The 223511-nt window shown below is 63.9% G+C and carries 215 protein-coding genes, 2 tRNA genes and 5 pseudogenes (1 of these 222 only partly in view); 113 read left to right on the top strand and 109 right to left on the bottom strand.

Annotated features, from left to right (window positions below; genetic code table 11):
- Positions 1-212 precede the first annotated feature (212 nt).
- Both IVB54_RS05565 and IVB54_RS05570 read left to right on the top strand, forming a co-directional pair.
- Positions 213-452 (top strand): hypothetical protein, encoded by a 240-nt coding sequence (locus tag IVB54_RS05565; protein ID WP_018453532.1) that lies wholly within the window; start codon positions 213-215, stop codon positions 450-452.
- Between the two features lie 120 nt (positions 453-572).
- On the top strand, positions 573-890 hold the full coding sequence (locus tag IVB54_RS05570) for a hypothetical protein (RefSeq protein ID WP_245288369.1): 318 nt from the start codon (positions 573-575) through the stop codon (positions 888-890).
- Here IVB54_RS05570 and uvrB read toward each other — a convergent pair.
- The 4 genes from uvrB to IVB54_RS05590 all read right to left on the bottom strand — a co-directional run bounded on the left by uvrB (position 850) and on the right by IVB54_RS05590 (position 5649).
- Positions 850-3990 carry an excinuclease ABC subunit UvrB gene (uvrB, locus tag IVB54_RS05575; RefSeq protein ID WP_247777093.1) on the bottom strand — a complete coding sequence of 1047 codons (3141 nt, stop codon included), beginning with the start codon at positions 3988-3990 and terminating at the stop codon, positions 850-852. The two genes, IVB54_RS05570 and uvrB, sit on opposite strands and share 41 nt — an antisense overlap.
- 101 nt (positions 3991-4091) lie before the next feature.
- The gene (locus IVB54_RS05580; protein WP_018453534.1) at positions 4092-4322 is read right to left on the bottom strand and encodes a hypothetical protein; all 231 of its coding nucleotides are present in this window, start codon (positions 4320-4322) and stop codon (positions 4092-4094) included.
- A gap of 58 nt (positions 4323-4380) precedes the next feature.
- On the bottom strand, positions 4381-4608 hold the full coding sequence (locus tag IVB54_RS05585) for a hypothetical protein (protein ID WP_007596778.1): 228 nt from the start codon (positions 4606-4608) through the stop codon (positions 4381-4383).
- A 123-nt stretch (positions 4609-4731) separates the two neighbouring features.
- Positions 4732-5649: a LysR substrate-binding domain-containing protein gene (locus IVB54_RS05590; RefSeq protein WP_018453535.1), complete on the bottom strand. Its 918-nt coding sequence runs from the start codon at positions 5647-5649 to the stop codon at positions 4732-4734.
- A gap of 122 nt (positions 5650-5771) precedes the next feature.
- Here IVB54_RS05590 and IVB54_RS05595 point away from each other — a divergent pair, with 122 nt between their 5' ends.
- From IVB54_RS05595 to IVB54_RS05605, 3 genes are all read left to right on the top strand, one after another.
- Positions 5772-6551: a sulfite exporter TauE/SafE family protein gene (locus tag IVB54_RS05595; RefSeq protein WP_026232549.1), complete on the top strand. Its 780-nt coding sequence runs from the start codon at positions 5772-5774 to the stop codon at positions 6549-6551.
- Positions 6548-6778: a hypothetical protein gene (locus tag IVB54_RS05600; RefSeq protein ID WP_018453537.1), complete on the top strand. Its 231-nt coding sequence runs from the start codon at positions 6548-6550 to the stop codon at positions 6776-6778. The genes IVB54_RS05595 and IVB54_RS05600 overlap by 4 nt, the downstream gene beginning before the upstream one ends.
- 113 nt (positions 6779-6891) lie before the next feature.
- Positions 6892-7590, top strand: a complete 699-nt coding sequence (locus IVB54_RS05605) for a glutathione S-transferase family protein (RefSeq protein ID WP_018453538.1) — start codon at positions 6892-6894, stop codon at positions 7588-7590.
- 69 nt (positions 7591-7659) lie between these two features.
- Here IVB54_RS05605 and IVB54_RS05610 read toward each other — a convergent pair whose 3' ends face one another.
- Positions 7660-7851: a cysteine-rich CWC family protein gene (locus IVB54_RS05610; protein ID WP_083926324.1), complete on the bottom strand. Its 192-nt coding sequence runs from the start codon at positions 7849-7851 to the stop codon at positions 7660-7662.
- A 110-nt stretch (positions 7852-7961) separates the two neighbouring features.
- Between IVB54_RS05610 and IVB54_RS05615 the strand changes: the two genes are divergently transcribed.
- The 3 genes from IVB54_RS05615 (at position 7962) to IVB54_RS05625 (ending at position 11175) form a co-directional block, all read left to right on the top strand.
- Positions 7962-9551 (top strand): DUF1800 family protein, encoded by a 1590-nt coding sequence (locus IVB54_RS05615; protein ID WP_018453539.1) that lies wholly within the window; start codon positions 7962-7964, stop codon positions 9549-9551.
- 2 nt (positions 9552-9553) lie between these two features.
- Positions 9554-10771, top strand: a complete 1218-nt coding sequence (locus tag IVB54_RS05620; RefSeq protein ID WP_026232550.1) for a DUF1501 domain-containing protein — start codon at positions 9554-9556, stop codon at positions 10769-10771.
- An 80-nt stretch (positions 10772-10851) separates the two neighbouring features.
- Positions 10852-11175 carry an antibiotic biosynthesis monooxygenase gene (locus tag IVB54_RS05625; RefSeq protein WP_007596764.1) on the top strand — a complete coding sequence of 108 codons (324 nt, stop codon included), beginning with the start codon at positions 10852-10854 and terminating at the stop codon, positions 11173-11175.
- An 18-nt stretch (positions 11176-11193) separates the two neighbouring features.
- Here IVB54_RS05625 and IVB54_RS05630 read toward each other — a convergent pair whose 3' ends face one another.
- The 6 genes from IVB54_RS05630 to IVB54_RS05655 form a co-directional block, all read right to left on the bottom strand.
- Positions 11194-12135 carry an aldo/keto reductase gene (locus IVB54_RS05630; RefSeq protein WP_018453541.1) on the bottom strand — a complete coding sequence of 314 codons (942 nt, stop codon included), beginning with the start codon at positions 12133-12135 and terminating at the stop codon, positions 11194-11196.
- Between the two features lie 274 nt (positions 12136-12409).
- Positions 12410-12865 carry a GNAT family N-acetyltransferase gene (locus IVB54_RS05635; RefSeq protein WP_018453542.1) on the bottom strand — a complete coding sequence of 152 codons (456 nt, stop codon included), beginning with the start codon at positions 12863-12865 and terminating at the stop codon, positions 12410-12412.
- A gap of 66 nt (positions 12866-12931) precedes the next feature.
- Positions 12932-13744, bottom strand: a complete 813-nt coding sequence (locus tag IVB54_RS05640; protein ID WP_247777094.1) for a PAS-domain containing protein — start codon at positions 13742-13744, stop codon at positions 12932-12934.
- A 129-nt stretch (positions 13745-13873) separates the two neighbouring features.
- Positions 13874-14068 carry a hypothetical protein gene (locus IVB54_RS05645; protein ID WP_018453544.1) on the bottom strand — a complete coding sequence of 65 codons (195 nt, stop codon included), beginning with the start codon at positions 14066-14068 and terminating at the stop codon, positions 13874-13876.
- 37 nt (positions 14069-14105) lie between these two features.
- A complete protein-coding gene (locus IVB54_RS05650) occupies positions 14106-14282 on the bottom strand; it encodes a hypothetical protein (protein ID WP_007614766.1) in 177 nt (58 codons plus the stop codon).
- Between the two features lie 151 nt (positions 14283-14433).
- Entirely contained in the window at positions 14434-15084 is a 651-nt protein-coding gene (locus tag IVB54_RS05655; RefSeq protein ID WP_018453545.1) for a glutathione S-transferase family protein, read from the bottom strand.
- A 492-nt stretch (positions 15085-15576) separates the two neighbouring features.
- On the opposite strand from IVB54_RS05655, the gene IVB54_RS05660 reads away from it, so the two are divergent.
- From IVB54_RS05660 to IVB54_RS05695, 8 genes are all read left to right on the top strand, one after another.
- Positions 15577-16779, top strand: coding sequence for a pyridoxal phosphate-dependent aminotransferase (locus IVB54_RS05660; protein ID WP_007596745.1), 1203 nt, complete (start codon positions 15577-15579; stop codon positions 16777-16779).
- A 160-nt stretch (positions 16780-16939) separates the two neighbouring features.
- Complete coding sequence (locus IVB54_RS05665; protein ID WP_026232551.1) at positions 16940-17419, top strand: DUF992 domain-containing protein; 480 nt, start codon at positions 16940-16942, stop codon at positions 17417-17419.
- A gap of 168 nt (positions 17420-17587) precedes the next feature.
- Positions 17588-19636 carry an elongation factor G gene (locus IVB54_RS05670; RefSeq protein WP_026232552.1) on the top strand — a complete coding sequence of 683 codons (2049 nt, stop codon included), beginning with the start codon at positions 17588-17590 and terminating at the stop codon, positions 19634-19636.
- A gap of 358 nt (positions 19637-19994) precedes the next feature.
- The gene (locus IVB54_RS05675; protein ID WP_007614761.1) at positions 19995-20267 is read left to right on the top strand and encodes a helix-turn-helix transcriptional regulator; all 273 of its coding nucleotides are present in this window, start codon (positions 19995-19997) and stop codon (positions 20265-20267) included.
- A 109-nt stretch (positions 20268-20376) separates the two neighbouring features.
- Positions 20377-22131: a SulP family inorganic anion transporter gene (locus tag IVB54_RS05680; protein ID WP_247296238.1), complete on the top strand. Its 1755-nt coding sequence runs from the start codon at positions 20377-20379 to the stop codon at positions 22129-22131.
- Positions 22132-22225: 94 nt separating this feature from the next.
- On the top strand, positions 22226-23059 hold the full coding sequence (locus IVB54_RS05685; RefSeq protein ID WP_204512354.1) for a shikimate dehydrogenase: 834 nt from the start codon (positions 22226-22228) through the stop codon (positions 23057-23059).
- Between the two features lie 66 nt (positions 23060-23125).
- A complete protein-coding gene (locus tag IVB54_RS05690; RefSeq protein WP_085348798.1) occupies positions 23126-23752 on the top strand; it encodes a hypothetical protein in 627 nt (208 codons plus the stop codon).
- A 15-nt stretch (positions 23753-23767) separates the two neighbouring features.
- Positions 23768-24391, top strand: a complete 624-nt coding sequence (locus IVB54_RS05695; protein WP_026232553.1) for a hypothetical protein — start codon at positions 23768-23770, stop codon at positions 24389-24391.
- A 116-nt stretch (positions 24392-24507) separates the two neighbouring features.
- Here IVB54_RS05695 and IVB54_RS05700 read toward each other — a convergent pair whose 3' ends face one another.
- Complete coding sequence (locus IVB54_RS05700; protein ID WP_247360980.1) at positions 24508-25644, bottom strand: alpha-hydroxy acid oxidase; 1137 nt, start codon at positions 25642-25644, stop codon at positions 24508-24510.
- Positions 25645-25778: 134 nt separating this feature from the next.
- On the opposite strand from IVB54_RS05700, the gene IVB54_RS05705 reads away from it, so the two are divergent.
- From IVB54_RS05705 to IVB54_RS05755, 11 genes are all read left to right on the top strand, one after another.
- Positions 25779-25946 (top strand): hypothetical protein, encoded by a 168-nt coding sequence (locus tag IVB54_RS05705; RefSeq protein ID WP_018453553.1) that lies wholly within the window; start codon positions 25779-25781, stop codon positions 25944-25946.
- A gap of 219 nt (positions 25947-26165) precedes the next feature.
- Positions 26166-27509, top strand: a complete 1344-nt coding sequence (gene glmM / locus IVB54_RS05710) for a phosphoglucosamine mutase (protein ID WP_018453554.1) — start codon at positions 26166-26168, stop codon at positions 27507-27509.
- 251 nt (positions 27510-27760) lie between these two features.
- The gene (locus IVB54_RS05715; protein WP_247296232.1) at positions 27761-29011 is read left to right on the top strand and encodes an MFS transporter; all 1251 of its coding nucleotides are present in this window, start codon (positions 27761-27763) and stop codon (positions 29009-29011) included.
- A gap of 235 nt (positions 29012-29246) precedes the next feature.
- The gene (locus IVB54_RS05720) at positions 29247-30092 is read left to right on the top strand and encodes an outer membrane beta-barrel protein (RefSeq protein WP_240543166.1); all 846 of its coding nucleotides are present in this window, start codon (positions 29247-29249) and stop codon (positions 30090-30092) included.
- Positions 30093-30220: 128 nt separating this feature from the next.
- The gene (locus tag IVB54_RS05725) at positions 30221-31138 is read left to right on the top strand and encodes an outer membrane beta-barrel protein (RefSeq protein ID WP_085348794.1); all 918 of its coding nucleotides are present in this window, start codon (positions 30221-30223) and stop codon (positions 31136-31138) included.
- Between the two features lie 68 nt (positions 31139-31206).
- Positions 31207-31797, top strand: coding sequence for a glutathione S-transferase family protein (locus IVB54_RS05730; protein ID WP_018453558.1), 591 nt, complete (start codon positions 31207-31209; stop codon positions 31795-31797).
- A gap of 25 nt (positions 31798-31822) precedes the next feature.
- Positions 31823-32287, top strand: coding sequence for a GNAT family N-acetyltransferase (locus IVB54_RS05735; RefSeq protein ID WP_018453559.1), 465 nt, complete (start codon positions 31823-31825; stop codon positions 32285-32287).
- 171 nt (positions 32288-32458) lie between these two features.
- The gene (locus tag IVB54_RS05740) at positions 32459-32650 is read left to right on the top strand and encodes a hypothetical protein (protein ID WP_240543165.1); all 192 of its coding nucleotides are present in this window, start codon (positions 32459-32461) and stop codon (positions 32648-32650) included.
- A gap of 79 nt (positions 32651-32729) precedes the next feature.
- The gene (locus IVB54_RS05745; protein ID WP_247296226.1) at positions 32730-33902 is read left to right on the top strand and encodes a phosphoserine transaminase; all 1173 of its coding nucleotides are present in this window, start codon (positions 32730-32732) and stop codon (positions 33900-33902) included.
- A 212-nt stretch (positions 33903-34114) separates the two neighbouring features.
- Positions 34115-35704 carry a phosphoglycerate dehydrogenase gene (gene serA, locus IVB54_RS05750; protein ID WP_247337608.1) on the top strand — a complete coding sequence of 530 codons (1590 nt, stop codon included), beginning with the start codon at positions 34115-34117 and terminating at the stop codon, positions 35702-35704.
- Positions 35705-35855: 151 nt separating this feature from the next.
- Positions 35856-37028: an acetyl-CoA C-acyltransferase gene (locus tag IVB54_RS05755; protein ID WP_007596708.1), complete on the top strand. Its 1173-nt coding sequence runs from the start codon at positions 35856-35858 to the stop codon at positions 37026-37028.
- Here IVB54_RS05755 and IVB54_RS05760 read toward each other — a convergent pair.
- The 4 genes from IVB54_RS05760 to IVB54_RS05775 form a co-directional block, all read right to left on the bottom strand.
- On the bottom strand, positions 37019-38020 hold the full coding sequence (locus IVB54_RS05760; protein ID WP_247360982.1) for a hypothetical protein: 1002 nt from the start codon (positions 38018-38020) through the stop codon (positions 37019-37021). The two genes, IVB54_RS05755 and IVB54_RS05760, sit on opposite strands and share 10 nt — an antisense overlap.
- 120 nt (positions 38021-38140) lie before the next feature.
- Positions 38141-38293 carry a hypothetical protein gene (locus tag IVB54_RS05765; protein WP_018453564.1) on the bottom strand — a complete coding sequence of 51 codons (153 nt, stop codon included), beginning with the start codon at positions 38291-38293 and terminating at the stop codon, positions 38141-38143.
- Between the two features lie 297 nt (positions 38294-38590).
- Positions 38591-38818 (bottom strand): hypothetical protein, encoded by a 228-nt coding sequence (locus tag IVB54_RS05770; protein WP_085348786.1) that lies wholly within the window; start codon positions 38816-38818, stop codon positions 38591-38593.
- Positions 38819-38860: 42 nt separating this feature from the next.
- Entirely contained in the window at positions 38861-39049 is a 189-nt protein-coding gene (locus tag IVB54_RS05775) for a hypothetical protein (protein ID WP_018453567.1), read from the bottom strand.
- Positions 39050-39200: 151 nt separating this feature from the next.
- Between IVB54_RS05775 and IVB54_RS05780 the strand changes: the two genes are divergently transcribed.
- On the top strand, positions 39201-41204 hold the full coding sequence (locus IVB54_RS05780; protein ID WP_247296216.1) for a BTAD domain-containing putative transcriptional regulator: 2004 nt from the start codon (positions 39201-39203) through the stop codon (positions 41202-41204).
- 3 nt (positions 41205-41207) lie between these two features.
- On the opposite strand, the gene IVB54_RS05785 is transcribed toward IVB54_RS05780, so the two are convergent.
- Positions 41208-41675 carry an MAPEG family protein gene (locus tag IVB54_RS05785; RefSeq protein ID WP_094183402.1) on the bottom strand — a complete coding sequence of 156 codons (468 nt, stop codon included), beginning with the start codon at positions 41673-41675 and terminating at the stop codon, positions 41208-41210.
- Positions 41676-41792: 117 nt separating this feature from the next.
- Between IVB54_RS05785 and IVB54_RS05790 the strand changes: the two are divergent.
- A pseudogene (locus IVB54_RS05790) lies at positions 41793-41939 on the top strand (acetyl-CoA C-acyltransferase); the annotation flags it as partial.
- A gap of 90 nt (positions 41940-42029) precedes the next feature.
- Here the strand turns inward: IVB54_RS05790 and IVB54_RS05795 are convergent.
- Positions 42030-43073 carry an AI-2E family transporter gene (locus tag IVB54_RS05795; RefSeq protein ID WP_063745866.1) on the bottom strand — a complete coding sequence of 348 codons (1044 nt, stop codon included), beginning with the start codon at positions 43071-43073 and terminating at the stop codon, positions 42030-42032.
- 316 nt (positions 43074-43389) lie between these two features.
- Positions 43390-46791 (bottom strand): PAS domain-containing protein, encoded by a 3402-nt coding sequence (locus tag IVB54_RS05800; protein ID WP_247777095.1) that lies wholly within the window; start codon positions 46789-46791, stop codon positions 43390-43392.
- A gap of 526 nt (positions 46792-47317) precedes the next feature.
- Here IVB54_RS05800 and IVB54_RS05805 point away from each other — a divergent pair.
- The 6 genes from IVB54_RS05805 to tenA all read left to right on the top strand — a co-directional run bounded on the left by IVB54_RS05805 (position 47318) and on the right by tenA (position 51671).
- Positions 47318-47749, top strand: coding sequence for a phasin (locus IVB54_RS05805; protein ID WP_018453573.1), 432 nt, complete (start codon positions 47318-47320; stop codon positions 47747-47749).
- A 194-nt stretch (positions 47750-47943) separates the two neighbouring features.
- Positions 47944-48020 (top strand) — tRNA-His (locus IVB54_RS05810).
- Between the two features lie 1073 nt (positions 48021-49093).
- Positions 49094-49384: a hypothetical protein gene (locus IVB54_RS05815; protein WP_247384727.1), complete on the top strand. Its 291-nt coding sequence runs from the start codon at positions 49094-49096 to the stop codon at positions 49382-49384.
- A 317-nt stretch (positions 49385-49701) separates the two neighbouring features.
- A complete protein-coding gene (locus IVB54_RS05820; protein ID WP_247296209.1) occupies positions 49702-50052 on the top strand; it encodes a hypothetical protein in 351 nt (116 codons plus the stop codon).
- Between the two features lie 75 nt (positions 50053-50127).
- Positions 50128-50736 carry an Abi-alpha family protein gene (locus tag IVB54_RS05825; RefSeq protein ID WP_247296207.1) on the top strand — a complete coding sequence of 203 codons (609 nt, stop codon included), beginning with the start codon at positions 50128-50130 and terminating at the stop codon, positions 50734-50736.
- 260 nt (positions 50737-50996) lie between these two features.
- Positions 50997-51671, top strand: coding sequence for a thiaminase II (gene tenA, locus IVB54_RS05830; RefSeq protein ID WP_247296205.1), 675 nt, complete (start codon positions 50997-50999; stop codon positions 51669-51671).
- 108 nt (positions 51672-51779) lie between these two features.
- On the opposite strand, the gene IVB54_RS05835 is transcribed toward tenA, so the two are convergent.
- The 7 genes from IVB54_RS05835 to IVB54_RS05865 all read right to left on the bottom strand — a co-directional run bounded on the left by IVB54_RS05835 (position 51780) and on the right by IVB54_RS05865 (position 57116).
- Complete coding sequence (locus IVB54_RS05835; RefSeq protein ID WP_247296203.1) at positions 51780-52184, bottom strand: nuclear transport factor 2 family protein; 405 nt, start codon at positions 52182-52184, stop codon at positions 51780-51782.
- A gap of 342 nt (positions 52185-52526) precedes the next feature.
- Positions 52527-52670 (bottom strand): hypothetical protein, encoded by a 144-nt coding sequence (locus tag IVB54_RS05840; protein ID WP_247296202.1) that lies wholly within the window; start codon positions 52668-52670, stop codon positions 52527-52529.
- A 101-nt stretch (positions 52671-52771) separates the two neighbouring features.
- Positions 52772-53413: a hypothetical protein gene (locus IVB54_RS05845; RefSeq protein WP_247777096.1), complete on the bottom strand. Its 642-nt coding sequence runs from the start codon at positions 53411-53413 to the stop codon at positions 52772-52774.
- Complete coding sequence (locus IVB54_RS05850) at positions 53410-53841, bottom strand: hypothetical protein (protein ID WP_247777097.1); 432 nt, start codon at positions 53839-53841, stop codon at positions 53410-53412. Before IVB54_RS05850 ends, IVB54_RS05845 begins: the two co-directional genes overlap by 4 nt.
- Before the next feature lie 237 nt (positions 53842-54078).
- Positions 54079-55017, bottom strand: coding sequence for an AEC family transporter (locus tag IVB54_RS05855; RefSeq protein WP_247296200.1), 939 nt, complete (start codon positions 55015-55017; stop codon positions 54079-54081).
- Positions 55018-55023: 6 nt separating this feature from the next.
- On the bottom strand, positions 55024-55947 hold the full coding sequence (locus IVB54_RS05860; RefSeq protein WP_247296197.1) for a CoA ester lyase: 924 nt from the start codon (positions 55945-55947) through the stop codon (positions 55024-55026).
- Between the two features lie 2 nt (positions 55948-55949).
- Entirely contained in the window at positions 55950-57116 is a 1167-nt protein-coding gene (locus IVB54_RS05865) for a CaiB/BaiF CoA-transferase family protein (protein WP_247296195.1), read from the bottom strand.
- Between the two features lie 321 nt (positions 57117-57437).
- Here IVB54_RS05865 and IVB54_RS05870 point away from each other — a divergent pair, with 321 nt between their 5' ends.
- Positions 57438-57812 carry a hypothetical protein gene (locus tag IVB54_RS05870; protein WP_247296193.1) on the top strand — a complete coding sequence of 125 codons (375 nt, stop codon included), beginning with the start codon at positions 57438-57440 and terminating at the stop codon, positions 57810-57812.
- Positions 57813-58270: 458 nt separating this feature from the next.
- Positions 58271-58948, top strand: coding sequence for a ParA family protein (locus IVB54_RS05875; RefSeq protein ID WP_007596685.1), 678 nt, complete (start codon positions 58271-58273; stop codon positions 58946-58948).
- 129 nt (positions 58949-59077) lie between these two features.
- Here IVB54_RS05875 and IVB54_RS05880 read toward each other — a convergent pair whose 3' ends face one another.
- The 5 genes from IVB54_RS05880 to trxB all read right to left on the bottom strand — a co-directional run bounded on the left by IVB54_RS05880 (position 59078) and on the right by trxB (position 62938).
- On the bottom strand, positions 59078-59257 hold the full coding sequence (locus tag IVB54_RS05880) for a hypothetical protein (RefSeq protein ID WP_007596684.1): 180 nt from the start codon (positions 59255-59257) through the stop codon (positions 59078-59080).
- Between the two features lie 96 nt (positions 59258-59353).
- Positions 59354-59500, bottom strand: coding sequence for a hypothetical protein (locus IVB54_RS05885; protein WP_247777098.1), 147 nt, complete (start codon positions 59498-59500; stop codon positions 59354-59356).
- A 172-nt stretch (positions 59501-59672) separates the two neighbouring features.
- Positions 59673-60581: a 4-hydroxy-tetrahydrodipicolinate synthase gene (locus IVB54_RS05890; RefSeq protein ID WP_247296191.1), complete on the bottom strand. Its 909-nt coding sequence runs from the start codon at positions 60579-60581 to the stop codon at positions 59673-59675.
- A gap of 462 nt (positions 60582-61043) precedes the next feature.
- The gene (locus IVB54_RS05895) at positions 61044-61967 is read right to left on the bottom strand and encodes a LysR family transcriptional regulator (RefSeq protein ID WP_007614700.1); all 924 of its coding nucleotides are present in this window, start codon (positions 61965-61967) and stop codon (positions 61044-61046) included.
- Between the two features lie 5 nt (positions 61968-61972).
- Positions 61973-62938, bottom strand: a complete 966-nt coding sequence (gene trxB / locus IVB54_RS05900; protein WP_247296188.1) for a thioredoxin-disulfide reductase — start codon at positions 62936-62938, stop codon at positions 61973-61975.
- 264 nt (positions 62939-63202) lie between these two features.
- Here trxB and IVB54_RS05905 point away from each other — a divergent pair, with 264 nt between their 5' ends.
- Positions 63203-63682 (top strand): Lrp/AsnC family transcriptional regulator, encoded by a 480-nt coding sequence (locus IVB54_RS05905; RefSeq protein WP_007596676.1) that lies wholly within the window; start codon positions 63203-63205, stop codon positions 63680-63682.
- Positions 63683-63799: 117 nt separating this feature from the next.
- Here the strand turns inward: IVB54_RS05905 and greA (IVB54_RS05910) are convergent, their stop codons facing one another.
- From greA (IVB54_RS05910) to IVB54_RS05920, 3 genes are all read right to left on the bottom strand, one after another.
- Complete coding sequence (gene greA, locus IVB54_RS05910) at positions 63800-64273, bottom strand: transcription elongation factor GreA (protein WP_007596674.1); 474 nt, start codon at positions 64271-64273, stop codon at positions 63800-63802.
- 211 nt (positions 64274-64484) lie between these two features.
- A complete protein-coding gene (carB, locus tag IVB54_RS05915) occupies positions 64485-67949 on the bottom strand; it encodes a carbamoyl-phosphate synthase large subunit (RefSeq protein ID WP_247777099.1) in 3465 nt (1154 codons plus the stop codon).
- Positions 67950-68094: 145 nt separating this feature from the next.
- Positions 68095-69264, bottom strand: a complete 1170-nt coding sequence (locus IVB54_RS05920; protein ID WP_247777100.1) for an MFS transporter — start codon at positions 69262-69264, stop codon at positions 68095-68097.
- Between the two features lie 112 nt (positions 69265-69376).
- Here IVB54_RS05920 and IVB54_RS05925 point away from each other — a divergent pair, with 112 nt between their 5' ends.
- A complete protein-coding gene (locus IVB54_RS05925) occupies positions 69377-69748 on the top strand; it encodes a helix-turn-helix transcriptional regulator (protein ID WP_247296184.1) in 372 nt (123 codons plus the stop codon).
- Positions 69749-70012: 264 nt separating this feature from the next.
- Here IVB54_RS05925 and IVB54_RS05930 read toward each other — a convergent pair whose 3' ends face one another.
- Entirely contained in the window at positions 70013-70714 is a 702-nt protein-coding gene (locus tag IVB54_RS05930; RefSeq protein ID WP_247296182.1) for a class I SAM-dependent methyltransferase, read from the bottom strand.
- 88 nt (positions 70715-70802) lie between these two features.
- On the opposite strand from IVB54_RS05930, the gene IVB54_RS05935 reads away from it, so the two are divergent.
- Positions 70803-71351 (top strand): DNA starvation/stationary phase protection protein, encoded by a 549-nt coding sequence (locus tag IVB54_RS05935; protein ID WP_247777498.1) that lies wholly within the window; start codon positions 70803-70805, stop codon positions 71349-71351.
- Between the two features lie 124 nt (positions 71352-71475).
- Here IVB54_RS05935 and IVB54_RS05940 read toward each other — a convergent pair whose 3' ends face one another.
- Together IVB54_RS05940 and carA are read right to left on the bottom strand one after the other, a co-directional pair.
- Positions 71476-71997: a hypothetical protein gene (locus IVB54_RS05940; RefSeq protein ID WP_247360997.1), complete on the bottom strand. Its 522-nt coding sequence runs from the start codon at positions 71995-71997 to the stop codon at positions 71476-71478.
- Positions 71998-72162: 165 nt separating this feature from the next.
- Positions 72163-73353, bottom strand: coding sequence for a glutamine-hydrolyzing carbamoyl-phosphate synthase small subunit (carA, locus tag IVB54_RS05945; RefSeq protein ID WP_026232561.1), 1191 nt, complete (start codon positions 73351-73353; stop codon positions 72163-72165).
- Positions 73354-73499: 146 nt separating this feature from the next.
- Between carA and IVB54_RS05950 the strand changes: the two genes are divergently transcribed.
- The 6 genes from IVB54_RS05950 (at position 73500) to IVB54_RS05975 (ending at position 78745) form a co-directional block, all read left to right on the top strand.
- Positions 73500-74228, top strand: a complete 729-nt coding sequence (locus tag IVB54_RS05950; RefSeq protein WP_204512331.1) for an alpha/beta hydrolase — start codon at positions 73500-73502, stop codon at positions 74226-74228.
- Positions 74229-74261: 33 nt separating this feature from the next.
- Entirely contained in the window at positions 74262-74717 is a 456-nt protein-coding gene (locus IVB54_RS05955) for a GatB/YqeY domain-containing protein (RefSeq protein WP_018453597.1), read from the top strand.
- Positions 74718-74877: 160 nt separating this feature from the next.
- A complete protein-coding gene (locus IVB54_RS05960) occupies positions 74878-76014 on the top strand; it encodes an epoxide hydrolase family protein (protein ID WP_247296249.1) in 1137 nt (378 codons plus the stop codon).
- A 118-nt stretch (positions 76015-76132) separates the two neighbouring features.
- Entirely contained in the window at positions 76133-77743 is a 1611-nt protein-coding gene (locus IVB54_RS05965) for an acyl-CoA synthetase (RefSeq protein ID WP_204512330.1), read from the top strand.
- 9 nt (positions 77744-77752) lie between these two features.
- Positions 77753-78220, top strand: coding sequence for a MarR family transcriptional regulator (locus tag IVB54_RS05970; protein WP_018453600.1), 468 nt, complete (start codon positions 77753-77755; stop codon positions 78218-78220).
- An 81-nt stretch (positions 78221-78301) separates the two neighbouring features.
- The gene (locus IVB54_RS05975; protein ID WP_018453601.1) at positions 78302-78745 is read left to right on the top strand and encodes a hypothetical protein; all 444 of its coding nucleotides are present in this window, start codon (positions 78302-78304) and stop codon (positions 78743-78745) included.
- On the opposite strand, the gene IVB54_RS05980 is transcribed toward IVB54_RS05975, so the two are convergent.
- A complete protein-coding gene (locus tag IVB54_RS05980) occupies positions 78746-80974 on the bottom strand; it encodes an ATP-binding protein (RefSeq protein WP_247296177.1) in 2229 nt (742 codons plus the stop codon).
- Between the two features lie 310 nt (positions 80975-81284).
- Between IVB54_RS05980 and IVB54_RS05985 the strand changes: the two genes are divergently transcribed.
- Positions 81285-82058 carry a DUF2189 domain-containing protein gene (locus IVB54_RS05985; protein WP_018453603.1) on the top strand — a complete coding sequence of 258 codons (774 nt, stop codon included), beginning with the start codon at positions 81285-81287 and terminating at the stop codon, positions 82056-82058.
- A gap of 27 nt (positions 82059-82085) precedes the next feature.
- Here IVB54_RS05985 and IVB54_RS05990 read toward each other — a convergent pair whose 3' ends face one another.
- Together IVB54_RS05990 and IVB54_RS05995 are read right to left on the bottom strand one after the other, a co-directional pair.
- Positions 82086-82277 (bottom strand): hypothetical protein, encoded by a 192-nt coding sequence (locus IVB54_RS05990; RefSeq protein ID WP_018453604.1) that lies wholly within the window; start codon positions 82275-82277, stop codon positions 82086-82088.
- The gene (locus IVB54_RS05995; protein ID WP_018453605.1) at positions 82277-83083 is read right to left on the bottom strand and encodes a transglutaminase family protein; all 807 of its coding nucleotides are present in this window, start codon (positions 83081-83083) and stop codon (positions 82277-82279) included. Before IVB54_RS05995 ends, IVB54_RS05990 begins: the two co-directional genes overlap by 1 nt.
- Before the next feature lie 360 nt (positions 83084-83443).
- On the opposite strand from IVB54_RS05995, the gene IVB54_RS06000 reads away from it, so the two are divergent.
- Entirely contained in the window at positions 83444-83668 is a 225-nt protein-coding gene (locus IVB54_RS06000) for a hypothetical protein (protein ID WP_007614662.1), read from the top strand.
- An 18-nt stretch (positions 83669-83686) separates the two neighbouring features.
- Here the strand turns inward: IVB54_RS06000 and IVB54_RS06005 are convergent, their stop codons facing one another.
- Genes IVB54_RS06005 through IVB54_RS06015 form a run of 3 tightly spaced genes read right to left on the bottom strand, consistent with a single transcriptional unit; the run spans position 83687 to position 84973 of the window.
- Entirely contained in the window at positions 83687-84199 is a 513-nt protein-coding gene (locus tag IVB54_RS06005; RefSeq protein ID WP_247361000.1) for an SRPBCC family protein, read from the bottom strand.
- The gene (locus tag IVB54_RS06010) at positions 84196-84666 is read right to left on the bottom strand and encodes an SRPBCC family protein (protein WP_247777101.1); all 471 of its coding nucleotides are present in this window, start codon (positions 84664-84666) and stop codon (positions 84196-84198) included. The genes IVB54_RS06005 and IVB54_RS06010 overlap by 4 nt, the downstream gene beginning before the upstream one ends.
- The gene (locus IVB54_RS06015; protein ID WP_007614659.1) at positions 84659-84973 is read right to left on the bottom strand and encodes a metalloregulator ArsR/SmtB family transcription factor; all 315 of its coding nucleotides are present in this window, start codon (positions 84971-84973) and stop codon (positions 84659-84661) included. The genes IVB54_RS06010 and IVB54_RS06015 overlap by 8 nt, the downstream gene beginning before the upstream one ends.
- A 111-nt stretch (positions 84974-85084) precedes the next feature.
- Here IVB54_RS06015 and IVB54_RS06020 point away from each other — a divergent pair, with 111 nt between their 5' ends.
- Positions 85085-85705: a LysE family translocator gene (locus tag IVB54_RS06020; protein WP_085384410.1), complete on the top strand. Its 621-nt coding sequence runs from the start codon at positions 85085-85087 to the stop codon at positions 85703-85705.
- 11 nt (positions 85706-85716) lie between these two features.
- On the opposite strand, the gene IVB54_RS06025 is transcribed toward IVB54_RS06020, so the two are convergent.
- On the bottom strand, positions 85717-86523 hold the full coding sequence (locus IVB54_RS06025; RefSeq protein ID WP_247296173.1) for an N-formylglutamate amidohydrolase: 807 nt from the start codon (positions 86521-86523) through the stop codon (positions 85717-85719).
- A 91-nt stretch (positions 86524-86614) separates the two neighbouring features.
- Between IVB54_RS06025 and IVB54_RS06030 the strand changes: the two genes are divergently transcribed.
- Positions 86615-87526: a transglutaminase family protein gene (locus IVB54_RS06030; protein ID WP_018453611.1), complete on the top strand. Its 912-nt coding sequence runs from the start codon at positions 86615-86617 to the stop codon at positions 87524-87526.
- Positions 87527-87571: 45 nt separating this feature from the next.
- Positions 87572-87970 carry a gamma-glutamylcyclotransferase family protein gene (locus IVB54_RS06035; RefSeq protein WP_247296171.1) on the top strand — a complete coding sequence of 133 codons (399 nt, stop codon included), beginning with the start codon at positions 87572-87574 and terminating at the stop codon, positions 87968-87970.
- On the opposite strand, the gene IVB54_RS06040 is transcribed toward IVB54_RS06035, so the two are convergent.
- The gene (locus IVB54_RS06040) at positions 87967-88530 is read right to left on the bottom strand and encodes a chlorite dismutase family protein (RefSeq protein WP_018453613.1); all 564 of its coding nucleotides are present in this window, start codon (positions 88528-88530) and stop codon (positions 87967-87969) included. The two genes, IVB54_RS06035 and IVB54_RS06040, sit on opposite strands and share 4 nt — an antisense overlap.
- A gap of 161 nt (positions 88531-88691) precedes the next feature.
- Here IVB54_RS06040 and dnaG point away from each other — a divergent pair, with 161 nt between their 5' ends.
- From dnaG to IVB54_RS06055, 3 genes are all read left to right on the top strand, one after another.
- A complete protein-coding gene (gene dnaG, locus IVB54_RS06045) occupies positions 88692-90704 on the top strand; it encodes a DNA primase (protein ID WP_247296168.1) in 2013 nt (670 codons plus the stop codon).
- Positions 90705-91081: 377 nt separating this feature from the next.
- The gene (rpoD, locus tag IVB54_RS06050; RefSeq protein WP_247296166.1) at positions 91082-93232 is read left to right on the top strand and encodes an RNA polymerase sigma factor RpoD; all 2151 of its coding nucleotides are present in this window, start codon (positions 91082-91084) and stop codon (positions 93230-93232) included.
- Positions 93233-93446: 214 nt separating this feature from the next.
- The gene (locus IVB54_RS06055) at positions 93447-93824 is read left to right on the top strand and encodes a DCC1-like thiol-disulfide oxidoreductase family protein (protein ID WP_247296247.1); all 378 of its coding nucleotides are present in this window, start codon (positions 93447-93449) and stop codon (positions 93822-93824) included.
- Positions 93825-93842: 18 nt separating this feature from the next.
- On the opposite strand, the gene IVB54_RS06060 is transcribed toward IVB54_RS06055, so the two are convergent.
- Positions 93843-94079, bottom strand: coding sequence for a hypothetical protein (locus IVB54_RS06060; RefSeq protein WP_007614643.1), 237 nt, complete (start codon positions 94077-94079; stop codon positions 93843-93845).
- Between the two features lie 503 nt (positions 94080-94582).
- Here IVB54_RS06060 and IVB54_RS06065 point away from each other — a divergent pair.
- Positions 94583-95389, top strand: coding sequence for a lytic murein transglycosylase (locus IVB54_RS06065; RefSeq protein WP_085360517.1), 807 nt, complete (start codon positions 94583-94585; stop codon positions 95387-95389).
- A 195-nt stretch (positions 95390-95584) separates the two neighbouring features.
- Here the strand turns inward: IVB54_RS06065 and IVB54_RS06070 are convergent, their stop codons facing one another.
- Positions 95585-96418, bottom strand: coding sequence for an SDR family oxidoreductase (locus tag IVB54_RS06070; RefSeq protein ID WP_247361002.1), 834 nt, complete (start codon positions 96416-96418; stop codon positions 95585-95587).
- Between the two features lie 130 nt (positions 96419-96548).
- Here IVB54_RS06070 and IVB54_RS06075 point away from each other — a divergent pair, with 130 nt between their 5' ends.
- The 4 genes from IVB54_RS06075 to IVB54_RS06090 all read left to right on the top strand — a co-directional run bounded on the left by IVB54_RS06075 (position 96549) and on the right by IVB54_RS06090 (position 100030).
- The gene (locus IVB54_RS06075) at positions 96549-96923 is read left to right on the top strand and encodes a response regulator (RefSeq protein WP_018453620.1); all 375 of its coding nucleotides are present in this window, start codon (positions 96549-96551) and stop codon (positions 96921-96923) included.
- A gap of 56 nt (positions 96924-96979) precedes the next feature.
- The gene (locus tag IVB54_RS06080; protein ID WP_247296161.1) at positions 96980-97591 is read left to right on the top strand and encodes a LysE family translocator; all 612 of its coding nucleotides are present in this window, start codon (positions 96980-96982) and stop codon (positions 97589-97591) included.
- A 566-nt stretch (positions 97592-98157) separates the two neighbouring features.
- Entirely contained in the window at positions 98158-99369 is a 1212-nt protein-coding gene (locus IVB54_RS06085; protein ID WP_247296158.1) for a GGDEF domain-containing protein, read from the top strand.
- A gap of 34 nt (positions 99370-99403) precedes the next feature.
- Positions 99404-100030, top strand: a complete 627-nt coding sequence (locus IVB54_RS06090; RefSeq protein WP_247296157.1) for a peptidoglycan recognition family protein — start codon at positions 99404-99406, stop codon at positions 100028-100030.
- Positions 100031-100034: 4 nt separating this feature from the next.
- Here IVB54_RS06090 and IVB54_RS06095 read toward each other — a convergent pair whose 3' ends face one another.
- The 3 genes from IVB54_RS06095 to IVB54_RS06105 form a co-directional block, all read right to left on the bottom strand.
- Positions 100035-100376, bottom strand: coding sequence for a hypothetical protein (locus IVB54_RS06095; RefSeq protein WP_027520274.1), 342 nt, complete (start codon positions 100374-100376; stop codon positions 100035-100037).
- A 296-nt stretch (positions 100377-100672) separates the two neighbouring features.
- Entirely contained in the window at positions 100673-101572 is a 900-nt protein-coding gene (rpoH, locus tag IVB54_RS06100; protein ID WP_007596598.1) for an RNA polymerase sigma factor RpoH, read from the bottom strand.
- 217 nt (positions 101573-101789) lie between these two features.
- Positions 101790-102797, bottom strand: coding sequence for an RluA family pseudouridine synthase (locus tag IVB54_RS06105; protein ID WP_247296155.1), 1008 nt, complete (start codon positions 102795-102797; stop codon positions 101790-101792).
- Between IVB54_RS06105 and IVB54_RS06110 the strand changes: the two genes are divergently transcribed.
- The 3 genes from IVB54_RS06110 (at position 102796) to IVB54_RS06120 (ending at position 103998) form a co-directional block, all read left to right on the top strand.
- A complete protein-coding gene (locus tag IVB54_RS06110) occupies positions 102796-103140 on the top strand; it encodes a hypothetical protein (protein ID WP_247296153.1) in 345 nt (114 codons plus the stop codon). The two genes, IVB54_RS06105 and IVB54_RS06110, sit on opposite strands and share 2 nt — an antisense overlap.
- 187 nt (positions 103141-103327) lie before the next feature.
- Positions 103328-103402 (top strand) — tRNA-Glu (locus IVB54_RS06115).
- A 62-nt stretch (positions 103403-103464) separates the two neighbouring features.
- A complete protein-coding gene (locus IVB54_RS06120) occupies positions 103465-103998 on the top strand; it encodes a 2'-5' RNA ligase family protein (RefSeq protein WP_085349596.1) in 534 nt (177 codons plus the stop codon).
- A 62-nt stretch (positions 103999-104060) separates the two neighbouring features.
- On the opposite strand, the gene IVB54_RS06125 is transcribed toward IVB54_RS06120, so the two are convergent.
- Entirely contained in the window at positions 104061-105086 is a 1026-nt protein-coding gene (locus tag IVB54_RS06125; protein WP_085349595.1) for an alpha/beta hydrolase, read from the bottom strand.
- Positions 105087-106023: 937 nt separating this feature from the next.
- Between IVB54_RS06125 and IVB54_RS06130 the strand changes: the two genes are divergently transcribed.
- Together IVB54_RS06130 and IVB54_RS06135 are read left to right on the top strand one after the other, a co-directional pair.
- Positions 106024-107514 (top strand): amidohydrolase family protein, encoded by a 1491-nt coding sequence (locus IVB54_RS06130; RefSeq protein ID WP_247296148.1) that lies wholly within the window; start codon positions 106024-106026, stop codon positions 107512-107514.
- Positions 107515-107517: 3 nt separating this feature from the next.
- The gene (locus IVB54_RS06135; protein ID WP_247296146.1) at positions 107518-108483 is read left to right on the top strand and encodes a GTP-binding protein; all 966 of its coding nucleotides are present in this window, start codon (positions 107518-107520) and stop codon (positions 108481-108483) included.
- Between the two features lie 10 nt (positions 108484-108493).
- On the opposite strand, the gene IVB54_RS06140 is transcribed toward IVB54_RS06135, so the two are convergent.
- Positions 108494-108871: a tautomerase family protein gene (locus tag IVB54_RS06140; protein WP_247296144.1), complete on the bottom strand. Its 378-nt coding sequence runs from the start codon at positions 108869-108871 to the stop codon at positions 108494-108496.
- A 110-nt stretch (positions 108872-108981) separates the two neighbouring features.
- Between IVB54_RS06140 and IVB54_RS06145 the strand changes: the two genes are divergently transcribed.
- Positions 108982-109581 carry a TetR/AcrR family transcriptional regulator gene (locus IVB54_RS06145; protein ID WP_247296142.1) on the top strand — a complete coding sequence of 200 codons (600 nt, stop codon included), beginning with the start codon at positions 108982-108984 and terminating at the stop codon, positions 109579-109581.
- A 3-nt stretch (positions 109582-109584) separates the two neighbouring features.
- Here the strand turns inward: IVB54_RS06145 and IVB54_RS06150 are convergent, their stop codons facing one another.
- Both IVB54_RS06150 and IVB54_RS06155 read right to left on the bottom strand, forming a co-directional pair.
- Positions 109585-110058 (bottom strand): hypothetical protein, encoded by a 474-nt coding sequence (locus IVB54_RS06150; RefSeq protein ID WP_247296140.1) that lies wholly within the window; start codon positions 110056-110058, stop codon positions 109585-109587.
- Positions 110059-110070: 12 nt separating this feature from the next.
- Positions 110071-110421, bottom strand: coding sequence for a hypothetical protein (locus tag IVB54_RS06155; protein ID WP_018453636.1), 351 nt, complete (start codon positions 110419-110421; stop codon positions 110071-110073).
- Between the two features lie 440 nt (positions 110422-110861).
- Here IVB54_RS06155 and IVB54_RS06160 point away from each other — a divergent pair, with 440 nt between their 5' ends.
- The 4 genes from IVB54_RS06160 (at position 110862) to IVB54_RS06175 (ending at position 118641) form a co-directional block, all read left to right on the top strand.
- Complete coding sequence (locus IVB54_RS06160) at positions 110862-112544, top strand: cache domain-containing protein (protein ID WP_018453637.1); 1683 nt, start codon at positions 110862-110864, stop codon at positions 112542-112544.
- Positions 112545-112556: 12 nt separating this feature from the next.
- Positions 112557-113222 (top strand): aspartate/glutamate racemase family protein, encoded by a 666-nt coding sequence (locus IVB54_RS06165; protein WP_247296136.1) that lies wholly within the window; start codon positions 112557-112559, stop codon positions 113220-113222.
- Positions 113223-113348: 126 nt separating this feature from the next.
- Positions 113349-116654 (top strand): carboxyl transferase domain-containing protein, encoded by a 3306-nt coding sequence (locus tag IVB54_RS06170; RefSeq protein WP_247296135.1) that lies wholly within the window; start codon positions 113349-113351, stop codon positions 116652-116654.
- Between the two features lie 109 nt (positions 116655-116763).
- On the top strand, positions 116764-118641 hold the full coding sequence (locus tag IVB54_RS06175) for a sigma-54-dependent Fis family transcriptional regulator (protein ID WP_247296133.1): 1878 nt from the start codon (positions 116764-116766) through the stop codon (positions 118639-118641).
- Positions 118642-118831: 190 nt separating this feature from the next.
- On the opposite strand, the gene IVB54_RS06180 is transcribed toward IVB54_RS06175, so the two are convergent.
- Together IVB54_RS06180 and IVB54_RS06185 are read right to left on the bottom strand one after the other, a co-directional pair.
- Positions 118832-119401 (bottom strand): flavin reductase family protein, encoded by a 570-nt coding sequence (locus IVB54_RS06180; RefSeq protein WP_204512308.1) that lies wholly within the window; start codon positions 119399-119401, stop codon positions 118832-118834.
- A 57-nt stretch (positions 119402-119458) separates the two neighbouring features.
- Positions 119459-120556, bottom strand: a complete 1098-nt coding sequence (locus IVB54_RS06185; RefSeq protein WP_018453642.1) for an LLM class flavin-dependent oxidoreductase — start codon at positions 120554-120556, stop codon at positions 119459-119461.
- A gap of 239 nt (positions 120557-120795) precedes the next feature.
- On the opposite strand from IVB54_RS06185, the gene IVB54_RS06190 reads away from it, so the two are divergent.
- The 3 genes from IVB54_RS06190 to poxB all read left to right on the top strand — a co-directional run bounded on the left by IVB54_RS06190 (position 120796) and on the right by poxB (position 124173).
- The gene (locus IVB54_RS06190) at positions 120796-121710 is read left to right on the top strand and encodes a 2-dehydro-3-deoxygalactonokinase (RefSeq protein ID WP_018453643.1); all 915 of its coding nucleotides are present in this window, start codon (positions 120796-120798) and stop codon (positions 121708-121710) included.
- Between the two features lie 13 nt (positions 121711-121723).
- On the top strand, positions 121724-122356 hold the full coding sequence (locus IVB54_RS06195; protein ID WP_204512306.1) for a 2-dehydro-3-deoxy-6-phosphogalactonate aldolase: 633 nt from the start codon (positions 121724-121726) through the stop codon (positions 122354-122356).
- Between the two features lie 80 nt (positions 122357-122436).
- Positions 122437-124173, top strand: a complete 1737-nt coding sequence (gene poxB / locus IVB54_RS06200; protein WP_204512305.1) for a ubiquinone-dependent pyruvate dehydrogenase — start codon at positions 122437-122439, stop codon at positions 124171-124173.
- Here the strand turns inward: poxB and IVB54_RS06205 are convergent.
- Positions 124170-124535 carry a hypothetical protein gene (locus IVB54_RS06205; RefSeq protein ID WP_166517536.1) on the bottom strand — a complete coding sequence of 122 codons (366 nt, stop codon included), beginning with the start codon at positions 124533-124535 and terminating at the stop codon, positions 124170-124172. The two genes, poxB and IVB54_RS06205, sit on opposite strands and share 4 nt — an antisense overlap.
- Before the next feature lie 69 nt (positions 124536-124604).
- Positions 124605-125513, bottom strand: a complete 909-nt coding sequence (locus IVB54_RS06210) for a PaaI family thioesterase (RefSeq protein WP_204512304.1) — start codon at positions 125511-125513, stop codon at positions 124605-124607.
- A 148-nt stretch (positions 125514-125661) separates the two neighbouring features.
- Here IVB54_RS06210 and IVB54_RS06215 point away from each other — a divergent pair, with 148 nt between their 5' ends.
- The gene (locus IVB54_RS06215) at positions 125662-125982 is read left to right on the top strand and encodes a hypothetical protein (RefSeq protein WP_204512303.1); all 321 of its coding nucleotides are present in this window, start codon (positions 125662-125664) and stop codon (positions 125980-125982) included.
- 38 nt (positions 125983-126020) lie between these two features.
- On the opposite strand, the gene IVB54_RS06220 is transcribed toward IVB54_RS06215, so the two are convergent.
- Positions 126021-127490 carry an amidase gene (locus IVB54_RS06220; RefSeq protein WP_247296130.1) on the bottom strand — a complete coding sequence of 490 codons (1470 nt, stop codon included), beginning with the start codon at positions 127488-127490 and terminating at the stop codon, positions 126021-126023.
- A gap of 124 nt (positions 127491-127614) precedes the next feature.
- Positions 127615-128727 (bottom strand): ring-opening amidohydrolase, encoded by a 1113-nt coding sequence (locus tag IVB54_RS06225; RefSeq protein ID WP_247296127.1) that lies wholly within the window; start codon positions 128725-128727, stop codon positions 127615-127617.
- A 298-nt stretch (positions 128728-129025) separates the two neighbouring features.
- Here IVB54_RS06225 and IVB54_RS06230 point away from each other — a divergent pair, with 298 nt between their 5' ends.
- The 4 genes from IVB54_RS06230 to IVB54_RS06245 all read left to right on the top strand — a co-directional run bounded on the left by IVB54_RS06230 (position 129026) and on the right by IVB54_RS06245 (position 133870).
- Positions 129026-131362, top strand: coding sequence for a Tex family protein (locus IVB54_RS06230; protein WP_247296124.1), 2337 nt, complete (start codon positions 129026-129028; stop codon positions 131360-131362).
- A gap of 190 nt (positions 131363-131552) precedes the next feature.
- Entirely contained in the window at positions 131553-132017 is a 465-nt protein-coding gene (locus IVB54_RS06235) for a hypothetical protein (protein WP_247777102.1), read from the top strand.
- A 100-nt stretch (positions 132018-132117) separates the two neighbouring features.
- The gene (locus tag IVB54_RS06240) at positions 132118-132810 is read left to right on the top strand and encodes a response regulator transcription factor (protein WP_018453654.1); all 693 of its coding nucleotides are present in this window, start codon (positions 132118-132120) and stop codon (positions 132808-132810) included.
- Positions 132797-133870, top strand: a complete 1074-nt coding sequence (locus IVB54_RS06245) for a HAMP domain-containing sensor histidine kinase (RefSeq protein WP_018453655.1) — start codon at positions 132797-132799, stop codon at positions 133868-133870. Before IVB54_RS06240 ends, IVB54_RS06245 begins: the two co-directional genes overlap by 14 nt.
- Here IVB54_RS06245 and IVB54_RS06250 read toward each other — a convergent pair.
- Both IVB54_RS06250 and IVB54_RS06255 read right to left on the bottom strand, forming a co-directional pair.
- Entirely contained in the window at positions 133867-134238 is a 372-nt protein-coding gene (locus IVB54_RS06250; protein ID WP_007614569.1) for a helix-turn-helix transcriptional regulator, read from the bottom strand. The genes IVB54_RS06245 and IVB54_RS06250 overlap by 4 nt on opposite strands.
- Complete coding sequence (locus IVB54_RS06255; protein ID WP_018453657.1) at positions 134235-135101, bottom strand: S1C family serine protease; 867 nt, start codon at positions 135099-135101, stop codon at positions 134235-134237. Before IVB54_RS06255 ends, IVB54_RS06250 begins: the two co-directional genes overlap by 4 nt.
- Before the next feature lie 201 nt (positions 135102-135302).
- Between IVB54_RS06255 and IVB54_RS06260 the strand changes: the two genes are divergently transcribed.
- The 4 genes from IVB54_RS06260 to IVB54_RS06275 all read left to right on the top strand — a co-directional run bounded on the left by IVB54_RS06260 (position 135303) and on the right by IVB54_RS06275 (position 140910).
- Positions 135303-136268, top strand: a complete 966-nt coding sequence (locus IVB54_RS06260) for a VOC family protein (protein WP_085349580.1) — start codon at positions 135303-135305, stop codon at positions 136266-136268.
- A 63-nt stretch (positions 136269-136331) separates the two neighbouring features.
- Positions 136332-137207 (top strand): dihydrodipicolinate synthase family protein, encoded by an 876-nt coding sequence (locus IVB54_RS06265; protein ID WP_018453659.1) that lies wholly within the window; start codon positions 136332-136334, stop codon positions 137205-137207.
- A gap of 168 nt (positions 137208-137375) precedes the next feature.
- Positions 137376-138461, top strand: coding sequence for a trypsin-like peptidase domain-containing protein (locus IVB54_RS06270; protein WP_018453660.1), 1086 nt, complete (start codon positions 137376-137378; stop codon positions 138459-138461).
- Between the two features lie 124 nt (positions 138462-138585).
- Positions 138586-140910, top strand: coding sequence for a xanthine dehydrogenase family protein molybdopterin-binding subunit (locus tag IVB54_RS06275; protein ID WP_085349579.1), 2325 nt, complete (start codon positions 138586-138588; stop codon positions 140908-140910).
- 107 nt (positions 140911-141017) lie between these two features.
- On the opposite strand, the gene IVB54_RS06280 is transcribed toward IVB54_RS06275, so the two are convergent.
- From IVB54_RS06280 to IVB54_RS06290, 3 genes are read right to left on the bottom strand one after another with little or no spacing between them, the layout of a single operon-like run.
- Positions 141018-142214 carry an acyl-CoA dehydrogenase family protein gene (locus IVB54_RS06280; RefSeq protein WP_204512298.1) on the bottom strand — a complete coding sequence of 399 codons (1197 nt, stop codon included), beginning with the start codon at positions 142212-142214 and terminating at the stop codon, positions 141018-141020.
- 15 nt (positions 142215-142229) lie between these two features.
- The gene (locus tag IVB54_RS06285) at positions 142230-143378 is read right to left on the bottom strand and encodes an acyl-CoA dehydrogenase (protein ID WP_085360485.1); all 1149 of its coding nucleotides are present in this window, start codon (positions 143376-143378) and stop codon (positions 142230-142232) included.
- 4 nt (positions 143379-143382) lie between these two features.
- On the bottom strand, positions 143383-144237 hold the full coding sequence (locus IVB54_RS06290; protein ID WP_204512297.1) for an enoyl-CoA hydratase: 855 nt from the start codon (positions 144235-144237) through the stop codon (positions 143383-143385).
- Positions 144238-144421: 184 nt separating this feature from the next.
- Between IVB54_RS06290 and IVB54_RS06295 the strand changes: the two genes are divergently transcribed.
- From IVB54_RS06295 to IVB54_RS06320, 6 genes are all read left to right on the top strand, one after another.
- Entirely contained in the window at positions 144422-145030 is a 609-nt protein-coding gene (locus IVB54_RS06295) for a LemA family protein (RefSeq protein WP_018453665.1), read from the top strand.
- A 132-nt stretch (positions 145031-145162) separates the two neighbouring features.
- A complete protein-coding gene (locus tag IVB54_RS06300; protein WP_085349575.1) occupies positions 145163-146071 on the top strand; it encodes a YgcG family protein in 909 nt (302 codons plus the stop codon).
- Between the two features lie 3 nt (positions 146072-146074).
- Positions 146075-146572 (top strand): TPM domain-containing protein, encoded by a 498-nt coding sequence (locus IVB54_RS06305; RefSeq protein WP_018453667.1) that lies wholly within the window; start codon positions 146075-146077, stop codon positions 146570-146572.
- 269 nt (positions 146573-146841) lie between these two features.
- Complete coding sequence (locus IVB54_RS06310; protein ID WP_018453668.1) at positions 146842-147816, top strand: hypothetical protein; 975 nt, start codon at positions 146842-146844, stop codon at positions 147814-147816.
- Between the two features lie 93 nt (positions 147817-147909).
- On the top strand, positions 147910-149457 hold the full coding sequence (locus IVB54_RS06315; RefSeq protein WP_247296117.1) for a hypothetical protein: 1548 nt from the start codon (positions 147910-147912) through the stop codon (positions 149455-149457).
- 27 nt (positions 149458-149484) lie between these two features.
- Positions 149485-149649, top strand: a complete 165-nt coding sequence (locus IVB54_RS06320) for a hypothetical protein (RefSeq protein WP_007596528.1) — start codon at positions 149485-149487, stop codon at positions 149647-149649.
- Between the two features lie 8 nt (positions 149650-149657).
- Here the strand turns inward: IVB54_RS06320 and IVB54_RS06325 are convergent, their stop codons facing one another.
- The 3 genes from IVB54_RS06325 to putA all read right to left on the bottom strand — a co-directional run bounded on the left by IVB54_RS06325 (position 149658) and on the right by putA (position 154816).
- A complete protein-coding gene (locus IVB54_RS06325) occupies positions 149658-150305 on the bottom strand; it encodes a glutathione S-transferase family protein (RefSeq protein WP_247777103.1) in 648 nt (215 codons plus the stop codon).
- A 192-nt stretch (positions 150306-150497) separates the two neighbouring features.
- Positions 150498-151703 carry a CoA transferase gene (locus IVB54_RS06330; RefSeq protein ID WP_018453671.1) on the bottom strand — a complete coding sequence of 402 codons (1206 nt, stop codon included), beginning with the start codon at positions 151701-151703 and terminating at the stop codon, positions 150498-150500.
- Positions 151704-151816: 113 nt separating this feature from the next.
- Positions 151817-154816 (bottom strand): bifunctional proline dehydrogenase/L-glutamate gamma-semialdehyde dehydrogenase PutA, encoded by a 3000-nt coding sequence (gene putA / locus IVB54_RS06335; protein WP_247777104.1) that lies wholly within the window; start codon positions 154814-154816, stop codon positions 151817-151819.
- Positions 154817-154930: 114 nt separating this feature from the next.
- On the opposite strand from putA, the gene IVB54_RS06340 reads away from it, so the two are divergent.
- A complete protein-coding gene (locus tag IVB54_RS06340; protein ID WP_018453673.1) occupies positions 154931-155392 on the top strand; it encodes an Lrp/AsnC ligand binding domain-containing protein in 462 nt (153 codons plus the stop codon).
- A 168-nt stretch (positions 155393-155560) separates the two neighbouring features.
- Here the strand turns inward: IVB54_RS06340 and IVB54_RS06345 are convergent, their stop codons facing one another.
- The 4 genes from IVB54_RS06345 to IVB54_RS06360 form a co-directional block, all read right to left on the bottom strand.
- Complete coding sequence (locus IVB54_RS06345; RefSeq protein ID WP_007596519.1) at positions 155561-155761, bottom strand: cold shock domain-containing protein; 201 nt, start codon at positions 155759-155761, stop codon at positions 155561-155563.
- Between the two features lie 208 nt (positions 155762-155969).
- Positions 155970-156278, bottom strand: coding sequence for a sulfite:cytochrome C oxidoreductase subunit B (locus IVB54_RS06350; RefSeq protein WP_026232570.1), 309 nt, complete (start codon positions 156276-156278; stop codon positions 155970-155972).
- Between the two features lie 11 nt (positions 156279-156289).
- Entirely contained in the window at positions 156290-157489 is a 1200-nt protein-coding gene (locus IVB54_RS06355) for a molybdopterin-dependent oxidoreductase (protein ID WP_018453675.1), read from the bottom strand.
- Positions 157490-157624: 135 nt separating this feature from the next.
- Positions 157625-159358, bottom strand: a complete 1734-nt coding sequence (locus IVB54_RS06360) for an adenylate/guanylate cyclase domain-containing protein (RefSeq protein WP_018453676.1) — start codon at positions 159356-159358, stop codon at positions 157625-157627.
- A gap of 225 nt (positions 159359-159583) precedes the next feature.
- Here IVB54_RS06360 and IVB54_RS06365 point away from each other — a divergent pair, with 225 nt between their 5' ends.
- Positions 159584-161149 (top strand): glycosyltransferase family 39 protein, encoded by a 1566-nt coding sequence (locus tag IVB54_RS06365; protein WP_018453677.1) that lies wholly within the window; start codon positions 159584-159586, stop codon positions 161147-161149.
- Positions 161150-161342: 193 nt separating this feature from the next.
- Here the strand turns inward: IVB54_RS06365 and IVB54_RS06370 are convergent, their stop codons facing one another.
- Positions 161343-162371: a TIGR01620 family protein gene (locus IVB54_RS06370; RefSeq protein ID WP_018453678.1), complete on the bottom strand. Its 1029-nt coding sequence runs from the start codon at positions 162369-162371 to the stop codon at positions 161343-161345.
- Positions 162368-163837 (bottom strand): YcjX family protein, encoded by a 1470-nt coding sequence (locus tag IVB54_RS06375; protein ID WP_026232571.1) that lies wholly within the window; start codon positions 163835-163837, stop codon positions 162368-162370. The genes IVB54_RS06370 and IVB54_RS06375 overlap by 4 nt, the downstream gene beginning before the upstream one ends.
- Before the next feature lie 184 nt (positions 163838-164021).
- Here IVB54_RS06375 and IVB54_RS06380 point away from each other — a divergent pair, with 184 nt between their 5' ends.
- Together IVB54_RS06380 and IVB54_RS06385 are read left to right on the top strand one after the other, a co-directional pair.
- On the top strand, positions 164022-164717 hold the full coding sequence (locus IVB54_RS06380; protein ID WP_018453680.1) for a hemolysin III family protein: 696 nt from the start codon (positions 164022-164024) through the stop codon (positions 164715-164717).
- Positions 164718-164773: 56 nt separating this feature from the next.
- The gene (locus IVB54_RS06385) at positions 164774-165568 is read left to right on the top strand and encodes an SDR family oxidoreductase (RefSeq protein ID WP_018453681.1); all 795 of its coding nucleotides are present in this window, start codon (positions 164774-164776) and stop codon (positions 165566-165568) included.
- 60 nt (positions 165569-165628) lie between these two features.
- Here IVB54_RS06385 and mdlC read toward each other — a convergent pair whose 3' ends face one another.
- From mdlC to IVB54_RS06405, 4 genes are all read right to left on the bottom strand, one after another.
- Complete coding sequence (gene mdlC / locus IVB54_RS06390; RefSeq protein WP_247296115.1) at positions 165629-167251, bottom strand: benzoylformate decarboxylase; 1623 nt, start codon at positions 167249-167251, stop codon at positions 165629-165631.
- Positions 167252-167389: 138 nt separating this feature from the next.
- Positions 167390-168238, bottom strand: a complete 849-nt coding sequence (locus IVB54_RS06395) for a MaoC family dehydratase N-terminal domain-containing protein (RefSeq protein ID WP_018453683.1) — start codon at positions 168236-168238, stop codon at positions 167390-167392.
- Between the two features lie 15 nt (positions 168239-168253).
- Positions 168254-169357, bottom strand: a complete 1104-nt coding sequence (locus tag IVB54_RS06400) for a CaiB/BaiF CoA-transferase family protein (RefSeq protein ID WP_026232572.1) — start codon at positions 169355-169357, stop codon at positions 168254-168256.
- A 10-nt stretch (positions 169358-169367) separates the two neighbouring features.
- On the bottom strand, positions 169368-170537 hold the full coding sequence (locus IVB54_RS06405) for an acyl-CoA dehydrogenase family protein (RefSeq protein WP_018453685.1): 1170 nt from the start codon (positions 170535-170537) through the stop codon (positions 169368-169370).
- A 124-nt stretch (positions 170538-170661) separates the two neighbouring features.
- On the opposite strand from IVB54_RS06405, the gene IVB54_RS06410 reads away from it, so the two are divergent.
- Positions 170662-171582, top strand: a complete 921-nt coding sequence (locus IVB54_RS06410) for a LysR substrate-binding domain-containing protein (RefSeq protein ID WP_085349559.1) — start codon at positions 170662-170664, stop codon at positions 171580-171582.
- A 322-nt stretch (positions 171583-171904) separates the two neighbouring features.
- On the opposite strand, the gene IVB54_RS06415 is transcribed toward IVB54_RS06410, so the two are convergent.
- Entirely contained in the window at positions 171905-173179 is a 1275-nt protein-coding gene (locus IVB54_RS06415) for a cytochrome P450 (protein ID WP_018453687.1), read from the bottom strand.
- A 93-nt stretch (positions 173180-173272) separates the two neighbouring features.
- Entirely contained in the window at positions 173273-174538 is a 1266-nt protein-coding gene (locus IVB54_RS06420; protein ID WP_018453688.1) for a cytochrome P450, read from the bottom strand.
- A 370-nt stretch (positions 174539-174908) separates the two neighbouring features.
- Between IVB54_RS06420 and IVB54_RS06425 the strand changes: the two genes are divergently transcribed.
- On the top strand, positions 174909-176063 hold the full coding sequence (locus IVB54_RS06425; RefSeq protein WP_039798822.1) for a YjgN family protein: 1155 nt from the start codon (positions 174909-174911) through the stop codon (positions 176061-176063).
- Positions 176064-176066: 3 nt separating this feature from the next.
- Positions 176067-177176, top strand: coding sequence for a M48 family metallopeptidase (locus IVB54_RS06430; RefSeq protein ID WP_026232574.1), 1110 nt, complete (start codon positions 176067-176069; stop codon positions 177174-177176).
- A gap of 18 nt (positions 177177-177194) precedes the next feature.
- On the opposite strand, the gene IVB54_RS06435 is transcribed toward IVB54_RS06430, so the two are convergent.
- The 4 genes from IVB54_RS06435 to IVB54_RS06450 form a co-directional block, all read right to left on the bottom strand.
- Positions 177195-177404 (bottom strand): hypothetical protein, encoded by a 210-nt coding sequence (locus tag IVB54_RS06435; protein ID WP_026232575.1) that lies wholly within the window; start codon positions 177402-177404, stop codon positions 177195-177197.
- Between the two features lie 78 nt (positions 177405-177482).
- Positions 177483-178112, bottom strand: coding sequence for a uracil phosphoribosyltransferase (upp, locus tag IVB54_RS06440; protein ID WP_007614501.1), 630 nt, complete (start codon positions 178110-178112; stop codon positions 177483-177485).
- Between the two features lie 91 nt (positions 178113-178203).
- Complete coding sequence (locus tag IVB54_RS06445) at positions 178204-179442, bottom strand: URC4/urg3 family protein (RefSeq protein WP_247296112.1); 1239 nt, start codon at positions 179440-179442, stop codon at positions 178204-178206.
- Between the two features lie 7 nt (positions 179443-179449).
- Positions 179450-180706 (bottom strand): GTP cyclohydrolase II, encoded by a 1257-nt coding sequence (locus IVB54_RS06450; protein ID WP_018453693.1) that lies wholly within the window; start codon positions 180704-180706, stop codon positions 179450-179452.
- A gap of 389 nt (positions 180707-181095) precedes the next feature.
- Here IVB54_RS06450 and IVB54_RS06455 point away from each other — a divergent pair, with 389 nt between their 5' ends.
- On the top strand, positions 181096-182223 hold the full coding sequence (locus IVB54_RS06455) for a threonine synthase (RefSeq protein WP_026232576.1): 1128 nt from the start codon (positions 181096-181098) through the stop codon (positions 182221-182223).
- 104 nt (positions 182224-182327) lie between these two features.
- A complete protein-coding gene (locus tag IVB54_RS06460; RefSeq protein WP_018453695.1) occupies positions 182328-183134 on the top strand; it encodes a class I SAM-dependent methyltransferase in 807 nt (268 codons plus the stop codon).
- A gap of 37 nt (positions 183135-183171) precedes the next feature.
- On the opposite strand, the gene IVB54_RS06465 is transcribed toward IVB54_RS06460, so the two are convergent.
- A complete protein-coding gene (locus IVB54_RS06465; RefSeq protein WP_018453696.1) occupies positions 183172-183987 on the bottom strand; it encodes a DUF2927 domain-containing protein in 816 nt (271 codons plus the stop codon).
- Between the two features lie 68 nt (positions 183988-184055).
- On the bottom strand, positions 184056-184634 hold the full coding sequence (locus IVB54_RS06470) for a L,D-transpeptidase (protein ID WP_007596474.1): 579 nt from the start codon (positions 184632-184634) through the stop codon (positions 184056-184058).
- A gap of 266 nt (positions 184635-184900) precedes the next feature.
- Here IVB54_RS06470 and IVB54_RS06475 point away from each other — a divergent pair, with 266 nt between their 5' ends.
- Positions 184901-186448 carry an acetolactate synthase large subunit gene (locus tag IVB54_RS06475; protein WP_085349553.1) on the top strand — a complete coding sequence of 516 codons (1548 nt, stop codon included), beginning with the start codon at positions 184901-184903 and terminating at the stop codon, positions 186446-186448.
- A gap of 36 nt (positions 186449-186484) precedes the next feature.
- The gene (locus IVB54_RS06480) at positions 186485-187003 is read left to right on the top strand and encodes a hypothetical protein (RefSeq protein ID WP_018453698.1); all 519 of its coding nucleotides are present in this window, start codon (positions 186485-186487) and stop codon (positions 187001-187003) included.
- A 44-nt stretch (positions 187004-187047) separates the two neighbouring features.
- On the opposite strand, the gene IVB54_RS06485 is transcribed toward IVB54_RS06480, so the two are convergent.
- The 6 genes from IVB54_RS06485 to IVB54_RS06510 all read right to left on the bottom strand — a co-directional run bounded on the left by IVB54_RS06485 (position 187048) and on the right by IVB54_RS06510 (position 191592).
- Positions 187048-187485: a hypothetical protein gene (locus IVB54_RS06485; protein ID WP_247361033.1), complete on the bottom strand. Its 438-nt coding sequence runs from the start codon at positions 187483-187485 to the stop codon at positions 187048-187050.
- A 151-nt stretch (positions 187486-187636) separates the two neighbouring features.
- On the bottom strand, positions 187637-189238 hold the full coding sequence (locus IVB54_RS06490) for a hypothetical protein (protein WP_018453700.1): 1602 nt from the start codon (positions 189236-189238) through the stop codon (positions 187637-187639).
- A gap of 262 nt (positions 189239-189500) precedes the next feature.
- Complete coding sequence (locus tag IVB54_RS06495; RefSeq protein WP_247777105.1) at positions 189501-190145, bottom strand: hypothetical protein; 645 nt, start codon at positions 190143-190145, stop codon at positions 189501-189503.
- A gap of 14 nt (positions 190146-190159) precedes the next feature.
- On the bottom strand, positions 190160-190504 hold the full coding sequence (locus tag IVB54_RS06500) for a peroxidase family protein (protein WP_247777106.1): 345 nt from the start codon (positions 190502-190504) through the stop codon (positions 190160-190162).
- The gene (locus IVB54_RS06505; RefSeq protein ID WP_245288372.1) at positions 190504-191034 is read right to left on the bottom strand and encodes a hypothetical protein; all 531 of its coding nucleotides are present in this window, start codon (positions 191032-191034) and stop codon (positions 190504-190506) included. The genes IVB54_RS06500 and IVB54_RS06505 overlap by 1 nt, the downstream gene beginning before the upstream one ends.
- Positions 191035-191358: 324 nt before the next feature.
- Positions 191359-191592 (bottom strand): DUF3551 domain-containing protein, encoded by a 234-nt coding sequence (locus tag IVB54_RS06510; protein ID WP_007596464.1) that lies wholly within the window; start codon positions 191590-191592, stop codon positions 191359-191361.
- Between the two features lie 254 nt (positions 191593-191846).
- On the opposite strand from IVB54_RS06510, the gene IVB54_RS06515 reads away from it, so the two are divergent.
- The 5 genes from IVB54_RS06515 to IVB54_RS06535 all read left to right on the top strand — a co-directional run bounded on the left by IVB54_RS06515 (position 191847) and on the right by IVB54_RS06535 (position 196046).
- Positions 191847-192185, top strand: a complete 339-nt coding sequence (locus tag IVB54_RS06515) for a hypothetical protein (RefSeq protein WP_018453701.1) — start codon at positions 191847-191849, stop codon at positions 192183-192185.
- Between the two features lie 149 nt (positions 192186-192334).
- Complete coding sequence (locus tag IVB54_RS06520; protein WP_018453702.1) at positions 192335-192850, top strand: hypothetical protein; 516 nt, start codon at positions 192335-192337, stop codon at positions 192848-192850.
- 91 nt (positions 192851-192941) lie between these two features.
- Positions 192942-193424, top strand: coding sequence for a transcription elongation factor GreA (gene greA, locus IVB54_RS06525; RefSeq protein WP_026232577.1), 483 nt, complete (start codon positions 192942-192944; stop codon positions 193422-193424).
- A 54-nt stretch (positions 193425-193478) separates the two neighbouring features.
- Entirely contained in the window at positions 193479-194156 is a 678-nt protein-coding gene (locus IVB54_RS06530; protein WP_247296109.1) for a hypothetical protein, read from the top strand.
- 531 nt (positions 194157-194687) lie between these two features.
- Positions 194688-196046: an integrase arm-type DNA-binding domain-containing protein gene (locus tag IVB54_RS06535; protein ID WP_026232579.1), complete on the top strand. Its 1359-nt coding sequence runs from the start codon at positions 194688-194690 to the stop codon at positions 196044-196046.
- Here the strand turns inward: IVB54_RS06535 and IVB54_RS06540 are convergent.
- A complete protein-coding gene (locus IVB54_RS06540) occupies positions 195991-196317 on the bottom strand; it encodes a hypothetical protein (RefSeq protein WP_083926328.1) in 327 nt (108 codons plus the stop codon). The genes IVB54_RS06535 and IVB54_RS06540 overlap by 56 nt on opposite strands.
- 825 nt (positions 196318-197142) lie before the next feature.
- Here IVB54_RS06540 and IVB54_RS06545 point away from each other — a divergent pair.
- The 4 genes from IVB54_RS06545 to IVB54_RS06560 all read left to right on the top strand — a co-directional run bounded on the left by IVB54_RS06545 (position 197143) and on the right by IVB54_RS06560 (position 201197).
- A complete protein-coding gene (locus tag IVB54_RS06545) occupies positions 197143-197454 on the top strand; it encodes a helix-turn-helix transcriptional regulator (protein WP_026232580.1) in 312 nt (103 codons plus the stop codon).
- Positions 197447-198691 carry a type II toxin-antitoxin system HipA family toxin gene (locus tag IVB54_RS06550; RefSeq protein ID WP_247371612.1) on the top strand — a complete coding sequence of 415 codons (1245 nt, stop codon included), beginning with the start codon at positions 197447-197449 and terminating at the stop codon, positions 198689-198691. The genes IVB54_RS06545 and IVB54_RS06550 overlap by 8 nt, the downstream gene beginning before the upstream one ends.
- Before the next feature lie 65 nt (positions 198692-198756).
- Positions 198757-200040, top strand: a complete 1284-nt coding sequence (locus IVB54_RS06555) for an FAD-binding oxidoreductase (protein WP_026232581.1) — start codon at positions 198757-198759, stop codon at positions 200038-200040.
- Positions 200041-200837: 797 nt separating this feature from the next.
- A complete protein-coding gene (locus IVB54_RS06560) occupies positions 200838-201197 on the top strand; it encodes a hypothetical protein (RefSeq protein WP_083926331.1) in 360 nt (119 codons plus the stop codon).
- A 154-nt stretch (positions 201198-201351) separates the two neighbouring features.
- Here IVB54_RS06560 and IVB54_RS06565 read toward each other — a convergent pair.
- Both IVB54_RS06565 and IVB54_RS06570 read right to left on the bottom strand, forming a co-directional pair.
- Positions 201352-201566 (bottom strand): annotated as a pseudogene (locus tag IVB54_RS06565) (cold shock domain-containing protein).
- Between the two features lie 701 nt (positions 201567-202267).
- A pseudogene (locus IVB54_RS06570) lies at positions 202268-202546 on the bottom strand (avidin/streptavidin family protein); the annotation flags it as partial.
- A gap of 471 nt (positions 202547-203017) precedes the next feature.
- Here IVB54_RS06570 and IVB54_RS06575 point away from each other — a divergent pair.
- Both IVB54_RS06575 and IVB54_RS06580 read left to right on the top strand, forming a co-directional pair.
- Complete coding sequence (locus tag IVB54_RS06575; protein WP_026232582.1) at positions 203018-203251, top strand: hypothetical protein; 234 nt, start codon at positions 203018-203020, stop codon at positions 203249-203251.
- Between the two features lie 69 nt (positions 203252-203320).
- Positions 203321-203566 carry a hypothetical protein gene (locus IVB54_RS06580; protein ID WP_247777108.1) on the top strand — a complete coding sequence of 82 codons (246 nt, stop codon included), beginning with the start codon at positions 203321-203323 and terminating at the stop codon, positions 203564-203566.
- 514 nt (positions 203567-204080) lie between these two features.
- Here IVB54_RS06580 and IVB54_RS06585 read toward each other — a convergent pair.
- The 3 genes from IVB54_RS06585 to IVB54_RS06595 all read right to left on the bottom strand — a co-directional run bounded on the left by IVB54_RS06585 (position 204081) and on the right by IVB54_RS06595 (position 207345).
- Positions 204081-204590 (bottom strand): GNAT family N-acetyltransferase, encoded by a 510-nt coding sequence (locus IVB54_RS06585; RefSeq protein ID WP_026232583.1) that lies wholly within the window; start codon positions 204588-204590, stop codon positions 204081-204083.
- 71 nt (positions 204591-204661) lie between these two features.
- Positions 204662-205876, bottom strand: a complete 1215-nt coding sequence (locus IVB54_RS06590) for a hypothetical protein (protein WP_018453715.1) — start codon at positions 205874-205876, stop codon at positions 204662-204664.
- The gene (locus IVB54_RS06595; protein ID WP_247361046.1) at positions 205873-207345 is read right to left on the bottom strand and encodes a coproporphyrinogen-III oxidase family protein; all 1473 of its coding nucleotides are present in this window, start codon (positions 207343-207345) and stop codon (positions 205873-205875) included. Before IVB54_RS06595 ends, IVB54_RS06590 begins: the two co-directional genes overlap by 4 nt.
- 915 nt (positions 207346-208260) lie before the next feature.
- Here IVB54_RS06595 and IVB54_RS06600 point away from each other — a divergent pair.
- The 3 genes and pseudogenes from IVB54_RS06600 to IVB54_RS06610 all read left to right on the top strand — a co-directional run.
- The gene (locus IVB54_RS06600) at positions 208261-208980 is read left to right on the top strand and encodes a hypothetical protein (protein ID WP_157642892.1); all 720 of its coding nucleotides are present in this window, start codon (positions 208261-208263) and stop codon (positions 208978-208980) included.
- Positions 208977-209420, top strand: a complete 444-nt coding sequence (ybgC, locus tag IVB54_RS06605) for a tol-pal system-associated acyl-CoA thioesterase (protein WP_026232585.1) — start codon at positions 208977-208979, stop codon at positions 209418-209420. Before IVB54_RS06600 ends, ybgC begins: the two co-directional genes overlap by 4 nt.
- Positions 209421-209516: 96 nt before the next feature.
- Positions 209517-209648, top strand: a pseudogene (locus IVB54_RS06610) (4-hydroxybenzoyl-CoA thioesterase); the annotation flags it as partial.
- 38 nt (positions 209649-209686) lie between these two features.
- On the opposite strand, the gene IVB54_RS06615 reads toward IVB54_RS06610, so the two are convergent.
- Genes IVB54_RS06615 through IVB54_RS06630 form a run of 4 tightly spaced genes read right to left on the bottom strand, consistent with a single transcriptional unit; the run spans position 209687 to position 212672 of the window.
- Complete coding sequence (locus IVB54_RS06615; protein ID WP_247776472.1) at positions 209687-210289, bottom strand: plasmid pRiA4b ORF-3 family protein; 603 nt, start codon at positions 210287-210289, stop codon at positions 209687-209689.
- Entirely contained in the window at positions 210286-211851 is a 1566-nt protein-coding gene (locus IVB54_RS06620; RefSeq protein ID WP_247776473.1) for an IS66 family transposase, read from the bottom strand. The genes IVB54_RS06615 and IVB54_RS06620 overlap by 4 nt, the downstream gene beginning before the upstream one ends.
- 51 nt (positions 211852-211902) lie before the next feature.
- Positions 211903-212256 carry an IS66 family insertion sequence element accessory protein TnpB gene (gene tnpB, locus IVB54_RS06625; protein ID WP_091898177.1) on the bottom strand — a complete coding sequence of 118 codons (354 nt, stop codon included), beginning with the start codon at positions 212254-212256 and terminating at the stop codon, positions 211903-211905.
- A complete protein-coding gene (locus tag IVB54_RS06630; RefSeq protein WP_247365184.1) occupies positions 212250-212672 on the bottom strand; it encodes a transposase in 423 nt (140 codons plus the stop codon). The genes tnpB and IVB54_RS06630 overlap by 7 nt, the downstream gene beginning before the upstream one ends.
- A gap of 90 nt (positions 212673-212762) precedes the next feature.
- On the opposite strand from IVB54_RS06630, the pseudogene IVB54_RS06635 reads away from it, so the two are divergent.
- Positions 212763-212888, top strand: a pseudogene (locus tag IVB54_RS06635) (hotdog domain-containing protein); the annotation flags it as partial.
- A gap of 340 nt (positions 212889-213228) precedes the next feature.
- On the opposite strand, the gene IVB54_RS06640 reads toward IVB54_RS06635, so the two are convergent.
- The 7 genes from IVB54_RS06640 to IVB54_RS06670 all read right to left on the bottom strand — a co-directional run.
- Complete coding sequence (locus IVB54_RS06640; protein WP_157642893.1) at positions 213229-214356, bottom strand: FAD-dependent monooxygenase; 1128 nt, start codon at positions 214354-214356, stop codon at positions 213229-213231.
- Between the two features lie 5 nt (positions 214357-214361).
- Positions 214362-216344, bottom strand: coding sequence for a LodA/GoxA family CTQ-dependent oxidase (locus IVB54_RS06645; RefSeq protein WP_247477742.1), 1983 nt, complete (start codon positions 216342-216344; stop codon positions 214362-214364).
- A gap of 28 nt (positions 216345-216372) precedes the next feature.
- A complete protein-coding gene (locus tag IVB54_RS06650; RefSeq protein ID WP_018453722.1) occupies positions 216373-217032 on the bottom strand; it encodes a hypothetical protein in 660 nt (219 codons plus the stop codon).
- Between the two features lie 24 nt (positions 217033-217056).
- Positions 217057-219315 (bottom strand): MBL fold metallo-hydrolase, encoded by a 2259-nt coding sequence (locus IVB54_RS06655; RefSeq protein ID WP_247361054.1) that lies wholly within the window; start codon positions 219313-219315, stop codon positions 217057-217059.
- A gap of 7 nt (positions 219316-219322) precedes the next feature.
- Positions 219323-220438: a hypothetical protein gene (locus tag IVB54_RS06660; protein ID WP_247477745.1), complete on the bottom strand. Its 1116-nt coding sequence runs from the start codon at positions 220436-220438 to the stop codon at positions 219323-219325.
- A 39-nt stretch (positions 220439-220477) separates the two neighbouring features.
- Positions 220478-221944, bottom strand: coding sequence for a hypothetical protein (locus IVB54_RS06665; RefSeq protein ID WP_247477748.1), 1467 nt, complete (start codon positions 221942-221944; stop codon positions 220478-220480).
- Positions 221945-222660: 716 nt separating this feature from the next.
- Positions 222661-223511 carry the 3' portion of a hypothetical protein gene (locus IVB54_RS06670; protein ID WP_039798710.1) on the bottom strand. It continues 238 nt past the right edge of the window, so 851 of the gene's 1089 nt are visible here — the last part of the coding sequence; its start codon lies off the right edge, out of view — the gene reads right to left on this strand; its stop codon occupies positions 222661-222663.

Raw genomic sequence — 223511 nt, forward strand, 5'->3', positions numbered from 1 at the left:
ATCCGCAAACCACAGGGGATATTGCTGACGTATGACGCGCCAGCGTAATGCCAGGTTCATGACTGCAATTTATGGTTGAGCAAGCGCGAGCCTTCACGAATTCGTGCAGGCGTTCGGCTGCATGGTCTAGCGAAGCATCGCGTGCGCGCGCGGGAACCGGGACGGGCCCGTGCCTGTTGAGAGTGCGACACCGCATCCGGAGACATTGATCCATGAAATCCCTCGCCGCCATCGCCGTACTTCTCATCTGTGGCGCGACGTCCGCCGCCAACGCCAAGGGCTGCATCAAGGGCGCCGTCGTCGGCGGCGTCGCCGGCCACTATGCTGGCCATCACGGCGTCCTCGGCGCCGCCGCCGGCTGCCTCTACGGCCGCCACCATGCCAAGGAACAGCAAGAGCAGGAGAGACAGCGGCAACAGCAGAGCCAGGTGAACGGGCAGGGCAAGCTGTAACCCCTGGTCATTCGGGGGGCGCGCGCCTTGTTCCCGCAGAGGAAATGGGCGTGACGCATCTCACATCAGGTCGCCCTGATGGCGGCTGGATTCATCCGCATGTCCTCAGGGAGACGTGCCATGGCCGCCATCGCCAGAGTCAGAAAGTCCAGCCTGCATAACGCGCTCGAAGGCCTCGCGCTGACCGCGACGCTGCAGAGCTTCCCGACCTTCGCCGCCGCCGCATTCCTGCTCAAGCTGGTCGGCAATCACGACCTGGTCGGCGATCCCGGCGTCGCCATCTTCGTCGCCATCGCCTCGCTTGCCCATGCGCTGCTTGCGGTGAGCTTCCCGCATTTGTTCAAGACCGTCTACGAACCGAAGTTCTTCGAGGCCCATCTGTCGCTCGCCGACAAGATCACGGCATGGCGCACCCAGCGGTCGCCTCGCTGCAACTGATGACCACCGTGCTGCTGCTGTCGGTGATGGCGGTGGTGACGGCGAGCCTGGGGTGAGTTCGCGTTCTCATGATTCTCCGACGCCGCCATGAACAACCATGGGCGGCGCCGGCGCTCCGCGCCCCCTTACCTCTTCTTCCACCCACCCTATGCCCCGGCGCCCCACCGCTCGACCTCGGCGATGGCCCGAACTCCGGCCCTGACTGCCTTGAATCCGTCGGCTGGATGATGCGGCTCTCGCCACCGAACGGCTTCGACGGCAGCGCGCGGTCGCCCCGATATGGCAACGATTCCGGGCCGTGCATCTCGTCGAGATGCGGCTTGTGGATTCGCGAGCCCTTGCTGCCGCTGGCCTTGAGCGCTGTGGCGGCGCTCTTGTTCTTCAGCGCGCTGACCGGCAAATTGGCGGCGTCGCCGTATTTCTTCGCGCCCGCATAGGCTCCGGCCTTGCCCTGCACCGTGCGCTGCTTGACGGTGGGATCGTCGACCACCGCGAGCTCGGTGGCGCGCAGGCGCTTGACCTCGTCGCGCAGGCGCGCGGCTTCCTCGAAGTTCAGATCGGCGGCGGCCTCGCGCATCCTCGTCTCGAGATCGCCGAGCACGGCTTCAAAATTGTGGCCGATCGAGATGACGTCGTCGGTCATGTCGTGGCCGCCGATCTCGACCAGCACGTGATCGCGCTCGTAGACGCTGTTCATGATGTCGCCGATCGACTTCTTGATGCTCTCCGGCGTGATGCCATGCGCCGTGTTGTACTCGACCTGCTTCTCGCGGCGGCGGTCGGTTTCGGCGATGGCGCGCTCCATCGATCCCGTCATCTGGTCGGCATAGAGGATCACCTTGCCGTCGACGTTGCGCGCGGCGCGGCCGATGGTCTGGATCAGCGAGGTTTCGCTGCGCAGGAAGCCTTCCTTGTCGGCGTCGAGGATCGCGACCAGCGCGCATTCGGGAATGTCGAGGCCTTCGCGCAGCAAATTGATGCCGACCAGCGCGTCGAACGCGCCGAGCCGCAGATCGCGAATGATCTCGATGCGTTCGATGGTGTCGATATCGCTGTGCATGTAGCGAACGCGAATGCCCTGCTCATGCAGATATTCGGTGAGATCCTCCGCCATGCGCTTTGTCAGCACCGTAATCAGCGAGCGATAGCCGGCCTGCGCCGTGGCCCGGACCTCGCCGACGAGATCGTCGACTTGGGTGCGGGCCGGGCGGATGTGGACCGGCGGATCAATCAGACCGGTCGGGCGAATCACCTGCTCGACGAACACGCCGCCGCTCTCGTTGATCTCCCAGGCGCTGGGCGTCGCGGAGACCGCGATGGTCTGCGGCCGCATCATGTCCCATTCCTCGAAGCGCAGCGGGCGGTTGTCCATGCAAGAGGGCAGCCGGAAGCCATATTCGGCGAGCGTCGCCTTGCGGCGGAAGTCGCCGCGGAACATGCCGCCGATCTGGGGAACGGTGACGTGGCTCTCGTCGGCGAACACCAGCGCGTTGTCGGGCACATATTCGAACAGCGTCGGCGGCGGCTCGCCGGGCAGGCGCCCGGTGAGATAGCGCGAATAGTTCTCGATGCCGGCGCAGCTTCCGGTTGCCTCCATCATCTCGAGGTCGAAGGTGGTGCGTTGCTCCAGTCTTTGCGCTTCCAGCAGGCGGCCCTGGTCGTGGAGCTGGTCCAGCCGCATCTTCAATTCGGATTTGATCGACTTGATCGCCTGCACCAGCGTCGGGCGCGGCGTCACATAGTGCGAGTTGGCGTAGATCTTGATGAATTCGAGCTCGTCCTGCTTGTGGCCGGTGAGCGGGTCGAACTCCTCGATGGTCTCGACGGTGTCGCCGAACAGGTTCACGCGCCAGGCACGGTCTTCATAGTGCGCCGGGAAGATGTCGATGACATCGCCGCGCACGCGAAATGTGCCGCGGGTAAAATCGGCCTGGGTGCGCTTGTACTGCAGCGCGACGAGGTCGGCGATCAGCTGGCGCTGGTCGATGCGCTCGCCCTTCTTCAGGGCAAAGGTCATCGCGGTGTAGGTTTCGACCGAGCCGATACCGTAGATGCAGGACACCGAGGCAACGATGATGACGTCGTCGCGTTCGAGCAGCGCGCGCGTCGCCGAGTGGCGCATGCGGTCGATCTGCTCGTTGATCGAGGAGTCCTTTTCTATGTAGGTGTCGGTGCGAGGGACATACGCTTCCGGCTGGTAATAGTCGTAATAGCTGACGAAATACTCGACCGCGTTGTCGGGGAAGAAGCTCTTGAACTCGCCATAGAGCTGGGCGGCGAGCGTCTTGTTCGGTGCCAGGATGATGGCGGGCCGCTGCGTCGCCTCGATCACCTTGGCCATGGTGTAGGTCTTGCCGGAGCCGGTCACGCCGAGCAGCACCTGCGAGCGGTCGTTGCGGTTGATGCCCTCGACCAGCTCGGCGATCGCGGTTGGCTGGTCGCCGCGCGGCTCATAATGCGACTTGATCTCGAAGCGCACGCCGCCTTCGGACTTTTCCGGGCGCGGCGGCCGATGCGGGGTCCACACCCTGGTGGAGCCGTCGTCCTTGCGGAACTCCGGCCGGCCCTCGCGGATCAGCGATTCCAGCGCGTCGGCGGTGGCCTTGACGCCGAGCGCCTCCATCTTGCTGCGCGGCGGACGAGCCAGGGCTTCGGCATCGTCCTCTTCCGTCGGGAGGCCGAGCTGACGCGCCAGTTCCGGATCGAGCGTCGGTATCGTGGCCGCGGTTCCGTAATTGGCCTGCGGCGCCTCGTCGAAGCCCGCGTCGCGGGCGCCGGGCGGCTGCGGATTGGGCCGCAGCGGCATTGGCCTCGTATTGTCCTGCGGAAACTCTTTCGGCGTCGAGGCCCGCGCGCGATGCGCGGCGGCCTCGCCTCCGGAGCGGCGATCGCGCGAATTGTCCGGCGGCGGCTGCAGTCCGGTGCCCGATCCGAGCCCGGCACCGCCGCGATTGATCGCGGGATTGAGCAACTCGGCCAACGCCGGCCCGATCGGCTGCACGTCGGGGCGAGACGCCTTGGAATTCGGCGCCTTCGCGTTCGGAGCCTTGGCCTTGGGGGATTTGCCGGATTTTTCGGAGGATGCAGGTTTCTTCGCCATGCTCCGAATATGGGGCGAGTCCGCCTCGCAATAAAGAGCGAATGCCCGGCAATGCTCAGACTGCTGACAGCAGGTTGGCAGCAGGCCTTGGGATCTTGCGATCAGGCCGCCGGCAGCGGTCCCTCATCGTCCCCGGCTGCCTGACGCGGCTCGAGGATGTCGAGATGGATGCCGCCGCAATCGGTGCAGCGCATGGTCCAATACTCGCATCCGGCACGGCCGCCGATCACGCGGAGCACCGTGAGATCGCCCTCGCATTCCGGGCAGCTGGACAACACATTGCGGGTGTAAATCCTCGGCCGCGGCGTGTCTTCGAATTCGATGACTGACATGACCGATTTCCCCCTTTGACCCTGCGCCGTTCCTTGGTTCGCCTGCAGTCCCGCTCGCTTATTCGTCGTCGCTGTCGTCGGCCCGCCGGCGGAAGCGATCGATGTGGTGCTTGGCATGGGCAATCGCGGCATCGGGATCAGGCCAGGCGAAGCCGACTTCCATGGCCGGAAACAGCACGCCGTCGATGGCAACCGGGCTGAAATCGGCACGCCGGATCCGGGCGTGCCACAGCCCCTGGCCAGCTTCGAAGGATTCGATGTCAAAGCCGTCGTAAAGGGTCGTCATTGCAGTCCCCAAAATGTTTTATTCGAGCGCCTTGTTGGAGGGTCAGGGGACCACGTTTGCGGATTCTGGGATGTGAAGCCGTTCACAAGCGGCGGGCTTTTTTGCCAAAGTCCGATAGCAGCGTCAGTTCCGCGCGCTGGTGCGGCCGGGCCGCCGGACGGGACGGGCGGCGGGTTCCGACGCCGCGCGCATGATCCACCGGCGGAACGCGGCAAAGTCGCGCTGCTCGGTCTGGAAGCTGCGATAGAGCAGGTACCAGCGCATGCCCTTGGGCACCGAGAGCTCGAATGGCGCCACCAGCCGGCCGGCGGCGAGGTCGTCGTCGATATAGGGTCGGATGCCCATGGCGATTCCGAGCCCGTCGGCGGCAGCCTGAAGCGCCTGGCCGTAGAACTGGAACTCCGGTCCCCGCGCGTTGACGCGCGCGAGGTTTGCGGCCTTGAGCCAGATCGGCCAGTCCTCGGGCGAATGCGCGACGCGGATCAGGCTCGGTGCCTTGAGATCGGCCGGGCGCTTCAGCGAGGAGGCGAGGCGGGGCACGCAGACCGGCGTGAGGTCGCCGGCGAACAGCGGCTCGGCCACCAGCCCCGGCCAGTCGCCGGTGCCGAGCTGGATGCCGCAGCTCCAGTCCTCGCCGAACGGCACCGACGCGCCGCCGGTGGTGAAGCGCACCTCGATGTCGGGCTCTTCGCTGCGAAACTCCGACAGGCGCGGGATCAGCCAGCGCATCGCAAAGGTGTGGCCGATGCCGATGGTGAGCACGCGGACGCTCGAGGGCGCCGTCACCTGCGCGGTGAGGCTTGCGAGCGCATCGAAGATCGGCGTCAGCCCGCTCTGATAGGCGCGGCCCGCCTGCGTCAGCAGCAGCTTGTTGGCCTTGCGCTCGAACAGCGCGACGCCGAGCCGTTCTTCCAGGATGTGCACCATGCGGCTCACGGCGGCTGCCGATACGCTCAGCTCGAGGCCGGCCGCGGCAAAGCTGCCGGCCCGCGCCGCGGCCTCGAATGCCTTGATGCCGTTGAGAAACAGCAAGCGCCGCAAATGACCGACCCTCAGGAAAGCTGATGCCAGGCCAAGATAACTCAGTTTGCGTAGACGGGGCAAGCGGGGCACGTTTCCTTCGCTTCGCGCCGCGAGCGGGGAGAAGGTCGGGAGATTTTTACGTGACGCCCATCATGATCGCTGCCCTTGGATTGCTGATGGTCGGCACCGCGTTCCTGTCGGGGCTGTTCGGCATGGCGGGCGGGCTGATCCTGATCGGCGTGCTGCTGGCCTTGATGCCGCTGCCGACCGCGATGGTGCTGCATGCGATCACGCAGATGACCTCGAACGGCTGGCGCGCCTTTCTCTGGCGGACGCATATCCGCTGGCGCCCGGTAGCGAACTATATGGTCGGCGCGGCCGTCGCGCTCGCGGCGTGGTCGCTCACGCGCTACGTACCGGACAAGCCGGTCGCGCTGCTGCTGCTCGGGATCACGCCGTTCATGGCCCGGCTGCTGCCCGCCAACATCAAGCCGGATCCCGACCGTCTCTGGCAGGGCACCGTCTACGGCACGATCTGCATGGGCCTCATGCTGATGACCGGCGTGTCGGGGCCGCTGCTCGACACCTTCTTCCTCGGCGGCGATTTCGGCCGGCGCGAGAAGGTGGCGACCAAGGCGATGTGCCAGCTCGTCAGCCATTTCAGCAAGCTGATCTATTTCGGCGGCGTGATCGACCAGGCGGCGACGCTCGATCCCGTGCTCGCGGCCGTCGCGATCGCAGCATCCATGCTCGGCACCACGCTGGCGCGGCGCATCCTCGAAGCCATGACCGATCAGCAATTCGTGGCCTGGTCGATGAAGCTGATCACCACCATCGCCTGCTACTATATCGCCTATGGCAGCTGGCTGCTGGTCCGCACGCCGGTGCTGGCAGCCTTCGACAAGGGAGGTTTGCAATGAGCGAGACTGCCGACCCGCTGGTGCTGGACTTCGTCGAGTGGGTTGCGCGCGAGCCCCGCGCCTATGCCGAGGTGATCGCGACCTGGAAGACGTCGTGCCCGCGCCTCACCATCTGGGAAGACGCCGCCGACCGCGGCTATGTCGCGCGCGAGACGCTGCCCGGAATGGGGCTGGTGATCGCGGTGACGGAGGACGGCGAGAGGCTGCTGCGCACGAACGGGCGCTAGCTCTCCACATCCGTCGTTGCGAGCGCAAGCGAAGCAATCCAGAATGCTTCCGCGGCGGCAGTCCTGGATTGCTTCGCTTCGCGTGCAATGACGGAATACCGGGAGACCCTTTCATGTCGCTCAAACTCTTCGAACTCGTCGGCACAGACGCCTCGCGACCGTTCAGCCCGTTCTGCTGGCGCACGCGAATGGCGCTGGCGCACAAGGGCCTTTCGGCGGAAACGTTGCCCTGGCGCTTCACCGAGAAGAGCGCGATCGCGCCACATGGCTCGGAGAAGGTTCCGGTGCTGCTGCATCACGACCAGCCGGTGGTCGATTCCTGGACGATCGCGATCTATCTCGAAGACAAGTTTCCGGATCGTCCGTCGCTGTTTGGCGGCGAGGGCGGGCGCGCCATGGCACGCATGCTCAATGTCTGGGGCGACATCGCCATCGTCGGCGGCATCTTTCCATTGATCATCGCCGACATTCCCAACAATCTGGATGAGGTCGACGCCGCCTATTTCCGCCAGTCGCGCGAGGCCCGTTTCGGCGGCAAGAGGCTGGAAGAGATCATGGCCAGCCGCGATGCCGGCGTGGTCGCCTTCCGCAAATCGCTCGAGGTGATGCGGCAGACCCTCAAGAAGCAGCCCTTCATCGGCGGCGCCGCACCGAACTATGCCGACTACATCGTGTTCGGCGGTTTTCAGTGGGCGCGCGCGACGAGCCCGTTCAAGCTGCTGGAAGCGGACGACCCGGTTTACGCCTGGCGCGAAAAGCTGCTGGATGCGTTCGACGGCATGGCACGGAAGTCCCCGGGGCATCCAGTGTAGTTGTCGCGAGCCGTCTCTCCTCAACGTCGTCCTGGCGAAAGCTAGGACCCATACCGCGGACGCGGAGGGTTATGTTGCCTCCGCCGCCGCACGCAAGCACGCCCGGCACAAGCAATCCTCGCCCTTGACCGGCATCGGCAGCCGCGCCGTTTCTTCCGCGCACCAGCAGGTGCCGGAGAGGTCGCAGCCGAACTCGGCGCCGCAACGAGAGCAGGCGAGGCGGCGGGGTTGCTGCGCCGGAATGTCTTGCCGATTTGTCATGATTTGCAAGCCGGGCTGTCGTTTTCATGCCGGGTTCATCTCCCGCTGCGGTATATTAGGCCTCGCGCACGTATCGGGAAAGCGGTTGGCAGCGCGCGAAGGACATATCGATGGCCCGCGATTCGCAAGCCGCGCTCGTCGCGCTCAACCGTTTCGGCTTCGGCGCCCGCGGCGGCGCATCCGGCGATCTCATCAACGCGGCCTCCGATCCTCGCGGCTTTGTGAAGGCGGAACTCACTCGTCCCAACGGTGTGCTGCTGGAGGCGCCGGGCCTGCAATCCGCGCCGCAGCTCGGGCAGGCCGTGTTCGCCTATCAGGATCAGGTCAAGCAGGCGCGCGAGGCCGCCGCGAAGGCCGGCGCGCCGACTGAAGCGCCGTTGCAAGCGCCGGCCGATCAGAGGCCCGGACCGCGCCGCAATCTCTCGCTGAACGCCGTGGCAACCGAGATCGCCGGCCAGATGGCCGAGGCCAAGCCCGGTAACAATAAGCCGGCTGACAACAAGCCGGCGGACAATATGGCCAAGCCGGACACTATGCAGCCCAACGCGGCCGCGCCGCCTGCCGCAAAACCCGCCCCGCAGCCGCTCAACGTCATCCAAAAAACCTTTCGCGCCGAGGCACTGGCGCGGTTGCAGCGCGCGACGCTGGTCGAGTGCGGCTTCACCGAACGGCTGGTCGTGTTCTGGTCCAACCATTTCTGCATCTCCGCCAGCAAGGGCGAGCTGGCGCGGATCTGGGCCGGTGCGTTCGAGCGCGAGGCGATCAGGCCGCATGTGCTCGGACGTTTCGCCGACATGTTGAAAGCGGTGGAGCAGCATCCGGCGATGCTGTTCTTCCTCGACAACCAGCAATCGCTCGGACCGGACTCGCGCGCGGGCCAGAACCGCAAGCGCGGGCTGAACGAAAATCTCGCGCGCGAGATCATGGAGCTGCATACGCTCGGCGTCGGCGGCGGCTATACGCAGGACGACGTCACCTCGCTCGCGCGCATCATCACCGGCTGGACCTTTGCTGGCCGGCAGGGACAGCTGGGAGCGCCCGGTTCGTTCGTGTTCAACGTCAATGCGCACCAGCCCGGGCCGCAAATGCTGCTCGGCAAGACCTACGAGCCGACCGGCCTTGCGCAAGGCGAAGCCGCCCTCGCGGACATCGCACGCCATCCCTCGACCGCGAGCTTCATCGCCACCAAATTCGTCCGCCACTTCGTCGCCGACGATCCGCCGCCGGCGCTGGTGGCGCGACTGCGCGATGTCTTCATCAAGACCGACGGGGATCTCAAAGCGCTGGCAACCGCACTGGTCGATTCCGACGAGGCGTGGAAGGCGCCACTGACGAAGATGCGCAGCCCTTATGATTTCCTGGTCGCGAGCGGCCGGCTGCTCGCGCGCGTGCCGGAGGATCCCGGCGCCTATCTCAACAACCTCAATCTGCTGGGCCAGCCGCTGTGGTCGCCGGCCGGCCCGAATGGTTTCGCCGACACCAATGCCGCCTGGGCTGCGCCGGAAGGCATCAAGCTCCGGCTCGACATTGCCGCGCAAATGGGCGCGCGGCTTGGGCCCAACATCGACCCGCTCGATTTGTTGGAATTTGCCGCCGCGGATGCGGCCTCGATCGAAACGCGGCGGACCATCGAGCGCGCGGAGTCGCGGCAGCAGGCGCTGGCGCTGCTGTTGATGTCGCCCGAAATGCAGAGGAGATGATGATGATCGACTGCGTCGAGAACCGGCTCCTCACCTCGCGGCGCGGCCTCCTGCTTGGCGGCGCCTCGTTCGCGGCCTGGGCTTACTTGCCGAAATTCGCGCGCGCCGCGGATGGCCGCGATCCTCGCCTGATCGTGGTGATCCTGCGCGGCGCGCTTGATGGGCTTTCGACCGTCGCGCCCGTCGGCGATCCCGATTATGCCGGCCTGCACGGGGCGATCGCGCTCACGGCGGACGGTGCGCATCCCGCGATCATGCTCGATACTTTCTTTGCGCTGCATCCGGCGATGCCTGAGTTCGCACGCATGTATCGCGACAGGCACGCCGCGGTGATCCACGCGGTCGCGACGCCCTATCGCGACCGCTCGCATTTCGACGGCCAGGACGTGCTCGAAAGCGGCTATGCCGGCCCGGGGCGGGTGCAATCCGGTTGGCTCAACCGCGCGCTGGAAGCGCTGCCGCGCGGCGAGCGGGTGTCGAGTGCTCTTGCCGTCGGCCCGACCACGCCGCTGGTGCTGCGCGGCAATGCGCCGACCGTCGGCTGGGCGCCGGTGGCGCTGCCGCAAGCCGATGACGACACCGCAATGCGTCTGGTCGAGCTCTATCGTCACCGCGATCCCGCGCTGGCGGCTGTGCTGTCGCAGGGCCTTGCGCTGGAAAAGGCCGCGAGCGGCGACGACATGAAGCCGAAGCCGGGCAACGCGGTCGCGCAGATGCGGCAGGTCGCGCGCGGCGCCGCAAAACTGATGGCGTCCGACGACGGCCCGCGCATCGCGGCGCTCGCGTTCGATGGCTGGGACACGCACGCCAATGAAGGCGGCCCTGTCGGTCGCCTCGCATTCCTGCTCGGCGGGCTCGACGGTGCGCTCGCCGAGTTCGAAAGCGGCTTAGGGGAACGCTGGCGCGACACCGTCGTCGTGGTCGCCACCGAATTCGGCCGCACCGCGCGCATCAACGGCACAGACGGCACCGATCACGGCACGGGAACGATCGCGCTGCTCGCCGGCGGCGCGGTGAAGGGCGGCCGCGTCATCGCCGACTGGCCCGGCCTCAAGCCCGCCAACCTTTTCGAGGCCCGCGACCTCAAGCCCACCACCGATCTGCGCTCCGTGATCAAGGGCGTGCTGCAGGGCCAGTTCGGCCTGTCGGATCGCGTGCTGGCCGAGACGGTGTTTCCAGATAGCGCAAGCGCACGTCCGATGAAGGGGTTGGTTGCTTAACCTACGATTCCGGGGCCCGCACCTTGCGGCGCGTCCCGGAATGACGACATGATCGGCCGAACGTCAGGAGACCATCACCCATGTACATCGCCATGAACCGCTTCCGCGTCGCCAAGGGCTCCGAGGCTGCTTTCGAACAGGTCTGGCTTTCGCGCGATACTCATTTGGACAAGGTGCCGGGCTTCGTCGAGTTTCATCTGCTGCGTGGCCCCGAGCTCGAGGATCACACGCTGTACGCCTCGCACACGGTGTGGGCGAACCATGCGGCGTTCGAGGCCTGGACCAAATCGGATGCCTTTCGTGCCGCGCACGCGCGGGCCGGCGACACCAAGCCGACCTATCTCGGCCATCCCCAGTTCGAGGGCTTCGAGGTGATGCAGACGGTGGGGCGCGGCGCCAAGTAGCGCGCGCCGCCGCAAAGATCAGCCCAGCGTGATCTTGTCGATCTCCGCCATCTCCTCCGCACCGAGTTTCCACGCAATCGCCTTCACGTTCTCCTCGACCTGCGCGACGCGGGTGGCGCCGGCAATCACGCTCGACACTTGCGGGCGCGCGGCGAGCCAGGAGAAGGCGAGCTCGAGCATGCTGTGCCCGCGCGCTTTCGCAAATGCCGTGAGCTTCTCGACGATGTCCTCGTTGCGCGGCGTGACATAGCGGTCGCGTAATGCCGGTACCTTGCCGAAGCGCGTATCGGTCGGGGCGGCCGCGCCGCGCTGGTACTTGCCGGTGAGCAGCCCGCTTGCGAGCGGGAAGAACGGCAGCAGGCCGAGCTTGTACTCTTGTGCCGCCGGCAGCAGATCCTTTTCGATGTCGCGCACCAGCAGGCTGTATTCGTCCTGGCAAGAGACGAAGCGGCTGACATTCATCGCGCGCGCGGTGAACTCGGCCTCCGCTAGGCGCCAGGCCGGAAAATTGGAATTGCCGATGTAGCGCACCTTGCCTTGACGGACGAGATCGTCGAGCGCGCGCAGCGTCTCCTCCATCGGAGTCAGCGGGTCGTAATCGTGCTGCTGATAGAGATCGATGTAGTCGGTCTTGAGCCGCGTCAGGCTCGCCTCGACTGCGTTCATGATGTAGCGGCGCGAAGCGCCCTGCTTGGTTCCGTCGGCCGCCATCGGCTTGGAGAATTTGGTGGCGAGCACGATCTCCTTGCGGCGGTCGCCGAGCACGGTGCCGAGCACCGTTTCCGAACCGCCCATGCCGGCATAGATGTCGGCGGTGTCGAACAGCGTGATGCCGAGATCGAGCGCGCCGTGGATCACCTTGCGCGAGGTCTCCAGGTCCGTGCGCTGGCCGAAATTGTTGCAGCCAAGCCCGACCGCAGACACGCGCAGGCCGGAGGCGCCGAGATTGCGAATTTCCATGGGAGATCCCCGTCGGAGATGGGCAGGGGCGCATTGTGACCGCGGTGCCCCGCCGCAGCAAGCCGTGCGCCGCGTTGCTGCCATGCTGACAAGGCTGCCGACAAGGACTGCCGACAAAAAAATGCGGCCCCTGTCAGACGCGGCGACTGACGGGGACCGCTTTGGGGCGCTTGATCGGTGACGGGGGGCTGACCAGACGCAGCTGCAGCCTAGTCCCGCTATGTTACGCGCAGGTGACAGACAGAGTTATCCACAGGCGGCGCGATCGCGAGGATCAGAAGATCTTGCGATAGACGATGAACCCGGAACGCTCGGCGACCTTGTCGTACAGGCGCTGCGCCGTCACGTTGGTCTCGTGCGTCTGCCAGTACACGCGCGGCGATCCCATGAGCTTTGCGCGCTCGTAGACGCCGTGGATCAGCGCCGAGCCGACGCCCTTGCCGCGCGCGGCCTCGGTCGTGAACAGGTCCTGCAGATAGCAGGACGGCTCGATCGCGGTGGTGCTGCGGTGAAACAGGTAATTCGTCATCCCGAGCAGGCGGCCGTCACTCTCGGCGACCAATCCGTGCACCGGCTCATAGGCATCGAAAAAGCGCTGCCATGTCACGCGCGTGATTTCGGGCGAGAGCGCGGTCGGACCGGAGCGGCCGTAGAAGGCGTTGTAGCCGTCCCACAGCGGCAGCCATTGATCGTAGTCCTGCCTGGTGACGGGGCGAATGGTGAGCGACATATGAAATTCCCGCGATCGATGAGGCGTCCTTCATACGTGATGATGGACGTGCTGATCAATCGCGCATCACTCCGCGACGCGCAGATACCGGATCAGCTTGCGGCCCGCGGGATCGCGCAGCGAGCGGTAGTAGTCGGCGCGGGACGGCGCATCGGTGTGGCGCACGAGGTCGGTCACCGGCGTGTAGCTCAGCATGCGGCCGCCGTCGGGCAGCGCGGCACAGACGAAGCGCAACACCTCGCCATTGCGCAAGGCGATGTTGATCGGCGTGGCATCGCCGATCCGGACCATCTCCATGCGCTGAGCGATGAAGGTGCCGAGTTCGTCCTCGGGCAATTCGAACGCGCCGGTGTCGCGGCCGTGATACATCAGCGCGACGAACGGCGGCTTGCCGTCGGCGATGTCGTCCGGCACCGCAAAATAATCGCGGAACGCGCGGTTGATGAATTCGGCGCGCGTCTCGGCATCGAGCAGCACGATGCCGATATCGACCTGGTCGAGCGCGGCCGACAGCCGCGCGGCGATGGCGTGACTCCGACGCTCGGCGGCAAACGTGCCGAGCAGCCGCTGGCGCATCAGGCCGGTGATGCCTGCGGTGCCCGCGGCCGTCGCGGCCAGGAGGCCGAGCTGGATCATATCCGCCGTGGTAAGGCCTGCAACGCCGTGCCGGCTGAGGCGCAGCAGTGCCGCGCCGATGACGGCGATGGCTGCGCTGGCGACGGCGGAAGCGGGACCCGAGAGCGCGCCGGCGAGCGCCACGATGCAGACGAGCAGCGGCGCGGGCCAGGGAGTGGGGACGAAGCGATCGAAAAACACCGTCAGCAGCAAAGTCGCTGCCGTCAGCGCCGGACCGGAGATCGCACGCCATCCCAACCGCATGGGGCTGTCTCGCTCCTTCCTGAACGAGGTAAGGCGGCAACACTGACCGAACATTGCGCCATTGCGATGCGGTTTCGCGCGGTGTGCTTAAGGTGCGCTTTGGGTCTCGCGCAAAGCTTTCGGATGATTTTAGACCAAGTGCGCGTGCTTGAGACGTTGTTGCAGCGCGGGCGCATTCAGCTTCGACGTCCCCTGGCCCTTGCGCGTGCCGACGAAGATCAACAGCGATGCCGCGACCAGGATGGCCGCGGTCAGGGTGATTGCAACGATGACCACAGGTGATTTCATCGACGTCCTGTCGCGATGCCGGTCGGCGCGGGCCATGCGGCGCCTTGAAGGCGGGTCCAGGATGAAGCGGGAATCAGACCGGCAGGCCCATCGCCATGGTCGCCTTGGTCGACAGCACCGTCAGGGTGACGATCAGGCACAACGAGAGCGCGGCGACGGCGAGCGAGGCCGCGACCGCGTTGGTCAGCCGGGAAGACGAAACGGTAGCGGGTGGGCCCTGAAAGCCTGCCGTGCCGGACGCCCGAATCATGGTCTAAATCCTTCAACGCGCGAGCGAATCACCCGCGACATCGAACAATTTCACTGTTGCAATCGGCAATATTGCGGCGGCCAATCGAGCGAAAATGGCGAGATTGCGGCAATGGTGACCTTTATGCCCGCTATTTGCCAGAGCTCGCCCCTCAGGCACCAGCGGCGATGCTGGCGGGGTCCTCGATGTCGGCCGGCCGCCAGTCCATTGCGACGTAGCCAGGCGCCGCTTCCACGCGCTTCAGCCAGTCCCGGATCGCCGGGAAGGTCGAGAGGTCGAAGTCGCAGCGGTCGGCGAGGTGGGTATAGCCGTACAGCGCGATGTCGGCGACCGTGAGCTGGCGGGCGGCGAAATAGGCGTTGGTCCTGAGATGATTCTCCATCACCTGGAGCGCGCCATAGCCGCGCTCCATCCAGTCCTCCAGCGAATGAGTCTGGAGGTCGCGGCCGCCCCTCACCAGCGACAGCCAGAAATAGGCCGCGCCGATGTTCGGCTCCAGCGCGTGCTGCTCGAAGAACATCCATTGCAGCGCGTCGGCGCGATCGATGCGGTTCTCCGGCGCGAGCGGCGTGCCGACGGCGACGTACCAGAGAATGGCGTTGGACTCGGCGAGATAGCGATCGTCGCCGACCTCGAGCAGCGGCACCTGGCCGGATGGGTTCTTGGCCAGGAAGTCCGGGGTGCGGCTCTCGCCGCGCAGAATGTCCACCTCGACCGCTTCGTACGGCAAGTTCAGCAGCGCCAGCGCAAGGCGGACCTTGTAGCTGTTGCCCGAGCGCTGCATCGAATAGAGCTTGTACATTCTGGGGATGATTCCGGACGACGGGAGGGCGCGGCGCTTGTTGCCCCGCAACGCGGCTAAACAATGATGCCGATGCGAATCCGCCGCAAGACCCGGCCAATAGAAAAACTCGAAAACCCTACCGCATTGCAATGCGGCGGAAGATCATTTCCGTGCGACCATCCAACTCAGTTCACGCTTGCGTCAACGCGCAAGTGCGTTGCTCGACGCGATCGTGGGCGAGCACCGCGGTCGCGTCTTGGGCACTGAAGCTTCCGCATCGTCATGGCCCGCAAAATTGCTCCGAGGGCACGCGTTGTCGGATATAAGGGGTTTGCGCGGCAAAGTTACGGAATATTGCGGGAAATCGCGGCTCGAAACGCCAGACACGTAAACTTTTGCGGGATCGGACCGAAGTTTCTTGCGGTGCAACGGCACTCGTTTTAGGGTGGTTCATTCCCACAATCGGAGTCGTGAAGCCAAAGGGCTCACGACGCTTGTCAGGAGATGACGATGTCCTTCCTTGCCGCTGCGCTCGACCGTGTGAAGCCGTCCGCGACCATCGCGGTCACGGATAAAGCACGTGCGCTGAAAGCGGCGGGCCGCAACGTCATCGGTCTCGGCGCCGGCGAGCCCGACTTCGACACGCCCGCGAACATCAAGCTGGCCGCGATCCACGCCATCGAAGCCGGCAAGACCAAGTACACCGCGGTCGACGGCATTCCCGAGTTGAAGGAAGCCATTATCGCCAAGTTTCAGCGCGAGAACGGCGTCGTCTACAAGGCGAACCAGATCATCGTCGGCACCGGCGGCAAGCAGGTGCTCTACAACGCGCTGATGGCAACCATCAATCCGGGCGACGAGGTGATCATCCCCGCGCCGTACTGGGTCAGCTATCCCGAGATGGTGGCGCTCGCCGGCGGCGAGCCGGTGCCGGTGGTCTGCACCGCCGCGACCGGCTTCAAGCTCCAGGCCGAGGCACTCGAGCGCGCGATCACGCCGAAGACCAAATGGGTGATCCTGTGCTCGCCGTCGAACCCGACGGGAGCTGCCTACACCAGGACCGAGCTGAAGGCGCTCACCGACGTGCTGGTCAAGCATCCGCATGTGTGGGTGATGACCGACGACATGTACGAGCACCTCGTCTATGACGACTTCCAGTTCACCACGGTCGCGCAGGTCGAGCCGAAACTCTACGACCGCACGCTCACCGTGAACGGCGTGTCGAAGGCCTATTGCATGACCGGCTGGCGCATCGGCTATGCCGGCGGTCCGGCGCAGCTCATCAAGGCGATGTCGACGATCCAGTCGCAGTCGACCTCGAACCCGTCGTCGATCGCGCAATGGGCCGCGGTTGAGGCGCTGAACGGTCCGCAGGACTTCATCCCCGCCAACAACAAGGTCTTCAAGGAGCGCCGCGATCTCGTCGTCTCCATGCTGAACCAGGCCAAGGGCATCGAGTGCCCGCGGCCCGAGGGCGCCTTCTACGTCTATCCGTCCTGCGCCGGCACCATCGGCAAGACCGCGCCGTCGGGCAAGGTGATCGACAATGACGAGACGTTCGTCACCGAACTGCTGGAGACCGAAGGCGTCGCCGTGGTGCAGGGTTCGGCCTTCGGCCTCGGCCCCGCGTTCCGCATCTCCTACGCGACCAAGACCTCGGACCTCGAAGACGCCTGCAAGCGCATCCAGCGCTTCTGCGGCAATCTGCGCTGAACTCACAGACATGAAGTGACATCAAAGGGCCCGCGCAATGCGGGCCCTTTTTCTTTCAAGTCTGCACGATCTGGCGCCACCGGAACTGTTGTGGCATAGACCATCGCGCGGCGTGTGCCGCGCCTCCATGCTCGCATCACATTCATCGCCGGAGATATTCATGCGCCGTTCACTCCTCCTCGCCGGGCTTGCCGTTGCGAGCCTCGTCGCCTCCGTTACGGGCGCCAGCGCGCAATCGCGGATGGTGCAGGTGGGCGTGCTCGAATGCCGCGGCGGCGCCAGCGTGGGCTTCATCGTGGGATCGGTGACCCATCTCGGTTGCGTGCTGCGCGTCGATGGTTTGCCGGACGACCGTTACGTTGCGACGATCCGCAAGGTCGGTCTGGATATCGGCATCACACAGGAGACGGCTTTGGCGTGGGGCGTGTTCGCGCCGGTGAACCGGCTCGGCCCGGGCGACCTCGCCGGCAACTACGCCGGTGCGCAGGGCAGCGCCTCGGTCGGTGTCGGTCTCGGCGGCAACGTGCTGGTCGGCGGCTCCAACAATTCGATCGCGCTCCAGCCGCTCAGCGTGCAGGGCCAGGTCGGCCTCAACGTCGCCGCCGGCCTCGAGAGCCTGGAACTCCGCCCGGGACGTTGAGACTCGGCGCCAGCCGAAGCGCTCCTCCTCAACCTCTCTCCGGGAGAGGAGGAAATACCGACGACGCACCGCAGCGATTTTTGATGCTTGCCAAATCTCGGGGACGGGCAGAGCATCAGCGTTTGCCGACCCAATCATGGGCCGAGCTCCACACCAAGGAGGCGGCGAATGGGACAAGACGTCAGAAGTCCCCGAGGTCCACGGTGCATCGCGCTGGTGGGCCCTTTCCAAAGCGGTAAAACCACACTTCTCGAAGCCATCCTGGCGCGAACGGGCGCAATCCCGCGCGCCGGCAGCGTCGATGCCGGAACCTCCGTCGGCGACGCCACGCCAGAGGCCCGTCATCACAAGATGACCGTCGGGCTGACTGCCGTCACCACGAGTTTCATGGGCGACAGCTACACCTTCCTCGATTGTCCCGGTTCCGTCGAATTTGCCCACGACATGCGCGCCGCGCTGCCTGCGGTCGATGCCGCAATCGTGGTCTGCGAAGCCGACGAGAAGAAGCTGCCGCAGCTTCAGATCATCCTGCGCGAGCTGGAGGAGCTGGAGATCCCGCGTTTCCTGTTCCTCAACAAGATCGACCGCGCCAACAAGCGCATCCGCGAGACGCTCGAGATGCTCCAGCCCGCCTCGCGCGTACCGCTGGTGCTGCGCCAGATCCCGATCTGGAAGGACGAACTGATCGAGGGCTTCGTCGATCTCGCGCTGGAGCGTGCGTTCATTTACCGCGAGCACAAGGCCTCCGAAGTGGTCGCGCTCCAAGGCGGCGATCTCGATCGCGAGAAGGAGGCCCGCTTTTCGATGCTGGAGAAGCTCGCCGATCACGACGATGCGCTGATGGAGCAGCTGCTCGAGGACATCCAGCCGCCGCGCGATGCCGTGTTCGACGATCTCGCCCGCGAATTGCGCGACGGGCTGATCTGCCCCGTGCTGCTGGGCGCCGCCGCACGCGAAAACGGCGTGCTGCGTTTGATGAAAGCGTTGCGCCACGAGGCGCCCGGTATCGCGGAAACGGCAAAACGTCTCGGCGTTCCCGAAACGAGGGACGCCCTCGGCTTCGTCTTCAAGACGTTGCATTCGCAGCACGGCGGCAAGCTGTCGCTGACGCGCATGCTCGCTGGCCATCTCGACGACGGTGCCACGCTGCAAGCCTCCTCCGGAGGGGCCAGCCGCATCTCCGGCATCCTCGCCGTCACCGGGGCCTACGACACCAAGCGTACCGCGGCGGAAGCCGGCGATACGGTGGCGCTCGCCAAGCTCGACCCGATCAAGACCGGCGACACGGTCTCGAGCGGCAAGATCCAGCCGGCAGCGCTAACCGCCGTAGAACCCACTCCGCCGGTGCTCGCGATCTCGGTTGCGGCCACCGACCGCAAGGACGACGTCAAGCTCGGCCAGGCGCTGATGCGGCTGCACGAGGAGGACCCCTCGCTCGTCTTCGTGATGAACGCGCAGACCCACGACACCGTGCTGTGGGGTCAGGGCGAGATGCACTTGCGCGTCGCGAGCGAGCGGCTGCGCGATCGTTTCGGCGTCAAGGTCGCTTCGCATCCCCCCGCGATCGGCTATCAGGAAACCATCCGCAAGCCGATCGTCCAGCGCGGCCGCCACAAGAAACAGTCTGGCGGGCATGGCCAGTTCGGCGATGTCGTGCTCGACATCAGGCCGCTGCCGCGCGGCGAGGGCTTCAAGTTCGCCGAGAAGGTGGTCGGCGGCGCGGTCCCGCGCAACTACATCGGCGCGGTGGAAGAGGGGGTCATCGACGGGCTCGCCCGCGGCCCGCTCGGTTTCCCGGTCACCGATTTGCAGGTGACGCTGACCGACGGCTCCTATCATAGCGTCGATTCCTCCGACCTCGCCTTCCGCACGGCGGCGCGGGTCGGGCTCACCGAGGGCCTGCCGCAATGCCAGTCGGTGCTGCTGGAGCCGATCCATGTGGTCGAGATCGTCTGCCCGACCGACGCCACCGCCAAGATCAATGCGATTCTGTCGGCACGGCGCGGCCAGATCCTCGGCTTTGACACCCGCGACGGCTGGAGCGGATGGGACTGCGTCCGCGCCATGATGCCGGAAGCCGAGATCGGCGAATTGATCGTTGAGTTGCGCTCGGCCACGGCAGGCGCCGGCAGCTTCACCCGCCAGTTCGACCACATGGCCGAAGTCACGGGGCGCGCCGCCGACCAGATCATCGCAGCGCATCAGCACGCGGCGTGATCGGTCTGCCGAAGTAAGGGACGCATCACTGTCTCACTCCCTCTCGCCGTTCTTACGGGGAGAGGGGTGGGGTGACGGGCTTCACAATGGGCGTGGCGAAGGTTGGACTCACGCTGCTCCTCCCAACCGTCAGTGTGAGCGCAGCGACTTGTCCGCCGAAGCTTTAGCGAAGGCGGAAGCAATCCAGTCTTTCCGCGGAGGAATTCTGGATTGCTTCGTCGCTTCGCTCCTCGCAATGACGGTGGAGACGGATGGCTCGCATGGCGAGCTTCCCCTTGCGTTCGGTCGTTTATGATGTATTTTACATCATTGTGCATGTTCCAGACATCATTTATAATCTTTCATACGTGAGGCCAAGGTGATCACGTCGTTCCAGATGCGGGCAGCGCGTGCGCTGCTCGGCATTGACCAGAGGGCCTTGGCGGAGCTCGCAGGCGTTTCGCTGCCGACCATTCAGCGGATGGAGGCGAGCACCGGCAATGTCCGCGGCGTGGTCGAGACCTTGATGAAAGTGGTCGAAGCCTTTGATCGCGCCGGCGTCGAGCTGATCGGCGAACAGGCGCGCAGCGAAGGCGGCGGACGCGGCGTTCGGCTCAAGGAGCCGGGGCCGCCGCGTCGGGTGGGAGCATGATCCCGCAATGATCATGCTCGGGAGCAGTCTTAACTAACGCACCGTCGCGCCCCGATACGCGGCCGCACGATGCATCGGAGCGTTGTGGGCAGCGGAGCATTTTGCTGAAATGAGCATCACAGGCGAACACGCAGGCAAGCTGCACCAGCCTCGTCGGCCGACCTTTACCGAACTCTATCTGCCAAAGCTCGTCACCGTATGGCGCGAGGGCTATGGCTTATCGGATTTCCGTGCCGATGTGTTCGCGGGCCTCACGGTCGCGATCGTCGCGTTGCCGTTGTCGATGGCGATCGCGATCGCTTCGGGCGTGACGCCGGACCGCGGACTCTACACCGCTGTTGTCGGCGGCTTCATTGCGTCACTGCTCGGCGGCAGCCGATTCCAGATCGGCGGTCCGGCCGGCGCCTTCATTGTGCTGGTTGCGGCGACCGCCGACCGTCACGGGGTTGACGGCGTGGTCCTGGCCACGCTGATGGCGGGCCTGTTCCTGATCGCTGCGGGCTTCCTGCGGATCGGCACCTATATCAAGTTCATTCCATATCCTGTGACGGTTGGCTTCACGGCCGGCATCGCCGTCATCATCTTCGCCAGCCAGCTGCGCGATCTCGGCGGGATCACGCTCCTCGCGAAGGAGCCCAGCGAATTCGTCCCGAAACTCGTCGCGCTTGCCGGGGGCCTGCACACCGTCAATCCGTCGGCCGTCGCGGTTGCGATCGTCAGCATTGCCATCATCGCCGGCCTGCGACGCTGGCTGCCGTCCTGGCCCGGTATCCTGATCGCGGTCGTGCTCGCGGCGGTCGCATGTGCCGTGCTGTCGCTGCCGGTCGAGACCGTCGGATCGCGCTTCGGCGGCATTCCGCGGGAACTGCCCTCGCCAGCCTTGCCTGCATTCTCGCTCGCGAAGGCGACCGCCGTGCTGCCCGATGCGATCTCCTTCGCACTGCTCGCCGCCATCGAATCGCTGCTGTCGGCGGTGGTGGCCGACGGCATGACCGGACGCCGTCACCGCTCCAATTGCGAGCTGGTGGCGCAAGGTGCCGCCAATGTCGGCGCGGCGGTGTTCGGCGGCATCTGTGTCACGGGGCTGATCGCGCGCACGGCGACCAACATCCGCGCCGGCGCGCGGGGGCCGCTCGCGGGCATGCTGCATTCGGTTTTCCTGCTGCTGTTCATGCTGATCGCAGCGCCGCTCGCGAGCTACATCCCGCTGGCCGCGCTCGCCGCCGTGCTCGTCGTGGTGGCCTGGACCATGGCGGAGAAGCACGAATTCGCGACGCTCCTGCGCTCGTCATGGGGCGATGCCGTCGTGCTGCTCGCAACCTTCCTGCTCACCATCTTCCGCGATCTGACCGAGGGCATTCTGGTTGGCTTCGCGCTTGGCGCGGTCCTGTTCATCCATCGCATGGCGGAAATGACGGGCATCGAGGAACGATCGCCACTGGTGGCCGCCGATCGTCCCGATGACGATAATGGCGGGCGCGTGCCTTACGACCCCGCACTCGCGGTCGATCGCGACGTGCTGGTCTATCGCATCACCGGCGCGTTCTTCTTCGGCGCGGCCTCGGCGATCGGCAGCGTGCTCGACGGCATCGCCGACAAGCGCAAGGGTTTTATGGTCGATTTCGCCGACGTGCCGTTCCTGGATTCGACCGCGGCCAACGTGCTCGGCCGCGTCGCCGCCAAGGCCCACCGCCAGGGCATCCGGCTGTTCATCACAGGGGCGTCGCCTGCGGTCCGCCGTGCGCTGCTCACCCATGGCGTCACGCCGCCACGCGCGCGCTATCGCGAGACCATCGCGCGTGCGGTCGCCGACATCAAGGGCGGCGCGGCGCTGCCCGCGGGTGGTGAGGCGGGCACGACCTGACGTCGAGCCTCTCCCGAGACGGCCCCGCGCGCTTGACAGCGCCTGCGGGACGCGAAATGGATCGCCTCCGAAACCACCCCAGGGGAGGACGACCGTGACCAAGGCTCCCGCAGCCTGCCTGATCGGATGGCCGGCCGCGCATTCGCGCTCGCCGCTGATCCATCGTTATTGGCTGCGCACGCTCGGGATCGAGGGCGGCTATGTCATCGAGGCGGTTCCACCCGATAATTTGCGTGACTTCGTCCTGCGGCTGTCGCTGCGCGGCTTCGTCGGCGCCAACGTCACCATCCCGCACAAGGAAGGCGTGCTCGAGCTGTCGACGCCCGATGCCCGCGCGCGAGCGGTCGGTGCGGCCAACACGCTTTGGTTTGCAGACGGCGAGCTGCGCTCGACCAACACCGACGTCGAGGGCTTTATCGGCAATCTCGATGCCAGCGCGCCCGGCTGGGACGCAGCCGAAGAGGCGCTGGTGCTCGGCGCCGGCGGCTCCTCGCGCGCCATCGTGTTCGGGTTGCTTGAACGCGGCATCAAGCGCGTCCATCTCGCCAATCGCACCGTCGGCCGGGCCGAGATGCTTGCAAGGCAGTTCGGGCCGAAGGTGCATCCTGTTGCGTGGGATGGCATCGACCACATTCTGCCGCGTGCAAAACTTCTCGTGAACACGACCTCGCTCGGCATGCACGGTCAGCCTTCACTCGACCTTGAAGTGGCGCGCCTGCCGGATGGCGCCGTGATCGCCGATCTCGTCTATGTCCCGCTGGTGACGCCGCTGCTGGCGGCCGCACAGGCGCGCGGGTTGAAGACCGCCGACGGGCTCGGCATGCTGCTGCATCAGGCGGTCCGCGGCTTCGAGCTGTGGTTCGGCCAGCGGCCGCAGGTCACGGCCGAGCTGCGTGCGCTGGTCGAGGCCGATCTCACAAAGACTTGAGAGAATAGCGCGTAATCTCCGGAGTTCTATGTCCGTAGGGACAATAGGGCGCAATCGGAGACCATCATGTCTGTTCAACGTGCAACTTTCACACGTCCGCTCATCGCCGTCGCGATGGTGGCCGTCTCGACCCTCTCGGCCCTTGCGCAAAGGGCGCCGGTGCCGACGCGCGTGCGAGGCACGATCGAAAGCGTCAATGGCGACACGATGCAGGTCAAGGCGCGCAGCGGCGAGGATGTCAAGCTGCACATCGCCTCCGACGTGAACGTGTCGGGCATTACCAGGATTTCACTTGCCGACATCAAGCCCGGCTCCTTCGTCGGCGCCACCACCGTGCCGGGACCGGACGGAGGCGCGAACGCGGTCGAGGTGCACGTGTTTCCGGAGAGCATGCGCGGCACCGGCGAGGGCTCGCGACCCTATGACCTCAAGCCCAATTCCAGCATGACCAATGCGACCGTGTCGGAGAGCGTGGTCGGCAATGACGGCCATACGCTGCTGGTCAAGTACAAGGACGGCGAGAAGAAGGTGTTCGTCGCCGACAATACGCCGGTGGTGACCTTTGTCCCCGGCGACAGATCCGATCTGAAGGCCGGCGCCAAGGTGATCGCCTTCATGAAGCAGCTGCCGGACGGCTCATTCGAAACCAACCGCGTCAGCGTCGGCCGCGACGGCCTGACGCCGCCGATGTAAATGGAGAATAACAACATGTCGAAGAGAACCTGGATATCACGCCTCGGCGTGGCCGCGTTCGCCGCCTGCATCGTCACGTCATCCGCCCTGGCGCAGCAGACGCCGACGGTCCGCATCCGCGGCACCATCGAGAGCGTCGACGGCAACACGCTCGGCATCAAGACCCGCGAAGGAACCGACGTGAAGGTGCGCATGACCGACAACGTCGCCGTCTTCGCGGTGGTGAAGACGTCGTTGTCGGAGATCAAGGACGGCTCCTATATCGGCGTCACCGGCCTGCCCGAGCCCGACGGCACCCAGAAGGCGATCGCGGTGCACATCTTCCCCGAAAACCAGCGCGGCGCGGCCGAAGGTTTTCGTCCCTGGGACGCGCGCGCCAACTCGACCATGACCAACGCCACCGTGGCGCAGACGGTGAAGGGCACCGACGGCCAGAACATCACGGTCAAGTACAAGGACGGCGAGAAGAAAGTCGTGGTGCCGCCGGACACGCCGATCGTCACCTTCGTCGCCAGCGACAAATCCGAGCTCAAGCCCGGCGCCAAGCTGATCATTTTCGGCGCGGTGAAGAAGGACGATGGTTCGCTTGAGGCCAACCGGGTGAATGTCGGCCGCGACGGGGTGACGCCGCCGATGTGAGGGCGAACGCTGAAATCTTAGGGTGGGCAAAGGCGCGAAGCGCCGTGCCCACCCTACGATTTGCGAATTGGTGGGCACGCTTCGCTTTGCCCGCCCTACGGCACTGCCGCTGCGGTTCACATCGCGATGATATGTTCGTCGATTTCGTCAATCCGGTTGACGCCGCACAGGCCCATGGTGGTGAGCAGCTCCTTCTGGATGATGTCGATCGCCTTGGCGACGCCGGCCTGGCCGCCGGCGCCAAGGCCATAGGCGTAGGCGCGGCCGATCATGCAGGACTTCGCGCCGAGCGCGAGCGCGCGCATCACGTCCTGGCCGGAGCGGATGCCGCCGTCGAACATGATCTCCATCCTGTCACCGACCGCCTCGGCGATCTCGGGCAGCACCTCGATCGATGACGGCGCGCCGTCGAGCTGACGGCCGCCATGGTTCGAGACGACGAGAGCCTGCGCGCCGGTCTTGGCGGCTTCCTCGGCGTCCTCGACGTCCAGAATGCCCTTGATGATCAGCTTGCCCGGCCAGATGCTGCGGACCCACTCGACGTCCTTCCAGTTCAACGCCGTGTCGAACTGCGAGGCGGTCCATTCGGCGAGGCGATTGAGGTCCTCGGTGTTCTTCACGTGGCCGGCGATGTTGCCGAAGGTACGGCGCTTGCCCCGCAGCACGCCGGAGACCCACGCGGGCTTTGTGGCGAAATCCAGAAATTTAGACATCGTCCACTCGGGGGGGATCGTCATGCCGTTCTTGATGTCCTGGTGGCGCTGGCCGATGACCTGGAGATCGACGGTCAGCACCAGCGCGGAGCATTTCGCCGCGATCGCGCGCTGGATCAACTCCTTGATGAAGCCGCGGTCCTTCATCACGTAGAGCTGGAACCAGAACGGCTTCTCGACATTGGCCGCGATGTCCTCGATCGAGCAGATCGACATCGTCGACTGCGTGAACGGGATACCGGCCGCTTGCGCGGCACGGCAGGCATGGATCTCGCCATCGCCATGCTGCATGCCGAGCAGGCCCACCGGCGCGAGGATTAGCGGCATGGTCGAGGGCTCGCCGAGGATCGTGGTCGCGGTGTCGCGTTTGGAGACGTCGACCAGAATGCGCTGGCGGAACTTGATCGCCTGCATGTCTTCGCGGTTGGCGCGCAGCGTTTCCTCGGCGTAGGAGCCGCGGTCGCAATAATCGAAGAACGCCTTCGGCACGCGGCGCTGATGCAGTGTGCGAAGATCGTCGATACAGGTGATGTGCTTCATGAACGTTTCCCGGCCCGTCTTGTCGGAAGAGTCTTGTATGGGAAGACTCTTGCATCGGAAGATCGAGGGGTCATCTAGCATGGTTGGATGCACAGCCAAATCGTTTGCAAATCCTTTGTGGAGAGGAGGGCGCCATGACCAGGCCGCACACCGGACCGACGCCGGAGGAGATCAAGGAGAAGCATGATCTCGAGGAAGCGCTGGAGGAGGGTCTGGAAGAGACCTTTCCGGGCTCCGATCCCGTCAGTGTCACCCAGCCGGCGCCGAGCCGCGCCGACGGCCATGTGAAGCGCTCGGACTAGGTGCCGGTTCCGCCCTGTTCCAGTATCTTCAACGGAATATAATGTTAACAAGACGTTATCGGGGCCGGGAGCCGCCCGGTTCCGTAATGATTCATCATATTTTTTGAAGCCAAGTTAGCCGTGATGGCTCTATAAGACCTCAGCAAATCAGGGATGCGGGTCCCGCTTGGGCACCCGGAGGTTGCGCTGGGGATCCCTGGTTGTTGCGTGGGGGACGATATGAGCCGCAAATATTTCGGGACGGACGGGATCCGGGGCCGCGCCAACGGACTGATCACGCCGGAGCTCGCGCTCAAGGTCGGCCAGGCCGCAGGCCTGGCGTTTCAGCGCGGTGACCACCGCCACAGGGTCGTGATCGGCAAGGACACCCGCCTGTCCGGCTACATGATCGAATACGCGATGGTCGCGGGCTTCACTTCGGTCGGCATGGACGTGCTGCTGGTCGGCCCGATGCCGACGCCCGCGGTCGCGATGCTGACCAAGTCGATGCGCGCCGATCTCGGCGTGATGATCTCCGCCTCGCATAATCTGTTCGAGGACAACGGCATCAAGCTGTTCGGGCCGCAGGGCTTCAAGCTCTCCGACGACGTCGAGAAGCAGATCGAGCAGCTGCTCGATGAGCCCATCGACAAGCGTCTCGCCCAGAGCGCCAGTCTCGGCCGCGCCCGCCGCATCGACGGCGTGCATGACCGCTACATCGAATTCGCCAAGCGCACGCTGCCGCGCGATCTGTCACTCGACGGCCTGCGCGTCGTGGTCGATTGCGCCAATGGCGCCGCCTACAAGGTGGTGCCGGAAGCGCTGTGGGAGCTGGGCGCCGACGTGATCCCGATCGGGGTCGAGCCCGACGGTTTCAACATCAACAAGGAATGCGGCTCCACCTCGCCGGAAGCGCTGTCGAAGAAGGTGCGCGAGATGCGCGCCGACATCGGTATCGCGCTCGACGGTGACGCCGATCGCGTCATCCTGGTCGACGAGCGCGGCCACATCGTCGACGGCGACCAGCTGCTCGCGGTTATCGCGCAGAGCTGGAAGGAAGACGGTCGGCTGTCGCGATCGGGCATCGTCGCCACCGTGATGTCGAACCTCGGGCTCGAGCGCTTCCTTAATGCGCAGGGGCTCGATCTCGTGCGCACGCCGGTCGGCGATCGCTACGTGCTCGAGCAGATGCTGAACGGCGGCTACAATCTCGGTGGCGAGCAGTCCGGCCACATCATCCTGTCCGACTACGCCACCACCGGGGACGGCTTCGTGGCCGCATTGCAGGTGCTTGCCGTGGTGCAGAAGCTGCGCCGGCCGGTGTCGGAAGTCTGCCACCGTTTCGATCCGCTGCCGCAGATCCTGAAGAACGTCCGTCACAAGGGCGGCAAGCCGCTCGACAATTCCGACGTCAAATCGGCGATCTCCGACGGCGAGCAGCGGCTCAACGGCCACGGCCGCCTGCTGATCCGCTCCTCCGGCACCGAGCCGGTGATCCGCGTCATGGGCGAGGGCGAGGATCGCATCCTGGTCGAGGACGTCGTCGATACCATCGTCTCGGCGCTCGGGAACGCCGCGGCCTGAACTCGCAGCCATCCTTCGAGATGCCCGCTTTCGCGGGCTCCTCAGGATGAGGTTTTGTTTCCAGGCGAAGACGTAGACCCTCATGGTGAGGAGCCCGCCACAGGCGGGCGTCTCGAACCATGCAGGCCGCAGTTTGGCCGCGAAATCTGGCGAAGCGCATTCCAGCCATGGGCGTTTGGCGGTGGATCGGTCGCCGCGCGCATCGTAACTAGCTTGTCGCGGCAATCTGCCGCGCCCGCCGGGATGCTCCAGTGAACAAGCCTGTCGTCGTCTCAGAGGAAACACTGACGGAGCCCGTCCTCGTCAGCGACGTCGCACCCGGCGCCAAAAGTGCCGCGGGGCCGGCCTATGTCGTGCTGGCCGGCATCAGCTTCTCGCACTTCCTCAACGACACCATGCAGTCGCTGATCGCTTCGGTGTATCCGATCCTGAAGGACACCTACGCGCTCGACTTCGCGCAGATCGGCATGATCACGCTGGCCTTCCAGTTCACGGCCTCGCTGCTCCAGCCGGTGGTCGGCCACTACACCGACAAGAAGGCGCAGCCCTATTCGCTGTCGATCGGCATGGCCTCGACCTTCTTCGGTCTGTTGCTGCTCAGTGCCGCCCACCAATATCTGGTCATCCTCGTCGCCGCCGCTCTGGTCGGCCTCGGCTCGGCGGTGTTTCACCCGGAGTCGGCGCGCATCGCGCGGCTCGCCTCCGGCGGCCGTTACGGTTTTGCGCAATCGGTGTTCCAGCTCGGCGGCAGTTTTGGCACCTCGATGGGACCGGTGCTCGCCGCGCTCATCGTCGTGCCGTTCGGGCAGGGCAGCATCGCCTGGTTCTCCTCGATCGCCTTCCTCGCGATCCTCATCCTCTGGCGCATCGGCCGCTGGTACGAACCGCAGATCAAGGCGAAGAAGGCGGTGGTGGATCAAGCCCATCCCGACGCGCCGAATTCGCGTCGCGTCGTCGTTGCGCTCCTCGTGCTGGTCGCGCTGCTGTTCTCGAAGCAGCTCTACGTCTCGAGCCTGTCGAGCTACTACATCTTCTATCTGATCGACCGCTTCGGCGTATCGACGCAAGCCGCGCAGATGTATCTCTTCATTTTCCTCGCAGCGAACGCGGTCGGCGCTTTTCTCGGTGGTCCCCTGGGCGATCGCTTCGGCCGCAAGATCGTGATCTGGATCTCGATCCTGGGGGCGCTGCCGTTCACGCTGGCGCTGCCCTATGCCGGGCTCTATGCGAGCGCGGTGCTGTCCGTGCTCATCGGCCTGATCATCTCCTCGACGACGTCGTCGATCATCGTGTTCGCGCAGGAGCTGGTACCGCACCGCTTCGGCATGATCTCCGGCGTATTCTTCGGTGTCGCCTTCGGCATCGGCGGCCTGGGCGCCGCCGTGCTCGGCAAGCTCGCCGACCACACCTCGATCGCGTTCGTCTACCAGGTTTGCGCCTATCTGCCGGCGATCGGCCTGCTTGCGGTATTCCTGCCCAAGCTGCCGCGGCACGCGCGTTAACATATCCTGACTTGCTGCAACGCGGCTTCATACATCGTTAGGAAATGCGGCGACGGCGTCGCATTTGGCGCTGCATTTTTGCAACGCTCGCGACGCCCGCGCGTGCGAGTTGAGAAAAAATCAACCTTAAAAATTAGGGTTAAGTGGCGCTTAAGCATTTGCTGGCATCGTCCGGGCCGTGAGTTTCCAGAACGTGAGGCGCCGTATTGCCTCACCGGCCAAAAGGACGAAGCCAATGCGTAGCGTTAAGTCTCTCCTTGCCGCGGGTGCGGCAACCCTGATCTCCTCGATGGCGTTCGCCGCCGACATGCCGATCGCGGCGCCCCCTCCGATGTACGCGCCCCCGGCTCCGCCCGCCGACTTCGGTGGCTGGTACCTGCGCGGCGACGTCGGCTTCAGCAATCAGAAGACGAGCGATCTCCACTACGGTCGCGAGTCCGCCTATTCGCAGCTCACCTCGTTCAATCAGCAGTCGTCGTTCGACACCGCCGGCATCTTTGGCCTCGGCGCGGGTTACCGGTTCAACAATTGGTTCCGCGCGGACGTGACCGGGCAGTATCGCGGCAATTCGAATTTCAAGGGAACGGATCGTTTCACCGGAACCGCGGGCGGCGTGCCCTACAGCGGGATCGATAATTACAGCGCATCCAAGTCCGAATGGCTGGTCTTGGCGAACGCGTATGTCGACCTGGGCACCTGGTGGTGCATCACGCCGTTCATCGGTGCCGGCGTTGGCGGCGCACGCGTCTCCATCTCGAACTTTACCGATACCGGCATCAACGATCTTGCGTTCTCGACGGCGAGCTTCTCGAGCGCACCAGCCGGTTCGAAGTGGAACCTGGCGTGGGCTGCCCATGCGGGTCTCGCGTACAAGGTCAATCCCAACCTCGTTCTCGAACTGGCCTACAGCTATGTCGATATGGGTGAGGGGCAAACCGGTGTCTTGTCGACCTACACCGGGGCAACCACCGGCAACGTTTTCAAGTTCAAGGACATTACCTCGCACGACCTGAAGCTCGGCGTGCGCTGGAATCTCGACAGCCCGCCGGCCTACATGCCGCCGCTCGTCACCAAGGGCTGATCGTCAGCCTCATCGCTTAATCTCTCTTAACGGCGCGGGATCATCCCGCGCCGTTTTGCTTTGCGTATTTTTCATGGCGGGCGGCGACGAAAGCCTCCGGCGCAACCATTGGTTAAGGTTAACGGGCCATGATCACGAGCGAAAGTTCGAGTTCGATGGAGCGTTCGATGCGTAGGCTTTTGTTGGCGGTGGCGATGTTGGGGACGGTCTCTGCGGCGCACGCGGCCGATCTCTCCGATCTTCCCATCCTCCGAGGCAGCTTCACCGACGGGCTGTCAAAGACGTCCCACAACTGGGACGGTTTTTATGTTGGCGGCCAGTTCGGGTTTGCCACGACCGATGTTGATTTCAGTCATGCTCCGAAGACGATGACCGACTTCATGCTTCGCAACAGCATCCTTGAGGCGCCAGTCGGCGGCTGGTCGCTGCTGCCGAGTAACCACGTGCAGTCGACCGGGTTTGGCGCCTATGTCGGCCGCAATTGGCAGCTCTACGATGCAGTGTTCGGCGTCGAGGCCAATTACAGCTACATGAAGAATATATCGAGCTCGGCAAGTGATTCCATGACACGCATTCTCGACGGTGAGACGGCGCCAACGGGCCATACCTATACCTACGTCACTTCACTCGGTGGTGGTGCTGCGCTAAAGCTGAAGGATTACGCCACCTTCCGCGGTCGGGTCGGTTGGGACGGCGGCGACTTCATGCCCTATGCCTTCGCCGGTCTGGCGATTGGGCGCGCTGAAGTTTCGCGATTCGCGACGGTGTCCTACATCAAGCATGACGACTATGACGAGTCGATTGTCCTGGGCGGTGTTACGGCGACGATCCATCGACAGGACACGATTGACACGGGTACGTTTAACAAGACTGAGCTGCGCACCAACAGCTTCATGTACGGATGGACGGCCGGTATCGGTGTCGAGTACGCGATCTGCAACAACATCCTGGTTCGCGGCGAATGGGAGCATGTCGGCTTCTCGGACGTGAAGGACATCACTGTCGGCCTGAATAACTTCCGCGTCGGCATTGGCTACCAGTTCTGAGTCGCCCGCTTCCTGTTGACAGATTCCTTCCGTCCTGATGCTCTGTCGCCGAATGCGCGGGGGCACCGATGCGGATCTACGGCGATAGCAATTCCGGCAATTGTCTGAAGGTGAAGTGGGTCTGCGACAAGCTCGCGGTGCTCTACGAGTGGATCGAGATCGACACCCGCAAGGGCGAGACCCGTACGCCGCAATTCCTCCAGATGAACGGTGCCGGCCAGGTGCCCACCGTCGCTTTCGACGACGGTCGCACGCTGGCGCAGTCCAATGCCATCATCCGCTATCTCGCGCGCGACAGTGCGCTCATTCCGGGCGACGCCTTCACTGCCGCCAAGATGGACGAATGGCTGTTCTGGGAACAATACAGCCACGAGCCCTATATCGCGGTGTGCCGCTTCCAGCTCGTCTATCTCGGCAAGGACGCCTCCGAGCTCGATCCTGAAAAGGTCAAGCGCGGCTACGCGGCGCTCGATCGCATGGAGCAGCATCTGGCGGCAAACCGCTTCTTCGCCGGTGATGACGTTTCGCTTGCCGACGTCTCGCTGCTTGCCTATACGCGCGTCGCGCATGAAGGCGGCTTCGATCTCGGTCGCTATGCCGCCATCCGCCGCTGGATCGGCGAAGCCGAGACCTTTCTCGGGCTACCCAAGGTGCGTTAGGCGCGCTTGAGGCAGGAGTAACTTTATGAACGCCGAATCTGTCTCCATTCGTCCCGCGCGCCGCGAAGATGTTGCTGCGATCGTGACGATGCTCGCCGACGATCATCTCGGGAGCGCACGCGAGCGCGTGGAAGACCCGTTGCATGCGTCCTATTACGAGGCATTCGCGCGGGTCGAGCGCGATCAAAATATCCAGCTTGTGGTTGTCGAGAGTGAGGGCAGGGTGGTCGGCTGCCTGCAGCTCGCGATCCTGCCGGGTCTCAGCTCGCAAGGCGGCTTGCGCGGTCTGCTCGAAGACGTCCGCGTCGCTTCCGATTGCCGCAGCCGCGGCATCGGCGAGCAATTGGTGCAATGGGCGGTGACGGAAGCGAAAGCGCGCGGTTGCAATCTCGTCGAACTGCTGACGCATCAGACGCGAACAGATGCGCAGCGCTTCTACAAGCGGCTTGGGTTCACGGCGAGTCACGTCGGCATGACTGTCCGCTTTTGACGCAGCACGCTATGAGCCTTGCGCGATCAGCGAAATCGGATCGCGCGTACGTTCATATTAAGAGCTGATAAACCACCGTCACGGCGTTCACGTTGGTGAAGGAACGAACGGTGCTACGGGACGTCGAAACCGGGCTCGATCGGTTCGGGGATTTCGATGACAAGCTATTCGATGATCAAGGTCGGCAACGACTACGTCGTGCAGGCCAATGACAAATGCATTTTGAAAGTCGGCAGCCGCCGCCGCGCCGCGCAATTGATCAGCGATGCCACGGGCTTGCTGAACGCGCTGGCGGTGGTCGATTCCCCCAAGATCGCACCGGAGGCGCCATCACCCGCGCGTGAGGCGCCGGAACTTCCTTGACTGGTCTTCCCGATTCCCGTATCAGCCGCGGCGGGACACCTCCCCCCAACGGGAGGCTTACTATCTGGAAGGGTAGACGATGACTGTAGCGAAGCCCGCTTCGCGGCCGAACATGCCGCATTTTTCCTCCGGCCCCTGCGCCAAGCGCCCCGGATGGAATGCCCAAAATCTCAAGGACGCAGCGCTCGGCCGTTCGCATCGCGCGAAGGTCGGCAAGACCAAGCTCAAGCTAGCGATCGATTTGACGCGCGAAGTGCTCGAAGTGCCCGCTGATTATCGCATCGGCATCGTGCCGGCCTCCGATACCGGCGCGGTCGAGATGGCGCTGTGGTCGATGCTGGGTGCGCGGCCCGTCACCACGCTCGCCTGGGAATCCTTTGGCGAGGGCTGGGTCAGCGACATCGTCAAGGAATTGAAGCTCAAGGACGTCACCAAGCTCAACGCGGCTTACGGTGAGATCCCCGACCTCTCCAAGGTCGATCCGAAGTCCGACGTCGTCTTCACCTGGAACGGCACCACCTCGGGCGTGCGCGTGCCGAACGCCGACTGGATCAGCGCGACCCGCGAAGGCCTGACCATCTGCGACGCCACCTCGGCCGCGTTCGCGCAACCCCTCGACTGGGCCAAGCTCGACGTCGTCACCTTCTCCTGGCAGAAGGCGCTCGGCGGCGAAGCCGCGCATGGCATGCTGATCCTGTCGCCCCGCGCGGTGGAGCGGCTCGAAACCTACAAGCCGGCCTGGCCGCTGCCGAAGATTTTCCGCATGACCAAGGGCGGCAAGATCAACGAAGGCATTTTCGTCGGCGAGACCATCAACACGCCGTCGATGCTCTGCGTCGAGGATTATCTCGACGCACTGAACTGGGCCAAGTCGATCGGCGGCCTGAAGGCGTTGATCGCGCGCGCCGACGCCAACACCAAGGTGCTCGCCGACTGGAAGGCTAAGACGCCCTGGATCGACTTCCTCGCCAAGGACGCCGCAATCCGCTCCAACACTTCGGTGTGCCTGAAGTTCACCGATCCCGCGATCACCTCACTCTCCGAGGACGCGCAGGCCGAGTTCAGCAAGAAGCTGGTGGCGCTGGTCGAGAAAGAGGGCGCGGGCTACGACTTCGCCTACTATCGCGATGCGCCCGCCGGCCTGCGTATCTGGTGCGGCGCCACCGTCGAGGCCAGTGATGTCGCGCTGCTGACCCAGTGGATCGACTGGGCCTTCGCCGAGACCAAGGCCGCGCTCGCCAAGGCGGCGTAGTTTTTACCTCTCCCCGTTCTTACGGGGAGAGGTCGGGTCGCGCAGCGATCCGGCTGAGGGGCTCTCTCCGCGAGCACCTCGCCTGTGGCTGCCCCTCACCCCGACCCTCTCCCCGTAAGAACGGGGAGAGGGAGAGCAAAGAGCTTCCGAGCAATTCCCCATTCCGGCCCTCAGGCCGATCTCCCTCTAGGGACGGCGAAGGACACATCTCCATGACCAAACCCAAAGTTCTCATTTCCGACGCGCTCTCTCCCGCTGCCGTGCAGATCTTCAAAGACCGCGGCGTCGAGGTCGACTTCCAGCCCAATCTCGGCAAGGACAAGGACAAGCTCGCCGAGATCATCGGCAATTACGACGGCCTCGCGATCCGCTCCGCGACCAAGGCGACCGCGAAGATCCTCGAGAAGGCGACCAACCTCAAGGTGATCGGCCGCGCCGGCATCGGCGTCGACAACGTCGAGATTCCTGCCGCCACGGCCAAGGGTATCATCGTGATGAACACGCCGTTCGGCAATTCGATCACGACCGCCGAGCACGCCATCACCCTGATGCTGGCGCTGGCGCGCGAGATTCCGCAGGCGGACGCTTCGACCCAGGCCGGCAAGTGGGAGAAGAACCGCTTCATGGGCGTCGAGATCACCGGCAAGGTGCTCGGAGTCGTCGGCTGCGGCAACATCGGCTCGATCGTCGCCGACCGCGCGCTCGGCCTGCGCATGAAGGTGATCGCGTTCGATCCGTTCCTGTCGCCGGAGCGCGCCAGGGACATCGGCGTCGAGAAGGTCGAGCTCGACGACCTCTTCAAGCGCGCCGACTTCATCACCCTGCACACCCCGCTCACCGAGAAGACCAGGAACATCATCGACGCAGCCGCGATCGCCAAGATGAAGAAGGGCGTGCGCCTGATCAACTGCGCCCGCGGCGGTCTCGTCGACGAGCAGGCCGTGGTCAACGCTTTGAATTCCAAGCACATCGCCGGCGCCGCTTTCGACGTCTTTGTCGAGGAGCCCGCCACCGCGAATGTGCTGTTCGGTCATCCCAACGTGATCTGCACGCCGCATCTCGGCGCGTCCACCACCGAGGCGCAGGAGAACGTCGCGCTCCAGGTTGCCGAGCAGATGTCGGATTACCTGCTCACCGGCGCGATCTCGAATGCCGTCAACTTCCCCTCGATCACGGCGGAAGAGGCGCCGAAGCTGAAGCCGTTCATCGCGCTCGCTGAAAAGCTCGGTTCGTTCGCGGGACAGCTCACCGAGAGCGGCATCCTCAAGGTCGAGATCACCTATGAGGGCCACGTGGCCGAGATGAAGATCAAGGCGATCACCTCCGCCGTGCTGTCGGGCCTGCTGCGGCCGATGCTGGGTGAGGTCAACGTCGTCTCCGCGCCCGTCGTCGCCAAGGAGCGCGGCATGGTGGTGGACGAGATCGTCCGCGCCGCCCAGAGTGACTATGAAAGCCTGATCACCGTCACCGTCACCACCGAGCGGCAGGAGCGGTCGGTCTCGGGCACGGTCTATGCCGACGGCAAGCCGCGCCTGGTCGACATCAAGGGCATCCGCGTCGACGCTGAATTTGGCAAGTCGATGATCTACGTGACCAACGAGGACAAGCCGGGTTTCATAGGCAAGTTCGCGAGCCTGCTCGGCGATGCCAAGATCAACATCGCGACCTTCCATCTTGGCCGCGTTGCGCCGGGCTCCGATGCCATCGCGCTGATCGAGGTCGACGGCGCGGTGCCGGCCGATCTGCTTGCCAAGGTGCAGGCTCTGCCGCAGGTCAAGCAGGTCAAGGCGCTGACGTTCTGATCCGCCGACATATTCCGACCCGCGGAACAACGCCGCCCTCTCGCGAGGGCGGCGTTTTTATTTCTCCCGCGACCGCCGGACATTGTGTACCAATGGCGCCGAGAAACCTCGACCGATGCTCCGGTCAAAATCGTTCGAAAGGGAGAAAACAATGCGTGAAGCCGTCATCGTTTCCTATGCACGCACGGGCCTCGCGAAATCCGGCCGCGGCGGGTTCAACATCACCCCGCCGATGTCGCTCGCGGCCCACGCCATTCACCACGCAGTCGACCGCGCCGGCGTCGAGAAGGACTATGTCGAGGATTGCTATCTCGGCAATTGCGCTCATGGCGCGCCGAACATCGGCCGCCAGGCCGCGCTGCTGGCGGGAATGCCGAAATCGACCGGGGGCGTCTCGGTGAACCGGTTCTGCTCGTCCGGTCTCCAGACCATCGCGATGGCCGCCAACTCGATCCGCTCGGACGGTTCCGACTGCATCGTCGCAGGCGGCGTCGAGAGCATCTCGATGCCGGGCGGCGGCACGCCGAAGGAATCGATCGATCCCGAACTGCTCAAGACGGCACCGGCGATCTTCATGGCGATGATTGACACCGCCGATATCGTCGCCGAGCGCTACAATCTCAGCCGTGAATATCAGGACGAGTATTCGCTGGAGTCGCAGCGCCGCATGGCCGCCGCGCAGCAGGCCGGCAAGTTCAAGGACGAGATCGTCCCGATGAAGACTAAGATGAAGGTGGTCGACAAGGCGACCAAGGCCGAGTCGATCGTCGATTACGTCGTCGACCGCGACGAGTGCAACCGGCCCGAGACCACGCTGGAAGGTCTCGCCAAGCTCGAGCCCGTCAGGGGCCCCGGCAAGTTCGTCACGGCCGGCAACGCCAGCCAGCTGTCGGACGGCGCCGCGGCCGTGGTGCTGATGGAAGCCAAGGACGCGGAGAAGCGCGGCCTCAATCCCATGGGCCGCTTCGTCGCCTGGGCGGCCGCGGGTTGCGAGCCGGACGAGATGGGCATCGGCCCGATCTTTGCCGTGCCGAAGCTGTTGAAGCGTCATGGCCTGAAGATCGACGACATCGATCTCTGGGAGCTCAATGAAGCCTTCGCCAGCCAGTGTCTCTATTCGCGCGACAAGCTCGGCATCGATCCCGCCAAGTACAATGTCAACGGCGGATCGATCGCGATCGGCCATCCGTTCGGCATGACCGGCGCGCGGCTCACCGGCCACATCCTCCAGGAGGGCAAGCGCCGCAAGGCGAAGTGGGGCGTCGTGACGATGTGCATCGGCGGCGGCCAGGGCGGCGCGGGACTGTTCGAAATCTACAGCTGAGATCGAGCCTCATGAATGCGGAAGGCACGGCGTCGCAAGCGCCGTGCCTTGTTGTTTGAGCACCAGGTCAGGCGTGTACTCTTTGGGTCATCGGTTTTGTGGGATGAAGCGGCTGAAGGATGGTAGTCTAAGACAAAGCTTGATGAGAGGGGAAGCGCGAGGACCGGGATGACGCACGCAGCGACATAACCTTCCGCCAGCGACGGCAGACCGAAGCTCGCCGCTGCCCACACGAGCGTGACGTTGCGGTTTCCGCTCACGAGACCGATGGTACCGGCGGTTTGCCACCCCAGTCTCGCGAACGTCATGGCAGCGAGGACGCACAGACCGAAATTGAACACGATCGCCGCGGCGAGCATCACGTCGAAACGCAGGGCGTTGCTGGTCCATTGCGCCCGTATGCCTTGCGAGGTGGCAAGCCCCACGATCATGAGCCCGACAACGGCGATCCCGGTGGCGGCGCTTTGATCGGGCAGAACAGGAATCACATGACGACGAAACCTCATGGCTAAGAAGGCCACCAGGCCTGCAGCGCCGATAATGCTGAAGAGCCGGATCGCCAGCCTGCCCATGTCGAATGCAATTCCAAGTCCGAGCACCGTGGCAAAACTCGGAATCGAGATCGGCGTGAGCAAGGTCAGTGCGATGGAAACGAGCAGTGCGAGACGTGGTCGCAAACCGAGCATTCCGGCGATCGCAGCGGCGCTTCCGACCGGCGGCGCCAGCAATGAAAGCAGAACGCCGGCCCGCAGCGCAGGATCAAGCGGAGCAAAGGACAGCAGAATCGCAGCAGCGAATGGCAGCACCAGGCCAACCCAGGCAAGCACCACGCCCATCAGGAGCGGACGAATGCTGGCTTCAGAGGGGGCAAGACCCGCCGTAAGAAACGAGCCCAGCGTCAGAAGAAATGCCGAAAAAGGCAAAAGATCGTAGCCGAGATGAGCGAAGGGAGTGATCACCAGCCCTGCGCAAAGCGAGATCACCAGGAGCATGGGTCCTTGTCCGCCAAGCGTGGACAATATCCGGCCAACGTACATATCAGCTCCTCTGGACTTACGCATCAACGACGATGCGTCTTCAGATTTCAGTCATGTCGGCCGCCATTGCGAACGTCAGAAGAATCCGGCGCTCAAATCCAGGCCGTAGGTTCGTGAGAGCACGAACACAAAGGCGCACGCTGCGCACAACAGGAGGGCGTGCTTCGCCAATTCGGCACCGATGACCGAGAGGACCGTGCGGGAAATCGTGCGTATGATTGCTGGCATGTTGCCTCCTGGTTTTTCAAATCCCATGAACCGGCTGCATGTGGCGGCCGTCAGTCGGTGTGCGAAGCGAGGATCAGGGGCGGATCACCTGGCTCGGTCGACGCGCGCTGAATCAGGATCGCGCCGATCACGTGAACGAGGCCGAATCCCAGCAGAACGAGGATCATCAGGCGCGTCTCGCCGCCTGTTCGCTTTCTGTCGTGCGATGCCGGAGATCTGGCCCGAATTGGAGACGCAGCACGGTTGTGATTGTTCACGATTGTCCTCATATGCTTTGCTGTCGCTCGTCCCGATCGCCTACGGCGCCGGCGGGTTCGAAATGTAGTGGGTAACGAAATCGTCGGAGGCGAGGTTGGCTTGGCGCTCTCGGGGCGCCTTGCTCATTGCCGCGAAGGCAATCACCAGCGCCAGGAGCGAGCCATAGAAGGCGACCACTCCAAGTCTCCACATCGCAACCAATCGCTGTTCTTGGTCGGACGCGAGAAACCTCTGCGATTGTCTTCCCTGCTGTGCGATGTCGGTCAATGCGACCTCCTGTTTGATGGCTGTTGTGATGCCGGCGTGCGATCAGTCGCCTCCGAAAAGGAGCGGTGCGACGGGCGGCGCCGACTGCGAAGCGGCCCTGAGTGTCGGGTGTGCAAAGGTCGTCAACGCTGCGTCGAATCCGGCGAGAACCACGAACAAGCCAACGACGATCATGATGAGGTGATGCGCGCGCACGCTGACTTCCGGATGAAATTGCTCCGCGTCGATCAACCAACCGGCATCTCGTCGCGATGCGATCTGAACCCACTGTCGTCGTCGCCGGCGTCACTCGGCCGTCACTGCAGCGTTAATATTGTTCGCTAAGGCGGCAATTCGTGTAGGATGTATATCCGTGAGCGCATCTGCTTATTTTTGAGGCGGAATGACCGAAACTGCACCCGCGCCCAGCCCAAGTTTTACTCTCGCACTTCTTGGACGTTTTGAACTGATCGGGCCGGACGGTGCCGTCAGCTTACCGAACAAGAAGCTCGCGGGATTGCTGGCCTATCTGGCCTACACGGCACCTCAGCCTCAGCACCGCGAAAAACTCTCGACCTTGCTGTGGGGATCGCACTTCGAAGCGCAGGCGAAGCAAAACCTGCGACAGGCCCTGTTCAAGCTGCGTCAAGTTCTTGGTCAGAGTGCTCTCAGGAGTGACGGCGAATTCATTTCGTTGAATGCCGTTGTGATCACCTGCGATGTGCCGCAATTCGAGCGGCTTGTCAGAAAGGGCAGCCGTGACGCGCTGACCGCGGCGGCAGATCTCTATCGCGGGCGCCTCGTCGATGACATCGCGGTCAACGCTGAGGGCTGGAGCGAGTGGGTGGCCGGCGAACGCGAGCGGTTATCGGAGCTGGCTGTCGGCGCGATGGTAGCGCTCGGCGACCAGGAACTGTCCGACGGACGTGCCGGCGATGCCCTGCTCGCCGGCCAGCGCGCCAATGCACTCAACAGCATGCGCGAGGATGCGCACCGCCTGATCATGCGCGCGTTGTCCGCGGCCGGCCGCAACGCCGAGGCGCTCAAATATTATCAGGCCGTCGTTGCCTTTCTGAAGCAAGAGCTCGGCACCGCGCCCGATGCCACAACCAGCGCGCTGGCTGCGGAATTGCGCAAGGTCCAGGAGCAGAAGATCGTTCTGCCGGCAGCGGAGCCGACGGCAGACCTTTCGCACCAGGCGGAGCACGTGTTCGGCAACGACAGGCCCTCCGTGGCGGTGCTTCCGTTCCGCAACATGGGTGATGAAACCGAACAGGACTACTTCGCCGATGGCGTCACTGCAGACATCATCACCGCTCTATCGCGCTTTCGCGAGCTGGTGGTGATCGCGGCCGGATCGAGCTTTGCCCTTCGGGACAAGGGAATGACCAGCCGGCAGATTGCGCAGCAACTCGGTGCGCAATACGTCCTGAGCGGTCATATTCGCAAGGCGGGCAACCGCATTCGCGTCTCGGCCGAGCTCACTCATACCGGAAGCGAGGCCCAGGTCTGGTCCAATCGCTACGATCGCCCCCTGGTCGACATCTTCGACCTGCAGGACGACGTCAGCAGCAGTGTTGCCGCAGTCGTCGATCCCGCCGTTCGTAGCGCCGAGATCGAACGCGCACGCCGCAAGCCGCCAACTGATCTTTCGGCCTATGATCTGTATTTGCGCGGCCTTCATCATTTATGGGGCGGCACCCGCGAAGGTATCGTCAAGGCCATCGATCTGCTTCGGCGGTCTCTGAGCCTCGATCAGGAGCGAACGGCGACGCTGGCGGCGCTGGCTTGGGGACTCGTGATGGCTCCGCCGCTCGGCGCCAACATGTCTGCGGATGCCGCGTCCGAGGCGGTCGGTCTGGCGCGCCGCGCCGTCGAGCAGGATAGTGGGGACGCTTTCGCCCACGCTGTCTATGGCTTCACGCTGTTTGGGCCCGCCGGCGACAACGATCAGGGGCGCATTCACGCCAGCGAAGCCGCAAGGCTCAATCCGAGTTCGGCTTTCGCATGGGGTGTACTCGGAATGATCGACAGCATGGGAGGCGATTATGCCAACGCACTCGCATGCCTGCATCGGTCTCTCGTCCTCAGCCCCGAGGACAGCATGCTCCATATGTGGATGACGGGACTGACCGCGTCCTACTTTGCCCTCGGGCAGTACGAGGAGGGCGTTGCCTGGGCGCGCAAGTCGGTTCGGCACAATCCGAGCAACGGCACCGGACATCGCATGCTCGCGGCCAACCTGGTCGGGGTCGGCCGGCTGGAGGAAGCCCGCGAGGTCACCCGGGTTCGCGATGCGGCACAAAAAACGACGATCCGCGATCTGCGCGCCATGCGCTTTTTCAAGCAGCACGAGGCGCTTGAACGCTACCTTTCGGCCCAGCAGATCGCCGGCGTGGCCGACTGAGCCTCAAGCGCCGAGTGCAACGAGCAGCGTGCGCACGGTCATGAAGACCAGGATGACCGAGCCGACGGTCCACAGCATTGCGCGAATGTCGTGAATTTGCCCGGTGAGATAGGCGAGAAAATGCAGCAGGCGTGAGGCAACGTAGCCGTAGAGCAGGCATTGCGCGAGAAGCAGCGACGGCTTTGTGAGAACATAAAGAAAGCCCGCGGCCAGGAAATACGGCAGGCTCTCGAGATCGTTCATCTGGATCCGGCGGATCCGCTCCACATCTTCGTTGGGAAGAAGCTGCGCCGGATCGGGTGCGGGATTCAGTGGTGTCTTCTTGATGTCCTCCGGCGAACGGTAGCCGCCCTGGGCCCTCACCATCCGGACCACGGTGAGCCACGACATCGCCACGGCCTTGAGGATGATCAAGCTGGCGGCAACGACATAGGTGGCGAAGAGGGGATCGTGAAGATTGATTCCGTCCAATTTGGTACCCCGCTCCGGCAGGGCCATACTACATGTCCGAGCGGGTTGCGCCACTACGTAAAGGCAGCCGCCAGTCCAGTCCCAGCCTGATCTCGCCTTATGCCTTCGCCAGCGCCGATCGGCCATCCGTTCGGCATGACCGGCGCGCGGCTCACCGGCCACATCCTCCAGGAAGGCAAGCGCCGCAAGGCGAAGTGGGGCGTCGTGACGATGTGCATCGGCGGCGGCCAGGGCGGCGCGGGACTGTTCGAAATCTACAGCTGAGATCGAGCCTCATGAATGCGGAAGGCACGGCGTCGCAAGCGCCGTGCCTTTTGCTTTCTGGCGTGTGCTTGGGGATACGCCCGCGGCAACTCAACCGTTCTTCTCGGGCGCGACAGGTCGGAACACCCACTCGCGCCAGACCACCAGCAACGCCGACATGATCACCGGGCCGAGAAACAAGCCCAGAAGGCCGAAGGCAGCCAAGCCTCCGAAGATCCCGACAAACGCGAACAGAAACGGCAGCCGCGCCGAGTCGCCGACCAGGGTCGGCCAGACGAAATGATCGCCGGCCAACATGACGATCGCGCCCCAGAAGAAGACGCCCGCGGCTGCGAAGCCGCTGCCTCCGCCAGAGACCAGCACCACCGCCGCAGCGGTGAAAGCGAGCCAGGCGCCGAACGGAAGCATGGCGAAGGCCGTGGTCAATATTGTGAATACGATGGCATGCGGCACGCCCGCGACGAAATAGGCCACGCCGATCAATAATCCCTCGCCTGCGGCGACCAGCACCGTACCGTTCACGGTGCCGCGGATCGCATCGACCATTTGCTCGGCGAGACCCTCTCCCGCCTCACCGAAAAGCCGATCGCAGGTTTCCAGCACGCGGTCCGAGATCGACCGGCCGTTGCGCAGCAAGACGAACAAGGCGATCAGCGAAAAGAACAGAAGAAACAGGCGATGAAGCAGCTGTCCGCCGAACGTTCGAAACAGTTCCGATGCGTTGTCTGCGTTGACGCTTTTCAGCCATGCGGTCGCGGCTTTGGGATCGGAAAGATTGCTGCGCCACCACTGCTCGATGCTCTCTGCGGCGATCGGAAGGCGGGCGAGCCAATCAGGCACTTCGATCCCGCTCTCTCCGGCCTGTTTCATCCAGCCCACGAGCAGATCGCCTTGCTGCGCGATCTGATAGACGGCAAGCGACATCGGCGTAAACAGGATGAGGGCGACGACGAGCGTGAAGACCAGCGGGGCCAGGCTGGAGCGGCCGGAGGTCACGCGTGCCGCAAACTTGGTGTAGAGCGGCCACAGGCTGGTTGCGAGTATCGCGGCCCAGATCACCGCGGGCAGAAAGCCCGCCGCCGTCCACAACGCGAGTGCGACCAGCGCAAGGGCAAGCACGACTCGGGCGTTCATGCGCGCGCCTGCGCCGGTAGGCAGCGGCTTTCGCTCAGTCGTGGTCGGGCCTCTGTCGCTCCGCACCGCCTCGCTCCGCTTGGGCGGACGCTGCTTCGATGCCACGGATTTCGCTCGTTCGGTCATTTGAAGTCGCTGGAGTGCGGAGCTGCAGTGTCGAACTGATCAGCAGGAGAAACGCTGGGTCCAGGCTTCAAGCCGCAACGAGGGGCTTCGGTTCCGCTCGGGAAGAAGTCGCAATGAGCTGGCGCCCTTCGCGGGGCGCGGCTCGGCCGAAGCCGCCCGTGCACCGCGGGCAGGAAATCGCGTTCGCCGCTTACGCCTGCGCCAGTGCCGGTGCGAACACCACCTCGATCAGCGAGCCGGAGTTCGCCGCGCTCTTGATGTTGAAGCGGGCGCGGTTGGCTTCGACCAGGGCCTTGGTCAGCGACAAGCTCAGCGCCGAACTGTCTTCGGCGTCGCCGGGCGGCGGCGTGCGGAACGGCTCCATCGCGGCGGCGACTTCGCGCTCGCTGAGGCCGTGACCGGTGTCGCGGATGCGAAGTGCGACCTCGCCGCGGTCGGTGAGCGCGGTCGAGACGATGACCTGGCCGCCGGCGCTGGCGAGCCGGATCGAGTTCGAGATCAGGTTCATGGTGATCTGCCGCATCGCGCGCGCATCCGCGCTCACCTGCGGCAGGGCATGGCCGAGCGAGGTGCGGATGATGATGCGCTCGCGATTGGCCTGCGGCTGCATCACCACCACGCAGGCCTCGACGAGATCGTTGAGGTTGAGGTTGGCGAAGTTGAGGTCGAGCTTGCCTGTCTCGATCCGCGACAGCTCGAGCAGGTCGTCGATGATGGCGATGACGCGCTCGCCGGAGGCGCGGATGTCCTTCATGTACTCGCCGTAGCGCTCGTTGCCGAGCGTGCCGAAGCGTTCCGAGATCATCACCTCCGAGAAGCCGATGATGGCGTTCAGCGGCGTGCGGATCTCGTGGCTGATCCGCGCCAGCATGTCGGCCTTGGCATTGGCCGCGCCGTCGACCAGACGTCGCGCCTGCGTCAGCTCGCTCTCGCCCTGCTTGCTGTGCGAGAGATCGCGGAACACGGCGAAGAAGTTCGGGCCGTCGGGCCGGGTGCGGCCCATGATCATCGCGAGCGGAATGACGCCGCCCTTCTTCTCGCGCCCCAGCACCTCGCGGCCGTGGTCGAGCAGGCTCGCGATGTCCTGGCTCTTGAGGTTTTCCAGATAGTCGATCACGACATGCTGGCTCTCCGGCGCGAACAGCGTCACCAGATTCTGCTGCATCAGCGTCTCGCCGTCATAGCCGAACAGCGCCTCGGCGCTGCGGTTGCAGGCGTGGATGTTGCCTTCGGCATCGAACATCACGATGCCCTCGGCCGTGGTGTCGAGGATCGCGGCGAGATCTTCCGCGGCCGCCTCGCCGGCGTCGGGCTCCGGCGCGGTGGGGAAGGTCTCGGGGACAATGGTCTCGGCGGTGACGGTCTCGGCGATGACGGGCGCAGCCTGCGGCAGCGCGCAGATCAGCGCATGCGCGCTCTCGCCGTCCCAGTCGATCGCGTGCAGATGCGCCTCGGTGGTCGGCAGCGGCGCTTCGCCATTGGCGAGCGTCGCGCTGATCGTGACAGGCGTGCCGGCTTGCGACGTGCTGCTGGCCGCGGACACGCCCGGCTCGACATAGAGCGCATCCAGCCCGCCGGCATTCTCCAGTGCGCTCAGGCTGGCATAGCCCATGCGCGCGAGAAACGCGGGGTTGGCGTAGAGCAGGCGGTCGAGCCGGTAGATCAGGATGCCGGTCGGCAGCAGGTCGAGCAGCGCGCGGTCGCGCGGGCTGTGGCCGTGCGCGGGCGGCGCGGGCGCGGTCAGCCATTCGGCCGGCGCGTGCGGCGTCTCAGGCTCGGGCTCCGGCGTCGCCGCCTCAGGCGTGATCTCGGCATCCGGCGGCTCGGACGATGCCGCGATGGTTTCCTTGTCGCGTTCGAGGCGCTCGGACAATTGGCGGGCGAGCTCGTTGAACGCGCTGTTCTCGACCGGCGTCAGCGTCGGCGATCGCGTGTCGCCGGGCGCTCGGAACGGCAGGACATTGGGAGGCGTTTCCACTGGCGGTTCCGGATCGGTTGGATGTGAATTCGCGTCGGGTGTGGGTTCGGGCAGTTCAGCTTCAGGCTCAGGTGCGGGCGGCTCGATCGGCGGAGGCGGCGGCTCTGGCTCGGGCTCCGGCTCGACCACATTGGCGGACAGGCTTTGCGGCGCCGCCGGTTCGGCCAAAAGCTCAAAACGCCTGAGCGCATCGAGCCGGTTGAGGCCGTCGAGATCGCGGCAGACGCCAAATCCCCTGAAGCCCGCGAAATTGCGCTCGCCGTCATAAACCGGAAGTCCGGCAAGCTCGACCGGCAGATGCTCGCCGCCATCGGCCGGCCAGTTCACGGTGATCCCGGCCCAGGTGTCCTTGCTCGCAAGCGCCTGCGCCACGCGGCTCTCAGGATCGAGCGCGAAGGCGTCGGCGATCTCGCGCCAGGGGCGGTCGAAGCCGGCGTCGGTGCGCGCACCGATCAGGTGGATGAATTCGTCGGACAGAAGCACAAAGCGGCCCTCTGCATCCGCCTTCCAGAGGAAGCGCAGCGGATGCTGACGCGGTGCGGGCGGCTCTTCGTGGCCCGACGGCGGCTCGACCATGCCGGTTACGGTCGGCGCGGCCTGCGGCGACACCATGGCTTCGGCCGAGTTTTCAACCGGAGTCTTCGGTTCGACCTCGGCGCGCGCTTCGGCCGCTTGCTCGACGGCTTGCTGGATCGAGACGATCTCGGTCGCCGGCTCGCTTACGGGCGGTTCGTGCGCGATCGTTGCTTGCGGCGCGTCGACCGGCTCGGCGAAGGCGTCGAACAGCGCGATCTCTGATGGCGCCTCGTGCGACGGCGCCGCTTGCACATCCTGCGGTACGGCGGCTGGAGCAGCGGACGGCGCAGCCTCATGCTGAGCGATGTCTTCTCGGGCGATCTCTTCGCGCGCGACCTCTTCGGCGGCCTCGGACTCGACCTCATCAGTCGCAGCCGCCGCCTGCTGCACGGCAGGCTCGATCAGCGCGACCAGGCCGACATCGGCCCCGCTGCCGACCCGCTGCAGCACCATCTGGCCGATGCCGATCGGCGTCTCGGCGCGGCCAAGGCTGAGCGCATCGCTGCGCGCCTGTTCGAGGCCGCCCTCGGTGAGATCGCGGAAGCCGAGCAGGGTGCGGGCCGTTTCGCTGGCCCCGACGAACAGGCCGTCGGGTGCGAACGCCGCCATCGGCGTCTTGGCGCCGTCGACCAGACGAAGCAGCCGCTCGACCAGCGGCATGGTGCGCAAGCCGGGGTCCATCGCGGTGACCAGCACGGCGCGGCCGCCATCGGCGAAGTCGAGCCGGGCGCAGGCGCAGGTCATCAGAGTGCCCAACCGCGCGCCGAAGCCGCGCAGCCGTTCGAGCCGGATCGCGCCGTTCGGAGGCAGCCGGCCGGCAAGCCGGATGATCTGGCGGCGGTGGCTGTCGGCGGGCCCGAAGGTCTTGTCTGCGAGCGCCGTGGCATGGGCCGCGCCGAACAGTCTTGCCCCGACCGGATTGGCCCAGAGCACGCGCGTGCCGTCGATCGACCACAGCCAGACGGGCAGCGGCGAGGTCGCGTGCACGGCCAGCCGGGGATCGCCCACGCCTCGCAACTGGAAATCCGAACTCGTCATCCGACCGGCTTCGCGTCCCGCTTGTGCGCATCAGGCTGCCGGGAATGACAGCCTTAAGAAAGGGTTAGTATCGCCCGCAGGGCCGGGCAGGTCCACGGCCGAAGCCTATGCGCCAAGGCCTAAAGCCGCGATAACCTTAATGTCCCTGACCCCGCAAGCCGTAGCCCGTTCGCATCCCCATTCTTCGAGATCCCCGCGTCCGCAGATACCCATGCCGCCCAGCCTCATCCTGAGGAGATCGCGCAGCGGTCGTCTCAAAGGACGAGGCGCGCGCTCAGGCACCACCTGATTACCTCAACCACCGGTTCCCCATACCGGGAACCTCATCCTCCCCGCGATTAAATTTGCGCAATGCACCCCAAAACCCGTTGCGTTGCACAATGTTGACATCTTAGGCAGGCATGGTCTCCGCGCTGGGCGAGCCATCATTCGTTTTGTGTTTCCAGTCTTCGCACCCGTCACCCGGTTGGCCGGCGGGCGCGCCTGAAGGCTCACTCCGTTTTTTCATTAGTGTGAGGGACAAAGCATGACAGGTACGACTGATCCATTCTCCGCCTCCGTCATTCCGTTCGAGGTTCCGGAGCAGATGCGTGCGTTCGCCGAAAAGGGCGTGTCGCAGGCCCGCGAGAACTACGCCAAGTTCAAGGACGCCGCCGAAACCCACAACGGCACCGTCGAGGCCGTGTTCGCGTCCGCCCACAAGGGCGTCAGCGAATACACCGCCAAGCTGATGGAGTTCGCGAAGGCCAACACCAAGGCCCATCTCGACTTCACCCAGGAGCTGTTCAGCGTGAAGGCGCCGCAGGATGCGTTCGCGCTGTGGACCAACCATTCCAAGACGCAGCTCGAAACCTTCCAGGCCCAGGCCCGGGAGCTCGCCGAGATCACCCAGCGCGCGGCCACTGCCGCCGCCGAGCCGATCAAGGCCTCCGCCGCGAAGCTCTACCCCGCCGCCTGATCTGGCCGGGTCGTTTGAATTAAGAAACCCGGGCCTAGAGCCCGGGTTTTGCTTTGGAAATAACCTCGTTTGCGGGACGTTTTGAGGGTGTTGCGGCCTTGCCAAAAACGCCCGTTGCACCTAGTTTCCGCCCCGTCCAGCCCCCCTCGGTGACCGGCCCTATCAAGGGCGCCCCTCGGGCGGCTCGCAAGGATGCAGTTGTAGCTCAGTTGGTTAGAGCGCCTGTCTGTGGAACAGGAGGTCGGTGGTTCGAGCCCACCCAACTGTACCAGCGGTGCAATTCTCAGACACCTTAAGCCCCGGCACATTTGCGTCTTGAGAAGACCGATGCAGATCCGACCGGGACAAAGATCACTATCGTTGCTCATTATCTTGAACGTTCAAGCGCGTCCGGGGCAGTCCGGGAGCCCAGTTTTGCTCAGCGATGGGCGAACCATCGCAGCGATGATAATCGGCAGTTACGCTCCTAGGGCAGGTGGCGGCATCAGCTTGGGCGGTGTTGACCCTCATACCTTGCATCAGACCACCCACGCGATTTCCGCTGAGTACATTCGCGAGTTGCAGTCATGACCTTCGATTTCGAAAATTCTACGTCACTTGATTGGATAGGAGCGCTTCCGGCCGCTCATGCAAAGACTATAGAAGCGATGCTCTCCAATGGAAACGAGCTTAGAGGAAATCGGTCAGAATTGGCTGTCCAGGGTCGGTCCCGAGAACACCTTCCCTTTTGGAGCAAGTAGCGGGTCGCATAGTTTTTTCCGTCGAGTGATGGAAGAGGTGCGCAAGTTCATTGCGGAGACCCCTCTTACAAGGACTTGCGCAAAAAAGATCGAGAGCCTCACTAACAAGCATAAGGTTGAAGTCGTAGGCGCCATAGCCGCTGGAATTGGCTCTGTCGTTGGTTTATCGGCAGTTGTCTTGGTTCCTGTGGTCGGCATTGCACTTGCAGTAGCTTGTCGGATCGGCGTGAACGCATATTGCGCCGTACCACAGCCTGCAAGCGAGGCGACAAGCGGACAGAGGGGCACATAGACAAAACGCCGCAATAGCAGATTGCCGCTTGAGACGTGGGGTTAGTCGACCTGCCAGGTTACCCATAACAGTGCACTAACCTCTCGATCCCAGGGCACTCGTTTTCTGTAATCCCAATTTCACGCACTGTAACCGGAATCTCTTTTGTTGCAGCGCGTTTAGGTTGCGCTTCCCCGTACGTTGCGGTTGGATGCACGGCTGGGGGAATAGAACATGCGAGTTTTGGGAATCGTAGCGCTTGGCGTCGCGCTATGTGGTTGCGCTTTTCAGCGCGCCGAAATCGCCCAAGATGCACGAACGCAAATGGTAGGCATGTCAAAGGAGCAGGTGCTCTCTTGTATGGGCGCACCGGCCAACAAAGCGGCCGAGGGCGCGACCGAGGTCTGGGGCTATGATTCCGGCAATGGCATGGAGGTCGCCAGCGTCAGCGGCGATCGGTACGGCGCCACCGCGGTCAGCTCACGTCGCTTTTGCAAGATCAATGTGGTGTTTGCCGGCGGCCAGGTCTCTTCAATGAACTACACCGGCCCAACTGGCGGTCTCCTAACTGCCGGGGAGCAGTGCGCTTACGCGGTGGACGCGTGTGTGAAGACGCGGCAATAGCCCAGGTCCTAATTTCACGCCCACGGACATCCGAACACCGAAGCGTTAATCTGCCAAGCCCCTTTCGGGGCGCCTTGGCGCGCGCCTTCTGTTAGAACCTTCGGATGGCTCGCCTCCCGCCGCAACGCGGTGCTGCTCGCCGTCGCGTTTCTCGCTGGCTGGGCCGTCTATCGTTGTTCACGTAAGGAAGCGCCGGTGTCATCGCGGCCGGAGCTGCGGCTTTCGTCGCCTATCGCCTAGGAAGCTCCCAAGCTGAGGCGGCTCGCCTCCAGGCAGAAGTTGCCAAACAAAACTGGCAAACCGAGAATGAGCGCGTCGTGCTAGAGCTGTTCGACTGCCGTATAGCAATCTTTGAAGCAATAAGACATGTGGTAGCCAAGACCATGTCCTCCGGACAACCAGACGATGGCACACTTTATGAGTACGCGGAGGCAATCGAAAAAGCGCCGTTTTATTTTGGACCAGACGTCAACGAATATCTTGAGCGCATCCGAATTGTGATCATCGATCTGATGGACTCGAACTCTGCAATCAAACTACACGACCCGGCTGGCCCGAAGCTGCACTATGATCGAATGAATGAGCTGAACGAGTATTACCGGACTGCTCCCAAGCTGTTTGGCCCCTACATTCAGGCGCATCAAAAAGTTGGGAGTTGGCAATCTTAGTCCTTGGTTGCAATTTGCTCTCGTCAAGGTCGGCTGGGCCGCCTATCGCTGGCTTTAAGCTCGGGGAATAAGCGAATGACCGACAAGGCACCGTACGAAGGCGCGATTGAAGAAAGCGCAAAAGCCGCCAGCAAGGCGCTGGACCTTGTGAAGGCCAGTTCTCAGCAAATCGCCGATGTTTACGGTATTCTGATTGGAGACCCGCTCCACGCTGCACGGCACCGGCGACTGGATGCAATAACCCGGCGAACACAGGAGATATTGCGGGAGCGCGACGCTAAGACGACCGAACTGCCAGAGCAAATCGCTATACCGTTGCTGGAAGCAGCCCAGCAAGAATCTCGCACGGAGATGCAGGAGATTTGGGCAAGACTTTTAGCTAATGCGATGGACACCGATCGTGCCGCGGATGTCCGACCCGAGTTCGTTGCTGCTCTCCAGAAGCTGCAGCCGCTTGATGCACTTCTATTGCAAGAGGCTCGCGCGCTCGTCCAAAACCCCAATCAGGCAACTGTTGATCCAAAAATCTTTGCGGACCGATTGAGTATTCGCGAGACTCTAGCGGCTGTTTCGATCGAAAATTTGGTAATTGCTCGCTGTTTGTCGCGGCATCTTTCTGGTCAAACCGACTACTACAGGTTAGCTGGATTCGGCATCGAGCTGTTGCACGCATGCCGACCTTGAAATTCGGCGCTCAGTTAGCCTGTACTTGAAGCCCGCTCATACAGTGCTGGGGCAGTGCGGCGCCGGACAAGTCGGCCAGCCGTTCCTTTTAAAACTCTTGGGGTTACGGTGACGCAAAACTCCCGATGCGGGGAGTGCCCATCCGCAACGCTGCTTAAAGTGAGTTTTGTGCGCGGTCACCGTAGCTCCCCCGTTCGCAATGCGCTATCGGTAGCGAGCCAAAAGACGTTCATGGACAAGCAAGCCGGGCGAAAAAGATCGTGAGTTTCTTCGAGCGTCTCAAGACAGCAGCATCCGTTGAGTGGCGGGCTTACACCGAGCATCCCTTCACGAGCGGATTGGCAGACGGCTCGCTCCCCGAAGCGGCGTTTCGTCACTACCTCGTTCAGGACTATTTGTTCCTCATCGAGTTTGCTCGCGCCTACGCGCTCGCGGTCTACAAGTCGCCCCGACTTGCCGACATGCGTGAAGCCGCGGCCGGCCTTTCGGCTATCCTCGATGTCGAGATGAACCTGCATGTGAAGCTCTGCGCCGATTGGGGTCTGTCCCCGGCCGACCTTGAACAGGCCCCGCCGGCGGCCGAGATGCTGGCCTATACACGCTACGTGCTCGACGCAGGAATGCGCGGCGATCTGCTGGCGCTCAAGGTGGCGCTTGCCCCCTGCGTGATCGGGTACGCGGAGATCGCAACGCGGCTCGCCTCGCTCCCCCTCGCGGACGCTGCGACGAACGCCTACCGCGTCTGGATCGCCGAGTATGCCGGCGCGCCGTACCAGGAGGTCGCTGCCAAAGCGCAGGCGCACATGGAGCATCTCGCCGATCTCTACGCCACACCGGCCCGCGAGGCAGAGCTGATTGCGATCTTCAAGGAAGCCACCCGACTCGAGGCGGACTTCTGGCAGATGGCCTGGCGCGCGGGCCAGCGTGTTCAATAACTCTTTCGGCAGTCAGGTTCACAGCCTGAACGTCATACAATTCGAATTACTATGACAGTGCACCAAACTCACCAACGTCAGGCGACACTAACAGAACCTCACCACGCGTCACGCAATCATCGCCTTGATCTGCGCAGTGTCCGCAAACTCGATCAGCTCGATGATCTTGCCGTCCTTAAATCTGAACAGATCCAGGATCTCGGTGCTTGAAGCCTGCCCGGTCGGGCGGTATCGAACGACGAGGCGGGAATGGACGGCGACGCGATCTCCGTCGACCAGCTCAGCCAGGATTTCGCGACCTTCGAAGCCGAATTCATCAATCAATCTACTGAAAGCTCCACGCAGGGTCGGGTGCCCTTGCATGCTCCCTGTCAGTGCGAGCGCGCTCTTGTCGCCCATCAAGGTGAACAAGCCCTCGGGATGAAAGGCTGTCACCAAGCCCTCGGCGTCACCGCCATCGCGTGCTGCGTAAGCGCTTCTGATCACTGCCAGTCTCTCTTCACGCTGTCCCATATCACCCTCCCTGCAGGACGTATCAAGTCAGCCTAGCGACCTTTGCGTGTAAACGCAAAATCATCAGTTGAGGGGGGCGAAGGCTCAGCACGCCACGAAGCAGGATCGGTCGCTTTCGTTCCCCCATTTCAGGAGAAATCGGCGTCGGGCAACGCCGAACCTTTTCACGACCTGGAGTGTTTGTGTTGCGGCAGGACTGACAACGCTGAGGAGCTCAGACATGAACGGCATTATCTATTTGGTCGGACTCGTCGTCGTGATTGGTGTGGTGCTCTCGTTCCTGGGCCTGCGCTGATTGTATTTGGGAGGTGGTGCGGCGCACTCGCCAAGCCGCCGACCACCTCACCTCGCCACCACCCACACCACCACCGGCAACGTCACCGCCGCCAGCAGCGTGCCCGGAGCCACCGCAACTGACACCGGGTTCACCCGCCGCTGATACTGCACGGCGAAGATGTACGTATTCGCGCAGGTCGGCACCTGCATTGGGTCGAGCGCGCATACCACCAGGATGCTCGGCTTCTCGCCCCCTCGAAGCACGAAGCCACAGCTCCGTCGGGAAATCAGTCTGCCAGCTACCCGCCCCATCACGGCGTCGGGGCGACCACATCCTTGAAGTCAGACAAAGCGCGAATGGCTGCCGTTCTGTTCAACACAAATCGCTTCACTTCCTCTTGCTGGCTCGAACTCAAATCCGTCCAGTGATGTTTTTCAGTTGGGAAGCTGATCAGAAGGCCTTCGCTGCGGTGCTGTGCGACTTGGACAGGAACAACGTCATCAGGTGTGTCGACGAGATACTGGTCTGACGGATGATTTTCGGCTTTGAGTGTTCCGGATTGCACCTGATTGGATACCTCGGGAATACCCAACGAGAAACCGAGCGCCTTCAGATCGAAGACCAATGAGCCGGGATGAGTATCGACGCTGACGAACTGGAGAAAGCTGGTCTGCGACTTGGTCACGCCGGTTTTAAGATGACCGTGAACGACCCGCACGAGCTGGCCTTCCGATCCGTTGATCCAGTCTTCGAAGTCCATGAGCGGCGTCGTGAACACGACCGGCTTGCCCACTTGCGCATCCCGCAATTGTTTGGGATCGAACTTGTCGAAGCTCAGGGGCGACACCTTGGGCACCTTCTTGAACATGCCGGCACCGATGGTCAGATCACCGCCGATAATCGGCCCAAAAAGCGAAAGTTCGCGCCCTGTACTCAAGTTCTTGATCTTCACCGGAGCAAGCTCGATTTGACGCCGATACCCGAGGCGCCAAAGAGCGCTGCGATTTTCATCTCCCAGAAGGTGCTCGGCGCATAAACAAGCCGAGGCGGACGGTGCACCTTCTTGTAACCGCCCGTACCTGTCCAAACCAGGTCGACCATGAGGACGACACTGCGATCGATGGCGGCGTTATCTTCGCCGGCCGTCGGAAACGGTTCCGTGCTCCCGACTGCCTTTTGGCCAAGCGCGACGGGCAATCCCGGCAGCTGCATTTTGACGATGGGATCGACCTGGTCGAAGATCGTTTTCGCCCTGAATTCCGATAGGCGTTGGTTCAGTGCGGATGCCGCCGCCTTCGTGCGGGCACCTCTCCAGCGTCGGCTGGCGTGACCAACGCATGTGATGCGGACCGAAACCGTCCCATCTTTGGGAATGCCCATGGAACTGCTCCTTTATTGCAGATCTCTTTTTGGTCAGTTGAGCGTTTGGACCGGTTCAATGCGCCGAAATGGATTTATCACGCGTGTGCTGTCAGGGGTTCCACGCAGATCACACGGCTTTGGACAGCGACGACAAGGTGTCGCCACGAACGCTGATATGCGGATTGCGTTCGATGCCAACAGCTGGATGACATCAAAGAAGTTTTGCTCCAAGCGAGTTATCGCGCACAGCCTGCCTCACCTCGCCACCACCCACACCACCACCGGCAACGTCACAGCCGCCAGCAGCGTGCCCAGCGCCACCGCGCCCGATACCGGGTTCACCAGCCGCTGATACTGTACCGCGAAGATATACGCATTGGCGCCGGTCGGCATCGCCGCAAACAGCACGACGACGCCGGCCGCGAGTGGCGGCAGGTCGAGCATCCTTGCCAGCGCGAAGGCGGCCGCCGGCATCGCCAGCAGTTTGAGCGCGCTCATCACGACCACGCTCAACATCTCGCCCTTGACCTCGAACCTGAACAGATTGATGCCGAGCGCGATCAGCGCCGCCGGCGATCCCGCCTGCGCCAGCAGCTCGACGGTTCGGTCGACGACGGGATGCAGGCCGAGGCCGGTGAGGCGCCAGACGAGGCCGAAGCCGATCGCGAGCATGATCGGGTTGCGGGCGAGATCGCGCAGCACCGGCAGGATCAGCGACGCGGCAGAGGCGGTCTGCTTGCGGTCGACCAGCTCCATCTGCAGCGTGCCGCAGAGCCAGAGCAGCGGCGTGTTCACCGACAGGATCAGCGCCATCGGGCCTGCCGCCTCATTGCCGAGCGCCGAGAGCGTCAGGGGAATGCCGAGCATCACGATGTTGCCGTAGACCGAGCCGATCGCGAACACGACGCCGTCCTCGCGGTCCTCGCGCCGCTGCCGCAGCAGCGCCGAGAGCAGGAGCGCCGCGATCCAGGTCAGCGCGAGCGCGCCGTAATAGGCGCCCCACATCCGCCACGGGCTGACGCCGGAAAATTCCGAGACGACGATGGTGCGGAACAGCAGCGCGGGAATCGCGATGCTGAAGGCGAATTCGCTGATGCCCTTGTGCGCGGTCTCCGAGACGAAGCGAAACAGCACCGCGGCATAGCCGGCCGCGATCAGCGCAAACACCGGCGCGACGATCAGCACCGTGGTCATGCGCCGCTACGACCCCATCTCGATGATCCGGCGCGCCATCCGCACATTGGCATAGTCGATCATCTTGCCGTCGAGCGTCACCGCGCCCTGGCCCTGCGCCTCGGCGTGCTCCATGGCCGCGACCACCCGCCGCGCGTGCGCGAGCTCGGTGTCGGACGGGACGAACGCCCGCAGCGTCGGCTCGATCTGGTCGGGATGGATCACCTGCTTGCCGTCAAAACCCATCGCAGCCGCCTTGAGCGCGCTGCTTTCCGTCAGTCTGCCATCCCGGAACGCGCCGCACGGACCGTCGATGGCGCGCAGGCCGAACGCGCGCGCCGCCACCAGCAGGCGCATCATCGGATAGGCGAACAGATCGAGCGGGGCGGTGGCATAGCCGCTCTGGATGGAGCCGACATGGCGGTAGTCGTCCGGCGACGCGCCGATTTCCGAGGAGCGGGCGCCGATCGACGCCGCGAAATCGCCGACGCCGAGATGAAGGGCGGCGACGCTGTCGTGCGCGGCCGCGAGCGCGTCGACATTGACGAGACCGAGCGCAGTCTCGATCAGCAGTTCGAGCGCCACAGGCGAGGGGCGATCCGGCGCGGCGGCGCGCAGCTGATCGGCAATGGCGGCGATGTCGCTCGCGCGCTCCGCCTTCGGCACGATCACCGAATCCAATCTGGGAAGCGCAGCGAGCGTGCCGATTTCCTGCGCGATGAAGGGGCTGTCGACGGCGTTGAGCCTGACGGCGACGACCTTGTTGCCCCAATCCAGCGAGGATAGCGCCCGCGCAGCTTCCTCCAGCGCCGCGCTCTTCTCGGAGGGCGGGACGGCGTCCTCGAGATCCATAAACACCGCATCCGCGGCCGAGGCAGCCGCCTTGGCGACGAGACGGGAGCGATGCGCCGGAACGGCCAGATAGACCCGCGTCGGCCGCTGAGGGGCCATCGTCATGTCTCCTTTGCGAGACCGAGTTCGCTGAGGATGGATTGGTTGTGTTGCCCGACGTCAGGCACGGGATCCATCCGGGGCGACAGGCCGGGAATGGTGAGAGCCGGCAGGAAGCTCATCACCGGGCCGCAACGAGATCCCACCGTTTGCACCCGGGAGCGGGCGCGGAGCTGCTCGTGCTCCAGGAAAGCCTCGACCGAATTCAGATGCGCGTTGGCGATCGAGGCCTCGTCGAGCAGCCGCAGCACCTCGTCACTGGTCATCGCTGCAAAACGCTGCTCGATATGGACCTGCAGATCGTCCCTGTTCTGCATGCGCAGCGGATTGCTGCGGAAGCGGGGGTGGTCGGCAAGGGCCGCCTCGCCAAGCACGACGGCGCACAGCGATCGCCATTCCCGGTCGTTCTGGATGCCGAAGAAAATCGTGTTGCCGTCTCCGACGCGGAACGGGCCATACGGCGCTATCGTTGCGTGCCTTGCCCCGGTTCGCGGCAGTGGCCGGCCCGTACTCTGCGTATAGAAGGCGGGATAGCTCATCCAGTCCGTGATGGAATCGAACAGCGAGGCCTGGAAGGCGGTGCCCTTGCCGGTGCGCTCGCGGCGATATAGCGCCATCAGCACGCCGTTGAGGATGTACATGCCGGTGGCGATATCGACCACCGACAGCCCAACCTTGGCGGGCTCCGCCTCGGTGCCGTTGATGGCGAGAACGCCGGCCTCGCACTGCACGAGGAGATCGTAGGCCTTCTTGTCGCTGTAGGGACCGCCCGCGCCATAGCCCGACACGTCGCAGGCGATGATCCGGGGATACTTCCGCAGCAGCGATGCGGCATCGAGGCCCAGCCGCTCCGCCGCGCCGGGCGCCAGGTTCTGGATGAAGACGTCGGCCTGCGGCAGCAGGGCCTTGAGCACCTCCTGGCCTTCAGGGCTCTTGATGTCGATGGCGAGGCTTTCCTTCGACCTGTTGGTCCAGACGAACTGGCTGGACATCCCGTTCATCACGTGATCGTAGTCGCGGCAGAAATCGCCGTCGCCCGGCCGCTCGATCTTGATGACGCGCGCGCCCCAGTCCGCAAGATGCCGGCTGGCAAGAGGAGCCGCGATCGCCTGCTCGAGCGAGACCACCGTCACGCCGGACAGCGGCAGCTCCGCCTCATGTCGCTCCATGCAATCGTCTCCGCTCCCGCTCACGCTTTTGTCCAGCGCAGGAGACAAGCCGACCACCCCACGCACGTTCTGTGATGATGGCATCATGCTCCTGTTTTGCCCGACGAGTCAAACCTCATTTCGTAAAATCCGCAAATCGCGATCCGCAAAGTTCAATCGCCACATGGACTTGGCTACTGTGCATGGGGTTGTTTTCGCGTTTTTTGTTTTGGGGGTCCCTGTTGCCGAGACCGCACACGTCCCGCCTTTCGCATCTCCCCTCGGTTGCCAACGAACCCCCGTTCACCCACTATCGTCTCCGACTCGACATTTGGGGGATCGATGCCGGCGTTCCGCTTTAAGAAATCCGTGAAGACATACACGGCTGCCGCGATCACGGGGATCGCCCTGGCCGTCCTGATCCAGCCGGGTGAAGGCTTTGCCTACTCCCAGGAGGAGCAGCAGGCCTGCACGCCGGATGCGATGCGGCTGTGCGGCGAGTTCGTTCCGAACGTCGACGCCATCACCGCCTGCATGATCCAGAAGAAGTCGCAGCTCTCGCCGCAGTGCCGCGCGTTCTTTCGGCCTGGACCGGAGCCGGGCATGGCGGCCGCGCCCCGCGCCGGCAAGCCGACCAGCATCGCGCCCAGGAGCTCGGGCCGGACGGCGAAGAAGAGCACCAAGCCGGCCAAGAAGAAGAAAGCCAGCGAAGGCTGAACGCGGGCGCCGCGTTCCCTTTTTGAAACTCGATCATGCCCGGGCCACAGCGCGCAGTGCGTTTGATGTCCCGGGCATTTGCGTGTCCAGCCCTCGTTCGCTCGCCCCTTGAGTCAAACTGACCCAGGCATCAGCCCCACACCAGCCACCGGACTCCTTTTGTTCGCCTCGGCGTGCGGAAGCTTGCGATAAGGCAGGACGGAAACGGCTAGCGAAACGGATTGCGCGGCGAGGTTGCATTCCGCTTCGTCCTGCCAAGGCTGCTCAAAAAACGCACGATTGCTGGCGTGAAGGTGTTGCGATGCAGCTCGCACCCGTCGTCGCACGCAGTAGTGTGACTCAAAAGCCAACGCGCTTTGTTATTTCATGGCGCCAGCATAACTTATGATAAATTTTTCTTTCCCGAATCACCGCGGTGATTCATTTTCGCCGCCTGGGGTCAATCTGGAGGCAGAGGTATGAACGTTATTGTTTTTGCATCGCGTAAAGGTGGCTCAGGCAAGAGTACGCTGGCCGCACATCTCGCCGCGCAGATCAAGGCGACCAAGCCGATCCTGCTCGTCGATGCGGATCCGCAAGGCTCGCTCACGCTGTGGCACAAGCTGCGTGGCACCAACGAACCGCCGATCAAGTCCGCGGTGAACTCGGTCAGCGGCATCGTCTCCGCGGCCAAGCGCGACGGTTATGAATGGGTGTTGATCGACACGCCGCCGAACCTGTCGGCCGTCGTCGACGACGCCATCCGCAACGCCACCATGGTGGTGATTCCCGCCCGTCCCGGCGTGTTCGACGTCAACGCGGTGCAGGAAACCATCCAGATGTGCCGTGCGGCACGCAAGCCCTACGCGGTCGTGCTCAACGGTGCGCCGGCGCGCCGCGACGAGTCCGAAAGCCCGATCGTCACCATCGCCCGCGAGGCGTTGGCGAAGTTCCGTGCTCCGGTGTGGGGCGGCCAGATCACCAACCGTTCGGATCTGCTGATGGCGCTGAGCCACGGCGAGGGCGCGCGGGAATATCAGGCCGAGAGCCGTGCGGCGCAGGAAATCGCAAGGCTGTGGGCGGCGATCGAACGTTCGGTAAAGGCTATTCGCGGCACGGCGTCGGCGTCCGGCGCAATGCACAAGCAGGCGGCGTAATTTTCATAAATCATTCCCCGGACGAAAAACGCGCGGACATCCGCGCGTTTTGCGTTTTTGGGCGAGCACGATCCGGAAAAGTGTGAAGCGGTTTTCCGATAAGATCGTGCTCAAGAAAGTGGATGGAAGTTACGCCACCATCAGCATGTAGAACACGATCACCGGCGACAGAGTGAGGATCACCGACCAGATGCCGGCGGCCCACAGAATGTCCTCGGTGGTAAAGCCCTGCTGTCCAGCGTCGTAATGCGACGCCATCTCGTTATGACTATTCACAAACGCCCCCGCGATTTCTTCGCTTATGGGCATGAACGCTACACGGGATATTTTAGAATTCCGGGTCGCAGTTTCGCGCGCTTTTGAACACAGCTGCTACCACGAGTTAACCATCGCGGCGCGCTGGCATCACGCCAGCCAGACTCGAAACACCAGCACCGGCATCAGGCCGAGCATCACCGCCCAGAAGCCGAACGACGACATCACCACAATTCCCCGCAAGAAATCAGCCGACGCGAACATGTCTGCCGCCGTCGGGCGGATGCGTTGCCCCATGATCATTCCCCCATTTGAAAAGACTTTGAATGAAGACGATAGGCGCGTTTGCGTAAACGAGCCGTGGATGCGCCATGCGGCAGCAGCGAAGGCCGTTGGGCGGGGTTAACCACGGTGCGTCTTCCCTTCTCCCGCAAGAGAGAAGGGAAGCCTGCCGGGAGAGGTGAAGCATCTAAGCCGCGACTTGCATCCGCCGTTCGATCTCGCAATCGAGCTGCACGGCGAGTTCGCTGCCGATCTCGACCATCGGCAGGCGCACTTCGGGGCTGTCGATCAGGCCCGCGCGCCACAGCCAGTATTTTGCCGGGGCGGGACTGGGCTCGGTGAACAACAGGCGCGTCAGGTCCGCGACCTCCTGCCAGCGCGCCAGCGCTGCATCGTGATTGCCGCGCTTCAGCTCGGCATGGACAGCCGCGAACGTCGCGGTCTCGAGATGGGCTGACAGCACGATGCCGCCATCGGCGCCGTCGCTGAGCGCCTCGAAATAATTCGCATCCTCGCCGGTCAGCACGCGAAAGTCCGCAGGGCGGTCGCGCAGCAGCGCGATGGATTGCTCGCGGCTCGCGCCGCAATCCTTCAGGCCGATGATGCTCGGATGCCCGGCGAGCCGCAGCAGCGTCTGGTTGGTGATGTTGACCGAGGTGCGATAGGGAATGTTGTAGAGCGCGAACGGCCAGGCGGCGTGATCGGCGAGCGCCTCGAAATGCGCCAGCAGCCCCCGCTGCGACGGCCGCACATAATACGGGCTCGCGATCAGATAACCGTCGATCGGCCAGTCCGCGGTCTCGTCGAGACGCTCCTTCAGCCGCGAGGTGTCCGCGCCTGAAAGTCCGAGGCAGATCGGAAGCTTGCTGTGGGCGGTGGTCAGCTCGTCGCGCACGATGGCGACGAGGCGTTCGAGTTCGGCTTCGCGCAGCGTCATGCCTTCACCGGAGGTCGCCCCCAGGATGAAGCCGTCGACGGCCTGCCCGCTGTAATGCCGTGTCAGCCGGCGCAGCGACCTCTCGTCGAGAGCGCCGTCGCGAAACGGCGTTATCAGCGGCAGCCAGAGCCCGTGCAATTGTTCCTGTAGTCCGGTCATGTTCCATCTCCTTCTCGGGAAAAATCCTGAGACGGGGCACATGAAAAAACCCCGTCCAGGCGGCGGGGTTTTCGAAGTTTCGGCTCGCGATGACGAAGGCTGTTAGCGCGCGCAAAAATCCGAGGTCCCCAGATGGGGGCCTTTTTTCGAGGCGACTGCCTGCGAGGAGATTGCGCACGACTTCGTGATCATTCGCAAATGATGCGGGGTAAGCATGGAACTGTCAATACACGCGGAGGGCGATGGCCGGATTTGCCAAAAAAAAGCCGGGCTCGATCGAGCCCGGCTTAAGGTATTGGCCACGTGAGGCCGACACAATCACCTTCCAAGAGGGATTACTGAACTCCCGCGTCACTGGAGGAGGGGGACAAATGCGCAACGCGAAGGCTCAGCGTAGAAACATTATGGGCTAGCCTCGCGCCATGCATCAAGCGTCCAAGCCGCATGTCAGACATGCGGAAATCAGGACGGCCAGCGCTGCGCTTTGCTCACCACGAAGTCGCGGAACACTTGCACGCGCGCGACCGTCTTCAGCTCTTCCGGATAAACAAAATACGTATCGAGCTGGATCGAATCCGATTCGCCGAACAGCTGCACGAGGCGGCTCTGTTCTTCGATCAGATAGTCCGGCAGCGCCGCGATGCCGAGGCCCTGCTGACAGGCGCGGACGAGGCCGAGAATGTTGTTGACCCTGAAATAGGCTTCGCGCGGACCCGAGCCGTTGCGCCCCGCTTCGACCAGCCAGTTGCGGTTCTGAAGATGCGGGGCGAAGTTGCCGTCAGAGAGCGTGATGATGCGGTGGGAGTCGAGCTCCTCCAGCGTGCGCGGCGTGCCGAAGCGCTTGATGTAATCAGGCGAGCAATAGGCGTGGAAGCCCATCGCGAACAGCTTGCGCTGAATGAGATCCGGCTGCGTCGGCTTGCGGGTGCGGATCGCGACGTCGGCCTCCCGCATCGACAGGTCGAGCTCCTCGTCGGTGACGATCAGCGAGATCCGGATTTCCGGATAGAGCGCGGTGAATTCGCCGAGCCTGGGGATCAGCCAGTTGATGCCGACGCCGGGCGTGGTGGTGATCTTGAGATCGCCGCTCGGCCGCTCGCGGCTGTCGGTCAGTTTCGCGCGCGCCGCCTGCAGCTGCATGAAGACGTCATGGGCGGTGCGGAACAGGAGGTCGCCCTGTTCGGTGAGGATCAGGCCGCGGGCGTGGCGGTGGAACAGCGAGACCGAGAGCTCCTGCTCCAGTGCCGAGACCTGGCGTGACACCGCCGATTGCGACAGGCCGAGCTGCTCGCCCGCGTGCGTGAAGCTGCCCGCTTCCGCCGCGGCGTGAAACACCTTCAGCTTGTCCCAGTCCATATCCGTAAATCCGTCGCGTGTTCTTGCCATGATGTCTATTCCGCTGCCGCGCGCTCGCTGGCGCGCAGGGCCAAAAATCGTTCCGCCTCGAGCGCCGCCATGCAGCCGAGGCCGGCCGCCGTGACCGCTTGACGATAGGTCTCGTCGGCGACGTCGCCGGCGGCGAACAGGCCGGGGACCGAGGTCGCGGTCGAGTTCGGGGCGACCTCGACATAGCCCGACGGTTTCAGCTTGACCTGCCCAGCCACGAGCTCGGTCGCCGGGGCATGCCCGATGGCGATGAAGACGCCGTCGGTCGGCACATCGGTCAACGCGCCGGACTTGACGTTCTTGAGTCGCACATGGGTGACCTTGTTCGGGTTCTCGGTGCCGCAGATCTCGTCGACGGCTGAGTCCCAGACCACCTTGATCTTCGGGTGCTTGAACAGACGCTCCTGCAGGATGCGTTCGGCGCGGAAGTGATCGCGACGATGCACGATGGTGACCTGCGAGGCATGGTTGGTGAGATACAGGGCTTCTTCGACCGCGGTATTGCCGCCGCCGACCACCACGACTTGCTTGTTGCGGTAGAAGAAGCCGTCACAGGTGGCACAGGCCGACACGCCGCCGCCCTGGAATTTCGCTTCGGACGGCAGCCCGAGCCAGCGCGCCTGGGCGCCGGTGGCGAGGATCACGGTGTCGGCGAGATAGACGTCACCGCTATCGCAGGTGAGGCGAAAGGGTCGCTGCGAGGTGTCGAGCTTCGTCACCAGATCGGTCTTGATCTGGGTGCCCACATGCAGCGCCTGCTTCTCCATCTGCTCCATCAGCCAGGGGCCCTGGATCACGTCGGCGAAGCCGGGATAGTTCTCGACCTCGGTGGTGATGGTGAGCTGGCCGCCTGCCTGGATGCCCTGGATCAGGATCGGCTCGAGCATCGCGCGCGCGGCGTAGATCGCCGCCGTGTAGCCTGCGGGGCCGGAGCCGATGATGACGACCTTTGCATGGACAGCGGCGGACATTTCGACAGATGCCTTTCACGGGGGACTGCAGCGCGGGCGCGGAACGTGCCGGGAGGCCTCGCGGAGGCGCTGAAATATCAGAGGTAATCTAAGCCTTCTGGTGAGCTATGCAAGAATTGCATTCCCTATCGGCGGATTTTTCCAACAGGGAACAAAAGTCGATTGCGCTGCACGCGCAATAAAATTGCGCCGGTCGTGCGGTCTGGGCTATGAGGATTGCGACAAAGCCACCGATACCGCCGCAAGACCAGGAGTTCCAATCACGTGTCGCGGAACCTAGACGAGATCGACCTGAAGATTCTCACCGAGATTCAGGCCGACGGTCGAATCACGAATGTCGAGCTGGCCAAGCGCGTCGGCATTTCGCCCCCGCCCTGCCTGCGCCGCGTGCGGGCGCTGGAGGAGGAGGGGTATATCCACGGCTATCGCGGGCTTCTGGATGCACGCAAGCTCGGCTTCGACGTCACGGTGTTTGCCGCAGTGCACCTCTCCAGCCAGGCAGAGGCCGATTTGCGCGCCTTCGAGGAGTTCGTCCGCGCCGAGCCGCTGGTGCGCGAGTGCTGGATGCTGTCGGGCGAAGTCGATTTCATCCTGAAATGCGTCGCACCCGACATGGCCACCTTCCAGGATTTCGTCACCCACCTGACCGCCGCCCCGCACGTCCGCAACGTGCGGACCTCGCTGGTGCTGCACAATTCGAAATACGAGGCGGCCGTGCCGCTCGACGTGAGAGGAAGAAGGTAGTTCGTCCTCTCCCCGCAGGCGGAGCGAGGTGGAGTAAGCCGCACCCCCTCGGCAACACTAGATATAAAAAGGCCGCGCATCGCGCGGCCTTTTCAAATCACGCGCGACGGCAAATCGTTACCGCCACTCCACCTTGGTGATCTCATAAGCCTTGGCGCCGCCGGGTGCGTTGACCTCGACGGTTGAGCCCTTCTTCTTGCCGATCAGCGCGCGCGCGAGCGGCGAGGTGATGGAGATGCGGCCCTTCTTGGCGTCGGCCTCGACCTCGCCGACGATCTGCCACACCGTCTTCTTTTCGGTGTCCTCGTCGACCAGTGTCACGGTCGCGCCGAACTTGATGGTGTCGCCGGACAGCTTCGAGATGTCGATGATGTCGGCGCGCGCCAGCTTGTCCTCGAGCTCGGCGATGCGGCCTTCATTGTGGGACTGCTCTTCCTTCGCGGCGTGGTATTCCGCGTTCTCCGAAAGGTCTCCGTGCGAGCGCGCCTCGGCGATATGCTCGATGATCCGCGGACGGTCCTCCGACTGGCGCTTCTTCAGTTCTTCCCCGAGCGCGGCAAAGCCGCCCGCTGTCATCGGTACCTTTTCCATCTCTTCTCTCGTCCTTCGGTCGCGCGCGCCCTGAAAAGTCAGCGCGCACGCAACTTGATTCGTCAGTCTGTCCGGGGGCTCAACGCGCGTGCCGCCGAACGTTCATATGGGCTTGGCACCGGAACAGAACAACCATATGGCCGGACAGTTCCTCCGGCCATAGTGGCTTCACCGCCAATCACTAACAGAAGGTTGGGCCTTCCGCTCGCGATCAGGTTTCCGAAAAGTAGCTCTGCAGGGTCCGAACCTCAAGGTCCCCGCCCAGATAGGCGCGGATGCCCTGCGCGGCCGCCACGGCCCCGGAAAGAGTGGTGTAATACGGCACTTTATGCAAGAGGGCCGCGCGCCGCAGAGAACGGCTGTCGGCGAGCGCCTGCGGGCCTTCGGTGGTGTTGAAGACGAGCTGGATGTCGCCATTGGTGATGGCATCGACGATGTGCGGCCGGCCCTCCAGCACCTTGTTCACCTTCTCGGTCGGGATCCCCTGGTCGGTCAGGAAGCGGGCCGTGCCCGACGTCGCCAGCACCTTGAAGCCGAGCGAATGCAGCTCGCGAACGGCCTCGGTGATGCGCGTCTTGTCGCTCTCGCGAACCGAAACGAACACCGTGCCCTTGCGCGGCACCCGCGTGCCGCCGCCGAGCTGGCTCTTGGCGAACGCCACCGCAAAGGAGCGGTCGATGCCCATGACCTCGCCGGTCGAGCGCATCTCGGGGCCGAGCACGGTATCGACCCCGGGGAAGCGGGCGAACGGAAACACCGATTCCTTCACGCCGACATGATCGAGGTTCGCCTTCTTCAGGTTGAAATCGGCGAGCTTCTCGCCGGCCATGATGCGCGCCGCGATCTTCGCCACCGGCGTACCGACCACCTTGGCGACAAAGGGCACCGTGCGCGAGGCCCGCGGATTGACTTCGAGCACGTAGATCTCGCCGTCCTTGATGGCGTATTGCACATTCATCAGGCCGACGACGTCGAGGCCGAGGGCCAGCTCGCGGGTCTGCCGCTCCAGCTCCTCGATCATCTTGTCGTCCAGCGAGTGCGGCGGCAGCGAGCAGGCGCTGTCGCCGGAATGGATGCCGGCTTCCTCGATGTGCTCCATGATGCCGACGATGAAGGTGTCCTTGCCGTCGCAGAGGCAGTCGACGTCGATCTCGGTCGCATCGGACAGATAGCGGTCGAACAGCAGTGGGTTCTTGCCGAGCACGGTGTTGATCTGGCCGGTCTTGTCGTTCGGGTAGCGCGCCTTGACGTCGCCCGGCACCAGCTCCGGCAGCGTGCCGAGCAGGTAATCACTGAGCTGGTTTTCCTCGCGGATGATTTGCATCGCGCGGCCGCCGAGCACGTAGGACGGGCGCACCACCAGGGGCAGCCCGAGATCGGTTGCGACCAGGCGCGCTTGCTCGACCGAATAGGCGATGCCGTTCTTGGGCTGCTTCAGCCGCAGCTTGTCGAGCACCCGCTTGAAGCGGTCGCGGTCTTCCGCAAGGTCGATGGCGTCGGGCGAGGTGCCGAGGATCGGCACTTCGGCGGCTTCCAGCGCGCGCGCGAGCTTGAGCGGGGTCTGGCCGCCGAACTGCACGATCACGCCGTGCAGCGTGCCGTTCGTGCGTTCCTTCGCGATGATCTCCAGCACGTCCTCGGCGGTGAGCGGCTCGAAATAGAGCCGGTCGGCGGTGTCGTAGTCGGTCGACACCGTCTCCGGGTTGCAGTTCACCATGATGGATTCGTAGCCGGCGTCGTGCAGCGCGAAGCAGGCGTGACAGCAGCAATAGTCGAACTCGATGCCCTGGCCGATGCGGTTCGGTCCGCCGCCGAGGATGATGACCTTCTTCTTGTCGGACGGCGAGCTCTCGTCCGCAGGCGCGCCCGCGAACGGCGCCTCATAGGTCGAGTACATGTAGGCGGTGGGCGAAGCGAACTCGGCCGCGCAGGTGTCGATGCGCTTGTAGACCGGGCGAACGCCGAGCGCGTGTCGCTTCGCCGTGACCTCGGCCTCCGTCGTCTCTGCGATCACCGCGAGCCGGGCATCGGAGAAGCCCATGGCCTTGAGCGTGCGCATGCCGAAGGCGTTGCCCGGCAGGCCGTTCTTGCGGACCTTCGCTTCCATCTCGACGATGCCGCGCATCTCGCTGAGGAACCACGGATCGATCTTGCAGGAATTGAAGATCTCCTCGTCCGACCAGCCGAGCCGCATCGCCTGCCCGACCTGGAGCAGCCGGTTCGGTGTCGGCGTGCCCAGCGCAGCGCGGATCGCATTCTTATCGTCGTCGCGACCGAGACCTTCGATCTCGATCTCGTCGAGGCCGGTGAGGCCGGTCTCGAGCCCGCGCAATGCTTTCTGAAGGCTTTCCTGGAAGGTGCGGCCGATCGCCATGACTTCGCCGACCGACTTCATCGACGTAGTCAGCGTGGTGGAGGCACCGGGGAATTTCTCGAAAGCGAAACGCGGCACCTTGGTGACGACATAGTCGATCGTCGGCTCGAACGAGGCCGGCGTGGCGCCGCCGGTGATGTCGTTGGCGATTTCGTCGAGCGTGTAGCCGACCGCAAGCTTGGCGGCGACCTTTGCGATCGGAAAGCCGGTGGCTTTCGAAGCCAGGGCGGAGGAACGCGACACGCGCGGGTTCATCTCGATGACGACCATGCGGCCGTCTTCGGGATTGACGCCGAACTGCACGTTGGAGCCGCCGGTCTCGACGCCGATCTCGCGCAGCACCGCCAGCGAGGCGTCGCGCATGATCTGGTATTCCTTGTCGGTCAGCGTCAGCGCCGGCGCCACCGTGATGGAATCGCCGGTGTGAACGCCCATCGGATCGAGGTTCTCGATCGAGCAGACGATGATGCAATTGTCGTTCTTGTCGCGCACCACCTCCATCTCGTACTCTTTCCAGCCGAGCACGGATTCTTCGATCAGCACTTCGTTGGTGGGAGACGCATCCAGGCCGCGCTCGATGATGTCGAGGAACTCTTCCTTGTTGTAGGCAATGCCACCGCCGGTGCCGCCCATGGTGAAGGAGGGGCGGATGATCGCGGGCAGGCCGATCTCGGACAGCGCCATCAGCGCCTGGCCAAGCGCATATTCCTGGTAGCGCTTGCGGCGGTCGCTTTCGCCGAGTGTCCATTGCCGCTCGAGTTCTTCGAGTGCAGCGCCCGATGCCTTGGCGCGTTCGGCCTGGTACTTGTCGCGGAACGACTTCTTCAGGGCGGAGGCGTTGGCGAGCCGCGACTTAGGCGTCTCGAGCCCGATCTTGGTCATGGCCTCGCGGAACAGCTGGCGGTCCTCGGCCTTGTCGATCGCGTCCGCGGTGGCCCCGATCATCTCGACGTCGAACTTGTCGAGCGTGCCTTGCTGGCGCAGCGACAGCGCGCAGTTCAGCGCGGTCTGTCCGCCCATGGTCGGCAGCAGCGCGAAGCCGCCGGGAATGACGTGACGTTCCTTCTCGATGATTTTCGCGACGATCTCTGGCGTGATCGGCTCGATATAGGTCGCATCAGCCAATTCCGGATCGGTCATGATGGTGGCCGGATTGGAATTGACGAGGACGATGCGATAGCCCTCTTCCTTCAGCGTCTTCACCGCCTGGGTGCCCGAATAGTCGAACTCGCAGGCCTGGCCGATCACGATGGGACCGGCGCCGATGATCAGGATGGTGGTGATGTCTGTACGTTTGGGCATCAACTCTCGCCGAAGTGGAATTTGGGCACAAAAAAAGGGCGCGCCTGCTGCGCGTCCCTTTGGCCGAGAGCGCGGTGGTCCCCCCTCGCGCGCGGGGTGGGTCTTAGACCAGTTTTCCGGGCGGCGAAACCCCGAAAAACGCCCATCAACCGGCAATTTTGACCGGTTTTGGCCGGGCCTGCCAACCGCGGGCGAGATGGACCAGAAGAGCCGCCGAAACGCTTAATCCGCCGACCCAGCCGAGATCGGCGGGGCTCCACGCCGCAAGCACGGCGCCGCCCAAGGCACCGCCCATCGCAAAGCCGAGATACATGGCCGAGGCGTTGAGCGAGAGCGCGATCATCGAGGCCTGTGGCTCGATCCGGATGATGCTGGCGACCTGGGCCGGGTAGAACGCCCATCCCGAGATGCCCCAGAGGAAGATCGCACCTAGCACCGCGTAATGCGCCTGTTCCGGCATCAGCTTCAGGACCAGCGAATGCAGGATCAGCGCGCTGGCCATGCCGGCAAGTCCGAGACCTGCTGTGGCGAGCGTGCCGAGCCGGTCGGCCAGGACGCCACCGAACATGTTCCCGATCGCGGCGGCGCCGCCGAACACCAGCAGCGCGAGGCTGATCTGCGACGCATCGAATCCAAGGCCGCGCAGCGGGACCGCGAAATAGGTGAAGACGGTGAAGCCACCGAGCGCCCATAAAATCGTGATCAGAAGCGCCGTCAGGACATTGCGGTGACGCGCCACTGCCAGCCGATCGCTGAGCGAGGCCGTGTTGCGTGGCAGGCCGCGGGGCAGACCGAGCAGGAGGCCGGCGAGCGCAACGGCACCGATCAGGGCGACCATGGCAAAGGTCGCGCGCCAGCCGAGCAGGCTGCCGACGAGATTGCCGAGGGGAACGCCGATGACGGTCGCAACCGTGAGGCCCGAGGTAACCAGCGCCACCGCGCGGCCGCGTCGCTCCGGCGCGGCGACGGCCACGGATACGGCCAGCGCGGTCGGCATGCACAGCCCGGAGCCCAGCGCCATCAGCATGCGCGAGGCCAGCAGCAGGGCGTAATTCGACGCCACCATCGCCGCGAGGTTTCCGGCGATGAAGGTCGATAGCGCCAAGGCCAGCACGGTGCGGCGGTCGATATTGTTCAGTGTCACCGCCAAGATCGGCGAGCCGACCGCATAGGTGAGGGCGTAGGCTGTGACCAACTGCCCGGCGGCGGGGACGGAAATCGCCAGGTCCGTGGCGATCGACGGCAAAAGCCCAGCAATGACAAAGCCTTCCGTGCCGATCGCAAAGGCTCCCAAGGCCAACCAGAATACGCTCATCGGAGAAATCCCTATGTTCAACGTTTATTGAACTATTGATGGGACCGGGTCAGGAGTCAATTGGTTCAAGAACTATTGAACATCCAGGTCATTTCGCTATGCTCTTCGGACGATGAGCCGCACCCCACCCCACCCCACCCGCGAGCAGATCGAACTGCCGATGGTTCTGGATTGCCTGAGCGATCCGATCAGATTGGCGATCGTGTACCAGCTCGCGCAGCAGGAACGTGTCAGCGGCGAGCTGTGCTGTGGCGATTTCAACGGGCTCAGCGGCAAGTCGAATCTTGCCTATCACTTCGCCAAGCTGCGCGAATGCGGCCTGATGCAGACCCGCGTCGCCGGCACCAACCGCTTCGTGCGCCTGCGCCGCGACGATCTGGACGCACGCTTTCCGGGCCTGCTCGATGCTGTCATCACCTCCGCGGCAAAAGATGCCGACCGGCTGCGGCTTGTGTCGGAATGTGAAGTGGTTGAGGCTGATTGAGGATTGGGCGGCCAGTCCCTCTACGCTTGCCCTTCGCTCCAGCTACGCCGGACACGCTTAGCCCCCTTCGGGCCTCGCGTGGCTGCGCCACGCGTAGCCCCGTGAGGGGCGAAGCGTGGAGACCCGGCCTGGATTTGAACCAGGATAAAGAGCGATGCATCGCCCTCGCGTAGACACTTCCGCCACCGGGCCGCGGCGATCATTACCGATCGGGGTGCGACAAGCCACCTCAGGCAGACGTTATGCTTAACGGATCCACCAAGCTCAACGGACCAGCGGCGGCCGCGCGACGAACGTCATGCGCCAGCTATTGTGGCCGATATTGCGGTGAGCACGCTGGACCGCGAAGCCGACTCCCTTGAGCGTGGCGGTGATCTCCTCCTCACTGTAGCGCTGTAACCCGATGCGCGTTCGCAGCTGACGGTAATCCGACAGTGCGGTGCTGATCAGCCCGATCAGTGCATCTTTCAAAAAGCCGTGACGCAGGCCGAAGCTGAGCAGCGCCGTAACGTCCCTGAACATGCCGACATTGGGCTGGAGGATATCGCCCAGCACGAGCTTGCCCGAGGGCTTCAGGATACGGGAGAAGTTGAGGAGCGCGGCGTCGAGCTCGTCCGGCGTCATGTATTGCGCGACCGAGTTCATCACGACGAGATCGATCGACTGCTCCTGCATCTTGCGGACGTCGTCGAGCGAGCGGACGCGGATTTTCGTGTTCGGGGCAAACCGCGCGATCAACCGGCCGCGTACGCCGGGCGCAGGCTCGGCGAGGATCAGCTTGCCGCAGGCCGCCGCGACCTGGCTCGCCGACAGCGCCTCGCCGCAGGCATAGTCGAGCACGGTCGCCTCGGGCGAAGAGATGTAGCCGATGATGTCCCGCGCGATGATCTGGAAGTGCAAGTCGCGATGCAGCTTGCTGACATAGATCGTGTGCGTCGAGTCGTAATAATCGATCCAATCGTCCATGGTCGTCGAGGGCCCCGGCCAAACGGTTCCGTTGCAGGAACCGGCGCTGCCCGCCTGCGTTAGGGGTGCGGCGGCGCGCCGTCAATGTCTGCGTCCTAACAGGAAGGTTTCCCGTGAGCAAAGCTCCACAAAAGGTCTCGCCCACCTCGACACGCCCACCGATCTGTCGTCCCAGGCGGTCAACAAGGTTTCGGAGGCACTCAACGTGCTTCTGGCCGACGCGTTCGCGCTGTATCTGAAGACCAAGAATTTCCACTGGCACATCAGCGGCCGGCATTTCCGCGACTATCATCTGCTGCTCGACGAGCAGTCCGACCAGATCTTCGCCACCACCGACCAGCTCGCCGAGCGCGTCCGCAAGATCGGCGGCACCACGCTGAAATCGATCGGGCAGATCGCCAAGCTCCAGACCATCAAGGACAACAACGAAGACTATGTCCCGCCGCGCGAGATGCTGCGCGAGCTGATGCAGGACAACAAGCATGTCGCCGCCGCAATGCGCAAGGCGCACGAGGTCTGCGACGACGCCGGCGACGTCGCCAGCGCCAGCATCCTCGAGAACTTCATCGACGAGACCGAGCGCCGCACCTGGTTCCTGTTCGAAGCCACAAGACAGGAAGGCGCGAACGAGGCGTAGGGGCACACTGTCGTAGGGTGGCCAAAGGCGCGCTCTTCGCGCGCCGTGCCCACTATCTCTCCGCAGTTCAAACTGTTTGGTGGGCAGGCTTCGCTTTGCCCACCCTACTGCACCGTCTTTGTAGCTACCGCCACAACCGCATCAACGCCCCGTTCTTGCCCGTCACCGGATCGGCCGGCGGCCGCGCGACGTTTGGAATCGTCTTCAGCGCCTTGGCGTGGTTCTCCGGTGTTGCGCGGGTGACCTCCATCTTCGCGCCCGGCGGATAGGCGCCGATCACGCAGAAATCCGCGCTGGCCTTGATGCGTTGGTGACCTGTGCCGGCGGGCAGGATCGCGACGTCGCCGGCCTTGATCTCCAGCTCCTGGCCGTGGTCGCCGCCGAAGCGGACGCGCGCGCTGCCACGCGCAACGCCGAGCACCTCGTGCACCGTTGCGTGATAATGCAGATAATCGAACACGCCATTGCGCCACGTGCCGCCCCAGCCGTTCGCTTCGAACAAGCGTTCGATCGTCTCTTCCGGCTGTCTGGAATCGAGCTTCACCGCGGCCTGGTAGACCAGGAAGGGGAGGATATTGTTGGGCACGAGCCCGTCATCCTCAAATACGATGGCGAGCGGCTCGGCATTGTCGCGGACGACAGACATAAGAGGCTCCTGCGTGAGCGTAGCAGTGATCAACGAAGGGAGTTAAGCGGCGTTCCTCGTTCCGCTGTCATTCCGGATTCGCGCTGCGCTGCGCCCGGAACGACAAGAGCCCGGGCGAAGGCCCGGGCTCGATGTCGTCAAAGCAGTTGCAGGAGAGCGCGCGCCCTACACGCTCTTGTTCTGCCGCATCAGATCGGCAAAGCGCTGGAACAGATAGTGCGAGTCGCGCGGACCCGGTGAGGCCTCGGGGTGGTACTGCACCGAGAACACCGGCTTGCCGTCGAGCTGGATGCCGCAATTGGAGCCGTCGAACAGCGAGATGTGGGTCTGCGTCGCGCCCGTCGGCAGGGTGCTCTCGTCGACGGCAAAGCCGTGGTTCATCGAGGTGATCTCGACCTTGCCGGTGGTCTCGTCCTTCACGGGATGATTGGCGCCGTGATGGCCCTGGTGCATCTTCTTGGTCTTGGCGCCGACGGCGAGGCCGAGCATCTGATGGCCAAGGCAAATTCCGAATGTCGGCGTGCCCGACTTGATCACGTCCTGGATCACGGGCACGGCATATTTGCCGGTCGCGGCCGGATCGCCGGGACCGTTCGACAGGAACACGCCATCCGGCTTCATCGCCAGGATATCCTCGGACGACGTCGTTGCCGGCACCACCGTTACCTTGCAGCCGACGCCGGCGAGCAGGCGCAGAATGTTGCGCTTGATGCCGTAATCGATGGCGACCACGTTGAACTCAGGCTTGTCCTGGCGGCCAAAGCCCTTGTCCCAGAGCCAGGGCGTCTCGTCCCAGGTGAAGCGCTGGCCTGAGGTGACCATTGGCACCAGGTCCATGCCCTCGAGGCCGGGCCATTCGCGCGCTTCTTCCTTCAAGCCGTGCAGGTCGAACTCGCCGTCCCTGGCGTGCGCGATTACGGCGTTGGGCATGCCCTTGTTGCGGATCAGCGCGGTCAGCGCGCGGGTGTCGATGCCGGAGAGGCCGATGATGCCGCGCGCCTTCAGCCACTGGTCGAGGTGCTTGGTGGCGCGATAGTTCGAGGGATCGGTGATCGCGGTGCGCAGGATCACGCCGCGCGCGCCGGGCGTCGCGGCCATGTTCACCGTCTCGATGTCGTCGTCGTTAGTGCCGACATTGCCGATATGCGGGAAGGTGAAGGTGATGAGCTGGCCGGCATAAGAGGGATCGGTGAGGATCTCCTCATAGCCGGTCATCGCGGTGTTGAAGCAGACCTCGCCGACGGCTTGGCCTTCGGCGCCGAGGCCAAAGCCTTCGAGCACCGTGCCGTCGGCAAGCACCAACAGCGCGGTCGGTTTGTGGTCCGGCCAAGCGTGATCGTTATCATGTTGTGTCATGAGCCCGGTTCATAGTCCCCGCGGGCGCTGCCGTCAAAGCGGAGATGCGCCGATTCACATGCGTTTTTGCATATTTGACAGGTCGGCTTGGGCCCCTAAGCTCCGCAGCATAATTTCCGGCAAATTCCGGGGCTCGGGAGGCAATAATGGACCAGACGACGCCGATTCTGCTGGTTCCGGGATTAGCCTCCTCGGCCCGGATCTATGCACCGGTGATCCCGTCGCTGTGGCAGTTCGGCCCGGTGATGGTCGCCAACCATATTCGCGATGACAGCATGGCGGCGATCGCCCGGCGGGTGCTGAGCGAGGCGCCGCCGCGCTTCGCGCTCGCCGGCCATTCCATGGGCGGCTACATCGCCCTCGAGATCATGCGCCAGGCGCCCGAGCGGGTGGCCAGGCTCGCGCTGATCAACACTCAGGCGCGGCCCGACACGGAGGAGGCGACCGCACGCCGCCGCGGCCTGATGGAGCTGGCCCGGCGCGGGGAGCTGCGTGCCGCGCGCGAGGAGATGTTTCCCGAACTGGTGCATCCGTCGCGCCGCGACGATGCAGGCATTCGCCAGCTCGTACACGAGCAGGGCGATGACGTCGGCGTCGAAGGCTATCTGCGGCAGCAGACCGCGATCATCGCGCGGGTGGATTCACGGCCGACGCTTGCGACGATCAAATGCCCGACATTGGTGCTGACGGGCGATCAGGACAACACGATTCCCAACGCATTCTCGAAGGAGATGGCGGAGGGCATTGCCGGCGCAAGGCTCGTCGTTCTGGAGAATTGCGGACACCTGCCGCAACCGGAGCAGCCTGCGGCGACGGTGCGGGCGCTGGTCGAATGGCTGGGAACCCCGGTTGTCTCCGGGCTGCGAACGGCCTAGATCAGGCGTCGGATAGTCTAGGGGATCACGATCATGCTGCGCGACGACATCAACAATGCGGTCAAGGAGGCCATGAAGGCCAAGGAAGAGCGCAAGCTGTCCACGCTGCGCATGGTCAACTCGACCATCAAGAACGCCGACATCGAGGCGCGCGGCAACGGCAAGCCGCCGCTCTCGGACGCGGACTTGCTCGGCGTGTTTCAGAAGATGATCAAGCAGCGCCAGGAATCGGTTGAGCTCTACGAGAAGGGCGGCCGTGCCGAACTCGCCGCGCAGGAGCGCGACGAGATCGCGGTGATCTCCGCGTACTTGCCGAAGCAGATGTCGGATGACGACGTCAAGAAGGTGATCTCGGACGCGATCGCCGAGACCGGCGCCGCCGGCATGAAGGACATGGGCAAGGTGATCGCCGTGTTGAAGACCAAGTACGCCGGCCAGATGGATTTCGGCAAGGCCTCTGGTTTGGTGAAGGCTGCTCTGACGGGCTAGGCGGCCGCGCCGAAGGTTTGCCAGGAGCTGACAGACTATCATCCTGGTCACGCCCGGCCTTGTGCCGGGCATCCACGTTCTTCAAAATGGAGAGAAAGAACGTGGATGGCCGGGACGAGCCCGGCCATGACGAGAACCTCCGATGAGCAGGGCCTCTCCCATGACCGCCATTAAGCCGTTCCGCATCGCCATCAGCGACGACGTCCTCACCGACCTCAAGTCGCGCCTCGCCCGCACGCGCTGGCCGGAGGCGGAGCTGGTCGATGATTGGAGCCAGGGCGCGCCGCTGGCATGGATCCAGGAAATCTGCACCTATTGGGCTGATGGCTACGACTGGCGCGCGCGCGAAGCGAAACTCAACTGCTTCGAGCAGTTCACCACCGAGATCGACGGGCTCGACATCCACTTCCTGCATGCGCGCTCGAAGGAGCCGTCGGCACTGCCGCTGATCATCACCCATGGCTGGCCCGGCTCGATCGTCGAATTCCAGAAGGTGATCGCGCCCTTGGTCGATCCTGTCGCGCATGGCGGCAATCCTGCCGATGCCTTCCACGTTGTCTGCCCGTCGCTGCCGGGCTTTGGCTTTTCCGGCAAACCCAAGACCACCGGCTGGGGCGTCGATCGTATCGCCGCGACCTGGGCCCAGCTGATGGACCGGCTCGGCTATATCAGGTACGGCGCGCAGGGCGGCGACTGGGGCTCGGCAGTGACGACCTCGCTTGGCATGCAGGACGCCGAGCATTGCGCCGGCATCCACATCACGCTCGCCTTCAACGCCGCGCCGAAAGTCGAGGGCGAACCGACGCCGGAAGAGAAGCGCGCGCTCGCCGGCCTCCAGCATTACGTCGACCTCGACTCCGGCTATTCGAAGCAGCAATCGACGCGGCCGCAGACACTCGGCTACGGCTTGACGGATTCGGCGAGCGGGCAGGCGGCCTGGATTCTGGAAAAATTCTGGGCCTGGACCGATTGCAACGGTCATCCCGAGAACATCTTCACCAAGGACGAGCTGCTCGACAACGTCATGCTCTACTGGGCGACGGAGACCGCGACCTCGTCGGCGCGGCTCTATTGGGAAAGCTTTGGCAAGCGCCGGACCACGCCGGTCGTCAAGGTGCCGACGGGCGTGGCTGTCTTTCCCAGGGAGATCATCACGCCGGTGCGGCGCTGGATGGAGCCGAACTTCCGCAACATCACGCATTGGAGCGAGATGGAGAAGGGCGGCCATTTCGCCGCATTCGAGCAGCCGGAGCTGTATGTCGGCGAGGTCAGAAAGTTCTTCCGGACGGTGCGCTGAGACGCATTCTCCGTCAGGCCCGGACTTGTCCCGGGCATCCGCGCCCTTAAACTCAGGTCAAACAAGAACGTGGATGGCCGGGACAAGTCCGGTCAGACGACGCTGCCGGGAAACGACCATGCTCACCGAAGCCAGCACCTATGACGAACTCTACGGCAATTTCCGCTGGGAGATCCCGGCGCGCTTCAACCTGGCGGAGGCCTGCTGCGATCGCCACGCCGACGGCACCGGCCGGCTGGCGCTGGTCTATCTCGATGAGAACGGCGCCATCACGCGCACATCCTTCGACGATGTCGCGGAGATGTCGCGCCGTTTCGCCAATGTGCTGAGGGCGGATGGCCTTGTCCGCGGCGACCGCGTCGCGGTGTTCCTGTCGCAGTCGCTGGAGCTGCCGATCGCGCACATGGCCGCGTTCCGTTCGGCGATGATCTCCATTCCGCTGTTCGCATTGTTCGGCGAAGACGCGCTGGAATTCCGCCTGTCGAACTCGCAAGCGAGGGCGATCGTCACCGACGAGGGTGGCTGGGAGAAGCTTTCGAAGATTCGCGACCGTCTGCCGGAGCTGAAGAAGGTCTACATCGTTGGCGAACGAACGCCGGCGGGTACGACATCGTTCTGGAATTCGGTCAAGGCTGCATCGCCCGACTTCAGGCTGGTGGACACGTCTGCTGACGATCCCGCGCTGATCATCTACACCTCGGGCACGACGGGCAATCCGAAGGGCGCGCTGCACGCCCACCGCGTCGTGCTCGGACATCTCCCCAATGTCGAGATGTGCCACAACTTCCTGCCGCGCCCCGGCGATCTGATGTGGACGCCGGCGGACTGGGCCTGGATCGGCGGCCTCATCAACGGCCTGTTCGCGTTCTGGTACCACGGCATTCCCCTGGTCGGTCACCGCGCGCGAAAGTTCGAGCCGCAAGCGGCGATGCAGATGATGGCCGATCTCGGCGTGCGTAATGTGTTCCTGCCGCCGACCGCGCTGAAGCTGATGCGGCAGGCCGGCGTGACGCATTCCGGCATCAAGCTGCGCAGCATCTTTACCGGCGGCGAGTCCCTCGGCGGCGAGCTGCTCGGCTGGGTGCGCGAGACCTTCGGCGTCGACGCGCACGAGGTGTTTGGCCAGACCGAATGCAATCTCGTGATCGGCAGCAACGCGAATCTGTTTCCGATCCGCCCCGGTTCGATGGGCAAGGCGACGCCGGGTTTCGACGTCCGCATCGTCAATGACAGAGGCGAGGAGCAGCCACGTGGCCAGCGCGGCATCATCGGGGTGCGCCAACCCTGTCCTTGCACGATGCTCGAATACTGGCGCAATCCGGAGGCAACGTCGAAGAAATATGCCGGCGAGTTCCTGCTCACCGGCGATCTCGGGGTGCAGGACGAGGACGGTTACTTCTGGTACGTCAGCCGCGAGGACGACGTCATCACCACCGCCGGCTATCGTGTCGGCCCGTCCGAAATCGAGCACACGCTGATGAAGCACCCGGCGGTGGCGATGGCGGCGGTGGTCGGCATTCCCGATCCGATCCGCACTGAATCGATCAAGGCCTGGATCGTGCTGCGCCCGGGCTTTGCCGCCAGCGACGCACTCGCGCGCGAGATCCAGGAGTTCGTCAAGGTGCAACTCGCCGCCCACGAATACCCACGGTTCGTGGAGTTCGCGGAGACACTTCCAATGACCGCCACCGGAAAGGTGCTGCGGCGCGAGCTGCGGACGAGGGGTTAGCTTCCTGCAATGGCAAAGACGTCTCAAGCCGCGGGGCTTCACCGCGCTTCACTTGCGAAGCTGAGCGAACTCGATGCGGCGCTGGAGCTCATGTATTACGGCTGGCGCGGCATGACACTCGAAGCCGACGCATATCTCGCCAAGCAAGGACTGTCGCGCCCGCACCATCGCATCCTCTACGTGGTGGCGCGCCGGCCCGATATCGCGATCGGCTCGCTGATCGAGATCCTCGGCATTTCCAAGCAGGCCCTGAACCGGCCGCTCAATTTGTTGCTTGAGCGCAAGCTCCTGACCTCAAAACGCTCGCCCGAGCAGCATCGCTCGAAGCTGCTGCGCCTGACGGCCGCGGGGCAGCGCATCGAGCAGCGCGCATCGGACCACGAGCGCAAGGTGCTGCGCGAGGCGTTCGATCGCGTCGGAGCGACAGGTGCGGCTGCGTGGATGGGCGTGATGGAGGCGATCGCCGACACCAACTGACGATTCCTGAAGTCAACATGGTTGACATGAGGAGCGGGCTTTGCCACTTTCCTGGCCAACGAGCCGTGGGAGGGCTCCGCCATGCGTCTTTCGGATATCGTGCTGCTCCTCAACGCGCTCTGGTTCGGCGGCGCCTTCATCCAGTTCAGCATTGCGCAAGCCAATACACTGAAGATTCTCCTGCCGCGGGAAGAGCGCACCAATCCGATCGCGCCGACATTGTCGGCCAGCGTGGCATTCCTTGGCGGCATCAATCTGCCGATCGGCCTTCTGTCGCTCTACCTTCTGGCAGCCCGTCCGGTCTTCTTCCAGCCGGTCGAAGCGCAGCTGGTGCTGTTCCTGTTCTTTGCCGCCTGCCATTTCAGCCAGTTCGCCTACAACCTTCCGGTCCTGCTGCGCGGAGGACGCGTCGGGGTCGCTTATTGGCCCGTGTTGAAAGGCCCGATGCTCAGGATCTTCGTCATCGACGCGGCCTTGTTCGTGGCCAATCTGGGTGCGGCGCTTCTCCTCGCGTCGCGCTCCTGACTACCGCGACGGCGTCGACAGCGCAGATCGCAGCATGGCGGCGAGGTCTCGCCGCCGGAACGGCTTGGTCAGGATGCGGGCATCGCCGATTGCGTCGGGCGCCGAGACCGGATTTTGGCTGTAGCCGGAGGTGAAGAGCACCTTGAGCCCGGGTCGCAGCTGGATTGCTTGCCGGGCAAGCTCCGGCCCGAACATGCCGCCGGGCATCACGACGTCGGTGAACAGCAGGTCGATATCCCCGGACTGGCGCAACAAGTCGAGCGCCGCCGGGCCGCTCGCGGCCGTGATGACGCGATAGCCGAGCGTCTTCAGCTCGCTTTCGACATAAGTCCGAACCATGTCGTTGTCTTCGACGACGAGAATGGTCTCGCTTCCTTCGCGCGTGACGATCCCTTCGGCGGGTGAGGCGTCCTCGTTTGGCGGTGTTGCCAGGCGGGGAAAGAACAGCCTGACGGTGCTGCCTTGTCTCGGTGCGGACTGCATCTGCACCAGCCCGCCGGACTGCCGCACAAAACCGTAGACCATGCTCAGGCCGAGCCCGGTCCCCTTGCCGACCTCCTTGGTGGTGAAGAACGGCTCGAACGCCCGGCTCGCCACCTCGGCGGTCATGCCGCTGCCGGTGTCGATCACGGCCACCATGACATAGTCGCCTGGTCGCGGTTCGCCATTGATGTCCAAGTCGGATTCACCGAGCGAGACGTTGCGCGCCTCGATGGTCAGCCTGCCGCCCAACTGCATGACATCGCGCGCGTTGAGCACGAGATTGAGCAGCGCAGTCGTGAGCTGGCCGGGATCGACGCTGATCAACCACAGGTCCGGTGCGAGCGCGAAGGTGCATTCGATGTGCTCGCCCAAGGGGCGGCGCAACAAGTGCTCCACCTCCTTAATCTTTTCGCCGATGTCGATGTCTCGCGGCCTCAGGGGCTGCTTGCGCGCGAAGGCGAGCAGGCTCCGCGTCAGGTCGGAGCCGCGTTCGGCAGCTGTCGCGATGTCGCCGGCGATCCGGTGCAACTCCTTGTTCCCCGCCAGCCTGTCGGCAAGGTGCTCCGAATTGCCGAGAATGACGGTGAGGAGATTGTTGAAGTCATGCGCCACACCGCCGGTGAGCTGACCCATGGCCTCCATCTTCTGGGATTGGCTGAGCTTCTGGTTGAGGTCCGCGATGGCCGCCCGTTGCTGCTCAAGCGATTCGGCAGTGTCGTTGAGCAGGGTCATCAATCCGCCCAGCTCGCCGCGCGGATGGGGAGGAGGAATTCGCGCGTTGAGATCGCCGAGCCCGAGTCTCTTCGCCATGTTGGCGAGCCGCCCGACCTGGCGCCCGACGCTCACGGTCGCGAGGATCCATACGCCGGCCAGCAGCAGCAGCAAGGCCACCGCGAGGATCGCCATATCCTCATAGAGCCGGCGATTCGCCGCCGCGACCAATCCGTCCTTGGACCGTCCGACCAGGATGTAGAGGCCGGCATCACGGATCGAAGGTGAGTGGGCGACGGCCCAGACCTGCGTGCGGCCGTCGCGATCGGTCACTTCCTGAAATGCCTTTTGATCGGGAGCCGTCGCGAAGCCGAGCAGGTCGGATCCCGCGATCGACGCGCCCACGGGCGCGGTCCAGCCGGCTCCCAAGGGAGCGACGAGAACGGTGCCCTTGCCGTCGATGAGCAGAATATCCTTCTCGGCGAGCAGCCGCTTGTGGTGATACTCGGCGAATTTGCGCAGGTTGAACGAGGCAAGCAGCACCAGCTTCAGCGCGCCCGCCTCCGATCGCACCGGATATGCGATCTGGAGCACCGATATTCCGGTCAGCCGGCCGAATACCGGCTCAACCACGACGTTGCGCGAGACCAGGGCCTGCTTGAAATAGGCGCGATCCCTCAGATCGAGGGTGCGGTTGGTCCGCAGCGAGTCGCAGAACAGGCTGCCGTCCGGATCGATGGTCAGGATTCCCGTGAACTGAGGGTATTCCTCGCGCACGTCCGACAGAAACGCCGAGCACGCCGCCTTGTCGCGCGTGTCGAGGTCGCGCGCGCGGGCCAGACCATAGTGAAGCTGAGCGGTGCCCTGAATCTTCCCACCCAGATCGCTCGCAATGTCGTCGGCCGAGGCCGACAGATTGGCCAGGGCGGCGTTGACTTCACTGCTCCGGTTCTGCACGAAACGCAGCCCGACGAGGCTCGCCGGCACCAGCATGGCCGCGATGACGAGTATCAGTAGTCGGGTACGCAAGCTCATCGGTCGGACGGTCCATTCGAGTCATCGCGCTCGTTCAAAGACTCAATTTGCGGCACCACCCGCCGCTCAGTCCATAGGCATCGGGTCGAAAAAGTCCGCGACGGGGAAAGATTTCGAGCCGCGGGCAGGACGGATGAGCTTCCCGAAGGACGCGCGCCGTCGGCGCGGTGGTTTTCCCGGGTCTGCGCCGGCGGCTTCGGGATACTGTCGTCCAGCCAACAACTCGCGCGTGCGCACCTGCCGCGGGGACGCTAAGATCGAGTCAATCCGCGTGCGACGGAGATCGCGCCGGCGAACGAGGAGGAAGCTGATGTCCATTTCGGGCAAGGTCGACCCGGTGGTGCGTCCCGTCGCGGCGACCGACATCGCCGAGGCGCTGGTCGAAGGCCTGCGGGATTTCCAGGCGCTGCCGCTTTACGGCCTCTGCTTCGGTACGCTCTACGCCGCCGGCGGCATCGCCATCATGCTGTGCTTCACTGCGTTCGGCATGGTCTATCTGGTCTATCCGCTGGCCGCCGGCTTCGCGCTGCTCGGGCCATTCGTGGCGATCGGGCTCTATGAAGTCAGCCGCCGTCGCGAGCGCGGCGAGCCCGTCTCGCTCGGCGCGATCTGGTCGGCTGTGCGCGCGCGCAGCGAGATCGGCTGGATGGCCTTCGTCACGCTGTTCGTGTTCGTGGTCTGGATGTATCAGGTGCGGCTTCTGATCGCGCTGCTGCTTGGCCTGCATGCCTCGTTCTCGAGCCTGCAGGAGTTCATGACGGTGGTGCTGACCACGAACGAGGGCCTGCTGTTCCTCGGCATCGGCAACGCGGTCGGCGCGGTGCTGTCGCTGATCCTGTTTTCGCTGACGGTCGTGTCGTTTCCGCTGCTGCTCGACCGCGAGGTCGATTTCGTCACGGCGATGGTGACAAGCGTGCGCGCGGTCGTGGCCAGCCCGCTGCCGATGATTGGCTGGGCCGCGGTGATCGTGATGGTCCTGATCGTCTCGGCGCTGCCGTATTTTCTGGGGCTGGTGGTGACGCTGCCCGTGCTCGGGCACGCGACCTGGCATCTTTATCGGCGGATCGTGGTGCCGGTGGCGTAGCGGGAAGCCGGACGCAACGGCAGCGAGCTATTCGCCGGTTGCCAGCCGGCGTTCGCCGGATGAGGTCAGTTCGAGTTCGCCGAGGCGCCTGATTGCATAACCGAGGTTGGTCAGGCGCTCGCCGTGCGCTTGCGGGATTTCGCCTTGCGCCTTGCCCTTGCCGATCTCGGCCAAGGACGCAAATTCATCGGCGCTGAGTGCAACGCTGCTGTCTGTCATCAGGCAACCTCGTCGGTCCATACCTTGAAATTGACAAGGGTATTCGGACCGAAGGTTTGGGTGATCGGGACGTCCGCGGCATCGCGTCCTTGTGCGATCAACACGCGACCGATCCGCGGCGTGTTGTTGCGCGGATCGAACATGTGCCAGCTTCCGCCGAGATAAGCCTCAAACCAGCCGGCGAAATCTCCCACGGCCCAGGGCTTCGGCGTGCCGATGTCGCTGAGATAACCGGTGCAGTAACGCGCCGGGATGTTCATGCAGCGGCAGAACGCGATGGCAAGATGAGCATAGTCGCGGCACACGCCCTTGCCTTCGTCGTAGGCTTCCCGCGCCGTCTTGGTCGCGCGCGCGTGCTCATAGCCGAAGGCGATGTGACGATGAACGAAATCGCAGATGGCCTGGACCCGCGCCCAGCCGGGCGGCGTGTGCTCGAACAACTTCCATGCGATATCCGACAGGCGATCGGTCTCGCAGTAGCGACTGCCGAGCAGATAGACGAGCGTGTCGGTCGGCAGCGCCTCGACGGCGTGCTGAGCCGCGTTCGGGAACACTGGATCGGGCAGGCCGCTGTCGCTCACGACGCCGTCGCCGGCAAGGCGAAAGGCGCCAGCCGGCGCCACGATGCGGCTGCACCAATTGCCGAAGAGGTCGCGATAGGGAGTGATCGGCACCGAGGGTCTGGTGGTCAGCAGGTCGGGCACGATGACATCGGAGGCGCGGGTGAAGTGCGTGCCCAGCACCATGATCATAGGCGTGGGCTGCGGGAATTCGTACAGCATCTCAAACCCGACGCGGAGCTTCATACGATTTTCCCTTGGCTAAGCTCGTAACATGGCTACGAAGCGGCCGATCACAAGGCTTTGACGGCTTATTCGGTCGCGGGCGGCAATTGGCGCCTCAAAAGTGCGGCACGGGCGAGAAAATGATAGCTAATTGCGGCGATTGCGCGCACGGTGCGGGAATGTCGAAAGATCTGTCGTTTCTGCGCCTATGCAGCGCCACGACTATTCGCGCGACGTGAAGCGCCTCATTCCCTCGCAGCGGCGGAGCCGACTCGTAGCGACGTCGTAACAGCGGTCGTCGCGCATATTGCCCACTCCAGCGGTGAGTTGGACGCGGCAGGCGCGTGCCGCGGACACCTGAAGGTTTCACCGCGATCGATCATGAGATCGAACGCCAACCGAAAGCACCCGATGCAAACTCAACCGATGCAAGCTCTCTCGCCACGGCACGTCAAGACAGAAGAAGCGCTCCGGCTCGGCGTCGAGTCGGGCTGGTACGCGATCAAGGTCAGTGGGACCTTTGTCTCGGGCCCGCACGACTCGGAAGCGGATTGCAGTCGCAAGATCGACGAAATCAATCCGCCTCCGGTGAAGAAGAAGCGATGACGACACGGAGTTCGCCCGCTACGGCGTCTTGATACCCATCGCCTTCAACGCTTCCAGCATCTGCGCCGGCGGCGCCATCTTGATCTGCGGCGCCTTGCCCGTTTCCAGCAGGCTCTTCAGCCCCGACAGGATTGCGGGCCAGCCGGTGCGGCCGCCGGAAAGGATGTCGTCGCTGAGCGGGCGGTCGTGGCGTTCGCTCACGGTGAGGCGGACGGCCTCGCCGGCTTGTTCAATCTCGTAAGTGACAAGCGTCGCGCCGAGCTTTGCGACGAGGTCGGGCCAGTTGACGTTCCACGTCACCGTCAGCTTGTTCGGCGGATCGTATTCGAACACATCGCCCGAAATGTGTTCCGAGCCATCAGGCGCGCGCACGACGAATTTGCCGCCGAGTCTTGGCTCCATCTCGACCGCAAAGCCGGAAAAATATTGGCGGCTGAACTCGGCGGAGGTCAGCGCCTCCCACACCTGGTCCGGCGTCGCGGCGATGTAAATCGTGTAGACGGTGAGCGGCTTGAACCGATCGAGGTTCATCTTGCATCGAATCCCTTGTTGAGGGCTGCGTGCGGAATGGCCAGCACCTTGCCGCTTTCCAGCAGGCTCTTGAGCCCGGACAGGATCGCCGGCCACCCGTTGGAAACGGCGCCGAAATATTTGCCGCCTTCGACGAAGCCGTCATGCAGCACCGTCAAACGCACGAGCGAGCCGAACGGTTCGATGGTAAAGACCACCCGCGAGATCGGCTCACCGCGCAGCTCCTCGTGTTTTTGGTGCTTGAAGCTGTAAGACAGCCGCCGCGGCGGATCGGCTTCGAGGATCTCGCCGGAATCGGTGGTCTCGCCGTCCAGCAGCAGCGCGAAAGGGGAGCCGATTTTCCAGTCGGACCTGACCTCGGCGCCGAACCAGTATTGCTTGGTGAACTCGCTCGATGTCAGCGCCTCCCACAGCCTCGTTGGCGTTGTCTCGATGTAGGTGACATAGACGAATTGCGGCTTACTCATCACGCTTCTCCAACTGGCGTTTCAACTCGCCGAGTGCGGCGAGCTTGCCGCGCTCGAATTTCTTGATCCAGCGTTCGCCGATCTGATGGATCGGAACCGGATTGAGATAGTGCAGCTTCTCGCGGCCGTGCCTGATGGTCGTGACCAGATTGGCCTCTTCCAGAATGGCAAGGTGCTTGGTCACGGCCTGGCGCGTCATCGCGAGGCCTTCACAGAGTTCGTTCAGCGTCTGGCCGTTCCTGGCGTGAAGTCTGTCGAGCAGCGACCGTCGTGACGCATCGGCGAGCGCTTTGAAGACCTCATCCATGGCGGCGATAATAGGCAACCAAATGATTGCATGTCAAGCGCAAGGTCGTGACTTCCGTTCCCGCCCTCGCCATGCATTAATGCCGCAAACCGCTCCCAGCGAGTCCTCCCCATGATGTCTCTGCAAGCCTATCTCGCCTTCCTTGCCGCCTGCATCGCGCTCGCGCTGTTGCCGGGGCCGATCGTCACCCTCGTTATCGCCAACGGGCTGCGCCACGGCACGCGCGCGGCGCTGACCAATGTGGCCGGTGCGCAGGCCGGCCTCGCCATCGTCATCGGCATCGTCGCGGTCGGACTGACCTCGCTGATGGCGACCATGGGGTATTGGTTCGACTGGGTGCGCTTTGCCGGCGCCGCCTATCTGGTCTGGCTCGGCATCAAGCTGATCTGGGCGCCGGTCGAGGGCGTCAATGTGGATGAGCCGCCGGCGCCGCCGCGCGGCGGATTCTTCCTGCAAGGTTTCCTGGTGCTGCTGTCGAACCCGAAGGTGCTGGTGTTCTTCGGCGCCTTCATCCCGCAGTTCATGGACATGAACCGCGACCACTTCCCGCAGGTCGCGCTGCTGGGAGCCACCTTCATGGTCACTGCGGTGATGACGGACGCGCTCTACGCCATCGCCGCGGGGCGGGCCCGGAAGTTCTTCTCGGCTCGCCGCACCCGCATGATGTCGCGCATCTCCGGCGGCTTCATGATCGGCGGCGGCATCTGGCTGGCGCTGACCAGGGCGAAATAACCGCCGTCGGGCTAATCGACCAGCCTTTCCGCCCGCAGTTCAACCTCGATCTCTGCAAAAATCCGCGCCAGCCGCTCGGCCCATTGTTGCTGGCCAGACTGGTCGGCGATCAGATCCTGGCGGATCTCAATGCCGGTATTGACGAGGCCGCGAGCTTCGCCGTGCACGGGGATGGTGTAGTCGGTGAGGTCGTTCACCGCATAGGGCTCGTTGTCGCCCACGACGAGATCGCTCTCGCTGCGGAGATGCCTGAGCAGCAGCTGCGGCAGCACGGTGTCGCGATTGTAGAGCGCGCCGATGTGCCAGGGACGCGCGACGCCGGCGTAAACGGGCGTGAAGCTGTGCAGCGACACCAGCACCGTCGGCCGCTTGTCGTGCACGCGGCGGTCGATCGCGGCATGGATATGCCGGTGATAGGGCTCGAAAATCTCGCGGCGGCGCGCTTTGCGCTCCTGCTCCGAAATTCCCTCGTTGCGCGGGATCGCGGTTGCTTCGGAAATCAGGGGAATCGAGCTCACGGCGGCGGGCGGGCGGTTGCAGTCGATCACCAGCCGCGAATAGCGCTGGGCGATCAGATGTGCGCCCAGCATCTCTGCCAGCCGGTCGGCGACGCCCCCAATGCCGATGTCCCAGGCGATATGCCGCGTCAGCTCGTTCTCGGCGACGCCAAGATCGCCAAGCGCAGCCGGCAGGACCCTTCCGTAGTGGTCCGAGGTGAGCAAAAAAGGCGATGTCCCTTGCGCATTCACCTCGTGCACCGGGGGGACGTCACCCTCGCTGAGGAGTTGATTGGTCGCCCCGATTGTGTCTAAAGCCATCCTGATTGCCTAATGAAACAGCAGTCACCCCGAAGAATCGGGCGGGATTGCTATAGATTGGTCCGCCCGACATCACCATGATTGCCTGACGATGCCGTTGCTGACGATTCATCACAAGACCGAATATCGCTACACCCGCCCCGTGGCGTTCGGCGAACACAGGATCATGCTGCGGCCGCGCGACGGGCATGATCTGCGCGTGCTCGACTCCAGGCTCGAGATATCGCCCGAGCCGATGTCGCTGCACTGGATCCACGACGTGTTCGGCAATTCCGTCGCGATCGCGAATTTCGACGAGCGCGCGGACGCGCTGATCTTCGACTGGCACGTCACCGTCGAGCACAATCCGGTCGAGGAGTTCGCGCTGACGCCGGACGACTCGGCCTATTTCTATCCTTTCGCGTATGACGATGAGGAGTTTCCCGACCTCGTCCACTACATCACGCCGCAATATACCGATCCCGATGGCGAGATCGCGGAATGGGCGCGCGGCTTTCTCGACGAGGACGCGCCGACGCCGACCTTCAAGATCCTGAGCGGCATGACCCACGGTATCCGCGAGCGGTTCAAGTACCGCAAGCGCCACGAGCTGGGCACGCAGCATCCGCTCGACACCTTGCAGTCCGGTAGCGGAACCTGCCGCGACTACGCTCTGTTCATGATCGAGGCGCTGCGTCATCTCGGAATCGCCGCACGATTCGTCTCCGGCTACATCTTCCTGCCGGAGGATATCGAGCAGCGCCATGTCGGCGGCGGTTCGACGCATGCCTGGGTCCAGGTCTACCTGCCCAGCGCGGGCTGGATCGAGTTCGATCCGACCAACGGCATCGTCGGCACCCGCGACCTCATCCGCGTCGCGGTCGCCCGCGATCCGCGCCAGGCAATCCCGCTGCACGGCGTCTATATCGGCCCTGCCGGCGCGTTCGACGCCATGGACGTGACCATCAGGGTGGTGTCGGACGAGCAATGCAGCGGCGAGACACTCGAGGCGGAGGTTTTGTAGATCCGCTGCGATTTGCACGCTGCCGATTGATGGTTATAGAAGGCCATGACCTCCAATCGTCTCTTCGTCTACGGCACGCTGATGCGCGGCTTCGACCATCCGATGGCGCGGTTGCTTGCGGGCCACGCGGATTTTCTGGGTGAAGCGACCTGCCGCGGCCGGCTCGTTCTGGTGACGCATTATCCGGGGCTGCTGCTCTCCGATGTGCCGTCCGACCGCGCCCACGGCGAACTCTTTCACCTGCGCGTGCCCGACGAACTCTTGCGCGAGCTCGACATGTACGAGGCCTGCGGCGAGGGCTTTCCGGAGCCGACCGAATATCTGCGCCAGCTGGTCGACGTGACAGGTGCAGACGGGGTGACGGCACCGGCCTGGACTTACATCTACAACTGGCCCGTCACCGATCTGCCGCGCATCGAATCCGGCCGCTTTCTTGGGCTCTAGCCCGACAGCACTTCCTTCACTGCGCGCACGTCGACCTCGCGCTCGACATAACTCCACTCCTCGGTTCGCCTGAGCATCGCGACCAGCTCCTCGAACAGCGAGGCGTGCGCAGGCGCGAATTCGAACCAGGTCAGGAAGTCGAAGGGCCCGCCGAGGTCGCGGCAATGATAGAGCTGCCGCGCAATCGCAGGCAGGAAGCGCAGGCTGTTCGCGATGTGATGCGACTTGTCCTCGAAGATCCTGCGGCGCTCTTCCTGGGTCAGATCCCACCAGGCCTGCGACTTGCGGATCGGGATCAGCGCCCCACTGGTTGCTTCCAGCCGGCCGAGGCCGGCCTGCACGGCAGTGAGCTGCTGCTTCTCCGGGCGCTCGGTGTAGCGCAAGCTGCTCGCGACACCGACCAGGCGCCAAGCATTGCGCGAGGGCACCAGCGGCAACGCGATGGCCTCGCTGTCGGTGACCGACAGCGTTGGCATGAAGGCGAGGGGCTCGCCCGTCACCGGCGAAATCGAGGTGATGCGCCAACCCCCGCTCTGGCCGCCTCGGAAGGTCCTGAACATGGCCCCCATGGAAGCGTGGAACCGGGCCGGGTTCAAGCTTTCCGTCGAATCTTCGACCTGTGAATAGCCGGGAGAAGCCCTAAGTGCATCGTATTTCCCGGGGGCATCCTTATATGCCTATTCGTTGGCAAAACGCCCGACTCACCCCAGAAATCAACCTGATGCGCTTCACGCCCCAATTCCTCGACGAGCTTCGGGCCCGGCTTTCGGTCTCCGAAGTCGTGGGCAAGCGCGTCAAACTGAAGAAGGCGGGGCGAGAGTGGAAGGGGCTGTCGCCGTTCCAGCAGGAAAAGACGCCGTCCTTCTACGTCAACGACCAGAAGGGCTTTTACCACGACTTCTCCTCCGGCAAGCACGGCGACATCATCAGCTTCATGATGGAGACCGACGGCCTGCCGTTCGCGGAGGCCGTGGAGCGGCTCGCCAATATGGCGGGCCTGCCGCTGCCAGCGGTGACGCCGGATGCAGCGCGTCAGGAGCAGCGGCGCCGCTCGCTGCATGACGTCATGGATCTCGCCGCCAAGTTCTTTGCCGAGACGCTGGCCTCGCGCGTCGGCGCCAAGGCGCGCGGCTATCTCGCCGACCGCGCGATCTCGCCGGCGACGCAATTGCAGTTTCGGCTGGGCTATGCGCCACCTGATCGCTTTGCGCTGAAAGAGCATCTCGGCAAGCTCGGCGTCTCCGTCGACGACATGGTCGAAACCGGCATGCTGGTGGCCGGCAACGACATCCCGGTGCCCTATGATCGCTTCCGCGATCGCGTGATGTTTCCGATCATGGATCTGCGCGGCCGCGTCATCGCCTTCGGCGGGCGCGCGCTGGAGAAGGACGTTCCGGCCAAGTACCTGAACTCGCCGGAGACGCCGCTCTTCCACAAGGGCGACAATCTGTACAACCACCAGACCGCGCGCAAAGCCACCCATGACGGCAGCCCCCTCATCGTGGTCGAAGGCTATGTCGACGTCATCGCCATGGTCACCGCGGGCTTTGCCGGCAGCGTGGCGCCGCTCGGCACCGCGCTCACTGAAAACCAGCTCGCGCTGCTCTGGAAAATGGCGGACGAGCCGATCCTCTGCTTCGACGGCGACCGCGCCGGCCAGAAAGCCGCTTATCGTGCCGCGGATCTCGCCTTACCCTTCCTCGCGCCCGGCAAGAGTCTGCGCTTCGCCCTGCTGCCGGAAGGGCAGGACCCCGACGATCTCGTGCGCTCCGGCGGTCGTGGCGCGATCGAGGAGGTGATCGCGGCGGCGCGTCCGCTCGCCGAGATGATCTGGTCGCGCGAGCTCGAAGGCGGCAATTTCGCCACGCCCGAGCGCCGCGCCGCGCTAGAGGCGCGCATCAAGGAGCTCTCCAACGGCATCCGCGACGAGGTGGTGCGGCGCTATTACCGGCAGGATCTTGCCGAGCGGCTTCAGCGCGCCTTTGCCCCCGAAGGCGCACGCGGCGGCTTCGGCGGCGGCCGTGGCAATTTCCGCCCCGGCTCGGCCGGCCGTCAGTTCCAGCCCCGCGGTGGGGGAGGCGCGAATCGATTCGGCGGTCAGGGATTTGGAGGCCGCCGCGGCCCACCCGGGCCCATCCAGCTGCCCTCCGGACCCTACCAGGCGGCGAGCGCGCAGCTCGCGGCAAGCCCGATCATGCGCGGCCAGCGCAGCGCCATCTCCCGCCGGGAGGCCCTGATCCTGCAAATCCTGATCAATCACCCCTGGCTGCTGCACGATCATCTCGAGGAAGTCGCGGCCCTGGAGCTCGCCCATCCCGAGGTCCATAAGCTCCGGGCCGGCATCATCGCCGCCTTTGCCAACGACCATCACCATTCGCCGGACCCCGGCGAGCTCGCCGAGAAGATGCGCAGCGATCTCGAGAAGGGCGGATTTTCGCAGGCTCTTCAAAGGGTTGAGAGCGGTATCACGACCGCGGCGGTGTGGGGCGCCCGTGAGGGCGCCGCACGGGACGACGTTCTCTCCACCTGGCATCAGCTGGTCGCCTTGCATCGGCAGTACCATTCACTACTTAGAGAGCTGAAAGACGCCGAGCTGGCCTTGGGGGATGATCCCAGCGAGGCCAACATGGCGTGGCTGCGCGACGTCAAGGCTCGGATAGGCGAAGTCGACGGCACCGAGGCCCTGATCGAGGGTTTTGGCGAGCTGTCGGGCCGGTTCCAGAAGAGCGTGTGATGAAAGAATCATGCGGACGGCCGGGACCGGAACCGCTAAAAGACTCGCCAAATCCGAGGTTTGGCGGCAAAAACAGGGTTAATCGAGGCTTAACGGTCTTGTAGCACTTTGGCCACCAGGCGGCCGCAGGCAGAACAGACGCGTCAGGAATGAATCCGCGCAATTGCTGTTGGCACTACACCTGTATCCGCTGCGACAAAGAGGCTCTACGAAGCGTTAGGCAAATCCGGCGAGTGAAAGGTCGGGGGTGGCGACAAGAGGTCCGCGCCGCCCTTTCCGTGTCGAGATCTGACGAAGCGAGAGCATCGAGCAACAGGTTCAAGTGATTTTGCGCGGGCGCGGCGAACGTCTGTGTGAAACGCGTTTAGGAGCAATGGATGGCCACCAAGGCAAAGACGCTGCAGGCGAAGGACAAGGAAAAAGACGACAAGGCAGCGGACGCGCCGGAGAAGGACTCCCAGGACGCGCCCTCGCCGTTGCTCGATCTGTCCGACGCGGCCGTGAAGAAGATGATCAAGCAGGCCAAGAAGCGCGGCTTCGTGACCTTCGATCAGCTCAACGAAGTTTTGCCGTCCGACCAGACCTCTCCCGAGCAGATCGAGGACATCATGTCCATGCTCTCGGACATGGGCATCAACGTCACCGAAGCCGACGATAGCGAAGGCGAGGAGGACAAGGACGAGGGCGGCGAGGACGAGACCGACAACGAGCTCGTCGAAGTCACCCAGAAGGCCGTCACCGAGGTCAAGAAGAGCGAGCCGGGCGAGCGCACCGACGATCCCGTGCGCATGTATCTGCGCGAGATGGGCACCGTCGAGCTGCTGTCGCGCGAAGGCGAAATTGCGATTGCGAAGCGCATCGAGGCCGGCCGCGAGGCGATGATCGCAGGTCTGTGCGAAAGCCCGCTGACCTTCCAGGCCATCATCATCTGGCGCGACGAGCTCAACGAAGGAAAAATCTTTCTTCGTGACATCATCGATCTCGAAGCCACCTATGCCGGGCCCGATGCCAAGGCCGGCATGAACAATGCGATGATCGCCGGTCCGAACGGCGAGACCGGTGAAGCGACGGCCGAAGGCGGCCAGGCCACCGGCGCCGCGCCCGCGCATGTCGCGCCGCCGGCCGCACCGCCGGCGCCGACCCCGTTCCGCGCCGCGCCTGCGCCCGGCAATGTCGGCGACGCCGCGAAGGATCCGGCGGAATCCGCCGCCGAAGCCGACATGGACGAGGACGACGAGTTCGAGAACCAGATGTCGCTTGCGGCGATCGAGGCCGAGCTCAAGCCGAAGGTCGTCGAGATCTTCGACAAGATCGCCGACAGCTACAAGAAGCTGCGCAAGCTGCAAGAGCAGGACATCCAGAACCAGCTCGAGAGCACCTCGCACGGGCCCTCGCTCTCGCCGCACCAAGAGCGCAAATACCGCAAGCTCAAGGACGAGATCATCGTCGAGGTGAAGTCGCTGCGCCTGAACCAGGCGCGTATCGACAGTCTCGTCGAGCAGCTCTACGACATCAACAAGCGCCTCGTCTCGCATGAGGGCCGCCTGATGCGCCTTGCCGACAGCCATGGCGTCGCGCGCGAAGACTTCCTGCGCAACTACACCGGCTCGGAGCTCGATCCGCGCTGGCTCAACCGTGTCTCGAAGCTGTCGGCCAAGGGCTGGAAGAACTTCGTCCATCACGAGAAGGACCGCATCAAGGACCTCCGCCACGAGGTGCATCAGTTAGCTGCGCTGACCGGCTTGGAGATCATCGAGTTCCGCAAGATCGTGCACTCGGTGCAGAAGGGCGAGCGCGAAGCCCGCCAGGCCAAGAAGGAGATGGTGGAAGCCAACCTCCGTCTCGTGATCTCGATCGCCAAGAAATACACCAATCGCGGCCTGCAGTTCCTCGACCTGATCCAGGAAGGCAACATCGGCCTGATGAAGGCGGTCGACAAGTTCGAGTATCGCCGCGGCTACAAGTTCTCGACCTACGCCACGTGGTGGATCCGGCAGGCGATCACCCGCTCGATCGCCGACCAGGCGCGTACCATCCGCATCCCCGTGCACATGATCGAGACGATCAACAAGATCGTGCGCACCTCGCGCCAGATGCTCAACGAGATCGGCCGCGAGCCCACTCCTGAGGAATTGGCCGAGAAGCTCGGCATGCCGCTGGAGAAAGTCCGAAAAGTCCTCAAGATCGCCAAGGAGCCGTTGTCGCTGGAGACGCCCGTCGGTGACGAAGAGGATTCACACCTCGGCGATTTCATCGAGGACAAGAACGCGATCCTGCCGATCGACGCCGCGATCCAGTCCAACCTGCGCGAGACCACCACGCGCGTGCTGGCCTCGCTCACCCCGCGCGAAGAACGCGTGCTGCGCATGCGCTTCGGCATCGGCATGAACACCGACCACACGCTGGAAGAAGTCGGCCAGCAGTTCTCGGTGACGAGAGAGCGTATTCGACAGATCGAGGCGAAGGCGCTGCGAAAGTTGAAGCATCCGTCAAGGTCAAGGAAGCTGCGGTCGTTCCTGGATAACTAGTTCAAACGCCGCCACTTGGTGGTCTGTTGAAACAAGAACGGCGGGCGAAAGCCCGCCGTTTTCGTTCACGCCTACTTCGACAGCGTTCAGCCCAATAGAGGCTCATGCTTTTCCAATCGAATATACACCCGACCAGAGAGGCGCATCGATTCTGGAATTCCGGGTGGATGGCTCCAGCCTCGACGTCGCAAGGATCGACATCTATGCTTTGATGATGCCGGCTCACCTCACCGTCTGGTACAACACCCGTTGCCCTGTCTGCAATGCCGGCATCGACTGGCAGCGCAACAAGCTGTTGGCGCTGGTGCGCGCGGGTAGGATCGAATTCAGGGATATCAACGAGCAGCCCGAGGCGCTGGCGTGCTTTGGCGCCACGCTCGGCGACATCAGGCGCCGCCTGCATGCGACCGATGAGGCCGGCCAACTCATCGTCGGCGCGGATGTCGCGATTGCGCTGTGGAGGCTGACGCCGAGGGAGGGGTGGCTTGCGGGGTTGTTCGGAAATCGCGTGGCGCTGCCGTTCACCCGGTTCTTCTATGACCGGTTTGCCGATCTGCTGTTTGCCTGGAACAGGCGGAGCGGACGCTGGTGAGCGCCTGCCTGGATTGACCTACTTCTTCTTCGCGCCGACCCGCTCGAGGTTCTTGATCTCAAGCGCCGGGCGGCCGGATTTTTCGGCGATCTCGCGGTCCTGCTCCATGATATAGGCGCGGGCCGGCTCGTCGCCGTCGAGGCCGCCGAGCAATTCGGCGGGCACGCGCCGGTTGGAGCGTTGTGAGCCGTCTTCATAGAAGACGTTGAAAAAGGCGAATTCGCCCTTGGGATTGGTTCCGGGTTTTTTGGCCATGGCCGGCTTTTCGTCGATCAGGGGGCCATAGTCAAATGACTTTGGCAGGTTTCCGGTGGCTGGGCGCGGACCCTGCAGCGGCAGAACCAGCTGCGCGATCGATCGACGAACCCATTTACGAGGCGCCTCGATGTCGGGCGGAAGAGTCCAACGCTTCGTAAAACCCGATGCGCTCCTTAGGAGATCCTTGCCTCACCCTTGCCTCAACAAACGGCGGGCCGCGAAGCCCGCCGTTTATTTTGGTCTTCAGCGTCGCCCGGGGCTGGCGGGGCGACAACCTAGAATAGAATGTTATAACCGGCGCCATGCCATGGCAAGGCAAATCGCTGGCGCTGCGATGCCGCAGCGAGCGCATGAGATATGCAGTGGTCGCGACATCGGACTTCATTCGTCGAGCCAGGATGCGATTGGTTCTGGTGAGGATTTGCCGCTTTGACGCGAATCTGGTTCCCGGGCATGATCGCGCGCCGCTCTCCCGCCCATTCCCTGTAGGATTTATCCGAATGTCGAAATACGCCTTGGCCATCGCCTTCATCGCCTGTCTGGCCGGCGGATCGGCGCAAGCCGCGCGCTGCGGCGGCGACTTCAACAGCTTTGTCGCCAGCATGGCCTCGGAAGCGCAGGCCGCCGGCGTCTCGGCGAGCGTGACCAGCGCGGCGCTCAGCGGCGTGCAGCAGGACGGCGCGGTGCTCGCCTTCGACCGGCGCCAGCGCTACACCTTCAACAAGAGCTTCGAGCAGTATGTCTCGACCCGCGTCGGCCCCGGCCGCATCAATGGCGGCAAGGCGCTGTTGCAGCGCCATGCCGCGCTGCTCTCACGCATCGAGCAGCAGTTCGGCGTGCCCCGCTATATCCTGGTTGCGATCTGGGGGCTGGAGAGCGATTTCGGCAAGGGCGACATCGGCAAGCTGCCGGTGGTCCGCACGCTGGCGACGCTCGCGCATGACTGCCGCCGCACCGAGCTATTCCAGGGCGAGCTGCTCGCGGCGCTGAAGATCGTGCAGCGCGGTGACCTGCCGCTGCGCGACCTGATCGGCGCCTATGCCGGCGAGATCGGCCAGACCCAGTTCCTGCCGTCCTCCTACATCAAGTACGGCGTCGATTTCGACGGCGACGGCCACGTCGATCTCCGCCACAGCGTCCCCGACGTGCTCGCCTCGACCGCGAACCTGCTCCACACCAGCGGCTTCAAGATGGGCCAGCCCTACGGCGAAGGCACCGCCAATTTCGAGGCCATGCGCGAATGGAACAGGGCGGTGATCTATCGCAAGACGATCGGGTATTTTGCCGATCGGCTGGCGGGGCAGTGAGGGGAGCCAAAGAGACGGAGCACTCGCGCACATACTTGGTGTCATCGCCCGCGAAGGCGGGCGATCCAGTATTCCAGAGACCGCGCGAGAATACGGAGAGGCTGCGGCGTACTGGATTCCCCGCCTTCGCGGGGAGTGACAACGGAGAGGTCCGTGAACGCTCGCCAGGACGACGGTTTAATTCGACGGCGCCCCTCACTCCGTCCCCTTCGCCATCCTCTCCAGCTTGCGCTGCAACGGCGCCCAGTACGTTGCCGGGCGGAAGCGCTGCAGGAGATCCATGAAGCGGGCGTCGTTGCCGATCAGGATGCGCGGCTCGTTTCTCTCGATGCCCTTGATGATGCGCAGCGCGGCGTCCCGGGGCGTGGTCCTTGCCGCGTTCTCGAACCGCTCGATCGATTGCGACCGGCGTGCGTTGTCGGTGACGCCGACCCCGGTGCGCGAGTTGCGGGCGATGGCGGTGGCGACGCCGCCAGGATGCACGACCGACAGCCTGACAGGGCTGCCCGCCATGGCCAGCTCGTGCCGCACGCTCTCGGAAAAGCCGCGCACCGCGAATTTCGCCGCGGCATAGGCCGACTGTCCCGGCGGGGCGATGATGCCGAAGATCGAGGACAAATTGACGATGTGTGCCTCGCCCAGCGTCTTCAGATGCGGCAGGAAGGCGCGCGTGCCGTGCACCACGCCCCAGAAATTGATGTCGAACAGCCAGTCCATCTGCGCCTGGTCGATCTCCTCGAACGATCCCATCAGTGCAACGCCGGCATTGTTGACGACGATGCCAAGTGCGGGATGCGCGGTGGCCGCCTCACGCGCGAATTGCGCGATGTCGTCGGGCTTGCTGACATCGACGCGATGCAGGCTGAGCTTGCTTGCGGCGCCGATCTCGGCCGCGAGCGTCTTCAGCCCGGGCTCGTCGCGATCGGCGAGCGCGAGATCGCAGCCGCGCCGTGCAAGCTCGATCGCCAGTGCGCGGCCGATGCCGCTTGCCGCTCCGGTGATAGCGGCGGCGCCGCGGATTGCAGTCATGATGATTCCCCCGTCGAGCCACTTGAGCGGAACTATGATTTACATTTTTTCATATTGGAACCGAACCGCATGGCGGTTCCCACCTTAACCTACGTTACTTGATGAAGACAGGCAGCATTGGGAGCCGCCGATGGGACAAGCAAAGCCGTTTCGAGCCACCGCACTGATCGTGGAAGACGACCTCATGCAGAGGGAGATGCTCAGTCTTCTTCTCGAAGAAAGCGGCTACGACGTCATTCAATGCGAGAGCGCCGAGGCGGCCGAGCTTGTGCTGGAGAAGAGCGCCGGCGCGCTCTGCCTGATGATGACCGACGTTCAGCTTGCCGGCCGCATGAACGGCGTCGAGCTCGCGCATGTCGCCAAGGACCGCAACCCGAAGCTCGACGTCGTCGTCACCTCCGGCCGGCCCTTGATGCAGGCCTTGCCGAACGGCGCGAAGTTCTGGGCCAAGCCATGGGCGCCGCTCGACGTGCTCCGCGAGGCCGAGATCGCGCAGCTGTCCTGAGGGTCGATCCGGCAGGCCGGCTTTCGTGGTCCGCGGCGCGGTGATAAGGTCGGTCCATGACCTTGTCCTTCCTGCTCACCTCGCTGATCGTCGTCGCCTCGCCCGGCACCGGCGTGCTCTACACGCTGGCGGCCGCGCTGACCCGCGGCTCGCGCGCGAGCATCGCCGCTGCCTTCGGCTGCACCCTCGGAATCGTGCCGCACATGACGGCCGCGATGCTGGGGCTCGCCGCCGTGCTCCACACCAGCGCGCTCGCCTTCGCCGCGCTGAAATGGTGCGGTGTCGCCTATCTGCTCTACATGTCCTGGCAGGCGCTGCGCGAGACCGGGGCGCTGGCAGTCGACGGCGAGATCCGCGAGCGTTCGGTCGGTCGGGTGATCGTGACCGGCTTCCTGATCAACATCCTCAATCCGAAGCTGTCGATCTTCTTCCTGGCTTTCCTGCCGCAGTTCATCGCCGCGGACGAAGCCCATGTGCTGGCGCGAATGCTGCAATTGAGCGGCGCCTTCATGGCGATGACGTTTGCGGTGTTCGTGGTCTACGGCCTCTGTGCGGCATCGGTGCGCGAGCGCGTCATCTCCCGCCCGCGTGTCATGGCCTGGCTGCGCCGGAGTTTTGCCGCCGGCTTCGCCGCGCTCGGCGCCAAGCTGGCGTTCGCGGAGCGATAGCTTCTCCAGCCAACAAAAAAGCGGGCCTTGCGCCCGCCATCTTCCAACTCAGAACTCCCACCCGACGCCCGGGCGGAGCGTGCTCCACCCGGGCAAAGAATAAGAAGCCTCGCTACTTCTTCTTCGCTGCCTTCTTGGCCTTCTTCTTCGTCGCCTTCTTCGCCTTCTTCGCTTTCTTAGCCATAGGATCCTCTTCAGGGTTAATGGTGAAACGCGACACGAGGGATGCTCGGCGGAGGGCCAGCCTCGCAACATCCTCGATGACAAGCTCAGCAGATTCGCGCGCTTCTGCCCCGCGCTGTCACATCCGTGTCATCGCGTTATCCACAGCTCAGATGCATTTTCGGGTGATTTTAGCTCACGAATCCGCATCGCCGGCATGCCTAACGATCCGACAATGCGCCAGCCGTTCATGAATCCAAAACCAAAGTCATGCTTTCGCGGATCGCAGTGAGACTCCGTTAAGCGCGGCGGCGGCATTGTCCCCCCAAAGAAAACGGGGACGGGATCATGGACGGTCAGCTGGCAGGGACGGAGGGCGCGACGCTGCGCGCGCCGCGTGCGCCATGCTGAACGTGCCGACACTCTGGACCGTGTTCGTCGTCAACTTCCTGGCGCTCGGCCTGATCTGGGCCTACGTGATGCGCACCTATCCGAAATTCGCGGCCGCGCGGTTCTGGATGGCATCGTCCTTTATCGGCGCGACCGGCGCGATGACGGCCCTGCTGCGCCTGTTCGTCGCGTCTCCGTTGCCGCTCCTGCTTGGCGCTGCCGGCGTCATCGCGGCGAGCTGCCTTGCCGCCATGGGCATTCAACGCTTCTATCACCGGCCCGTCTCATGGCGCGTCATGATCGCAACAGCAGGCTTAAGCCTCGCCGGCGTCGTGTTCTTCGTGGTCGGCTTCGACAACATGCAGCTGCGCATGCTCTGCTACACGCTCGGTCAGGCCGTGCCGCTGGTGCTGGCGCTGCGTCTGTTGCTGTCGCCGCCGGAAGGCCGCGTCAGTCCGGGCGCCCGGCTGTCCGGCATCGTCATCCTCGCCATTATCGCGATCCTCGTCGTCCGCACGGTGGGCAATCTGCTCGGCGGCGATTTCTCGGCAAGCGCCGGCGGCCAGGCTCATGGCGTCATGGTGCTGGGTCTCCTGTTCCTGTCCATGACGCTCAATTTCGGCTTCCTGCTGATGGCGATGGACAGCTTGCGCAACGAGGTCGCCGACCTCGCGCTACTCGACGATCTCACCGGCGTCGCCAACCGGCGGCATTTGTTGCAGCGGCTGAGCGAAGAATGCGCCCGCTCGGAGCGCAGCAGCGAGCCGTTCTCGCTGCTGGTCATCGATCTCGACGGCTTCAAGACCATCAACGACACCCATGGCCATGCCGCGGGCGATGCCTGCCTCCAGCACTTCACCCTGATGGCGCAGACGCGCTTGAGGCCCGGCGACATGCTCGCCCGCACCGGCGGCGACGAATTCTGCGTCGTGCTGCCCTCGTCGACCTTGCGCGAGGCGGCTGCGATCGCCCGCCGCGTGCTCGAGGTCTGCCGCCAGGATGCCGTCACCTGCACCGGCGTCGACATTCCGATCGCGATCTCGATCGGGGTAGCGCAGTGGGACCGCGGCGTCGGCCAGTTTCCGGACCGCCTGATCGCGCATGCCGACCACGCGCTCTATGCGGCCAAGAAGAACGGCAAGAACGACTTTGCCGTCCACGATCCGGCGCCGCCGCTCATGCCTGACCCGATCGGTCCAGGCGAGGCCTTGCGCAAATTCGCGTAAGGGCGTGCTAACGTCAGGTCCGCATTGGACCCGCATGATGATCTCTCGCCTGCTCGCGGCCGTTCTCGCCGCTCTCACTCTGATCGCACCTGCCGCTGCGACCGACGCCGAGCTCGCAAAGCTCGCGCGCGCCTCCGGCACGCCCGACATTCCCGGCCTGAAGATGGTGTGGCTGGCGCCATGGGGTGACGTCGGCAACGCAAAACCGTGGCGCAACATCATCGTGCACCAGACCGAGGGACCGGCCGGCTCGGCGCGGGGCGGTGCCGAGGTGCAAGCGAAGAACCCCACGCGTCGCGGCGTCACATTGTGGGTCGAGACCGACGGCACCGTCTATTGGGCGGTCGCGGAAAACCTGGTGCCGACCCACGGCGATGGTGCCAACCGCAACGACAACAAGTACATCGACAACAAGCCGACCTATCGCCAGGTGGTGCGCGACAATTCGATCGGCGTCGAGTTCGCCGGCAACTATCCCGACGTCACGACGGGCCCGACCGCGGCGCAGGTCGCGGCGTGGAAGATCCTCGTCCAGATCCTGCGCGCGCGCTACGGCATCCCGCTCGACCGCGTCTATGCGCACAACTGGATCGACTACAAGGACGCCCGCTATTGCGAAGGCTGCTGGCTCGCGACGCTGGCGCGGGTTTGGGGGGAGTGACGAGCTACACCGGTTGCGACATCCAGCCGAACAGCCGCCGGATCAAGCCCGGCCGCCGCGGCAGTTCCGGCGGGTCATCCGCCGCCAGCACGCGTTTGAAGAAGTAGTCCAGGAACACCATGTCGTTCGGCTCGGTGACGGTGAATGTCTCGTCGCCGAAGTAGACGCTGTAGTTGAAGAAGAACGGACCCATCAGCGGGATCGTCGCGGTCGAGGCGTAGTCCTTCGAGATCACGAACTCCGACGGCTCGAGCCCGTGGTCGCGCATCGCCTGCTCGACCAGCGGCAGCTTCCGCATGAACTGGGCGGAGAAACCGCCGACGGTGGATTGCAGGATGATCGACACGGTGCGTGTCCGTTCTCTTGATGCTGTCGGCCCGATGCTTTTGGTCGGTCGACCGGCAGCGCGGGTTCAAGGCAGAGCCACAACCCCGCTGTCATCGCCCGGTTTAGCCGGGCGATCCAGTATTCCGGAGGCCTGCATTGGAGACCTCGCTCTTGCAACAAGCGCCGCGGCGTACTGGATGCCCCGCCTTCGCGTGGCATGACGGCGAGAGTTGCGTCCAAACAAAAAAGCCGGCGTTGCCGCCGGCTTTCTGTCACTTGTCGATCCGCCAAACTCTGGCGCTAAAAACCTCGCGCTTAGAGCGCGGCTTCCAGCGCGGCCTGTTCGGCCTTTGCGATCGTGCCCTTGACCGCGGACTGCACCTTCTCGAAGGCGCGGACCTCGATCTGGCGGACGCGCTCGCGCGACACGCCGAACTCGGCAGCCAGGTCTTCCAGCGTCATCGGCTCATCGGCGAGGCGGCGCGCCTCGAAGATGCGGCGTTCGCGCGGGTTGAGCACGCCCATGGCGCCGTTCAGGGCGTCACGGCGGTGATCATACTCCTCGTGCTCCGCCAGCATGGCTTCCTGGTTGGGCGAATTGTCGACCAGCCAGTCCTGCCATTCGCCGGCTTCGCCGTCGTCGCGGATCGGAGCGTTGAGCGACGCGTCGCCACCGAGGCGGCGGTTCATGTCGACCACGTCCTGAGCCGTGACGCCGAGACGCTTGGCAATGATGGCCACCTGGTCGGGGCGGAGATCGCCTTCGTCCAGTGCGGAAATCTTGCTCTTCGCCTTGCGCAGGTTGAAGAACAGCTTCTTCTGGTTCGCGGTGGTGCCCATCTTCACGAGCGACCACGAACGCAGGATGTACTCTTGAATCGAGGCCTTGATCCACCACATCGCGTAGGTTGCGAGACGGAAGCCCTTCTCGGGCTCGAACCGCTTCACCGCCTGCATCAGGCCGACATTGCCTTCTGAGACGACCTCGGAGATCGGCAGGCCGTAGCCGCGATAGCCCATGGCGATCTTGGCCACGAGACGGAGATGGCTGGTGACGAGTTGGTGCGCGGCGTCGCGATCATCGTGCTCGCGCCAACGCTTGGCGAGCATGTATTCCTGCTGGGGTTCCAGCATCGGAAACTTGCGGATTTCGCCGAGGTAACGGGAAAGGCCGGATTCGCCATTAAGGACCGGCAGGGTAGCTGTACGGGCCATAGTGCGCCCTCCAAACAGGTTCAGGCCCCCGATAGCGGCGGGCCAGGCAGACGACCGCTTGGTTAAAGCCGATCGGTGCTGCGATGTTCCGCGTTGGTCTTCAACGCAAGCGCAATATACTCCATCGGAAGGCAAAAAGGGAAGGATTGCTGACGTCACGTCCCCGTGTGGCAGCTATAACTTTTTGTAATGTAAAGCATTTCTGAAGCGGCCTGCGTCATAGCGCCGCCTTGAGGGCCCCCTGAAGGAGAAGCAAATCCTCCGGCAGAGGCGTCTCCCAGTGAAGTAATTCTCCAGTCCTCGGGTGCTCCAATACCAGCAGGTAGGCGTGCAGCGCCTGCCGCCCCAGCGCGGCGAGGGCGGCCTGCGACTCGGGGCCCAGCTGGTTCGCCTTGGTCTTGAAATGCGGGCCGTAGACGGCGTCGCCCATCAGGGGGTGGCCGATATGGGCGAGGTGGACGCGGATCTGATGGGTGCGTCCGGTCTCGAGTTCGCAGGCGAGCAGCGTCGCGATCGGCTTGCCGTCGCGTCCGGCAAAACTCTCCAGAAGCTCCCAATGCGTCACGGCCTCGCGGCCGCCCTGGCGCACCGCCATTTTCTCGCGCGCATGCGGGTGACGGTCGATCGGCGCGTCCACGGTGCCGCGATGGCGGCCCGGCAGCCCCCAGGCGAAGGCCATGTAGCCGCGCCGCATCGGCCCGGTACGGCCGTGATCGGCGAATTGCGCGGTGAGCGAGGCATGCGCGAGGTCGTTCTTGGCGACCACCATCAACCCGGTGGTGTCCTTGTCCAGCCGGTGCACGATGCCGGGCCGGCGCACCCCGCCGATGCCGGAGAGCGAGCCGCCGCAATGGGCGATCAGCGCATTGACCAGCGTACCGGTCTCGTGGCCCGCCGCGGGATGCACCACCAGCCCCTTCGGCTTGTTGAGGACGACGATGTCGTCGTCCTCGAACACGATCTCGAGGGCGATATCCTCGCCTTTCGGCTCCGGCGCGGCCGCTTCCGGCACGTCGATTGTGATCGTATCGCCGGAGGCGACGTGATAAGCGGGGTCCCGGATCGCGGCGTCCCTGAGGCTCACCGCGCCCCCCAGAATCAGGGCTTTCAGCCTCGATCGCGATAGCTCGGCAAGGTGCAGCGCCAGCACGCGGTCGAGCCGGGTCGAGCCCTCGGAGCCTTCGACGACAACCTCCAACCTTTGCGCAGAGCCAGAATTTTCCATGACGACGTCTGATACCGTTGTTCCCGAACCGAGCCCCGAGCAGGCCGCGCTGTTCGCGCGGGTGCGGCGGATGATGCTGGTCGCGGGGTTGACCACGGCGCTGGCAATCTGCGCCGTGCTGATCGCGGTGGGCTACCGCCTTTTCAAGTCCGAGGGAAGGGCGCCCGAGCCGGCAGGCGACGTCACCGCGACTCTCCCGAAGGGCGCCAAAATCGTCTCGAGCGGCGTCGCCGGCGACCGGCTCGTGATCACGCTCGACATCGGCGGCGTCACCGAGATCCGCACCTTCGATGCCCACACGTTGAAGCCGGCTGGAAAGCTGAAATTCGCCAATGAGCCGTGAGTACGGCCTCGGAACTCGCCGCCATCGTCTTCCTGGCGAAGGCCAGGACCCATAACACCGGCTGGTGTGGTTGCGGGGACTGGTGGGTCCTGGCATTCGCCAGGACGACAGCGGAGAGCGAGCATCCGAAACCCCTCGATCCCCGCTTGCCGCCGGCAAAATTCGAGGCTATGTCCTCTCCCTCAACGCTCCCTTCGTCTAGCGGTTAGGACGCGGCCCTCTCAAGGCTGAAACAGGGGTTCGATTCCCCTAGGGAGCGCCATTGTCTTGAAGCCAGCCTTTCCCCTGATCTCGATTTGATTGTTCCGCCCCTTGGGTGCGCCTGTGGCATTGGCGATCAATATCCGGTCTGACAACGATTCAGCAGGCGAGATCGTGCGGCTGTGGCATCAGGTTGCCGTCTTCGAGGCCGAGCCCTCGATGCGTGCCCTTGGCTACCGGCCTCATTTTACGTTTGCCATCTACGATTCCCCGGCGGCTCACGAGAAGGCTGCGTGCGATGCAATGCTGGCAGCTAGTTCTGGCGAGAGGCAACTGCGGATCAGGTTCAAACGAATTCGCTGGTTCGAAGCTTCTCCGCTTGTCCTCTGGGCGGAGCCGGAGGCCAACGAATCCCTGGCTCGCATCCACGGCATCATCAGCGCGGCAATCGATCCAGCGCATTGTCGTCCTCACTACCGGCCCGGCGCTTGGACGCCCCATTGCACGCTCGGCACTGCTATTGCCGATGAACGCCGCGATGATGCGATGGACTTCGCGCACGCGTTTGACCGCAACATTGAAGTGTTGTTCGACGTGGTGGATTGCGTCGCCTTTCCGCCTGTGCGGATCATCGCCGAGCGAAAATTGCCATTGTAGTTGGTTGTCGCTTCGGTGTCATTGATCGCGACGCATCAAACTCATGCCGCGCAGGCGCTCTCCTAAGCGATCGTGCCGTCGATCGAGCGGCGGATCACCCGCTGCACTTCGGCATTCGACAGAAAAAGATCGTGGTTGATGATGCCCCAGCCTTCCGCTGACGCATCGACCACGCGTACGCCGAGGCGCGCGATGACGGCTTTTTCGGCGGCGCCGACCCTGGTCATTCCACCTGCGATCTGTCCCGACAACGCCAGTGCGCGATCGTTCGTCGCGGCGATCACGGTGATTTTGCCCGCAAGCGGACCGATGCGCTGGATCGCTGACGAGAACACGTCCATGTCGATATCGGGCGCGGCAAACACCACGGCGCCGATCTTGCTCGTCACTGTGTCGCCGTATCGCGCATAGAGCTGACGCAGGCTTTCGAGCGACAGCATGGTTCCCATGCTGTGCGCAACGATGTTCACGCGGCCGGTGCCTGGCGCCGACACGAGTGTGGAGAGCACGCGCTCGAACTCGTCGCGGGACCACATCGCACTGTCGCGGTCATAGGCATAGTCGAACAGTCCTGCCTTGGAGGGCCAGGAGAACACCATGGTCCGGCCGCGGAACTTGATCCCATCGGAGAGATGGGCGCCATCCAGCACCGCCGTCTCGAACGTCTGCTTGAAGCCGTGCACATAGATCAGCACGTCTCCTCCGCCGGCCTGCGCAACGAGATCGCCAACGTCGGCCGACACCGGTTCGACCCGGTCAAGGCGCCAATCGCCAAGTCCAACCGAGGCCAGAGAAAGGCGGCTCTCGTCCGGCGCCCCCAGCTTCGCCCGCGCGATTGTCATGGTCGTCGCGCGCTCCGGCCCGAACCAGGGCTTCGTGCGACCGCCGTTCACCGGCTTGCGCGTGGTGGTGACGAGCAATGTGGGGTCAAGGGATAACGATGACGCGTCGAAACGCGCCCCGGTCGCACCCAAGCCGGCGCATCCGCCAAGCGCGAGGGCGGTCCCCGCCGACATAAATCCGCCGAGGAGAGCGCGGCGCGAAATAGAATGACGAGGGTCGCGTTGCAGGAGACGTCGAGCGATCACACAAAACCTTTGGGAACTTTGCCCACCGTAGCGCCCCGCTACATCTCTGAATGATAATGGGGGCGAGAAGACGGCGGAGCTGCTCTGCGGTCCATTGCATGGTCGTGCAGTCCGTCGTCTCCGCCGGTTGGGCGAAACAGCCGCAAACGCAAGTCAATCCCTCTCCGCAAAAATATTCCAGTTTACCGAAATTCGGAAATATCGTATGTGTCGGCCATCCCAGCCCACAAAAGGGGCGGTCGTACGTCGTCACGAACGCGGGCTGGGAGTTGCGGTGGACGCGGGCGGCGTTAAAGGCGGGCTTGTTGCGTGCAGGGCGAGATGAACCTCGTGAGCACGGCACGAACCGCATCGACGGACGGCGCCCAGACCTCGCGAAGCCTCTGGCGAAGCAGGCATGTCCTGCGAAGCCTCTTGGCGAAGCAGGGTCAGCCTGCGTACGGCGAAACCGTGTGGTCCTGGCCGTCGTTGCTACGGTCAAGCCTTTGCGAAGGCGTCAGCGCGTCAACCGGCGCGGTGCCGTGCATTTCGCGGGGGTGACGGAGACAAAAAGGAACTCGTCTCCGGGGAGAGCGCGGCATAGGCCGTCAAACCATCGCGCAGGGAAGGCCTGGTCTCGGCTGCCCTGTGTCTCCCCTATGCATTGCGTGTGCAATCAGTTCGCATGGGGGTTTTTATGGGTGCCAGCCGGCGCCCGGTCTTCCCTGCGCCCTTTCTTTTCGAGGGGGTGAAGCGAGAAGCATAGCTCGGGCAAAACATGCCGCGAGGCTGCGAGCGCGTATCCGCAACCCGCATGCAAACTGACCTCCCTTTCGAGCCTCCCTTTCGAGCCTCCCTTTCGAGCCTTCCTTGCGAGCATGATGCGTCAGCATCGGTGGAGGTGGTCGTCCCTCCCGGAATCTGCCTTGATGCGAATTCAGCGCGGAGGAATTTTGATATGAGCGGCTTGGTGATCTCTGGCGGCCGGGTGGTGGATCCCGCCAGCGGAATGGACGCGGTTGGTGATGTGGCGGTCGTGGACGGCAGGATCGCCGCGATTGGCGCCTCGCTCGGAAGCGCCGAGCGGACGATCGACGCGACCGGGCTCGTGGTCGCCCCCGGCTTCATCGACCTTCATGCGCATGGCCAGTCGCTCCCCGCGGATCGGATGCAGGCGTTCGACGGCGTCACGACCACGCTCGATCTCGAAGCGGGCGTGCTGCCGGTCGGATCCTGGTATGAGCGCCAGGCGCGGAAGGGGCGCGTGCTGAACTACGGCGCGGCCACCAATTGGGCTTTCGCGCGTATCGGCGCGATGACGGGCTCCAATGCGGAGAGCTCGCTGGAGGCGTTCGGCAACGCCATGCGCGATCGCCGCTGGATGGACAATGTGGCCAGCGATGCGGAGGTTGCCGGCATTCTCGAGCGCCTTTCGCGCGGTCTGAACGAGGGCGGCATCGGCATCGGGATCTTGAACGCCTATGCGCCGGGCGCCGGCGTGCAGGAGCTGACCGCGGTCTGCCAGCTCGCGGCCGCGCAGGACGTGCCGACCTTCACCCATGTCGCCTACATGTCGCGCATCGATCCCGAGAGCGCGGCGGAAGCCTATATCCGCCTGATCGGCTATGCCGGAGCCACCGGCGCGCACATGCACATCTGCCATTTCAACTCGTCGAGCAAGACCGACGTCGAGCGCTGCCGCGTGCTGATCGCGAAAGCGCAGGCGCAGGGCCTGCCCATCACGGTCGAGGCCTATCCCTACGGCACCGGCTCGACCGTGCTGGCGGCCGCCTTCTTCAGCGACCCCGAATTCGTCGAGCGCAACGGCACCGGTTACGATTCCGTGCAGCGGGTCACCGACGGCCATCGCTTCAGCGATCGCGAGGAGCTCCTGAAGGCGCAGGCGGAAGAGCCGTCCTCGCTGGTGCTGTGGCACATCCTCGACACCGAGAACAATGCGCATCACCGCGACCTCCTCGACATGTCGGTGCTCTATCCCGGCGGCGCGATCGCCTCCGACGCGATGCCGTGGACGACGTCGGACGGCAAGACCTACACCGGCGATGCCTGGCCGCTGCCGAATGACGCCACCTCGCATCCGCGCTCGGCGGGCTGCTTCACGAAATTCATCCGCGAATGGGTGCGCGAGCGCAAGACCGTGTCGCTGCTCGAAGGCGTGCGCAAATGCGCGCTGATCCCGGCGGAGATCCTGTCGCAGAGCACGCCCGCGATGCGCGCAAAAGGTCGGCTCGCGAAGGATGCCGATGCCGACATCGTCGTGTTCGACTACGAGAAGCTCTCGGACCGCGCGACCTTCACGGCGATGAACCGTCCCTCCGAAGGCGTGCGGCATCTGATCGTCAGCGGCCAGCCGTTAATCACAGATGGTGTGCTGGACGTCGCGGTGCGGCCCGGCCGTCCCGTGCGCCGTCCCGTCGTCGGGAGCTGAGACATGCCGGTCCCCATTCTCCTGGTGACGGGCTTTCTGGGGGCCGGCAAGACCACTGTCGTGAACCATCTGCTGGCGCATGCGGAGGGGCGGCGGATCGCCGCTGTGGTCAACGATTTCGGTGCGATCAACATCGATGCCGAGCTGATCGCCGGCGCGAGCGACGGCGTGGTCAGCCTCGCCAATGGCTGCATCTGCTGCTCGCTCGAAGGCGACCTGCTGCGCACGCTTGCGACGCTGCTGCGGCGTGATCCGAAGCCGGAATACATCGTCATCGAGACCAGCGGCGTCGCCGATCCCGCCGAGATCGTCCGCAATTTGATGGATCCCGTGATCCTGCGCGAAGCGCCGTTGGAAACGGTGCTCTGCGTGATGGACACGGCGACACCGCCGGCCGCTCTCGACGACGCGCTGCACCGCTCGCAGCTGCGCGTCGCCGACATCGTGGCGCTGAGCAAGCTGGATCTGGCGGATGAGGGTGCGGGCGGGCGTATCCGCGAGGCCATCCGCGCACAGCGCGTTCCTGCCGTGGTGGTCGACGCGCAGCACGGCGAGATTCCGTCCGCGCTGCTGTTTCCCGCGACCGTCGATCGTGCGCCCGCGCCGCGCAAACCCGGACCGAAACGTCCGGCAGAGCAACGCTTCGAAACCCTGAGCTGGACCTCGGACCAGCCACTTTCGCTCGCCCGCTTGCAGCAGGCCATCGGCCGCCTCGCGCCAAAACTCGCGCGGGCAAAAGGCCTGTTGGAGACCGTCGAGCAGCCCGGGCGCCAGATGGTGTTTCAATTCGCGGCCGGCCGCGCCACGCTCGCCCCTGCAGATGCCGCGCTCGCCGTTAGCGATGCCGCGCTCGCCGTTGGCGATGCCCCGGCTCTGCCGTGCGCGCGGATTGTTTTCATCGTCGAGCTAGGCGTGCTCTCGAAGGCGGAGCTCGACGGGATCATGGAGACCTGCGTTGCGGATCGGTGAAGCTGCCGCTTCAGGCGAATTGCGCGATGCCATTTCCAACGGACCAGTTCTCCGCGGGCGCATCGAGGACGTTGACGAACACGTCCTCGGGGCGGAGGCCCGGGTTTTCGCCGAGCAGGTCCGCGATCCGCCGGTACAGGGCCTTCTTCTGCTCGGGGGTGCGCGAGGCGAACACGGTGATCTGGATCAGCACGGCATCGTCGCTGCGCGTGACGCTGTAGGCATTGCCGCAGCGGAAGTTCGCGGGCGAATGCTCGCTGATGGTCATGAACTCGTCGCCTTCAGGGACGTTCAGGGCCTCACGCATGGCGCGGTAGAGGCCGCCGAGGATTGCCTTCCGGTAAGCTTCCGGCTTTCCGGCGCGCATCGAGATGTGGAGGAGAGGCATCGCGAAATCCTCATTGACGAAAGGGCGCATCGGCCCCAGTTTGTTTTTGACGCGGCGTCAAGAAATCATGTTTTTGACATCGTGTCAAATATGCTTGATAGGGGCAAAGCTTGAGGCCGCGCGAGTTCGACCACGACGATGTCCTGCGTATCGCCTTCGACCAGTTCTGGCGCAAGGGCGTGCGCGGCACCTCGCTGTCGGACATCGCGCGCGACGCCGGTGTCCAGCGCGGCAGCCTCTACAACGCCTTCGGCACCAAGGAGGCGCTGTTCCTGCAGGCCTATGAGCGCTATGCGGCCGATTATCTCCTTGCGCTGCAAAAGGCGCTCGGCGCGGGCTCATTGCGAAAGCGCCTCACCGCGTTCTTCGACCTGACCATCAGCAACTTCCGCGCCGGCACGCCGCCGCGCGGATGCCCGACGACGCGCGGGCTGATGGAGCTCGGCGCGGCCGAAGGCGAGGGGCTGGACGAGGAGGCGCGGCAGGCCTTCGCGAACCTCATCTCGCGCATCACCGTTCTGGTTCAGGAGACGTTGTCGGCAGGTGCGGCGCGCGGTGAATTCAACGGCAATTCCGCGGCCGCGGCGCTGCACATCATCACGGTGACGCGCGGCCTCGCCGTGCTCGAACGTGCCTTCGGCGACGAGGCGCAGCTGCGCAAGATCGCGTCCCACACCATCGATCTCGTGCTCGGCAGGAAGGGCGGCTAGGTGTCAGCAGACCGCGAGCGCGTTGACCGCCCGCGTCGTCACGGTCTCGTTCTCGTTGCCGACGAACTGGCAGACGACAGTTTGGAGCTCGCCCGGCTGCTTGCCGCGTGCCACCGCCAGCAGTCGCATCAATTCCGCCTCGTCCTTCGACAGGCGTCGGCACGACGGCGGCATGAAGCACAATTGGCAGGGCCGGCCGCTGCGCAGGATTCTGACGAGCGCGGCAACGCGTGCGACCAGCAGCGGGCTGTCGGTGATGCCAGGCGCCTCGTCGGCAAAGCGATAGGCCGCCTCCCAGCAATCGGACGCGCCGGTCGTATAGGCGGCAGCGATGAACCGGAACAGCGAGAGCGTGACGCGGCCAAAATCATCGTAGCTCTCGACGTCAGGCCGCGTCGCAAGCGCGGCCTGAAGCGGACAGAGCCGCGCCTCGCCGGCTTCCGTGGCAGGCACAGAGCCGCAACTATCCTGCATCATGCGCGATCCCGGTCAGTGCAACGTGGGGCTTCCGACCAGCCAGCTCTTCATCGCCATCGTCTGGTCATGGTCCAAAGACGGAACGTGCCGGTCGGGCAGGATGAGACCCGCCATGCGGAAGATCGTTGCAAGCCCCCGCACGGGTGCGAGAGCCCAATCGGCGCCGACTGGCGGCAGCCAGCATTCGAACTGCTCGCGCGCGATATCGTCGCGCTCTTTCTGCGCGGCCGCGATCGCCCGTAACATGCTGTGCTCGCTGTCGGACATGCGGGGGCAGGTCGGGCAGTGCACCGCGATGGCCGTATGCGCCGTGCAGGCAAAGATCTCGATGATGGATTCCAGCGAAGGCACGGCGTCGCCCACGCCAAAATGGTCGTCACTTGCTGGATGTCGGCCGCGGTCGGAACGGCGCTTCCGCTGCGCGCCTTGGCCCGAAATCCCCAAATGAAGAGCCGCTCCGCTGCGCTCAGCGCCGGAAGGTCGAGAGACCCTGTCGATGTCGATTGGTGCATTGAGCCTCTGGCCTCCGGCTGCGCCCATGCCCCGGCTGGCGCCGATGATCTGCGCCGATCGTTCCGTCAGAGCCCCCTGCAAGTCAACGCTCGGAGGGGCGATGTCGAGGTCTTCTAGTTTTGAAGAGTTCGCATCTCGGATGCAGCCAGCCTCGCGAGCCTGCGAGCCGTCTGCGGCATGCCGGTAGGATGCATGGAGTTTTGCGGGGTGGGGGAACCCGAATGCTTAAAGCTTTGCTAAGGGGCGCGGGATAAACTGGCATATCAGCCTTCCAAATCTTGCGAGCACCAATGTTTTTCTCCCGCATCAGTTTCAAGCTGGTCCTGATTGTCGGCATCAGCCTCCTTGGCATGATCGCGCTGGCGCCGATCGCGCTTTCGACCTTGCGCGCGCAGATGATCGCCGATCGTCAGGCCAAGACGCAGCACTTGGTCGACGTCGGCTACGGCATCCTGGCGCACTACCAGAAGCTCGAGAGCGAAGGAAAACTCCCGCGCGAGCAGGCCCAGGCCGGCGCGATCGCGGAGATCAAGAGCCTGCGCTACGACAAGGTCGAGTATTTCTGGCTGAACGACATGACCCCCAAGATGGTCATGCATCCGATCAAGCCCGAACTCGACGGCAAGGATCTCTCCGGGATGAAGGATCCGTCCGGCAACGCGCTGTTCGTCGGCTTCGTCGACGTCGTCAAAAAGCAGGGCGCGGGCTTCTACAGCTACCTCTGGCCGAAGCCCGGCTTCGACCAGCCGGTCGGGAAAATCTCCTATGTGAAGGGCTTTGCGCCCTGGGGCTGGATCATCGGCACCGGGATCTATCTCGACGACGTCGACGCCGTTTTCCGCCAGAATGCGATGACCTTCGCCCTGGTGTGCCTGGTCGTGTTCGTGCTCGTGCTCGGCGCCTCCTTCGTGATCGGCCGCAGCGTGACCCGGCCGCTGGCGAAGATCACGGCACTGACCGACCGCCTCGCCGCCGGCGACAGCGCGTTCGACGTGCCCCATACCGATCGTCGCGACGAGATCGGCGGGCTCGCCAAGGCGCTCGCCGTGTTCAAGGACAATGCGTCGGCGGTCGGCCGCATGCACGCCGAACAGCAGGAGACGAAGCAGAAGGCCGACGAGGAGAAGCGCAAGACGATGACCGACCTCGCCGGCAAGTTCGAAGCGAACGTTCAAGCCGTCGTCCGCGACGTGTTCAAGGAGGCGCGCGCGATGCAGCAGGCCGCGCAGGGCATGTCCGAGACCGCCGACAAGGCGACCGACCGTGCGAGCCTCGTCGCCACCGCCTGCCAGCAGGCCTCGAGCAACGTGCAGACGGTGGCCTCCGCCGCCGGGCAGCTGTCGTCCTCGATCGCCGAGATCAGCCAGCGCGTCGCGCAGGCTGCAAGCGTGGCCGACAAGGCCGCCGCCGACGGTCAACGCACCAACGACACCGTGCAGGGACTTGCTGCAGCCGCGCACAAGATCGGCGAGGTCATCGACCTCATCAACCAGATCGCCTCGCAGACCAATCTGCTCGCGCTCAACGCCACCATCGAGGCGGCGCGCGCCGGCGAGGCCGGCAAGGGTTTTGCAGTGGTGGCAAGCGAAGTGAAGTCGCTGGCGAGCCAGACCGCGAAGGCGACCGACGAGATCGGCGCGCAGATATCGGCGATCCAGGCCGAGACCAACCAGGTGGTCGGCAACATCGACAGCATTCGCAAGACCATCATGGAGGTCAACGAAATTTCCTCGTCGATCGCCGCAGCCGTCGAGGAGCAGGGCGCCGCGACGGCGGCGATCGCGCACAGCGTACGGGAGGCCGCCTCCGGCACCGACCAGGTTTCGCAGAACATCTCGGGTGTGACCGACGCGACGGCGGAGACCGGCCAGGCCGCCGGCCTCGTGCTGCAATCGAGCGGCCGGCTGTCGCAGAAGCTGCAATCGCTGGAAGACGAGGTCAGTGCTTTCGTTGCGGGGGTACGGGCGGCCTAGTATAGCAGGAGAATGAGCGCGCGCATTCTCCTGATCAATCCGAACAGTTCTGTGGCGACCACTGAGATGATGGTCGCCATCGCGAGGTCGGCCGCCGTGGACGGCTTCGACATCGACGGCGCGACCGCAACGCGCGCGCCGCAAATGATCGTGACGCCGGATGCGCTGGATGCAGCTTCCATCGAAGTTCTGGAGATCGCGCAGTCGAACCGGCATGCATGCGACGGCATCATCGTCGCGGCGTTCGGCGATCCCGGGTTGGCCGGGATCAAAGCCGCGGTTAAACGGCCCGCGGTCGGTATCGGTCAGTCCTCCATGCTGGCAGCCGCCGAGAACGGCCGTCGCTTCGGCGTGGCGACCACGACGCCGCTGCTGGAATCGAAGATCGACGCCGTGCCGGACGCGCTGGGGTTGCGATCGCGTTATACCGGCGCCCGCTTCGCCAAAGGCGATCCGCAAGACCTGATGGGCGATCCGGCGCGATTGCGTGCGGCGCTTGCCGGCGCGGTCGAGGCCTGCATCGCACAGGATGGCGCGGAGGCGGTCATCATCGGTGGCGGCCCGCTGGGCGAAGCTGCGTGCGAGCTTCAGCCGATGTTCACCGTGCCGATCATCGCGCCGATCCCGTCTGCCGTGGCGCGGATTATTCGCCTCATCACGGCGCGCGCGACCGATTGAAATTCCGGCCCGCGGGAACGGTCGTCGGGACCGCGTTCTTGCCCTTGACGGCCTCGGTTAAAGTGACGAAGCAGAACCATGGGACCTGCCGACCCGCGCTTGGGCACGCGGGCATGGAGACGCTGCATGTCGTTCAAGAAGCTCCTGATCGCCAATCGCGGCGAGATCGCCATCCGCATCGCGCGCGCCGCAGCCGATTCCGGCATCGCGACGGTCGCGATCCATCCCGCGGACGATGCGATGTCGCTGCATGTGCGGGTTGCCGACGAGGCCGTCGAAATCCCCGGTCGCGGCGCGCGGGCCTATCTCGACATCGAGGCCGTGGTCAAGGCGGCGAAGAGCGCAGGCTGCGACGCCGTGCATCCCGGCTACGGCTTCCTCAGCGAGAACGCTGCGTTCGCGAAGGCCTGCGCCGATGCAGGCATCGCCTTCGTCGGGCCCCGGGCCGCGGCGCTCGAGTTGTTCGGCGACAAGGTGGCGGCACGGCAACTGGCAAAGCGCTGCGGCGTCCCGATCATCGCCGGCACCAGCGGGCCGTCCTCGCTGGAGGACATCGCGGCGTTCTTCACCTCGCTCGGCAGCAACGCGGCAATCGTGATCAAGGCAATGGCCGGCGGCGGCGGGCGCGGCATGCGCGTGGTCGAGCGCGCTGCCGATCTCGCGGAGGCCTATGCGCGCTGCCAGTCCGAGGCCAAGGCCGCGTTCGGCTTCGACGGCGTCTATGCCGAGCGGTTGATCCGGCAGGCGCGCCATATCGAGGTGCAGATCATCGGCGATCGCGACGGCGCGATCTCCCACCTCTGGGAGCGCGAATGCACCATTCAGCGCCGACACCAGAAGCTGATCGAGGTGGCGCCGAGCCCGTCGCTCAGCGACGGCTTGCGTGGCCGTATCATCGCGGCGGCGAAGCAACTCGCCGTGGCCGCGTCGTACGACAATCTCGGCACGTTCGAGTTCCTGGTCGACGGTGCCGCCGAAGACAGTTTTGCCTTCATCGAGGCCAACCCGCGGCTTCAGGTCGAGCACACCGTGACGGAAGAGGTGCTCGGCCTCGATCTCGTCCGCGCCCAGCTCGCGGTCGCCGCCGGTGCCTCGCTTGCCTCGCTCGGCCTGGCGCAAGGCTCGATCCCGAAACCGCGCGGCTATGCCATGCAGCTCCGCGTCAACATGGAGACACTGGACGAGCTAGGCGCGACGCACCCGACCGGCGGCGTGCTCGCCGTGTTCGAACCGCCGTCGGGCCCCGGCGTCCGCGTCGATAGTTTCGGTTATGCCGGCTACAAGACCAGCGCCGCCTTCGACTCGCTGCTGGCAAAGGTCATCGTGCATACGCCCGGTGAAGCCTGGCACGACGTGGTCGCCAAGGCTTCGCGCGCCTTGCGCGAGTTTCGGATCGACGGCGTCATCACCAACATCGCCTTCCTCCAGGCGGTGCTGGCGCATCCCGACTTCAGGTCCAACCGCATCGCGACCGACTTCATCGATTGCAACATGGGCAAGCTCGTCGAAGCCGCGGATGGCGCGGCCAAACCACTTTATTTTGCAGCGACGGAGCGAAACGGCGGTCCCGGCACCGAGGCGCATACGGCACAGACCGTGCCCGAAGGCACAGTGATGGTCGCGGCACCCTTGCAGGGGACCATTGTCACTATTCAGGTGAAGGAAGGCGAGGTCGTGCGCCCGGGCCAGCAGCTCGCCGTGATCGAATCCATGAAAATGGAACATCTGGTCATGGCCGAGCAGGGCGGCCGCGTCACGAAGCTACTCGCCGGCGACGGTATCACGCTGATGCATGGCGAGCCGATCATGTATCTGGAGCCGCTCGACGTTGCGGCGGACGCGTCGGCAACGGAAACCGATGTCGATCTCGACCACATCCGTCCTGATCTCGCCGAACTGATCGCCCGCCAGGCCAACACGCTCGACGAAAATCGCCCTGCCTCCGTCGAGCGCCGCCGCAACACCAATCAGCGCACCGCGCGCGAGAATGTCGCGCAGCTCGTCGACGACGACTCGTTCATGGAGTACGGCAGCCTTGCGATTGCGGCGCAGCGGCGCCGGCGCAAGCTCGACGATCTCGTCAAGAACACGCCGGCCGACGGCCTCGTCATGGGCGTCGCGACCGTGAACGCCGAGAAGTTCGGTCCCGAAGGCGGGCGCTGCATCGTCGTGGCCTACGACTACACCGTGCTCGCGGGCACGCAAGGCCACATGAACCACAAGAAGATCGACCGCATGCTGACGCTCGCGGAAGACTGGCGCGTGCCGCTGGTGTTCTATGCCGAGGGCGGCGGCGGCCGCCCCGGCGATACCGACCGGCTCGGCATGACCGGGCTTGATGGTCCGTCCTTCGTGCAGTTCGCAAGGCTCTCGGGTCTGGTGCCGGTTATCGGCATCGTCTCCGGCTATTGCTTCGCCGGTAATGCCGCGATGCTCGGCTGCTGCGATGTCATCATCGCAACCAAAAACGCCTCGATCGGCATGGGGGGCCCCGCGATGATCGAAGGCGGCGGGCTCGGTGTCTATCACCCGGCCGAGGTCGGTCCTGTTACGTTCCAGTCGCCGAACGGCGTGATCGACATCCTCGTCGAGGACGAAGAAGAGGCAACATCCGTTGCGCAAAAATACCTATCCTATTTCCAGGGTGCGGTGACGGACTGGCAGGCCGCCGACCAGCGCCTGCTGCGCCGCGCGATCCCCGAGAACCGCCTGCGCGTCTACGACATCCGCAGCGTGATCGACCTCGTCGCGGATAAGGAGTCCGTGCTGGAGCTGCGCCGCGACTACGGTGTCGGCATGATCACGGCGTTGATCCGTGTCGAGGGCAAGCCGTTCGGCCTGATCGCCAACAATCCGCGGCATCTCGGCGGTGCGATCGACGCCGATGCCGGCGACAAGGCCGCGCGCTTCCTCCAGCTCTGCGACGCCTTCGATCTGCCGATCGTCTCGCTGTGCGACACGCCCGGCTTCATGGTCGGTCCGGAAGCCGAGAAGACGGCAATCGTGCGCCACGTCTCGCGCATGTTCGTGACAGGCGCGAGCCTGACTGTGCCGTTGTTCGGCATCGTGCTGCGCAAGGGCTATGGGCTGGGTGCACAGTCGATGATTGGCGGTGGCTTCCACGCCTCATTCTTCACCGCGGCCTGGCCGACCGGCGAGTTCGGCGGCATGGGCCTGGAGGGTTACGTCCGCCTCGGCTTCCGCAAGGAGATGGAGGCGATCGCCGACCCCGTCGAGCGCGAGACTTACTATCGCAACAAGGTCGCCGAGCTCTATGCCAACGGCAAGGCGGTCTCGATCGCCTCCGTGTTCGAGATCGACAACGTCATCGACCCCGCCGAGACCAGGCGCTGGATCATGGCGGGCCTGCGCTCGGTGCCGAAGCCGCCGGCGCGGACTGGGAAGAAGCGGCCCTGTATTGATACGTGGTGAGGGCGGTGCAGCAATTCTGATTGCGCTTCGCCGCGTTCCCGGTTCCCGATTGACATCCCCGCCTGCGGTGCCAGACTTTGCACAATAATGCAGGGTGGAGACGTCCGCGATGGCCAGCCTTTCGGCCTCGAACCATGTCGCCCGTGTCTTGTCCGTCGCCAATCAGGTTATAGACCGCTTGGCCGACGTCGATGCCTCTTCGCGCATTGCCAATTCCTGGCGGCGCTGCCTGGTCAGCCACAAGCTCGATCCCGGCCGTCAGGGGCCGCCGCAGACGCTCACCGAAGCCGAGATCCGTCACGTCGCCGAACCCATGGAGGAGACGATCCGGCTTGCAACACCGGAGCTCGACGACCTCGCCCGGGTACTGCGCGGTGCCGGTTATTGCGTCAACCTGGCAGACGTGAACGCAACCATGCTGTTCAGCCGCCTGCCCGGCGAGGCCGACGCACGACTATTCATGGACTGGAAGATCTACACAGGCTCGAATTTTTCCGAGGCCTCCGAAGGCACCAATGGGCTCGGCACCGCGCTCGCCGAGCAGAAGCCGATCCTGGTGCATCGCGACGAGCATTTTCGCGCGCAGTGGCACATGTTTTCCTGCGCCGTGACGCCGCTGTTTGACCAGGCGGGACGGCTCGCAGGCGCCGTGAACATCACCTCCTGCCGCGAGGACCTCGAACGCACCGCGCATCAGCTTGCGCTCGCGGTGACGATGGAGGCAACGCGGCGCATGGAGGGCGCGATCTTCCGCAGTCATTTCCGCAACGCCTGGATCGCGACCGTGCCGGGCGACGGCGGCGGCGGCCTGCTCGCCTATGACGACGATCGCCGCATCGTCGGCGCCTGCCGTTCGGCGCGCGCACTGCTGGGTCTCACCGACGGCTTGATCGCAGCCGGCATCGATCTGTCGCGCTATGTCAAATTCGACCATCCCGCCGCGCGCGACGCAGACGATCTCGTCGAACTGCGCCGGGCCGATGGCAGTTCACTAGGGCACGGCCATGTCGCGCCGCCGCTGCGGGCGAGGGCCTCGACCCGTCCGCTCGCGCCGCGCCGCGATGCACCGGTCGATCGCTTCGATGCGCTGCAGCGGCTCGCCGGACGCGATCCCAGCCTGATCAGGAGCGTGAAGCGACTTAGAAGCATCGGCGATCGCAATCTGCCGGTGCTGCTGCATGGCGAGACCGGCGTCGGCAAGGATGTGTTCGCCCGTGCCATTCACGCAGCCGGCAATCGCGCGCGCCACAACTATGTCGCGCTGAACTGCGCGGCGATGCCGGAAAGCCTGATCGATGCCGAGCTGTTCGGCTACGAGGCCGGCGCCTTCACCGGCGCACGCCGCGACGGCTCGAAGGGCCTGATCGTGCAGGCAGACGGCGGCACGCTGTTCCTCGACGAGATCGGCGACATGCCGATCGCGCTGCAGACGCGGCTGCTACGGGTGCTGGAGAACCGCGAAGTCTGGCCGCTCGGCGCGCTGAAGCCCGTGCCGGTCGACATTCGCCTGATCAGCGCCACCCATCGCGATCTCGGCCGCATGGCCGAGGAGGGCGCCTTCCGCACCGACCTATATTTCCGTCTGCGCGGCATGGAGGTGCGGCTGCCGGCCTTGCGCGAGCGCGCCGACCGCGACGACGTCATCCGCCAGATCGCTCACGAGGAGGCGCCGAATTGCTCGCTCTCGGACGAGGCCTGGGCGCGGCTCGCGGCCTATCCCTATCCCGGCAACATGCGCCAGCTTCGGCATGTGCTGCGGCTCGCCGGCTGCACGGCGGAGGACGACGTCATCACCGATGCCGACCTCGATCTGCCGCCGTTTGGTGGAAGGGCGGAGCCGGATCTCGCAGCGGCGGAGCGCGCGGCGATCGTCGAAGCCTTGCGCAAACACGGCGGCCGCGTGACGGAAACAGCGCGCGCGCTGAAGCTGAGCCGCGCCACGCTGTATCGCAAGATCAAGCAGTTGAAGATCGAGACGACGCAGTAGCGATCTTTCTTCCCTCTCCCCTTGCGGGAGAGGGCGGCTCGCCGCGAACGCGGCGAGACGGGCGAGGGGTATCTCTCCGCACTTGACTCTCTTGCTTCTGAGTCCGCGGAGAGATACCCCTCATCCGGGGCTTCGCGCCACCTTCTCCCGCAAGGGGAGACGGGAGCGGCAGCGAGCCTGCCGCCGCTCTCTACGAAAAATCGCTCCAGCTCAGATGTCGCGAGTCGAGGTCGCCGACTGTCACGGTGCCGCGGATTTCGCGCGGGGCGTGGAAGCTGCTGCGCAGATACACGAGCGGCGCCGCCCCGTCGGAATGCGATGCGCCGCGCACCTCGCCGACGAAGATCGAATGCGTCTTGGTCTCGAATTCCTGCGCCAGCACGCAGTCGAATGCGGCGACCGCATCGCTCAGCACCGGCGCGCCGGTCACCCCACGCGTCCACTCCCCGAACGCAAAACGGTCGTCGCCATTGACGCCCTTCTGGCCACTGAAGGTAAGCGCCAGGAGGGCGTGGTCCTCGTGCAGGAAGTTGATCGCGAACGCGCCTTCCTCGCGGATGCGCGCGTGCGCACTGGCGTTGCGGTTGACGCACACGATCAGGGATGGTGGCGAGTCCGACAGTGAGCAGGCCGAGGTCACCGTCAGCCCCGTGCGCTTGCCGTGCTCGGCGCCGACCGTCACCAGCGCGACCGCGCCGGCGCACTGGCGCATCGCCTGCTTGAAATTCTTAGCGTCGAAAGCACTGGCGTCCACCGTCACGCGGAAATCTCCGAAATGGATGTGGGTGCGGCACGATCGCGCCGCACCCGCGTCGGGTCAAGCCGCCTTCTTCGCGGAGCCGAGATGCTTCAGGCGCGGCATCACCTCGTTCTTCAGCAGCGACAGCGAGTGATGCCAGGCTTCAGCCTTGTGCTTGTAGTCGAAGCCGAACACCAGCAGCACGCCGAAGCCGCCGACCTCCTCGTAGATCTTCTCGATTTTCTCGGCGACGGTCGCTGGCGAGCCGACGATCCAGTTCCGCTTGGCGCAATATTCGACGGTGACGTCGCTATCGGGCACGTCGGGCGCGTGCTTCAGATAGTCCTTGAAGCCGAAATGGCCGAGCAGCGGCAGGAAGTACTCGCCCATCATCCGGCCCATCATGTCGCCGGTCGAGAGCCGCCACGCTTCCTCGTCGGTATCGGCGACGAACACCTCGCGCACCAGCCGCCAATCGGCCCGGTCCGGCTTGCGCCCGGTCTTGGCGGCACCGGCTACAACCGAATCCCAATGACTGCCGACATAGGCCGGGTTCAGGTTGAGGCTCATTGGAATGAAGCCGCGCTCGCCGGCGAGCTTCAGCGTGTCCGAGTTCTTCGAGAGCCCAGCGACGCCGATCGGCGGGTGCGGCGTCTGCAACGGCTTGATGTGGGGTTTCAAGAAGTCGAACATCGTGTCCGGCTTGGTCACCGTCCAGAATTTGCCCTTGTAGGTCCAGGGCGCGGGATCGCTCCACATCTTCAGAATGATCTCCAGCGCCTCGCGCGTCATGTCGCGGTTCTGTCCGCTCATGCCGTCGACATTGAACATGGCCCAGTCGCTCGGCAGGCCGCTCGCCGCGACGCCGAAATTGAGCCGACCTCCCGAGAGGTGATCGAGCATGGCGACGCGGTTGGCGAGCTCGGCCGGGTGGTGATAGGGCAGCAGGAAGCCGCCCGGCCCGATACGGATATTCTTGGTCTGCATCAGCGCCTGCGCGATCAGCAGATCGGGCGTGGGATTGGGTTCCCAGGGCGCGGTATGGTGCTCGCCGACCCAGGCCTCCTGATAGCCGAGCTCGTCGAGCCAGCGCATGACCTGCAGGTCCCAGTCGTTCCCTTCCTTCAGGCCGCACTCCGGCGGGTGCGAAGGCATCGTGAAATAGCCGATCTCCATGGGTTTCCTCATCTGATGTTGACGCGTCTTATTGCGCGGTTCACGGACGTGAGCAGGGTTGCTTGAGCAAGCGGTGTGCCACCGCTCCGCAAGCGGTGTGCCAGCGCTACAGCGGCTCAGTCCCGCGAGAAAACGCTGGTTTGCGGCGGCAATAGCCGATATCCCGTGGCGAATTTGCGGGCCGTCGTCTCATTGTCGCGAGACGGCGTCTTGCCGGTGAGACGAGGACGAGAACCGAGATGACCGAACCCGCTTACGTCGCGGTGGACTGGGGCACCAGCAGCTTCCGGCTCTGGTTGATCGATCGTACCGGCGTAGTGCTGGCCGAACGCCGCAGCGGCGAGGGCATGCTGGCGGCGGCAAAGACCGGCTTCGCGGCCGTGCTGCAATCCCATCTTGCCGCCGTCGAAGCACCAGCTCATCTGCCGGTTCTGGTCTGCGGCATGGCCGGCGCCAAGACGGGCTGGGTCGAAGCCGGATATGTCGATACACCCGCGCCGCTCGCGGCCGTCCTGGAGCAGGCCGCGCACGTGCCGGGCGAAGCACGCGATATCCGCATCCTGCCGGGTATCGCGCAGCGCGATACAAGAGCGCCGGACGTGATGCGCGGCGAGGAGACACAGCTGCTCGGCGCGCTTGGTCTCGATGCCGCAGGTGAGGCGCTGGTCTGCATGCCCGGCACGCATTCGAAATGGGTACGCCTGAAGGACGATACGATCGCGCATTTCTCCACCTTCATGACCGGCGAGCTCTTCAGCGTTGTGTCGCGCGAGACGATCTTGTCGCTTGCGGTCGCAGGCGCCGAAGACGCCGAGGACGTCGCGAGCTTCAAGGCGGCGGTGAGAGCTGCGTATGAGGCGCCGTCGTTCGCGGCCAATTTTCTGTTCGGCGCGCGCTCGCGTCAGCTTCTGTTCGGGAGCACACCGGCCGCGGCGCGCGAAACGCTGTCGGGCACTTTGATCGGCATCGAGCTGGCCGCCGGGCTCTCCGGCGCCGTGCCGAAAGCAGGCATTACGTTGATTGCCTCGGGGCGGCTCGCGATGCTGTACACGTTGGCTTTCGATGCGTTGTCGGTCACCGTGAACCCCGTCGATGCCGATGAAGCGGTCCGCCGCGGTCTGTCGATGGCGGCTGCCGCGATCTGGACGAAATGAGAGGACTGTTGAAATGAGCGTTCCCTTTCCGGCGATGAAGCGGCCACTGCTTGCGATCCTGCGCGGCGTGAAGCCCGAGGAAACGCAGGCCATCGTCGGCGTGCTGATCGAGGCCGGCATGACCGCGATCGAGATCCCGCTAAACTCGCCCGATCCGTTCCGCTCCATCGCCACCGCCGTCAAGCTCGCGCCGGCCGGCGTGCTGATCGGCGCCGGCACGGTGCTGACCACAGCGGATGTCGATCGGCTCAACGATGTCGGCGGCAAGCTGATGGTCTCGCCGAATGTCGATACGCAGGTGCTCACGCGTGCGCACCAATACGCCATGGTCACGTTGCCGGGCGTGTTTTCGCCGACCGAGGCGCTGCTGGCCGCGCGCTCCGGCGCCTCTGGCCTGAAGTTCTTTCCGGCAAGCGTGCTCGGCGCGTCCGGCATCGCCGCGATCCGCGCCGTGCTGCCGGCCGGCGTGATGATCGCCGCCGTCGGCGGCGTCTCCGACCAGAATTTCGCGGAGTACATCGAGGGTGGCGTGACGGCGTTCGGGCTGGGCTCCAACCTCTACAAGCCCGGCATGACGGTAACGGACGTTGCCGCTCGCGCAAAATTGACGATCGCGGCCTACGATCGGGCGATTGCGAAAGACTGAAGCGGCAATAAACAAGCCGTGATGTCGTCACGGTCGCACGTTATCCTATCTTGCTGCACCAGCGAGATCAGGAGACCGACATGGCGATCAACAATGTAGCCGATCTGTTCGTGGCAACGCTCGAACAGGCTGGCGTCAAGCGCATCTACGGCATCGTCGGCGACAGTCTGAATGCGCTGACCGAAGCGCTGCGGCGGCGCGGCACGATCGAATGGATCCATGTCCGGCACGAGGAGGTCGCGGCCTTCGCCGCCGCCGGGGAAGCGGAAATGACGGGCAGCCTTGCGGTGTGCGCGGGCTCGTGTGGTCCCGGCAATCTGCATCTGATCAACGGCCTGTTCGACGCCCATCGCAGCCGCGTTCCCGTGCTGGCGATCGCCGCGCAAATTCCGACCGCCGAGATCGGCAGCGGCTATTTCCAGGAGACGCATCCGCAAAACCTGTTCCGCGAGTGCAGCCATTATTGCGAGCTGGTCTCCGATCCGAGTCAGCTTCCCTACGTGCTGGAAAACGCGATCCGCGCGGCGGTCGGCATGCGCGGCGTCGCCGTTGTCGCCATGCCGGGCGACGTCGCCTTCCGCAGCCCACCCAAGCGCGCGCTGTCGACGGCGCGTGGCCTTGCGCTGTCGGCGCCGAAGGTTGTGCCGCAGGCGGATGAGTTGAAGGCGCTTGCGGATCTCCTGAACGGCGCCGAACGCATCACCCTGTTCTGCGGTCGCGGCTGCGCCGGCGCGCATGCGCCGCTGATGCAGCTTGCGGAAGCCTTGAAGAGCCCGATCGTGCATGCGCTGGGCGGAAAGGAGCATGTCGAATACGACAATCCCTACGATGTCGGCATGACCGGCTTCATCGGCTTCTCCTCCGGCTATGCCGCCATGCACGCCTGCGACGCGCTGGTGATGCTCGGGACCGATTTTCCCTACAAGCAGTTCTTCCCGACCGATGCCAAGATCGCGCAGATCGACATCCGTCCGGAAAATCTCGGGCGCCGCTGCAAGATCGACCTCGGCCTGGTCGGCGACGTCAAGCTCACCCTCGAGGCGCTGCTGCCGCTTCTGAAATCCAAGACGCAGCGCAAGCACCTCGACGATGCGATCGCGCATTACAAGAAGGCGCGCGAAGGCCTCGACTCGCTCGCCAAGGGCACGCCGGGCAGCAAACCAATCCATCCGCAATACCTGGCAAAGGTCATCAGCGACCATGCGAGCGATGATGCGGTGTTCACCGCCGATGTCGGCACGCCGACGGTGTGGGCCGCGCGCTATCTCGAGATGAACGGACGCCGCCGGCTGATCGGCTCGTTCGTGCACGGCTCGATGGCCAACGCCATGCCGCAGGCGATCGGCGCGCAGGCCGCGCAGCCCGGCCGGCAGGTGATCTCGCTCTCCGGCGACGGGGGCTTCACCATGCTGATGGGCGATCTGATCACGCTGACGCAGATGAAGCTGCCGGTGAAGGTGGTCATCTTCAACAACGGCGTGCTCGGCTTCGTCGCACTGGAGATGAAGGCGGCCGGTTTCGTCGACACCAATGTCGATCTGGAGAATCCGGACTTCGCGGCGATGGCGCGCGCGATGGGTATCTTCGCAAGGCGGGTCGAGGATCCCGGCGAGCTTCCAGGTGCGATGAAGGAGATGCTGGCCCACCACGGACCGGCGCTGCTCGATGTGGTCACCGCCAAGCAGGAGCTGTCGATGCCGCCGACCATCACGCCCGAACAGATCAAGGGCTTCAGCCTCTGGGTCTTGCGCGCCGTGATGAACGGCCGCGGCGACGAGGTCGTCGATCTCGCCAAGACCAATTTGCTGCCGCGCTAGCCGCGCTTGACCGATGGCACGGGCAGCCGCTCATGGCGGCGCTGGAAGCGTTGCCAGTGCAGCACGATCCCGATCAGCAGCGCCGGCACGAAGCCGAGCGCGATCAGAAAGTGGGGCAGCTGCGTTGGCGAGATGAACGCGATGCCGATGTCGGAGATCAGCCAAAGCGCGGCGAACATCACCGCGAAATCGGTGCGCGGGCAGCGCAGATAGTAGAACACGGCGGTGATGACGACGGCGGGTCCGATGGCGATGCCGATCATCACCGTCGTCAGCTCCTTCGGCGTCAGCGCGTCGAGCACCATCGCTGCCAGCAGCCAGAGCGCGGCGAACATGGCGATGATGTCGAGCGGATGCCGCAAGCCAATACCTCTCGTGAGGGGACGCGCTATCGTTGTGGCCCAGACCTTGGCCGTCAAGGGAAAATGCGCCTATTCCTCGTCGTTTCCGGGCGTCGGCCGCAGCATGAAATGGCCGAAGGCTGTGGCGATCGGCTTGTTCGCATCGTCCTGCCAGGCCCGTGCCTCGAAGGCGACGATGCGCCGGCCCTGTTTCACGATCGAGACGTTGGCGAACGTGTCGAGCGCGCGGCCGGAGCGCAGATAGTTGACGGTCAGTCCGATCGGCTTGGGCAGTGCGGTGGCGCCGAGTTCACGGGCCACTCCGAAGATCGCGGTGGTTTCGAGGAAGGCGCCGGTCATGCCGCCATGGATCGCAGGCAGAATCGGATTGCCGATGATCTTTGGCGAGAACGGCATCGTCAGTGTGCCGTCGTCGTTGACGCGAATGCCGAGGCAGCGTGCGAACGGGCTGTTGGCGAACGGGCCTTCCGGATCGTCCGGCGCCTCCAGCCTCGGGATGCCGGGCGAATCCATCCTGCGATCCGCGAGCATGTTGGTGCGGTTGGCGCCGATCATGAAACAGGCGGTCGCGGTCGCGACCGGATCGTCCTCGGACTCCTGATAGGCGGTGGAGCGCACGAAGGCAATCGAACGCGTGGTGCGGTAGCAGACCGAATGCGCCTTGATGTCGAGGCCCGGCGTTGCCGGCTTCTGATAGTCGATGCGCAGATCGAGCGTCGCGATCGCGCTTGTGCCGTCCAGCGCGAGTTGCACCGCCATGCCGCAACTCTCGTCCAGCATCGCGGTGACGACCCCGCCATGCAGGACGCCGGTCTCGGTGTCACCGACAAAGACCGGCCGGTAGGGCAGGCTGGACCAGGCTTCGCGCGGTGCGAAGCGGTCGAGCTGGAGCCCGCTGATCTGGCCGTAATCGGAGCGGCGACCCTTGATCGCCTCGGCGAGGTCCTCGAACGAAAGTGTGGTCGGTGAGCTGGACATGAGGACGTTCTAGACCAGTGGCGGGCGCGGCGCAAAACCCCGAATGCGCGTCCCACGGTGGGTGCCGGGGGCGGTTTGGCCTCGACAGGGCGGGCCGAAGCAACGATGGTGGGCGCCTCGTTCGTTCGACCAGCCGTAAGGAGTGCCCATGGCCGATCCCGAAACGCCCGTCACCAGCCAGGGGCCCGTCATCATTTCGACATCGAGCTCGGAGCGGGCGCCGATCATCTATTTCGACGGTGCATCCTGCTTCGGCCACCACAACGGCGCGATTCAAATCGAGCTTGCGGCGAACCTTCTGATGCCGGTCGGCGCCGCCGTCAGGGTTGATGTGGTCCAGACCGCGCATCTGCGTTGCAGCGTGGCCGCGGCGCTGGCTCTGCGCGAAGCGCTCGAAAAGGCGCTGGCAATGTACCAGCAGGGCCAGCAGCAGCCCCGGCCGGAGGAAATTCCCTCGGTGAAGAACTGAGGCCGTTCGCGGATCGCAAGTTAATGCGATCAACTCGCTCAGCTCACATGCACCTTCGGCTTCCTGCCGTCGTTCCACTTGCCGTCGAGCGCGCGCTCGATCTGGGCGGCGAGTTGCAGCAGGAGGCCGTCATTGGCCTGCTTCGCAATCGCCTGGATGCCCAGCGGCAGGCCGTGGTCCTGCGTGGCCATCGGCATCGAGATCGCCGGCATGCCGCAGAGATTGGCGAGCGGCGTGAAGGCGAAGAAGCGCCAAAGATTGCCGAACCAGTCGAGCACGTCGGGGTTGTCGGAGATGGTGAGATATTCCCGGGTGCCGACCTTCGGCGTCGGCAGCGCCGTGATCGGGGTCAAGATCACGTCCCACTGCTCGAAGAAGGCGCCGAAGGCGCGCGAGGTCGTGTTGAACACGCCTTGCATCTTCGCCCGCTCGGCGAAGCTCGTATGCCGGCCGGCTTCCCAGATCCGGATATTCATGGGTTCGATGAGATCTTCCGGCGGCCGTTCCAGTCCGCGCGCGGCGAGCATGTTGGAGATCACCACGGCAAAATTCGAGATGTAGCAGGTGGTCTGCGCCTCGAACGCGGCGCGGAACTCGAGTTCGGGCAGGGCGTAGTCGACGTGATGGCCGAGGCCTTCGAGGAAGCGGCCGGCCTTCGCCAGCTCGGCCGCGATCTCGGGCGTCGCGGTGTAGTCGCCCCAGCTGTGCGACAGCGCGATACGAAGCTTTGACGGGTCGCGCTTGATCATCTCGGAATAAGGCTGCGCCGTGGTCCAGAACGGCATGAATTCGCCGGGCGCCGCTCCCCTTGCATGGTCGACGAAGGCGGCGGTGTCGCGCACCGAGCGCGACTGGCAGCCCTGGATCGAGACGAGGCCGGTGAGATCGGACATGTGCGGTGCGAGCGAGAACACGCCGCGCGAGACTTTCAAGCCGATATTGCCGTTGACGCCGGCGGGAATGCGGATCGAGCCGCCGCCGTCAGTCGCGTGTGCGATCGGCACCACGCCGGCCGCGACCATTGCGGCGCTCCCGGCCGACGAGCCGCAGGTGGTGTAGTCGGTGTCCCAGGGATTGCGCGTGACATAGACGGCCGGATTGTCGGCCGAGCTGCAGACGCCGAACTCCGGTGTCGTGGTGCGTCCGATCAGGTTCAGTCCGGCCTGGCGGAATTTGCCGGTCAGGAACGTGTCGGCGCTGGCGCGATTGCCGCGCATTAACAGCGAGCCCATCTCCTGGAGCCGCCCCTTCATGGTCGGGCCGAGGTCCTTCATCAGGAAGGGCAGGCCTGCGAACGGGCCGGCGAGATTGGCGCCGTCCTTGGCCGGATCGGCGATCACGTCATCGAACAGCTCGACCACGCCCGACAGTGCCGGATTGACCTTGGCGACGCCCGCGGCGGCCTGGCGCGCCAACTCCTTTGCCGTGAGCTCGCCCTTGCGGACGCGCGCGGCCAGCCCCACGCCATCGTGCTGCGCCCATTCGTTCCAGCTCATCGGGAAAGTCATGCGATCCAAACCTCTTCGTGCGGCGCCACCTTAGTTTCGCACAGGAACACTTTAATCAACTGAGCGGCGCGAAGGGCAGGGTTGCGCCGGATGGAGAGGTAATCCCGAATTGCATGCGCGCGCATCAATTGGAGAACTTTGCGATCACCGCGACCGGGCCGCCGCCGGCTGGGCCCTGATGCTCGGCGCCGCCGGAGACGTAGACCGCACCAGTGCCGGCGAGGCCGGCAATCAACCCGCCAACGGCAGCCCGGGCGTGGCGTGTCGAGCTGATATCGGTATCTTCGAGCATGGTGTGGCGGAAGCCGCGCACGCAGCCATCAGGGGAGGCCTCGGCCTTAGCGAAGATGTTGACAAGCTTGCTGCCGGTCGTCGTCTGTTGCCCGGCACGGAGCCCAACGCTCTCCAACGCCGCAAGCACCGCCGCGGTGTCGATCGCATCGCTCATCACGGCATGCCCGATCTCGAATTCGCTCGTCGAGGACATCGAATTGCCGAGCACGATGACGACGTTATGCATGAGCTCGATCCCGGACGAGGTCGAGGCGACGTTCGAGAACAGATCGTAGCGTCGCAGCACGTCCTCATCACGAACGCCGGTTGCGATCTCGCCGAGCGCGACCGCAACGCCGAGTGCGGAAGCGCCGCGCGAATAGGCCATCGAACTGTAGGCGCTGGTCGTCGCTGTCTTGTGACCGCGCGCATTCGCCGCTTCGACGCGCTCGCTGGTGAGCAGCGGGCATTTGATCTGCACGAAATGGACGTCGGCGGGATCGGCGATCCCGGCATCCGCCATCGCGGCCTTCACGGCCTTGGCTGTCTCCGTGATCTGAGCGGAGCGGCCGAGCTCTTCAGGGAGAAAATCCCGCGTGTGCGCCATGCCGATGCTCAGGCGCTTGCCGGAGAGGCCTGCCGGGCGCTGTAGAATGTCCTGGCGCGTGAACACCGTGATGTGCGGGCTGAGCACGCCCTCGGTGCCGCCCGACATCACGAAGGCGATGCGTTGCTCGACCTCCTGCGGCGACAGCCCGAGCTGCGGCGCCAGCGCCGTGCACAGCGCGGCAACGGCATATTCCCGGGTAAAGTCGTTGACGCCGCCGTTGCCTTCGGTCTTGCCGAGGATCGCCAGGATGGATGCCGGATCGATCGCGCCGGAGCCGATCATGCTCATCAATCCGGAGACGTCGCCGGGGCCTCTGGTGGCGACCTTGAAGACGCCGACCGATGTCGTCCGCATTATAATCCTCACATGAAGTTCAGGAGTCCGGCAGACAAAACAGCCGCTGAACCGGGGCGCCTGTCAAGGTGTCGAGGCAATCCCCGTCGTCGTCCTGGCGAAAGCCAGGACGACAGCAGGACGTGCGCCGTCTGCGTAGCACCCACGATTGTGGCGAGATCGCATCGCTTCGACAAAAAATCCCTTGTCGACGGTCGTCCGCCGCACCTTGATGAATCAACCCCGATTGGTCCATAAGCGGCGTCCCGCAGCCGGTGGTTCGCCTCCGCGATGCGTGCTTGGATAGAGGGGTTCTCGCGTGGTAAATATCAACCAGAAAATTGCGCAGGAGCTTGGGGTTCGGGCGGAGCAGGTCGAGGCGACAGTGGCGCTGCTCGACGGCGGCGCCACGGTTCCCTTCATCGCCCGCTACCGCAAGGAAGCGACCGGTGCGCTCGACGACGCACAATTGCGCACGCTGGAGGAGCGCCTGGGTTACCTGCGCGAGCTCGAGGACCGCCGCAAGGCCATCCTCGAATCGGTCCGCGAGCAGGGCAAGCTCGATGCCGCGCTGGAGGCCTCCATTCTCGCTGCCGACAGCAAGGCGCGCCTCGAAGACATCTATCTGCCGTTTAAGCCGAAGCGCCGCACCAAGGCCGAGATCGCCAAGGAAGCCGGGCTCGAGCCGCTCGCCTTTCAGCTCATGGCCGAGCCCAACAACGATCCGAAGGTGGTCGCTGAAGCCTTCGTCAATCCCGAGAAGGGCGTTGCCGATGCCGCTGCGGCACTCGATGGCGCCCGCGCCATCCTGGTCGAGCGCTTCGACGAAGACGCCGACCTGATCGGCGCGCTTCGCGAGGAGGTGTGGACTAATGCGCGCATGACCTCCAAGGTGCGCGACGGCAAGAAAACCGAGGGCGAAAAGTTTGCCGACTATTTCGAGTTCTCCGAGCCGCTGACCAAGCTGCCCTCGCACCGAATCCTCGCAATGTTCCGCGGCGAGAAAGAAGAAATCCTCGATCTCCAGATCCAGGCCGAGGCCGAACCATCGCCGCCCGGCGTGCCGAGCGTCTATGAACTGAAGATCATGAAGCGGTTCGGCATCGCCGACCTTAAGCGCGCCGGCGACCGCTGGATGATCGATACCGTGCGCTGGGCCTGGCGCACCAAGATCCAGGTGCATCTCAACATCGACCTGCGCATGCGGCTGTGGAATGCGGCTGAGACAGAGGCCGTGCGCGTGTTCGCCTCGAATCTGCGCGACTTGCTGCTCGCGGCGCCCGCCGGCACCCGCGTCACCATGGGTCTCGATCCCGGCTTCCGCACCGGGGTCAAGGTCGCCGTCACCGACGCGACCGGCAAGGTGGTGGATACCGCCGTGATCTATCCGCACGAGCCGCAGCGGCAGTGGAACGAGGCGCTTGCGATCCTCGGCAAGCTCGCGCTGAAACATCGTGTCGAGCTGATCGCGATCGGCAACGGCACCGCCTCGCGCGAGACCGACAAGCTCGCGGCCGACCTCGTCAAGGGCCTGCCCGACTTGAAGATGACCAAGATCGTGGTGTCGGAAGCCGGCGCGTCGGTTTATTCGGCCTCGGCGTTCGCCTCGGAGGAGTTGCCGGGCCTCGACGTCACCCTGCGCGGCGCGGTGTCAATCGCGCGGCGGCTCCAGGATCCTCTCGCCGAGCTCGTCAAGATCGAACCCAAGGCGATCGGCGTCGGCCAGTACCAGCACGACCTAGGCCAGGCCAAGCTCGCCAAATCCCTCGACGCCGTGGTCGAAGACTGCGTGAACGCCGTCGGCGTCGACGTCAACACCGCGTCCGCTCCGCTGCTCGCGCGCGTGTCGGGCGTCGGCTCCGGCCTCGCCTCGAGCATCGTGGCACACCGCGACGCCAACGGGCCGTTCAAGTCGCGCAAGGCGTTGAAGGACGTGCCGCGGCTCGGCCCCAAGGCGTTCGAGCAGTGCGCGGGCTTCCTGCGCATCCTCGGCGGCGAGGACCCGCTCGACGCCTCCGGTGTGCATCCGGAAGCCTATCCGGTGGTGCGCCGGATTCTCAGCGCCACCAAGAGCGACATCAAGGCGCTGATCGGCAGCAGCGACATCGTTCGCACGCTGAAGCCGAAAGACTTCGTGGACGAGACGTTTGGTCTGCCGACCGTCACCGACATCCTGCGCGAGCTCGAGAAGCCCGGTCGCGACCCGCGTCCGGCCTTCAAGGCAGCTGTGTTCATGGACGGCGTCGAGGAGATCAAGCACCTCAAGAAGGGCATGATCCTCGAGGGCACCGTAACCAACGTCGCGGCGTTCGGCGCCTTCGTCGATATCGGCGTGCACCAGGACGGCCTCGTGCACATCTCGGCGATGTCCAAGACCTACATCAAGGATCCGCGTGAAGTGGTGAAGCCCGGCGACATCGTCAAAGTGAAGGTGCTAGACTTCGAGGTCGCGCGCAAGCGTATCTCGTTGACACTACGGCTCGACGACGAGGTCGGCGCCAAGAAGGACGCGCCCGGCATGCAGCGGGATAACAGCTCACGTAACCCGTCCCGCATGACGTCGTCGGCCCCGCGCCAGCAGGAGTCTTCCGGCGGCGGTGCGCTCGCCGAAGCGCTGCGCCGCGCGGCCGAGAAAAACGGCGGCAAGCGGGCGTAGCTTCTAACCTCTCCCCGCTCTCACCCCACCCTCTACCCGCAAGAACGGGGCGAGCGAGTGAGAGAGCAGCGTCTCCCTAACTTCCGCGTCAGAATCTGGCGCGTTTGTAAGTTGAAGGCGCCTGTCCCTTCCTCTCATCTGATCCTCCTCGCGCGGCAGAATATTGTCGCGCAGCACGGAGGATGCTTCGATGGACAACAGGATTCTCAAAGGCCTCACCGCGGTGACGATCGCAGCGGTGATGGCGCTCGCTTCACCGGTGCTTGCCAGAGGCGGTGGCGGTGGCGGTGGCGGTCATGGCGGATTCGGCGGTGGTGGGCATTTCGGTGGCGGCGGCATGCACACGGGAGGCTTCGGCGGCGGCATGCACACCGGTGGCTTCGGTGGTATGCGCGTCGGCGGCATGGGCGGCGCCCGTTTCGGCGGCCCGGGCTTTGGCGGTGCACGTTTCGCGCATGCGGCGATCGGGCCGCGCTTCGCTGGCTCCGGCTGGCACGGCAGGCCCTTCATCGGCCGCCATGCCTTCTTCCGGCAACACCATCGCTTCTTCTTCGGAGCACCTTTCATCTATGCCGGCTACTATGACGGCTGCTGGCGCAGGAGCTTGACGCCCTATGGGTGGCAATGGGTCAATGTGTGCGGAGACTCTTGGTAGTAGCATCGCCGTACCGCACCATTGTCGCGATCGTCATCGGACGGTTCCGCTCAGCCCCGGAACGGGATAGTCTGGTGGCGATCGTCGCGCGGAGTTTGTCATGACCGGAGCTCACCGCCGCATTCTGGTCGTCGAGGACGACGCGGAAACCGCAGGCCAGCTCGTCGAGGAGCTGACGACTTCCGGCTACGACGTCGATCTCGCCGCCACCGGGCGCGAAGCGCTCAGCCATGGCGCCGCGCGCGACTATGCCGTGATCACCATCGACCGCATGCTGCCCGATATCGACGGCATCAGCGTGATGCGCCAGTTGCGCGACGACGGCATCGCCGCGCCGTTCCTAATCATTTCCGCACTTGGCGAGGTCGACGACCGCGTGCGCGGCTTGCGGGCCGGCGGCGACGATTATCTCGTCAAGCCGTTCTCCTTCACCGAATTGCTGGCGCGGCTGGAGGCACTCGGCCGGCGCAGCGACACCGTCGCCAAGGAGACGATCCTGCGGGTCGGCGATCTCGCCATCGACCTGATCGCACGCAGCGCGAGCCGCCGCGGCCGGAAGATTCCGCTGTTGCCGCGGGAATTCCAATTACTCGAATATCTGGTCCGCAACGAGGGCCGCGTCGTCTCGCGTGCGATGCTGCTCCAGCATGTCTGGGATCTGCATTTCGATCCCTCCACCAACATCATCGACGTCTATGTCGGACGCGTCCGTCGCAAGGTCGATGATGCCCAGGCCTATCCGCTGATCCACACCATCCGCGGCATCGGATATTGTCTCCGTGCTCCTGGCTAAAACGCTCCGCTCCTCGACCTTCCGCCTTGCGCTGATCGCGATCGCGGCGTTCGGGCTGATCGTCGCGGCGATCATGGCCTATGTCTATTTCGGCACGATCGCCTATGTGCAGAGCCGTGTCGGCGATGCCGGCGACCACAGCGGCTTCACCGCGATGATCGAGCTCGCAATGGCCGCTGTCGCCGTGCTGATGCTGGTGCTCGCCGGGCTCGCCGCGGTGCTGGTGACGCGCCGCACGGTCGGGCGGATCGAGGAGATCAACGCCACCAGCCGCGCCATCATGATGTCGGGCCTCGACCAGCGCATTCCCTTGCGCGGCAGTCACGACGAATGGGACCGGGTCGCCGAAAACCTCAACCAGATGCTCGACCGCATCGAGACTTTGATGGGAGAGGTCAAGCAGGTCAGCGACAACGTCGCCCATGATTTGCGTACGCCGCTGACGCGCATGCGGGGTCGGCTGGAAAAGGCTTATCACGCCTCGCGCAATGGCGAGGCCGACGCGGCGCTGATCGGTGACACCATCGCCGATCTCGACGCCGTGCTCGGCATGTTCGCCTCCATCACGCGCATCTCGGAGATCGAGACCCGCGCCCGCCGTAGTGCGTTTCGCACCCTCAATCTCGCCGAAATCGCCGGCGAGGTCGTCGAGCTCTACGATGCCGCCGCCGAACAGGTTGCGACGCGGCTCAGCCTCGGCGGCGATCGCGAGGTGGCGATTATTGGCGATCGCGACCTGCTGTTCGACGCTATCGCCAATCTCGTCGACAACGCGATCAAGCACGGCTGCAAAGGCGGGCAGGTGACCGTCACCTGCAGCAGCACCGACGGCGGTGCGACGATCGCGATCGCCGACGACGGCCCGGGCATTCCGGCGGATCAGCGCGATCACGTGTTCAAACGCTTCTACCGGCTCGAGCAGAGCCGCTACACCCCGGGTAACGGCCTTGGCTTAAGCCTGGTCGCCGCGGTCGCTCGCCTCCATGGTGCCGAGATTGCCCTGCACGACAACGCGCCGGGCCTGACGGTCCAGCTCAGCTTCCCGCCGCACCCGACCTAGAGCTCGATCACGCCGCGGCGGGCCGCATGTGCCACCGCATCGGTGCGGCCGGTAGCGTCGAGCTTGTCGAGCAGCGAGCCGACATGGAATTTCACCGTGTGGACGGAAATGCCGAGCTGACGCGCGATCATCTTGTTGGAGCCGCCTTCCGCCATCAACGCCAGCACGTCGAGCTCACGTTGCGTCAGCGCAATGTCCTCAGGCATGATGCGCGGATCGCGAGTGACAATCGTCGCGGCGGCTTTCTCGCCGGGTTCGGCGAGGCGAAGCCCGGCGATATTGCCGAGCAGAGCAGCCAGGCGATCGGCGAGGGCGGGATCGTCGATCTCCAAAGCCAACACGATCTCGGGCGCGATGTCCTCGCTCACGCCGCCGGCCTCTCGCCGATCGTGACCTTGAAGCTGACCGGCTCGCCGCCGCGGCGCGCCGCGATATCGACCACCGCGCCCACGCTCGCCGGACCCAGCGTCCGCGACAGCGCGCGCACGCCGGACAGCTTCTGGTCGTTGACCGCGACGATGACGTCGCCCTGGCGGATGCCGGCCGCCGCCGAAGGGCCGGCCTTGTCGACATTCATCACCATCGCGCCGACGCCGTCGTCGAGCCGGACCGGCTGCAGCCCGAGGCCGAGATATCCGCGTGCGATGCGGCCGCGCGCCTCTAACTGGGCCGCGACCCGCTCGATCGTCGCTGTCGGGATCACCAGCACACGCCTCGGGCCGAGCACGGCCATGCCGAAGGCTTCGCCCGATGCGTCGAGCGCGAGGCCGCCCTGCTGGCTGGAGCGCAAGCGGACGTCGAGCTCGATCCGCGCGTCGATGTCGCCGCCGCGCAGGGAGCGCCAGCTCTTGCCGGACTGCGACACCATCGCGAGCGCGGCGCTCGGCGTATCGCGGTTGGTGGCGACGACGACCGACAACGCGCCAAGGGGCGGCACAATTGTGGCCAGCTTGACCGGGGCAATCGCCGTATCGGCGCGCAGCAGTGCGATATCCGTCGTATGGTCGCGGCCGGCGATCGTGGCGGCCGCGGTGCTGCCGTCTGGGAGGCCGATCTCGACGTCGCCCTCGTCGGCCAGCGCCTCGTCGGCGGTGACGATCAGGCCGGGTTTCCAGACGAAGCCGGTGGCGCGGGAACGATGCGAATGGACGGCGACGACGGACGGCGCGGTGCGGGACACCATATCCGCGAGCGCGGACGACAGCGAAGTCAGGGGAGTTGAGTCGGTCATGGCAGGCTCCTGTAAAGCTGTCCTCAATCTGGGATGTCGCGGGCGATCGCGTAACTGGCCGCATGGCCAGGAAATAAGCAGGGAAGCTGGTCCGTAAGAGCACGGCCGACGAACATGTGATTGGAGCCGCTCACGGGAACGTGTAGCAATCGGCTCGACCTTGTGCCGTACGGCCTCAAGCCTTTTTGCGAGCCCTGATTGATGACCATCGACCTTACCCGCCGCACCCTGCTTCAACTCGCCGGCGCCAGCTCGCTCGCAATGGCGGCTGCGGGCGCGGCGCGCGCCGAGGGCACACCGCAGGGCGGCGGTCCGACCTATGCCAGCCGCACGCCGATGCGCGTCGGCATGGTGACGCTCCGGGTGAAGAATCTCGACAAGGTTGCGAACTACTACCGCGACGTGATCGGGCTCACCGTGATGGAACGCTCGGCGAGCGCCGCCAAGCTCGGCACGGCCGGCATCGCGCTGCTGGTGCTGGAGGCCCGTCCTGATGCCGAGATCGAGCCGCGCAACGCCGCCGGCCTCTATCACACCGCCTTCCTGATGCCGACCCGCAAGGACTTGGCCCGCTGGCTGGTAGCAGCCGCTTCGCATCGCGTGCCGCTGTCGGGCTTTGCCGATCATCTCGTCAGCGAATCCGTCTATCTCGACGATCCCGAAGGTAACGGCATCGAGGTCTATGCCGACCGCGATCCCTCGCAATGGCAGTGGAGCGAAGGCAGCGTGAAGATGGCGGCCGACGAGCTCGACATTCCCGACCTGCTGTCGCTGACCAATACGCGCGTGCCTGATTATGCCAAGGCACCGGACGGAATGCGCATCGGCCACATGCATCTGCGCGTCGGCGACCTCGCGCAGGCGCAGAATTTCTACCACGGCACGATCGGACTCGACCCGACCCGCAGCCGCAACGGCGCCGCGTTCCTGTCGTCGGGACGCTACCATCATCATCTCGGCATAAACGTGTGGCAGAGCGAGGGCGCCGGCCAACGCGACGATCAGACAACGGGGCTCGCCTGGTTCTCGCTGGTGACAGCTAAGCAGGATCTGCTCGCCGCACAGGAAGAGCGCCTGCGCAAGGGCGGCGCGAAAGTCACGGCGCTAGCGGACGGCGTTGAGGCGATCGATCCCTGGGGCACGCGGGTGCGGCTGATCAGGATTTGATCGCCGGCACGAGCGTTGGTAAGACCGTCAGGCGCTAGCCAGTTTCCGGGATTCACACCTGACATGTCCGATTTTCGCGGCGTCTTCCCTTATCTCGTCTCTCCCGTCGCTGCCGATGGCGCGGTGCGGACGAACGTCCTCGCAAAGCTCTGCGACGATCTGATCGGCGCGGGCGTCCACGGTCTGACCCCGCTCGGCTCGACCGGCGAGTTCGCCTATCTCAACGCCGCCCAACGCACCGCGGTCGTGCAGACCACGATCGAGGCGGCAAGGGGACGTGTGCCTGTTGTCGCGGGCGTCGCCTCCACCTCGACGGCAGATGCGGTGGCGCAGGCGAAGGCGTATCAGAAGCTCGGCGCCGACGGCATTCTGGCGATCCTGGAAGCGTATTTCCCGCTCGCCGACGCCCAGATCGAATCCTATTTCCGCGCCATCGCGGATGCCGTGGACATCCCCGTCGTCATCTATACCAATCCGCAATTCCAGCGCTCCGATCTCACCCTCGAAATCATCGCGCGCCTCGCCGAACATCCGCGCATCGGCTACATCAAGGACGCCTCGACCAACACCGGCCGGCTGCTCTCGATCATGAACCGCTGCGGCGATGCCTTGCGGGTGTTCTCCGCCTCCGCCCATATCCCGGCCGCGGTGATGCTGATCGGCGGCCTCGGCTGGATGGCGGGCCCCGCCTGCATCATTCCGCGCCAGAGCGTCGCGCTCTACGACCTCTGCAAGGCCGGCCGCTGGGACGAGGCGATGGCGCTCCAGCGCAGGCTGTGGCGCATCAACGAAGCTTTTGCCCGCTTCAACCTGGCGGCCTGCATCAAGGCCGGCTTGGCCATCCAGGGGTACGACGTCGGCGATCCTGTCCCGCCGCAGGCCGCTCTCACCGCCGATGCGCGCAAGGTCGTAGAAGCGGCATTGCGGGAGCTGGCGTAGCGGTTTGTCACGCGGCAATGGGCCCCGGCACGGGCAGCGGAACCGTCCTTAGCTGCCCGATTCGAGAAACTTCCATTCATTTTCGACGTTGCTGCGTGAGCTGGCTCTGTCACCTCCCGGCATGTGCATTCGAGAGATCGTCTTCAGCATACGACACGGTGATCACTGATGAATCGTCGCTACGCAATCATTGCGGCGGCTTTTGCCGCCCTGCTGCTCGTGGTAACTGCCGTGAAGGTCCAGCATGCGCCATGGACAACCCCCTCCGCGCGCGCCGTCGAGCAACGTGGTCCGCTGTCCGAGGCCGAAAGGGCCACCATCGACATCTTCGAACGAGTGTCGCCCTCGGTTGTCCAGGTTGCGGTGAGATCGGCCGCTACTCCTGTCATGGGAGAGGAGGGGCAGGGCGGCGCTTCCGGCACGGGATTTGTCTGGGACCGCGACGGGCATCTCGTCACGAACAACCATGTCGTGGCCAATGGCGGCGAGATCGCGGTGCGCTTTGCGTCGGGAGAGGTGGCTCGGGTTGATCTGATCGGCACCGCCCCCAATTACGATCTTGCGGTCCTGCGGATCCGCAGCGTGCGCGAGCTTCCACCGCAGGTGGCTCTCGGCAGCTCGACCGACCTGAAAGTCGGGCAATCCGCGTTTGCGATCGGCAATCCTTTCGGGCTAGATCAGTCGATGACGAGCGGCATCATCAGTGCCCTCAAGCGGAGGCTTCCGACCCATGGCGGCCGGGAGATTGCCAATGTCATCCAGACGGATGCCGCAATCAACCCGGGCAATTCAGGCGGGCCGCTGCTGGACTCCGCCGGCCGGCTGATCGGCGTCACGACTGCGATCATATCGCCGTCCGGCTCGAATGCAGGCATCGGTTTCGCGGTGCCGGTGGACGTCGTGAACCGGATTGTCCCCGAGCTCATTCGCAATGGCCGCGTGCCGACGCCCGGCATCGGCATCGTCGCCGCCAGCGAGGATGTGTCGACGCGGCTTGGCGTCCAAGGGGTGATCGTGGTCCGGACAGCCCCCGGCAGCCCTGCGGAACAGGCGGGGATTCGCGGTGTCAACTTGTCGACTGGAACGGTCGGAGACATCATCACCGCGGTGGAAGGCAAGCCGGTGCGGCGGCTCTCCGACCTGACTGATGCGCTCGAGCAGGCCGGTGCCGGTAAGACCGTTCGCCTCACGGTAAAGCGGGATTCGGACACCCGTGATATCAATGTGGGCATCATCGACATAGAGCGCTCCTGACCCGGCAATCTGCGGCCAAAGCGGGCGTGACACGCAATGCAGATGTGCCGCGGCTCGGTTGTATCGACCGCAAAATCGGCTAAAACCCCCGCGGTCGTTTTCTGGGTTTCAAGGACATGGTGGAATGAACATTCTTCCCGGCAATTTGCGTTTCGGAGCGGGGCAGCCCGTCAAGCGTTTGGAAGACCAGCGACTGCTCACCGGGAAGGGGCAGTTCATCGACGACAAGCCGGAAGATGGCGCGCTGTGGTTGTACCTGCTGCGCTCGCCGCATGCCCATGCGAAGATCGTCTCGATCGACACCAGCGCCGCCACGGCGATGCCCGGCGTGACCGCGGTCTATACCGGCGCCGACCTCGTCAAGGACGACATCGGCGTCATCCCGACCTTGAGCATCTTCAAGCGCCCCGACGGCAAGCCGATGACGGTGCCGCCACGCCGCCTGCTGGCGCACGAAGTCGTGCGCTATGCCGGCGAGGCCGTGGCCGCCGTGGTGGCCTCCTCGCGTGCCGACGCGCAGGGCGCGGCCGAAGCGATCGTGGTCGAATATGACGTGCAGCCGGCGGTGGTCGATCCGGTCGAGGCGGTCAGGCCCGGCGCGCCCGTGGTGTGGCCGGAGGCCCCCGACAACATCGTCGGCGCGATGGCTTACGGCGATGCCGCCAAGGTGGACGAGGCTTTTGCCAGGGCGGCGCATACCGTCGAGCTCGATCTCGTCAGCCAGCGCCTGGTGCCGTCGGCGATGGAGCCGCGCTCGACCATTGCCGAGATCGACAAGACGTCCGGCCGCCTCCTGCTGCATGTGCAGTCGCAGACGCCTGCCTCGACCCGCGACGTGCTGGCCGAGGCCGTGCTGAAGCGTCCGAAGGACAGCGTTCGCGTGCTGGTCGGCGATATCGGCGGCGGCTTTGGCCAGAAGACCAACCTCTATCCCGAGGACGGCATCGTCGCCTATGCCGCAACCAAGCTGAACAGGAAGATCCGCTGGCGCGGCGACCGCACCGACGAATTCGTCGGTGGCACCCACGGCCGCGATCTTACCTCGACAGCTTCCTTCGCGCTCGACGAGAAGGGCAAGGTGCTGGCCTACCGCGTCAGCTCGATCGGCTGCACCGGCGCATATTCCTCAGGCGCGGCCAACATCATCCCGCTGGTGCTGGGGCCGTTCGTGCAGACCGGCGTCTACGATTTGCCGCTGGTACATTTCGAGGTGAAGTCGGTGATGACCCACACCGCGCCGGTCGGCGCTTATCGCGGTGCGGGCCGCCCGGAGGCCGTGTTCATCGTCGAGCGCCTGTTCGACGCGGCCGCGCGAAAAATCGGCATGGACCCGCGCGCGATCCGGAAAGCCAACTACATCAAGCCGGCGCAACTGCCCTACACCAACGCTGCAGGGCAGGTTTACGATTCCGGCGCCTTCGCGCACATGCTCGATCGTGCCGTGAAGCTTGCGGATTGGGACGGCTTTGCCGCGCGCAAGAAGGCGGCGAAGAAGAAGGGCCTGCTCTACGGCCGCGGGCTCACCTCCTATATCGAATGGACCGGCGGCCGCGCCCACACCGAGAAGGTCAGCCTGCATGCGACCGCGCAGGGCCGCGTCGTCCTGCATTCCGGCACCATGGCGATGGGGCAGGGGTTGCAGACCACCTACACCCAGATGATCTCCGACACGCTCGGCATCCCCATGGACAAGATCGACGTGGTCCAGGGCGACACCGATCTGGCGACGGGCTTCGGCAGCGTCGGCTCGCGTTCGCTGTTCGTCGGCGGCACGGCGGTCGCGGTCTCATCCAACGATCTGATCCAGAAGGCGCGCGAGAAGGCGGCGAACGTGCTGGAGACCTCGATCGAGGACATTGAATATCAGGGCGGCATGCTCACCGTGGTCGGCACCGACCGCCGCATCAGCCTGTTCGACATTGCCGAGAAAGAAGGCGGCGCAAAGCTCAGCGTCGATTCCGAAGGCGAGGTGGACGGTCCGAGCTGGCCGAACGGCACCCATATCTGCGAGGTCGAAATCGATCCCGAGACCGGCGTCTCCAAGGTCGTGCGCTACACCACGGTCGACGACGTCGGTGTCGCGGTGAACCCGATGCTGGTGACGGGACAGATCCATGGCGGTGTGGCGCAGGGTATCGGCCAGGCGCTGTATGAGGGGGTGTCCTATGATGCCGACGGCCAGCTGCTCACCGCGAGCTACCAGGACTATTGCATCCCGCGCGCCGACGACGTTCCGCCGATCGTGGTGACGCTCGACGATTCCGCGCCCTGTCGCACCAATCCGCTCGGCGCCAAGGGCTGCGGCGAATCCGGCGCCATCGGTGGCCCCCCTTGCGTCACCAACGGCGTGATGGATGCGCTCGCCGAGCTCGGCATCACCCAGCTCAACACGCCCCTGACGCCGCAGAAGATCTGGCAGGCGATCCGGGATGCGAAGGTGGGCGGTTAGCGGCCATTGTCGTGCTGGCTGTCGCCACAAATCCAACTCGTCGTCCCGGCCTTCGCCGGGACGACAGTGAGACCGGGACGACAGTGAGAATGTAGCGCCAGTGCCCCTCAGATCCCCAACATCATCTTCGCAATAATATCGCGCTGGATCTCCGAGGTGCCGCCGAAGATCGTATAGGCGCGGCCGTTGAGATATTCCGGCATCACCGTCAGCATCTCCTCCGGCATCGCCGGCTCGTGGTTGAGCTTGTAGAGCGGGCGCATCGGCTCGACCGCGAGGGCGTCATGGCCGATCACGTCGGCGCCGAGCCGGGTCACGGCCTGGCGGATCTCGCTGTTGCGCAGCTTCAGGATCGACGACACCGCACCGGGATTCTGTCCGGTCTGCAGCGCCGACAGCACGCGCAGCTCGGTCATCTCCAGCGCGTCGATGTCGACCTCGACTTCGGAGATGCGCGTCGCGATGTCGGGACTGTCGATCGCGCGGCCCGTCAGATCGGACTCGGCAAGCTCCGCGATCGCCTTCAGCCCCTCGCGCAGCTTCGCCGAGGCGATGCCGGAGCCGCGCTCGAACTCGAGCAGATACTTGCCGTAGGTCCAGCCCTTGCCTTCCTCGCCGACGCGGTTCGCCACGGGAACGCGCACGTCGTCGAAGAATACCTGGTTAACCTCGTGGTCGCCGCCGATGGTGAGGATAGGACGCGTCGTGATGCCCGGTGTCTTCATGTCGATCAGGATGAAGCTGATGCCGTCCTGCTGCCGTGGCCCGTCGCTGGTGCGCACCAGCGCGAACATGCGATTGGCGTGGTGGGCATGCGTGGTCCAGATCTTGGTGCCGTTGATGACGTAGTCGTCGCCATCGCGCACCGCGCGCGTCTTCAGCGAGGAGAGATCGGAGCCGGAGCCCGGCTCGGAATAGCCTTGGCACCAATAATCCTCACCGGACAGAATGCGCGGCAGGTAGAAGTTCTTCTGCTCCGCCGAGCCGAAGCCGATGATGACGGGCCCGACCATCTTCACGCCCATCACATTGACATTGGGCACGCCGGCCCGCGCGCTTTCAGTCTCGAAGATCCAGCGCTGCGCCGGGGTCCAATCCGGCCCGCCATGCTCGACCGGCCAGCCCGGCGCGCCCCAGCCTTGCTTGTGCAGCGTGCGCTGCCAGGCCATGCCGATATCGGGATCGGAGAACACCGACGGCGTCAGCGCCGTCGCGCGCTTCATCTCCTCGGTGAGGTTTCTGGCAATGAAGCCGCGCACCTCGTCCTGGAAGGCGCGCTCCTCGGCATTGAACGACAGGTCCATGATGCGCTCCTTGTATCAGGCCGGCACGCTGGCGCGGCCAAGCCGGGCGTGGCGGCCATAATGGTGGGCGCTGCCGCCGAACAGCGTGTCGAACGCGACCAGCCGCTTGAAATAGGCGCCGACCTCGAGCTCCTCGGTGACGCCCATGCCGCCGTGAAGCTGGATCGACTGCTCGCCGACGAAGCGCGCAGATCTGCCGATCTTCGCCTTCGCGCCCGACGCGGCCCGCGCGCGCTCGACCGGATCGGCGTCGAGCTTCAGCGCGGCGCGCAACGCCATCGAGCGCGCTTCGTCGACCTGCACCGCCATGTCGGCAAGGCGGTGGCGGATCACCTGGTTGGCGGCGAGCGGCCGGCCGAATTGCTTCCGGATTTTTGTGTACTCCAGCGTAGTATCCAGCAGTACCTGCATGATGCCGACGGCCTCGGCGCCAAGCGCAGCCATGGCGCGATCAACAGCCCATTCGATTGCCGGCAGCGCGTCATGCCCGTTGCCGAGCAAGGCATCCTCCGGCAGTTGCACGTCCGACAGCTCGATGTTGCAGGCCCGCCCGCCGCCGAGGCGCTCGTAGTCGGAGATCGCAACACTCGGAGTTGTCGCCTGCACCAGGAACAGGCCGATGCGGCCGGAGGAGCCCTGATGATCATGGATATGCGCGGAGACGATGATCTCGTCGGCGGCGTGGCCATCGAGCACGGCAATCTTGCGACCGGCCAGGCGCCAGCCTTGCGCCGTGCTGTGGGCGGTGGTTGCGACCTTGGCAAGATCGAACCGCGCCGCGCGCTCGGAATGCGCGAGCGCGAGCTTCAACGATCCGTCCGCGATCTTCGGCAGGATGGCCTGCTTCTGCGCCATGCTGCCGCATCGCTCGATCAACGCGGCGCCAAGCACGACCGACGCGATATACGGCTCCGACACAAGCCCGCGGCCGAAGGCTTCCATCAAAATGCCGATCTCGACCGCGCTGCCGCCGAGCCCGCCACACTCCTCCGCGATCGGCAGCGCCAGCCAGCCCAGTTCTGCGAATTGTTTCCACACCGCCGGACTGAAGCCGAGCGGATCGTTCGCCATCTTGCGGCGGTGATCGGCATCGTAGCTTTCGGCCACGAAGCGCTCCGCGCTTTCGCGCAGCAGGCGTTGCTCGTCGCTGAGATTGAGATCCATCCGTCTACTCCGCGGCGGCCGGCGGCTTGCGGACGGAGGGGTGTAGGCCCGATGGATCGACGATCATGCCGAATTCCTGAAGATTATGCGCGTGACAGAGCTGATGCAGCGCAAAGGCCTGGTCGATTGCAGCCGGTTGGCCCATCACGTCAACCGAACGATTCACGGCTTCCTTGGTCAGCTTCAGCGCAAAGGACGGTTTTGACGCGATTTTGCGCGCCAGCGCCAGCACGGCGGATGACAGCTCTGCGCGCGGCACGACCCGGTTGACCATCCCGAGTTGATGCGCCTCCTGCGCGCTCCATGCGTCGGCCGTGAACAGAAATTCCTTGGCCTTGCGCGGGCCGAGCTCCCAGGGATGCACGAACCATTCGACGCCGCAGACACCCATGGTGACCACGGGATCGCAGAACTGCGCATCGCCACTCGCGATGATGAGATCGCAGGCCCAGGCCAGCATCAGGCCGCCGGCGATGCACTTGCCGTGAACCTCTGCAATGGTCGGCTTGGCGAGGTTGCGCCAGCGCCGGGTGATCTGGAGATAGATCTCCTGCTCGCGCGCGAAGCGGCCATGGGCGTTTGCTTCGGCGAAGCCGCCCCAATTTCCGATCGGCGGAAAATCCACGCCCGCTTCATTCTTGCTGCCGGGTCGCAGGTCATGGCCTGAGGAGAAGTGCGGACCATTGCCGGCGAGAATGATCACCTTGACCGCGTCGTCCTGCACCGCCTCGTCGAAGGCGGCGTTGAGATCGTAGGTCATTTGCAGGTTCTGCGCGTTGCGCGCGTCGGGCCGGTTCATCACGACCCGGGCAATCGCCGGCTCCGGCCTCTCCACGAGGATGGTCTCGAACGAGCTCATCGCGTTCCCCTGGCGTTCCCGACCTGGCATTATTGTTCCCTCAAGTTGACTATTACAGCCAGGATTAAGCAAGAGGCTTGCGTACATCGGCTGCTTTTCACAGGCCACGGCCGGGACGCAAGATGTCTGGCATCTCGCGCGCGCAATCTGGTAGCTTGCGCCCGATTCCACCGGGAGAAATTTGATGCGCAAGATCCTGACCGTGCTGGCGGCGCTGGCCTCGTTGAGCCTCACCAATTGCGGCTATAACGCGATCCAGAGCGAGGACGAGCAGATCAAGGCCAATTGGTCCGAGGTCGTGAACCAGTATCAGCGTCGCGCCGATCTCGTGCCCAACCTCGTCAACTCGGTGAAGGGTTTTGCGCAGCAGGAGAAGGACGTGCTGCTCGGCGTCACCAATGCCCGCGCCAAGGTCGGCAGCATCCAGGCGACGCCCGAGGTGCTGAACGATCCCGCCGCATTCCAGAAATTCCAGGCCGCCCAGGGCGAACTCTCCGGCGCGCTGTCGCGGCTGCTCGTGGTCACCGAGAACTACCCCCAGCTCAAGTCGGATGCGCTGTTCAAGGATTTGATGTCGCAGCTCGAAGGCACCGAGAACCGCATCACGGTGGCGCGCAACCGCTACATCAAGGCGGTGCAGGACTATAACGTCACCATCCGTTCGTTCCCGAGCAACGTCACGGCGATGATGTTCGGCTACAAGGAAAAGCCGAACTTCACGGTCGCGAACGAGAAGGAAATCTCGACCGCGCCGAAGGTCGATTTCAATCCGGCGCCCGCGCCGTCGAAGTAAGTGCCTTCGACCCCGATGCATGCCCCACCCACCACCGTCATTCCCCGCGAAGGCGGGGAATCCAGTACGCCGCGGCTTCACGGTTCAATCACTGCTGCCTCTGGAATACTGGATCGCCCGCCTTCGCGGGCGATGACAACGATGTTGTGGCGTGCCGTTTTGGGCTTCTCAGCATTCGTCCTCGTCTTCGCGCTCCTGTTCACCTTTGCGCTCCCCGCCTCAGCCGATGTCGCCGTGCCGCAACTGACCGGCCGCGTGGTCGATCAGACCGGCACGCTCTCCAGCGGCGACATCGCCGCGCTGTCGCAAAAGCTGCAGGACTTCGAGATGCGCAAGGGCAGCCAGATCGCCGTCCTGATCGTGCCGACGACGGACCCGGAGACCATCGAGCAATTCGCGATCCGCGTCGCGGAGGCCTGGAAGATCGGACGCAAGAAGGTCGACGACGGCGCCATCCTCGTTGTGGCCAAGAACGACCGGCATTTGCGCATCGAGGTCGGTTACGGCCTCGAGGGCGCGCTCACCGACGTCACGTCGCGGCGCATCATCGATGAAGCCATCACGCCGAAATTCAGGAGCGGCGATTTCGCCGGCGGCATCACGGCGGGCGTCGACCGCATGATCCGCGTCATCGACGGCGAGCCGCTGCCGACGCCCTCGCGCAGCGTGAATTTCGGCGATTGGAACGACGTCGAGCCGCTTTTCTACTTCCTGCTGTTCGGCCCGCTGGTCATCGGAGGCATCCTGCGCTCCATGTTCGGGCGGCTGTTCGGTTCGGGAATAACGGGAGCGATCGTTGGTGTCCTCGCCTGGTTCGTGATCGGCTCAGCGGTCATCGGACTGGGCGTCGGTGTGCTCGGCGCTGTCCTGACGTTTATCGCCGATCTGTTTGGGGCGGGATCGGGCACGGGGTCCTCGCGTCGTGGCTCGTGGTCGAGCGGCTCGTCATCCGGCGGCTGGAGCAGCGGGTCGTCGTCGAGCGGCGGCTTCAGCGGTGGTGGCGGCAGTTTTGGCGGCGGCGGCGCCTCGGGGAGCTGGTAGGTCATGAGCATCAGGCGCATCACCCGGCATCTGCTCCAGCACCATTGGCGTGCCAAGCAGGTGTTCCCGAAGGGCGTGCTCGGCCGCATCGAGCAGGCGATCAAGCGCGGCGAAGCCAGCCATTCCGGCCAGCTCCGCTTCGTGGTGGAAGGCGCGCTCGACGGCGGCCCGCTGTTTCGCAACCAGCCGGCGCGCGAGCGCGCGCTTGACGTGTTCTCGCAACTGCGCATCTGGGACACCGCGCACAACAATGGTGTCCTGATCTATCTCCTGCTCGCCGACCGCGATGTCGAGATCATCGCCGACCGCGGTATCGATGCGAAGGTTGGTGGCGAGCGTTGGGAGAGCATCTGCCGCGCCATGGAAGTCGAGTTCAGGTCGGGGCAGTTCGAGCGCGGCGTGATCGGCGGCATCGAGGCGGTGTCCCGGGAGCTGACAAAGCACTTTCCGTCAAGCGGCCCGCACCCCAACGAGCTGCCGGATGCACCGGTGCTGATGTGACGGACAGTGATGTGGACAGAGCGGGCGTCATCCACGCCCGTCGTTGACCACGTGGGGGCGGCAGACCCTGTCCGTTGCGCGGCCGTTCATCTTCGCCCGGTTACAAATTGCTTCATACCCGCCACACCGGTTCCACGTTCCCGGCCCAATTCGGCCCCGGATGACTCCCTAAAATTTCGGTAAGCGGGTCCCGAAGTAAGGATTTCGCAAGCAATGAAAGTTACCAAAAGGTCAATCCAGAGTGGAGTATTTGAGCTGTGAGCGAACCAATGGCTGAGCAGGCTGCCCAAACGACCGGTGAGCAGACGAGCGTCGTCGAAGCCGCCGCGACCGCGCCGCAGGCCGTCGAGTCTGCGGGAATCGAGGCCCCTTCGATTGCCCCTGACCACGAGGCGCCGCCCAAGCCTGATCCGATCGAGATTGAGCCGCCGCGGATCGAGGTGCCGAAGTTCGAGGCCCAGGTTGAGCCCAAAGCCGAGACCAAGTCCGAGCCAAAGCCCGGCAAGCTCATCGTCATGGCACCCGCAGAGCGGTCCTGGGACCGTGAGGAGTTTGCGCCGCATGTGAAGGCGGACGAGCCGCGCGAGAGCGGCGGCGCGCGCCGCCTGTCGGCGATGGCCGCGGTAGTGGCGATTGCAGCCAGTGTCGGCGCCATCAGCGGCGCGCTCGCGACCGCAGGGATGATGCACTTCGCAAGCTCCGCGCCGGCACAGGTTGCCGACACCAGCGCGCTGGAATCCTCGGTCGCCCGGATTGATGCCGATGTCGTCGCGCTCAAAGCCAACGTCGAGCATACCTCCAAGACCGGCCTCGGCCAGTTCAACCGGACCAACGACCGCCTCGACAAGCTCGAGAAGGCGCAGGCCGAGCCAATGGCCAAGATCGCAAAGCTGTCCGAGACGGTCGACAAGCTCCGCGCCACCCCGCCCGCGGCGCCCGTCCAGGCCGCAGCCGCCGTGCCCGCCAAGGAGACCACTGGTTCGATCGCACCGACCCAGGTTGCAACCGCCGCAGCTGCGCCGGCTCCCGTCGCACCCAAGACCGAGGTCGGCCGGTTGCCGACGGTCGAAGGCTGGGTGCTGCGCGACGTCTCCAACGGCGGCGCACTGGTCGAGGGCCGCGGTGGCCTCTACGAGGTGTATGCCGGTGACCCCATCCCAGGGGTTGGCCGTGTCGATGCGATCCGCCGTCAGGACGGCCGCTGGGTCGTCGTCACCAGCAAGGGGCTGATCGTCGCGCGCTGAGCGGCCCATATCCGATTTCCGAAAAGACGCTTCACCACGATGTGAAGCGCCTTTTTGCTTGAATAGCCGTCCCTGCGCGGTGTTACCTGAGGCATGAGCCGCGCCTTGCGAATTCTCGTTGCCGCCGCCGTATTTTTCGGCGGCATCGTGTCGTTGTTGGCCGCGGAGAACGCGCAACTGGCACGCGGCACGGCGATCACCGATCCCGATCTCCTGCGCGAGCTCGACCAGCACGATGCGCTCACGATCTCGCGCCTGTTGTGGCCGGAGCGGAACGCGAACTTTCCGCTGACGACCGATCTGATGTTTTCGTGGTTGTCGCAGCTCAAGGAGATTCCTCCCGCGATCGAGGCGGAGATCGATCGCTACGTCGCCCAGCAGAAGGCGGCATATCCGACCGAGACCATCGGCGTCGGCGAGGGCTTCGACGTACAATTGTTCGATCGCGCCAATCTGAAATCCCGCGACACCCGTTTCGTGCTGGCCGGCATCGTCAACCGCATGGACCGGGCCTATGTCTCGGAAGACTCCTGCGGCGAGATCAGGCTGATCTATCGTCTTGTGCGTTTCGAGACCAAACCGGATGGCGGCAGGACAGCCACGCGGCTGCCGATGACGCTCAATCTGGTGATGAAGGCGCGCGACGTGCGCCAGATGGACGGGAACGGCAAGCCGATCACCTGCGCCGAGGTCGCGCGACGCTGGCTCGGCAATGGCGACTGGCAGGGGCTGATCGGCAGCGACTTCTTCCCTTACGATGCGATGCTCGATCGCATCGAGACCAACATTCAGATCTCAGTTGCGGCGAAATCGGCGCTGCACGATTTCCGCTCCGACTATCTGCTCAAGGTGTTCAAGTACGACGCCGCCTCGAAGACGTTCGAGGAATCGACGCTGGAGAACCAGATCGACCGCGACCGCATTCTCGCTGACAATGATCTCCGGCGCGACTTCAGGGATTGGCTGCTCGCGCCCGATCATCTTCGCGACTTCGATCGCGGTACGGTGCTGATCCCCGAGAAATTCCTGGCCAAGGCTGCAATCGTGCCGACGCCAGCCGGCCTCGATGCTTCTCCGTTGCAGCCGGAGTTCGGGATGGTGCAAGGGGAGCGCAACGGAGAGGGACAGGGCGAGCCGGTCTTCTCCGACAACGATGTGGTTGGTGCGTTGAAGCAAGCTGCTGCGCGCGGGGACATCCAGAACGTCCGCTCGGTCGCGGGCTTCCAGCGCCGCCTCAATGACGTCACCTGCGCCGGCTGCCACCAGACCCGCGGCATCGGCGGCTTTCACTTCCCGGGCGTTGATTGGCTTGCGGACAAGCCGTCCAACTTGACCATCGTGCCGGCCTCGCCGCATTTTCTTGGCGACCAGGTCCGCCGCCGTGACATCCTGACCGCGATGGCCGCAGGCAAACGTCCTGATTTCTCACGTGGATTTGCCAGCCGGCCGCAGACCCGCGGCAGCACTGAGCTGGCGGGGACCGAATATCAGGACGGCTGGGGCGCGCATTGTTCCCTGGAAAATGCGGGATCGCGATCGACCGACAGGAGTTTTACGTCATGGAGCTGTGCTAAAGGATTGACCTGTCAGGCTGCCGCGGCTTCGCGCCGCATCGGCATGTGCTTCATCAAGACGCGTTAGGCTGTCTCGAACCGGTTTGGATGACCCATGACGGACTCCAGCGAAGCCAACAAGGAGCGCAATCGCGAGATCGCGCAGAATGAAGAGGCCAAGCAGGTTACCGGCAGCATCCGCGTCAGCACCTGGGCGGTCGCGGTCGTCGTCATCATCGGCGGAATCCTGTTCACGCTCGGCTGGCTGGCGCTGAAGTAGCCGCGCCCTCACTTCGCGTAATTCGTCATCCGCTTGCCGGGCAGCAGCTCGTAGGCCGGCTGCCAGCCGGGCAGTGTGGCCATGCGGCCAAGCCAGGCGTGAATGGCGGGATAGCTTTCCGCGAAGTCGAAGCCGTGCTCGTCGCTCGGATAATGCAGATAGGCCATCATCGAGATATCGGCGACGGTCGGCCTGGTTCCGATCGCGAATTCGTTGTGCTGGAGATGACCGTCGAGAATGCCGAGAAAGTCTTCGAGCCGCCTGCGAAAATGTTTCAGCACCTGCGGATCGTTGCTTTGCGTGAAGGCGCGCATGAAGCGGTAGGTCGCCATGTAGCCGGTGAGCTTGTGGTTGTCCCAGAACAGCCAGCGCAGCAGCTCGAACTTTTCCTCCTCGGTCTCGGCGCCGAAACGCCCGTGCTGCTCGGCAAGCTTGAGCAGGAGAGGCGCGGTCCGCGTCATCTTCACACCGTCGACTTCGAGCACGGGAATCTCACCCATCTCGTTCACGCTCTTGCGCCATTCCGGCGTGCGCGTGACGCCGCCGCCAAAATCGGTCCAGACCGGCTCGAACCTCTCGCCGCAAAGCGTCAGCATCAGCCCCAGCTTGTAGCTGTTGCCGGATTCGGGGAAGTAGTGCAGGCGGTAGCTGGGCATGGGACCTCGCGATGACTGTGATTGTTGAAGCGATCTACGTCGTCGTCCCGGCGAAGGCCGGGACCCATAACCACCGAACGCAGTTTGGCGAAGATTTGGAGTTATCAGCTTCGTTCGACCTCTTCCTCTCTGGGATATGGGTCCCGGCCTTCGCCGGGACGACAGCGTGGATGTATGACCGCTGTCGGCTCCTTACCCCACAGCCCCCTGCGACCGCAGCTGCTTGATCGCGGCGTCATCGTATCCCGCGCCGCGCAAAATTTCGTCACTGTGCTCGCCGACGTCGGGCGGCTTGCGCGGCTGCACTTTCTTGGCGCCGTCGATCCAGATCGGGCTGGAGATGGTGAGCATGGTGTCGTTTTCGAATGGCACTAGAACTTCGTTGTCAAGCATCTGCTTGTCGTTCGGGATGTCGTCCAGGATGCCGACGATGCCGAACACGAGACCGTTGCCGTCGAGGATCTTGCGCCATTCGGCGAGATCCTTGGTCGCAAAGGTCTCGTCAAAGATCTTGATCAGCTCGACGGAGCGGGCGTGGCGGTCGGGCTTGGTGGCAAAGCGCGGGTCGGTGATGAGATCTTCGCGGCCGAGACACCTGGCCAGCGTCGGAAACTGTTTCTCTTCGCTCAGCAGTGACAGGATCAGCCAGCGGCCGTCCTTGCACTGGTAGTGGTTGGCGACCGCGTTCAACGCGCGTTCGCGCGGCCGCCGCTCGGCGAACTTGGCGCCGCAGAGCTTTGCCTGCGCCAGCACGCTCGCAGCCCACACGCCGTTCGCCATCAGATTGGAGGCGACGTGCGAGCCCTTGCCGGTCTTCTCGCGCTGGTACAGCGCGGTGACGATCGCGCCGTAGAATGCCATGGCGCAGGGATGGTCGCCCATGCCGGCGACCGAGCGGGCTGGCGTCGTGTCGGTGTCGGCGCGGACGAGGTCCATCAGGCCGGAGCGCGCCCAATAGGCGTTGCTGTCGAAGCCGGGCTTGTTGGCCTCTTCGCCTTTCTCGCCATAACCGGTGAACGAGGCGTAGATCAGGCGATCATTGAGATGGGCGAGATGGTCATAGGTGATGCCGAGCTTGGTGCGCACCGGCGGCGGCATGTTGGTGATGAAGACGTCGGCCTCTTCGACCAGCTTGTAGAGCACGGCCTGCGCCTCGGGCTTTGCGAGGTCGAGCGCGATGCTCTTCTTGTTGCGGGCCTCCAGCAGCCAGGCGAAATTGTGCTCGCTGGTCGGATAGCCCGGAATGTTGGGCAGATTGCGGTAGGGATCGCCGGCGCCGGGCGGCTCGATCTTGACGACTTCGGCGCCGAAATCCGACAGCACGGTCGCGGCCGCTGGTGCTGCGATGAAACTCGCGCAATCCAGCACCTTGAGCCCTGCAAAAATGCCCTTTTCCATTGCGGCGTTGCTCCCTCACTCGTGTTGTATCCCGCGCGCTGGAATTGGCGAGGGCCACGTCACGGCAGCATTAGACCGATGTTTCGGCGGGATGCAACGCTCCTCGCCGCGCCTCACTCATCCCCTGCGAGTAGGGCAGCATTGCCGCCGGCTGCTGCGGTGTTGATCGTCACGGTCTGCTCGGTCGCAAAGCGCGCGAGGTAGTGCGGGCCGCCGGCTTTCGGGCCGGTTCCGGACAGGCCGTTGCCGCCGAACGGCTGCACGCCAACCACGGCACCGATCATGTTGCGGTTGACGTAGATGTTGCCGATCTGGACGCGGTCGACGATCGCCTCGATCGTATCGTCAATGCGGGAGTGGATGCCGAGCGTCAGCCCGTAGCCGGTGCGCTCGATCGCTTGCAGGACGCGTTCGAGATTTTCCGCACGATAGCGCACGACGTGGAGGATCGGGCCGAACACCTCCTCGGTGAGCTGGCCGGCATCCCCAAGCTCGAAGATGTGCGGCGCCACGAAGCAGCCCTCCGGCGCGGTGCCGGCAAAGTGCAGCCGCGCCTCTCTCTTCATGCGTGCGATGTGCGCATCGAGGCGCTGCTTGGCCTCGACATCGATCACCGGCCCGATATGGGTCGCGACGTCGCTTGGATCGCCGATCTTCAACTCGCGCGCCGCGCCCGCGATCATCTCGATCATGCGGTCGGCTACGTCCTCCTGCACGAACAGCAGCCGCAGCGCCGAGCAGCGCTGGCCGGCGGAACGAAACGCCGAGGTGACGACGTCGTCCGCGACCTGCTCTGGCAACGCGGTCGCATCCGAGATCATGGTGTTGATGCCGCCGGTCTCCGCGATCAGCGGCACGATCGGCCCGTCCTTGGCTGCCAGCGCCCGGTTGATGCTGCGCGCGACCTCGGTCGATCCGGTGAAGACGATTCCACCGATATCGGGGTGCGCGGCCAGTGCGGCGCCGATGCGGCCGTCGCCAGTGACGAGGTGCAATGCGCTTGCGGGGATGCCGGCCTCGTGCAGCAGCCGCACCGCCTCGACCGCGATGCGCGGGGTCTGCTCTGCGGGCTTGGCCACCACGCTGTTGCCGGCCATCAGCGCCGCCGTGACCTGGCCGAGGAAGATCGCCAGCGGAAAATTCCATGGCGAGATTGCCACGAAGACGCCGCGGCCGCGCATGGCCAGCGCATTGCTCTCGCCGGTCGGGCCCGGCATCGCCACATCGTTGCCGAACAGCTTGCGACCCTGCGCGGCATAATAGCGGCAGAAGTCGGTGGCCTCGCGCAGCTCCGACAGCGCATCGTCGAGCGTCTTGCCGCCCTCGCGTTGCAGCAGCGCTATGAAATGGGGCGCGCGGTTCTCCAGAAGATGCGCGGCCTGCTCCAGCGCCGCCGCGCGCGTGGCTGCGGGTGTCCGGCTCCAGGCGGCAAAGCCGGCGCGCGCCGCAGCCACTGCCGCATTGGCCTGATCCGGCGTTGCGTCCGCGATCGGCTTGAGGTCGATCGTCTCGGCTTTGACCTCCGTCAGCAACCGGTCGAGCGCGGCGCGCGCGCCGAATTCGACGCCGCGCGAATTGCGCCGCTCGGGCGCGAACAGGTCGCCCGGCAACGGAATCTTGGGATGGGCCGCGTGCTGCGGCCGGACGATGGCATCCGCCGGGCGCTGCAACAGCGCCGTAACCGGCACGCGATAATCGGACGCTTGCGCCACGAAGGAGGAGTTGGCGCCGTTCTCCAACAGTCGCCGCACCAGATAGGCGAGCAGGTCGCGATGGCTGCCGACCGGGGCGTAGGTGCGGTAGGCGATGTCCGGGTGATCCTTGGCGAGCTGCTCGTAGAGCGCCTCGCCCATGCCGTGCAGGCGCTGGAATTCGAAGCCGCCGTTCGCACCGGCAAGCTCCAGCACGGTCGCGACGCTCAGCGCGTTATGGGTGGCGAATTGCGGGAAGATGCGTGGCCGCAGACTCAACAGCTTTTGAGCGCAGGCGACGTAGTTCAGATCCGTCATCGCCTTGCGGGTGAACACGGGATAGCCGTCGAGCCCGCGCTCCTGCGCGCGCTTGATCTCGGTGTCCCAATAGGCGCCCTTGACCAGCCGCACCATCAGCTTGCGGTCGTGCGCCCGGGCGAGCGCATCGACATAGTCGATCACGTCGCCGGCGCGCTTCTGATAGGCCTGGATCGCGAGGCCAAATCCGTCCCAACCGGCAAGCGAGGGATCGGCGAGCGTTGCCGCAATCACGTCGAGGGACAATTCCAGCCGGTCGGCTTCCTCGGCGTCGACGGTGAAGTTGAGATCATGGACCTTGGCGCGCTGCGCCAGGTCCAGCAGTTGCGGCACCAGCTCGGCCATCACACCGTCGCGGCTGATTGCCTCGAAGCGCGGATGCAGCGCCGACAGCTTGACGGAGATGCCGGGCCGATCGGGCAGGGGATGGCTGCCCGCCGCCTTGCCGATAGTCAGAATCGCGCTGGCATAGGCGTCGAAATATCGCCTTGCGTCGGTGGCGGTGCGGGCGCCTTCGCCGAGCATGTCGAAGGAATAGCGCTGCCTCTCGCCGGAGCGCGGCCGGGCCCGCTCCAAGGCCTGCGCGATGGTCTCCCCCAGCACGAAATGATTTCCCATCAGCCGCATCGCCTGGCGCGTGGCGGTGCGCACGGCGGGTGCGCCCAGCCGCTTCACCAGCCGGCCGATGGTGCCATCGGGCGTCTCGCCGGGCTGGATCACCCGCGCCGAGAGGCCCAATGCCCAGGCCGAGGCGTTGACCAGGAAGGCGGTGGACTTGGTCTCGTGGTGGATGAAGTCGCCCTCGCCGAGCTTGTCCTCGATGAACTGGTCGGCGGTGCGCGCGTCCGGCACGCGCAACAGGGCCTCGGCCAGCACCATCAAGGCCAGCCCTTCCTTGGTCGAGAGCGCAAATTCCCGCAGCATATCCTCGACTCCACCAAGCCGGTCGTCGCGCTTGCGGATGGCTTCGATCAGCCGCGTCGCGGTGCGATCGATCCGCGCCTCCTGCGGCGGGCCGAGATGCACAGATGGCAAAAGGCGCGCGGCGATATCGGCGTCATCGGGCGCGTAGGCGGCGGAGAAGGGAGGCGGAATGTTCGGCATGGCGTGTCCTGTGGCTTCAATTCAGGATAATGCCCACGCTACCTTAGCTCGATAGACAATTTAGCTCATTCGGCTTAGAAAATGAAGTCGCCCAGTCATTTGACCTTACGGAATATGGAATTAGATCGAACCGACCGGAAGATCCTCTCGATTTTGCAGCAGGACGGGCGAATCGCCAATGTCGAGCTCGCGGAGCGCATTGGGCTGTCGCCGACCTCGATCGGCGAACGGCTGAAGCGTTTGCAGCGAGAGGGCTTTATCGAGGGCTATGGCGCGCGGCTAAACCCGCACCGGCTCGGCCTCGGCCTCCTGGTGTTTGTCGAAGTGCTGCTCGACAAGACCACGCCCGACAATTTCGAGCGTTTTGCCCGCGCGGTGAAGCTGGCGCCCGAGGTGCTGGAGTGTCACATGGTCGCCGGCGGCTTCGACTATCTTGTGAAGGCGCGGCTGGCAGACATGGCTGCGTATCGGCGCTTCCTCGGCGAGACCTTGCTGTCGATGCCCGGCGTGCGCGAAACGCGAACCTATGCGGTGATGGAGGAGATCAAGCGCGACGCACCATTGCCGGTGGACTAACGAAGTGCCGTCGCGATTGTCATTGCTGTGGCGTCCAATGGGCGGTCTTCGCGGGCAAATAGTTCTCCCTGTGCAATCGCAACGCCTGTCGTCGAGTGCACTGACCGTTTCTAAAATTTCTTGGCCCGGCTCCCGGATCGATCCGGGAGTTAGCAAAAGCCGGCGGGCTTATACTTTGAGGTTCTCTGCGGAGCTTTTGCCTCGGTTTGCGATCTCTTCATATTCAACCGTCTGTCCTTCGTTCAGGGACGACAGACCGGCTTTCTGCACTGCCGAGATATGCACGAACACATCCTTGCCGCCCGACGCAGGCTGGATAAATCCATAACCCTTCGTCGGGTTGAACCACTTGACCGTACCTTTAGCCATCACGACTTCTCCGCGGGTCTTCCTCCGAGATCTCGAACCGCCAGTCCCCGCCAACCGGCCGGTTCGGTCCTAATACGATACGCGGAATGTGGCTGGCTTGGTAGCTCAAACCACATCGGCATTTCGGCGAATTCCGCTCAACTTCGCGGCGTTTTTGCCGGATTTGCCCTTTTCGCGGTCACTTGGTCGGCGCGCCGCGCGCCATCCGTCAATAAGTCGCGGCCAGATAATCGACGATCTTGCTGACATCGGCATCGTCGATGGGGGCGCCATAGACCTTGATCATCTTGGTCACCTCGGCCTGCCAGAAACCTTTCTTGTCCTTCATCGGCGGCTGCGTGTTGATGTAGTCGGCGGAGTGGCAGGCGCTGCAATTGCCCTGCACGACTTCGAGATTGGGCCCGAGCTTGAACGCCGCGACCTCATCGGGGGTCTTGTAATTGACCGGTGCTGCAAGTGCCGAACCCACCACGGCGGCGAGGGCGAGCGTGATGGCGAGGAAAACGGTGCGCTGCATGATCATTCCCCTCAAGCCACGGTAACGCGGACGGTTTCGACGACGTTGCGCAAGTAACCCGCCGGATTCCAGCGCGGCGTATCCGGCTGGGTTTCGCCGCCATTGCCGGTGGCGCGCACCTTGAGCTCGTGGGAGCCCGCCGCGAGCTTCACCGGCAGCGTCCATTCACGGAATGAGTATTTGCCGAGATCCTTGCCGAGCCTGGCGTTGGTCCAGGTCTTCCCGCCGTCGGTGGAGACCGCGACCTCCTTGATACCCTTGCCGCCGTCGAAGGCGATGCCGCGCAGCGTCGTGCCGCCTGCTTTCAGCTTGGCTCCGTCCGGGACGCTGGTGATGAAGGAACGGATGGTGAAGCGGTTGATCGGGATCGTCGCCTTCGGCGCGGTGCCCGGCTCGACCGCATTGTTCGGCGTGTCCGGAATGCGATAGGCCGACTTCATCCAGAACCCGTCATAGACATTGTCGACGACGGTGATCTCGTTGAGGTGCTTGACCCAATAGGTGCCGAAATAGCCGGGCACGATCAGGCGCAGCGGAAAGCCGTTGAGGAACGGCAGGTCTTCGCCGTTCATGCCATAGGCCAGCATCACCTCACCGTCGTTGGCGTGATCGATATCGAGCGCCTTGACGAAATCGGGCGTTTTGTCGCTGACCGGACCGTCCATGCCGTTGAAGGTGACCTGCTTGGCGCCGCTCTGCACGCCCGCCATCGCCAGCACGGCCTTCAGCGGCACGCCGCGCCAGCGCGCATTGCCCATCGCGCCGTTGGCGAGCTGACCGCCGGCCACGCGCGGATCCAGGAAGCCGCGGCTGTTGCCGGAGCACTGGTTGACGGCGACGATCTCGGTCGCCTTCATCTTCCTTATATCCTTCAGCGACAGCTTGAGCGGCTTGTCGACCTTGCCCTTGACCTCGAGCGTGAACTTGTCGGGGTCGAGACTGTAGGGCAGGTCGGAAAGGTGATAGCGCACGAAGAACGCGTTATTCGGCGTGATCGGGCCGTCGTTGAACACCGCGAACGGCGTCTCGAGCTGCGGCGGGCGGCTGGTCAGGCCGATCATCGGCCGCTTCTGCGGATATTTCACCAAAGGCCGTTCGCCATTGGCAAAGGGCAGGGCGACGGTGTCGAGTGCCAGCGCTTTGGTCGAGTTCAGTGCAGTCGCAACAGCGGCAAGGCCCGCTCCTTTGAGCAGGTCGCGTCGATCGAACATGTGGTCTCCTCCCGGAGCTTTTCGTTGGATCACGGTCATCACCGCGATCTCTCACTCATCTGTCGCAACGACTCAGATGAAGTCAATTCGTGCTTTCGCAGCAGGCCCATGCCGCTGCGTTGCAGCAAGCCGGTGTTACGCCGCGACGCGTTCGCCGGGATCGACGAGCGCCGACAGCTCCCTCGCGTCCGCAACCACACGCACGGCCATCGGTTCGTCGCGGCCGCGGATCGCGACCTCCTGCTGCGGCAGCGCATCGTCGGCAAGGCCGGCGGTCCGGCGGACTTCCTCCGAGACGATCGCTTCGCAGGCCAGCGTCTTGGTCATGTCCTGGAGGCGGGCCGCGACGTTGACAGCATCGCCCAGCGCCGTGAAGACGATGTGATCGCGATACCCGATGTCACCGATGATGACCTCGCCGCCATGGATGCCGATGCCGAAGCGGATCGGCTGGCGTAGATCGTGGGACAGGAGCTCGTTGAGCTCATCGATATGCCTGGCGATGCCGGCGGCGGCCTTCAGCGCCTGCCGGCAGGCGGTTTGCGGATCGGCGCTCAGTCCGAACAGCGCCAGCATGCCGTCGCCGACAAATTGGTTCGGCTGGCCGCCATTCTCGATCACAGCCTGCGAGACGGCGCCGAGGAAGCGGTTGACGATGAACACGGTGTCGAACGGCAGCCGCTTCTCGGCCAGCTGCGTCGAGCCGCGCATATCCACGAACAGGCTGACGAGATAGCGCTCCTGGCCGATTCTGGCAGGCGTCGAGGCCTGTGTGTTCGCCGAAAGCGTATGCGCGGTGAAGAGCTGGAAGAAGGAGAGATCCGACGTCGGCCGCAGCTGGCAGGCCAGCCTGATCGAGGGGTCACTGGTGCCGACACGGGTGAGCACGAACGCCTCGCGCTGCGACGGCTCGGGCAGGGCGCCATGATCGCCGATGATGCGGATGCGGCAGGTCGAGCAGCGGGCGCGGCCGCCGCAGACGCTGGCATGCGGCACATTGTGGCGCAGGCTCGCTTCCAGCACGGAGAGGCCCTTGGGGACGCGCACCGTCTTGCCGTTGCCGTAGGACAGCGCGATCATGCCGCCGCGCCGCTCGCACAGGGCGCGCGCGCCACGCGCCAGCAGCGCCAAAGCGAGCAGTCCGAGATAGCCGGCGGTGAGGCCGCCGGTGATGCGGTCGAGCATCGCGGCCTCTGCCGTGGTGCCCAGCTGGCGGCGCGTGAGATTGTGCGTCCGCCATTCCCCGTCGTCGGCCTCGACCTCGACGCTGCGGCCACCCTGGTAGACACCCAGCAGCGACAGCGTCGGGATCAGCACGGCAGCCGCGAGCAGATAGGGCGCCGCGCGCGTGAAGAACGGTTTGAGGCGAAGCCAGAAATAGATGCCGATGCAGCCGTGCACCCAGGCGATGAGAAGCAGGATCGTCATGGTCCAGATACGGTTCGACGCGACGAAGAACAGATAGAGTTCCTGCGGATAGAGTTTTTGGTGTCCGTAAAGCGTCTGACCGAGCCGCACCCCGATCACATGCGCCATGACCAGCGCGGGGATGCTCAAGCCCAGCACGAGCTGCAGCGGCTCGACCGTCCGCCAACGGAACTGCCGGCGCTGATACAACGCGTAGATGCCGAGCCCCATATGCGTGAGCGCCGCCGTGTAGAACACGATCGCAACCGGCAGGAACTGCCAGAACAGCATGTGGTAGTAGACCCCGATCTCCATGGCATCGACCGAGATGTTGCCGAGCGCATGGTTGAGGAAATGGCTGACCACATAGGCGAACAGGATGACACCGCAAACCAGCCGCACCTGGCGTACGCTGATGGCGCGGGAAAGATCGGAAAATCGTGTGGATGCGGTTGCGGCCATGATTCTGTTGTATCAGTTCATGAAGGAGAACAGCCAGCGTCGCGTTTAATTCCGGGGGTGGATAGCGCGCCCGATCACATGCGCGGCAAGCGGCCGCAATCTCCGTGTCGTCCTGGACAAGCACCCCCGGGGGCGCACGCGGATCCGGGACGACGGTACCCAACATTGACTCCCCCTCCCAGGTTGGCGAAAAGCGCCGCCGTGAGGACAGCTCCCGACATCACGATGCTCCCCGCCGGCGCGGCGCGCCGGCCGCTCGTCATGGCCGCGGCGATCATCGCCGCGATGACGCTGCTGCGCATCGTCTACGCCTCGGTCATCGAGCTGCGCACGGACGAGGCCTATTACTGGACCTGGTCGCAGGAGACGGCGCTCAGCTTCCTGGATCATCCCCCCGGCATCGCCTGGCTGATCCGGTTCGGTACTGCGATCTTCGGCGACACCACACTCGGTGTGCGCTTCGGCGGCATCGTCGCGATGCTGGTGACGCAGCTCCTGCTCGCGGACATCGTCCGCCGCCTCACTCATGATGTGCGCGCCGTCGTGCTCGCGGTGCTGATGCCGGAGGCCGCGCTCTATTACGGACTGCTGATGGCCAAGGTCGCGCCCGATGTCGCCATGATCCCGTTTGCGGTGGCAATGATGTGGTGCCTGGTGCGGCTCGCGCAGGGCGGCGACGGCCGCTGGTGGCTCGCGGCCGGCCTGTTCGCCGGGCTCGCGATGCTGTCGAAATTTACCGTGATCATGTTCGCACCGGCGGTTGCCGCCTTTCTGCTGGTGCCGGATTGGCGCTGGCGCTGGTTGCGCAGCCCCTATCCTTATCTCGCGGTCCTGATCGCAATCGCCGTGTTCTCGCCGGTCCTGATCTGGAACGTGCAGCACGACTGGGCCGCGATTCGCTTCCAGGGTGTGCGCGCCACCACCAGCTACGGCATCTCGCTCCGCACATTCGGCGACTACATCGGCCTGCAATTCGGACTGGTCGGCTTCGTCATGCTGCCGGTGGTACTGACGGGGGTGGTGCTGACGGCGTGGCGCGGCTATAGCACGCGCGAGCCGGTCGCGATTTTGCTGTCGACCGCGGTCCTGGTGCCGTTTCTCTATTTCCTGGCGAAATCGCTGACCCTCCGCGTCGGCGACACCTGGCCGATGTTCATGTGGCCGGTCGGTTTCGCCGCCGCCGCTGTCAACCTCACCATGCTGTCGCGTGAAAAATGGTCGGCGCGGATGATCAGATCGTCGCTGTTCTGGGTCAACACGGCGGTGGTCTCCGGCACCGCCTTTGTCGTCATCGTGTTCCTCTACTACGTCGCCGCGCCCTGGAATTTACTTGGCAAGATCGATCCGATCGGTGCCGAGTCCGGTTACGAGCAGGTCGCCGCGCGCGCACAGGCCGCATTGGACGAGACTGGCGCGACCTGGATCGCCACCACGGACTACCGCACCTATGCCATGATGCGCTGGCTGTTCAGGGGCCGGGTGCCGGTGATCGAGATCAACGAGCGCGGCCGCTTCCAGGACTTTCGCGATCCGGGCATGGACCGGATCAAGGGCCACGTCGGCATCTATGTCGGGCGCGAGCCGGACAATCGCTCATCACTGTGGGAGAACATCCCCGCCAAGCGCGAGCCGCTCGGTCAGGTCGAGCGCCGCTGGCGCGGTCTCGTGATGGACACGTACACGCTGGAAAAGCTCACCGGCTGGACCCCAGAGCTGTCGCCGCCGAAAGACTCGCCGCTGTTCCGGTGGCGCGTGCTGGCGGGCGAGTTTGAGCGGCGTACGCTCGCCTAGCAAGGCGGCCTTCTTCCTTCTCCCCTTGCGGGAGAAGGTGGCGCGAAGCGCCGGATGAGGGGTCTCTATCCGCTAAGACGACTGCGAGAGGCGCGCGCGGAGAGAACCCCTCACCCGTCTCGCCGCTCTGCGGCGAGCCACCCTCTCCCGCAAGGGGAGAGGGGAAAACGAGTCCGCCGCGCAAGATGGCGTTCTACTCTTCCTCGTCCTTCTTCCGCAGCAGATCCGTCGCGAGGTCCGACAGCTTCGGCGGCGGCAGTGCGGCGAACGGCAACGGCCGTGTGACGTCGATTGCGGCGAGGCCGAGCCGCGCCGTCAGTAATCCATTCAGCATGCCTTCGCCCAGCCGCTGCGACAGCTTCGCCGCAATGCCGTGGCCGAGCATCTGCTGCACCAGGCTGTCGCTCGCCGCCATGCCGCCGGTGATGGCGAGATGGGCGATGACATGGCGGAGCAGGCGGATCATGCCCAGCGCGCCAGGCCGGCCGCCATAGAGGAAAGCGAGCTGGCGGATCAGGCGCAGCGACACGATGAACACAAACATCACGTCGATCGCCGCTCGCGGGCTCACCGCCGTGACGATTGAGACTTTTTGCGCGGCTGACGACACCAGCCGCCGCGCCTCGATGTCCAGCGGCGACATCAATTCGCGCTCGGCGAGCCGGATCATGTCGGCGCCGTCGATGATCTCGCCGGCGTGGCTCTCCAGGGCGGCACGGGCGCGCGCGAGCTGCGGGTTCTGATGCGCTATCTTGAGCAGATCCTGCACGATGATGCGGCTCTCCTTGCGATCGTCGCTGGCAAGAACAGCGGCTGCGCGCTGATGCAGCTTTTCGATGGTTGCTAGCCGCGCCAGCCCGAAAGCCTCGCGTCCGGTCACCACCGCGAGCGCAAGCGCGGTGATGAAGGCAAGGGCCACTCCGACGAAGCCGAGGCTGTCGCTGCGCGCAAACAGATCCTCGATCAGACGGACGACGCCGAGTCCGACCCCGAGCAGCGTCAGCCCGGCAACGCCGGACCAGAACATTGGGCCCCAGGGAAAGCCGCGCCGCGCCGGAAGCGTCGCTGCGATTGGCACCGGCAAATTCGCCGGATCGGGCTCCGGCGTGATCTGGATGGTGGTACGGCCGAGCCGGGTCGTCTCGTCGGCCTCGGTGACGACGACGCCGGGGTCGTCGAGCCGGAACGTCGCCGGTCGCCGTGGCTTCGATCGGTCGTTCATGACAATTTGTCTCCGATCAGGAACTGCAAGGCACGGTCGAGGCGGATGTGAGGCAGCGCCGGGTGGTCGGCCCCCTCACGTTCGAGCTTCGGCGGACGGAAGCGCAGGAAGCGAAAATCGCTCTTCCCGGCGGCCTCGGTCGAGAGGCCGCGGAATGCGTCGGTGCCGTTGAACAACGGCTCGGGATCCAAGGGCAGGTCGCCCGGAAAGGTTGCCACCTCGGTGCTGCCGTCGAAGAATTCGCCGCCGGCGCTTTCTCCCGCGGCGGGCGTTCCCAAGATCGACGGCAATTTGTCACGGCCATGCGCGACCTGCGCCTCGCGCGTGGCGCGGACGGCGGCGAGCGCGACGACGTCGATCGCCGCACCGGTATTTTCCGCGCGCGCAACGGCGCGGGTGACCGCGCGGCGCAGCACGGCCTCCAGCCGGTCATGGCTGGAATGATGCAGATGATCCGCCTTGGTCGCCGCGAACAGCACGCGGTCGATCCGCGGCCGGAACAGGCCGGAGAGGAATGTGCTGCGGCCGATGTTGAAGCAGTCGAGAATGCCCGCGAGTGCGGCTTCGAGATCGTGCAGCGCTTCGGGGCCGGCGTTGAACGCGGCGAGCGCGTCGGCCAGTACGATCTGGCGATCGAGCCGAGCAAAATGATCGCGGAAGAACGGCCGCACCACGACGTCCTTGTAGGCCTCATAGCGGCGCACCATCATCGCCCACAGCGATCCCTCCGGCGCCTGGCCACCCGCGGGTACGTCGAGCGGCGCAAAGGTCAGCGCCGGTGTGTCGGCGAGATTGCCCGGCATCAGGAAGCGGCCGGGCGGCAGCAGGCTCATCGCAAACCGCTCGTCGCGGCAGCCTTGCAAATAGCCCCTGAAGAGCTTTGCGGCCGTCAGCGTCGCCTGCTCGTCCTCGCGCGCCTCGGGCTTGAGCGTTGCGAGATGCGCGTGCCAATCCGCGGCAAGATGGACGCGCGGCGCCTCGCGTGACAAGGCGAGACTTTCGGCCGACCATTGCTCAAAACTCTTCTGAAGCAGCGGCAGGTCGAGCAGCCACTCGCCGGGATAGTCGACGATGTCGAGCGTCAGCGTGCGGTCGGCGCCGTTCTGGCGCTGGTAGTCGATGACGAGCCTGAGCTCGCTGATGTCGACAGTCGAGTTCGGCCAGCGCCGCTCCTCGATCAGCGCGCGCAGATGGCTCTCATAGGCAAAGCGCGGCACCGCGTCGTCCGGCTGCGGCGCCAGATGCGCCCGCGCGATCCGCCCGGATGAATAGGCCTCGAACACCGGAAACCGGCCGCCACGGGTGAGGCCGTGGATCAGCGCGGTAATGAACACCGTCTTGCCGGCCCGGGACAGGCCGGTAACCCCCAATCGTACCGTCGGATTGAAGAAATGCTCGCCGTAGTCGATCAGCGCCCGAGCCGACAGGCGCGCCTCCTCGATCATATCCTGGAAACTAAATGCCATATGAACGTTGGGAATCCCGGGCGAGGGCGGATAGGCAAAAAGGACTAATCACAAAAGTGGCAACTGCCTGAGGAAAATCAAGCTTCATACTTCCACCGTCTTTGTCGGCAAATCAGCCGTTTGAACGACGCGCCGATCCCGAAACACCCATACAAGAGGGTATTAACTCACCTTGCGGATTGCCATGACCGTCTTCCAATTGAAACAGCTCGCATCCTCCTCCGTCCACGCAGCCGCCGACGCGGTCGGCTGGCATTACGACCGCGCCGAGTTGATCGCCGACGGCGTGATCCACGCGATCGGCGTGCTCTGCGGCATCATTGCCGCGACCGTGCTGGTGGTGCTGACGGTGCTCTTTGCCGACGCGACCGACATCGTCGGCGTCTCGATCTACGTCGCCGGCCTGCTTTCGATGCTGGTGTTGTCGGCGACCTATAATCTGTGGCCAGTCTCGCCGGCCAAATGGCTGCTGCGGCGCTTCGACCATTCGGCGATCTATCTCCTGATCGCGGCGACCTACACGCCGTTCATCCTGGAGGTGAAGGACAGTGGGTTCGCGCTGGTGCTGCTCGCCGGCGTCTGGTGCGTGGCGCTCCTCGGCATCGTGCTGAAACTTCTCTACCCCGGCCGGTTCGACCGCGTTGCGGTCGGGATCTACCTAGCGATGGGCTGGAGCGGCATCATGCTCTACGATTCCGTGGTCAAGGCGCTGCCTGCGCTGGTGCTGGGCTTCGTCCTTGCGGGTGGACTGCTCTACAGCTTCGGCGTGATCTTTCATGCCTGGCGGCGGCTGCGCTTCCAGAATGCGATCTGGCACGGCTTTGTCTTGGCCGGCGCGGCGTGCCATTATACCGCGGTGCTCGACCTCGTGTTGAGCTGAGCAAGCTCCGCGAAGCGCAATAAGCCAAAACGGTACAAGACAAGAGGAGACGTCGCATGCAGGTGACCGGCAAGGTCGTGGTCGTCACGGGCGGCGCCAACGGCATCGGCAAGGCGCTGTGCGAAGCCTTTCACAAGGCGGGTGCGGCCAAGGTCGTCGTCGCCGACATGGACGCGGACAACGCGCGGGCGGTCGCGGCCACGGTGGATGGCGCGGCCTTCAAATGCGATGTCGCGCAGGAAAAGGATATTTCCCACGTCATCGAGGAGACCGAGCGTCAGTTCGGCCCGATCGAATTGTTCTGCTCCAATGCCGGCATCGGCGGCGGCTTCGACCCGATGTCGGTCAATGCCGGCGGCGCCTCGGATGAGCCCTGGCAGCGCAGCTGGGCGATCCACGTCATGGCGCATGTCTATGCGGCGCGGCATCTGATCCCGCGCATGAAGGCGCGCGGCGGCGGCTATTTCCTTAACACGATCTCGGCCGCCGGCCTGCTGTCGCAGGTCGGCAGCCCGGCTTACTCCACCACCAAGCATGCCGCGGTCGGCTTTGCCGAAAATCTCGCGATCTCGCACAAGGCGCACAACATCCGTGTCTCGATCCTCTGCCCGCAGGGCGTGGACACCAACATGCTGCGTTCGATCCCCAAAGGCCCGCAATCCGGCGACGGCGACCTCTCGCCCGAGCAGGTCGCCAAGGACGTGCTCGCCGGTCTCGATCAGGAGACGTTCCTGATCCTGCCGCACCCGCAGGTGCTCGGCTACATGCGCAAGAAGACCGAGAATTACGACCGTTGGATCGGCGGCATGGCCAAGATCCAGGCTAAGATGCGGGAAGATTTCGGGACGTAGGAAGGGGCCTGCCACGACCTCCGGTGTCGTCCTGGCTTTCGCCAGGACGACGGTCGGCCCTCAATGCTTCTGCCCGTACAGCACCGGCACCGCCGAATCCACGACCACCTCCACCAGGCTCGTCCCTTCGAATGCCATCCCGCGCTTGAGCGCCTCGCCCAGTTCGGCCGCCTTGCTCACCCGCACCGCATGGCAGCCCATGCCCTCGGCCAGCCGCACGAAATCGATCCCCGGCAACTCGAGTCCCGGCACGTTCCTCACCTGCATCACCTGGCTGAACGAGCGCATCGCGCCGTAGCCGGAATTGTTGATGACGATGATGGTGAGCGGCAGCTTGCGCTGCGCGGCGGTCCACAGCGCCTGGATCGAATACATCGCCGAGCCGTCACCGATCAGGCACACCGTGCGGCTCGTCGGCTTGCCGAGCGCCATGCCGACCGCGGCCGGCAGCGAGTAGCCGAGGCCTCCGCTCGCCATGGTGTAAAAACTGTCCTGGCCGCGCATCGGCATGAACTTTTGCATGGCCGGCCGGTGCGAGGGGATTTCCTCGACCAGCGACGCGCCGTCCGGCATCGCCTGCGACAGCGAATGCAGCAGGAATTCGACCGGCAACGGATCGCCGGCTAGCAGGGCCGGCGGCAGCGTTCGCCCCTTCGGTGCCGCGCGCTTGCTCTCCGGCAAGAGGTCGAGCAGCATTGCGAGCGCCGGCTTCATCGTCGCGATGATGCTGGTGCCGACCGGCGTCACCGCCGCGGCATCCGGGTCATCGGTGATCTGGAAGATCGTCGCGCCGCCGTCGAAGATCGCGGCATGGCCCTCGACGTGGAAGGTGAACACCGGCGCGCCGATCACGACGACGAGGTCGTGCTCGCGCAGCGCGTCCGACAATTGCGCCGGCGAGGCATGCAGGAAACCCGCGAATTGGGGATGACGTTCCGGGAACGAGCAGCGCGCCGAAAACGGGCTGACCCAGACGCTGGCCCTGGCCTTCTCGGCCACGCGCACCATCAGGTCGACCGCGCCGGCGCGATCGACGCCGGGGCCGACGACGAGGGCAGGGTGCTTGGCTGAATTGAATGCGGTGACCAGCGCCTTCATCGCGTCAGCTTCGGGCCCGATCTCGCGGCTGACCTTGCGTGCTTCGATGGGAGCGGCCGCATGCGCCCAGTCGTCGACCGGGATCGAGACGAAGGTCGGCCCGCATGGCGGCTGCATCGCGGTGTAATAGGCGCGCGCGATGGCGGCCGGAACGTCCTCGGGCCGCGCCGGCTCCACGCTGTACTTCACATAAGGCCGCGGGAATTCGGACGCACGCTCGGCATAGAGGAACGCCTGCAAGGGGAGGATCGAGCGTGCCTGCTGGCCCGCGGTGATCACCAGCGGCGTCTGGTTGCGATGCGCGGTATAGATGTTGCCGAGCGCGTTGCCGACGCCGGCGGCCGAATGCAGATTGACGAAGCCGGCATTGCGCGTCGCCTGCGCATAGCCGTCGGCCATGCCGACGGCGGAGGCTTCCTGAAGCGCGAGCACGTAGTCGATGTCGTCGGGCCAGTCGCTCAGGAACGGCAGCTCGGTCGAGCCGGGATTGCCGAATACCTTCTTGATGCCGAAGGAGCGTAGCAGGTCGAGCGTCGCCTGCTTGACGGTGACGGATTTGGTTGTGGCTTTGCCGTTCTTCACCATGGTTGCCGTTCCCTGTTGTCCATCGGCGCTGCTACCTCACCCGTCATTGCGAGCGCAGCGAAGCAATCCAGAATGCCGCCGCGGCGACAGTCTGGATTGCTTCGTCGCTTCGCTCCTCGCAATGACGAGGAGAGACCATCACCACACCGCGGTCCCCTTCATCGTCGGCTGCCCCTCCGCGTTCGCGGTCCACAGCTCCATGCCATCAGCGGTCTCGTTGGCGTTGATGGAGAACTCCGAGCCCTCGAACAGCGGCTGGAGGCCGCGATAGGTGAACTTCTTCGGCGGCTTGCCGCCGCGCAGCTTCGCCGCCATCTCGATGATGAAGGTTGCCTGCAACGGCCCGTGGAAGATCAGGCCCGGATATCCCTCGACCTTGGTGACGTAGTCGCGGTCGTAATGGATGCGGTGGCCGTTGAAGGTCAGCGCGGAATAACGAAACAGCAGCACGGGATCGGAGACATGCGTCTGGCGATGCTGCGCCTTCGGCGGCGGAGGCGGCGCCTTTGCCGGCGCGGACGTCGTCGTCATCTCGCGATAGACGATGTCCTGCCGCTCGCGGATGGCGATGCCGCGCGGCGAGGAGATGCTGTGCTCGACCGAGACGAAGCACAGCGTGCCGGTCGAGCCGGTCTTCACCTGTACGTCCGCGATGCGCGAGCTCCGCGTCGATTCGTCGCCGACGCGCAGCGGCTGCAGGAACTCGATCTCGCCGCCGGCCCACATCCGGCGCGGCAGCGGCACCGGAGGCAGGAAGCCGCCGCGGGTGGGGTGGCCGTCGGGGCCGAGCATCGACATCGGAAACACCGGCTGCGCCAGGCACCAATGCACCGTGAACGGCGCCGCGTCGCCCGGCTTGGGCGCGCCGACCTCCTGGAACAGCGTCGCACGCAGGCCCTTCACGAGCTGCGCGGTGACGGTGTCGGTGGCCTCTTCGCTGCGGCCGATCCATTGCCTGAGATGATCGATGTCGAGCTTCTCGGTCATGACGCCTCGCTCTTGTTATTTCTTGGATTGGGGATTTTCGCCGATCGCCGGTACAGCACCATAGCTGCGCGTCTCGCCGACAATGATCGGCGCCGGCGCGGGATAGCTGACGCGTCCCTGCGGCGTGTCCACCTCGATGCGGCGCAGATGCGGATGCTTGGTGAGGTCCGCCATGGTGTTGACCTCGGCAAAGGCGATGTCGGCCTCGGACAGCCGCTTCAATAGCTCATCGCGCGTCATCTTGCCGAAGGCATCCGCGACCGTCTTGTCGGTGAAGTCGCGGTTGCGCACGCGCTCGACCATGTTGGCCACGCGCGGATCGGCGGGCAGATCGGGCTGGTCCAGCACTTTTGCGCAAAGCGTCTTCCACTCGCGCTCGCTTTGGATCGAAATCAGGATGTCCTTGCCGTCGCTAGACGTGAACACGCCATAGGGCGCGATCGAGGGATGGCGCAGCCCCATGCGCTTGGGCGGATTACCGGCTTCGGAATTGAGCAGCGGCACGGTGCACCAGTCCGCCATCACGTCGAACATAGAGATGCGGATGTCGGCGCCCTTGCCGGTGCGTCCGCGCCCGATCAGCGCCTCCAGGATCGCCGCATGCGCGGTGGCACCGGTCGCGACGTCGACGATGGACATGCCGACGCGCGAGGCGCCGTCGGGATTGCCGGTGATCGAGGCAAGGCCGCTCTCGGCCTGGATCAGGAGATCATAGGCCTTGCGGTGCGCATAGGGGCCGTCGTCGCCATAGCCGGTGATCGTGCATGAAATCAGCCTGGGATAATCCTTCAAGAGCCGCTCCCGCGAAAAGCCGAGCTTGTCCATCGAGCCGGGCTTGAGATTCTGGATCAGCACGTCGGCGCTCGCGATCAGTCGCTCCAGTTCGGCGCAGCCTTCCCTGGTGGCGAGATCGACCACCGCCGATTGCTTGCCGCGGTTGAGCCACACGAAGTAGCTGCTCTGGCCCTTGGCCGCCGCGTCATAGCCGCGGGCAAAATCGCCCTCGGGCCGCTCGATCTTGATGACTTCCGCGCCGGCATCCGCCAGCCGCGACGAGCAGAACGGTGCCGCCACCGCCTGCTCGACCGCAATCACCCTGATCCCGTCAAGTGCTCCCATGATGGCTGCCTCAGTACGAGCGGGGCATGCCGAGGACGTGCTCGGCGATGAAGGACAGCACGAGGTTGGTCGAGATCGGCGCGACCTGATAGAGCCGCGTCTCACGGAATTTGCGCTCGACGTCGTACTCCTCGGCGAAGCCGAAGCCGCCATGGGTCTGGACGCAGGCATTCGCCGCTTCCCACGACGCATCGGCCGCGAGCATCTTGGCCATGTTGGCCTCCGCGCCGCAGTCGAGCCCGGCCTCGTATTTGCGCGTCGCTTCCTTCACCATCAGTTCGGCCGCGCGCATCGCGGCGTAGGCCTTGGCGATCGGGAACTGGATGCCTTGGTTCTGGCCGATCGGCCGGCCGAAAACGCTGCGCTCCTTGGCGTAGCTGGTGGCCTTGGCGATGAACCATTTGGCGTCGCCGACGCATTCGGCAGCAATCAAAATGCGCTCGGCATTCATGCCGGAGAGGATGTAGCGAAAGCCCTTGCCCTCTTCGCCGATCAGATTTTCCGCCGGCACCTTCATGTCGGTAAAGAACACTTCGGTGGTGGCATGGTTCATCATGGTGCGGATCGGGCGGATCTCGAGGCCCTTGTTCTTGGCCTCGCGCATGTCGACGATGAACACCGAAAGTCCATCCGTGCGCTTCTTGACCTGGTCCTTCGGCGTGGTGCGCGCCAGCAGGAGCATCAGGTCGGAATGTTCGGCGCGGCTGGTCCAGATCTTCTGGCCGTTGACGACGTAGCCGGCGTTGCCGTCCTTGCGCGCGAAGGTCTTCAGCGAAGTGGTGTCGGTGCCGCTGGTCGGCTCGGTGACGCCGAAGGCCTGCAGCCGTAATTCGCCGCTCGCGACCTTCGGCAGATATTTTGCCTTCTGCTCGTCATTGCCGTGCCGCAGCACGGTGCCCATCGTGTACATCTGGGCGTGGCAGCCGCCGCCGTTGCAGCCCGCGCGCTGGATCTCTTCGAGGATCGCCGCGGCCGCTGAAAGCTTCAAGCCCGCGCCGCCATATTCCTCGGGGATCAGCACCGAGAGATAGCCGGCCTCGGTCAGCGCGTCGACGAAGGCCTTCGGGTAGGCCATCTCACGGTCGAGCTTGCGCCAGTATTCGCCGGGAAACTGCGCGCAGAGCTTTGCGACGGCTTCGCGGATGTCGGCGTGATCTTCGGTGTGGTGTTCTTCACTCATGGGGTTTCCCGTATGTGCGGCAGTTAAGATAACGCCGGCCGATCCTCTGGCGTTGTGAAAACACTGCCAGCCCCCTATGCTCATTTGCTATAGCGTATGGAGTAGCCTTCCAGGATTGGCAAGCATGGATTTCCGTCAGCTCAGGACCTTCAGTTGCGTGGCGGAGCTCGGCAGCCTCTCCAAGGCGTCCGATACGTTGCGCGTGGCGCAGCCGGCGCTCTCCAGGCAGATCAAGCTCCTGGAACACGAGCTGCGCACGGAATTGTTCACCCGCAACGGCCGCGGCATGGTGCTCACGGATGCCGGCCGCCTCTTGCTGGCGCGCACCTCCGGTATCGTGCGGCAGATCGACCAGATCCGCGACGACATCCAGTCGTCCAAGGGGCCGCCATCGGGCCAGGTCGTGCTCGGCCTGGTCCCGACCGTGAGCTGCGTGCTGTCGGCGCGCTTCGCGCGGCGCTGCGTCGAAAAATTTCCCGGCATTTCGCTGCGCATCGTCGAGAGCTACAGCGGCCATCTCGTCGAATGGCTGCATCGCGGCGAGATGGATCTCGCCATCCTCTACGGCCGCTCCGCCGATCTGCATCTCAACGTGGAGAGCTTGGGGCGCGACAACATCGTCGCGGTTGGTCCGCGCGGTTGTGGCCTCGCGCGCAAGAAGAGCGTCGATGTCGGCTGGCTGCTGCGGCAACGGCTGGTGCTGCCCAGTCATTCCCACGGTCTCCGTGCGCTGATCGAGCATGCGGCGGCCCAGCGCAAGATCAAGCTCAACGTCCAGCTCGAGGCGGATTCGTTCCGCGTGCTCACGAGCCTCGTCGAGGAAGGCCTCGGCTTCGCGCTGCTGCCGCCCTCGTCGGTCCACGGCGAGGTCGCGGACGGGCGGCTGGAAACGGCTGTCGTCTCGAAGCCGATGACGCGCGAACTCATATTCGCCTCTCCGATCGACCGTCCGGTCTCGACGGCCTCGCTTGCCGTCACCGCCCTCCTGCGCGAGGAAGTCGCCGCCTGCCGCAAGGACGGCGTGTGGGACATCAAGTTGAGTTAGATGTGGCGGTGCGGTTTAGGACAGAAGGCCGTATGCGACCCATCGCATGTTGCGCGAGCTGTCATGCCGGAATTTTATAGCTGGGGTGGAGTCGCCCGCTCTCAATCCACCCCCGCGTGTCATTGCCCGCGAAGGTGGGCAAATCCAGTATTCCAGAGCCCGCAGTGCTTGAGCCGAGAAGCCGCGGCATACTGGATGCCCCGCTTGCCGCCTACGCTAAAGCTTCGGCGCCCCTGGACCTCAGCCCGGCGAAGCCTTGGCGTAGCCGGGTCGCGGAGCATGACAGCTGAGGTTGAGAAACACCTGCCGTATAGCGAGCACTCTACCCCGGAATCCTCACCGGCAGCGACTCGTACCCCTTGATGAAGCTCGAATAGATCCGCTTGGGCTCGCCGACTACCTCGATGCGGTCGAAGCGCTTCAGCATCTCTTCCCAGACGATCTTGAGCTGGAGTTCGGCGAGGCGCATGCCGACGCAGCGGTGGATGCCGAAGCCGAAGGAGAGATGGGTCCGCGGCCGCGGGCGGTCGATGATGAACTCGTTCGGCTTTTCGAACATCTCCTCGTCGCGATTGCCGGAGACGTACCACATCACGACGCGGTCGCCCTTCTTGATGTGCTTGCCGCCAACTTCAGTGTCCTGCAGCGCGGTGCGCCGCATATGCGCGAGCGGGGTCTGCCAGCGGATCACTTCGGGCACCATGGAATCGATCAGTTCCGGGTTGGCGCGCAGCCTGTCGTACTGCTCCGGATTCTCGTTCAATGCCAGCACCGAGCCGGTCATGGTGTTGCGCGTGGTGTCGTTGCCGCCGACGATGAGCAGGATGATGTTGCCCATGAGATTATCGGGGTCCATGAAGCGCGTGGCGTCGTTGTGCGCCATCAGCGACAGCAGGTCGTTGCGCGGCGCGGAGTTGACGCGCTCGTTCCAGAGCTTGGACATGTAGGCGTAGCATTCGTCCATCTCGCGGCGGCGCTCTTCGGCCGAGGCCACGATGCCGCTCTTGGGCAGCGCGGTCGCGACATCGGACCAGCGCGTCAGCTTGCGCCGTTCTTCCCAGGGGAAGTCGAACAGGGTGGCTAGCATCTGCGTCGTCAGCTCGATCGAGACGCGCTCGACGAAATTGAAGGTCTCGTTGCGCGGCAGATTGTCGAGCACGGTCTGCGAGCGCTGGCGGATCAGTTTTGCCAGTTCGTCCAGATGCGTCGGCGTGAACATCGGCGACACCGTCTTGCGCTGCGACGAATGACGCGGCTGGTCCATGGCGATGAAGCTCGGCCAGTCATAGCCTTCCGGCACGTCGCGGATCCCGATGCCGCCGAGCGTTGAATCCGAGGAGAACAGGCCGTGATTGGTGTCGACATGCATGATGTCGTTGTACTTCACCACCGACCAATACGGCTCGATCGGCGCATTGGTGCAGTAATGCACCGGCTCTTCCTTGCGCAGCCGCTCGAACCACGGCCACAGGGTGTCGTCCTGGAACAGCCTGGGCGCGCCCGGGTGGAATTGCGCCAGCGGCGTCGCATAGGCCTCCTCGCGCGCCCTGCGCATGCGTTCGGCCTTGTCCACTTGAACCGGCGCTTGGATGTTCATGGTGGTTTGCTCCAGTTGCTTTCTTGACCTCTCCCGCGTGCGGGAGAGGGGGCACAGCTTCCTTGTGGACGTGTCGAACTCATCTTTGCGAATCTAAGCCGCGATCTTCACCGGCAAGGTTTCAAGACCCTTCACGAAACTCGAATAGACCCGCTTGGGTTCGCCGACCACCTCGATATGGTCGAATCGCTTGAGGATCTCTTCCCAGATAATCTTGAGCTGGAGTTCGGCAAGCCGCAAGCCGACGCAGCGGTGGATGCCGAAGCCGAACGAGAGATGCGTGCGCGGCCGCGCGCGGTCAATGATGAATTCGTAAGGCTTTTCGATCGCATCGGCGTCGCGGTTGCCCGAGACGTACCACATCACGACCTTGTCACCTTTCTTGATCTGCTTGCCGCGGAACTCGAAGTCCGCAAGCGCTGTGCGCCGCATATGGGCCAGCGGCGTCTGCCAGCGGATCACTTCCGGCACGAAGCTGTCGAGAAGCGCTGGGTTTTCGCGCAGCTTGCGATATTGCTCCGGGTGCTGGCTCAGCGCGTGGAGCGAGCCCGACATGGTGTTGCGGGTGGTGTCGTTGCCGCCGACGATCAGAAGGATGAGATTGCCGAGGAAGTTCTTCGCGTCCATGTCGCGCGTCGCGGCGCCATGCGCCATCATCGACAACAGGTCGCTCTTCGGCGGCTGTTCGATGCGTTCCTTCCACAGTCGCGTGAAATAGCCCGCGCATTCCGTCAGCTCGGCCTGACGCTCGTCTTCGGTGGCGACGAGGCCGTCGGGGCCGGGAATGGTGGTCGCGATGTCCGACCAGCGCGTCAGCTTGCGGCGATCCTCCCAGGGAAAGTCGAACAGCACCGCGAGCATCTGCGTGGTGAGCTCGATCGAGACATGGTCGACCCAGTCGAACACCTCGCCGCGGGGCAGATTGTCCAGGCACTCGGCCGAGCGCTGGCGGATGCTGAGCGCGAGATTGTCCAGATGCGTCGGCGTGAACATCGGCGCCACGGTCTTGCGCTGCGCCGCATGGCGCGGCGGGTCCATCGAGATGAAGCTCTCGCGGCGCAGTTCCGGATCGATGTCGCGGATGGTGATGCCGCCGAGCGAGGAGGCCGAGGAGAATACCGAATGATTGGTCTCGATCTCCATGATGTCGTTGTAGCGCGTCACCGACCAATACGGCCCGAACATCGAGTCCTTGCAATAGTGCACGGGATCTTCGCGGCGCAGGCGATCGAAATAGGGCCAGAACGTATCGGTCCTGAACAGCTCTGGGTCGCCCGGATCGAACTGCTCCAGCGGCAGTGACGTAGCGCGTGCGCGTAACGCGTCGAGCTTCGCCGCGTTTTCGATGGTCCCATGCATGACCGCTCTCCCTGACATCAACCGCGCGTTCTCGTTGAATTCTGCGCTGCGGTATTTGATTTGCAATTACAGCCGGTTGTCTGCGCCGGAGCAAGGGCGAGTTTTGCCACATGGGTGTGATGTAGCCCGGATGGAGCGGAGCGAAATCCGGGATTCGGTCCGCCACTGCCGCTGTCCCGGATTGCACTGCGCTCCATCCGGACTACGAGGCCATTGATCCAACAACGTGATCTCGCGCACGCCCTCGGCCGTGGAATCGTGCCAGAAATCGACCGGAATCGAGCTAAATCGAACCCGCCCATCTTGGGGATCGACTAATCTCTGATCTATAAGTTTGATCGAACCAGATCCGCACCCCGAGGTTGCCGCCGTGAACGACATGCAATGGGCCCCCATCGGCTCCGAACCCTTACCCCCGCCGCTGCCGCCCACGCGGGTCGATTTCACCGGCAACCGTACCGAGTTTCGCAAATTGGTCACCAAGGGTGCCCTGCTCGAGCTCGTCACCTTCGGCTTCTACCGGTTCTGGCTCGTCACCGACATCCGCCGTCATCTGTGGGCGAACACCGCGGTTGATGGCGACGCCGCCGAATATACCGGGCGGGCCAAGGAGCTGCTGGTCGGCTTCCTGTTCGCGCTCGCGATCCTGGTGCCGATCTACCTCGCTTACTTCCTTGTCGGTATCGAGTTCGAACGCTGGCAGGGCTTTGCCTCGACGCCGCTGTTCATCAGCTTCTACGCCTTTGGTCAGTTTGCGATCTTTCGCGCGCGGCGCTATCGCCTGACGCGCACGGTCTGGCGCGGCGTGCGGTTCTGGATGGACGGATCGGGCTGGGCCTATTCGTTCCGCGCCATGCTGTGGGGCTTGCTCGTGTTCCTGACGCTCGGGCTCGCATTGCCGTGGCGCGAGGCCTCGCTCGAACGCTACAAGATGCGGCACACCCATTACGGCGATTTACGCGGCGATTTCGAAGGCGACGGCTGGACATTCTTCAAGCGCGGCTGGTGGCTGTGGCTGCTGAGCCCGATCGCGATGGTGATCTTCCCGCTCGCGCCGTTCTTCTATGCCGAGTTCAAGGCGCGCGAGTGGCGCTGGTGGCTCGACGGTATCCGCATCGGCGACGTCAGCGTGTCCTCGCAATTGCCGCACAACGCATTCTACGCGTTGTACTGGAAAGTGATCGGCTGGTGGATGCTGCTCTCGGCCATCTTCGCCGCCTATATCGGCGGAGCGACCATGCTCGTCGTCAAGCTGAGCGGTCTTTCGGTCGAGCAGGCGTTGGTGCGGGGCAATGCCGCCAAGAGCATCCCGACGCTGGTGATGATGGTGATCGGCTACTTCGCACTCGCTCTCGCCCTCAACATCGTCATGCGGGTCTATCTCCAGCGCGATCTCTGGGCCAAGGTGCTGGAAACTGTCGAGGTGCACAACATCGGAGCCGCGGCGGATGTGCGCGGCAGCGCCGAGCTCGCCAGCGCGCTCGGCGAAGGCTTTGCCGATGGACTCGATGTCGCGGGATTCTGAGCTGTGAGTGAGTTGTCCACAGAGGTCCCGGCGCAATCCGCAAAGCCGACGATCTTCTTCGACGGCGTGTCGAGCCGCAGGCGGCAGGTGGCGCTGACGCTCGGTGACGCGCTCGAGATCCTCGAAGAGGGTGCGACGCCCGTTCGCTGGGCCTATGCCGACATCCGCCGCGCCGATAGCCCGCCCGGCATCTTGCGGCTCGCCTGCGCTTCCGCTCCGCCGCTGGCCCGGCTGGAAATCCGCGACGCTCTGCTCGCGTCAGACGTGACCGCGCGCTGCATGCGGCTCGACGAGCACCAGACCTCGCGCCGCGGGGTCGCAAAAATCGTCGGCTGGTCGATGGCTGCCGCCGTCTCCATTGTCTGCGTCGTGCTGTTCGGCGTGCCGCTCGCTGCCGACCGCCTCGCGCCGCTGGTGCCGAAACCGATCGAGCGGCGCATTGGAGATGCGGCGGAGGTTCAGGTGAAGACGATCTTCGGGCGCAGCGAGTGCCAGGATGGGGCGGGGAAAGCCGCCTTCGTCAAGCTCGTCAATCGGCTGCGCGATGCCGCCGGCCTCGACGACGATTCCATGACCGCGGGCGTGCTGCCGACCCCGGTGCCGAACGCGTTCGCGCTGCCGGGCGGCAAGGTGTTCGTGCTGAAGGGCCTGCTCGACAAGGCCGAAAATGCCGACGAGATCGCCGGCATCCTCGCCCACGAGCTCGGTCATCTCAAGCATTACGACAACATGCGCGGCCTGATCTACAACGGCGGCACCTCGTTCCTGATCGGCCTGTTGTTCGGCGACGTCACTGGCTCGAGCGCCGTGATCTTCGCCTCGCGCAGCGTGGTTGAGGCTTCCTATTCGCGCGAGGCCGAGACCGCTGCGGATACGTTTGCCATCGAGATCATGCACAAGCTCGGCCGTTCGCCTAAGCCTGCAGCCGAATTGATGTTCCGCATCACCGGCAAGGAAGGCGGCGGCCTCACGTCGATCCTGGCGAGCCATCCGCTGACCGAGGACCGCCTCGCGCGCATGACGAAAGAAGACCGCCCCGCCAGCGGCCCGCCGCTGCTCACGGATGCGGAGTGGCAGGCGCTGAAGGGGATCTGCGGCAGCGGCAAGGTGTGACGGCCCGCCCTCAGCGCATCACTTCGCGGGCGCAGCAGGTGGATTCGATCCGGTGGTGACGCTCGGCGCGTTGTTCGGATTGGAGGTCGTGGTCTGCGGGCCGACGTCGCGTCCATTGTAGAAGAAGACGGCAGCGACCACGGCGATCACGAAGATCGCGCCGATCGCCCAGCCCACCGGGCTGTTGCGGCGTGCTCTGTCTGCCCTGCGGTCATCCTGATAGGTCATCGTGCTCTCCATCGTAGAGCAGGAAAACCTTGCGCGAGCGAACCTGTTCCTAACGTGACGCGGTTTGCAAGCCGGCGCCTATCTCGTCCCGTAGGCGCGGTCGCCGGCGTCGCCGAGGCCCGGCAGGATAAAGCCGTTCTCGTCGAGACCTTCATCGACTGCGGCCGTCCAGATCGGCACGTCAGGATGCAGTCCGCGCAGCCGTTCGAGCCCTTCGGGGGCGGCGATCAGGCAGGCGAGGCGAATATCCTTGGCGCCGCGCTCCTTCAGCCGGTCGATTGCGGCCACAGCCGTGTTGGCGGTCGCAACCACGGGCGTCACCACGATCGCCAGGCGCTCGCTGAGATCGGACGGCGATTTGAAGAAGTACTCGACCGCGGCAAAGCTGTGCGGCTCGCGGTAGAGGCCAATATGGGCGACGCGCGCGGTCGGCACCAAATCCATCATGCCGTCGACGAAAGTGGTGCCGGCGCGCAGCATCGGCACGAACACCAGCTTCTTGCCCGCGATCTTGGCCGAATGCATCGTCGCCAGCGGCGTTTCGATAACGGTATCGGCGAGCGGCAGGTCGCGCGTCACCTCGTAGCACAGCAGCATGCCGATCTCCTTGATCAGCTCCCGAAACGATTTGGTCGAGATCGATTTGTCCCGCACCAGGGTCAGCTTGTGCTGCACCAACGGATGATCGACGATCGTGACGCCTTGCATGATCGGATGCCTTTCTTCCTTCTCCCCTTGTGGGAGAAGGTGGCGCGAAGCGCCGGATGAAGGATCTGTTTCCGCGAACTCGAACGAGAGACTAGAACACCGTACCGTCGCTGATCACCTTGAGCGGCGGCGAACCATCGGGCCGGCGCGCGAAGGCGATGGCGCGGCCCGCGGCCCAGGTGCCGCCTTCGAGAATGCTGGCGAGCGGCAATGTCTCAGGAGTGCGCCCGAGTTTGGCGCGGACCAGTTCGGCGAGCCGGTCCAGCAGCGCCACGGTCAGCGCGCGCCACTCGACGACGAGCAGGGAATCCACCGCATGCGCGCGCTCGGCATCGGCGGCGTCGCGCAGGCGCAGCACCTCGTGATCGACGAACAGCCCGCCATTGCGATATTCGGCAAGCCCGGTCAGGCCGTCGATGTCGGTGACGTCGAATCCGGCGCGCTGCAGCGGCTCGATCAACGAATAGCTCAGCCATTGCGACAGCTTGTGCAGGGGCACAAGGCCCGCGGTAGCGTCATCGGCCTTGATCGCCGGGTGGCGCCAGCAATCGCCGAGCGGAATCCCGGCAAGCTCCAGCCGCGACGGCCAGATCGGTCCGAGCTGATTCAGCACCGCCGAGAGAATCGCGGGCGCGGGAACCGCGCCGCCCTTCGCCTGCGCCGCGATGTGATCGAACAGCCCGCCCGGCCGCGGGGTGTCGTGCGCGCCGAACACGTCCGCCCGCTCCGCCACCAGCTTGCCCAAGCGGCGCAGCAGATCGGTCCGCCCCTCGACCCCGAGCAGCGGATTGGCATCGCTCACCTGAAAGGCCGAAGTGAGCGCGGCGAGTGGCAGTCGCGCGAGCACGTCGGCATCGGTCCTGAAGGGCGCGCGGGGATCGTGGGAAAAAAGGCCGCTTGCGAACATGTCGAGGCTCGCAATCGCGAGTCCCTCGGATCGGCCGATGCTCTGTCCCGTCACCGCGTCGCGGTATCGCCACGCGGCACCCGCGCCGGCGTCGAGCAGCACGCTGACGATGGCAAGGTCGAACTCCGCGCGCGCCCGTGCCGCGCGGTCGGGCCATGACGTCGCGTCCGCGAGCCGCGCCCAACGGTCGACGCCATCAAGCACGAAATGCCGCCAGCGCGCATGGAACGGAATCTCCAGCGTCGGATAGGCCTCGCGCGTCACGGCGAGAACGGCGTCGGCAACGCCATCCATGCGATCGAGATCGATGGTGAAATGCGTCAGCCCGCCGTTCAGACCGATCCCAAACATCTCGCCGGCACGCGCGCGAACCGCTGCTGCGCTAAGCAGCGAACGGGCCTGCAATTCCAAAGCGTCTGCCATCAATCGATCAGTATTTTTCCAGCGAACGCCCGACCACGCCGTCGACGTCCTTCTCCGGCGCAATGTCGGTGGAGTAATAGCCGGCGGCCTTCTTCGCGGCGATCTCGACATAGGCGTCGGCGGGAATGAGCTCGGGCGGGATCGGCACGCGCTCGACGATGTCGATGCCCTGCGAGGTCAAAGCGTCATGCTTCATGTCGCTCATCGAGAGGAAGCGGTCGATGCGCTTCAGGCCCAGCCAGTGGATGGTGTCGGGCATCAATTGCTGGAAGCGCGCGTCCTGGACGCCGGCGACGCATTCGGTGCGCTCGAAATAGGCGGCGGCCGCATCGCCGTCCTCCTGGCGCTTGCGCGCATTGTAGACCAGGAACTTCGTGACCTCGCCGAGCGCGCGGCCTTCCTTGCGGTTGTAGATCACGAGCCCGAGTCCGCCCTCCTGCGCGCCGCGCGCGGATTCCTCGATGCCGTGAATGAGGTAGGGCCGGCAGGTGCAGATATCGGAGCCGAACACGTCGGAGCCGTTGCACTCGTCATGCACGCGGCAGGTGATCTTGGTGCGATGGTCCGGCAGCTTGGTGACGTCGCCGAACATGTAGACGGTGGTGCCGCCGATCGGCGGCAGAAACACCTTCATGTCCGGCCGGGTCACGAGCTCAGGGAACATGCCGGCGGTCTGCTCGAACAGCGTGCGCCGCAGCTCGGTCTCGTTGGTCGCAAAGCGCTCCGCAAGGCCTGGCAGATACCAGACCGGATCAATCGCGATCTTCACCACCGACACGCTGCCATTGGCGTGCACGACGTCGCCGTCGGCGCGCAGGCGCTTGGCGGCGAGCGCCTCGCGGATCTCCGGCAGGTCCAGCCGCGCGCGCGTCACCGCGATGCTCGGCCTGATGTCGATGCCCTCGGCGATGTCCTTGCCGAAATTCTCGGCGACGAGATGCCCCCAGGGATCGAGCGCGACGATCTTGGCGGGATCGCTCCATTGCGGGAACGGCCCGATGGTCGCCGCGGGAAACGTGTTGGTGAGGTCGGGCCTACGAATCGGATCGAGCGCGCCGGCGGACACCGCGAGCGCGCGGTACATCGCATAGGAGCCGCCATGGCTGCCGATCACGTTGCGATCTCCCGCGCGCGACACCGTGCCGATGATCGGACCGCGGGTGCGTGCGTCGGCGGCGCCCCAGTGGATCGGGAAGGCGGCTGTCCTGCCCGGCTCCGGATGGGAGGTGAGGCGGATGTGGTCGGTACGGTTCGCGCGGCTCATGACCAAACTCCTAAAAAGCCAACGGCCCGCCGCTCGGACGGGCCTTGGCTCGTCGCGCTGCCGATGCGGAACACCGGCGGCGCGAGCTCAATCCAACATATTGTAGCGGGCAGTCGCGACAGACAAGTTAATCGTGCTGCGCGGGGGCGGGGCGGTTCGCGGCCAAATTCCTGTCGTCCCGCGACCCGGCAGCGCTTGCCCGAGTCCCACGCTACCGCACTGGCGGAGCTCTCCGCCACCGCAGTAAGATGATGAAGTAATTATGGTTTTCACGTTTTCAAGAGGCGCCACACGGTTGGCGTGCCGGGCGTCGAGTTTCCGGACAAAACGTGTCATCAAACCAAAACGTACAGATCGCCTTTGCCGCATCGCCTTCCTTGGAGACCGCCATGCCCGCCCCCGCCTACATCGACCCCCGCAACGGTAAGCTCTATCCGCTGGACCAGCCGCGCTGGTGCTCGGACGAGCGCACGCCGCTGCTGGTGACGCCCGGGGCAGGGATGTCGCGGGAGGAGATCGAGCCGCGCACGCGTTCGCTCTGGCGCTACCGGGCGGCGCTGCCGGTCGAGATCAAGACTCCGATCACGCTCGGCGAAGGCTGCACGCCACTGGTGCAGCAGGCCTGGGGCGAGCTGCGCCCGTTCTTCAAGCTCGAATGGTTCAACCCGACCGGCAGTTTCAAGGACCGGGGCTCCGCCGTGATGCTGTCCTTCCTTCGGCAGATCGGCGTCGACGCCATTCTGGAGGACTCGTCCGGCAATGGCGGCTCGTCGATGGCGGGTCTCGGCGCCGCCGGCGGCATGCGCGTGAAGATTCTCGCGCCGGCCTCGACATCGCCGGCCAAGATCGCGCAGGTCCGCGCCTATGGCGCGGCGGTGCAGCTGGTCGAGGGCCCGCGCGAGGAATCGGAGGCCGAGGCAATCCGGCAGTCGAGCCAGACCTTCTATGCCAGCCACAATTGGCAACCGTTCTTCCTCGAAGGCACCAAGTCGCTCGCCTATGAGATATGGGAGGACCTCGGCTTCCGCGTCCCCGACAACGTCATCGTGCCCGTCGGCGCCGGCAGCAGCCTTTTGGGTTGCGCCCTTGGTTTCCGTGAGCTGTTGAAAGCCGGCCAGATCACCAGGCTGCCGCGCCTGTTCGCGGCGCAGCCGCTCAACTGCTCGCCGATCGATGCAAGCTTCAAGGCCGGCGTCGACACCCCTGTCGCGCGCGAGGTGAACAAGACCATCGCCGAAGGCACCGCGATCAAGCATCCGCTGCGCCTGCGCGAGATCATCGGCGCGTTGCGCGAGAGCGGTGGCGGCACTGTCGCGCTGACCGAGGACGAGATCGTCGCCGCGCTGCGGCGTCTTGCGCGGCAGGGCCTGTTCGCCGAGCCGACCAGCGCAAGTGCTGCCGCCGCGCTGGAGAAACTATCCGTCACCGGTAGCATCAAGGCGACCGAGACCACGGTCGCGGTCCTCACCGGCACCGGCCTCAAGGCCGCGACCATCGTTGCCGATCTCGTGCAATAGGACCGCCAGGGAGGCGAAGCCGTCGCCGTCATGGGCTTGCGTTGAACCTTTGGCATCCGTCGTCAGCCTCATGAAAAACTGACATTGAGCGAAGGGAGAGTTCCATGGCCGACCAAGACCCGTTTGCTGGTTTCAAGGCAGTCCAGAAGGAAGCCTGGTCGCTGTTCACGCCGATGGAAGTGTTCACCACGCCCTCGGCCGCCAAGCTCGTGAGCTTCGCCGGGGTCGCGACCGGCCAAATGCTGCTCGACGTCGGATGCGGCACCGGCGTTGCCGCGATCACGGCGGCGCGCCGCGGTGCGAAGGTCAGGGGTCTCGACCTGTCGCCGGTCCTGCTCGAGCGCGCCCGCGAGCACGCGCAGCTGGCGAATCTCGATGTCGACTTCGCCGAAGGCGACGCCGAAAGCCTGCCCTATGGCGACAACGAGTTCGACGTGGTGCTCAGCCAGTTCGGCCACATGTTCGCGCCGCGTCCCAAGGTCGCCATCGGCGAGATGCTGCGCGTGCTGAAGCCCGGCGGCACCATCGCCTTCTCCACCTGGCCGCCGCATCTCTATGTCGGCCGGATGTTCGCGCTGATCGGCCGCCATCTGCCGCCGCCCGAGGGCGTGGCCTCACCGGTGTCGTGGGGCGATCCGAAGATCGTCGCCGAACGTCTCGCAGGGAAAGCGAAGGATATCACCTTCGAGATGGACATCATGACGCCGTCCGCACTCAGCCCGCAGCATTTCCGCCGCACCATGGAAACGACGATCGGGCCTTTGATCAAGCTCGTCGCCCAGTACAAGGACGAGCCGGACAGGCTGCGGAGTTTTCGCAGCGAGTTCGAGGCGCTGATCTCCGAATATTACGACGGAAGCAACAACGTGATGCGCCAGCAATTTTTGATGTCGAAGGCGAAGAAGGCGTAAAGCCGCGCCACGGTGCTTTCCTTCTCCCCTTGCGATCTCACTCCTTCAGATCGTTCACGCGCCTTACCCAAATGCGTACATCGGTGAGCACGTCGGGCAGCGCCGCCTTGACCTCAGCCACGGTCATGCCGGCCTTGATGCGGGGATCGTAGAGCAGGTTGAGGATGTACTGGTCATAGACGTCGAAATAGCCCATCGAGACGTTGTCGTTGAACATGGTCCAGGGCACGCTGGCGGTGTCGTTGATCGGGCCGAGCGATTGCAGCAGCTCCTCATAGGCGCAGTCGAGGAAGGTGAAATCGCCGTTGTCGACGGTGAGGATGACGTCGGAATGCTCGATCTCGAAATTGTCGTTCTTGCGGAAGCCGGACAGGCATTGCGGATCGAGCGAGGTGCGGATCTCGCGGGCCTTCTCCGCACCGTAGAAGCTCGAGATGGTGCGGAACAGATCGCGGTCGCGCACGAGCTTCACGCGCACATTCGCCGCTTCGCTGGAGTCGATCATGGCGATGTCGAGATGCTGCACGCGCTTGCCGATGTCGGCTACGACTTTCGCGAGCTGCGCCTTGCGGTCGGCGCGATCGCTCTCGGCGAACACGCGCACCGGTCCGTCGAACTTGCGGATGCGATCGACACGGCCGGCAAGGTGGTATTCGGCGCCGAACGCCGTCTTCAGAAAGCCGTCGACGATCTCGCCGTCGGTAAAGCTCTTCTTCTCGGCGCGCTGGCGCGAAGCGATCGCGGGCAATTCGCCCGCGACGGCGATGGTAGCGGTGTCAGGCGCGAACGCGACGGTGGCGAGCGCCAGCAGCACGATGCGAAAGCCGGACGGAGACGGGGCCAATGCGCTCATTGCCAGGCGACGCTGCCGTATTCGGAACCGACGCACAAGGCCGCATATCCACGCGCCGCCGATTCTTGCTAGTTGTTCAGCACGACCACCGTGGTGCCGACCCCGACGCGGCCGTAGAGGTCGGTGACGTCGTCATTGGTCATGCGGAAGCAGCCCGAGGACACCGCCTGGCCGATCGTCTCCGGCTCGTTGGAGCCGTGGATGCGATAGAGTGTCGAGCCCAGATACATCGCGCGCGCACCGAGCGGATTTTCGACGCCGCCCTTCATGTGACGCGGCAGGTCCGGCCGGCGCGCCAGCATCTGTGACGGCGGCGTCCAGTCCGGCCATTCCTTCTTGGCGGTGATCCGGTGCACGCCGCCCCAGCGGAAGCCGTCGCGGCCGACACCGATGCCGTAGCGCAGGGCCTGGCCGTTCTGGAGCACCAGATAGAGCCGGCGCTCCGAGGTGTTCACCACGATCGTGCCCGGGGCGTAGTTGCCGTTATACATGACGGTGGTGCGGGGAACTGGGCTCGAGCCGCCGCGGAAGAAATTCGGGCCGCCGCCCATGATGTCGCGCGAGTCGAACTCCTCGGCGAAGGCGCCGCCGGCGGTCGCCGACAGCAGTGCGATGGCGGCAATCGGCGCGGCAAAATACCGGATCATTGTTCCCCCAGCAAAAAATCGATTCAACTGAAGTTACAGGCCATATTTGCGGGCTTTCCGCAAGCCACGGCCTCGTGAGACGGGGCATCCTTAACGGTTGGCGTTACCAAACCGGCAACCGCGCCAATTTGCCGGAAAGTATTAGCCAAACCAGCGCATCGCCGCGCGGGGCAGGGCGGCGACGCCGGCTATTGCTTTGACGAGACGAGCGAACAATGATTGATCGGATGGATTGTTGGAACATTGCCGGTTGCGGGAGCTGACGGATGAACGGTGCGGAAAGTCTGGTGCGGACGATGGTCAAGGGCGGGGTCGACGTCTGCTTCTCCAACCCCGGCACCTCCGAGATGCATTTTGTCGCAGCGCTCGACCGCGTGCCCGGCATGCGTTGCGTGCTCGGCCTGTTCGAAGGCGTGGTGACCGGCGCCGCCGACGGCTATTTCCGCATGAAGGGCACGCCGGCCTCGACGCTGCTGCATCTCGGCCCCGGTCTTGCCAACGGCCTTGCCAATCTGCACAACGCCAAGAAGGCGAATTCCGGCATCGTCAACATCGTCGGCCAGCACGCCGTCTACCACATCGACTACAACGCGCCGCTGACCTCCGACATCGAGGGCCTGGCCCGGCCGATGTCGTCCTGGGTCCGCACTTCGCCGGACTCCAAATCGGTCGCCGCCGACGGTGCCGCGGCGATCGCCGCCGCCAAGAGCGCGCCGCCGCAGATCGCGACCCTGATCCTGCCCGCCGACACCGCCTGGAACGAAGCGGACGGCATCGCCGAGGTTCCGGCCGAGCAGCAGCGCGCGAGCTATTCGCCGCAGGCGGTCGAGCAGGCCGCAAAGATCCTGCACGGCGACGGCGAGGGCACGCTGCTGCTGATGACCGGCAGTGCGCTGAGCGAGCAGGGCCTGGCGCTGGCCGAGCGCATCGCCGCCAAGACCGGTTGCACCGTGATGGGCCCGACCTTCCGTCCCAGGATGGCGCGCGGCCGCGGCCGCTTCTCGATCGACCGCATCCATTACGTGATCGACAACGCGCTGCAGATGCTGGCCAGGTTCCGCCATATCGTGCTGGTCGAGTCCGACGATCCCGTGGCGTTCTTTGCCTATCCGAACAAGCCGAGCATCCTCAAGCCCGAGGGCTGCGAGGTGCATCGCATGACCTCCTGGGGGGAGAATTCGGTCGCTGCACTGGAAGCGCTCGCCGGCGCGGTGAAGGCCAGCGCGAAGGACGTCAAGCCGCAGGCCGCGGCTGAGCTGCTCAAGCCGACCGGCGCACTGACCCACGCCTCGATCGCGCAATCGATCGCCTATGCGATTCCGGAGAACGCGATCCTGGTCGACGAATCCCTCACCACCGGCCGCGCCTTCTTCCCGCCGACAGCGGCGGCTGCTCCGCACGACTGGCTCCAGAACATGGGCGGCTCGATCGGCTTCTCGACGCCGCTCTCGATCGGTGCCGCGATCGCCTGCCCGGACCGCAAGGTGATCTGCATGGTCGGCGACGGCAGCGCGATGTACACGATCCAGTCGCTGTGGACGCAGGCGAGAGAAAACCTCAACATCGTCACCATCGTGTTCGCCAACCGCATCTACCAGATCCTGCGCGGCGAGTTCGACAATGTCGGCGCCGGCGAGCCCGGACAGCGCGCCAACGACATGCTGCGGCTCGACCGGCCGACGCTGGATTTCGTGGCACTGGCCAAGGGCATGGGCGTGCCCGGCCGCGCCGTCACCAACGCGGACGAGTTCAACAAGGCGCTGGCCGAGGCCGTCGCCGAGCCCGGACCGCGGCTGATCGAAGTCCAGATGTAGGGCACCGCATCAGGAGCGCCGAGGGCCGGGGGCAAGATGCAGACCGAGCTGAACAAGGTGATCGCGGCACTCCGGGACTTCTACGCACACGAAACATTCCTGTTCGAGAAGGACATCGGCGAGCGTGCCATCACGCACCGCTTCGCCGTGCATCTGGAGAAGCAGTTCTGCGGCTGGTCGGTCGATTGCAACTACGACCGGCTAGGCGAGCGTACGCTGCATCTGCCGCACGGCACCATCATCTCGACCGACGATCATCTGGGCAAGTCGATCTACCCTGACGTCGTGGTGCATCAGCGCGAGATCCCGAACAATTTGCTCACCATGGAGATCCGCAAGGCCAGCAATCACACCGCGCTCGACCACGACCAGCACAAGCTGATGGCGTTGACCGATGCGCATGTCTGGTTCGCCTTTTGGATCGGCGTGCTGCTGGTGCTGGACAAGGACAACGTGACGATCTCGGAAGTCTATGTCAGCGGCGTCCTCGATCAGCCGCTGTCGCGCTGGTTCGCCACGCGGCTGGAGGAGGTCGGCCTCGGGATGGCGCGTTAAGGCGTGTGCCGAATTGTCGCCTTTAATTCAGCTATTCCCTTGAGTCATAGCCCAAGCGCGATCTCGGCCCATTTCAGCATGCGGTCGCTATTGAGGAACGCCAGCACCGCCGGCTCGAGCGACGCGGTGGCGCCCGGTGCGAGCAAAGCCGTCGCGGCCACCATGTCGCAGCGTTGATTGAAGGCGAGTGAGAGCGCGGCCTTGGCGTTCCCCTCGACGCGATATGCCCGGCTGCGGCCGCGCATTGGACCGACAAGGATCTCTCGGCCGGCGGCCGTCGGCGTTGCCTTCCCAATCAGCGCCAGGTCGCCCATCTGCTCGAGGTCGCCGTCATCGGCAATGCCGGTGGCGCAATTGCAAAAGCCGAGCTTGGCGCGAACGTAGAGCTGGACTTCGCCGCCGCAATCCGCGGCCTTGCAGCGGAACGCTTTTCCTTTCCCCCAGGGATCCGCACCGAAAGGCCAGTCGATTTCCGTCCACACTGGGCGAACCTCGCCGGAGGTCGCTGTTGCGCGTGCCGGTTCACCGGATCGCAATATCCAGAGCGCTGTGGCTGAGCAGAACAGTGCGATGGCTGCGCTGGTTGCAACGAGCTTGCTTGTCAGGCGCATGGAAGTTGCCGCGACATCTTTGCTAATTCTGAGCCATCAACTTTCGTGCGGCCGCGAGGTCCTCTCGCGATGAGTCGCCATTTCTCGCGGTTTCGACGACTTTCGCGTAGTACTGGCGGGCCTTCACAGGATCCCCCGCTTTCTCGGCCGCGTGAGCGGCGCCGATCGTCGCGCCAAATCGGTTCGGCTCCTTGCGCATGGTGCTTTCGAACGCGACCAATGCCTCCGTCGCCATGCCGCGTTCGAGCAGCATGGTCCCGTAAAGCTCGCGTGCGGGGGCAAGTGGACCCGGCGTCACGATGGATTTTTCGGTCTTGTCTTCGGCATCGGCGGCAAGGCGCATCGCTTCCAACGCATCCGCCTGCTTCCCCAGGGCGTTGAGCTGCCAGGCTGTAGCGACCTGCCGCTGAATGTCCACGATTTCGGCCCAATAGGCGTCCTTGTCCTGCTGCAGCTTGTCCCGCAACTCCGCCAGCTTGGCGATGTCCGCCGTTGCCGCGTCTGCATTGCCGGAGCGCGCGGCGCCAAGGGCGCGGGCGAAATAGGTGATCGCATCGACATAGGCAAACCGGCTCGGCTCGACCTTCAGCGCGGCGGCGCCCTGCCAATCACCGCGCTCGACCATATAGCGCGCTTGGCTGGCTGCTATCGCGTAGGGACCGGCGCGGACAGCCGGCACATAGCCAGTGGTCGCAATCATGTCCGCGATGACCTCGCTGGCTCGGCTGTCCTGCGCAAGCTGGAGCAGCGCGTAGACCATATAATCGTCGGCATGCAGCTGCTCGCTGGGGTCTTTGCCCTCCTTGGCAGCCTTCGCGGAACGGCTATTGGCGTCGATGGATTCGTTCCAGTAGCCGACGCGCGTGAAGATGTGCGACGGCATATGCAAGGCGTGCGGTGCCGCCGGCGCGATCTCGGAATAACGCTTAGCAGCGTCGAGTCCTTGCTCTGCGATCGCCGGATAGTCATAGAGATGGATCAGGTAATGTGCGACGCCGGGATGCCGCGGCTGGCGCTTGAAGATCGGCTCCAGGATAGCGGCGCCCTTGAGCTGGTTGGCATAGGACTTGTCGTTTGGTGACGCCGTGACGTTCAGCGTAATGGCGTAGGCGATCTGCGCCTCGTCATCATCGGGATAGCGCGCGGCGACGGCTTCGGTTGCCCTGAGATAGGCCTGCGCACGCTGTCCAAACGTCGTCTTTTCGTCGCCCGAATAGAAGGCCAGCAGCGCATCGATATAGTCGCGTTCGCGTTCGCTCTTGGCGCCGAGTGCCTTCGCCTTCTGCAGCGCGGCGAGCCCTCCGGTGAGGTTTTCCTTCGGCGCGGCAAAATGCGGATTGTACAGCAGGCTCAGCGCAATGCCCCAATAGGCGATCGCGCATTCCGGATCGGCCTGCAGCGTCTCCTCGAAAATTTCCTTTGCGGGCCGGTACCAGAACGAGTGCTGATAACGCATCCCGCGATCAAAGCGGCGCTGCGCCACCTCGTTGCAGGAAGTCTGGAAGTGCACCTTGCCAAATTGCTCATCGGCCCCGTCTTCCGCGCGTGCGGCGGGCGTGCCGGAAATCGAGCCTAAGGTAGCGAGGGCGAGAAGAGAGACGGTTCTCAAGGCGAGCGCGCGCATCGGCCCCTCCGTTTCTGTTCAGAATAAATCTGGTCAGATGGCGCCGATAAAACCGAGGGCGCCGAAGTTCGTACTGCTGAGATCGGCAATGGCAATTGCGTTGTTGAAGGATTTCTCCATTCGCGATGCGAGTCAACAGGAAGCGGACGGATTTGCGTTAGGGAAGCACGCCTGCCAGGATCCATCCGCCCGCGCGTCGAGGCGAGTGGGTCACAAGGCCGCTCGCACGACGAGCGGCCTTGCATCATCGACCGTCATCCCCTCAATGCAGCGGATCGCCCTGGCCGAGCGCGTAGGCGACGAGGTCCTTCAGCGCGAAGCTGGAGCCGGTCACCGGCGTCCATTGCGGGTCGAGCGACAGCACGGAGGAATTATCTCCGAACATCATGCCGAGGAAGACTTCGGCGACGATGCGACCGCCCACCGGTCCGAGCTGCGGTGTCTTGACCGTGGCGGGCCCACCAGTCGCGGAGATTGGCACGTCGGTCATGTTTTGCCGCGCCTCGGCCAGGATGTAAGCCCACAGCGGACAGTTGCCGGCGAACGCGCCGTTCGCGATGCTCGCGATCTTGACTTGCGGATCGCCCGTCCCGGGCTCGTCGACGGCCTTGCCGATGATGATCTCGTCGTCGCTCAGCGGCGTCAGGTTCATCGCCCTGGCGACGGCCTGGCCCGACGGCAGTCCGAGCCGCCAGCTGCGCTCGAGATTGCGCAGCGCCAGCGACGCCGGATTGGACGCGACTTCCGGCGGCAGCTTGCGCAGCGGGTCCACCAGCGAGGCATCGATGCGATAGGCAAACTGCAGCCGCCTCTTGTTGTCGGGATTGGTGTCGACGTCCTCGACCCCGTAGGGGCGCGTGTCGAGATCGATGAAGCGGCCCCAGTCCATGGCGCGTCCCGGTCCCATGGCGCGGAAGCCGGTCAGTGCGTTGTGGTCGGGTTGTTGGGATCGGGGAAGATCTGCAGCAGCATGTTGGCCGCGTCGTTCAGCCGGTATCCAGGGCGGATCATGGAGTGCCCGAGCCGGTAGGCCGCGACCGAGAACTCGACCGGCATGAACGGATAGGTCTTCCAATGGTAGTAAGCGAGCTTGCTGCGATCGTAGTGACCCGCGGTCTTCAGCTGGTCCAGCACGCTGGCGTGGACGATGCGCGGCAGGAAGTCGTTCAGCACCACATACTGATAGTGGAATCGAACGCGCTGCTGCACGTCTTCGAACGACAGGCTGTCATTGTCGTCGACCATGCGGTTGTGAAAGCGCAGCATCAAGGCCTGGAATTGCGAGACGATGCTGTTCTCGTCGTTGCGGGGTCGCCGATCAGCGCGCGGCCCTTGAAGCGCGGCAAATCGACCGCATCGGGCACGCCCGCGCCGGTGACCTTTTCGCCGAGGCGGAACTTGATGCCGTCATACATGTAGGGCTGGTCGTTCGGACCGCGGCCGTAGACATTGTCCATGTCGAGCGACGGCGTGCGGAAATCGACGAGACCGTCGGGGTCCTGCTGCTTGGTCAGCGAGCTGACCGGATCGAAGGTGATGTCGTGGTCGATGAACTGGCCGAAATAAGTGTAGAGCGAGGGAATGCCGCTCTCTTCCGCGTCCGGTCCGTCCTTCGGCCCGTCGAAGCCGGCGACCATCTTGTCGGCGAGCGCCGACAGGTTTGCGATCGTGTTGGAATCGTTCGGGCCGAATTTGGCCGGTGCGAGCTTGCGGAACATGCGGCCGAAGCGGCCTTGCGAAAGCGGCGAACGCGTTGCGTTCAGACCGCGCGGAACAATTGCGTGGCGGCTGCTCATTGAAACACCTTCCTGAAAAGTCGAATGGAAAGATCGGGCTAAGGTTTCTCGCGCTGGAGTTTGCAGCCTAGGCGCGATCACGCCTGCCACGAGCGAGATGGATCACAATTGCCCGGTATCGAAATTTTCGGAAGGTGCGCCTTGGCCCGCAAGCCACGGCTGCGCATCGTGAATTTCTCGGTGCTGATGACGGATAACATTCTCGTCATCGACGGACGCAAGCGGCTTCGCACAGTTTCAATTCGCCGGCACGTCGGCGAAGCGGGTCGTCTTCACGCAAAAATTGTGGCGGCGCGCGCGTCATACGCGCACGCCGCCAATTCGTCAGTAGTCGCGCTGCTGCGAGAACGCGTAGCGCGGGTTGATGCCGCAATAGGACGACGTGCCGGAGGCGGTAGCGAGGCACTGCTGATAGCTGGCGAACTGGCAATTGCCGGGATAGCCCCACGAGCGGCCCTGGATGCAATATCGATCGTTCGCAGGATGTGCCTGGGCTGCCGGGGATGCTACGGCGAGCAGGGCCGCGAGCGATGCGAGAGTGAGGATCGTGCGACGCATGTCAGTCTCCTTCGAGAGCGAGTGGGTGGGAATGTCAGCGAGCCTGGCTCGTCTGTTGCGCAGTCATGCCTGTATTGGTGTCGCCAGAATGCTTTGCGTTCGCGACAAGGCGCATCATGACGCAGCCTGCTGCCGGCAATGTGATCTCGGCCACAGTTCACCATGGGGTTCGAGCCCATCGTGAACGGACTTGCACGCGTCGATCCCGCAGAAATACGCTTGCCTTATTCGGATCAGGTATTTTGGAGGTTCTAATGCAGAAATCATACTTGCTGGCTGCGACAGCAGCGCTGGCGCTTCTCATGCAGACACCGCTCGCGTTGGCGCAGGGCGCACCAGCCGCCGCCGGAACCGCGGCGCCTGCGGCGACAACCGCCGCGCCGGCAGCGACGCCGGCAGCGCCGGGCGCAACCAACGACACCTCCAGCCAGCCGACCGACTCCAAGAAGAGTGCGTCGAAGAAGCCGGCGAAGAAGAAGATGACGCGGCAGCAGGAGATCGATCACTCGGTCGACAGCGGCACGGTGCCCGCGCGCTACCGCAGCTCGGTGCCGAAGCAATACCAACAATACATTCCGTTCGATAAGCAGTGACGGATCGCACGGCAGCGCGGCGTGATCGGGCATCGCCCCGCCAATGCCATCACGTGAAATAGGATCTTGGCCGGACGGAATCCGGCCATACATCCCCAGTGGCGGTCCGCGCGAGCGGTGCTAGAGTAGGTCGAAGCCTGGGGGGAGTAATGAGTGACGACGTGAAGGATGCTGGCCTCGTGGCCATGATCAGCAGCATCCTGGGAGGCAACAGGCGCGCCGCAGAAAGCATTGCGCCGCCGCCGCTCATCGAGGTTCCGCCGCCGACCGCGCCGACGAACGGATTTGAGCTGGTCGAGCCGCCCGCCGCCGATACGCCGCCGGCCAACCTCGAGGGCAAGCCCGAAACAAATTCCGAGAACGCGCCCGATGCGGCGCTGGCCCCCGCGAAGCCAGTCGAGCCGCCAGCGAAGATCGCCACGACACCTGATGGCAAGCAGTTGCTGCCTGCTGAAGCGATCGCCGATCTCGTCCTGGGTGAGTTGCGCAAGCTCGAGAATTTTCCGGCGACCGGCGCCTCCGTCACGGTCTACGGCTACAGGCACTGGAACGCGATGATCACCTTCGCGCCGTTCTCGACCACGTTCCGGGATGCCACGCGGTTCCGGCAGGCCATGCCGGACATCGTTTTCAAGCTGCGCCGTTTCGTCGTACTTGAGATATGATCCGGGATGATCGCCAGCTTCTGCCCGCCGCGATTGCTTGCGGCGCGAAGGCGCGGGCCGTGAGCCCGAACAGTTCGACAGGATTTTCGACTTGAGCGTTGCCTTTACCAAGGAAGAGAGCGCGGAAACCGCCGCCGAGACGCTGTTGCCGGATCGGCCGATCTCGCCGCATCCAAACCTCGTGACGGAAGCAGGCTTGCAGGCATTGCAAAAGCAGCTTCAGGACGCGCGCGAGGCCTATGAAGCCGCGCAAGCCATCGAGGACGTCAACGAAAAGCGCCGGCAGTCGGCGGTGCCCTTGCGTGACGCCCGCTATCTCACCGAACGGCTGCGCACGGCGCAGGTCATTCCCGCCCCGGCCTCGACCGATGTCGTCGCCTTCGGCAGCACGGTGACCTTCAGCCGCGCCGATGGCCGCGTGCAAACCTATCGCATCGTCGGCGAGGACGAAGCCGATCCCAAGGCCGGCACGATCTCATTCGTGGCACCGGTGGCGAAGTCGTTGATGGGGAAGGCGGTCGGGGATGTCGTGGGGTCCGGTGCGCAGGAGATCGAGATTTTGTCGATTGGGTAGGGGGCGTTTATCGATGGTTTCCGCTGTGTCCGCGCAACAAGGCGCGATAGCTGGATGAGGCGGTTTCTATCGGGAGCATTGCCGTTTTACGCGCTGGCCGGGTTGGCCATGTGCATGTACCTCGTCCTGTACAGGACAAACCTCTTCGACCTGAACGCCATCGTCCAGGATGCGACCGGTTCGGCGTGGTTTCCGGCTTTCATATTCGTCTGCGTGCTGCTGGAGGCGGTCTTCCCGTATTTTGGCTATTTCCCCGGAACCGCTCTCATCTTGATGTCCGTGGCGCTCAATCCGAAGCCCGCGGACGTCTCCGTTTTCATCGTGGCATGGCTGGCCATCATCCTGGGCGCCGTCCTGAGTTACGGACAGGCTCGTTTTTTCAGACCGCTGTTGCAGCGAGTTGCCTCAAAGGCGGCACTGAACCGGTGTGAGTCCCTCCTCGACGCCTACGGTCCTTACGCGCGCATTGCGCTGTTCGTTCATCCTAACGCCTGCGCGATGTATTTCACGGCACTCGGACTCCTCGGCCGCAAGCTGACGCGCGAGCTCGCCTATCTCGGCGTGGGTGCAGCAGCCTCCGTGGGCATTCTGTTCGTCGTGGTGACCAGACTTGTGTCGTCCGTAGGCACCACGGACGATGGAGAATTGCAGCTGCTGCTGGCCGCAGCGCTGGTTATTATCGGCACCCTGGTCGGTTTGTACGCAGCCTGGCGACCGGCGCGGGTTGCGTGAAGCTTGATGCGATCGCGCTTCAGGTCCCCGCGATGATGCCATCATGCCGGTGTTTTGCCCGACGAGTCAAATTCTATTTCGGAAAAGTCGCAATCCCGTAACTCATTGATCCGACTGAGGTCGGCTACTGTGCATGGGGTTGTTTTCGCTGTTTTTGATTTGGACGGGTGAAGACAGCCGCCGAGCGTCGGTTATCTTCCGCAGCAAATTATGGTTCAGGAAGGTGAATGGTGGGCGCACAAGGGATCGAACCTTGGACCTCTCCCGTGTGAACCACAACTGGTGGACTGTAGCCAACCTAATCCAGCCATAGTTTTGTTGCAAAAGTCCTTGTAAGGTAAGGACTTGTGGCCATATTGGACCATCCGTGGCCTCGGTTGGCCTTACCACATGTTGTATGTCCCTGCTGTGCCCTTCAGAGGATTTCCCTTAGGGCACATTAACTGGGAACGCGAAGGCAATGGCTTGTGGTCCATTTCTTCTAGGATCGCCGCGACCCGTCTCAGGGCGCAAGGAGCGAGAGCACAAACGATGGAAAAGAGTAAAGAATCTCTCAGAGCTGAAGGAACGACGAACTACCTGAGACTCACTGACGCGGCCATCCGTGCGGCGACGCTGCCGCCGGGCAAATCGCAGCACTATCTGCACGACACAGAGCAGCCGGGGCTCGCGATCAGGATGCGCGCGACGGGTGGCAGGACCTGGGTCTTCATGTTCACAAAGCCTGGGACGAAAGGCACCCAACGCAAGACGCTGGGTGCATGGCCCAAATTCAATGAGAAGGCCGCGCGCAGGGCCGCCACCGTCGTCGCTGGGGAGGTGGTCATTGGGATCGATCCCAATGAGGGCAAGCGCGAGGCGAAGCGGCAAGCGCTGGCCGAGCGGCAGTGCACGACACTGGCGACCTTGATCGTTGAAGATGGCCCCTACGAAATGTCCCTGACCGGGCGCCAGGTCGTCAACTGGAAACCGGCTATGTCGGCACTCCGACGCGGTCTGAAAGATCATTTCGACCTCGCCATCGCCGAGCTCACGCGACGGCAAATCATGGCGGCGGTGGACAGGATCGGCAAGACCGGCAAGCGCGGCGCAGCAAAGGACTTGCGCAAGCACACGCACACGTTCCTCGAATGGTGCGTCGGCGAAGGCTACGTCGAGCACAACGTGCTCGCCGGCTATCGCGTGCCCAAGGAGACGCGCGCGCAGCGGGTCGGGCGCCGAACGAAGGGCCGGGCGCTGCCCGACGAGGAGATCATCAAAGTCTGGCACGCATCCGGCAAGCTTGGGACGTTTGGGCTATTGACACGAATGTGCCTACTTGGCGGCCCGCGCCGCAGCGAGCCAGCCATGATCGAGTGGCAAAATCACGTCATGGATGACCGCATCACTTTCGAGGCAGCATGGACCAAGATGGGCGTTTACCACGACGTGCCGCGTACCCACCTCGTTGACGAGGTGCTTACGGCCGCAAAACATTTCCAGCGTGCGACGTCGGACTATGTCTTCCCGTCACCGAAGACCGGCGGCCAGATATCGGGCTTCACAAACTTGGTCGACCGCCTGGTCAAGGAAGCAGGTGTCGCCAAGTTCACAATGCATGACTTAAGGCGCAGCTTGCGAACCATCATGTCACGCTGCGGCTATGACAACGAAATCCAGCGGTTGTGTGTCGGGCAAAAGCCGCGCGGGATCGATCAGGTCTACAATCACGACGAACAGTGGATCATCCGCAAGATGGCGTTCGAAGCTGCTCATGACTACATCGCGGAGTTGGTCGGCGCTAAACGGGGAGGCAAGGTCGTGCGCCTGCAGCGGACGAATCCGCTCGATCCCATCAAGGCCGAATTGCTTGGCCGTCTTCGCGAGCATTATGCGGCTGCGACGACTTAGTTGTCTCATCGCGTCCGGCCAGATAGTCGCGCACCGCATCAACTCGGTAAAGCGGGCGGCCATCGATGTAGCGCCATTTCAGCGGGTGGTTCGGATTGCGCCGCCATAGCTCCAGGGCTCCAGGCGTGCGCCGGATCACGGCGGCCGTTTCTAATGCCGTTAAGTTTGAGCTGCCCGGCAGCGAATCGATATCGAACGTCGCGGGCGGCGGCATGCCGCGATTCTTCCGAGGTCGCTTCATGGTGCGGAGCGTCTCCTTCAAGTGGCCCATCGTCAACTCTCACGATTGAAGCGAGCGAGGCTCTTGTGTATTCGCCTGGTCGCTTCTTGGGCGGGGACGTCAAGAGAATCAACGCAGTCGTCGAACTTTCCCTGTCGAGTGCCGCCGATTTGACCATCATGCTCCGGTTGATGTTGCATAGGAACACGTTAATTGCGCGTCGTAGGATTGGATATCAACGCGAATAGAAGAAAAGTTGCTGGTACTAGCCGAGACCACTCCGCTCGCATTGCGGCCCTGCGAGTGGCCACGTCAGCGGCCCGGTCACGCCCGCAGGCTATTGGCCGTCGTGGGAAGCATGTCGAAGAATGAAAAACGAATTGATAGGTAGTTCGAGCTTCGTAGCTACATCGAGGCGGGCCGGCGGACATCGGAATTGATTTGGCAATACGGACTTGCTTGGCGCCAAAGGCGCCTCACGGAAACGACTCGGCACGACGCCACTAGGACGGCGCGTCATGGAAGAACTTCGATGATCCATCTACCGACCGCTTTCAACTGGCGTTCCATAAAAGCGACGCACCGCGTTCCAGGATCCGGTTCGTTCGCTGGCGGCCATTCCTATGCGCCCAATGCACGCGAGCGCCATGGGAATCTGTGTCAACCTGGCGATAAGATCTGGCTCCTTCATCGCGTCAGGCGCATTAGCCCCAAGGGCCATTCTGGCAGCAGGGTCAACAGTTCAGACGACATTGCCGCTGGAACAAGATATGTTTAAGCATCATTGTCGATAAGAAGATCTGTTTACGTTTCGCTTGACTGCGATGTGTGATCTGTTTACATATCATTTCGGTGTTAATGATCCGAGAACATATCATGGCTTCGGCTCCAAACCCGCTGCTCGAGGAACTTGGCCTACACTTTCGCAGAGCGCGAAGGGCTGCTGGCCTCTCTCAGGAGCAAGTCGCCCTCCGGGCGAACATTAGCAGGCCCCGCTATCGCGACATTGAAACGGGTGCCGCTGCAGCGCGCGCAACGACACTCGTCAACGTTGCTCGCGCCCTTGGCATGGAAATGATGCTGATTCCGCAAGCGATGGTACCGGCTATTCAATCAATGCTGCAGCCAGCTACGGGCGATGATGACCATCCTGCGTTCACGTCAGATGTTGAGGAGGAGCATGAATAAGCCTGTCCTCGCGGCTGAACGTATCCAATCGCTCGACATCTCATTAAACGATCTTGCCGTCGGCACGCTCGTGCGAACGCCGGGCGACTACAGCGCATTCAATCTCTTGCCCGCGTATAGGAGCTTGAACGACCCTCCGATCTTCAGCCTGTCGCTTCGCTCGGCGGATGGCAGCCTCCGCCGGGATCCCAAACCCATACGCGGCGCGCTGCCGCCGTTCTTCGCGAACTTGCTGCCCGAAGAGAAACTGCGCGAAGCAATGGAAAAGCACCACGCAGCGTCAGTAAGACCTGGAAACGACTTCGATCTCTTGGCAGCACTGGGGACAAATCTACCGGGAGCGGTACGAGCGTTGCCGAGCGACGGCGTTCCCGTTCCGGCCGGGCCAGAATCAGAAGGCAAGAAGAAGGCGCGCTTTTCGCTCGCCGGTGTCCAGATGAAGCTCTCCGTCATCAAAAATACCGGAAAAGAAGGGGGGATCACGCTCGCCGTCGACGATGAGCAAGGGCAGTACATCGCGAAATTTCCCTCCCTCACCCACATTGGGCTTTCGGAAAACGAATTCGCGATCCTAGCCTTAGCGGAAGCGCTAGGGATGGAAGTGCCTGCACGTGAGCTCGTCGAAAAGACGGATTTCGCCAGCATTCCGGAAGAGTTTAACACCATGTCCACGGGCAAAGTGCTTCTTGTCCGTCGCTTCGATCGCGGTGGCGATGCAGCGCGCGTGCATATGGAGGACTTTGCACAGGTCTTCGGCCGCTATCCGTCCGAGAAATATACCGGTGCGGCGTATCACAATATCGCGGCCGCGCTGAACAGCGGTGTCTCGTTCGATTCCGCGATCGAATTTGTCCGTCGTCTTGCGCTCACCGCGATCACGGGCAATGGCGACATGCATCTCAAGAATTGGTCGTTACTGTATCCTGGAGACGGACGGAGGCCTACGTTGGCGCCAATCTACGACGTGCTCTCAACAATTTCGTATATCCCGAAAGATGGTCTAGCATTGAGCCTTGCGGGCGAAAAGTCATTCAAGCCCCTGACTCCAGAGCGCTGGCGCAATTTCGCGAACCGCAGCCGTCTTCCAGAGGGGGCAGTGGTGACGGCTGTAGCTGAGACCGCGGCGGCCGTGCGCGACAAGTGGTCAGTTCTTCCAGAACGCGACGTCGTGCCTGGGCAGGTTCTCGAACGGATCGATGCACATATCGACGAAATGGTATCCATCCTTGACCCTTAGGCGCGGCACTGATTGCAGCGCCACCTGGGCTGATCAAGAAGCAAGAATAGTAGGAGGATTTCTGGATGCGAAACAATTCAGCATCACATGGATTGTGGGCTCTCACCGCGCCATCGGCGCCAGACACTGTTCCCCTCGCCAGTGACACCGCAGCGGATGTGATCGTGATTGGCGCTGGATATACCGGGCTGTCGTCTGCACTTCATCTCGCCGAAGGAGGGGCGCGCGTCGCGGTGTTGGAGGCGTCCGAAATTGGGTTCGGCGGTTCGGGCCGGAACGTCGGTCTGGTTAACGCGGGCATGTGGGTGATGCCTGACACCCTTCCGGATACGCTCGGCGCCCCCTTCGGCGAACGGTTGATTGAACAACTCGGCCGTGGACCGCAAAAGGTGTTCGACCTCATCCAAAAGCATGGCATCGAATGTGAAGTGGAACGTGCCGGTACCCTGCATTGTGCCGTCGGACGTAAGGGCTTGCAAGAGATCGAGGCCCGCGCCGAACAGTGGCAGAAGCGTGGCGCCCCTGTCGTAGTGCTAAATGCAGAGGAGACACGCAGGAAAGTGGGCGGTGGCGAATACAGCGGGGCGCTGCTCGATAAGCGCGCCGGGACGATACAGCCGCTGGCCTATGTGCACGGTCTAGCGAGAGCCGCGCTTGCAGCGGGCGCCAGGATATTCACACAGAGCGAGGCTGTTACTGCGCAACACAACGGCCTGCGCTGGAGGATTAGCACAGAAAGCGGATCGGTAGATGCGGAATGGGTGATCGTTGCGACGGATGCCTATGGTAAAGGACTTTGGTCGCAGGTACGGCGGGAGCAGATCCATCTGCCCTACTTCAACTTTGCTACAGGTTCTCTGCCGGATGGTCTGAGGAAGTCGATCCTGCCTGAACGGCAGGGAGCGTGGGACACTCGAGAGGTCCTCTCTTCATTTCGCTTGGATCGCTCCGGGCGCCTCGTGTTTGGCAGTGTTGGTGCCCTTGAGGGTATTGGCGCATCCGTTCACCGGGCATGGGCTCAGAGATCGTTGCGCAAGCTGTTTCCGGGACTTCAGGATGTCGAGTTTGAAACCGGCTGGTTCGGCATGATTGGAATGACCTCGAACAACCTGCCGCGCTTTCACGAGCTCGACCGCAACGTCGTTGCTTTCAGCGGTTATAACGGTCGCGGCATCGCACCTGGCACAGTCTTTGGCAGTGTGTTGGCTTCGTACGTTCTGGGGCAGATCGCGGAGAACGATCTTCCGCTGCCGGTCACTGCCGTTGAACGGCAACGCTTTCGTGCCGCGCGGGAAGCCTTCTACATCGCGGGGTCCCAACTTGTTCACCTAATGGAGACCCGGTTCTGATTACCCAAGCGAGTTCGCCAAGTATGGGACTGTCATCCGCATGCTCATGACTCAACTTCGCGCTCTGACGGCCATTGACCTCGATCTGTTGCTACGAGGCGAGCGATTTTTGTGTTCTGTACGTTCGGTCGAGCTTCACACGGAATTCTAAACGCTGGCGACGGCCTCTCTTTGGCGGCGGTATAGACCGTGCTGTCATCGGAGGGACGGGTGCTAAACTCGTCCGAACTTCGCATAAAACGAGGAAATCATGTCGCGTTATTTCTCCGTCCCAGAGGTAGATGCCGGCCTCAACTATCCGAGGTTGATGGATGCCTTAAGCGGCGCGGCGGAGAAGCGATGCCGGTGCGGCAGAGCTATAATGTTGGTACCGCTGCAAGCCCAGGTCGTCTCCTGACAATGCCGGCTTGGGAGCGGGGCAAGGCACTCGGCGCGAAGCTGGTGACCGTGTTAAGAGCGGGGCATGCGGTCTCCCGCCTTTTCCTCGCTTTACATGCTGTTCGACGGCAACCGGTCGGCCGCGCGCAATGATCGATGGCGAAACACTCACTAATCGGCGTAGGGCCGCCGCCTCCGCGCTCGCATGACGACATCTCTCACGCCCCGACAGCCGCACGCTGCTGCTGATTGTAACCGGCCGGCTCGCCTCCTATTTGGCCGTTGCCCATCGCGCAGTTAGGCCGATTGAAGCCGTGCTGGTCTCGGGGCGCAATGCGCAACGTGTCTAAGCTCGCGGACACACTTGAGCATCAGGTCTCAAGGCCAAACCGGCTGCTGATCAGACGGACGCTCTCTCGTTGGCGGACATCGTTAGCTGCGCCACCACGTCACGTGAGCCGCTGATCGTAGGCCAGCACCTCAGGCCAGGAACACATCTCGATCTCGTCGGCGCATTCACACCAGAAATGCGTGAGACCGACGACGATGCTGTTTGCCGCAGCCGCGTGTTCGTAGATACTATGCGTGCCCTCAAAGAAGCCGGTGATCTGCTCCAGCCGATTGCGGGTGGCCGGTGGGACGCCTCAATGATTTGTGGGGATCTTCATGAGTTAACCAATGGTTTGAAGTCTGGCCGCCTTTCGCAGCAAGAGATCACTCTCTTCAAGTCTGTTGGGGCCGCAACCGAAGATCTTGTGGCTGCGAATCTTCTTGCCTGAGAAATACAATGGTTTTGAAAAAAACGAGATCGCGTATTGACACTGATGTGCGCCTTCAGGCGAGGTTGCCGACTCTGAAGTGTTTCGCCGAAGTCAGATCGAGGCATGTAAGCGCGAAGAATGCTGACACCCTAGGCGAATCACTGTTGACGCGTCACGTAGCTGATAGCGCGAATGATCCTGTACGCAGATTTTCTGCGGATACCTTGCCTGAGCTGCCAGTCTTGATCTCTAACCTGATCAAGGCCCCCTCTGCAAGATCGGTATAGCCGGCCTTCTCGACCGCCCTGTGTGCACGAAAACGTCGGCTCCGCCATTAATCCAGCTTGATAAAACTATAGCCTGGGTCGCGTTAAACCACTTTGCGATGCCAGTCGTCACTAAGTATCTCTAATTCCAAATGAGGGCGATCTACCTAATGCTAGAGAGGGATCAAGTCCGTACTCGTTGCCAACGTGCGATCTTGTCGCCGCGCAATGAACCGGCAATAGCAAGCAGCTTCGCGGAACGGTTAGACCGAGCGCGCCCTTGGCTACTTCCGGCGGCGAAGCCTGCGAATCGCGCTGCGTGAGAATTCTAGGTATCGAGAGCTGAAAATTCACGTCGTCAACCAAACTCAGGCAACGCGACCGCCGCAGATGTTAGCGGCATCTGCCGGAGCCCGCGCTCGGCTTCAAAACAAGGACCTGAAAAGTAACGGTAGTGCACGGATCGTCCCGCGATTCGGAGGCAAATTCAGAATGTCCTTTCGGATTTCGGGAGAGGCCCTTTGATGTTTTTCCCGGGCCGTTCGGCACGACTTGCCGGCTGTCCAGCATCGAAGCTGATCCTGGACAGGCCAGTGCTCCACGAACGCGAGCCCACATTTCCCGAAGAGACGCAGCCAAAAACTCGCGAGAGTGAGTTTCCAATCAAAGGTCACGACAGAGCAAGAAGATTGAAAACTACCATACGCGCGTGAATGTATCGGCACCCTTCAACTTGCCGGGCTTGCCGTTCTTGTCAACGTAGAACAGCGTCCATGAGGTCGGCATTTGAGACCCGTTGAGCTTTCCAACCCACCGGGTGAAGGAATTGCACTGGGCAAAGGTAACAACAAAATACAAGCCAGCAGGGCTAACGGCTCCCGATGCAGGATATGGAATGCCCTGGCACGCAAACCCTTGAGCATGGTTTGTGAAAGTCCCTTGTATTGCCCCGCTATTGGCGGACCAAACAAAAAGTTCTGAACCTCGTTCATTCTTCCAGTACGAGGGGCAGGAAGCCCCTGTGCGATGGCCTCGGCGGAAAGGAAGAAGGAATGGGCGAGCAGCAAGAGTCCCAGAAGTCTCTTCATATTTAAGCCCCAAAAGAGGTCACTTAAAGGTCGCAACGTGGATCATCTAGCGTGATACAACTTGAGGTCATATTCACTGCCATTATCTCGCGTTCGGCATAGGAATGCGGCGCATATACCCGAAATCACGCTGGATCGCGGCGTAGCCGACCCTGTCGAGCCCTCGGCGCTTCTCATCCTCGAATCGGTTCGCCTGGGCGGCCGAGCGCCGAGCCGGTGCTCGGTTATTTTGATGTGCCACGCCTGTGGTCGTCGGAGGAGATGCGGAGAGTAGAGGTCATTGTCCACGAGCTGTATCGGATCGGGCAATCCGCGCCAGGACTCCGACGCGATCGAATGAGCTGCGCCGGGCAATGGGGAACCCACGGCCGTCGACAGCGCGGGCGGACCCAGGCCGATCGAGCAGAAAGACGGCGCCTAACAAGGACAAACGCTGCTAATCGCCATGGTTGCAATGGTAAAGTTCCCACTGACTGGGGGCAACATGGTTAAGGCATTTCGCAATACGGTCATGGCACTTACTTTTGTGGGAGTTGCCGGCTGCAACATGTTTTGGAATTTCATGAATGACTATATGGTCTGCGGCCTTGCGCTGGCGGCTTCAGTGACAACCGGCTTTTGCGTTGAGCGCATCTTCATCGAGCGGTCCCGTCGGGAGATGATCCGCCTCTACGGCGCGGACTGGCATTCGGCGGAGAACCGACAGCTCGACTCATGAACGTAACCCGTCGCCCGCCGTCATTTTCATCATCCAATTGTTCGCATTCGACCCGAGGAGCCTGGCCCGATGATTAAACCGGTCCATCCATTCCGGTTCGCTCGCATCGAGCGCCTGCGAGAGCTGCTTGAACGAGACTACCGAATGGCAGTTGACCCGAATATGGGCGTGAGCACCACGAAGCTGGTGAGACCCGATCCGCAGCTGCTTGATGCAGGTTTGGTGCTCGATCGTGATCCAGAAGGGTGCGAGCTGGGTCCTTGGTTGAGAGCCTGCGAGTGCTACGGCACGCAACCGGTCGATACGCCCGAGTAGCATCACGATCTGGAAGGGCGACCACCACAAGCTGGTAGGGGGCGATTGGACGCGCCCGTGCATCCACCACCCCGCATCGCCAAGAGCGGACTTTTGGATTCCATACGCAACAGAATGTTGCGGTTGAATCGAGGTGGATTTGTATGCCGGCTGGCAAGGCTCACGTCGCGAGCCCACGACACTCCAGAGCGTCTTCGCCTATCCGCCGCTGGCGCACCGTATCAGCTCTCGTTTTGAATGCAACGCTGGCTCGGCCAGACGTGAGTTTGTGCGTGCGTTCGAGGCCTATCGGTCGCGAAACCTTCACGTCCTTGTCAGCTACAGTGACACGATTCATTCCGATCGCAGATCTCGCGAAGCTTAATGAGAAAGTTCTCGCGGATGATACGGTTTTATCTGAGCGCATTCCACGTCATTCCCAAGGAGCGAGATTGGGCATTTCGGCTAGTCAGGGGGCAAGTGATTGAATTTGTGCTCGTTGCGCGTCCGTAGAGCTTCACTGGATTGTCCGGTCTCACAACCTCATTTGCTCAGCGGGGGTCATTCCTGGCCAAATGAGCCGCTTCTCGTAGAAGATCACTGCATATCCGTGCAACATCCCTTCCCTGCGGCGAACATAGCCAGCGCTCTCATAAAGTCTTTGGGCCCCTACTTGGATCGTTGTTGTATCGAGCATTATCCACTTGAAACCGAGAGCAACAGCTCGCGACTCCAATTCACGAAGAACCCTCCTTCCAAACCCTCGTCGCTGAAAGACGGGGTCGACCCGCATACGTTTTAGTTCTGCGACATCATCATCAAAAGGTTTCAGCCCACCCATGGCAGCGAACCGGGGACCAATATGCGCAACTACGAAGTCACCGCCCGAGGCGATGTATACTTCCCCGATATTGCGTAAATCATCCTCCCAAGCCCCTTCCGGGCCACACACACCAACATCCTGCGATGCGCTTCTGTGCAGATGCCATGCATCATCGCTATCCCCGGACTCGAACCGACGAAGGATCAGTTCGTCTTGAGACATCGACTATTACCTCTCGACCGGTGGCGGACGCCTGCGCCTTTGTTTTTAGCCACGCAGAGACCACCGTCGGCTTACGGGCGCGCCTCTGTCAACAGCCGCTGAGAAAGGACAGCCTCAACACTTTCCGATACCTCAACTCCGACAACTGGACGACCCGGCTCAACCGTATATTTTAAGGCCGTACTACGATGCATCCGGGTAAACCGATCCAGTGCACAAACACAGGACGTGCGCAGCGTTCCGATTTCGCCGCCGTGATGCTCCACGACTGGCGAAATGGTCGCAACCCTGGGAAAGTCCGCTTTCCCCTTTAGCCAACCTGGCTTGAGCGGTGCACTCCCTTTGCCTGACGACAGCCAGCGGAATACCTCGTGAATGCATCTCTGCGGATAATATTCGGACAGCCGGTACAGATCCCTATAAAATTGCGGTTTGTGGTGGAAGAGTTCTTCACCGACCAGTAGCACCGAGACCGCCACGATACGGGCCGAGAAGCGGCCGCTTGGACCAAGCGTATTCTTATAAGGATTCTTTCCGTAAAACACACGAAATTGGCCAAATAAGTCCGGCGACATATGTTCATAAAAGCGCGTCAGAACATTGTTTGCTGACTCAAGGCGCTCCAGGCATGTCGCAAGACATTGCCCCGCATCCACGTCGGCCACATCACGCAACTTGAGCAGAGCGTCCATTGCTGACTGCAATTCGCTCTCGATGATCTGGTGGCCCAAGCAAAAATCTCGCTCCTCGACGCCGGCCGCGCCGAGGCAGTATACGCGTGGATCGTTCTGCAGCGGATTCGTAAGGATCATATCTTCATAGGAGAGGACCTCAATGCCAGGCCGCCGTTGACAAGTCGAGCGCGCAAGGCGGATCAGTACATCTCCCACCGTCAGCTCGGCGTCCACGGGATGAAGGCCGGCAAACGCAGACATCTGATAAGCACAATTTACGAGATATTGGATGTCTGTCTTAGCGATCTCGAATTCCGACTGCGGCAGACTTAGCAGCTGCGCTTCATAGTCCGCCTCCGCAATCATCGCGTTGATATTACGCCCAAGAGCCTTAACCGCTTCATCTGGTCGTTCACTGCATTTGATCTCCGCAATGCAGTGCGGCAGTTGATCGGCGACAAAATTGCTGACAAGCCCAAGCGGGCGTTCTCGGTGCCGGCGATCAATGCTATCGGACAGATGCGAAAATATGTCCTCCGCCTGGGAGGGCGAGCCTTGCGGGGTGGAAACGGAAAAAGGAGCGACCATAAATGAGCGCGCACGCGACTTCATCGAAACGCAACTTGCATTTCGGCACTTGACCCGTATCGTGCGGCCGGTGAGTAATCGTGCTTTTCGAGCAGATCAGTTCGTTTGTCTATTATCCTACTGTCGTTGTACGCGACCCGCTCGAGTATATTGTTCGAGAAAAATAGCAGCGATACGGCGCCCGAATTGATAGTGCCGGCGGCAGTTAGCGAAAGCAGGCCGTTCGAAATGCAGATGAGTCCTGCCTCATTCAAGAGTTCAAGCTCGCGGCCAAAGCATTTCTCAATGGAAACCCCAAACTCCCGCTCGAAGCGGGAGAGCAACACCCCACTGCTACGCAGGGCAAACATTACCGTTCTGCGCATGAGATCATCTTGCGACAGGACAACACCCTTCCACACAGGCTTCTCGCCCGCCTCAACCCTATATAGGTAGCGATCTAAATCTGCCTCGTTATAGAACTGGCACTGGCTCATGTAACCAAACCCGGCAACCCCAAACGGGACCAGATTATTGTCGTTCCAGGAATCGTATTTGCGGCTCTGTTGAATTGAGTGCGGCTGCGACTGCTTACTCCAATAGAAAATCGGCCCATGGCGATAGCCGAGTTTCGTGAGGATGTGCTCGGCCATAAAATGCATGATAATGCGCTCCTTAGCCCCGGCAAATTGATATCGTCCCCTAGCCAAATGGCGGGCTACGGGGTCTGTAGATTTAAACATCAATGGGAATACATTGAACTTCTCTATTCCCATATCCAGTAAGCCGATAAGTGAGTCGTACCAGCTCCGGAGCGTTTGCTGCGGCAACCCATACATGAGATCAAGCGACAGATTCTGAACGCCCATCTCATTCAGTAACTTTACTAGTTGTACTACCTCGTCCACGTGGTGCCCGCGGTTCAATATGCGTAAAATGCTCGGATCTAGACTCTGAACGCCCAATACGAAGCGGTTTACGCCGGCTCTAAGCAGTGTGGATATGCGATCTGCAGCGTCCGCTTGCTTTGCAAGAGAGGGATGCAATTCGAAACTCACTTCCGACTTAGACAAGTCAAAGCGCCGGCTAATCATGCCAAATAGCGTTTCGAGTTGACGGTTGGTTAAGAACGAGGGAGTGCCGCCTCCAAAAAAAGCAGTCTCAACAGCTCTGCCACCGAGCGCTGCGTCCGACCAACTCATCTCTTTATCTAAAGCCGCCAGATAGCGCTCCACTCGCCCGGAAGATGGATTGATTTCCTTGGCGAAGTGGCAAAAGGTACAATACTGATCACAGAAGGGGATGTGAAAATAGAGATCAATTGACGACGAAACCTGAAGCAACAACTTTTCGGCATTCAGGTCGCCCATTGCCTTGAGAGGCGGATATGTGCCGACAAGATAATCGTTGTGCATGTCAAGGTGCAAATTCCGTGACCTCAACATGTCAAGGTTAATGTCGTACGAGCGGTCGATCGCGAATTCCAAGGCCTCGGAATAGGACGGCGCACGCATTTTTTTAAACTCCTCTAGCTTTCTTGTGAAGGCAAGGCCCGATGGCAGCTTCGTTGCTCGTGTCACATTGCGCTCTTAAGCTCGGGCTCGATACTGAAGTCGTGCAATTCGATCAGACGCGGATTTGTCGGCTCCTACTCGACGCAACCACCGTAGAGCAGACCGAGTGTCGCCATCCGCTCGGGGACACGCGGGATGATTATGGTTCGGCGAGGAAGACAGATGCCGTGGCCGAATGTCCTTCGGGCGTTGCGAAACGGCACCGAGAAAGACTTCAGGGGCTGAGGAGTGCGAATACTATGGAGAAAATGGTGCTCCACCTTCGAGTGTGACCCGCGCCGGGTCGGGCGCCGAGCTCGATCTGCTCCAGCGTGGCATTGAACAACTTCTGTCCGCTCCCCTCTTCGACAGGAAGCGGCCATTGCTCGAGACCAAGCTTGATTTGGTTTCCTCCCGGTCCGACGCCAACATTCGCATGCCGCTGCATGCATTCGACACAGAGCCGCCCAAACGTGTCACACTGGTTCGGATTTGCTCGGGAGTAAGCGCGCTCAATGCTAGTCGTGTCTGGTGGTCTTGAGAGTTACCCGACGCGAAGAACGACAGCGGCACCCGCGAGGGACGCGGCAAAGCTTTAGGCGGGACCGCACTCAATAGCGCAGGTCCAAGGCATTGAGTCGAGCAAGTTTCATTTGAACTCCTGGGCCGGCGAATGCGAGATCGTCATGGTCGTGCGGATCCATTTACGGTGTCCCAGCAATACACGTGCCACTAAAGACATTTGCGAGCCTGGCTTGAAGAGGGCAAAACCATGTGCTTCGTGTCCACCGACGGAATACTCGCGCCTCAGTGTCTGGTCCCGGACATTAACGTCTTCAGCCGGACACGGCTGAACACGACAACGCGGAATGTTGAATGACGTTGGCGGCCTCTCATGCCGAACTCGAACATCTGCTCCAACGGCCACCTTACGACCGAATCGCCCGGCTCATGAAGGCAGCGTCCCGGCACGTGACGGATATGCAAATGAACTCGTCGCTTTCTTGCGGCGCGGTGGCCACGGAGCGACTTCGATCTATTGGCAGCGCTCGGCGCGGACTTGCCAGGCGCGGTGCGTGTCGTACCGAGCGACGAGCTCGGGCGCAGAGCATCGGCGCGGCCGACTCTTCGGTCAAGGTACCGTGGATCATTCTGCCCGGTTTCATCGATCTCCATGACCATCTCACCTGGAATATCCAGCCGCGATGGCTGACCGGCCGGAATTTAACAATTGCTAAGAATGGTAGGATTCGCGGAATAGGACTGCTTGCTGAACAATCCGCACTGCCGGGCAATCCCGACTTTTTCCTGCGAAGCGGAGATGTACGCGGAGATCAAGGCGCTTGCCAGTGGGGCGACCTCGGTCCTCGGGGATTGCTGAGCAGCGATAAGAGCTCTGCAAACCATCCGTGCGTGCGGGACTTGCCCGAAATCTGGATAGGGGGTGCCGGCTTCTCGCAAAGCAACCGGTCTCCGACCGGCCTTGCGCCGGGCAGCCTCAACCTGCACGCACCAAACCCATTGGCACTTGCTGCGGAACGCGCCTCTGTGCAAGACAATTCGTCCCAGAACGGCAGTAAGGAAACCGCACTGTGACAGCTTCTCTTGATGGCGAAATTCGCGACGGCGGCCATCATATGCAGGTCCGCGTCTATTTCGAAGATACTGACTCCGGTCAGATTGTTTATCACGCAAATTTTTTGCGCTTCATGGAACGCGGTAGAACGAACTACTTGCGCCTGCTCGGAACCACTCAGCAAGCGCTACTCAGAGAAGCCAAGAAAGATGCGCCCGGCTTTGCCTTCGTTGTCCGCTCCATGACGATCGATTTTCTAAAACCGGCGGTCTTGGATGACCTGCTTGACGTCGTCACAGTCCCGCAAGAGGTGAGGGGAGCGTCGATTGCGTTGCTGCAGGAATGCAGGCGCGGAGACGATCTCCTAGTCACGGCGCGTGTACGCGTGGCGTTTATTTCAGCCGGAAAGGCGCAGCGCATCCCGAAGTCGCTGCGGCTCGCTATGGAAGGGCTTCGATAGATCTGCCGCTTAGTTCAAGCTTTTGGCTTCCAGCGCCCCACTGAAATCAAGTCATTAAGCTTCTGTTGCGACCTAGTCAAACCAGTGTTCGGCCAAATTGTGTATCACTCGAACTTTTTGCGCTTCATGGAACGCAGCAGGACGAATTACTTGCGCCTGCTCGGAACCAGTCAGCACGCGCTGCTCCAAGAAGCGCAGAACGATGCGCCGGGCTTTACCTTTGTCGTAAGCGTCGCTCTGAGGCCCATTTGATTGGTGCTTGACGTCTATTTTGAACGCGTGGTGCGCCGGCGCGGCTTCCATATTTCCGACAATGCGTTGACGGCGGCCTCGAGCGCCTTCCGGTCGACGACGTTGGGATCAAACTGCTCAGGGCCCCAGAGGCGCATTTGTTCGTGCTCCGGATGGGTGGGGTCGCGGATGGCGTCGAGGTATTCGGTATAGCCTGACGCACCGCCGACATCTTCCGGAGGACAACGGCCGGCGGCCTCGAGCAAGAGGGGAAGTCGCTCCGTTGTCGTGTTGTCGAACCACTTTTCGAGCTTGATCACGTGATCCCAGCTGTCGCCGAAGTCGTAGAGATAATGGATCGTCTTCGCGCCGGTCTCGTGAACGATATTGGAGAGCCGCGTCTTGCGAGCATCGATGGGCTGAGGGCCAAAATCTCCATCGGGATCAGGGATACCCCAACGTCCTTCGCCAGCCAAAAACTCGAAGAGATGGCTATTCGTCCAGCCAAACGCCGCCTGAAGCGTCAGATGCAGCCGATCAAGGCGCAGCGTGAGCGGCACGACAAGGCATCGCATCACCTCTGGTTTCACGTCCTTGAGAGTCACCTTGATCCGGACCGCGGTCGTGCTGAGGCTCATGCCGCAAGCCTCGGATCTTGTGCATGCATCGTATAGGTGGATGCCCAGGGAAGCAGTTCGTCCAGCCGTGCCGCCGGCCAGCCATTGACGAGCTTTGCGAGAACGTCGGCAAGCCAATACTCGGCGCTGACGCCGTTGAGCTTACAGGTCTCAATGAGCGACGCCAGCAATGCCCAATTCTCAGCACCCTCGTCACACCCGGCGAACAGGGCGTTCTTGGCATTGAGCTTGATCGGCCGCATCGCACGCTCGACTGCGTTGGTGTCCATTTCGATGCGCCCGTCATCAAGGTAGAGCGTCAAGCCGTTCCAATGACGCAGTGCATAGCGTAAAGCTTTCGCCGTCTCACTCTTCTGCGCGAGGTGACCAAGCTTCGCCTCAAACCACTGCTTCAAGGCTGCAGCCAACGGCCGGGCATGCGCCTGCCGGCCCGCGCGGCGCTCGGCGTCAGATCGGCCACGGAGGGCTTTCTCGACCGCGTAGAGCTGGGCGATGCGCTCGAGGGCCTCGCGGGCAACCGGCGCCGGCGCCGGCGAAGCCTCGCGCTCGATCTTCACAAACTGGCGCCGGAGATGCGACCAGCAGAATGCGAGCGTCCCGGACAAGGCGTCCGCACGCGTCTCTCGCATCATGGTCTTGTAAGCCTGATAGCCGTCGCAGTGGATGATGCCGCGATAGCCTTCGAGCAGTCGCAAGCCATGAACGGCGCCGCGGCCTGGTGCATAGGCATAGACCACGCCGGGCGGATCAGGCCCGGCCCAAGGCCTGTCATCGCGCGACAGCGCCCAGAAGTAGCCGGTTTTGGTCCTGCCGCGCCCGGGATCCAGCACCGGCGCCGGGGTCTCATCGACACAGAGCTTCGGAGAGGCGAGCAGAAGCTGGCGCAGTCGATGCCACAAGGGCTTCAATTCCTGGGCCGCATAGCCGACCCAGAAGGCGAGCGTGGAACGGTCGATGGCAATACCGTGCGTCGCCAGCATCTGCGTCTGGCGGTAAAGCGGCAAATGCCAATGATACTTGGCATCGATCACATGCGCGACGAGCCGCTCGGTCGGCAGTCCTCCCCTGATCAATCGCTCGGGAGCAGCATGCTGGAGGACGACGCCGTGACAGGCGCGGCAGGCCAGTTTGGGGCGGCGGGTGACGATAACGCGATACTGCGCCGGTACGACGTCCAGCCTCTGGCTCTCATCGTGACCGATCTCAAAAAGGTCGCCTGCGCAGCATGGGCAGCAGGTTGCAGCGGGCATCAGGTCCTCGATGATGCGCGGCAAATGCTCCGGCAGCTTGCCACGATTGGCCCTGCGCTCGGCAGCTCTCTTCTCGCGTGTTTTGGGATTGGCGCGGTCCTCGGCTGCTTCGAGAGCCGCGACAGCCTGATCAATATCCTCCAGAATAAGCTGGAGCTGATCAGCGTCAAGCTTTTCCGACGATCGACCGAACTGCGCGTCTTTTGCAAGCTTGAGCAACCGCTCGAGCCTGGCGCAGCGATCCAGCAGAGCCGCGGCAAAGGCACGCAACTCGGCTGGATCGCTCGGCAGTTCATCAGGCAAATCACTCATTGGCCCGAGTCTGCCATGCTTCGCGCCCCGATGCAGCGAAGATTTTATGTCCTACGCAAGCGCTTTCGGCTGCGGGATTCGAGGCGCATGCATGCGTGTCCAATCCATGCCGGCCAGAAGCGCGGACAACTGCGCGGCGTTCATTCGCATGACGCCGTCAACGACCGGCGGCCACTTGAAGGCGCTGCCCTCAAGCCGCTTCCAATACAGCACGAGGCCACTACCATCCCAGACCACGATCTTCACCCGATCAGCGCGCTTCGCACGGAAGACCACCGCCACGCCCTTCATCGGATCGTGGCCCAGCGTCTCCTTCGCCAACAGCGCCAGACCATCCGCGCCCTTCCTGAAGTCTACAGGTCGGGTCGCAACGTAAATCATGAGGCCAGCGGGAGCCGTCAGCATGAACGTGCCCGGCGCAACGCAACAAACACATCACTCAGCACGGCAAGTCCAGGCGTCCCTCGCACCTCAACTCGTGCCCCCTGGAGCTCAACCGTCACAACGGCTGCTTCCGGCGATGAGGAGGGCGCGGCAGCCGCCGATGGCGACGATTCCGACACCAACGGCACAAACGACAGTGCACCCGCCGCAGCTGGCAGCACCAGTTGACCTAAACGCGCCCGGCGCCGCCAGTCATGCACCTGCTGTGGCCGGCAGCCATGCCGGCGTGCGATATCTGTTACAACCGCGCCCGGCTCAAGGCTTTCCGCGACAATCCGGGCCTTCAAATCATCCGGCCACTGCTTACGGCCTGCGCCGGCGTACACTTCGATACGCTGTGTCAATGGTCGTCTTATGTCGTCCGAATGGTCGTCCATTATGAGCACCCTTGCAGAAGATGACTCTTCTAACGGTGCTCCCAAGATCGCGCACAGACAATCTAAAGGGCCGCGGCGCTACGCTTACCCTTTGTCGTCCGGTTGATGACAATCGATTTTCTAAAGCCGGCGGTCTTGGACGACGAGCTTGACGTCGTTACTCTCCCGCAAGAGGTGAGAGGCGCGTCAATTACCTTATTGCAGGAATGCAGGCGCGCATATCTTGGTCACGGCGCGTAGCGCGGAGGCGCGCGCCATGCCGTTCCGGTCTCCACAATCGCCTCGACCGGAATCGAACCCTGCTCTGACTCGAAATCACGGCCGAGATCGACCTATCGTAATGTCGCGAGGTCAAAGGAGGGTCTTGTCATGCGTATCGGCGAACGATCCGCACCTAGTAAGGACGCCCGATTGCTTGCTTTTGAGCGTGCCGGCTTATTCAGCCTCGTGGCACATCCGAACCCATGGCGTGGGCCCAACTCGCAATAGCTCTGTCCCGTTCAGTCGGCCGAGCAATAAGTCGGTGGATGAGGCGGGCGAATGATTTCGGGCGACGTCACATTCTTAACCGCGTCCTTGCCGCGAGCGGAAGGTGCGCTTGCCAAAAAGGTGTTGGCCAGCGGTGTGCGGCTGCTTGGTAAATCGAAAAAAGCTGCCGCACAGAATGGTGCCATGTTTCAGCAGTCCGTACGGCGAAGGCCTCCATAGCGACGCAATCGCCGAGGAGTTGGCGGCCGATTGCCTCTGCACCGTCCACCGCCGATGCTAACGCGTTCGCAAGGCCTTGAGATGCGATCGGATCGAAGCTTGCGGCGGCGTCGCCGATTGCCAGCCAACCCTCACCGGCAGGATGATCGAGCAGCGACGGCGAGGCGTCGACGCTCTTCACATGGCCGCTACGAACCAGTTCCCTTGTCCAGCGAGGAAGCGAGTTTGTGTCGTCAAGCGCAGCGAGAAGGGCTGACCGCGCGGCGTCGCTTCGGGCGCTGGCGGGATCACCGGTGAACAGGGCGCAGGTAAGCGTCCGCCCCGGGCCGCACACCGCGTACCACCATCCGACCCCAGTGGCTTCGACGGTCAGTGACGCCGGTTCGCTCTGCCTTTCTGTGTCGGGCGCGGACTGGACGTGAACGGCGAGGAGGCGAAAGAGACTCTTGCGTTTCGCACCGAGCCGGCGAGCTAATGTCGACGTAGGCCCGCTTGCATCGACCACGAACGCCGCACGCAGGGAAGCTAGACCATTCCTCGAACGGCTCTGCACAGACCAATAGCGATTGCGGCGGCTTAGACCGCGAACGTGATGGCCGGGAAACACATGGGCGCCGGCCCTCATGGCTCGGCTCACGAGCAATTGTTCGAGGGCGCCGCGGTCGATCACCCAAGCGCGCCCGCCCGGGTGACCGAGAAAATGCTCGCGGTTCGGCCGAGCCATCGACCATGCGCGATCGATGCATGCGAGGGGACATGCCAGATTGCCATTCGCTTCGATAAGGTCGAGGAGACCGAGATGAGACAGAATAGGAATGGCGTTCGGCGTCAGTACCTCGCCGGGCTTGCCCTTAGGCTGCAGTTCTTTCTCCAGGAGTGCGACGAGCAGACCCCGCTCCGCCAGAGCCGCGGCGGCGACTGCTCCCGCCGGGCCCGCGCCGACCACGAGAACGTCCCAGACGCGGTCGTCGTCCACGCCGTTCACACCTCACCCTGACGGAACTGATGGCGCGGCGGCGTGATCGGTTCGGGCGGCGCTTCGAGGCCCGCTTGGGACGGAGTCGGCTCCGGTGTCCGCTCCCGCAGCGACTCGATCCGGGCAATCAAGGCAATTTTTTCGTCGGTGCCGGCATTCGCGCAATCGCGGCCAGTCTCCACGTGGACTGTTTCGGGGAAGCCAACGTCGCGCAGCGCCTGCGGCGTTTGGCGTGGTTCGACCATCCCGAGCGTTGCCCACAGCTGAACCATCTTGTCAATGCGCTCGTAATAGGTGCGGCCGCGCACGTCGCGCAGCCAGTCCTCCCGCAGCAACGCGTGCTTGAGACGTTGCAGCTTTGGGTCATCAAACGGATCGGTGATGTTAGCGCTTGCTCGCTCGAAAGCGGCGGAGCTCAGCACTTGGTCGGGCACGCGCGCGCCCCAGAAGCTCGGGAATGACAAATAAGTGCTTGGGGAGTAATCGGCGCTGGAGTTGCACGATGCTTCGTCCGCCTGCCAGGGCAGGCCGAGCCAGCGCGTGAGCGCACCGGGGCCCGCGGCTGTGATCGGGCCTGCGGGTCCGAGGCATGTGTCCCGCGTCAGTTGTGAACCGAAATCCTGGCGCACAGCTTCGCCCTCGGGCAAAAGGTTCAATCTGTACAGCAGGCGACCGTCGCGTTGGGCCGCGTGATGCAACGCCCACAGCTCAGGCCGCCGCATCGGCCATGTAAGCTCGATGCCTGGGTGGAACGGTCCGCCGAGGCACTCGGTCAGGCCCGCGCGCATCAGCTGAGATACTTGCGCATCGGCGGAGAGGGCCGCGAAGTCCGGTAGCGACGGTGGTCCGTGCCAATCGGACACGAACGTGCCCGCGGCCCACCGATCGAGGTGTGCGAACATCGTAGGCGTGACCGACAGAAAGGTCAGATCGACGTCGCGGGCCTCACCAAAAAGGTCCCCGTATATGTAGGGTATCTGCCGTTGCGAGCCGGGGCCGGGAGATATCGGGCGGAACAAGGCAAATACCTGTTGGCGCCATGACTTGTTCTCGGGACTGGCGTCGGCCAAGCGTGAGATCACCGAGACGGCCCGCGCATCGAGCGGCGACCCCACGCCGTGCGCGACAAGGAATCCGTGATTGATCCACTGCAGCGCGGTTAGACGGTCGAAGATCGGCCAAATGTCGTGCGAGAAACTTGTCGTCGTCGGTCGGGCGAGCCAGCCGGCTGCCATGAACGCCTCCCGGACGGTGTCGTCCATCGTCACGAGACCGTTAAGGCCGGGCGCGAAATTGGGCGGCGTGACGACCACATAACCGGGATCAGCTTCGAATTCCGTGGTGCCCACGGTTATTCGCGCGCGCACCGGCCCGTCGCATGTGTCGTCATACCAACGATCGTTGTTGGCGAAGGTGACGGGGCGCATACTGGTGTAGAACGGCGCCGACTTGCCAAAACCGCCCAAGAAAATGAGCCGCCCGGCGTCGTCAGTTCGTAGCTCGCCAAGCGTGACGAAGAAATTGAGAATCTGCCCATCGTCGAAACGGAATTCGGGCCCGGACAGGTTCAGACCGCTGATCTGCCGCGCTGCCGGGCGAATGTCGAGCTCAAGCCGCCGAGTATAGTCCACGTTGCGCCGCGTCGCTGGAACCACGAACTGCGCCGGCAGGTCCATGGCCTGGTTGAACTGGTACCAGCCGGCTTTGAGATTGGCGACTTCAACGCGCCAGGAGATCTTCACGTCCGGGCCCTGGACGAGTTCGATAGTCTCGCCTGACTTCAGCCGCGCATAGACGTGGAAGCGCACCCCTTGGCGTTTGATCTCGCGGGCCGCAGTCTGAAATCCGCCGCGCGCATCGGGCGTTCCGCCGATCACCTCGGGCGCCAGCGTGTAGTCGTCCTGCCCATGCGCGTTGCCCAGGCGAGCAATGCCGATCGGCGGATAAACGCCTATCCAGGCAATCTCGGATGCACTCACGCCCGCCATGTCGTCCCCCCCCCCTGTACGCTGCCGCCTATTCCTTGAATCGAAGGTCCATCTCGTCTTCAGCGATGATGCTGTCGTCAAAACCGGTCGAGCGCAGTACACGAACGGTGGCACGCTCCGCAGCAGGAAACTGGTTGCGGTCAAGCACGACCTTCGGGCTCTTCTGGCCAACGGCGATCGTTTGCCATATTTTCTCGCCGTCAGGCCGCACCTGGATCGTGTAACTGACGCCCGGTTCATCGGGGGCGGCCATGGACATCGATCGCTTTTCGGGATGTCCAGGCGGCCCCGCGCCCATTTCCAATCCTTGAGACCGGGCTGTCACGGTGGGTTCGGGAGAGCCTGCCTCGAACGTGTTCACGACCTTGCCATCATGCAGCAGCACGAGACGGGCCATGCCCGCCGCATACGATACGTTCTGGTCGATCAGCCCGGTCTTCGATGCATGGTCGTCGCTGGGAAGGAGAATGGTTGGCCGCACGCGGCTCAGCTCCTTCCCATCCGCCGCTTCCACGACGAGTTCGAACCCGGTGCCTTGCGGCGGCTGGTTGGCGGGTGGAGCCGCGCCTGCCGTTGCTGATTGGCTTGCCGCCGCGGTGGCCGGATTGACATAAAGGAATTCACCCGTACCTGATCCGATGTCGACTGATCCGACGATGTGAATAACTTTGTTCTCGTATGACATCATTCGCCTCCTGATCGTCCGCCGGTATCACGCGTTCGGCGGAGCGAGCGCCATATCCTCATGGACCAAGTGATCGTGAATGGCCTCATAAGTATACGCCGAGAGCCACTGGCTGTCGGCATAGGTCATCACATCGTGATGGATGTTACCCGGCAGAGCCCGCATCTGCAGGCCAAGGGCGGGGTCACCGAAATCGAAGCCCACGAATTCCTGCGCTGGTGAGCTAATCAAGCCACCGGCATAGGGAAAGGTCGTTTCGAGGTTGTCTCGGGGCTGGCCCGTCCCCTGAACAGGATCAAAGGTCGGGAAGCCCGGGTGCCGGCGCTGGAACGTGTGGCCAAGCTCGTGCGCGCCGTACCAGTCCGCAAAACTCGCGTCGCTGTCGCCGGTCCAGCCGTTAGGCACGCCGCAGGGGCCGCATGCCACCGCGCCGAAGATGGTGGTCGCCTCATCGTAAAGGGCGCTGCCGCGCATGAAGCTATTGCCCGCCTCATTGTCCACCAGGCCATAATAATGGGTCCGTGGATCCATTCCGGATGAAATCTCTCGCGTGCGCAGGGCCGATAGTTGGGCGTTGACCAGGATCGACTGATTGCCCCCGAATGGCGGCCTGAGGCGGTCGCCATCGATGACAATCTGCGACCATGCGAGCGCGGCAACCGGGTAGGCCCGTGTCAGATAGGACCGAAGGTAATCGAAATGGATTGCGCCGGGCGTGATCGTCGCCGTCGGGGCGTTCGTGCTGCGATAGCGAAGCCCGATCGCCCGGATGCGCAACACCGGCGCTGTGACGAAATTGGCGGTCATCGCCGGTTGCGCCGCGAGTGGCAGCTTCTCTCCTCCCGGCACATTGAGGTGGTCGAGACGGAGTTCGATCGATCCGGCGCCGAGCGCGTCGGCCGGAAGAACAAAATTCAGGCTTTCGGCGACATCGAAGCGTTGTCCCATGAGATCGGGCGTGCGCGCCGGATCTAGCTTCACGCGGTTCATCGCCGCGAGATAGAAAGCGCCGCCGTTGGCGCGTCGCCACGTAATCTCGCCAGTCACCAGTGTCGAGGCAGCGACCGTGGCGGGGTCAAGATAGACGCGCACGATTGTGGGTTTGCCGGCAATGAGCCGCACACGATTGTCGAGTGCCTGGATGACCTGCACGATCTCGACGCCGCGCACGCCGACATTGGCCGCTGAGCCTATCCCCGCTGCAGCCGAAGCCGCTGCCGCCATTCGCGCCCGGCGCGGCCTCCTGATGGTTGGCTGTTCGTAGGGCGAGGACCCCACCGAATCATATTTAGGCGCCGCCCTGCCGCTGGAGCTCGGCGCCTCCGCCGCTGACTTTCCTGGCCGTCGCGCACGTGGTTTTATGGTCAAGGCGCCCTCCCTTCTCTTCTGCACCAGCCACGCTTGGAGTTGCGCATGGCTACCGTGCGATGTTCCCTCAACTTTGGCAGCGCGCTCGATGATGAAATGGTCACGCGTAATACGTTGCGCTAAATTGCCAATCGTTTCACAGGCCTGATGCCATTCGGCGAATATTTCGGCACTGAGCGGCAGCGGATGCTCGTTGGGCTGAAACGTCGTCCCGAGCGGATAAAGCTCGCCGTGCGTCCTTGTCATCTCGATATGGTTTCCGAGCACGAGTGAAACCGGGTGCTCGGATGCGAACACCGCAAGGCGCGCCGCGCTGCGTCGATAAGCTGCCCAGTCGGCAACAGTCAGCAGGCCATGGTAGAGCGTGTCCCCGGTCAGCAGAGCCTGCATGCGAGGGTCATAGACGGCGATGTGATCGGAAACGTGGCCTGGAAGGGGCAACACGACCAGCGCGCGGCTGCCGAGATCGAGCGTGGCTTGCCCGTCCGGCCAGGCGGGGAGATTGAACGCGTGCTGAACCGCGCCTACGCCGCGGCCGATAATTCTCGTCTGGGGCCGCCCGGCAAACTGCCTGTCCCAGAAGACATGATCGCCGTGGCCATGTGTGTGCGCTATAATAAGCTCGCTGATGGCGCGACCTTCTTCGGCACGCCGTGACAGCAGCGTATCGACGGCCTCGCGGATCGGCAGGATTTTCCGTGGATCGCCGTCGTCGGGACTGGCCCCCGTATCGAACAGCACGGCCTTCTCGCTGCCCATAAGCAGGTACATGAACGGTGCTTCGAAACTGAAGCACTTGCTCTGCCGGAGCACATGGGTGTCGTCATCGACCGACACCACTTGCAGCGGCGGGTCGGTGCTCGCCGCGCAATCAGCGGAGCCGTGGATCCAACTGACCTCGTCAAGACGGAGCGGCATGGCTTGCCTAGAGCCGTCCGCGCGTGTCGCCGGCCGAAAGCACCGCGCTCACCGAAAGCGGCCCGCCAGGACCGCCGGCGGCACCCGCTCCGTCGCCGACGCAGCCGCGAACCGGCTGCGCCGTACTCTGGCCGATGCGCGTTGCGAGCGCCCGGATCGTCATTTGAATCCGGTCTGCGATCTGGCCACCGAACTGGATCGCTCTTCCGTCGATTAGTACATCGCCCAGCACGTAACCGCGGTCGCTCGGCACTTCGATGACGGCTCGGACCGGACGTTCTGGAGTTCCGCGCGTATACTTCCAGAAGGAGGCAGGATCGCTGCCGTCGGGGGTTTCCCATTCCTGCATGTCCAGGCCGCCGAAATAGATGCCGACAGGGTTGGCGACAGTAACGTCTGCCTTGCTACGCGCATGAAAGTTCACGCGCGCGCCGATGAATGGGTCGCTGTGTCGCTGTTCGGCGCCGTATCGGCCACACCGGATCAATTCCAGGGTATCGACCATCGGCGAACCATCGGCGCGCAGCCGCGAAACCGTTGCCGCGCCCGCGATCTCGATCTCGGCGCCCAGTGTGTTGTTTCTCTGCACGAGGTGCATGGCCCCGTTGGAGGTCGAATTGTTGAAGCGGTTGCGCAAGATGTAGGCCCCCGATGGGGTGAAGAGGTCTGCCTGTGTTGCCGAGGCGTCGACATGTTGCTTGTAGAGTGCGAGCGTTTGGGTCGGATCGGTTGCGGCGAGAAAGCGCCAGTACTCCGGCCCTTCGCAGGTAAACGTGACCCGCGTCATCTTGTTCGTGCCGGATTGCCGGGTCACGCTCCACTCGCAGTACTCGTCCTGAACGTCGCGTGAGGCATCGGCAGAGCGCCAGCGCTCCATGTCCGAGCCGCTGCTGATCTGCACAATGCGGGGAAACGCTGTCCATTTCACATCTTCGAACGCCGGGTTGGGTCCCGCCTCGACTTTGGCGGCATTGAAGAACTGCGCCCGGGGCGAGTCGAACGGATCGCCGCTACCGTCTTGAGCGGAGTTCATCGCGTCGGAGATGAACTGATGCCAGGCATCGCGTTGGGCCGGTCCGAAATCGTCGAGAAAACCCGGTGGGTCAAACCGTTGAAACGCCATATTCACCTCCCTGATGACTGCGCGACAGGACCGGAAATCTCATCGTTCGACCACCTCGGCATCCCTGGTTACTGCCAGGGGCGGCGCGTTCTCGTCGATATTGCTGAACGGCAGCGTCAGGCCGAATTCAGCTATCCTGCGCTTGCGGAAAGCGCGCCTGCGCCAATCGGCGACACGCATGAAATCGAGAACGCCTTGCGACGTCGCGAGACGCGCGCGCACTTTGGCAACGAACGCGTCAAGCTCGGCGGCGGCCCGTGTGCGCATCGCTCCCTCGTCGAGCGTCAGGTAGTCAGCTGCGATGCGTTCCGGTGCCTCTGGAGGTAGGCCGGTCGCGGCATCGTTGATGTTGCTGCGCGTTTCGGCCTCGATCTGGCCTGCTGGCGTTGTCCCCGCGGGGACGTACTGCAGCAGACTTTCACGCGTGGCCGAGTCAGTCGGATTCCAGGCGTCCACCATCAGGAGCCCAAGCGCAAAGCCGGGAGAAAGGATGCCTCGTCGCGTGAGCTCGCCCACGACTACGCAGTCCTCGAATGCCCGCTCCGAAACAGGCCAGGCAAAGAAAGCATCGCCGGCCTGCTGGAAGCCCGCATCCGAGTGCTTCAGCACGAGCCCGAGTGCGGCGACGGCGCTCTCGTAGTCCGGTCGTCGCACCTGAAACGCTTGGCCGAGTCCGGAGATATCGAGCGCGAGCTGGTTGACGATGCTCTCCACGTCGAAGAAGAAAGTGGCCGGCAGTCCGAACTCCGGCTTGCTCCCGCGGCTTCGCTCCTCGCTTGAGACGATATTGACGGATGTGGCCGCGAGCAGGTGGCGCAACAGCTCCCTGGGCGCCGCGACACCGCCTGGCGCGCCGAGCAGGCGATCAAGGCGCGCGCGGGTCCAGCGTTGAACGGCCGGGCGGACCACCCGCCGCTCCAGGATGTCCGCGCTCTCGCGGGCAGCGAAAAGCGGATCGGTCCTCACCGGGTGATCGGGCGGAAAGGACTCGAGTGGGATCTCCTGCGCCGTGCTGTTCCAGTGCAGCCAGGGCAAGCGCAGTTCTTTCATGACCAGCGTGCCATTCACGTGGCTATCGAATGGCCCTTTGCCCCGCGCTGCATCATCGAACGCTTGCCAGGAGGAGCCTTCCCACAACCATGCGTCTCCTGCGCGCTCGTAGAAATGAAACACCTTGTTGCGACTGTCCCAGCCCGCGACCTGCAGAAAAGCGGTCGGATCGGTCGCGGGCGGTCGCGTGCTGACCAGAACCGTTGGTCCACTGGCGGGGCGGCCGCGGGTGACGACGTAGCGGACACTCCTCGGCAGCCGCGCGCTTGCACTGTTGAATGGAATCTGGCCGGCTTCCGCGACGACGAAGACCATTTGCTCAGGCAGGCCTTCGGGGGCGCCATTCGTCTCGTTCAGGACGGCGAGAAGTTCGGCAGCCGTCCCTGGGAAGCGTCCGCGCGCCAGTACGAGCTCGAAGAAGGGGTCGCCCAGGGACGCGCGTTCGCCGTCTGTCATGGGTCGGCCTCCATTGGGATCTATACCGACCACTCTCGCGCGAAGGCTGGATGGAGATGAGCCCACGGAGTCGGAGGGACGATCGAGTCCCGCCGCTGCATACGATAAAGGATGGGTGCGTGTAGGATTAAGCGGATCTTGGCCGAGACTCATGGTGAGCCTCCCTTCCGACGCCTCTGGTGCTTGCCCTCCCAACCATCAGCGTCCCCAATCTCAGTAAGTATTCTTGTCACAATCTAATATGGTATCTACTATCTGATGATGCCTCGGGTTGTGCAACAATTTTCTTGCTGATTGCCACGCGCGGAATGTCGCAGAACCGCTTGCGATGCGGCAGCGCGAACAATTGCGGATCTCGCTCTCGCCACATTGCGATTCTTTGCGCGGCCAAGAGATCGAAATCGCTGCTGATGCGCGGTGGCTGCCTTTCGAAAGGTCAGCCGCTAGACCGAGCCCGCATCCCGGCGCGAAAGCCGAACGAAATCGTGGAAGTCGCAATTGGAAACGGGACACACGACGCTTGGATGCACCGCGCCGTCGGCGTCGAAAAGCGAATTATTTCCGACAGCGGATGGGAGTGTATATAACTAATTGAATAACGCCGAAAATCGGCCTTACGAGATTGCTATTTTTCAGAAGTTTACATTTTTCGACACGCCCAAGCGCGTCGAGAAACGTCGCATCGTCATTTCGCGGGGTGACAATGCCATCTGGTCCTAAACATGCGGGGCTTGAATTGGACCTTCTGGTCCTGCTACGGCATTCGAATATTGAAATTGAATGGGCACCGTTCGAGTGCCAATGGTGAGATTCACCTCCTTCATCACGCGGCTCAGATTCGCACCAGCTTCGGTTATCGGGAAGTCGCCGCACTCTTCACCCTGCGCGGACGTCCATCCGAGAAACTTGACCGCATTGGGGCTGCTGCCGGCCCGAATGGCATCCTCCACGTCGGGGTCCGTCCGAGCCTCGTTCAGCTCGTGATAAAGCGTCGCAACGATGTTTTTCCATGGCTGATCGAACGCGACGATCCCGTTATCGGATCCGCTCGGCCGCGTTTCGGAGAAGACGCCGATAGCGTAGTAGATCGTGACCTTGCTGGTCGGATGGATTGAGCCATGATAGCCGCCCAACCCTCGCAGCGAGCTCGCTTCATCCTCGACGGGAATAGCAGCAGCGGCGGCGGCATTGCCGACGCTGATTGCAGCCGTCGGATCCTCATCGGTCGTCAAGATCGTTCCGCTCGGCAGCAGGAAATTGAAGACGGTCGAGCCGAAATCGAAACCCTGCAGCGCGCCCTGCTGGAAAAGGCTGTTGACCAGCTGTTCGACGTCGCCTTGCGAGAACTGGGATGGTCTTGCGCCAGGCAGTATGTGCGAGGGCTCGAACGTTGTGGTGATCGGCTTGTTCTTGAAATACTGCATCATGACGTTGTTCAAGTTGGTGTCCGCCATCGCGGCTGCCAAAGCATCGTCGATATTCTTGATGTCGCTTGCCGCCCATGACGATGCGCCACCGATATAGAAATTGGTATAGACGAGGTCCTGGATGATATTTCCACCGTGAT

The organism is Bradyrhizobium sp. CW1, from assembly GCF_023100665.1.
Lineage (GTDB): Bacteria > Pseudomonadota > Alphaproteobacteria > Rhizobiales > Xanthobacteraceae > Bradyrhizobium > Bradyrhizobium canariense_D.

Bases quoted from the DNA above. Each gene is read 5' to 3' on its own strand.
- poxB (WP_204512305.1), top strand. From the start codon at position 122,437: ATGGCGATCAACAATGTAGCCGATCTGTTCGTGGCAACGCTCGAACAG.
- IVB54_RS05705 (WP_018453553.1), top strand. From the start codon at position 25,779: ATGACCAGGCCGCACACCGGACCGACGCCGGAGGAGATCAAGGAGAAG.
- IVB54_RS06300 (WP_085349575.1), top strand. From the start codon at position 145,163: ATGACAACGATGTTGTGGCGTGCCGTTTTGGGCTTCTCAGCATTCGTC.
- IVB54_RS05625 (WP_007596764.1), top strand. From the start codon at position 10,852: ATGTACATCGCCATGAACCGCTTCCGCGTCGCCAAGGGCTCCGAGGCT.
- IVB54_RS06400 (WP_026232572.1), bottom strand. From the start codon at position 169,357: ATGGGAGCACTTGACGGGATCAGGGTGATTGCGGTCGAGCAGGCGGTG.
- IVB54_RS05965 (WP_204512330.1), top strand. From the start codon at position 76,133: ATGCTCACCGAAGCCAGCACCTATGACGAACTCTACGGCAATTTCCGC.
- IVB54_RS06495 (WP_247777105.1), bottom strand. From the start codon at position 190,145: ATGGGACCGGGACGCGCCATGGACTGGGGCCGCTTCATCGATCTCGAC.
- IVB54_RS06405 (WP_018453685.1), bottom strand. From the start codon at position 170,537: ATGAGTGAAGAACACCACACCGAAGATCACGCCGACATCCGCGAAGCC.
- IVB54_RS05835 (WP_247296203.1), bottom strand. From the start codon at position 52,184: ATGGGACAGCGTGAAGAGAGACTGGCAGTGATCAGAAGCGCTTACGCA.
- IVB54_RS06450 (WP_018453693.1), bottom strand. From the start codon at position 180,706: ATGAGCCGCGCGAACCGTACCGACCACATCCGCCTCACCTCCCATCCG.
- IVB54_RS06020 (WP_085384410.1), top strand. From the start codon at position 85,085: ATGATGTCTCTGCAAGCCTATCTCGCCTTCCTTGCCGCCTGCATCGCG.
- carA (WP_026232561.1), bottom strand. From the start codon at position 73,353: ATGACACAACATGATAACGATCACGCTTGGCCGGACCACAAACCGACC.
- IVB54_RS06005 (WP_247361000.1), bottom strand. From the start codon at position 84,199: ATGAACCTCGATCGGTTCAAGCCGCTCACCGTCTACACGATTTACATC.
- IVB54_RS06355 (WP_018453675.1), bottom strand. From the start codon at position 157,489: ATGTTCGATCGACGCGACCTGCTCAAAGGAGCGGGCCTTGCCGCTGTT.
- IVB54_RS06295 (WP_018453665.1), top strand. From the start codon at position 144,422: ATGCGCAAGATCCTGACCGTGCTGGCGGCGCTGGCCTCGTTGAGCCTC.
- IVB54_RS06510 (WP_007596464.1), bottom strand. From the start codon at position 191,592: ATGCGTCGCACGATCCTCACTCTCGCATCGCTCGCGGCCCTGCTCGCC.
- IVB54_RS06645 (WP_247477742.1), bottom strand. From the start codon at position 216,344: ATGGCGGGCGTGAGTGCATCCGAGATTGCCTGGATAGGCGTTTATCCG.
- IVB54_RS05640 (WP_247777094.1), bottom strand. From the start codon at position 13,744: ATGCGGTTGGGATGGCGTGCGATCTCCGGTCCGGCGCTGACGGCAGCG.
- IVB54_RS06310 (WP_018453668.1), top strand. From the start codon at position 146,842: ATGGCTGAGCAGGCTGCCCAAACGACCGGTGAGCAGACGAGCGTCGTC.
- IVB54_RS06025 (WP_247296173.1), bottom strand. From the start codon at position 86,523: ATGGCTTTAGACACAATCGGGGCGACCAATCAACTCCTCAGCGAGGGT.
- IVB54_RS05760 (WP_247360982.1), bottom strand. From the start codon at position 38,020: ATGCTCCTGGTGATCTCGCTTTGCGCAGGGCTGGTGATCACTCCCTTC.
- IVB54_RS06435 (WP_026232575.1), bottom strand. From the start codon at position 177,404: ATGACCTATCAGGATGACCGCAGGGCAGACAGAGCACGCCGCAACAGC.
- IVB54_RS05940 (WP_247360997.1), bottom strand. From the start codon at position 71,997: ATGTCTGTCGTCCGCGACAATGCCGAGCCGCTCGCCATCGTATTTGAG.
- IVB54_RS06220 (WP_247296130.1), bottom strand. From the start codon at position 127,490: ATGACTTTCCCGATGAGCTGGAACGAATGGGCGCAGCACGATGGCGTG.
- IVB54_RS05885 (WP_247777098.1), bottom strand. From the start codon at position 59,500: ATGGGGCAACGCATCCGCCCGACGGCGGCAGACATGTTCGCGTCGGCT.
- IVB54_RS05980 (WP_247296177.1), bottom strand. From the start codon at position 80,974: ATGAGCTTGCGTACCCGACTACTGATACTCGTCATCGCGGCCATGCTG.
- IVB54_RS06650 (WP_018453722.1), bottom strand. From the start codon at position 217,032: ATGATGTCATACGAGAACAAAGTTATTCACATCGTCGGATCAGTCGAC.
- IVB54_RS06360 (WP_018453676.1), bottom strand. From the start codon at position 159,358: ATGGCCGCAACCGCATCCACACGATTTTCCGATCTTTCCCGCGCCATC.
- IVB54_RS05870 (WP_247296193.1), top strand. From the start codon at position 57,438: ATGCCGGCGTTCCGCTTTAAGAAATCCGTGAAGACATACACGGCTGCC.
- IVB54_RS05860 (WP_247296197.1), bottom strand. From the start codon at position 55,947: ATGGCCCCTCAGCGGCCGACGCGGGTCTATCTGGCCGTTCCGGCGCAT.
- IVB54_RS05720 (WP_240543166.1), top strand. From the start codon at position 29,247: ATGCGTAGCGTTAAGTCTCTCCTTGCCGCGGGTGCGGCAACCCTGATC.
- IVB54_RS06080 (WP_247296161.1), top strand. From the start codon at position 96,980: ATGACCTTGTCCTTCCTGCTCACCTCGCTGATCGTCGTCGCCTCGCCC.
- IVB54_RS06545 (WP_026232580.1), top strand. From the start codon at position 197,143: ATGGCTTCGGCTCCAAACCCGCTGCTCGAGGAACTTGGCCTACACTTT.
- IVB54_RS06030 (WP_018453611.1), top strand. From the start codon at position 86,615: ATGCCGTTGCTGACGATTCATCACAAGACCGAATATCGCTACACCCGC.
- IVB54_RS05635 (WP_018453542.1), bottom strand. From the start codon at position 12,865: ATGTCGCTCACCATTCGCCCCGTCACCAGGCAGGACTACGATCAATGG.
- IVB54_RS05570 (WP_245288369.1), top strand. From the start codon at position 573: ATGGCCGCCATCGCCAGAGTCAGAAAGTCCAGCCTGCATAACGCGCTC.
- IVB54_RS06600 (WP_157642892.1), top strand. From the start codon at position 208,261: ATGACGTTGGCGGCCTCTCATGCCGAACTCGAACATCTGCTCCAACGG.
- IVB54_RS05700 (WP_247360980.1), bottom strand. From the start codon at position 25,644: ATGAAGCACATCACCTGTATCGACGATCTTCGCACACTGCATCAGCGC.
- IVB54_RS06550 (WP_247371612.1), top strand. From the start codon at position 197,447: ATGAATAAGCCTGTCCTCGCGGCTGAACGTATCCAATCGCTCGACATC.
- trxB (WP_247296188.1), bottom strand. From the start codon at position 62,938: ATGTCCGCCGCTGTCCATGCAAAGGTCGTCATCATCGGCTCCGGCCCC.
- IVB54_RS05620 (WP_026232550.1), top strand. From the start codon at position 9,554: ATGATCGACTGCGTCGAGAACCGGCTCCTCACCTCGCGGCGCGGCCTC.
- IVB54_RS05815 (WP_247384727.1), top strand. From the start codon at position 49,094: ATGTCAAAGGAGCAGGTGCTCTCTTGTATGGGCGCACCGGCCAACAAA.
- IVB54_RS06225 (WP_247296127.1), bottom strand. From the start codon at position 128,727: ATGCGGACGACATCGGTCGGCGTCTTCAAGGTCGCCACCAGAGGCCCC.
- IVB54_RS06555 (WP_026232581.1), top strand. From the start codon at position 198,757: ATGCGAAACAATTCAGCATCACATGGATTGTGGGCTCTCACCGCGCCA.
- IVB54_RS05995 (WP_018453605.1), bottom strand. From the start codon at position 83,083: ATGAAGCTCCGCGTCGGGTTTGAGATGCTGTACGAATTCCCGCAGCCC.
- upp (WP_007614501.1), bottom strand. From the start codon at position 178,112: ATGCAAGGCGTCACGATCGTCGATCATCCGTTGGTGCAGCACAAGCTG.
- IVB54_RS05690 (WP_085348798.1), top strand. From the start codon at position 23,126: ATGTCTGTTCAACGTGCAACTTTCACACGTCCGCTCATCGCCGTCGCG.
- IVB54_RS05855 (WP_247296200.1), bottom strand. From the start codon at position 55,017: ATGACCACGGTGCTGATCGTCGCGCCGGTGTTTGCGCTGATCGCGGCC.
- IVB54_RS06315 (WP_247296117.1), top strand. From the start codon at position 147,910: ATGAGCCGCGCCTTGCGAATTCTCGTTGCCGCCGCCGTATTTTTCGGC.
- IVB54_RS06275 (WP_085349579.1), top strand. From the start codon at position 138,586: ATGAACATTCTTCCCGGCAATTTGCGTTTCGGAGCGGGGCAGCCCGTC.
- IVB54_RS06500 (WP_247777106.1), bottom strand. From the start codon at position 190,504: ATGCTGCGCTTTCACAACCGCATGGTCGACGACAATGACAGCCTGTCG.
- putA (WP_247777104.1), bottom strand. From the start codon at position 154,816: ATGCCGAACATTCCGCCTCCCTTCTCCGCCGCCTACGCGCCCGATGAC.
- IVB54_RS05985 (WP_018453603.1), top strand. From the start codon at position 81,285: ATGTCCATTTCGGGCAAGGTCGACCCGGTGGTGCGTCCCGTCGCGGCG.
- IVB54_RS06470 (WP_007596474.1), bottom strand. From the start codon at position 184,634: ATGATCCGGTATTTTGCCGCGCCGATTGCCGCCATCGCACTGCTGTCG.
- IVB54_RS06630 (WP_247365184.1), bottom strand. From the start codon at position 212,672: ATGGACGACCATTCGGACGACATAAGACGACCATTGACACAGCGTATC.
- IVB54_RS06185 (WP_018453642.1), bottom strand. From the start codon at position 120,556: ATGGAGATCGGCTATTTCACGATGCCTTCGCACCCGCCGGAGTGCGGC.
- IVB54_RS05605 (WP_018453538.1), top strand. From the start codon at position 6,892: ATGTCGCTCAAACTCTTCGAACTCGTCGGCACAGACGCCTCGCGACCG.
- IVB54_RS06060 (WP_007614643.1), bottom strand. From the start codon at position 94,079: ATGGCCAAAAAACCCGGAACCAATCCCAAGGGCGAATTCGCCTTTTTC.
- mdlC (WP_247296115.1), bottom strand. From the start codon at position 167,251: ATGGTGAAGAACGGCAAAGCCACAACCAAATCCGTCACCGTCAAGCAG.
- IVB54_RS06445 (WP_247296112.1), bottom strand. From the start codon at position 179,442: ATGGCAGACGCTTTGGAATTGCAGGCCCGTTCGCTGCTTAGCGCAGCA.
- rpoD (WP_247296166.1), top strand. From the start codon at position 91,082: ATGGCCACCAAGGCAAAGACGCTGCAGGCGAAGGACAAGGAAAAAGAC.
- greA (WP_007596674.1), bottom strand. From the start codon at position 64,273: ATGGAAAAGGTACCGATGACAGCGGGCGGCTTTGCCGCGCTCGGGGAA.
- IVB54_RS06580 (WP_247777108.1), top strand. From the start codon at position 203,321: ATGATTAAACCGGTCCATCCATTCCGGTTCGCTCGCATCGAGCGCCTG.
- IVB54_RS05920 (WP_247777100.1), bottom strand. From the start codon at position 69,264: ATGAGCGTATTCTGGTTGGCCTTGGGAGCCTTTGCGATCGGCACGGAA.
- IVB54_RS06330 (WP_018453671.1), bottom strand. From the start codon at position 151,703: ATGGAAAAGGGCATTTTTGCAGGGCTCAAGGTGCTGGATTGCGCGAGT.
- IVB54_RS06255 (WP_018453657.1), bottom strand. From the start codon at position 135,101: ATGACCGACTCAACTCCCCTGACTTCGCTGTCGTCCGCGCTCGCGGAT.
- IVB54_RS06455 (WP_026232576.1), top strand. From the start codon at position 181,096: ATGCCCGCCCCCGCCTACATCGACCCCCGCAACGGTAAGCTCTATCCG.
- IVB54_RS06620 (WP_247776473.1), bottom strand. From the start codon at position 211,851: ATGAGTGATTTGCCTGATGAACTGCCGAGCGATCCAGCCGAGTTGCGT.
- IVB54_RS05955 (WP_018453597.1), top strand. From the start codon at position 74,262: ATGCTGCGCGACGACATCAACAATGCGGTCAAGGAGGCCATGAAGGCC.
- IVB54_RS05610 (WP_083926324.1), bottom strand. From the start codon at position 7,851: ATGACAAATCGGCAAGACATTCCGGCGCAGCAACCCCGCCGCCTCGCC.
- IVB54_RS06085 (WP_247296158.1), top strand. From the start codon at position 98,158: ATGCTGAACGTGCCGACACTCTGGACCGTGTTCGTCGTCAACTTCCTG.
- IVB54_RS06595 (WP_247361046.1), bottom strand. From the start codon at position 207,345: ATGCGTGCGCCGTCCTATTCCGAGGCCTTGGAATTCGCGATCGACCGC.
- IVB54_RS06395 (WP_018453683.1), bottom strand. From the start codon at position 168,238: ATGACCGAGAAGCTCGACATCGATCATCTCAGGCAATGGATCGGCCGC.
- IVB54_RS05580 (WP_018453534.1), bottom strand. From the start codon at position 4,322: ATGTCAGTCATCGAATTCGAAGACACGCCGCGGCCGAGGATTTACACC.
- IVB54_RS05745 (WP_247296226.1), top strand. From the start codon at position 32,730: ATGACTGTAGCGAAGCCCGCTTCGCGGCCGAACATGCCGCATTTTTCC.
- IVB54_RS05795 (WP_063745866.1), bottom strand. From the start codon at position 43,073: ATGAACGCCCGAGTCGTGCTTGCCCTTGCGCTGGTCGCACTCGCGTTG.
- IVB54_RS05630 (WP_018453541.1), bottom strand. From the start codon at position 12,135: ATGGAAATTCGCAATCTCGGCGCCTCCGGCCTGCGCGTGTCTGCGGTC.
- serA (WP_247337608.1), top strand. From the start codon at position 34,115: ATGACCAAACCCAAAGTTCTCATTTCCGACGCGCTCTCTCCCGCTGCC.
- IVB54_RS05615 (WP_018453539.1), top strand. From the start codon at position 7,962: ATGGCCCGCGATTCGCAAGCCGCGCTCGTCGCGCTCAACCGTTTCGGC.
- IVB54_RS05890 (WP_247296191.1), bottom strand. From the start codon at position 60,581: ATGACCGGACTACAGGAACAATTGCACGGGCTCTGGCTGCCGCTGATA.
- carB (WP_247777099.1), bottom strand. From the start codon at position 67,949: ATGCCCAAACGTACAGACATCACCACCATCCTGATCATCGGCGCCGGT.
- IVB54_RS05990 (WP_018453604.1), bottom strand. From the start codon at position 82,277: ATGACAGACAGCAGCGTTGCACTCAGCGCCGATGAATTTGCGTCCTTG.
- glmM (WP_018453554.1), top strand. From the start codon at position 26,166: ATGAGCCGCAAATATTTCGGGACGGACGGGATCCGGGGCCGCGCCAAC.
- IVB54_RS05800 (WP_247777095.1), bottom strand. From the start codon at position 46,791: ATGACGAGTTCGGATTTCCAGTTGCGAGGCGTGGGCGATCCCCGGCTG.
- IVB54_RS06585 (WP_026232583.1), bottom strand. From the start codon at position 204,590: ATGTCTCAAGACGAACTGATCCTTCGTCGGTTCGAGTCCGGGGATAGC.
- IVB54_RS05895 (WP_007614700.1), bottom strand. From the start codon at position 61,967: ATGGCAAGAACACGCGACGGATTTACGGATATGGACTGGGACAAGCTG.
- IVB54_RS06035 (WP_247296171.1), top strand. From the start codon at position 87,572: ATGACCTCCAATCGTCTCTTCGTCTACGGCACGCTGATGCGCGGCTTC.
- IVB54_RS06190 (WP_018453643.1), top strand. From the start codon at position 120,796: ATGACCGAACCCGCTTACGTCGCGGTGGACTGGGGCACCAGCAGCTTC.
- IVB54_RS06055 (WP_247296247.1), top strand. From the start codon at position 93,447: ATGCCGGCTCACCTCACCGTCTGGTACAACACCCGTTGCCCTGTCTGC.
- IVB54_RS05695 (WP_026232553.1), top strand. From the start codon at position 23,768: ATGTCGAAGAGAACCTGGATATCACGCCTCGGCGTGGCCGCGTTCGCC.
- IVB54_RS05725 (WP_085348794.1), top strand. From the start codon at position 30,221: ATGATCACGAGCGAAAGTTCGAGTTCGATGGAGCGTTCGATGCGTAGG.
- IVB54_RS06380 (WP_018453680.1), top strand. From the start codon at position 164,022: ATGACCGTCTTCCAATTGAAACAGCTCGCATCCTCCTCCGTCCACGCA.
- IVB54_RS05960 (WP_247296249.1), top strand. From the start codon at position 74,878: ATGACCGCCATTAAGCCGTTCCGCATCGCCATCAGCGACGACGTCCTC.
- IVB54_RS06475 (WP_085349553.1), top strand. From the start codon at position 184,901: ATGAACGGTGCGGAAAGTCTGGTGCGGACGATGGTCAAGGGCGGGGTC.
- IVB54_RS06240 (WP_018453654.1), top strand. From the start codon at position 132,118: ATGACCGGAGCTCACCGCCGCATTCTGGTCGTCGAGGACGACGCGGAA.
- IVB54_RS06140 (WP_247296144.1), bottom strand. From the start codon at position 108,871: ATGCCTCTCCTCCACATCTCGATGCGCGCCGGAAAGCCGGAAGCTTAC.
- IVB54_RS06110 (WP_247296153.1), top strand. From the start codon at position 102,796: ATGACGACGTCTGATACCGTTGTTCCCGAACCGAGCCCCGAGCAGGCC.
- IVB54_RS06365 (WP_018453677.1), top strand. From the start codon at position 159,584: ATGCTCCCCGCCGGCGCGGCGCGCCGGCCGCTCGTCATGGCCGCGGCG.
- IVB54_RS06415 (WP_018453687.1), bottom strand. From the start codon at position 173,179: ATGAACATCCAAGCGCCGGTTCAAGTGGACAAGGCCGAACGCATGCGC.
- IVB54_RS05680 (WP_247296238.1), top strand. From the start codon at position 20,377: ATGAGCATCACAGGCGAACACGCAGGCAAGCTGCACCAGCCTCGTCGG.
- IVB54_RS05925 (WP_247296184.1), top strand. From the start codon at position 69,377: ATGAGCCGCACCCCACCCCACCCCACCCGCGAGCAGATCGAACTGCCG.
- IVB54_RS05850 (WP_247777097.1), bottom strand. From the start codon at position 53,841: ATGGGCATTCCCAAAGATGGGACGGTTTCGGTCCGCATCACATGCGTT.
- IVB54_RS05650 (WP_007614766.1), bottom strand. From the start codon at position 14,282: ATGATTCGGGCGTCCGGCACGGCAGGCTTTCAGGGCCCACCCGCTACC.
- IVB54_RS06270 (WP_018453660.1), top strand. From the start codon at position 137,376: ATGAATCGTCGCTACGCAATCATTGCGGCGGCTTTTGCCGCCCTGCTG.
- IVB54_RS06075 (WP_018453620.1), top strand. From the start codon at position 96,549: ATGGGACAAGCAAAGCCGTTTCGAGCCACCGCACTGATCGTGGAAGAC.
- IVB54_RS06540 (WP_083926328.1), bottom strand. From the start codon at position 196,317: ATGGGCCACTTGAAGGAGACGCTCCGCACCATGAAGCGACCTCGGAAG.
- IVB54_RS06215 (WP_204512303.1), top strand. From the start codon at position 125,662: ATGGCCGATCCCGAAACGCCCGTCACCAGCCAGGGGCCCGTCATCATT.
- IVB54_RS06340 (WP_018453673.1), top strand. From the start codon at position 154,931: ATGGAATTAGATCGAACCGACCGGAAGATCCTCTCGATTTTGCAGCAG.
- IVB54_RS05930 (WP_247296182.1), bottom strand. From the start codon at position 70,714: ATGGACGATTGGATCGATTATTACGACTCGACGCACACGATCTATGTC.
- IVB54_RS06010 (WP_247777101.1), bottom strand. From the start codon at position 84,666: ATGAGTAAGCCGCAATTCGTCTATGTCACCTACATCGAGACAACGCCA.
- IVB54_RS06305 (WP_018453667.1), top strand. From the start codon at position 146,075: ATGAGCATCAGGCGCATCACCCGGCATCTGCTCCAGCACCATTGGCGT.
- IVB54_RS06575 (WP_026232582.1), top strand. From the start codon at position 203,018: ATGGTTAAGGCATTTCGCAATACGGTCATGGCACTTACTTTTGTGGGA.
- IVB54_RS05975 (WP_018453601.1), top strand. From the start codon at position 78,302: ATGCGTCTTTCGGATATCGTGCTGCTCCTCAACGCGCTCTGGTTCGGC.
- IVB54_RS06535 (WP_026232579.1), top strand. From the start codon at position 194,688: ATGGAAAAGAGTAAAGAATCTCTCAGAGCTGAAGGAACGACGAACTAC.
- IVB54_RS06655 (WP_247361054.1), bottom strand. From the start codon at position 219,315: ATGCCGCTCCGTCTTGACGAGGTCAGTTGGATCCACGGCTCCGCTGAT.
- IVB54_RS06320 (WP_007596528.1), top strand. From the start codon at position 149,485: ATGACGGACTCCAGCGAAGCCAACAAGGAGCGCAATCGCGAGATCGCG.
- IVB54_RS05825 (WP_247296207.1), top strand. From the start codon at position 50,128: ATGACCGACAAGGCACCGTACGAAGGCGCGATTGAAGAAAGCGCAAAA.
- IVB54_RS05970 (WP_018453600.1), top strand. From the start codon at position 77,753: ATGGCAAAGACGTCTCAAGCCGCGGGGCTTCACCGCGCTTCACTTGCG.
- IVB54_RS05805 (WP_018453573.1), top strand. From the start codon at position 47,318: ATGACAGGTACGACTGATCCATTCTCCGCCTCCGTCATTCCGTTCGAG.
- IVB54_RS05655 (WP_018453545.1), bottom strand. From the start codon at position 15,084: ATGTACAAGCTCTATTCGATGCAGCGCTCGGGCAACAGCTACAAGGTC.
- IVB54_RS06420 (WP_018453688.1), bottom strand. From the start codon at position 174,538: ATGCATGGGACCATCGAAAACGCGGCGAAGCTCGACGCGTTACGCGCA.
- IVB54_RS06040 (WP_018453613.1), bottom strand. From the start codon at position 88,530: ATGTTCAGGACCTTCCGAGGCGGCCAGAGCGGGGGTTGGCGCATCACC.
- IVB54_RS06665 (WP_247477748.1), bottom strand. From the start codon at position 221,944: ATGACAGACGGCGAACGCGCGTCCCTGGGCGACCCCTTCTTCGAGCTC.
- IVB54_RS06615 (WP_247776472.1), bottom strand. From the start codon at position 210,289: ATGAGCCTCAGCACGACCGCGGTCCGGATCAAGGTGACTCTCAAGGAC.
- IVB54_RS06235 (WP_247777102.1), top strand. From the start codon at position 131,553: ATGGACAACAGGATTCTCAAAGGCCTCACCGCGGTGACGATCGCAGCG.
- IVB54_RS06160 (WP_018453637.1), top strand. From the start codon at position 110,862: ATGTTTTTCTCCCGCATCAGTTTCAAGCTGGTCCTGATTGTCGGCATC.
- IVB54_RS05660 (WP_007596745.1), top strand. From the start codon at position 15,577: ATGTCCTTCCTTGCCGCTGCGCTCGACCGTGTGAAGCCGTCCGCGACC.
- IVB54_RS06165 (WP_247296136.1), top strand. From the start codon at position 112,557: ATGAGCGCGCGCATTCTCCTGATCAATCCGAACAGTTCTGTGGCGACC.
- IVB54_RS06460 (WP_018453695.1), top strand. From the start codon at position 182,328: ATGGCCGACCAAGACCCGTTTGCTGGTTTCAAGGCAGTCCAGAAGGAA.
- IVB54_RS06090 (WP_247296157.1), top strand. From the start codon at position 99,404: ATGATGATCTCTCGCCTGCTCGCGGCCGTTCTCGCCGCTCTCACTCTG.
- IVB54_RS06520 (WP_018453702.1), top strand. From the start codon at position 192,335: ATGAGTGACGACGTGAAGGATGCTGGCCTCGTGGCCATGATCAGCAGC.
- IVB54_RS05665 (WP_026232551.1), top strand. From the start codon at position 16,940: ATGCGCCGTTCACTCCTCCTCGCCGGGCTTGCCGTTGCGAGCCTCGTC.
- IVB54_RS06105 (WP_247296155.1), bottom strand. From the start codon at position 102,797: ATGGAAAATTCTGGCTCTGCGCAAAGGTTGGAGGTTGTCGTCGAAGGC.
- IVB54_RS06410 (WP_085349559.1), top strand. From the start codon at position 170,662: ATGGATTTCCGTCAGCTCAGGACCTTCAGTTGCGTGGCGGAGCTCGGC.
- IVB54_RS05875 (WP_007596685.1), top strand. From the start codon at position 58,271: ATGAACGTTATTGTTTTTGCATCGCGTAAAGGTGGCTCAGGCAAGAGT.
- IVB54_RS06195 (WP_204512306.1), top strand. From the start codon at position 121,724: ATGAGCGTTCCCTTTCCGGCGATGAAGCGGCCACTGCTTGCGATCCTG.
- IVB54_RS06590 (WP_018453715.1), bottom strand. From the start codon at position 205,876: ATGAAGTCGCGTGCGCGCTCATTTATGGTCGCTCCTTTTTCCGTTTCC.
- IVB54_RS05600 (WP_018453537.1), top strand. From the start codon at position 6,548: ATGAGCGAGACTGCCGACCCGCTGGTGCTGGACTTCGTCGAGTGGGTT.
- IVB54_RS06290 (WP_204512297.1), bottom strand. From the start codon at position 144,237: ATGAGCTCGTTCGAGACCATCCTCGTGGAGAGGCCGGAGCCGGCGATT.
- IVB54_RS06350 (WP_026232570.1), bottom strand. From the start codon at position 156,278: ATGCAGCGCACCGTTTTCCTCGCCATCACGCTCGCCCTCGCCGCCGTG.
- IVB54_RS06135 (WP_247296146.1), top strand. From the start codon at position 107,518: ATGCCGGTCCCCATTCTCCTGGTGACGGGCTTTCTGGGGGCCGGCAAG.
- IVB54_RS06480 (WP_018453698.1), top strand. From the start codon at position 186,485: ATGCAGACCGAGCTGAACAAGGTGATCGCGGCACTCCGGGACTTCTAC.
- IVB54_RS05840 (WP_247296202.1), bottom strand. From the start codon at position 52,670: ATGCAGGTGCCGACCTGCGCGAATACGTACATCTTCGCCGTGCAGTAT.
- IVB54_RS06505 (WP_245288372.1), bottom strand. From the start codon at position 191,034: ATGAGCAGCCGCCACGCAATTGTTCCGCGCGGTCTGAACGCAACGCGT.
- IVB54_RS06285 (WP_085360485.1), bottom strand. From the start codon at position 143,378: ATGGATCTCAATCTCAGCGACGAGCAACGCCTGCTGCGCGAAAGCGCG.
- tnpB (WP_091898177.1), bottom strand. From the start codon at position 212,256: ATGCTGACGGCTCCCGCTGGCCTCATGATTTACGTTGCGACCCGACCT.
- IVB54_RS05880 (WP_007596684.1), bottom strand. From the start codon at position 59,257: ATGCCCATAAGCGAAGAAATCGCGGGGGCGTTTGTGAATAGTCATAAC.
- IVB54_RS06280 (WP_204512298.1), bottom strand. From the start codon at position 142,214: ATGGACCTGTCGTTCAATGCCGAGGAGCGCGCCTTCCAGGACGAGGTG.
- IVB54_RS05565 (WP_018453532.1), top strand. From the start codon at position 213: ATGAAATCCCTCGCCGCCATCGCCGTACTTCTCATCTGTGGCGCGACG.
- IVB54_RS06515 (WP_018453701.1), top strand. From the start codon at position 191,847: ATGCAGAAATCATACTTGCTGGCTGCGACAGCAGCGCTGGCGCTTCTC.
- IVB54_RS06210 (WP_204512304.1), bottom strand. From the start codon at position 125,513: ATGTCCAGCTCACCGACCACACTTTCGTTCGAGGACCTCGCCGAGGCG.
- IVB54_RS06260 (WP_085349580.1), top strand. From the start codon at position 135,303: ATGACCATCGACCTTACCCGCCGCACCCTGCTTCAACTCGCCGGCGCC.
- IVB54_RS06150 (WP_247296140.1), bottom strand. From the start codon at position 110,058: ATGATGCAGGATAGTTGCGGCTCTGTGCCTGCCACGGAAGCCGGCGAG.
- IVB54_RS06000 (WP_007614662.1), top strand. From the start codon at position 83,444: ATGAGATCGAACGCCAACCGAAAGCACCCGATGCAAACTCAACCGATG.
- rpoH (WP_007596598.1), bottom strand. From the start codon at position 101,572: ATGGCCCGTACAGCTACCCTGCCGGTCCTTAATGGCGAATCCGGCCTT.
- IVB54_RS05865 (WP_247296195.1), bottom strand. From the start codon at position 57,116: ATGGAGCGACATGAGGCGGAGCTGCCGCTGTCCGGCGTGACGGTGGTC.
- IVB54_RS05735 (WP_018453559.1), top strand. From the start codon at position 31,823: ATGAACGCCGAATCTGTCTCCATTCGTCCCGCGCGCCGCGAAGATGTT.
- IVB54_RS06175 (WP_247296133.1), top strand. From the start codon at position 116,764: ATGGCCAGCCTTTCGGCCTCGAACCATGTCGCCCGTGTCTTGTCCGTC.
- IVB54_RS06375 (WP_026232571.1), bottom strand. From the start codon at position 163,837: ATGGCATTTAGTTTCCAGGATATGATCGAGGAGGCGCGCCTGTCGGCT.
- dnaG (WP_247296168.1), top strand. From the start codon at position 88,692: ATGCGCTTCACGCCCCAATTCCTCGACGAGCTTCGGGCCCGGCTTTCG.
- IVB54_RS05670 (WP_026232552.1), top strand. From the start codon at position 17,588: ATGGGACAAGACGTCAGAAGTCCCCGAGGTCCACGGTGCATCGCGCTG.
- IVB54_RS06070 (WP_247361002.1), bottom strand. From the start codon at position 96,418: ATGACTGCAATCCGCGGCGCCGCCGCTATCACCGGAGCGGCAAGCGGC.
- IVB54_RS06015 (WP_007614659.1), bottom strand. From the start codon at position 84,973: ATGGATGAGGTCTTCAAAGCGCTCGCCGATGCGTCACGACGGTCGCTG.
- IVB54_RS06660 (WP_247477745.1), bottom strand. From the start codon at position 220,438: ATGGCGTTTCAACGGTTTGACCCACCGGGTTTTCTCGACGATTTCGGA.
- IVB54_RS06170 (WP_247296135.1), top strand. From the start codon at position 113,349: ATGTCGTTCAAGAAGCTCCTGATCGCCAATCGCGGCGAGATCGCCATC.
- IVB54_RS05755 (WP_007596708.1), top strand. From the start codon at position 35,856: ATGCGTGAAGCCGTCATCGTTTCCTATGCACGCACGGGCCTCGCGAAA.
- IVB54_RS06465 (WP_018453696.1), bottom strand. From the start codon at position 183,987: ATGAGCGCATTGGCCCCGTCTCCGTCCGGCTTTCGCATCGTGCTGCTG.
- IVB54_RS06130 (WP_247296148.1), top strand. From the start codon at position 106,024: ATGAGCGGCTTGGTGATCTCTGGCGGCCGGGTGGTGGATCCCGCCAGC.
- IVB54_RS06065 (WP_085360517.1), top strand. From the start codon at position 94,583: ATGTCGAAATACGCCTTGGCCATCGCCTTCATCGCCTGTCTGGCCGGC.
- IVB54_RS05585 (WP_007596778.1), bottom strand. From the start codon at position 4,608: ATGACGACCCTTTACGACGGCTTTGACATCGAATCCTTCGAAGCTGGC.
- IVB54_RS06370 (WP_018453678.1), bottom strand. From the start codon at position 162,371: ATGAACGACCGATCGAAGCCACGGCGACCGGCGACGTTCCGGCTCGAC.
- IVB54_RS06345 (WP_007596519.1), bottom strand. From the start codon at position 155,761: ATGGCTAAAGGTACGGTCAAGTGGTTCAACCCGACGAAGGGTTATGGA.
- uvrB (WP_247777093.1), bottom strand. From the start codon at position 3,990: ATGGCGAAGAAACCTGCATCCTCCGAAAAATCCGGCAAATCCCCCAAG.
- IVB54_RS05645 (WP_018453544.1), bottom strand. From the start codon at position 14,068: ATGGCCCGCGCCGACCGGCATCGCGACAGGACGTCGATGAAATCACCT.
- IVB54_RS06530 (WP_247296109.1), top strand. From the start codon at position 193,479: ATGAGGCGGTTTCTATCGGGAGCATTGCCGTTTTACGCGCTGGCCGGG.
- IVB54_RS05765 (WP_018453564.1), bottom strand. From the start codon at position 38,293: ATGCCAGCAATCATACGCACGATTTCCCGCACGGTCCTCTCGGTCATC.
- IVB54_RS06385 (WP_018453681.1), top strand. From the start codon at position 164,774: ATGCAGGTGACCGGCAAGGTCGTGGTCGTCACGGGCGGCGCCAACGGC.
- IVB54_RS05740 (WP_240543165.1), top strand. From the start codon at position 32,459: ATGATCAAGGTCGGCAACGACTACGTCGTGCAGGCCAATGACAAATGC.
- IVB54_RS05780 (WP_247296216.1), top strand. From the start codon at position 39,201: ATGACCGAAACTGCACCCGCGCCCAGCCCAAGTTTTACTCTCGCACTT.
- IVB54_RS06325 (WP_247777103.1), bottom strand. From the start codon at position 150,305: ATGCCCAGCTACCGCCTGCACTACTTCCCCGAATCCGGCAACAGCTAC.
- IVB54_RS05730 (WP_018453558.1), top strand. From the start codon at position 31,207: ATGCGGATCTACGGCGATAGCAATTCCGGCAATTGTCTGAAGGTGAAG.
- IVB54_RS06265 (WP_018453659.1), top strand. From the start codon at position 136,332: ATGTCCGATTTTCGCGGCGTCTTCCCTTATCTCGTCTCTCCCGTCGCT.
- IVB54_RS06490 (WP_018453700.1), bottom strand. From the start codon at position 189,238: ATGCGCGCGCTCGCCTTGAGAACCGTCTCTCTTCTCGCCCTCGCTACC.
- IVB54_RS05950 (WP_204512331.1), top strand. From the start codon at position 73,500: ATGGACCAGACGACGCCGATTCTGCTGGTTCCGGGATTAGCCTCCTCG.